This window comes from Verminephrobacter eiseniae EF01-2, from assembly GCF_000015565.1.
Lineage (GTDB): Bacteria > Pseudomonadota > Gammaproteobacteria > Burkholderiales > Burkholderiaceae_C > Acidovorax > Acidovorax eiseniae.
In genome coordinates this window covers 3,522,501-3,748,910 of record NC_008786.1, presented here as the reverse complement: position 1 = coordinate 3,748,910, position 226,410 = coordinate 3,522,501, and the positions used below count along the sequence as shown (strand labels likewise).

Annotated in this window: 210 protein-coding genes, 4 tRNA genes and 9 pseudogenes (2 of these 223 running past the window's edge); 120 read left to right on the top strand and 103 right to left on the bottom strand. The window is 64.9% G+C overall.

The window, feature by feature from the left end:
* A protein-coding gene (locus VEIS_RS16395) for a glycine zipper 2TM domain-containing protein (protein ID WP_011811091.1) crosses the window boundary here: on the bottom strand, positions 1-608 show its 5' portion. The gene continues 37 nt to the left of window position 1, outside the view; the window shows 608 of its 645 coding nt (coding positions 1-608); its start codon is at positions 606-608; the stop codon falls past the left edge of the window.
* Positions 609-722: 114 nt separating this feature from the next.
* Positions 723-1,118 (bottom strand): arsenate reductase, encoded by a 396-nt coding sequence (locus VEIS_RS16390; RefSeq protein ID WP_041950942.1) that lies wholly within the window; start codon positions 1,116-1,118, stop codon positions 723-725.
* A gap of 48 nt (positions 1,119-1,166) precedes the next feature.
* On the opposite strand from VEIS_RS16390, the gene folC reads away from it, so the two are divergent.
* The 9 genes from folC (at position 1,167) to VEIS_RS31680 (ending at position 8,171) form a co-directional block, all read left to right on the top strand.
* A complete protein-coding gene (gene folC / locus VEIS_RS16385) occupies positions 1,167-2,492 on the top strand; it encodes a bifunctional tetrahydrofolate synthase/dihydrofolate synthase (RefSeq protein WP_011811089.1) in 1,326 nt (441 codons plus the stop codon).
* A 32-nt stretch (positions 2,493-2,524) separates the two neighbouring features.
* The gene (locus VEIS_RS16380; RefSeq protein WP_041950107.1) at positions 2,525-3,304 is read left to right on the top strand and encodes an SPOR domain-containing protein; all 780 of its coding nucleotides are present in this window, start codon (positions 2,525-2,527) and stop codon (positions 3,302-3,304) included.
* A gap of 33 nt (positions 3,305-3,337) precedes the next feature.
* The gene (locus tag VEIS_RS16375; protein WP_011811087.1) at positions 3,338-3,826 is read left to right on the top strand and encodes a CvpA family protein; all 489 of its coding nucleotides are present in this window, start codon (positions 3,338-3,340) and stop codon (positions 3,824-3,826) included.
* A gap of 15 nt (positions 3,827-3,841) precedes the next feature.
* Positions 3,842-5,368 carry an amidophosphoribosyltransferase gene (gene purF, locus VEIS_RS16370; RefSeq protein WP_011811086.1) on the top strand — a complete coding sequence of 509 codons (1,527 nt, stop codon included), beginning with the start codon at positions 3,842-3,844 and terminating at the stop codon, positions 5,366-5,368.
* Positions 5,361-6,794: a glutamate--tRNA ligase gene (gene gltX / locus VEIS_RS16365; RefSeq protein ID WP_011811085.1), complete on the top strand. Its 1,434-nt coding sequence runs from the start codon at positions 5,361-5,363 to the stop codon at positions 6,792-6,794. The genes purF and gltX overlap by 8 nt, the downstream gene beginning before the upstream one ends.
* Positions 6,795-6,875: 81 nt before the next feature.
* Positions 6,876-6,951, top strand: a tRNA-Ala gene (locus tag VEIS_RS16360).
* A gap of 51 nt (positions 6,952-7,002) precedes the next feature.
* A tRNA-Glu gene (locus VEIS_RS16355) sits at positions 7,003-7,078 on the top strand.
* Between the two features lie 52 nt (positions 7,079-7,130).
* Positions 7,131-7,207: transfer RNA gene (locus tag VEIS_RS16350), tRNA-Asp, on the top strand.
* A gap of 172 nt (positions 7,208-7,379) precedes the next feature.
* Positions 7,380-8,171, top strand: coding sequence for a phage integrase central domain-containing protein (locus VEIS_RS31680; protein WP_407831824.1), 792 nt, complete (start codon positions 7,380-7,382; stop codon positions 8,169-8,171).
* Positions 8,172-8,536: 365 nt separating this feature from the next.
* On the opposite strand, the pseudogene VEIS_RS31675 reads toward VEIS_RS31680, so the two are convergent.
* From VEIS_RS31675 to VEIS_RS31195, 3 genes and pseudogenes are all read right to left on the bottom strand, one after another.
* A pseudogene (locus tag VEIS_RS31675) lies at positions 8,537-8,980 on the bottom strand (Rieske 2Fe-2S domain-containing protein); the annotation flags it as partial.
* Positions 8,981-9,064: 84 nt separating this feature from the next.
* Entirely contained in the window at positions 9,065-9,490 is a 426-nt protein-coding gene (locus tag VEIS_RS31200; protein WP_265259905.1) for an FAD-binding protein, read from the bottom strand.
* 100 nt (positions 9,491-9,590) lie between these two features.
* Positions 9,591-9,938 (bottom strand): FAD-binding protein, encoded by a 348-nt coding sequence (locus VEIS_RS31195; protein ID WP_157048547.1) that lies wholly within the window; start codon positions 9,936-9,938, stop codon positions 9,591-9,593.
* Positions 9,939-10,013: 75 nt separating this feature from the next.
* On the opposite strand from VEIS_RS31195, the gene VEIS_RS16335 reads away from it, so the two are divergent.
* The gene (locus VEIS_RS16335; RefSeq protein ID WP_011811082.1) at positions 10,014-10,649 is read left to right on the top strand and encodes a LysE family translocator; all 636 of its coding nucleotides are present in this window, start codon (positions 10,014-10,016) and stop codon (positions 10,647-10,649) included.
* A gap of 361 nt (positions 10,650-11,010) precedes the next feature.
* Here the strand turns inward: VEIS_RS16335 and VEIS_RS16330 are convergent, their stop codons facing one another.
* From VEIS_RS16330 to VEIS_RS16305, 6 genes are all read right to left on the bottom strand, one after another.
* Positions 11,011-11,676: an HAD family hydrolase gene (locus VEIS_RS16330; protein ID WP_011811081.1), complete on the bottom strand. Its 666-nt coding sequence runs from the start codon at positions 11,674-11,676 to the stop codon at positions 11,011-11,013.
* Positions 11,673-12,503 (bottom strand): nucleotidyltransferase domain-containing protein, encoded by an 831-nt coding sequence (locus VEIS_RS16325; protein WP_011811080.1) that lies wholly within the window; start codon positions 12,501-12,503, stop codon positions 11,673-11,675. Before VEIS_RS16325 ends, VEIS_RS16330 begins: the two co-directional genes overlap by 4 nt.
* Entirely contained in the window at positions 12,500-13,687 is a 1,188-nt protein-coding gene (locus VEIS_RS16320; RefSeq protein WP_011811079.1) for an MFS transporter, read from the bottom strand. The genes VEIS_RS16325 and VEIS_RS16320 overlap by 4 nt, the downstream gene beginning before the upstream one ends.
* Complete coding sequence (locus VEIS_RS24875) at positions 13,684-15,090, bottom strand: SDR family NAD(P)-dependent oxidoreductase (protein WP_011811078.1); 1,407 nt, start codon at positions 15,088-15,090, stop codon at positions 13,684-13,686. The genes VEIS_RS16320 and VEIS_RS24875 overlap by 4 nt, the downstream gene beginning before the upstream one ends.
* Positions 15,091-15,102: 12 nt before the next feature.
* Complete coding sequence (locus VEIS_RS16310; protein ID WP_011811077.1) at positions 15,103-16,164, bottom strand: IS630 family transposase; 1,062 nt, start codon at positions 16,162-16,164, stop codon at positions 15,103-15,105.
* A 306-nt stretch (positions 16,165-16,470) separates the two neighbouring features.
* Complete coding sequence (locus tag VEIS_RS16305) at positions 16,471-16,980, bottom strand: tyrosine-type recombinase/integrase (RefSeq protein WP_232287721.1); 510 nt, start codon at positions 16,978-16,980, stop codon at positions 16,471-16,473.
* Here VEIS_RS16305 and VEIS_RS16300 point away from each other — a divergent pair.
* Positions 16,979-17,353 (top strand): hypothetical protein, encoded by a 375-nt coding sequence (locus VEIS_RS16300; RefSeq protein WP_232287720.1) that lies wholly within the window; start codon positions 16,979-16,981, stop codon positions 17,351-17,353. The genes VEIS_RS16305 and VEIS_RS16300 overlap by 2 nt on opposite strands.
* 111 nt (positions 17,354-17,464) lie before the next feature.
* On the opposite strand, the gene VEIS_RS16295 is transcribed toward VEIS_RS16300, so the two are convergent.
* From VEIS_RS16295 to VEIS_RS16285, 3 genes and pseudogenes are all read right to left on the bottom strand, one after another.
* Complete coding sequence (locus VEIS_RS16295) at positions 17,465-17,794, bottom strand: hypothetical protein (protein ID WP_011811074.1); 330 nt, start codon at positions 17,792-17,794, stop codon at positions 17,465-17,467.
* Between the two features lie 48 nt (positions 17,795-17,842).
* A pseudogene (locus VEIS_RS16290) lies at positions 17,843-18,376 on the bottom strand (hypothetical protein); the annotation flags it as partial.
* Between the two features lie 109 nt (positions 18,377-18,485).
* Complete coding sequence (locus VEIS_RS16285; RefSeq protein ID WP_011811073.1) at positions 18,486-19,391, bottom strand: recombinase family protein; 906 nt, start codon at positions 19,389-19,391, stop codon at positions 18,486-18,488.
* A 190-nt stretch (positions 19,392-19,581) separates the two neighbouring features.
* Between VEIS_RS16285 and VEIS_RS16280 the strand changes: the two genes are divergently transcribed.
* From VEIS_RS16280 to VEIS_RS31810, 4 genes and pseudogenes are all read left to right on the top strand, one after another.
* On the top strand, positions 19,582-19,854 hold the full coding sequence (locus VEIS_RS16280; RefSeq protein ID WP_011811072.1) for a CopG family ribbon-helix-helix protein: 273 nt from the start codon (positions 19,582-19,584) through the stop codon (positions 19,852-19,854).
* A complete protein-coding gene (locus tag VEIS_RS16275; protein WP_011811071.1) occupies positions 19,842-20,135 on the top strand; it encodes a type II toxin-antitoxin system RelE/ParE family toxin in 294 nt (97 codons plus the stop codon). The genes VEIS_RS16280 and VEIS_RS16275 overlap by 13 nt, the downstream gene beginning before the upstream one ends.
* Positions 20,135-20,308, top strand: a complete 174-nt coding sequence (locus VEIS_RS28900) for a hypothetical protein (RefSeq protein WP_011811070.1) — start codon at positions 20,135-20,137, stop codon at positions 20,306-20,308. Before VEIS_RS16275 ends, VEIS_RS28900 begins: the two co-directional genes overlap by 1 nt.
* 239 nt (positions 20,309-20,547) lie before the next feature.
* Positions 20,548-20,694 (top strand): annotated as a pseudogene (locus tag VEIS_RS31810) (helix-turn-helix domain-containing transcriptional regulator); the annotation flags it as partial.
* A 526-nt stretch (positions 20,695-21,220) separates the two neighbouring features.
* Here VEIS_RS31810 and VEIS_RS16265 read toward each other — a convergent pair.
* From VEIS_RS16265 to VEIS_RS16250, 4 genes and pseudogenes are all read right to left on the bottom strand, one after another.
* Positions 21,221-21,532: an addiction module antidote protein gene (locus tag VEIS_RS16265; protein ID WP_011811068.1), complete on the bottom strand. Its 312-nt coding sequence runs from the start codon at positions 21,530-21,532 to the stop codon at positions 21,221-21,223.
* Complete coding sequence (locus VEIS_RS16260) at positions 21,529-21,867, bottom strand: type II toxin-antitoxin system RelE/ParE family toxin (protein ID WP_011811067.1); 339 nt, start codon at positions 21,865-21,867, stop codon at positions 21,529-21,531. The genes VEIS_RS16265 and VEIS_RS16260 overlap by 4 nt, the downstream gene beginning before the upstream one ends.
* A gap of 67 nt (positions 21,868-21,934) precedes the next feature.
* Positions 21,935-22,285, bottom strand: a complete 351-nt coding sequence (locus tag VEIS_RS16255) for a TrfB-related DNA-binding protein (RefSeq protein WP_232287719.1) — start codon at positions 22,283-22,285, stop codon at positions 21,935-21,937.
* Between the two features lie 65 nt (positions 22,286-22,350).
* A pseudogene (locus VEIS_RS16250) lies at positions 22,351-22,860 on the bottom strand (Tn3 family transposase); the annotation flags it as partial.
* 20 nt (positions 22,861-22,880) lie between these two features.
* Between VEIS_RS16250 and VEIS_RS31670 the strand changes: the two are divergent.
* A complete protein-coding gene (locus VEIS_RS31670; RefSeq protein ID WP_407831823.1) occupies positions 22,881-23,240 on the top strand; it encodes a hypothetical protein in 360 nt (119 codons plus the stop codon).
* On the opposite strand, the gene VEIS_RS16245 is transcribed toward VEIS_RS31670, so the two are convergent.
* Positions 23,150-23,452, bottom strand: a complete 303-nt coding sequence (locus VEIS_RS16245) for a type II toxin-antitoxin system YafQ family toxin (protein ID WP_011811064.1) — start codon at positions 23,450-23,452, stop codon at positions 23,150-23,152. The genes VEIS_RS31670 and VEIS_RS16245 overlap by 91 nt on opposite strands.
* Positions 23,439-23,702, bottom strand: a complete 264-nt coding sequence (locus tag VEIS_RS16240; protein WP_041950935.1) for a type II toxin-antitoxin system RelB/DinJ family antitoxin — start codon at positions 23,700-23,702, stop codon at positions 23,439-23,441. Before VEIS_RS16240 ends, VEIS_RS16245 begins: the two co-directional genes overlap by 14 nt.
* 242 nt (positions 23,703-23,944) lie before the next feature.
* On the opposite strand from VEIS_RS16240, the gene VEIS_RS27805 reads away from it, so the two are divergent.
* The 6 genes and pseudogenes from VEIS_RS27805 to VEIS_RS28895 form a co-directional block, all read left to right on the top strand.
* Positions 23,945-24,115, top strand: a complete 171-nt coding sequence (locus tag VEIS_RS27805) for a RepB family plasmid replication initiator protein (RefSeq protein WP_232287718.1) — start codon at positions 23,945-23,947, stop codon at positions 24,113-24,115.
* Positions 24,116-24,280: pseudogene (locus tag VEIS_RS27800) on the top strand (helix-turn-helix domain-containing protein); the annotation flags it as partial.
* Between the two features lie 101 nt (positions 24,281-24,381).
* A pseudogene (locus tag VEIS_RS26600) lies at positions 24,382-24,778 on the top strand (type II toxin-antitoxin system RelE/ParE family toxin).
* Entirely contained in the window at positions 24,744-25,091 is a 348-nt protein-coding gene (locus tag VEIS_RS16230; RefSeq protein WP_011811061.1) for a helix-turn-helix domain-containing protein, read from the top strand. The pseudogene VEIS_RS26600 and the gene VEIS_RS16230 overlap by 35 nt, the downstream one beginning before the upstream one ends.
* Positions 25,092-25,379: 288 nt before the next feature.
* Positions 25,380-25,613: a zeta toxin family protein gene (locus tag VEIS_RS16225; RefSeq protein WP_011811060.1), complete on the top strand. Its 234-nt coding sequence runs from the start codon at positions 25,380-25,382 to the stop codon at positions 25,611-25,613.
* Positions 25,598-25,819 (top strand): annotated as a pseudogene (locus VEIS_RS28895) (integrase core domain-containing protein); the annotation flags it as partial. The gene VEIS_RS16225 and the pseudogene VEIS_RS28895, both read left to right, overlap by 16 nt.
* 2 nt (positions 25,820-25,821) lie before the next feature.
* On the opposite strand, the gene VEIS_RS30665 reads toward VEIS_RS28895, so the two are convergent.
* Positions 25,822-26,238 carry a transposase gene (locus VEIS_RS30665; RefSeq protein WP_011811059.1) on the bottom strand — a complete coding sequence of 139 codons (417 nt, stop codon included), beginning with the start codon at positions 26,236-26,238 and terminating at the stop codon, positions 25,822-25,824.
* Positions 26,239-26,291: 53 nt separating this feature from the next.
* Here VEIS_RS30665 and VEIS_RS30660 point away from each other — a divergent pair, with 53 nt between their 5' ends.
* On the top strand, positions 26,292-26,432 hold the full coding sequence (locus tag VEIS_RS30660; protein WP_232287717.1) for a hypothetical protein: 141 nt from the start codon (positions 26,292-26,294) through the stop codon (positions 26,430-26,432).
* Between the two features lie 72 nt (positions 26,433-26,504).
* Here VEIS_RS30660 and VEIS_RS16215 read toward each other — a convergent pair whose 3' ends face one another.
* Positions 26,505-27,530, bottom strand: coding sequence for a LacI family DNA-binding transcriptional regulator (locus VEIS_RS16215; RefSeq protein ID WP_011811058.1), 1,026 nt, complete (start codon positions 27,528-27,530; stop codon positions 26,505-26,507).
* A 229-nt stretch (positions 27,531-27,759) separates the two neighbouring features.
* Here VEIS_RS16215 and VEIS_RS16210 point away from each other — a divergent pair, with 229 nt between their 5' ends.
* The 4 genes from VEIS_RS16210 to VEIS_RS16195 all read left to right on the top strand — a co-directional run bounded on the left by VEIS_RS16210 (position 27,760) and on the right by VEIS_RS16195 (position 30,862).
* A complete protein-coding gene (locus VEIS_RS16210) occupies positions 27,760-28,431 on the top strand; it encodes an amino acid ABC transporter permease (protein WP_011811057.1) in 672 nt (223 codons plus the stop codon).
* Positions 28,432-28,440: 9 nt separating this feature from the next.
* Complete coding sequence (locus tag VEIS_RS16205) at positions 28,441-29,094, top strand: amino acid ABC transporter permease (RefSeq protein ID WP_011811056.1); 654 nt, start codon at positions 28,441-28,443, stop codon at positions 29,092-29,094.
* A 59-nt stretch (positions 29,095-29,153) separates the two neighbouring features.
* A complete protein-coding gene (locus tag VEIS_RS16200) occupies positions 29,154-29,981 on the top strand; it encodes a transporter substrate-binding domain-containing protein (RefSeq protein ID WP_011811055.1) in 828 nt (275 codons plus the stop codon).
* Between the two features lie 95 nt (positions 29,982-30,076).
* Entirely contained in the window at positions 30,077-30,862 is a 786-nt protein-coding gene (locus tag VEIS_RS16195) for an amino acid ABC transporter ATP-binding protein (RefSeq protein WP_011811054.1), read from the top strand.
* Here VEIS_RS16195 and VEIS_RS16190 read toward each other — a convergent pair.
* The 9 genes from VEIS_RS16190 to VEIS_RS16150 are packed head-to-tail and all read right to left on the bottom strand — an operon-like array spanning position 30,856 to position 40,443.
* Positions 30,856-32,337, bottom strand: coding sequence for an N-acyl-D-amino-acid deacylase family protein (locus VEIS_RS16190; protein WP_011811053.1), 1,482 nt, complete (start codon positions 32,335-32,337; stop codon positions 30,856-30,858). The genes VEIS_RS16195 and VEIS_RS16190 overlap by 7 nt on opposite strands.
* A complete protein-coding gene (locus VEIS_RS16185) occupies positions 32,334-33,251 on the bottom strand; it encodes a MurR/RpiR family transcriptional regulator (RefSeq protein ID WP_011811052.1) in 918 nt (305 codons plus the stop codon). Before VEIS_RS16185 ends, VEIS_RS16190 begins: the two co-directional genes overlap by 4 nt.
* Positions 33,252-33,264: 13 nt before the next feature.
* Complete coding sequence (locus VEIS_RS16180) at positions 33,265-34,599, bottom strand: amino acid deaminase (RefSeq protein ID WP_011811051.1); 1,335 nt, start codon at positions 34,597-34,599, stop codon at positions 33,265-33,267.
* Positions 34,596-35,579, bottom strand: a complete 984-nt coding sequence (locus tag VEIS_RS16175) for an ABC transporter ATP-binding protein (protein WP_011811050.1) — start codon at positions 35,577-35,579, stop codon at positions 34,596-34,598. Before VEIS_RS16175 ends, VEIS_RS16180 begins: the two co-directional genes overlap by 4 nt.
* A complete protein-coding gene (locus VEIS_RS16170; protein ID WP_041950104.1) occupies positions 35,576-36,613 on the bottom strand; it encodes an ABC transporter ATP-binding protein in 1,038 nt (345 codons plus the stop codon). The genes VEIS_RS16175 and VEIS_RS16170 overlap by 4 nt, the downstream gene beginning before the upstream one ends.
* Positions 36,613-37,452, bottom strand: a complete 840-nt coding sequence (locus VEIS_RS16165) for an ABC transporter permease (protein WP_011811048.1) — start codon at positions 37,450-37,452, stop codon at positions 36,613-36,615. Before VEIS_RS16165 ends, VEIS_RS16170 begins: the two co-directional genes overlap by 1 nt.
* 3 nt (positions 37,453-37,455) lie before the next feature.
* Positions 37,456-38,409, bottom strand: a complete 954-nt coding sequence (locus VEIS_RS16160; RefSeq protein ID WP_011811047.1) for an ABC transporter permease — start codon at positions 38,407-38,409, stop codon at positions 37,456-37,458.
* Positions 38,410-38,414: 5 nt separating this feature from the next.
* The gene (locus VEIS_RS16155) at positions 38,415-38,840 is read right to left on the bottom strand and encodes a lactonase family protein (protein ID WP_011811046.1); all 426 of its coding nucleotides are present in this window, start codon (positions 38,838-38,840) and stop codon (positions 38,415-38,417) included.
* A 19-nt stretch (positions 38,841-38,859) separates the two neighbouring features.
* Positions 38,860-40,443, bottom strand: coding sequence for an ABC transporter substrate-binding protein (locus VEIS_RS16150; RefSeq protein WP_011811045.1), 1,584 nt, complete (start codon positions 40,441-40,443; stop codon positions 38,860-38,862).
* A 150-nt stretch (positions 40,444-40,593) separates the two neighbouring features.
* Between VEIS_RS16150 and VEIS_RS16145 the strand changes: the two are divergent.
* Positions 40,594-40,881: pseudogene (locus tag VEIS_RS16145) on the top strand (RidA family protein); the annotation flags it as partial.
* A 100-nt stretch (positions 40,882-40,981) separates the two neighbouring features.
* Here the strand turns inward: VEIS_RS16145 and VEIS_RS16140 are convergent.
* Genes VEIS_RS16140 through VEIS_RS16130 form a run of 3 tightly spaced genes read right to left on the bottom strand, consistent with a single transcriptional unit; the run spans position 40,982 to position 45,247 of the window.
* Positions 40,982-43,093 (bottom strand): acetate--CoA ligase family protein, encoded by a 2,112-nt coding sequence (locus tag VEIS_RS16140; protein WP_011811043.1) that lies wholly within the window; start codon positions 43,091-43,093, stop codon positions 40,982-40,984.
* Positions 43,090-44,049 carry a Bug family tripartite tricarboxylate transporter substrate binding protein gene (locus VEIS_RS16135; protein ID WP_011811042.1) on the bottom strand — a complete coding sequence of 320 codons (960 nt, stop codon included), beginning with the start codon at positions 44,047-44,049 and terminating at the stop codon, positions 43,090-43,092. The genes VEIS_RS16140 and VEIS_RS16135 overlap by 4 nt, the downstream gene beginning before the upstream one ends.
* A 43-nt stretch (positions 44,050-44,092) precedes the next feature.
* Positions 44,093-45,247, bottom strand: coding sequence for an acyl-CoA dehydrogenase family protein (locus VEIS_RS16130; RefSeq protein WP_041950932.1), 1,155 nt, complete (start codon positions 45,245-45,247; stop codon positions 44,093-44,095).
* Positions 45,248-45,444: 197 nt separating this feature from the next.
* Between VEIS_RS16130 and VEIS_RS26590 the strand changes: the two genes are divergently transcribed.
* On the top strand, positions 45,445-46,878 hold the full coding sequence (locus VEIS_RS26590; RefSeq protein ID WP_011811040.1) for an MmgE/PrpD family protein: 1,434 nt from the start codon (positions 45,445-45,447) through the stop codon (positions 46,876-46,878).
* 75 nt (positions 46,879-46,953) lie between these two features.
* Here the strand turns inward: VEIS_RS26590 and VEIS_RS16120 are convergent, their stop codons facing one another.
* Entirely contained in the window at positions 46,954-47,856 is a 903-nt protein-coding gene (locus VEIS_RS16120; RefSeq protein WP_011811039.1) for a LysR substrate-binding domain-containing protein, read from the bottom strand.
* A 129-nt stretch (positions 47,857-47,985) separates the two neighbouring features.
* Complete coding sequence (locus VEIS_RS16115; protein ID WP_041950102.1) at positions 47,986-49,521, bottom strand: YifB family Mg chelatase-like AAA ATPase; 1,536 nt, start codon at positions 49,519-49,521, stop codon at positions 47,986-47,988.
* Positions 49,522-49,733: 212 nt separating this feature from the next.
* Between VEIS_RS16115 and VEIS_RS16110 the strand changes: the two genes are divergently transcribed.
* The 5 genes from VEIS_RS16110 to glcF all read left to right on the top strand — a co-directional run bounded on the left by VEIS_RS16110 (position 49,734) and on the right by glcF (position 54,981).
* Positions 49,734-50,444 carry a TorF family putative porin gene (locus VEIS_RS16110; RefSeq protein WP_011811037.1) on the top strand — a complete coding sequence of 237 codons (711 nt, stop codon included), beginning with the start codon at positions 49,734-49,736 and terminating at the stop codon, positions 50,442-50,444.
* Positions 50,445-50,532: 88 nt separating this feature from the next.
* A complete protein-coding gene (glnK, locus tag VEIS_RS16105) occupies positions 50,533-50,871 on the top strand; it encodes a P-II family nitrogen regulator (protein WP_011811036.1) in 339 nt (112 codons plus the stop codon).
* Positions 50,872-50,897: 26 nt separating this feature from the next.
* Positions 50,898-52,436, top strand: coding sequence for an ammonium transporter (locus VEIS_RS16100; protein ID WP_011811035.1), 1,539 nt, complete (start codon positions 50,898-50,900; stop codon positions 52,434-52,436).
* A gap of 125 nt (positions 52,437-52,561) precedes the next feature.
* The gene (glcE, locus tag VEIS_RS16095) at positions 52,562-53,698 is read left to right on the top strand and encodes a glycolate oxidase subunit GlcE (RefSeq protein WP_011811034.1); all 1,137 of its coding nucleotides are present in this window, start codon (positions 52,562-52,564) and stop codon (positions 53,696-53,698) included.
* Between the two features lie 44 nt (positions 53,699-53,742).
* Entirely contained in the window at positions 53,743-54,981 is a 1,239-nt protein-coding gene (gene glcF / locus VEIS_RS16090; protein ID WP_011811033.1) for a glycolate oxidase subunit GlcF, read from the top strand.
* Between the two features lie 164 nt (positions 54,982-55,145).
* Here glcF and VEIS_RS16085 read toward each other — a convergent pair whose 3' ends face one another.
* On the bottom strand, positions 55,146-56,081 hold the full coding sequence (locus VEIS_RS16085) for a LysR family transcriptional regulator (protein ID WP_011811032.1): 936 nt from the start codon (positions 56,079-56,081) through the stop codon (positions 55,146-55,148).
* Between the two features lie 696 nt (positions 56,082-56,777).
* Here VEIS_RS16085 and VEIS_RS16080 point away from each other — a divergent pair.
* The 5 genes from VEIS_RS16080 to VEIS_RS16060 are packed head-to-tail and all read left to right on the top strand — an operon-like array spanning position 56,778 to position 62,229.
* Complete coding sequence (locus VEIS_RS16080; protein WP_232287716.1) at positions 56,778-57,956, top strand: ABC transporter substrate-binding protein; 1,179 nt, start codon at positions 56,778-56,780, stop codon at positions 57,954-57,956.
* Positions 57,957-57,965: 9 nt separating this feature from the next.
* Positions 57,966-59,018, top strand: a complete 1,053-nt coding sequence (locus VEIS_RS16075) for an ABC transporter ATP-binding protein (RefSeq protein WP_011811029.1) — start codon at positions 57,966-57,968, stop codon at positions 59,016-59,018.
* Positions 58,996-59,967 carry an ABC transporter permease gene (locus VEIS_RS16070; protein ID WP_232287715.1) on the top strand — a complete coding sequence of 324 codons (972 nt, stop codon included), beginning with the start codon at positions 58,996-58,998 and terminating at the stop codon, positions 59,965-59,967. Before VEIS_RS16075 ends, VEIS_RS16070 begins: the two co-directional genes overlap by 23 nt.
* Complete coding sequence (locus tag VEIS_RS16065; RefSeq protein WP_011811027.1) at positions 59,957-60,778, top strand: ABC transporter permease; 822 nt, start codon at positions 59,957-59,959, stop codon at positions 60,776-60,778. Before VEIS_RS16070 ends, VEIS_RS16065 begins: the two co-directional genes overlap by 11 nt.
* Before the next feature lie 17 nt (positions 60,779-60,795).
* Complete coding sequence (locus VEIS_RS16060) at positions 60,796-62,229, top strand: gamma-aminobutyraldehyde dehydrogenase (RefSeq protein WP_011811026.1); 1,434 nt, start codon at positions 60,796-60,798, stop codon at positions 62,227-62,229.
* A 38-nt stretch (positions 62,230-62,267) separates the two neighbouring features.
* Here the strand turns inward: VEIS_RS16060 and VEIS_RS16055 are convergent, their stop codons facing one another.
* A complete protein-coding gene (locus tag VEIS_RS16055) occupies positions 62,268-62,936 on the bottom strand; it encodes a response regulator (RefSeq protein WP_011811025.1) in 669 nt (222 codons plus the stop codon).
* Positions 62,933-64,300 (bottom strand): HAMP domain-containing protein, encoded by a 1,368-nt coding sequence (locus VEIS_RS16050; protein ID WP_011811024.1) that lies wholly within the window; start codon positions 64,298-64,300, stop codon positions 62,933-62,935. Before VEIS_RS16050 ends, VEIS_RS16055 begins: the two co-directional genes overlap by 4 nt.
* A gap of 316 nt (positions 64,301-64,616) precedes the next feature.
* Between VEIS_RS16050 and VEIS_RS26585 the strand changes: the two genes are divergently transcribed.
* Positions 64,617-64,829, top strand: a complete 213-nt coding sequence (locus VEIS_RS26585; protein ID WP_157048546.1) for a hypothetical protein — start codon at positions 64,617-64,619, stop codon at positions 64,827-64,829.
* A 547-nt stretch (positions 64,830-65,376) separates the two neighbouring features.
* On the opposite strand, the gene VEIS_RS16040 is transcribed toward VEIS_RS26585, so the two are convergent.
* From VEIS_RS16040 to VEIS_RS15980, 13 genes are all read right to left on the bottom strand, one after another.
* On the bottom strand, positions 65,377-66,333 hold the full coding sequence (locus VEIS_RS16040; protein ID WP_011811021.1) for a DUF1177 domain-containing protein: 957 nt from the start codon (positions 66,331-66,333) through the stop codon (positions 65,377-65,379).
* Positions 66,330-67,064 (bottom strand): dipeptidase PepE, encoded by a 735-nt coding sequence (gene pepE / locus VEIS_RS16035; RefSeq protein WP_011811020.1) that lies wholly within the window; start codon positions 67,062-67,064, stop codon positions 66,330-66,332. The genes VEIS_RS16040 and pepE overlap by 4 nt, the downstream gene beginning before the upstream one ends.
* Before the next feature lie 39 nt (positions 67,065-67,103).
* Positions 67,104-68,285: an aminotransferase class V-fold PLP-dependent enzyme gene (locus VEIS_RS16030; protein ID WP_011811019.1), complete on the bottom strand. Its 1,182-nt coding sequence runs from the start codon at positions 68,283-68,285 to the stop codon at positions 67,104-67,106.
* 24 nt (positions 68,286-68,309) lie between these two features.
* Positions 68,310-69,884 carry an OPT/YSL family transporter gene (locus VEIS_RS16025; RefSeq protein ID WP_011811018.1) on the bottom strand — a complete coding sequence of 525 codons (1,575 nt, stop codon included), beginning with the start codon at positions 69,882-69,884 and terminating at the stop codon, positions 68,310-68,312.
* A 264-nt stretch (positions 69,885-70,148) separates the two neighbouring features.
* The gene (locus VEIS_RS16020) at positions 70,149-71,273 is read right to left on the bottom strand and encodes a zinc-dependent alcohol dehydrogenase family protein (RefSeq protein ID WP_011811017.1); all 1,125 of its coding nucleotides are present in this window, start codon (positions 71,271-71,273) and stop codon (positions 70,149-70,151) included.
* A gap of 34 nt (positions 71,274-71,307) precedes the next feature.
* A complete protein-coding gene (locus VEIS_RS16015) occupies positions 71,308-72,807 on the bottom strand; it encodes a sugar ABC transporter ATP-binding protein (protein ID WP_041950099.1) in 1,500 nt (499 codons plus the stop codon).
* On the bottom strand, positions 72,807-73,910 hold the full coding sequence (locus VEIS_RS16010; protein ID WP_011811015.1) for an SMP-30/gluconolactonase/LRE family protein: 1,104 nt from the start codon (positions 73,908-73,910) through the stop codon (positions 72,807-72,809). The genes VEIS_RS16015 and VEIS_RS16010 overlap by 1 nt, the downstream gene beginning before the upstream one ends.
* Positions 73,907-76,027: an ABC transporter permease gene (locus VEIS_RS16005; RefSeq protein WP_011811014.1), complete on the bottom strand. Its 2,121-nt coding sequence runs from the start codon at positions 76,025-76,027 to the stop codon at positions 73,907-73,909. The genes VEIS_RS16010 and VEIS_RS16005 overlap by 4 nt, the downstream gene beginning before the upstream one ends.
* A gap of 38 nt (positions 76,028-76,065) precedes the next feature.
* Positions 76,066-77,091: a sugar ABC transporter substrate-binding protein gene (locus tag VEIS_RS16000; protein WP_011811013.1), complete on the bottom strand. Its 1,026-nt coding sequence runs from the start codon at positions 77,089-77,091 to the stop codon at positions 76,066-76,068.
* 66 nt (positions 77,092-77,157) lie between these two features.
* Positions 77,158-78,144 (bottom strand): ABC transporter permease, encoded by a 987-nt coding sequence (locus VEIS_RS15995; RefSeq protein ID WP_011811012.1) that lies wholly within the window; start codon positions 78,142-78,144, stop codon positions 77,158-77,160.
* A gap of 330 nt (positions 78,145-78,474) precedes the next feature.
* Positions 78,475-79,329: a MinD/ParA family protein gene (locus VEIS_RS15990; RefSeq protein WP_041950098.1), complete on the bottom strand. Its 855-nt coding sequence runs from the start codon at positions 79,327-79,329 to the stop codon at positions 78,475-78,477.
* 10 nt (positions 79,330-79,339) lie between these two features.
* Positions 79,340-80,101, bottom strand: coding sequence for a GGDEF domain-containing protein (locus VEIS_RS15985; RefSeq protein ID WP_011811010.1), 762 nt, complete (start codon positions 80,099-80,101; stop codon positions 79,340-79,342).
* A gap of 69 nt (positions 80,102-80,170) precedes the next feature.
* Positions 80,171-81,886, bottom strand: coding sequence for a SulP family inorganic anion transporter (locus VEIS_RS15980; protein ID WP_011811009.1), 1,716 nt, complete (start codon positions 81,884-81,886; stop codon positions 80,171-80,173).
* A gap of 148 nt (positions 81,887-82,034) precedes the next feature.
* Here VEIS_RS15980 and VEIS_RS15975 point away from each other — a divergent pair, with 148 nt between their 5' ends.
* Positions 82,035-82,262, top strand: coding sequence for a hypothetical protein (locus tag VEIS_RS15975; protein ID WP_041950097.1), 228 nt, complete (start codon positions 82,035-82,037; stop codon positions 82,260-82,262).
* Positions 82,263-82,751: 489 nt separating this feature from the next.
* On the opposite strand, the gene VEIS_RS27790 is transcribed toward VEIS_RS15975, so the two are convergent.
* The 7 genes from VEIS_RS27790 to VEIS_RS28890 all read right to left on the bottom strand — a co-directional run bounded on the left by VEIS_RS27790 (position 82,752) and on the right by VEIS_RS28890 (position 88,911).
* Positions 82,752-82,904 (bottom strand): hypothetical protein, encoded by a 153-nt coding sequence (locus VEIS_RS27790; RefSeq protein ID WP_157048545.1) that lies wholly within the window; start codon positions 82,902-82,904, stop codon positions 82,752-82,754.
* Complete coding sequence (locus VEIS_RS15970) at positions 82,904-83,986, bottom strand: TRAP transporter substrate-binding protein (RefSeq protein WP_011811007.1); 1,083 nt, start codon at positions 83,984-83,986, stop codon at positions 82,904-82,906. Before VEIS_RS15970 ends, VEIS_RS27790 begins: the two co-directional genes overlap by 1 nt.
* A 254-nt stretch (positions 83,987-84,240) precedes the next feature.
* On the bottom strand, positions 84,241-85,323 hold the full coding sequence (locus VEIS_RS15965; protein ID WP_011811006.1) for a TRAP transporter substrate-binding protein: 1,083 nt from the start codon (positions 85,321-85,323) through the stop codon (positions 84,241-84,243).
* Positions 85,324-85,516: 193 nt separating this feature from the next.
* Positions 85,517-87,412 (bottom strand): 1-deoxy-D-xylulose-5-phosphate synthase, encoded by a 1,896-nt coding sequence (dxs, locus tag VEIS_RS15960; protein WP_011811005.1) that lies wholly within the window; start codon positions 87,410-87,412, stop codon positions 85,517-85,519.
* 77 nt (positions 87,413-87,489) lie between these two features.
* Entirely contained in the window at positions 87,490-88,434 is a 945-nt protein-coding gene (locus VEIS_RS15955) for a polyprenyl synthetase family protein (protein ID WP_011811004.1), read from the bottom strand.
* Entirely contained in the window at positions 88,431-88,664 is a 234-nt protein-coding gene (gene xseB / locus VEIS_RS15950) for an exodeoxyribonuclease VII small subunit (protein WP_011811003.1), read from the bottom strand. Before xseB ends, VEIS_RS15955 begins: the two co-directional genes overlap by 4 nt.
* 94 nt (positions 88,665-88,758) lie before the next feature.
* Complete coding sequence (locus VEIS_RS28890; RefSeq protein WP_157048544.1) at positions 88,759-88,911, bottom strand: hypothetical protein; 153 nt, start codon at positions 88,909-88,911, stop codon at positions 88,759-88,761.
* A gap of 162 nt (positions 88,912-89,073) precedes the next feature.
* Between VEIS_RS28890 and VEIS_RS15945 the strand changes: the two genes are divergently transcribed.
* The 4 genes from VEIS_RS15945 to VEIS_RS15930 all read left to right on the top strand — a co-directional run bounded on the left by VEIS_RS15945 (position 89,074) and on the right by VEIS_RS15930 (position 94,784).
* Positions 89,074-90,225, top strand: coding sequence for an aromatic ring-hydroxylating oxygenase subunit alpha (locus tag VEIS_RS15945; protein WP_011811002.1), 1,152 nt, complete (start codon positions 89,074-89,076; stop codon positions 90,223-90,225).
* Between the two features lie 145 nt (positions 90,226-90,370).
* Positions 90,371-91,279, top strand: a complete 909-nt coding sequence (locus VEIS_RS15940) for a DMT family transporter (protein WP_011811001.1) — start codon at positions 90,371-90,373, stop codon at positions 91,277-91,279.
* 199 nt (positions 91,280-91,478) lie between these two features.
* Positions 91,479-92,381 carry a sulfurtransferase gene (locus tag VEIS_RS15935; protein WP_041950096.1) on the top strand — a complete coding sequence of 301 codons (903 nt, stop codon included), beginning with the start codon at positions 91,479-91,481 and terminating at the stop codon, positions 92,379-92,381.
* A 54-nt stretch (positions 92,382-92,435) separates the two neighbouring features.
* On the top strand, positions 92,436-94,784 hold the full coding sequence (locus VEIS_RS15930; RefSeq protein WP_011810999.1) for a penicillin acylase family protein: 2,349 nt from the start codon (positions 92,436-92,438) through the stop codon (positions 94,782-94,784).
* Between the two features lie 23 nt (positions 94,785-94,807).
* Here VEIS_RS15930 and VEIS_RS26570 read toward each other — a convergent pair whose 3' ends face one another.
* The gene (locus VEIS_RS26570; RefSeq protein WP_157048543.1) at positions 94,808-95,014 is read right to left on the bottom strand and encodes a hypothetical protein; all 207 of its coding nucleotides are present in this window, start codon (positions 95,012-95,014) and stop codon (positions 94,808-94,810) included.
* Between the two features lie 354 nt (positions 95,015-95,368).
* Here VEIS_RS26570 and VEIS_RS15925 point away from each other — a divergent pair, with 354 nt between their 5' ends.
* From VEIS_RS15925 to VEIS_RS15885, 9 genes are all read left to right on the top strand, one after another.
* Complete coding sequence (locus tag VEIS_RS15925) at positions 95,369-96,538, top strand: ROK family protein (RefSeq protein WP_041950928.1); 1,170 nt, start codon at positions 95,369-95,371, stop codon at positions 96,536-96,538.
* Entirely contained in the window at positions 96,535-98,025 is a 1,491-nt protein-coding gene (locus VEIS_RS15920; RefSeq protein ID WP_011810996.1) for a sugar ABC transporter ATP-binding protein, read from the top strand. The genes VEIS_RS15925 and VEIS_RS15920 overlap by 4 nt, the downstream gene beginning before the upstream one ends.
* On the top strand, positions 98,006-98,998 hold the full coding sequence (locus VEIS_RS15915) for an ABC transporter permease (protein ID WP_011810995.1): 993 nt from the start codon (positions 98,006-98,008) through the stop codon (positions 98,996-98,998). Before VEIS_RS15920 ends, VEIS_RS15915 begins: the two co-directional genes overlap by 20 nt.
* Positions 98,999-99,067: 69 nt before the next feature.
* On the top strand, positions 99,068-100,099 hold the full coding sequence (locus VEIS_RS15910) for a hydroxyacid dehydrogenase (protein ID WP_011810994.1): 1,032 nt from the start codon (positions 99,068-99,070) through the stop codon (positions 100,097-100,099).
* 127 nt (positions 100,100-100,226) lie between these two features.
* On the top strand, positions 100,227-101,114 hold the full coding sequence (locus tag VEIS_RS15905; RefSeq protein ID WP_011810993.1) for a sugar phosphate isomerase/epimerase family protein: 888 nt from the start codon (positions 100,227-100,229) through the stop codon (positions 101,112-101,114).
* A gap of 26 nt (positions 101,115-101,140) precedes the next feature.
* A complete protein-coding gene (locus VEIS_RS15900) occupies positions 101,141-101,779 on the top strand; it encodes a nucleoside/nucleotide kinase family protein (protein WP_011810992.1) in 639 nt (212 codons plus the stop codon).
* 79 nt (positions 101,780-101,858) lie between these two features.
* Complete coding sequence (locus tag VEIS_RS15895; protein WP_011810991.1) at positions 101,859-102,851, top strand: substrate-binding domain-containing protein; 993 nt, start codon at positions 101,859-101,861, stop codon at positions 102,849-102,851.
* Between the two features lie 118 nt (positions 102,852-102,969).
* Positions 102,970-103,971, top strand: coding sequence for a sugar phosphate isomerase/epimerase family protein (locus VEIS_RS15890; protein WP_011810990.1), 1,002 nt, complete (start codon positions 102,970-102,972; stop codon positions 103,969-103,971).
* Positions 103,972-103,986: 15 nt separating this feature from the next.
* Positions 103,987-105,144 carry a Gfo/Idh/MocA family protein gene (locus VEIS_RS15885; protein WP_011810989.1) on the top strand — a complete coding sequence of 386 codons (1,158 nt, stop codon included), beginning with the start codon at positions 103,987-103,989 and terminating at the stop codon, positions 105,142-105,144.
* Positions 105,145-105,185: 41 nt separating this feature from the next.
* Here the strand turns inward: VEIS_RS15885 and VEIS_RS15880 are convergent, their stop codons facing one another.
* The 3 genes from VEIS_RS15880 to VEIS_RS15870 form a co-directional block, all read right to left on the bottom strand.
* The gene (locus tag VEIS_RS15880) at positions 105,186-106,274 is read right to left on the bottom strand and encodes a PLP-dependent cysteine synthase family protein (RefSeq protein WP_011810988.1); all 1,089 of its coding nucleotides are present in this window, start codon (positions 106,272-106,274) and stop codon (positions 105,186-105,188) included.
* An 81-nt stretch (positions 106,275-106,355) separates the two neighbouring features.
* A complete protein-coding gene (locus VEIS_RS15875; RefSeq protein WP_011810987.1) occupies positions 106,356-107,153 on the bottom strand; it encodes an SAM-dependent methyltransferase in 798 nt (265 codons plus the stop codon).
* The gene (locus VEIS_RS15870; RefSeq protein ID WP_011810986.1) at positions 107,150-107,749 is read right to left on the bottom strand and encodes a Maf family nucleotide pyrophosphatase; all 600 of its coding nucleotides are present in this window, start codon (positions 107,747-107,749) and stop codon (positions 107,150-107,152) included. Before VEIS_RS15870 ends, VEIS_RS15875 begins: the two co-directional genes overlap by 4 nt.
* A gap of 26 nt (positions 107,750-107,775) precedes the next feature.
* Here VEIS_RS15870 and VEIS_RS15865 point away from each other — a divergent pair, with 26 nt between their 5' ends.
* Positions 107,776-108,330: a YceD family protein gene (locus VEIS_RS15865; protein ID WP_011810985.1), complete on the top strand. Its 555-nt coding sequence runs from the start codon at positions 107,776-107,778 to the stop codon at positions 108,328-108,330.
* A 76-nt stretch (positions 108,331-108,406) separates the two neighbouring features.
* Here the strand turns inward: VEIS_RS15865 and VEIS_RS15860 are convergent, their stop codons facing one another.
* Positions 108,407-109,321 (bottom strand): LysR family transcriptional regulator, encoded by a 915-nt coding sequence (locus VEIS_RS15860; protein WP_011810984.1) that lies wholly within the window; start codon positions 109,319-109,321, stop codon positions 108,407-108,409.
* A gap of 396 nt (positions 109,322-109,717) precedes the next feature.
* Here VEIS_RS15860 and VEIS_RS15855 point away from each other — a divergent pair, with 396 nt between their 5' ends.
* From VEIS_RS15855 to VEIS_RS15835, 5 genes are read left to right on the top strand one after another with little or no spacing between them, the layout of a single operon-like run.
* A complete protein-coding gene (locus VEIS_RS15855) occupies positions 109,718-110,590 on the top strand; it encodes an amidohydrolase family protein (RefSeq protein WP_011810983.1) in 873 nt (290 codons plus the stop codon).
* A 21-nt stretch (positions 110,591-110,611) separates the two neighbouring features.
* Positions 110,612-111,754, top strand: a complete 1,143-nt coding sequence (locus VEIS_RS15850) for an acyl-CoA dehydrogenase family protein (protein ID WP_011810982.1) — start codon at positions 110,612-110,614, stop codon at positions 111,752-111,754.
* A complete protein-coding gene (locus VEIS_RS15845; RefSeq protein ID WP_011810981.1) occupies positions 111,751-113,232 on the top strand; it encodes a class I adenylate-forming enzyme family protein in 1,482 nt (493 codons plus the stop codon). The genes VEIS_RS15850 and VEIS_RS15845 overlap by 4 nt, the downstream gene beginning before the upstream one ends.
* A gap of 11 nt (positions 113,233-113,243) precedes the next feature.
* Complete coding sequence (locus tag VEIS_RS15840) at positions 113,244-114,227, top strand: Bug family tripartite tricarboxylate transporter substrate binding protein (RefSeq protein WP_011810980.1); 984 nt, start codon at positions 113,244-113,246, stop codon at positions 114,225-114,227.
* A 19-nt stretch (positions 114,228-114,246) separates the two neighbouring features.
* Complete coding sequence (locus tag VEIS_RS15835) at positions 114,247-115,128, top strand: NAD(P)-dependent oxidoreductase (protein WP_011810979.1); 882 nt, start codon at positions 114,247-114,249, stop codon at positions 115,126-115,128.
* A 133-nt stretch (positions 115,129-115,261) separates the two neighbouring features.
* Here the strand turns inward: VEIS_RS15835 and VEIS_RS15830 are convergent, their stop codons facing one another.
* Together VEIS_RS15830 and VEIS_RS30655 are read right to left on the bottom strand one after the other, a co-directional pair.
* Entirely contained in the window at positions 115,262-116,617 is a 1,356-nt protein-coding gene (locus VEIS_RS15830) for a hypothetical protein (RefSeq protein WP_041950094.1), read from the bottom strand.
* Between the two features lie 219 nt (positions 116,618-116,836).
* The gene (locus tag VEIS_RS30655; protein ID WP_011810977.1) at positions 116,837-119,551 is read right to left on the bottom strand and encodes a hypothetical protein; all 2,715 of its coding nucleotides are present in this window, start codon (positions 119,549-119,551) and stop codon (positions 116,837-116,839) included.
* A gap of 235 nt (positions 119,552-119,786) precedes the next feature.
* Here VEIS_RS30655 and rpmF point away from each other — a divergent pair, with 235 nt between their 5' ends.
* The 21 genes from rpmF to efp all read left to right on the top strand — a co-directional run bounded on the left by rpmF (position 119,787) and on the right by efp (position 139,706).
* Positions 119,787-119,969 (top strand): 50S ribosomal protein L32, encoded by a 183-nt coding sequence (gene rpmF / locus VEIS_RS15820; RefSeq protein WP_011810976.1) that lies wholly within the window; start codon positions 119,787-119,789, stop codon positions 119,967-119,969.
* 127 nt (positions 119,970-120,096) lie between these two features.
* Positions 120,097-121,152, top strand: a complete 1,056-nt coding sequence (plsX, locus tag VEIS_RS15815; protein WP_011810975.1) for a phosphate acyltransferase PlsX — start codon at positions 120,097-120,099, stop codon at positions 121,150-121,152.
* The gene (locus VEIS_RS15810) at positions 121,149-122,126 is read left to right on the top strand and encodes a beta-ketoacyl-ACP synthase III (protein WP_011810974.1); all 978 of its coding nucleotides are present in this window, start codon (positions 121,149-121,151) and stop codon (positions 122,124-122,126) included. The genes plsX and VEIS_RS15810 overlap by 4 nt, the downstream gene beginning before the upstream one ends.
* Before the next feature lie 59 nt (positions 122,127-122,185).
* Entirely contained in the window at positions 122,186-123,136 is a 951-nt protein-coding gene (gene fabD / locus VEIS_RS15805; RefSeq protein WP_011810973.1) for an ACP S-malonyltransferase, read from the top strand.
* Positions 123,133-123,900 carry a 3-oxoacyl-ACP reductase FabG gene (gene fabG / locus VEIS_RS15800; protein WP_011810972.1) on the top strand — a complete coding sequence of 256 codons (768 nt, stop codon included), beginning with the start codon at positions 123,133-123,135 and terminating at the stop codon, positions 123,898-123,900. Before fabD ends, fabG begins: the two co-directional genes overlap by 4 nt.
* Before the next feature lie 104 nt (positions 123,901-124,004).
* Complete coding sequence (gene acpP, locus VEIS_RS15795; RefSeq protein WP_011810971.1) at positions 124,005-124,244, top strand: acyl carrier protein; 240 nt, start codon at positions 124,005-124,007, stop codon at positions 124,242-124,244.
* The gene (gene fabF / locus VEIS_RS15790) at positions 124,241-125,485 is read left to right on the top strand and encodes a beta-ketoacyl-ACP synthase II (protein ID WP_011810970.1); all 1,245 of its coding nucleotides are present in this window, start codon (positions 124,241-124,243) and stop codon (positions 125,483-125,485) included. Before acpP ends, fabF begins: the two co-directional genes overlap by 4 nt.
* Positions 125,486-125,586: 101 nt before the next feature.
* The gene (locus tag VEIS_RS15785) at positions 125,587-126,078 is read left to right on the top strand and encodes a hypothetical protein (RefSeq protein WP_011810969.1); all 492 of its coding nucleotides are present in this window, start codon (positions 125,587-125,589) and stop codon (positions 126,076-126,078) included.
* 26 nt (positions 126,079-126,104) lie between these two features.
* Positions 126,105-126,731: an RNA polymerase sigma factor RpoE gene (gene rpoE, locus VEIS_RS15780; RefSeq protein WP_011810968.1), complete on the top strand. Its 627-nt coding sequence runs from the start codon at positions 126,105-126,107 to the stop codon at positions 126,729-126,731.
* A gap of 9 nt (positions 126,732-126,740) precedes the next feature.
* Complete coding sequence (locus tag VEIS_RS15775; RefSeq protein WP_011810967.1) at positions 126,741-127,349, top strand: sigma-E factor negative regulatory protein; 609 nt, start codon at positions 126,741-126,743, stop codon at positions 127,347-127,349.
* A gap of 9 nt (positions 127,350-127,358) precedes the next feature.
* A complete protein-coding gene (locus VEIS_RS15770; protein ID WP_011810966.1) occupies positions 127,359-128,432 on the top strand; it encodes a MucB/RseB C-terminal domain-containing protein in 1,074 nt (357 codons plus the stop codon).
* Between the two features lie 150 nt (positions 128,433-128,582).
* Entirely contained in the window at positions 128,583-130,049 is a 1,467-nt protein-coding gene (locus VEIS_RS15765) for a DegQ family serine endoprotease (protein ID WP_011810965.1), read from the top strand.
* A gap of 456 nt (positions 130,050-130,505) precedes the next feature.
* Complete coding sequence (gene lepA / locus VEIS_RS15760; protein WP_011810963.1) at positions 130,506-132,314, top strand: translation elongation factor 4; 1,809 nt, start codon at positions 130,506-130,508, stop codon at positions 132,312-132,314.
* On the top strand, positions 132,311-133,339 hold the full coding sequence (gene lepB, locus VEIS_RS15755) for a signal peptidase I (RefSeq protein ID WP_011810962.1): 1,029 nt from the start codon (positions 132,311-132,313) through the stop codon (positions 133,337-133,339). The genes lepA and lepB overlap by 4 nt, the downstream gene beginning before the upstream one ends.
* A gap of 39 nt (positions 133,340-133,378) precedes the next feature.
* Positions 133,379-133,735, top strand: a complete 357-nt coding sequence (locus VEIS_RS15750; protein ID WP_011810961.1) for a DUF4845 domain-containing protein — start codon at positions 133,379-133,381, stop codon at positions 133,733-133,735.
* Positions 133,736-134,479, top strand: a complete 744-nt coding sequence (locus tag VEIS_RS15745; RefSeq protein ID WP_011810960.1) for a ribonuclease III family protein — start codon at positions 133,736-133,738, stop codon at positions 134,477-134,479.
* A complete protein-coding gene (gene era / locus VEIS_RS15740) occupies positions 134,476-135,498 on the top strand; it encodes a GTPase Era (RefSeq protein WP_011810959.1) in 1,023 nt (340 codons plus the stop codon). Before VEIS_RS15745 ends, era begins: the two co-directional genes overlap by 4 nt.
* A gap of 118 nt (positions 135,499-135,616) precedes the next feature.
* Positions 135,617-136,768, top strand: coding sequence for a CaiB/BaiF CoA transferase family protein (locus VEIS_RS15735; protein ID WP_041950092.1), 1,152 nt, complete (start codon positions 135,617-135,619; stop codon positions 136,766-136,768).
* Positions 136,761-137,705, top strand: coding sequence for a hydroxymethylglutaryl-CoA lyase (locus tag VEIS_RS15730; protein WP_011810957.1), 945 nt, complete (start codon positions 136,761-136,763; stop codon positions 137,703-137,705). The genes VEIS_RS15735 and VEIS_RS15730 overlap by 8 nt, the downstream gene beginning before the upstream one ends.
* 83 nt (positions 137,706-137,788) lie before the next feature.
* The gene (locus VEIS_RS15725) at positions 137,789-138,715 is read left to right on the top strand and encodes a Bug family tripartite tricarboxylate transporter substrate binding protein (protein ID WP_011810956.1); all 927 of its coding nucleotides are present in this window, start codon (positions 137,789-137,791) and stop codon (positions 138,713-138,715) included.
* Positions 138,716-139,151: 436 nt separating this feature from the next.
* Positions 139,152-139,706 (top strand): elongation factor P, encoded by a 555-nt coding sequence (efp, locus tag VEIS_RS15720; RefSeq protein WP_011810955.1) that lies wholly within the window; start codon positions 139,152-139,154, stop codon positions 139,704-139,706.
* A gap of 3 nt (positions 139,707-139,709) precedes the next feature.
* On the opposite strand, the gene rimO is transcribed toward efp, so the two are convergent.
* From rimO to VEIS_RS31190, 4 genes are all read right to left on the bottom strand, one after another.
* The gene (rimO, locus tag VEIS_RS15715) at positions 139,710-141,098 is read right to left on the bottom strand and encodes a 30S ribosomal protein S12 methylthiotransferase RimO (RefSeq protein WP_011810954.1); all 1,389 of its coding nucleotides are present in this window, start codon (positions 141,096-141,098) and stop codon (positions 139,710-139,712) included.
* A 71-nt stretch (positions 141,099-141,169) separates the two neighbouring features.
* On the bottom strand, positions 141,170-141,703 hold the full coding sequence (gene phaR, locus VEIS_RS15710) for a polyhydroxyalkanoate synthesis repressor PhaR (RefSeq protein WP_011810953.1): 534 nt from the start codon (positions 141,701-141,703) through the stop codon (positions 141,170-141,172).
* Between the two features lie 251 nt (positions 141,704-141,954).
* Positions 141,955-144,510: a sensor domain-containing protein gene (locus VEIS_RS15705; protein ID WP_011810952.1), complete on the bottom strand. Its 2,556-nt coding sequence runs from the start codon at positions 144,508-144,510 to the stop codon at positions 141,955-141,957.
* Positions 144,511-144,680: 170 nt separating this feature from the next.
* Positions 144,681-144,812 (bottom strand): hypothetical protein, encoded by a 132-nt coding sequence (locus VEIS_RS31190; RefSeq protein ID WP_265259678.1) that lies wholly within the window; start codon positions 144,810-144,812, stop codon positions 144,681-144,683.
* A 94-nt stretch (positions 144,813-144,906) separates the two neighbouring features.
* Here VEIS_RS31190 and VEIS_RS15700 point away from each other — a divergent pair, with 94 nt between their 5' ends.
* The 4 genes from VEIS_RS15700 (at position 144,907) to VEIS_RS15685 (ending at position 150,330) form a co-directional block, all read left to right on the top strand.
* A complete protein-coding gene (locus VEIS_RS15700) occupies positions 144,907-145,857 on the top strand; it encodes a choline ABC transporter substrate-binding protein (protein ID WP_011810950.1) in 951 nt (316 codons plus the stop codon).
* A gap of 40 nt (positions 145,858-145,897) precedes the next feature.
* A complete protein-coding gene (fdhA, locus tag VEIS_RS15695; RefSeq protein WP_011810949.1) occupies positions 145,898-147,097 on the top strand; it encodes a formaldehyde dehydrogenase, glutathione-independent in 1,200 nt (399 codons plus the stop codon).
* A gap of 116 nt (positions 147,098-147,213) precedes the next feature.
* Complete coding sequence (gene betA, locus VEIS_RS15690; RefSeq protein ID WP_011810948.1) at positions 147,214-148,884, top strand: choline dehydrogenase; 1,671 nt, start codon at positions 147,214-147,216, stop codon at positions 148,882-148,884.
* Between the two features lie 18 nt (positions 148,885-148,902).
* On the top strand, positions 148,903-150,330 hold the full coding sequence (locus tag VEIS_RS15685) for an L-serine ammonia-lyase (RefSeq protein ID WP_011810947.1): 1,428 nt from the start codon (positions 148,903-148,905) through the stop codon (positions 150,328-150,330).
* Positions 150,331-150,553: 223 nt separating this feature from the next.
* Here VEIS_RS15685 and lgt read toward each other — a convergent pair whose 3' ends face one another.
* Positions 150,554-151,387, bottom strand: coding sequence for a prolipoprotein diacylglyceryl transferase (gene lgt / locus VEIS_RS15680; RefSeq protein ID WP_011810946.1), 834 nt, complete (start codon positions 151,385-151,387; stop codon positions 150,554-150,556).
* The gene (locus VEIS_RS30650) at positions 151,381-151,599 is read right to left on the bottom strand and encodes a nucleotide-sugar transporter family protein (RefSeq protein WP_232287714.1); all 219 of its coding nucleotides are present in this window, start codon (positions 151,597-151,599) and stop codon (positions 151,381-151,383) included. The genes lgt and VEIS_RS30650 overlap by 7 nt, the downstream gene beginning before the upstream one ends.
* 433 nt (positions 151,600-152,032) lie before the next feature.
* Here VEIS_RS30650 and ilvD point away from each other — a divergent pair, with 433 nt between their 5' ends.
* Entirely contained in the window at positions 152,033-153,739 is a 1,707-nt protein-coding gene (gene ilvD / locus VEIS_RS15675) for a dihydroxy-acid dehydratase (protein ID WP_011810944.1), read from the top strand.
* Between the two features lie 124 nt (positions 153,740-153,863).
* Here ilvD and VEIS_RS15670 read toward each other — a convergent pair whose 3' ends face one another.
* Positions 153,864-154,106 carry a TIGR04438 family Trp-rich protein gene (locus tag VEIS_RS15670; RefSeq protein ID WP_011810943.1) on the bottom strand — a complete coding sequence of 81 codons (243 nt, stop codon included), beginning with the start codon at positions 154,104-154,106 and terminating at the stop codon, positions 153,864-153,866.
* Between the two features lie 149 nt (positions 154,107-154,255).
* Between VEIS_RS15670 and VEIS_RS15665 the strand changes: the two genes are divergently transcribed.
* Complete coding sequence (locus VEIS_RS15665) at positions 154,256-154,561, top strand: c-type cytochrome (protein WP_011810942.1); 306 nt, start codon at positions 154,256-154,258, stop codon at positions 154,559-154,561.
* A gap of 93 nt (positions 154,562-154,654) precedes the next feature.
* On the opposite strand, the gene VEIS_RS15660 is transcribed toward VEIS_RS15665, so the two are convergent.
* Positions 154,655-155,104: a hypothetical protein gene (locus tag VEIS_RS15660; protein ID WP_011810941.1), complete on the bottom strand. Its 450-nt coding sequence runs from the start codon at positions 155,102-155,104 to the stop codon at positions 154,655-154,657.
* Positions 155,105-155,115: 11 nt separating this feature from the next.
* Positions 155,116-157,110 (bottom strand): acetate--CoA ligase, encoded by a 1,995-nt coding sequence (gene acs / locus VEIS_RS15655; protein ID WP_011810940.1) that lies wholly within the window; start codon positions 157,108-157,110, stop codon positions 155,116-155,118.
* A gap of 163 nt (positions 157,111-157,273) precedes the next feature.
* On the opposite strand from acs, the gene VEIS_RS26550 reads away from it, so the two are divergent.
* Positions 157,274-157,426 (top strand): hypothetical protein, encoded by a 153-nt coding sequence (locus tag VEIS_RS26550; RefSeq protein ID WP_157048417.1) that lies wholly within the window; start codon positions 157,274-157,276, stop codon positions 157,424-157,426.
* Positions 157,427-157,475: 49 nt separating this feature from the next.
* Positions 157,476-158,075 (top strand): TIGR00645 family protein, encoded by a 600-nt coding sequence (locus VEIS_RS15650; protein ID WP_041950090.1) that lies wholly within the window; start codon positions 157,476-157,478, stop codon positions 158,073-158,075.
* Between the two features lie 185 nt (positions 158,076-158,260).
* Here the strand turns inward: VEIS_RS15650 and fumC are convergent, their stop codons facing one another.
* Positions 158,261-159,667, bottom strand: a complete 1,407-nt coding sequence (fumC, locus tag VEIS_RS15645; RefSeq protein WP_011810937.1) for a class II fumarate hydratase — start codon at positions 159,665-159,667, stop codon at positions 158,261-158,263.
* Positions 159,668-159,835: 168 nt separating this feature from the next.
* Here fumC and VEIS_RS15640 point away from each other — a divergent pair, with 168 nt between their 5' ends.
* Entirely contained in the window at positions 159,836-161,386 is a 1,551-nt protein-coding gene (locus VEIS_RS15640) for a fumarate hydratase (protein ID WP_011810936.1), read from the top strand.
* On the top strand, positions 161,370-162,275 hold the full coding sequence (gene murI, locus VEIS_RS15635; protein WP_011810935.1) for a glutamate racemase: 906 nt from the start codon (positions 161,370-161,372) through the stop codon (positions 162,273-162,275). The genes VEIS_RS15640 and murI overlap by 17 nt, the downstream gene beginning before the upstream one ends.
* Positions 162,276-162,409: 134 nt before the next feature.
* Here murI and VEIS_RS28880 read toward each other — a convergent pair whose 3' ends face one another.
* Both VEIS_RS28880 and VEIS_RS15630 read right to left on the bottom strand, forming a co-directional pair.
* Positions 162,410-162,595: a hypothetical protein gene (locus VEIS_RS28880; RefSeq protein WP_198137873.1), complete on the bottom strand. Its 186-nt coding sequence runs from the start codon at positions 162,593-162,595 to the stop codon at positions 162,410-162,412.
* Positions 162,561-163,193 carry a DUF6806 family protein gene (locus VEIS_RS15630; protein ID WP_041950924.1) on the bottom strand — a complete coding sequence of 211 codons (633 nt, stop codon included), beginning with the start codon at positions 163,191-163,193 and terminating at the stop codon, positions 162,561-162,563. Before VEIS_RS15630 ends, VEIS_RS28880 begins: the two co-directional genes overlap by 35 nt.
* 511 nt (positions 163,194-163,704) lie before the next feature.
* On the opposite strand from VEIS_RS15630, the gene urtA reads away from it, so the two are divergent.
* From urtA to urtD, 4 genes are all read left to right on the top strand, one after another.
* Positions 163,705-164,967 carry an urea ABC transporter substrate-binding protein gene (gene urtA, locus VEIS_RS15625; protein WP_011810933.1) on the top strand — a complete coding sequence of 421 codons (1,263 nt, stop codon included), beginning with the start codon at positions 163,705-163,707 and terminating at the stop codon, positions 164,965-164,967.
* 34 nt (positions 164,968-165,001) lie between these two features.
* On the top strand, positions 165,002-166,585 hold the full coding sequence (gene urtB / locus VEIS_RS15620; protein ID WP_011810932.1) for an urea ABC transporter permease subunit UrtB: 1,584 nt from the start codon (positions 165,002-165,004) through the stop codon (positions 166,583-166,585).
* Between the two features lie 135 nt (positions 166,586-166,720).
* On the top strand, positions 166,721-167,839 hold the full coding sequence (urtC, locus tag VEIS_RS15615) for an urea ABC transporter permease subunit UrtC (protein WP_011810931.1): 1,119 nt from the start codon (positions 166,721-166,723) through the stop codon (positions 167,837-167,839).
* Positions 167,836-168,711: an urea ABC transporter ATP-binding protein UrtD gene (urtD, locus tag VEIS_RS15610; protein ID WP_011810930.1), complete on the top strand. Its 876-nt coding sequence runs from the start codon at positions 167,836-167,838 to the stop codon at positions 168,709-168,711. The genes urtC and urtD overlap by 4 nt, the downstream gene beginning before the upstream one ends.
* On the opposite strand, the gene VEIS_RS30645 is transcribed toward urtD, so the two are convergent.
* Positions 168,617-168,901, bottom strand: a complete 285-nt coding sequence (locus VEIS_RS30645) for a hypothetical protein (protein ID WP_232287713.1) — start codon at positions 168,899-168,901, stop codon at positions 168,617-168,619. The genes urtD and VEIS_RS30645 overlap by 95 nt on opposite strands.
* Before the next feature lie 72 nt (positions 168,902-168,973).
* On the opposite strand from VEIS_RS30645, the gene urtE reads away from it, so the two are divergent.
* Positions 168,974-169,666, top strand: a complete 693-nt coding sequence (urtE, locus tag VEIS_RS15605) for an urea ABC transporter ATP-binding subunit UrtE (RefSeq protein ID WP_011810929.1) — start codon at positions 168,974-168,976, stop codon at positions 169,664-169,666.
* Between the two features lie 120 nt (positions 169,667-169,786).
* Here urtE and VEIS_RS15600 read toward each other — a convergent pair whose 3' ends face one another.
* Positions 169,787-170,518: a haloacid dehalogenase type II gene (locus tag VEIS_RS15600; RefSeq protein WP_049774080.1), complete on the bottom strand. Its 732-nt coding sequence runs from the start codon at positions 170,516-170,518 to the stop codon at positions 169,787-169,789.
* Positions 170,519-171,106: 588 nt separating this feature from the next.
* On the opposite strand from VEIS_RS15600, the gene VEIS_RS24870 reads away from it, so the two are divergent.
* From VEIS_RS24870 to VEIS_RS30640, 3 genes are all read left to right on the top strand, one after another.
* Complete coding sequence (locus VEIS_RS24870) at positions 171,107-173,728, top strand: Ig-like domain-containing protein (RefSeq protein WP_011810927.1); 2,622 nt, start codon at positions 171,107-171,109, stop codon at positions 173,726-173,728.
* Between the two features lie 284 nt (positions 173,729-174,012).
* The gene (locus VEIS_RS28875; RefSeq protein WP_049773942.1) at positions 174,013-174,240 is read left to right on the top strand and encodes a hypothetical protein; all 228 of its coding nucleotides are present in this window, start codon (positions 174,013-174,015) and stop codon (positions 174,238-174,240) included.
* Between the two features lie 27 nt (positions 174,241-174,267).
* Positions 174,268-177,132, top strand: a complete 2,865-nt coding sequence (locus VEIS_RS30640; RefSeq protein ID WP_011810925.1) for an Ig-like domain-containing protein — start codon at positions 174,268-174,270, stop codon at positions 177,130-177,132.
* A gap of 276 nt (positions 177,133-177,408) precedes the next feature.
* Here VEIS_RS30640 and VEIS_RS15580 read toward each other — a convergent pair whose 3' ends face one another.
* From VEIS_RS15580 to VEIS_RS15510, 16 genes are all read right to left on the bottom strand, one after another.
* Positions 177,409-178,155: an ABC transporter ATP-binding protein gene (locus VEIS_RS15580; protein ID WP_011810924.1), complete on the bottom strand. Its 747-nt coding sequence runs from the start codon at positions 178,153-178,155 to the stop codon at positions 177,409-177,411.
* Positions 178,143-179,018 (bottom strand): ABC transporter ATP-binding protein, encoded by an 876-nt coding sequence (locus VEIS_RS15575; protein ID WP_011810923.1) that lies wholly within the window; start codon positions 179,016-179,018, stop codon positions 178,143-178,145. The genes VEIS_RS15580 and VEIS_RS15575 overlap by 13 nt, the downstream gene beginning before the upstream one ends.
* 12 nt (positions 179,019-179,030) lie before the next feature.
* Positions 179,031-179,936: an ABC transporter permease gene (locus VEIS_RS15570; RefSeq protein WP_011810922.1), complete on the bottom strand. Its 906-nt coding sequence runs from the start codon at positions 179,934-179,936 to the stop codon at positions 179,031-179,033.
* The gene (locus tag VEIS_RS15565; protein WP_011810921.1) at positions 179,933-181,042 is read right to left on the bottom strand and encodes an ABC transporter permease; all 1,110 of its coding nucleotides are present in this window, start codon (positions 181,040-181,042) and stop codon (positions 179,933-179,935) included. The genes VEIS_RS15570 and VEIS_RS15565 overlap by 4 nt, the downstream gene beginning before the upstream one ends.
* Positions 181,039-182,682: an ABC transporter substrate-binding protein gene (locus VEIS_RS15560; RefSeq protein ID WP_011810920.1), complete on the bottom strand. Its 1,644-nt coding sequence runs from the start codon at positions 182,680-182,682 to the stop codon at positions 181,039-181,041. The genes VEIS_RS15565 and VEIS_RS15560 overlap by 4 nt, the downstream gene beginning before the upstream one ends.
* 68 nt (positions 182,683-182,750) lie before the next feature.
* Positions 182,751-184,181 (bottom strand): NAD-dependent succinate-semialdehyde dehydrogenase, encoded by a 1,431-nt coding sequence (locus tag VEIS_RS15555; RefSeq protein ID WP_011810919.1) that lies wholly within the window; start codon positions 184,179-184,181, stop codon positions 182,751-182,753.
* Between the two features lie 26 nt (positions 184,182-184,207).
* Positions 184,208-185,584 (bottom strand): aminotransferase, encoded by a 1,377-nt coding sequence (locus VEIS_RS15550; RefSeq protein ID WP_011810918.1) that lies wholly within the window; start codon positions 185,582-185,584, stop codon positions 184,208-184,210.
* A 350-nt stretch (positions 185,585-185,934) separates the two neighbouring features.
* Positions 185,935-186,117, bottom strand: a complete 183-nt coding sequence (locus tag VEIS_RS26530; RefSeq protein ID WP_232287712.1) for a hypothetical protein — start codon at positions 186,115-186,117, stop codon at positions 185,935-185,937.
* Positions 186,118-186,122: 5 nt separating this feature from the next.
* Positions 186,123-187,247, bottom strand: coding sequence for an AraC family transcriptional regulator (locus tag VEIS_RS15545; RefSeq protein WP_011810917.1), 1,125 nt, complete (start codon positions 187,245-187,247; stop codon positions 186,123-186,125).
* A gap of 207 nt (positions 187,248-187,454) precedes the next feature.
* On the bottom strand, positions 187,455-188,369 hold the full coding sequence (locus VEIS_RS15540; RefSeq protein ID WP_011810916.1) for a dimethylarginine dimethylaminohydrolase family protein: 915 nt from the start codon (positions 188,367-188,369) through the stop codon (positions 187,455-187,457).
* A 412-nt stretch (positions 188,370-188,781) separates the two neighbouring features.
* Positions 188,782-189,600 carry an ABC transporter permease gene (locus VEIS_RS15535; RefSeq protein ID WP_041950088.1) on the bottom strand — a complete coding sequence of 273 codons (819 nt, stop codon included), beginning with the start codon at positions 189,598-189,600 and terminating at the stop codon, positions 188,782-188,784.
* 14 nt (positions 189,601-189,614) lie between these two features.
* Positions 189,615-190,451 (bottom strand): ABC transporter permease, encoded by an 837-nt coding sequence (locus tag VEIS_RS15530; protein WP_011810913.1) that lies wholly within the window; start codon positions 190,449-190,451, stop codon positions 189,615-189,617.
* A gap of 7 nt (positions 190,452-190,458) precedes the next feature.
* Positions 190,459-191,571, bottom strand: coding sequence for an ABC transporter substrate-binding protein (locus tag VEIS_RS15525; protein ID WP_011810912.1), 1,113 nt, complete (start codon positions 191,569-191,571; stop codon positions 190,459-190,461).
* Between the two features lie 59 nt (positions 191,572-191,630).
* Positions 191,631-192,725, bottom strand: a complete 1,095-nt coding sequence (locus VEIS_RS15520) for an ABC transporter ATP-binding protein (protein ID WP_011810911.1) — start codon at positions 192,723-192,725, stop codon at positions 191,631-191,633.
* 275 nt (positions 192,726-193,000) lie between these two features.
* Positions 193,001-193,999, bottom strand: a complete 999-nt coding sequence (locus tag VEIS_RS15515; RefSeq protein WP_198137871.1) for a LysR substrate-binding domain-containing protein — start codon at positions 193,997-193,999, stop codon at positions 193,001-193,003.
* Positions 194,000-194,072: 73 nt separating this feature from the next.
* Positions 194,073-194,996: a LysR substrate-binding domain-containing protein gene (locus VEIS_RS15510; protein ID WP_011810909.1), complete on the bottom strand. Its 924-nt coding sequence runs from the start codon at positions 194,994-194,996 to the stop codon at positions 194,073-194,075.
* A gap of 109 nt (positions 194,997-195,105) precedes the next feature.
* On the opposite strand from VEIS_RS15510, the gene VEIS_RS15505 reads away from it, so the two are divergent.
* Positions 195,106-196,194 carry a tartrate dehydrogenase gene (locus VEIS_RS15505; RefSeq protein ID WP_011810908.1) on the top strand — a complete coding sequence of 363 codons (1,089 nt, stop codon included), beginning with the start codon at positions 195,106-195,108 and terminating at the stop codon, positions 196,192-196,194.
* 136 nt (positions 196,195-196,330) lie between these two features.
* On the opposite strand, the gene VEIS_RS15500 is transcribed toward VEIS_RS15505, so the two are convergent.
* Positions 196,331-197,281 (bottom strand): IS110 family RNA-guided transposase, encoded by a 951-nt coding sequence (locus VEIS_RS15500; RefSeq protein WP_011808093.1) that lies wholly within the window; start codon positions 197,279-197,281, stop codon positions 196,331-196,333.
* 230 nt (positions 197,282-197,511) lie between these two features.
* Here VEIS_RS15500 and VEIS_RS15495 point away from each other — a divergent pair, with 230 nt between their 5' ends.
* Together VEIS_RS15495 and VEIS_RS26525 are read left to right on the top strand one after the other, a co-directional pair.
* Positions 197,512-198,120: a Bug family tripartite tricarboxylate transporter substrate binding protein gene (locus tag VEIS_RS15495; RefSeq protein ID WP_011810907.1), complete on the top strand. Its 609-nt coding sequence runs from the start codon at positions 197,512-197,514 to the stop codon at positions 198,118-198,120.
* Positions 198,099-198,369 (top strand): annotated as a pseudogene (locus VEIS_RS26525) (IS66 family transposase zinc-finger binding domain-containing protein); the annotation flags it as partial. The gene VEIS_RS15495 and the pseudogene VEIS_RS26525, both read left to right, overlap by 22 nt.
* Positions 198,370-198,436: 67 nt before the next feature.
* On the opposite strand, the gene VEIS_RS15490 reads toward VEIS_RS26525, so the two are convergent.
* The 3 genes from VEIS_RS15490 to VEIS_RS15480 all read right to left on the bottom strand — a co-directional run bounded on the left by VEIS_RS15490 (position 198,437) and on the right by VEIS_RS15480 (position 201,299).
* Positions 198,437-198,512 (bottom strand) — tRNA-Thr (locus VEIS_RS15490).
* Positions 198,513-198,591: 79 nt separating this feature from the next.
* On the bottom strand, positions 198,592-200,322 hold the full coding sequence (recJ, locus tag VEIS_RS15485) for a single-stranded-DNA-specific exonuclease RecJ (RefSeq protein WP_011810906.1): 1,731 nt from the start codon (positions 200,320-200,322) through the stop codon (positions 198,592-198,594).
* The gene (locus tag VEIS_RS15480; RefSeq protein ID WP_011810905.1) at positions 200,319-201,299 is read right to left on the bottom strand and encodes a phosphoglycerate mutase; all 981 of its coding nucleotides are present in this window, start codon (positions 201,297-201,299) and stop codon (positions 200,319-200,321) included. The genes recJ and VEIS_RS15480 overlap by 4 nt, the downstream gene beginning before the upstream one ends.
* 66 nt (positions 201,300-201,365) lie before the next feature.
* Here VEIS_RS15480 and VEIS_RS15475 point away from each other — a divergent pair, with 66 nt between their 5' ends.
* From VEIS_RS15475 to VEIS_RS15460, 4 genes are all read left to right on the top strand, one after another.
* Positions 201,366-202,628: a lipoprotein-releasing ABC transporter permease subunit gene (locus tag VEIS_RS15475; RefSeq protein ID WP_011810904.1), complete on the top strand. Its 1,263-nt coding sequence runs from the start codon at positions 201,366-201,368 to the stop codon at positions 202,626-202,628.
* The gene (gene lolD, locus VEIS_RS15470; protein WP_011810903.1) at positions 202,621-203,325 is read left to right on the top strand and encodes a lipoprotein-releasing ABC transporter ATP-binding protein LolD; all 705 of its coding nucleotides are present in this window, start codon (positions 202,621-202,623) and stop codon (positions 203,323-203,325) included. The genes VEIS_RS15475 and lolD overlap by 8 nt, the downstream gene beginning before the upstream one ends.
* 128 nt (positions 203,326-203,453) lie before the next feature.
* Positions 203,454-205,541, top strand: coding sequence for an acetoacetate--CoA ligase (locus VEIS_RS15465; protein WP_011810902.1), 2,088 nt, complete (start codon positions 203,454-203,456; stop codon positions 205,539-205,541).
* A 215-nt stretch (positions 205,542-205,756) separates the two neighbouring features.
* The gene (locus VEIS_RS15460) at positions 205,757-206,920 is read left to right on the top strand and encodes an alpha-hydroxy acid oxidase (RefSeq protein ID WP_041950087.1); all 1,164 of its coding nucleotides are present in this window, start codon (positions 205,757-205,759) and stop codon (positions 206,918-206,920) included.
* A gap of 26 nt (positions 206,921-206,946) precedes the next feature.
* On the opposite strand, the gene VEIS_RS15455 is transcribed toward VEIS_RS15460, so the two are convergent.
* The gene (locus VEIS_RS15455) at positions 206,947-209,709 is read right to left on the bottom strand and encodes a DNA topoisomerase III (RefSeq protein ID WP_011810900.1); all 2,763 of its coding nucleotides are present in this window, start codon (positions 209,707-209,709) and stop codon (positions 206,947-206,949) included.
* Between the two features lie 121 nt (positions 209,710-209,830).
* On the opposite strand from VEIS_RS15455, the gene VEIS_RS15450 reads away from it, so the two are divergent.
* From VEIS_RS15450 to VEIS_RS15440, 3 genes are read left to right on the top strand one after another with little or no spacing between them, the layout of a single operon-like run.
* Positions 209,831-210,409 (top strand): SET domain-containing protein, encoded by a 579-nt coding sequence (locus VEIS_RS15450; RefSeq protein WP_041950086.1) that lies wholly within the window; start codon positions 209,831-209,833, stop codon positions 210,407-210,409.
* Positions 210,406-211,317, top strand: coding sequence for a biotin--[acetyl-CoA-carboxylase] ligase (locus VEIS_RS15445; protein ID WP_011810898.1), 912 nt, complete (start codon positions 210,406-210,408; stop codon positions 211,315-211,317). Before VEIS_RS15450 ends, VEIS_RS15445 begins: the two co-directional genes overlap by 4 nt.
* Positions 211,318-211,342: 25 nt before the next feature.
* A complete protein-coding gene (locus VEIS_RS15440; protein ID WP_011810897.1) occupies positions 211,343-212,029 on the top strand; it encodes an SPOR domain-containing protein in 687 nt (228 codons plus the stop codon).
* Positions 212,030-212,229: 200 nt separating this feature from the next.
* On the opposite strand, the gene VEIS_RS15435 is transcribed toward VEIS_RS15440, so the two are convergent.
* A complete protein-coding gene (locus tag VEIS_RS15435) occupies positions 212,230-212,718 on the bottom strand; it encodes a dihydrofolate reductase (RefSeq protein WP_011810896.1) in 489 nt (162 codons plus the stop codon).
* 7 nt (positions 212,719-212,725) lie between these two features.
* On the bottom strand, positions 212,726-213,622 hold the full coding sequence (locus tag VEIS_RS15430; protein ID WP_011810895.1) for a thymidylate synthase: 897 nt from the start codon (positions 213,620-213,622) through the stop codon (positions 212,726-212,728).
* Positions 213,623-214,094: 472 nt separating this feature from the next.
* Between VEIS_RS15430 and VEIS_RS15425 the strand changes: the two genes are divergently transcribed.
* The 11 genes from VEIS_RS15425 to VEIS_RS15380 all read left to right on the top strand — a co-directional run.
* The gene (locus VEIS_RS15425; protein WP_011810894.1) at positions 214,095-215,426 is read left to right on the top strand and encodes an ABC transporter substrate-binding protein; all 1,332 of its coding nucleotides are present in this window, start codon (positions 214,095-214,097) and stop codon (positions 215,424-215,426) included.
* Between the two features lie 32 nt (positions 215,427-215,458).
* Positions 215,459-215,635 carry a hypothetical protein gene (locus tag VEIS_RS28870; RefSeq protein ID WP_157048540.1) on the top strand — a complete coding sequence of 59 codons (177 nt, stop codon included), beginning with the start codon at positions 215,459-215,461 and terminating at the stop codon, positions 215,633-215,635.
* 30 nt (positions 215,636-215,665) lie between these two features.
* Positions 215,666-216,526: a carbohydrate ABC transporter permease gene (locus VEIS_RS15420; RefSeq protein ID WP_011810893.1), complete on the top strand. Its 861-nt coding sequence runs from the start codon at positions 215,666-215,668 to the stop codon at positions 216,524-216,526.
* A gap of 8 nt (positions 216,527-216,534) precedes the next feature.
* Positions 216,535-217,377 carry a carbohydrate ABC transporter permease gene (locus tag VEIS_RS15415; RefSeq protein ID WP_011810892.1) on the top strand — a complete coding sequence of 281 codons (843 nt, stop codon included), beginning with the start codon at positions 216,535-216,537 and terminating at the stop codon, positions 217,375-217,377.
* A gap of 59 nt (positions 217,378-217,436) precedes the next feature.
* Positions 217,437-218,513 carry an ABC transporter ATP-binding protein gene (locus tag VEIS_RS15410; RefSeq protein ID WP_011810891.1) on the top strand — a complete coding sequence of 359 codons (1,077 nt, stop codon included), beginning with the start codon at positions 217,437-217,439 and terminating at the stop codon, positions 218,511-218,513.
* 28 nt (positions 218,514-218,541) lie between these two features.
* Positions 218,542-219,948, top strand: coding sequence for a D-arabinitol 4-dehydrogenase (gene dalD, locus VEIS_RS15405; RefSeq protein ID WP_011810890.1), 1,407 nt, complete (start codon positions 218,542-218,544; stop codon positions 219,946-219,948).
* A gap of 5 nt (positions 219,949-219,953) precedes the next feature.
* A complete protein-coding gene (locus VEIS_RS15400) occupies positions 219,954-220,754 on the top strand; it encodes an L-iditol 2-dehydrogenase (protein WP_041950915.1) in 801 nt (266 codons plus the stop codon).
* Positions 220,755-220,766: 12 nt separating this feature from the next.
* Positions 220,767-221,693: a helix-turn-helix domain-containing protein gene (locus VEIS_RS15395; protein WP_011810888.1), complete on the top strand. Its 927-nt coding sequence runs from the start codon at positions 220,767-220,769 to the stop codon at positions 221,691-221,693.
* A gap of 112 nt (positions 221,694-221,805) precedes the next feature.
* A complete protein-coding gene (gene xylB / locus VEIS_RS15390) occupies positions 221,806-223,386 on the top strand; it encodes a xylulokinase (protein WP_011810887.1) in 1,581 nt (526 codons plus the stop codon).
* A gap of 383 nt (positions 223,387-223,769) precedes the next feature.
* Positions 223,770-224,918, top strand: a complete 1,149-nt coding sequence (locus VEIS_RS15385) for an ATP phosphoribosyltransferase regulatory subunit (RefSeq protein ID WP_011810886.1) — start codon at positions 223,770-223,772, stop codon at positions 224,916-224,918.
* A gap of 133 nt (positions 224,919-225,051) precedes the next feature.
* A protein-coding gene (locus VEIS_RS15380; protein ID WP_011810885.1) for an adenylosuccinate synthase crosses the window boundary here: on the top strand, positions 225,052-226,410 show its 5' portion. It continues 18 nt past the right edge of the window; only the first 1,359 of its 1,377 coding nucleotides appear in the window; it begins with the start codon at positions 225,052-225,054; its stop codon lies beyond the right edge, outside the window.

The following is a 226,410-nucleotide window of genomic DNA, read 5'->3' as shown; positions in this document are numbered from 1 at the left end:
GGGCGCCCGCTGTCGTAGCCATATTCGATCACCGTGACCGGCGGAGTCAGATGGATGGGCGGCGGCGGGTAGACCGGCGCTACGGACCAGGTCGAGGTCACCACGCCAGGCTGGCTGTAGATGACCGGCGGCGGCGCGGAGTAGGTCTGGCCCGTCGGCTGCACGCTCAGGCTGATCCAGTGGCCCGGGTCGTTTTGCGTGCGCGTGCTGTACTGGCGCCCGGCGTATTCGTAGACCACGTCGTAGCCGACGGTGCGGTTCTCGTAGTAGGTCTCGGTCGTGCAGCGCTGCACGTTCTGGTACTGGGGTTGACCGCCTTCGATCTGGTTGCCGAGTATTGCTCCGCCCAGCACACCGATGGCGGTTGCGGCGGCACGACCGGTGCCTTTGCCAACGGCGTTGCCGGCGGCACCGCCGGCGATTGCGCCCATCACGGCCCCGGCGCCACTGGTGCGGTTGCCGCTGTACACGGTTTCGTTGCCGCACACCTGCCGCGGGGTGCCCACCTGTTGCACGATCGGCGTGGCCGACAGCACGCGGCCTTGTTCCTGTGCGCCGGCGGTGCCGGCGATGATGGCGACGGCGGAAAAGATAAGGGTCTTTTTCATTGGAAAACTCCTTTCGGGTGGGTACTCAACGCACCAGGCGGTTGAAAAGTTGCGGCCCGCAAGCACAGTTCCTGCCTTGGCCCCTGTTCCTGTCATTTCCGTGCCCGGGAGCCGTCAAGCCCGGGACGGCTGATGGCCCCAAGTCTGCCACTGTTCGGGCACATACCCGACGGATATATGCGTGACATGCGTGGGGCCATCTGGCTGCCACTCCACCACCGGGCGCTTGATGACGCTGGGCCGGGCCTGCATCACGGCGCTGGCCGTCGCCGGGTCCTGGACTGTCGCCTGGGTGGCAGAGTCGAGCTTGCGCCAAGTAGTTCCCTGGCGATTGAGCAACTTATCCCAGCCGACGGCGGCCATCCAGGCCGGGAGCCGCCCTGCGGGCAGGCCCTGCTTTTTGAAGTCATGGAACTGGTGCTCCAGCCCCTGCTGTGTGAACCAGTGGCGGGATTTCTTGACGGTGTCGCAATTCGCAATGCCGTAGATGGTGATTCGGGGTCTCGTCATGCCGCGCATCATGCACCTATGTCAGGCTCGGCGACAATCCCCGGCTGTATGCACACCAACATTCATTCCCTGGCGGGCTGGCTTGGGCATTGCGAGCGGCTGCACCCGCGCGCTATCGACATGGGCCTGGAGCGCGTGCGCGAAGTGGCGCGCCGCATGGCGCTGCGCTTTGACTGCCCGGTGATCACGGTGGCCGGCACCAACGGCAAAGGCTCGACCTGCGCGATGCTGGAGGCCGTGGCGCTGCAGGCCGGTTACCGCACCGGCATGTACACATCGCCCCATTTGGTGCATTTCGAGGAGCGTTGCCGCATCGATGGCAGCATCGTCGCTGCCGCCGATCTGCTGGCGCATTTCCAGGCCGTGGAGAACGCCAGAACGCTCAACGGCGCTGCGCTGTCGCTCAGCTATTTCGAGTTCACCACGCTGGCCATCCTGCACCTGATGAGTCAGGCGCGGCTCGATGTGGCGATTGTCGAGGTCGGCCTCGGGGGACGGCTGGACGCGACCAACATCATCGATGCCGATTGCGCGATCATCACCAGCATCGACATCGACCACCAGGAATACCTCGGCCCTGATCGCGAGAGCATCGGCCGCGAGAAGGCCGGCATCATGCGCTCCGGCCGCCCGGTGATCGTCAGTGACCCGATGGCACCCCGCAGCGTGACCGACCATGCGCTGGAGATCGGGGCCGACCTCTGGAGTCCGGGGCGCGATTTCACTTTTTCGGGCGACCAGCAGCAATGGAGCTGGGCCGGGCGCGGTCGGCGCCATGCGGGGCTGGCTTACCCGTCGCTGCGCGGTGCCAACCAGTTGATCAATGCCTCGGGCGTGCTGGCGGCGCTGGCGGCCTTGCGCGAGCGCCTTCCGGTGACGGCGCAGGCGGTGCGCAATGGCCTGGCCACGGTGGCGTTGCCCGGCCGGTTCCAGATCGTGCCCGGGCAGCCGACGCTGGTGCTCGACGTGGCGCACAACCCCCATTCGGTGGCGGCGCTCAGTGCCAACCTCGACGCGATGGGCTTCTTTCCCACGACACATGCGGTTTTCGGTGCGATGGCCGACAAGGACCTGGCCACCATGCTGGCCCGGGCGGGCCCTTTGGTGGAGCGCTGGTATTTCACCGATTTGCCCACTGCGCGCGCTGAAACGGCGGCCGCCTTGCAGAAAAAATGGCAGGCCGTGCAGTCGCTGGCAGGCCAGCGGCGTGCCGTCACGTCGAGCGTGCACGCCGACCCGGTGCAGGCCCTGCGGGCGGCGATGGCGGCCGCAGACCCCGCTGATAGAATCGTGGTCTTTGGCTCGTTTTACACGGTCGGGGGGGTGTTGCTCGATGGCCCTGCCCGTCTGCACGCCAACCATCCGGGCGCATGAAGCGCGCACGAGTCACGAGTCGTTACCCTCCCATGGCATTTTTCAAGTTTCGATGGCCCGGTCAGAGTGCGCCGCAACCGGCCGAAAAGCCGGCCAAGGGCGCGGGCGCCCCGACCGAGAGCATCGAGGTGATGCGCCGCCGTGCGCGGCATCGGCTGATCGGCGCCGCCGTTTTGGTGCTGGCCGGCGTCATCGGCTTTCCGCTGCTGTTCGATACCCAGCCACGGCCGATTGCGGTGGATATTCCGATCGAGATTCCGGATCGCAACAAGGTCGCCCCGCTGGTGGTGCCGGCACCGGCTGCGCAGACCCCTTCCACGCAGGTACCGGTTGCGCAGACTCTCCCCGTGCAGACCCCTGCCGTACCCCCGACACCGCCCGATGCCACGGCCAACGGCCCTGCCGATGGCCAAGAGCGGCTGCCAGGCGCCCGTTCGGCGGCGGCGTCAAAGCCTGCGCACACTGCGGCCACAGCGCCTGCTGCCGCTCCCAGGCCAACCCCGAAGCCGGCACGGGCTGACGATGCTGCCCGCGCACTGGCATTGCTCGAAGGCCGCAGCCCCGGGCCGGAGGCTGCGGCACAGGAGCGCTTCATCGTGCAGGTGGGCGCTTTTGCCGATGCCGACAAAGCCCGGGATGTACGCGCCAGGATGGAGCGCGCCGGTCTCAAGACCTACACCCAGGTGGTGGACACCAAAGACGGCAAGCGCACCCGCGTGCGTGTCGGACCTTATGCCAGCCGGGCTGAGGCGGACAAGGCTGCGGCGCGCATCAAGGCGCTGGATCTGTCGGCTTCCATCCTGGCGCTATGACGCCATCTCCGGTCGCCCAAAGCTGTCCACCCCATGGCTGCGCTGGATTGGATTTTTCTCGCGGCACTGCTGCTCTCGATGCTGATCGGCGCATGGCGCGGCCTGGTGTTCGAGCTGCTGTCGGTCCTGGGCTGGATCCTGTCGTTCTTTGTCGCACAGTGGTTGGCTGCCGACATGGCGGCATGGTTGCCGATGGGCGATTCCGCCGCTGCGCTGCGCTATGCGGCAGGCTTTGTCGTGGTGTTCGTGGTGTCGGTATTTTTGTGCGGGTTTCTGGCCCGGTCGGGCAAGAAACTGGTGGATGCGATCGGCCTGCGCCCTGTGGATCGCGCCCTGGGCGCGGCCTTTGGCATATTGCGCGGTGTGGTCTTGCTGCTGGCCGTGGCGGTGGTGGTGCGCCTGACTCCGCTGCACGAAGCGCTGTGGTGGCAAAAGTCGCAGGCAGCACCGGTGCTGGCTGCAATGCTCAAGGGTTTGAAACCGGCGTTGCCGCAAGACTTTGGCAGGTATCTGCCTTCCTGAACGGATGGAATACAAATGTGTGGAATCGTCGGTGTCGTCAGTCCTGCGCCCGTCAACCAACTGATCTATGACGCATTGCTGCTGTTGCAGCACCGCGGCCAGGACGCAGCGGGCATCGTGACCCAGCAGGGCCGCAAGTTCTTCATGCACAAGGCCAAGGGCATGGTGCGTGACGTGTTCCGCACGCGCAACATGCGCGCCTTGCCGGGCAATGCCGGGCTGGGCCAGGTGCGCTACCCCACGGCCGGCAATGCCTGCAGCGAGGAAGAGGCGCAGCCGTTTTACGTCAACGCGCCATTCGGCATCGTGCTGGTGCACAACGGCAACCTGACCAACGCCCGCGAGCTACGCACCGAGTTGTTCCTGACCGACCACCGCCATATCAACACCGAAAGCGACTCCGAAGTCCTGCTGAACGTGCTTGCGCACGAACTCGAGCGCGCCACCCGTGGCGTGCCGTTCCAGCCCGAAGACGCCTTCACTGCCGTGCGTGCCGTGCACCGGCGCGTCAAGGGATCCTACGCCGTGATCGCGCTGATCGCCGGCCATGGACTGCTGGCCTTTCGCGACCCGCATGGCATCCGCCCGCTGGCCATGGGGCGCAGCCAGGACGGCACGGTGATGCTGGGCAGCGAGTCGGTGGCGCTGGAAGGCACGGCGCATGGGTTCGAGCGCAACATAGCGCCCGGCGAAGCCATCTTCGTCACGCTCGACGGCAAGCTGCATGCGCGCCAGTGCGCAGAGAACCCGCAACTGAACCCCTGCATCTTCGAGTTCGTGTACCTGGCGCGCCCTGACTCAGTGCTCGACGGCATCTCCGTCTATCAGGCGCGCCTGAACCTGGGCCAGGCGCTGGCCAAGCGCGTGGTGTCGACGGTGCCGCCCAATGAAATCGATGTGATCATCCCGATTCCCGAGTCCAGCCGCCCCAGCGCCATGCAATTGGCGCAACTGCTGGGCATCCCGTACCGCGAAGGCTTCGTCAAGAACCGCTATGTGGGCCGCACCTTCATCATGCTCGGGCAGGGCGTGCGCAAGAAGTCCGTGCGCCAAAAGCTCAACGTGATCGCCAGCGAGTTCAAGGGCCGCAACGTGCTGCTGGTCGACGACTCCATCGTGCGCGGCACCACCAGCCGCGAGATCGTGCAAATGGCACGCGACGCAGGCGCGCGCAAGGTCTACCTGGCCAGCGCCGCGCCGCCGGTGCGCTACCCCAATGTCTACGGTATCGACATGCCCACCAACAGCGAACTGGTGGCCCATGGCCGCACGGTCGAAGAAATTCGCCAGGCCATCGGCTGTGACGCGCTCATCTACCAGGATGTGGATGGCATGAAAAAGGCCGTGGGTTCGCTCAACAGCGCCATTGCCGGGTTCGACGCCTCCTGCTTTGACGGCGTGTATGTCACCGGCGACATCACGGCCGAGGGCATCGCCCGCCTGAATGAAGGACGTGTGGACCAGCCAGAGGGCGATGAGGACAACTCGCGCCTGACGCTGCCAAACTCGCAAGAAGCCAGAGACCTCATCGGAAATGACTGACACCACTGCTTCCGGCACGGCCCGCGTGCGCACCCGTTTTGCCCCATCACCGACCGGCTTCATCCATCTGGGGAACATCCGTTCAGCGCTCTACCCCTGGGCGTTTGCCCGCGCCATGGGCGGGGACTTCATCCTGCGCATCGAAGACACGGACCAGCAGCGCTCCAGCCAGGCGGCGCTCGACGTGATCCTGGAAAGCATGCAGTGGCTGGGCATGGAGCCGGACGAAGGCCCCTTCCACCAGATGCAGCGCATGGAACGCTATCGGGCCGTGCTCGCGCAGTTGCAGGCCGCTGGCCATGCATACCCCTGCTACATGAGCGTGGCCGAGCTCGATGCGCTGCGCGAAAAGCAACTGGCCGCCAAAGAAAAGCCACGCTATGACGGCAGTTGGCGTCCCGAACCCGGCAAGACCTTGCCGCCCGTGCCCGCAGGGATGTCACCGGTGCTGCGCTTCAGGAACCCGCAGGGCGGCGTCGTGGCATGGGACGACAAGGTCAAGGGCCGCATCGAGATCCGCAACGACGAACTCGACGACCTGGTGCTTGCGCGCCCCGACGGCACACCCACCTACAACTTCTGCGTAGTGGTCGACGATATCGACATGGCCATCACCCATGTGATCCGTGGTGACGACCATGTGAACAACACGCCGCGCCAAATCAACATCTTCCACGCACTGGGCAAGGAGCCGCCGGTGTATGCCCACCTGCCCACGGTGCTCAACGAGCAGGGCGAGAAACTGAGCAAACGCCACGGCGCAAAACCCGTCACGCAGTACCGTGATGAGGGCTACCTGCCCGATGCGATGATCAATTACCTGGCGCGGCTGGGCTGGAGCCATGGCGATGACGAGATCTTCAGCCGCGCGCAGTTCCTGCAATGGTTCAACCTCGATCACCTCGGCCGCAGCGCCGCCCAGTTCGACGAAGCCAAACTGCGCTGGATCAACGCACAGCACCTCAAGGCCATGGCCGACGATGCGCTGGCGGCGCTCGTCGCCGCGCAATTGCAGCGGCGGGGCGTAGCGCAGCAGGAACTGGCCAACGGACTGGCGAACGGCCGGCTGGCACGGATCTGCGCCTTGTTCAAGGACCGCTGCGACACCACCGTGGCGCTGGCGAACTGGGCGCAGGTGTTCTACGCTGACGTCACCCCGGCAGAAACCGAACGCGCCCTGCATGTCACCGAGGCCATCGCGCCTGCGCTCGATGCGCTGGCCGATGCGCTGTCCGGCTGCGAATGGAACAGGCCAGCCATCGCAGCCGCCTTCAAACAGGTGCTGGCCAGCCAGGGCTTGAAGATGCCCCAGTTGGCAATGCCGACCCGGGTTCTGACCGTGGGCACGGCCCACACGCCATCGGTCGATGCCCTGCTCGAACTCATGGGGCGCGAAAAAGTGCTGGCGCGTCTGAGAAACCGCTGAAAGTCTGCTTATAATCTGCGGCTCGGATTGTGGTGGCGGGCACTTGGGGTGATGAGCCATGGGTGTCGGTTGCCATTGGGTGGGGGTATAGCTCAGTTGGGAGAGCGCTTGCATGGCATGCAAGAGGTCATCGGTTCGATCCCGGTTACCTCCACCAGAATCTGCCAATAGTTCGTCGGCGTTTGTTATCGGTTCGTTCCAAGGTTTTGACCCCATCGTCTAGAGGCCTAGGACATCACCCTTTCACGGTGAGTACCGGGGTTCGAATCCCCGTGGGGTCGCCAAGTCGTAGCGCTTGGCTCGTGTCGCAAGATGCGAGCGAAAGGCTGCCTGCCAGGAGTGGTAGTTCAGTTGGTTAGAATACCGGCCTGTCACGCCGGGGGTCGCGGGTTCGAGTCCCGTCCACTCCGCCAGAATCAATCCAAGCCAGCCCCAAAAAGCCCCGGCGCCGTATACGCGCCGGGGCTTTTTCATTGGAGATGCATTGGAGATGTCGTCCATGATTGCCCAAAACACACCATGCCGATACCGCGCAAGCCAAGCGTCGATCATGGTATCTGGCGTGGCATTTGACGGAGCGATACCATGACATTGACCGTGCGCGCAATGGAGCCGGCAAAGCCGCGTGACAAGGGCTACAAGTTGGCCGGCAGTGTGGGGGGCTGTACCTTTTCGTCACTCCGGCCGGTGGCAAGGGTTGGCGCGCCAACTATCTGCGCGAGGGCAAGCAGGCAACGCGCACCGATGGCCGATGGCCGATGGCCTGATATCAGCCTGGCCGAGGCCCGCAAAACCCACGCCGCAGCGTGCGATGCTGTGATTCCGGCATCTGCCGCCGTGCCTTCCCTTGAAACCCTCGCCAGGGCCTGCCTCAAACTGCCTACCCAGTCCAATGGCAAGCACCAATCCCAGGTGGCGAACACGCTGGAGCGTTTCGTTTTCCCCAAAATCGGCAAGCGCCCTATCAATGCCATCCATCGCCCTGAACTGGTGGATGTGGTACAGGCTGTGCAGATCGATAGGCGCGTGGAGACGGCCCACCGGGTGGCCAGACGCATCGCGGCAGTAACGGTGGAGTTGGTCAACAGCACCACGCCGCCGGCCAGGTCCTGTGCAACGGTGATGTCGGGCAAGGTCGGCCAGTCAAGGCCTTGGCTGCCGAGGAACGCACCGGCGTTGCCCCGCAGGCGACAGGTCGACGTTGGAGACTGGCGAATCCACCACTACTGCCGCACCAAGACCAGTTTCCGCTGCGTGAGCGAGCTGCGGTCACTCGCCCAGCGGCCGGCGCGCGCGAGGCTGACAATCTTGCGCGACGACAGCAACGGGAAATCGGCTGGCACGCTGCGCTCGAAATCCGCACCGAAGTCGCGGTAGTTCCGCTGTGCGCTTTCCAGGATGACGCCGTCCTGCTGCAAAGTGACGTTTTCGTCGCCCAGCCACTCCGCACCATGCCCGCCTTCGCGCTGGCGCATGGGCCATTCCACGCGAGAGTGAAACTCGCCGGTGCGCACGAGGTGGATGACGAGGAAGAACGAATTCTTGACCCCGCGCTGGAATACGGTGACCCGATCGGGCAGATCGAATTGCAGGTACGAGGCCGCGTGTTCTTGGTGGGGTGTTTGCGCGTCGGCCACAGGCGGGTAAAACACCACAAGGCCCGGTTCGGTCAGCCGCACCTCGTACTCGTACTCCTTGAAACCACTCATCCTGTTTAAGAAGTAGGCCCAGTGCGTGCCGACATGGACGAATGGAATGTGGCTGGAGTCCAAGATGTTGTCCAGCATCAGGTCGGCCGAGCAGGCGACCTCCACCGTCCCCTGGCGCCATGCATGTTCTCCAGCGCCGGGGATGGCAGCAGGCGCGGCCACCGTAGGCGGGCCTTCGCGCATCCATACCCAGACGTAGTGCTCCTGTTCGATGCACGGATAGCTGCGCACGCGAAACCCCTCCGGCACCGGCGTGCCGGTGCACAGCGATGGCACATGCACACAGCGGCCGCCCCCGTCGTACTCCCAACCGTGGTAGCGGCAAGCCAGCGAGCCCGCAGCCGTGATGCTGCCCAACGACAACTGCACGCCGCGATGGCAGCACCGGTCTTCCAGGGCATAGGCCCTGCCCTGCGCGTTGCGGAACACCACGATCGGTTCGCCCATCAAGCGAGTGGCGCGTGGCCGATCGCCGAGCTGGCTTGAGGGGGCATGCGATGTACCAGTAGTTGCGCAGTTCGGACATGTTCACTTCTCCATCACGGTCGTTGCGGTGATGGCTTACACAGCCGCCACCGGGTGTGCCGACAGACGATCGGCTGCGTGCAGGCCGGCCAGGTAGCCGAAGGTCATTCCGGGCCCGAGGGTGATGCCCCCGCCGGGGCAGGCACCCTGGAATACATTGGCCATGTCGTTACCGACGGCATACAAGCCGTCGATGGCGCGTCCATTGCCGTTCAATGCGCGGCCGACGGCATCGGTCTTCAAGCCTGCCAGTGTGCCCATGCTGCCGGCAGTGATCCGGATCACGTAAAACGGCGGCGTCTCCAGCGGCCCCATGCAGTTGTTCGGGCCGGCATGTGCCGGATCCCCGTAGAAGCGATCAAACGCGCTGGCGCCCTTGCCGAATAGAAGGTCGATCCCCGGGCGCGCCTGCTCGTTGAATTCGGCGATGGTCCGCTGCAGCGCGCTCGGGTCCACTCCGATGGCGGCCGCCAGTTCAGCGATGTCCTGGCCCGTCTTCAGGTAGCCGAGCGCAGATGCGGCGCCAGGGACGCCGGCCAGGGGTCGATGAAGTCGCCCAAGCCTACGCGCCGGATGCTGCGGCTGTCACACACCATGTACGCACCGGCTCTTCACCGGGGCCCGCCGCCCGCACAATGGCCTGCGCGAAATCGTGGTTCGATGCCGCTTCATTGGCGAACCGCCGACCATCGCGGGCCACCGCCAAAAAGCCGGGCTGCTGCCGGTCGTGGAAGTGGCCGGCCAGTTCGGCACCGCGCAACGGCGAGCGCGACACCGGTGCCCAGAAACCGCCGGTCCTGGTGCCCCCCTCGATGGCAACGCCGGCCGTGTGCGCGGCGCTCAGCCCGTCACCGGTGTTGCCCGCTGGGGCAAACTCGATGAAATCGTGGTGCGGACAGTCGCGCAACATGCTTTGTTCTGCGGTGATCTTCGTTGGTGCGAAAATCAACCGTCTCTATTCACCAATTGTCAAAGGAGCACGCTGATGGTTGCATTCGAGAATTTGGCGGGCGTGGCCATCATCGCCTTAGGTATGGTGCTCACTCCAGGGCCTAATATGGTCTATCTGACATCACGGGCAATTTCGCAGGGACGCATGGCTGGCATGATTTCCCTAGCAGGTGTCGCGCTTGGTTTTGTCTGCTATCTGCTGGCCTCTGGGTTGGGGTTGGCAGCCCTGTTCAAGGCGGTACCCGTGGCTTATGACATCATCAGGATCGCCGGTGCGCTCTATCTTGGTTACCTAGCCTGGAACATGCTTAAGCCCAAGGGAGTTTCTCCCTTCGAGGCACGGGAACTGCCTCCCCACTCGCCCCGGCGTCTATTCATGATGGGACTGGTGACGAACCTGCTGAACCCGAAGATAGCGTTGATGTATGCGGCGCTGATCCCCCAGTTCATCGATCCCTCGGCCGGATCGACCTTCCAGCAGTTCACGCAACTGGGGCTTATCCAGATTGCCATCGCAGTTACCGTCAATGGCATGATTGTCTTGGCTGCTTCTACGGTCAGCAGTTTCCTCGTCAAGCGTCCTTCCGTTATGCGCATTCAGCGCTGGCTTTCCGGGGCTGTGCTTGGCGTCTTCGCGGTGGACATTCTCTTGCGCAAACCGTTTGCTTGAGCAGATGGAGACCCACAAACAATGACAATGGTAACTATTCAGTCATACTACTTTGCATTCGATGTCTTGTTGAATTTATAATTCATAAGCGAAGTTAGAATCATGCCAATGGCCTATAAGCCAATAGGAATATTATTACATAGGACTTACGCAACCCAAATCCAGCTAGTTCACTGCATCATTGAATTGGCACCTGTCGAATGCGCCGCGATGGATCGTCGTACTTCCACTGATGGGCTTGGGATTCTTGTTGTGTTCGCGGATGTAGCGCATCAGCTTTCACCCCAAGTCCTTCACCGAGGTACCAAAACCGGCGACATCGAAAGGCGTCTGTGAGTTGAATCTCACATTCTTCGCCATTTTATGATTTCCGTTGTGCGAGGTCCTTCAGGACGCTAGGCAGCGCGCGCAATGTCCCGATCTCTGCGTCTGCGCCTTTGAGACCCGGGTGATTCAGTCGCACCGAATACCCATACAACGCAGCCACCGAGGTCATGCCCGCAGCCGCGGCCGCAATGACATCCTTTCCATCGTCCCCGACATACACGCATTCAGCAGGCGCATGCCCCAGCGCAGCGGCTGCTGCAAGCAGACTGTCAGGCGCGGGCTTGGACTGCGGCACCATGTCGCCACACACCAGGACTTCGGGCTGAAACCCGAGATGCTTCACCAGCGGCCGCGTGTAGCGCTCCCTTTTGTTGGTGACGATGCCCCAGCGCCGCCCGCCTCGCGCGAGTTGCTCCAGGCAAGCGCCAACGCCGTCGAACAGCACAGTCGACTCATACATCCGCAGCGCATAGCGCTCCAGAAAAACCGTGAAGGCGCGCTGGAACAAAGCGTCATCCAAATCCCCGCTCCAGCCCGCGCGCAGCATGCCGCGGCCGCCGCGCGAACCATAGGCATGCAGGGTGTGTGGCTCAGGCGAGGGCAAACCCACTGCAGCGAGCGCATCGCAGGTCGCGGCAGCCAAATCGCCGCTCGTGTCAGCGAGCGTGCCGTCGAGATCGAACAGAACCGCCTCCGTCATGTCACCGCCAGCAGCCAGCTTTGCGGCACCTGCGCAATTGCGCGCAGTTGCACCTGCAAGCGCGCGGCCTGTTCCGAGCTGCTGCCCAGCGCGTCGAGGCTGCGCCAGCTTATGTCCACCAACGCCTGCAGGCAGGAGCGCAGCGCCGCCGCGCCGCCGCCAAGCAGTTGGGATGCAGTTTCGATAGCCTGCACGCCTGCATCGCCTTCTAGCCCGTCGCGCACGATGCGCTTGTAGCTCGTGACGGTGTCGTAAGGTCGACCCAGCTCGTGTAACCGCAAGGCAAGCGCGATGGCTACAAAGCTTGTGAGTACGTGGCGCGCCGCGAACAGCTCGCCGCGGGCCAAATGTCGGCACACCGACATGTGGGCATAGGCGGTGTCGAAGCGCGCCTTGGCCAGGATGCGTTCACGAGTCAGACGCGCTTGCACGCTTTGTTGCAGCGCATGCAAGGGACGGCTGCCCCACAGCGGCTTCCAGCGCAGCACTCGGTCAACCACTGGCGCCGCGTCGGCGGTCACAGCGAAGATTTCGACCTTGAAACCGTCGCCATACAACACCGAAGTGCGGCAGCCAAAGCCTTCTTTCCAGCTCGGCCCGCCGACCAACTGCACCGGTTCCTCGATCAGCGGGAGCAGCACGCGCGCGAGTTCGGCCGACTGATCGATGAGCGGCCCGTCTTCCAGCAGCACGACGAGGTCCAGGTCGGACTGGTCGTCCTGCTGCGCAGTCGAGTGGGAACCGCCGATGGCGACCGCAAGTGCGTTGGAGCAGGCGCGCTGGATCTTGTCGGAGAGCAGCTCGGCGATGTGGTTCGGATTTCTCATGATGTCCTCAAATTCATCACGTCGGGCGCAGCAGCGAGCGCTGCGCGCAGGCCGAGCGTAAGCGCGCCGGCCAGCGTCATCACGGCGGCGATCCAGTAGACGCCGCTTCCCAGACTGGGCAGCAGCAGGCTCGCAGCGTAGGCGGCTGCGGCGATGCCGATGCCGTGCGCGCAGGCTGTGTAGACCGCCTGCGCCGTCACGGCGAATTTCGTGGGGCTGGCGTCGCGCACCCAGTTTGCGCAAAACGCATGCAGCCACGAGAACGACGCGACGTGCAAGGCGAAGGCCACGGCCATCCATGCGAGCTCGCCGCTTTGCGCAAACAGTAGCCAGCGCGCCAGAGCTAGCATAACGGCCACGCTGAAGAACCATGCCGTGCCACACCATGCGCGCAGCCGGTCGAAGGCCGCAAAGCCCAGCGCCTCGATGCCGAAGGCCGCGCACCACAGGAGCGCGATGCCGGCGGGACTCACGCCACGCTGCGCCATGAGCAGCGTGGCCGTGCTGTAGAACACGCCGTTAGCGCCGATAAGCAGTGTGGCACCTGCGAGCAGCAAAAGGGCCGAGACGGCACGCACGCGCCCCGGGTCCGCAGCAATGGCGGGGGCGGGTGGTGCTGCGGCCGCTGCGCTCGCGGCGCCGACCGCGCGCAGGCACACGATCAGCACAAACCCAGAAGCCAGGATCATCAGCGGTAGCACGACTTGTTGGTAGCCCGCAGTAGCCGACCACAGGCCGCCGTACAGCACGACGCCCAGGCAGACCGACGCCGAGCCGATGCCGCGCATCAAGCCGTAGCGCGGTGCGCCGCCGGCGTTCTTCACGCGCGTGGCCAGCGCCTCGAGCATGCACTGGAAGTAGTTGCGGCACACCGCGATACAGATGACACTTGCGAGCACGACGCCGAAGCGCTCCGACATGGCCAGCAAAATGCCGCAGGCCACGCTGGCCCAGGCCACCAGCGCAAGCAGCAACTGCTGGCGCTGCGCCTGGTCGGCCCACCATGCCAGCGCCGGTCCCATCACGAGCTTGACCGCGAAGACCGCGCTGAAGATCAGTCCGACTTCGGCCGCTTGCAGGCCCTTGCCCGCCAGAAACGGCGGCAAGTAGCTGAGGAGCACTCCGGCCGGCAGGAAGAAGCCGACATAGCTCGCTGCCAGCGGCACGTTGGCGCGCGCTGTCATTGCAGCCAGGCCGACAGTTCTGCGGTGCTCCAGCGCCGCACCGCATCCTTCATCACATCGTCCAGGTGGCCGGTCCACACCTTGCGGCTGGGCCCCACTAGGCGATACAGCGTTTGGAATCCCAGGTGAAGACGCAGGCGCCGCCAGGTCTCCGCATTGGCGTGGCGGTCACGTGCTTGGCAATAGCCTTCCCAGGCCGCCGTGATGGTAGCTTCGGGACCAACCCCAAAGCGCAAGTCGCGGATTACGTACTCGCTCAGCAGATAGGCTAGGTCATACACGCCTTCGCCGAAGTGGCCCTGTTCGAAGTCGATCACGGAGACCGCGCCTTCGGCGCTCAGGATGTTGCGCGAGTTGAGATCACCGTGCACGGGCTCCTCGCTGCGTTGCAGGTAGTCGGCGACGAAGCGCTCGCCTGCCGCGTGCAACGCTTGCGGTATCTCGGGCAACATGCGCGTGTACTGCAAATCGATCTTGAAGGCCTTGAATGGTCCGCTGGCGGCCCACAGCAGCGGGCGCGGCTCAAGGGGCAGGCTGTGCAGAGCGCCCAGCCATGCCGTCACCGTTTGCAGCGTCGCGCCGACGCCAAGGCCATCGCCCACGAGTGCGTCATACAGCGGCTCGCCCTGCGCCTCCTCCATCGCCACCAGGTCGAGCGCGGTCTGCACTGCAACCAGGGACGGAACCGCTGCGCGCGGCTCGCGCGCGCTCGCGCGCAGGGCGAGTTCGTGCCAGTTGGAGGCGACCAGGCAACGCTGAGAGGCGCTGGTGGGCAGCGGGGGGAAGTCGCCGGAGCTGGCCGCATCGGTAAAGCGCTTCAGGTAGGTCGTGCCGACGGGGGACTGCACCTGCACCACGCGGTTGAACAGTCCGCCTGTGGCCAGCTGCAGCCGCTGCGGCGAGGGCCAAAGCTGGCGCGCCACGGCCTCCATTTCATGGTCGATCATCAAAGTCATTGGCTTGGCCTTCTTCCAGGGAACGGCGGTGAGCGCGCAAGTCTCGGGCACGCGGCAATGCACACCGCGAACATAGAGGCTCTGCGCTACCGGAAACAGGGTCATCTCCTGCACATTGACGTGCGCAGGCTGCTGGTGAATCCAGCAGATGGTCTTGGCCAAGTCGGCGGCTTCAAGCGGCGTAAAGCCGGCAAAGCGTTCGTCGGCTGACAGGCCCGGCTGGTCATCGAGCAAGCCTGTGCGGGTGGTACCGGGTTGCACACAGGTGACGCGTACGACCGAGCCGTGCAGGTCGGAACGCACGCAGTGCACCAACTGCTGCACACAGGCCCTGCTGGCAGCATAGGCGGCCATCAGTGGCGCAGCATCCTGCGCGGCGACCGAGCCGAGCACAACGATGGTGCCGGCGCCGCGGCGCACGAGCACGCCTGCGAAGTCGCGTACCACTAGTCCACTGCATCATTGAATAAGCACCTGTCGAATGCGCCGTGATGGATCGTCGTACTTCCACTTGATGGGCTTGGGATTCTTGTTGTGTTCGCGGATGTAGCGCATCAGCTTTCGCCCCAAGTCCTGCACCGAGGTAAATACGCCGCGGGTTATGACATCACGCTCAATGCGCGAGAACCAGTTCTCCACCTGGTTTAGCCACGACGAGTACGTGGGTGTGAAGTGCATGCGCACGTTGCCGTGCTGTACAAGGAAGTCCCGCACGCGCTGGGTCTTGTGGCTGCTGACGTTGTCGCAGATGACATGGATCTCCTGCCGCTCGCACTGGCTGGCGACGATGTCGGTAAGGAAGGCGACGAATTGCTCGCTGGTGTGGCGCGCCGCGGTCTTGCCCAGCACCTGGCCGGTGGCGGTGTTCAGCGCCGCGAACAAGCTCAGTGTGCCGTTTCTCTTGTACTCGAATCCGTGGCTCTCGGCACGCCCTGGCGACAGCGGCAGCATCCGGTCCTTGCGATCGAGTGCCTGGATGGCGGTCTTCTCATCGACGCAGAACACCACGGCGTGCGCCGGTGGATTGAGGTACAGCCCGATCACATCGGCCGCCTTGGTCTCGAAGTCCGGGTCGTTGGACACCATGTGTCGATCCAGTCGTTGCGGTCGCACGTTGTGCTTGCGCCAGATGCGCTGAACCGCAGAAACGGATACGTCGCCAAGTTCAGCCGACAACTTGTAGCTGCTCCAGTGCGTGGAGCCATCGCTCGGCTTGCGCCTGAGCGTGCAGTTGAGCACCCGCGCCTCCAGTTTGGCCGGTGGCTGCTTGGGCGCGCGTCCCGGATGCCGGGCGTACATGCCCGCCAGGCGCTCGCTGAGAAAGCGGCTGGACCAGCGGGAGATGAAACGCGAGTCGCATTCGAGCCTTTGCATGATGGTGTCGCGCGACTGACCTTCTTCGAGCATGAGGATCAGCTTGGCCCTGCGCACGTCCGCCACGCGCGCCGTGCGGCTACGCGTGGCGGTCAGCAATTTGTCTCGCTCGGCGTCGGTCAGATTCATTTTTCCCATGCGTTGCATTTAACCACAATAGGGGTGTTGTCTCAATGGTGCAGTGGACTAGTACGCAAAGAAACAGTCTCCTGAGGTAAAGCCTGGCGGTAGCAGAACTGCCGGCGGCTCTTTGTCGATGTCTATGAAAACGACGCCTCGGAGTGCTGGGGCGTGGCGCGCATGCAGGCGGCCAGCTGAAGTGCAGATTTGCGGGGCCAATTCTAACACGGGGCGATTCGGTGCGAGCAGATCAAGATTGGCAGAAGGCCGAGGAGTTTGAGCCTGAGTGTCAGCATCTCATCGGCATCTGACATCGCCGTCCAAGCACGAACCTTAGGGTGCCAGCCATCCCAGCTTGTGCAAGCTGGAGGTCTGGTCATGGCGCTTATCGCCCTCTGTGTGTATGTAGATGCTGGTCGTGGCAATGTTCGCATGTCCCAAGTTGTCACGCACGACTTTGAGATCCATGTTGTCACTTTGATGGGTCCCCGCCGTATGACGCATCCAGTGGGCAGAGGCTTGCTCCACATGAGCAGCTGCCGCCTCATGGTCAGGGCCACGCGCCCGCAGACGCACGGCGGTTTTGCGAAAGATATTCTTGACCAGTTCGTGCACGCCACTGCGCCCCATGGGGCGGGCACCACCGATGAGAGGCACCAGTAGCGGAAGAATATCGCCCTCGCGCGGAAGCGGGGACAGTTCATGCGCCTTTCGGTAGCGCATCAACTCCGACACCAGTTCGTCCGTTGCCGGGATCCCCCGCGTTCTTTCTCCCTTGCCCCGGATCTCCAGCCACCAGCGCTCGCGCCTGTCCGCACTCCGACGCCAGTAGAAGTCGCCCATGGAGTTGTTGCAGACCTCGGAGATCCGAAGTCCTCCGAATATCCCGCAGCGCTTGGCCGCGCGCATCGATACGTTCTGCCGCGAGCATCTGAATCCCTACGTGAACCTGCATCGCCCCAGCATGTTCGCCAAGGAGATCGTCGATACCAAGGGCAAGGTGCGCAAGACCTACCCCCACGACATGGTGCAAACCCGGCTGGAGAAGCTCGCCCGCCTGGCCGACGCCCAGCAGTACCTGCGCCCTGGCATCACCATCGAAGACCTACAGGCCAAGGCCGCCCAGATCAGCGATCTGGACGCGGCCAACGCCATGAATGTCGCCCGCTCTAAACTCTTCGACCTGTTCAACCGACGACCCAAAGAAGCCTCCTGAATCATCTCTCGCGGCCCCTGCGTTCAGGCTCATACCTGAATTGGAAAAGACTGCATTAACGAAAAATGCAGGTGTCGGTTTTCGATTATGTATCTGCTACCTAGCAGCAAACTAGCTGCTAGATTTATCGTAGTGGTCAAGGGCTTTTTCCAGTATCTCGACCAGCAGCACACCTTCACGCTGCGCCAGGGCGCGGATGCGGGCATCCCATTCCGGCGTCACCCGCGTGGCGAACTGCACCGTGCGGTTCGTCTTGCGGGCGCTCCGGCCGTCGATCTTCTTGGCCGCCGGCGCTTGCGGTGGCGGGTTGGCGGCGGCCGACCTGGCTACCGGCGCAACCTCGGGCGCGGTCAGGTTCGTGCTGGCCTCGTCCAGCGTCGGCGGTGCGCCCAGCTCGTCGCGCCGGCCTTTCAGTTTCTTGAGCTTGGATACGTCAGCCATTTGTCACCCGGTCAATGAGCGATTGAATGAGTGTGTCGGCCCGCTCGTTCAGGCCGCAAAGCGGGTTTCCGTGATGCTGTGGCCGGTGTTTTGCGCCTGGCGGTAGGCCGGCCGGTCGCGCAAGCTCCCGTCCAGGACGGTGTAGCCGGCCTGCTGCAAATAGACCCGCGCCGCGACTTCTTCCGCCGGCGTGCCGATGCGGTTGAGGGCGAACGCCAGGCGGTCGTTCGGGACACCGGCCTTTGTCAGTGCGTGGAACTCGCGCACGGCCGGAATGAGGTCATCCCTCGATGCGCCGGACGGCTGCACGATCAAATCAGCAGCGCGGGCTATGTCGAGCGTCGCCGAGCTAGTGCGGGCCGGCCCGTCGATGATGAGAAGGTCGTAACCCTTGGCCGCTTCCAGCGCCTGGGCGGCCGTGGCGAACGCTTCCACGGACACCACGGGTTCAATGCCCTGGGAAAGCCGCAGACGGTGCCAATCGACAGCCGTTCCCTGCTGTGTATCCAGGTCTGCTACCTTCACGCGCAAGCCGCTGGCGGCCGCTTCGCGTGCAAGGACACGCGCCAGGGTGGATTTCCCTACGCCGCCCTTCTATGAGACGAATGCGACAATCGCCGCCATAATTTAGCCCCTATCTAGTTGCTAGGTAGCAGCGATTATAATATAGAAGCTAGATATATTTTAGCTGCTAAAGTTTTCGCCGCCGCGCCCGCTCGGCGTCGGCCAGGTCGCCGGGCCACGTCGCCAGTTCGTCATCGGTGAGGCCCGCCAGGATTTGCGGCAGGTTTTGGGTTCGGTACGGGAGCATCGGCAGATCGGCGGCCGGGCCTTCATCATCAAGGAAAGCCGGCTCGGGCAGCTCGGCCGCGCCCTGCTCCACGTCGGCCGCCGCGCCGGCGTCGGCCTCGGTCAAGGCTTCCTCCACGAAAGCGCCATGCCTGGCCGCTTCGGCCTGGCTCATGTCGCGGCTGGCCCATATCCGTTTGACCTGGGCCACGCTGCACCCGGCCAGCTTGGCCGTCTCCGCGATGCTCTGGCCGATGCTGCGCAACGCAATGACCTGGGCGCGCAGCTTCGAATCAGCCCGCCGGCCCTTGTAGCGGCCGTCCCGCTTCGCCAGCTCGATGCCCTGGCGCTGCCGCTCGCGCCTGTCCTCGTAGTCGTCGCGGGCCATCTGTAGGGCCAGCTTCAAAAGCATGTCCTGGACGGACTCCAGGACGATCTTGGCAACGCCCTGGGCCTCGGCCGCCAGGTCGGATAGATCGACTACGCCAGGGACAGCCAGGCGCGCACCCTTGGCCCGGATCGAGGCCACCAGACGCTCGGCCTCGGGCAAGGGTAGGCGGCTGATGCGGTCGATCTTCTCGGCAATGACCACCTCGCCCGGTTGCAGGTCGGCCACCATGCGCCGCAGCTCGGGCCGGTCGGCGCGTGCGCCGCTGGCCTTCTCGCGGTAGATGCCGGCGACGTAGTACCCGGCGGCCTTCGCGGCCGTGATGATCCCTTCCTGGCGTTCAAGGTCTTGCGCGTCGGTGCTGACGCGCAGATAGACCCGCGCCACCATCGGCGCGGCTGCTGGCTTCGTCCTGCTCATGCTGGCTCCTTTGGACATACCTGAATGCGCCTATCGTAATCAAGCAGGCTCATTTATAAAATTTCGATTTATATGCGCCTAGCTCAAAAACCTCCCTAAAGAGCCTTTTCAAGACAGTTTCAGCGCGATGGACTCGGGGGCAGGGAAGGGCTATTATCACTAGGTATTACCATGTGATAAGAGGCCCACTATGTCAACGTCTCTCAAGATCGACGATACGCTGAAAGGTCGCGTCCAGCACCTGGCCAGCCAGCGCCGGCGCTCACCCCACTGGATCATGCTCGAAGCGATCCAGCAGTACGTCGAGCGCGAAGAAGCCCGCGAGAGCTTCAAGCAGGAAGCCTTGGCATCCTGGGCGGCCTACAAGGAAACCGGCCGCCACCTGACCGGCCAGGAAGTTCGCACCTGGTTGAACACCTGGGGCACCAATGACGAAAGGGCGGTGCCTGAGTGCCACAAGTAATCGTCACCGAAGGCGCGGCGGAGGGCTTGGAACGATGCCGGCGGTTCCTGGCCGTCAAGGCACCGGACGCCGCCAGGCGTGCCGGCCAGGCCATCGAGCGGCAATTCCTGCTGCTGAAGACGGCCCCCGACATTGGCCCGCCGTTCCCTGAAACGCCCGAGCTGCGCGAGCTGGTGATTGCCTTCGGGGATTCCGGCTACGTGGCCCTGTACCACCACGAACCGGCCGACGATGCTGTGTATGTTCTGGCCTTCCGGCACCAGAAAGAGGCGGGCTACTAATGATGACCACCAAGACCGTGAGCGCCGCCGTTCCTACGGCCGTGAAGGCCGAAGCTGCCGCCGTCGCGGCCGCGCACGGCATGAGCATGGCCGCGCTGCTGTGCGAGCTGCTGGCCCGCGTGGCCGCCCGCGATGCTGAAACGCTGGCCTGGCTCGATAAGGACCGCCGATGACCGACCCGAAGAACCTGGAAACCTGGCTGCATGAGAAGGCCGGCCCGGCCTATGACGCATTGAAGGCTGACCCGGCCCGCGCCGTCACGGCTGACCAGGTGCGCCGCACGCTCGATGAACTGCTGGCCGAGGCCGAAACATCCGGCCAGTACCCATTGCCGCCAGAGCAACGCGAATGGGTGGATGCGCCGACCGTTGGCCGCGAGTGGCCGGCCTGTGAAGCCCTGGAAGCTGACCAAGTGCGCGCACGCCCGCACGACGACGCAATGGCAGAGGCTTTCCGCAAAGACCCGGCCTATGCGGTGGAACTGCTGCACAGCATCCTTGAGGATGGCGACCAGGGCGAGCTACTGATTGCACTTCGCCAGATGACGAAGGCCGCAGGCCGTGAAATGCTGACACCGTTTGACCCGGCCGAATGGCTGACAAGCGCCGAGGCCGTGGCTGCGTTCCTGGCCGACGCCGAAGCCACCGGCGATGCGGCTTACATCGAGCACGCGCACCAAGTCGCGGCACGGGCGCGGGCCATGCACGGCCTGGAAGGGTGGGCTGGCCAGCATCGCCATTTCTGGCGGTGCTGCAGGCGGATCTCATCGCCGGAAATGACGATGCGAGATCCACGCCAAGGGAAAAGGCAGGGCGGCCGCATGATGAACTGCCTGGGTTACGATTGCATTGGTAGGATTCAAAGTTGCCATGATTCACCTCTGTGGTAGGTGGGTTGTGGAAGTGTCGGCCGGCCCCACGCCGGCCGGCGCGCTTTATCGCTGGCCGCTGCTGTAGATGCCGGCGGCCTCGGCCAGCGGCGTGTTTGTGTCTCTTGCTGCCAAGCGGGTTGATCCGTTAGGGGTTGATGATGGTCTTTGAAGTGCCCGGCCTGCTCGCCGGGCATTTTCTTTTGTGCTTTCCGATTCATGCCGTGGCATGGTGCTGGCCAACTGGCTGCACCGCCAAGCGAAGGCCCAGCGCCTTGAGCACGGCCGACAGACTGCGCAGCTCCGGGTTGCCCTGGGGCGACAGCGTGCGGTAGAGCTGGTTGGCATTCAGCTCGGTTTCTTTGGCAATAGCGCGCACACCACCGCGCGCTTGCGCCATCTGGCGCAGCGCCACCAATAGATCGGCCGGTTCTCCATCCTGGAGAAGCTGGTTCAGGTACTCGGCCGCAAAAGCCGGGTCTTCCTTGAACAGCTCGGCCATCGCTTCGTCGTGGCTTCGATCCTTCATGCTGACCTCCGTTGCCAGTCTTTCCAATACCCAATGGCGCGCTCGATGTCCGCGTCCTGGGTGCCTTTGTCACCGCCGCACAGCAGCAGCAGAACCACCATCGCGCCCGCCATCGCGTAATAGACGCGGTAGCCGGGGCCTTGGTCGATTCGCAACTCCCACACGCCTTCTCCTTCTCGGCAGGGCTTGTGATCGCCAAAGTTGCCCGCCTCGATGCGGCCCACGCGCTTGACCACCTGGCCTTTTGCAATCGGGTCGCGCAGCTTCTTCAGCCACTCTTGAAACGGGTCGTGCTCGTCCTCGGTGATGTAGTGCCGAACGGTGAACATGTTCATATTATCGTTTAAAAACGACAAAGGCGCAAGGGAGCACCCTGCGCCTCGTCTTGGTTGATCGCGTAGATCATGGCGCGGCCTTCAATAGCTTGGCGGCCTTGCGCACGGCGTTCGTGGCCTTATCCAGCGCCTCGGCGCATTTGGCCGCGTCGTCGCACCCTTTCATTGCTTCGGCCAAAGCGGCCAGCTCAAGCGCCAAGGCTTCAGGAAGATCCTGCTCCACGCGAATGGAACTCACGCCCGGCGTCGTGGTTTTCTTGTATGCCCGCTCGATAGTGGCCACGGCTCCGCTGACACGTTGCTTGCTCATACCGTACTCGGTGGCCACGTCCACTTGGGCACGTCCATCCACCAGCACGGCACGCGCCATTTCACGGGCTTTGGTCGCCCATGCGGGTGTCGGCGGCAGCGCGGTCAAAGGCTTGCGGGGTAAGGCGTTTCAGTCTCATCGGGGTCGTCTCAGAAAACGGAAAATAAAGCACGCTAAGCCGGTGGCAGTGGTCGTAGCGGTCGGAACTTGCCCGCGCCGACCTTGGCGCTGCTGCGCCAGAGGTAATCGCCGGTCAGGTTGATGTGCTCCCAGCCCAACGGCGACAGGTACTGCAACAGCGCATCATCCACGACATGACCGTTGCCACGCAGCCCATGCGCTGCCCGCTCCAGATAGACCGTGTTCCACAACACGATGGCCGCCGTCACCAGATTGAGGCCGCTGGCACGGTAGCGCTGCTGCTCGAAACTGCGGTCGCGGATTTCGCCCAGGCGGTTGAAGAACACGGCGCGGGCCAGCGCGTTGCGCGCTTCCCCCTTGTTCAGCCCGGCATGCACCCGGCGGCGCAACTCGACGCCTTGCAGCCAGTCCAGGATGAACAGCGTGCGCTCGATACGGCCCAGCTCGCGCAGCGCCACGGCCAGGCCGTTCTGACGCGGATAGCTGCCGAGCTTGCGCAGCATCAGCGAGGCCGTCACTGTGCCCTGCTTGATCGAGGTGGAATGCGCGTTTTGGCGCGTCTATGGACGTGTCCAAGGCCGATTACATGATCGGGGTGGACATGGCCCGCAAGGGATTCAGCCCCGACCAGATCGGCGGGGCCATCGAGCAGGCCAGCCCGGAGCTACCGACCCGCAAGGCAGGCCATGAGGCCGACTACGTGGCCCGCATGGTCAAGGCGGTGTCACCCATCCCGAGGCGGTCAAGTACCAGCAGGAACAGGCCAAGGAAGCCCAGCAGCGCAGCAGCAGGCGCGAGAGGGACAGCGGCCCCAGCATGGGCATGTGACCGTCAGAGGTCCAGCTCCGAATGCGCGCCAAGCCGCGCCAGCACAAGACGGGCGGGGTTGTCCTCTGTACCGTCGCCATCCATGAGCCGATAGATCAACACCAAATCGGGGCGGACGTGGCAGTCGCGGTAGTCCTTCCAGTTGCCAGTCAGGGGGTGGTCTCGGTGCTTCACTGCAAGCGGTACATCGTTCGCCAAGGCCGTGATGACCTGCTTCAAATCGGTGTCCAACACGGCGCGGTGTGGCCCTTTTCCCTCTCGCTTGAAATCCCGCTTGAATGCAGTTGTCGGCTCAATCTTCCGCATGAAGATCGGCGAACAGAGCATCAACCGAATCAAACCGCTGGAGGCCACCGCGCTCGACCTCGGCGAAGGCTGCCAGCGTTTCGGCGTTGGGCTGGAACAGGCCGGGCGGGATGATCTTGTCCCGAGCAATGCGGGTCATGAGCACGCGCACAACATCGCTCACCGTCAGGCCAGAAGCCTCGATAACTTGGTTTGCAATGTCCTGAATGTCGCCCGGAACGCGGGCTTGAACCATACGGCTAACGGCCATGATGCACCTCCTTTGTATTTCACTGTAATACAAAAAGTGAGGGCGGTCAATGGCCCCATGCGGCATAGCCGCCTTTCTCCCACTGGCGAAGCCGGGGGCGGTGTGTAGAGGGATGCAGCGGGCTCTACGACGGCATCCAGTTATCCACAGCTTGGCTTTGCCCGGGTCAGGGATTATGTGCAGGGTGTTGAGCATATGCGCTTGCTTCAGGATGCGGGGGAAGTTGTGTGTAAGGGCATGCCTTGAAGCCCATCCGCAACGATATGCGGTGGGTGGGCCGCTGCCAGTACCACGAGGGCGAGGGTTGGGTGCAGTTGGCATGGTGGCCTGATTTGCTGCTCTCACTGGTGGGCCTCAAGCGCCAATTCACGACCTACCAGTTACAGCAGGCCAGCGCCTTGCGCTCGGTGTAGCAGCTCGGCCGCAAAGGCGGGCGCAAGCCGAAGATGACTGACAGCAAGATCGAGTCGGCCAAGAAGCTGCTGGCCAGCGGTGTGCCGCCCAAGGACGTGGCCAAGAACCTCGGCGTGTCCATTCCGACGCTATACCGCTGGGTGCCAGCCTCCACGCACGCTTAGCGTGCTTTATTTTCCGTTTTCTGAGACGACCCCTATTTCACGATGCCAGCACGGCCCTGCCGCTGGATTGATTTTTAGACCCAAAAGGGCATAATCGAGCCATGCCGAGAACACCACCACCCACTGCAAAACCCTTGTATTGGATTGGCAGATCGTGGCGGGACATGAAAGACCTGCCCGACAAGGTGCAGGGCACTTTCGGCAAGGCGCTGCTGGTGGCGCAGTTTGGCGGCAAGCACGGGGCGGTCAAGTCGCTTCGAGGCTTCGGCGGCGCGGGCGTCCTGGAGGTCGTCGAGGACGACGCCGACGGCAGCCGTCTATACGGTGAAGTTCGCGGGCATGGTGATCGTCCTGCATGGCTTCCAGAAAAAGAGCAAACGCGGGATCGCCACGCCGAAAGAGGACATGGACATCATTCGTGCCAGGTTGAAAGTGGCCGAGGCACTGGCAAAGGAGCTGGCCGATGAAAACGCGCGTGATCGACGGCATCGAGATTGAAGAAAGCTCGGGCAACGTGTATGCCGACCTGGGAATGCCGGATGCCGAGGAAATGTTGGTCAAGTGCCATCTCGCCATGAAGATCGAAGAAATCATCAAGTCGCGCCGCTGGACGCAGCAGCAGGCCGCCGAGGTGCTGGGGATGCCTCAGCCCAAGCTGTCCAAGATGCTGCGCGGCCAGTTCCGGGGCATCAGCCAGGCCAAGATGCTCGAATGCCTGAACCTGCTGGGCCGCGACGTGCAAATCGTGGTCGGCCCGGCCCGGCGCACCCGTGCGCGCGCTGCTGGGCGGCTTGATGTGGTCTTTGCCTGACTCGCAGGCACTGTGGTGACGCGGCCCGAGTTGACCAGGCGCTGCGGCCGTCACCAATATGATGGGGGAATCTGAAATGAACATCCCCTCCCAGGAGCGCCTGAACCTCTACGGAATCGCCCGGGAAACCGTCGGCTTCATGATGGCAGTGCGCACCGAGCCTCGTCCACGACAAGGAAAGGGGCCAATCCGGACGCTGCAAAGATCGGGCAGTGGAACCAGTAAGCCGCAGGGGCCGCCCTGCGCGATCATCACGGGCGGCCAGCCAGGTTCCGGCAAGCCGGCCTCATGGCGATGGCCACTGGCCGGTTCCGCGAGAGTGGCTATGTGCTGGTGGACGCCGACAAGATGCGAGCCTACCACCCGGACTACACGCAGCTGATGTGCGCCGACGATTGCGGGCCGTGGGCCACGCGGCGGCTGTGCGGTGGCGTGGTCGGGCGGCGCAACATCATCATCGACCAGACATCGCGCGAGCCCGCCGCGATGGAGAAGATGGTGCAGGTATTGAGCTCCGTCTGACCCAGCCCGGAACGCCCAAGACCAATGGCATGGTAGGGCGTTTCAATGGACGCATTGGCGACGTCCGCACCGCTTTGAATCGGGCCAGGACTTGGAGCAGACTTTGCTGCGTTACGTGGCGCTGCAACCACCCATTGCCCCAATCAGCGTTGAACCGACATTTCCCATTAGCCCCAATTTCTATTGGTCATCGCATAAATGGATGACATCAAAAATTCAGTTCAGCCTGTTTCCAGAAAGCGTTGATCAGAGCAGGTCGCCGTTGCATGGACTTGAGCCGATTGCGAGCGAATGGCCCCACTTCGCCAATCGTGTTGAGGCCCAGATCGCTTCCACCGGATTGAGTTTCGGGGCGTAGGCAAGGCAGACGTGCAAGCGCGATATGTCCGTTCAGCCCCTCCTGCCATGCGTTGAGTTTGCGGCTGCGATGAATTGCCGCGCCATCCCGGACGATGAGCAGTGGTTTTTCCATGTGGCGCCCGAGTGCCCCGAGAAATTCGATGATCTGCTCCGTGCGAATGGCCCCGGCAAAGAAGCAAAAGTAAAACTGTCTGAAGGACAGAGCAGCAATGGCCGAGAGTTGCTTCCGGGTGAAGCTGTGCCGAAGAATCGGCGTGTCGTCCACGCAGACTCCAGGTGCGTGCAACGCTGGGCCGTTCGCTCAAGCCGGATTCGTCGATGAAGACGATGCTGCGGCCTTCTCGCTGGGCTTTTTTTGAGCGCAGGCCAGCCATGCCGCTTGCACCGAACGATCTCCGGCTCGTTGCGTTGCAGGGCGCGTTTCTCTGGCTTCTGGCAGGAAAAGCCCAGCCGACGTAGCAGGCGCCACAAATGGCCCACGCTGTATTGCACCCCGAACCGCTCGCCGATGAGGTTCGCCCTGGATTCGGGTTATGCAACGGCGCCCGTCGACTTTCGCACGACCAGTTGTGGTTTTGCCAAAAACATTTGGCGTGCTTGGCCTGGCGTCTGAATGCGGCTCAACAAAATCGAGGCCGCTTGCTCACCCAATGCGCCCGGACGGATGTCCACCGTGGTCAAGGGCGGATTCGAATGTGCTGCGTCTTGAACGTTGTCGAATCCAGTCAAAGCGAAGTCCCGGCCGGCGTGCATCCCTCGCTCTCCCAACGCAGACATTGCGCCGAAAGCCACAACGTCGTTGTAGCAAACAGCCGCGGTGGGCCGAGGTTTTATGTCGAGCAACGCACACATCGTCTCATAGCCGCTTTGCCGGGTCGGTTTCGCCCGCACCACCAGTTCTTCGTCGAACCTCAGCTTTCGCTCCGCAAGCGCCGTCCTGAAACCGTTCAGTCGCTGTTCAAGCACAACGCCCGCCAATCCACCGAGAAAACCGATGCGCTCGTGTCCCGCGTCAAGTAGATGCTTGGTCGCCACATAGATTCCGCGCTCGTTGTCGCCACCAGCAAAGTCGTACTTGCCCGGGCCCAGTGTCCGAACCATCACCACCAAAGGGATGCCCCAGGCTTCCACTTCCTTCGTGAGCGTGCGGGGTGTTCCGTACGCGGGACAAAGCACGATACCGGCAGCACCTTGCTCCCTCATGGTTTGCAAGACTTGTTCCTGCCGATCAACGTCTTCATTCGTGTGCGCCATCAACACGATGTACCCGGCCTCGACGAGTTTCCGCTCGACGCCGACGAGGATTTCAGCGAAGAACGGATTGGCAAGATCGTTGACGACGACACCAATGGTCTTGGAAGTGCCATCACGCAACTCGCCGGCCCGGCTGTTGTAGACGTATCCGAGCTTGCTGGCAGCCGCCCTGACCCGGTCGGCGGTTTCCGCCGGAATCAATGGACTGCCCTTCAGCACGAGCGAAACAGTGGACTTGGAAAGATTTGCCTCTGCGGCGACGTCAAGGATCGTGACGGGGTGAGTCGAATTTGGATTTCGCATGATGGTCTAAACAGCCCCCGCACTTTACGCAAGATGCTTCACATCCGTTGGCGTGCTTACTCGGCAGCGAAGGGCTGACTCAGTGTTTACCCTATTTTCGATTGACCTCGTATTGGAACGATCCAATAATTAATGTCAGACCGTTCTAACAGCCAGGAGAGCAAGACATGATCTTTCATGATCTGGCGTCCTTTCCCGCTGCGTCAGCAAGCGGCCAGAGGCCTTCCCAGTGAACTACCAATTCGAATTCGGCGCCGTGTTCGCCGCTTGGCCACTGCTGCTCAAGGGCACTTTGATGACCCTGGAGTTGTCGCTGAGTGCAACCGTTCTGGGCCTTATCGTTGCCATTGCATGCGCGTGGGGAAAGACCTCCGGTCCGCTGCCCGTGCGCCTCGTCGTGAATGCGTACATCGAGCTCATTCGGAACACGCCGTTCCTGGTTCAGCTTTTCTTCTTTTTCTTTGCCCTGCCCGCAATCGGGCTGCGGTGGTCGCCACACACTGCCGCACTCATTGCGATGGTGGTGAACCTGGGCGCCTATGCCACCGAGATCATTCGCGCGGGCATTGAATCCATCCCCAAGGGCCAGATCGAGGCAGGTCTCGCACTCAACCTGAAGGCGCACCAGATCTTCCGATTGGTGGTGCTCAAACCCGCCCTGAGGGCAATCTTCCCGGCGCTGTCGAGCCAGTTCATTTTGCTCATGCTCACATCGAGCGTGGTGTCGGTGATTTCTGCCGATGACCTCACGTCCGTTGCGGCGAACCTCCAGTCCCGGACGTTCCGCAGCTTCGAGATCTATATCGTCGTGACGGCGATCTATTTGTCGCTGGCGTTGATCTTTTCCTTCATCTTCCGGACGATCGAGCGCCGCTCGTTGTCGTACCCGGATCGCCGCTGAGGAGACTCCATGCGTACATTCGGATTGGGCGATGTCTGGTTCATCCTGCAAGCGGCACAGTGGACGGTTCTGCTCTCGCTCGTTGCCTTCATCGGCGGTGCGATAGGCGGCCTTGCCATCGCGCTTTCGCGGACTTCAGGCAACGTGGTTCTGGTGCGACTCTCCACCGCCTTCACGCAGGTATTCCAGGGCACGCCCCTGCTGATGCAACTGTTCCTTGCTTTCTTCGGCGCGCCGATCCTGGGATTTGAAGTGAGCCCGTGGCTCGCTGCCAGCATCGCATTGATTCTGAACACCAGCGCATTCCTCGGCGAGATCTGGCGTGGCTGTATTCAGGCCATTCCCAAAGGTCAATGGGAAGCGGCCTACGCGCTGGGTCTGAATTACGTCCCGCGAATGCGCCTCGTCGTCTTGCCGCAGGCTTGGCAAATCGCCTTGCCCCCGACCGTTGGCTACCTGGTGCAGGTACTCAAAGGCACGTCCCTCGCCGCGATCATCGGCTTCACCGAGATCACCCGGGCCGGGCAGATCATCAACAACGCCACCTTCCAGCCGCTGATCGTCTTCAGTGTGGTCGGGGCGATCTACTTCGCCTTGTGCTGGCCACTTTCGTTGCTGGCGGGTCGAATGGAGCGGCAATTGAAGCTCGCCACCACCCGATAGCGCCGGATCGCGCCGGATCGCGCATTACACCTTTTTGCCATCAACCTATCAGGAACATCATGTTCGATCTCATGGCACGCCGCCGACTGTTCAACTTTGCTACCGCAGCACTCTGCGGAGCGCTTCTGTCTTCGCACGCCTTGAACGCAAGTGCGCAGAGCGTCGAAGAAATCAAGAAGAAGGGCACGGTGACGATTGGCGTTCTGGTGGATTTTCCGCCGTACGGCACTGTCGACAACTCGAATCAGCCCGACGGCTACGACGCTGATGTCGCTAAGCTCTTGGCAAAGGATTGGGGTGTCAGACTCAACTTGGTGCCCGTCACGGGCCCGAACCGGATCCCCTTCCTGCTGACGAACAAGGTGGACCTGCTGATTGCGTCGTTCGCGCCAACCCCGGAGCGCGCCAAGCAAGTTCAGTTCTCCCGGCCTCACAGTGCAGCCACCATCGTGCTGTATGGCCACAAGAAGCTTTCGATCAAGACTCCGGCCGACCTGAAGGGCGTTCGCATTGCTGTCGCACGTGCGAGCACGCAAGACACCGCGCTAACGGCGGTGGCGCCCGAGGGCGCCGAGATCCGTCGCTTCGATGATGACGCATCGGCCATGCAGGCGCTGCTCTCGGGCCAGGTCGACGCACTGGGATGCGCCACGACCATCGCTCAACGAATCGACCAGCGCACCAACGGCGAATACGAAAACAAGTTGGTGCTGCGCCAGCAGTACATGGCCCCCGCGATGCGCTTGGGCCGGCCAGAGCTTCTCAAAGGCGTGAACACCTTCGTCGGCAAGTACGTCGACAACGGTGGGCTGAACAAGCTCTACAAGAAGTGGCTGCAGGTCGATCTGCCGTCGATGCCAGCGACATCGCTTCCGCTCAGCAATTGACGCAAGCGCGCAGCAAGCAAACCGACAGTGCAGCCATGAGCACCGCACGGCCGCCCGAAGGTGCTCATACCGTAGCCGAAGGCGAAGGTATCCCAGTGAGCAACGAACCCATCATTCGCATCGAGAAGGCCAACAAGTGGTATGGCCAGTTTCAAGTCTTGACCGACGTCGACCTCGAAGTCAAGGCCGGCGAGCGAATCGTCATCTGCGGCCCTTCTGGATCGGGCAAGTCCACGCTCATTCGCTGCATCAACCACCTGGAGAAGGTGGAGAAGGGCCGCATTGCCGTGGACGGCATCGAGCTCACGGGGCACGAGCGCAAGAACGTGGATGCCGTGCGACGTGAGGTGGGCATGGTGTTCCAACAGTTCAACCTGTTCCCGCACCTGACGGTACTCCAGAACTGCACCTTGTCCCCCATGCATTCGCGTGGCGTGCCACGCGAAGCGGCAGAGGCGACGGCCATGAAATACCTCCAGCGCGTGCGAATCCCCGAGCAGGCAAACAAATACCCAAGCCAACTGTCCGGGGGGCAGCAACAACGCGTGGCGATTGCGCGAGCGCTGTGCATGAATCCGAAGATCATGCTGTTCGACGAACCCACCTCCGCACTCGACCCGGAGATGGTCAATGAAGTGCTCGACACGATGATCGGGTTGGCCGAAGACGGTATGACCATGCTCTGCGTGACACACGAGATGGGGTTCGCGAGACGGGTCGCAGACCGTGTCATCTTCATGGCCGACGGCCGCGTGCTTGAAATGGCACCACCGGACCAGTTCTTCGGCAACCCGCAACACCCGAAACTGAAGGCCTTCCTCGGGCAAATCTTGAGTTCGGGCGAGCGGCAGCCACTGCACTATTCATACGGGTCTCAATAGCCTCCGTAGCCTGCGCGCGTGAGCATTCGCCCCGCGCGCGCAAGCACGCGGGCTTCGCCCGCGCCGCCGCGATAGGCCAGCACGCCATTCACGAACACGCATTCGACGCCTTCGCTCACACCGTGCGGCTTGTCGTAGGTCGCGGTGTCGGCGATGGTCTCCGGGTCGAACACCACCACGTCGGCCATCGTGCCGACGCGCAGCAGGCCGCGATCCGCGATGCGCAAGTTGCGCGCGGTCATGCCGGTCATCTTGTGCACGGCCTGCTCCAGCGTGAAAAGGCGGCGCTGGCGCCAATAGCGCGCGAACACGCGCGGGAACGCGCCCCAGAGGCGCGGATGCGGATGGCGGTCGTGCGGCAGGCCATCGCTGCCGATCATCGTGAGCGGGTGCGCGATGACGCGCTCCACGTCCTCCTCCTGCATCTGGAAGTAGCACGCGCCGCCGGGCTTGAGAAGCAGGCACGCCTCCCGTTCGGTGGTGCCCCACTCGCGCGCGATGTCGGAGACGAGGCGGCCGGTCATCTCGGGATGCGGATCGGACCAGGTCAGCAGCACGTCGATGACGCCGTCCACCAGGTCTTCGCGCAGCACGGTGGAGCCGGCCACGTAGGGGTACATGTCCATCGCGATCTGCTGGCGCTGCGCGAGCGATTCGATCAGCGCCAGCGTCTCTTTCGTGCGGCCCCAATTCGCGGGGCCGGCGCACTTGTGGTGCGAGATGACCAGCGGCACGCCCGCGTTGAAAGCCGAATCGCCGGCCTCGTGCAGCGCCTCGATGATCTGCTGCATCTCGCTGCGCAGGTGCGTGGCGTAGACGCCGCCGTGGCGCGCGACGACGCGGGCGAGTGCGCTCACTTCTTGCGCCGGTGCGGCGAAGGCTTCTTCGTAGAACAGGCCCGACGACATGCCGTGCGCGCCGTCGGCCATGCTGCTGTCGAGCAGCGCCTCCATGCGCGCGAGTTCGTCGCCGCTGGCGGGCCGGTCGAGCGCTTGCATCGTCGCGAAGCGCAGCGTGGTGTGGCCGACGAGCGCGGCCACGTTGAGCGCGGGCTGCGTCGCATCGACGGCCGCGCGGTACTCGGCCATGGTCGCGTGCCTGAACGAATCGGCGCCCAGCAGCGTGAGCGGCGGCTTCGACTGCGGCGTGCGGTACGGCGCGAGCGAGATGCCGCAGTTGCCGGTCACCACGGTGGTGATGCCCTGCGACACCTTGGGCAGGCACAGCGGGTCGCGCAGCACGATCGCATCGTCGTGCGTGTGCGCGTCGATGAAGCCGGGTGCGATGACCTTGGCGCGGCAATCGACGATGTCGAGATCGGCAACGCCCAAGCCCTCGGGCAGCCGCCCGCGCAGGCCTTCGCCGAGCGCGAAGATGCGGTCGCCCTGCAGCAGCACGTCGCCGGGCCACGCGGGTCCGCCCGAACCGTCGACCACGAGGCCGGCTTCGAGCAATACGGCTTGGGGGTCGATCACGATGCGCGCCCTCCTTTTTCGTCGTTGATGCCGCCGCCGTTCCAGCTTTGCAGCGGGTGCGTGGCGGCGTCGATGCCATGGCGCTGGAAGGCTTCGCGTGCGCGCTGCAGGCGCTGCACGGCGGGTTCGCCACGGCGTTGCGCGACCAGCACCGTGAGGATTTCGATGGCGGTGAGGTGCGTGAGGTAGGCATCGATGCCCACATGCATCACCGCGTCGTCGGGCACCGAGAGTCCGAGCAAAAAGTCGGCTTTGGCCGCAAGCGCGGTGCCGGGCCGCGTCAGCGCAACCACCTTGGCGCCCTGCCCGCGCGCGATGTCCACCGCGTCCAACAGCGAGGGCATGCCGCCGACGTGCGAGATGGCGATGACCACGCCGCCCGGCCGCTGCGCCGCGCCGGCCACCTGCTGCAGGTGGTAGTCGGCCCAGGCGTTCGCCGAGAGGCCGAGGCGGAACAGTCGCGCCTGCAGGTCGTTGGCCATGAACCACGAAGTGGCGCCCGCGCCGTACAGGTCCACATGCGGCGCGGCCGCGATGGCGGCCACGGCGCCGTCGAGCACCTGCATGTCGAGCTGGCCGCGCACGCCGGAGACCGAGGCTGCGGCGCTGCGCGCGATCTTGCCGACCACTTCGTCGGCCGCGTCCTCGATGTTGACGCGGCGGTGCAGCGGCGAGCCGCCGAGCGCGAGCTCCTGCGCGAGCGCGAGCTTGAACTCGCGCAGGCCCGCAAAGCCCAGGTCGCGGCAGGTGCGCATGATGGTCGGCACCGAGCTGCGCGAGCGCTCGGCCAACTGCTCGAAGCTCTCTTCGAGCACGCGGTCGGGGTCTTCCAGGATCAGCTCGAGAATCGCGCGCCGCGTGGCCGGGGCGCCGCTGCGGATCTGCGCGATCTTCTGAAGCAGGCAGGGGGTCATCGGTGCAAGCGGTTCAGAAATGCATGGCGACGGCGTCGCTCACGCGGTAGTCGTTCTCGACGATGGGCATCCAGTGCCATTTGTCGAAGGTGGTGCAGGGATGCGAGATGCCGAGGCCGACACGGTCGCCGACCTGGGGGGCCTCCGCTTCCTCGCTGGCGTCCCAGCGCAGGTAGGCGTGCTGGTCGTTGAGCGCGGTGATCTTCCAGCCAGCGGGTACGGCCTGCGCTTCGAGCGCGCCACGCGCCGCGCGCGCGATGGGCACGGGCATCGAGAGGTCGAACGAGATGTCGCGCTTGCCCACGGCGAGGATCGCCAGACCTGGCTCGGGGCGCGATTGCACCGTGGCCCACACTTCCATCGCAGGGCGCAGGCCCTCGCCGCATTGGCAGCCCAGGCGCTCGTCGAGCGCGCTCACCATGCGCTGGTAGAAGCCGTGGTCGTGCGTGACGTAGCAGCCCGCGCGCAGCAGGCCGCGCACCGGCGAGCCCAGCGCGGGCTTCAGGCGTCCGGCCACGAGGTCGAAGATCGCCGAACCGCCGGCCGAGACCAGCACCTCGTCAGTCTCGAAGAGCTTGTGCGTATCGCAGTGGCGCGCGATGGCTTCCACGCGGTCCATCAGCGTGTTGGCATACGCGGTGTCGGGTTCGCTGACGCCAGTAGCGCCCTGCCCTTCATAGGTTTCGATGCCGACGAGCTTGACCGCATCGCTCGCACGCAGGCGCGTGGCGAGCGTCACCGCTTGTTCATGCGTGCGGCAACCGGTGCGCGCGCCTTCGACGCCGATCTCGATCATCACTTCGAACGGCACGCTTGCCGGATGGCGCCTGGCCCAGTCTTCTATGAGACCGAGCTGCGCCAGCGAATCGACCAGGAACACGATGCGCAGGCCCGCCGTCGCACGCAGCAGCATCTGGATGCCCGCGAGGTCTTCGTCGCTCACCACCTGGTTGGCGATGAGCGTGCGGCGCACGCCGGCCGCCACGCCCACGGCCAGTTGCGTGACGGTCGCGAAGGTCAGGCCCCAGGCACCCGCCTTCAACTGGCGCTGGAAGAGCTGCGGCGACATGCTGGTCTTGCCGTGCGGCGCGAGGTCGATGCCCCACTCGCGCACGCGCGACTGCATCCACGCCAGGTTGTGCTCCAGCGCCTCGCGCTTGAGCATCGCCAGCGGCAGCGGCAGGTCGCCGGCCAGCATGTTCCAGCCGGCGGCGCCGACTTCGCTGCGCAGGCGCGGCGGCTGGGTGCGCGGGTAGCCCTTGAAGTTGCTGCCCAGCAGCGGGTCGGTGAAGTGGGCGTTGGTTGCGTTGGTGGTGCTGGTGGCGGCGGTGTCGGTCATGGTCGTCATGCGGTGATGTGGGAGAGTCGTTCCTTGCGGATGCAGGCGCTGTAGTGTCCGGGAGATATCTCGTCGAGCGATGGCACGGTCTGCGCGCAGGCTTCGATGGCGTGCGGGCAGCGCGTGCGGAACACGCAGCCCGAGGGCGGCGCGAGGGGGCTGGGAATGTCGCCCTTCAGGGCAATGTGCCCGGTGGCGAGCGTGGGGTCGGGCTTCGGGCGCGCGGCCAGCAGCGCCTGGGTGTAGGGGTGCGATGGCCGCGCGAACAGTTCGTCGGTCGCGGCCACCTCCATCACCTTGCCCAGGTACAGCACCACCACGCGGTCGCACAGGTACTCGACCACGTCCAGGTCGTGCGAGATGAAGAGCATGGCGAGGCCGAGGCGCTCGCGCAGGTCTGCCAGCAGGTTGATGACCTGCGACTGGATCGACACGTCGAGCGCCGACAGCGGCTCGTCCGCCACGATGAACTCGGGCTCCACCGCGAGCGCGCGCGCCACGCCGATGCGCTGGCGCTGCCCGCCCGAGAACTCGTGCGGAAAGCGGCTCGCATGCTCGGCGCGCAGGCCCACGGTCGCGAGCAGCTCGGCAATGCGCTGGTCGCGCGCCGCCGCGCCCTTGTGCAGGCCGTGCGTGGCCAGCGCCTCGCCGAGGATCGCGCGGATGCGCATCTTCGGGTTCAGGCTCGCATACGGGTCCTGGAAGATGATCTGCAGCTTGCTGCGCAACCGGCGCATGCGCTCGCCCGAGAGCGCGCCGATGTCCTCGCCACGGTAGAGCACCTGCCCCTCGGTGCGCTCGACCAGCCGCAGCACGGTGCGGCCGATGGTGCTCTTGCCCGAGCCCGATTCGCCGACCAGGCCCAGCGTCTCGCCGGGCTGGATCGCGAACGACACATCGTCGACCGCGCGCACCGGGTGCTCGCTGCTACCGAAGTATTTCTTGAGTCTGCGGACTTCGATGAGGGGAGCAGTAGAAACAGCGGTCATGCGACCCTCGCGAGTGGGGCACCGGGCTGCACGCGAATGCAGCGGGCCTGGCGGCCTTGGCGGATGTCGATGAGCGGCGGCATCGCGGCGCTGCAGCCGGCCTGCGCCAGGTCGCAGCGCGGCTCGAACGCGCAGCCGGGCGGCGGCGCGAGCGGGCTGGACACCTGCCCGCGAATCGCGAACAGGCGCTTGGGCTTGGGCTGCCCCGGAATGCGCGCCTTGCCCGGCAGGCACGCCAGCAGGCCCTGCGTGTACGGATGCCCGGGCTGCGCGAACAGCGGCCGCACCGGCGCACTCTCGACCACGCGGCCTGCGTACAGCACGACCACGTCGTCCGCATGGTGCGCGACCACGCCGAGGTTGTGGGTGATGAAGAGGATGCCCATGCCCGTCTCGGCCTGCAGCCGGCGCATGAGTTCCAGGATCTGCGCCTGGATGGTCACGTCCAGCGCGGTGGTCGGCTCGTCGGCGATCAAGAGCGTCGGGTCGCAGGCCATCGCGAGTGCGATCATCACCCGCTGGCGCATGCCGCCCGAGAGCTGGTGCGGGTACTCATGCAGGCGCTGCGCCGCCGCCGGCATCTCGACCAGCTCCAGCATGCGCAGCGCATGCGCGAGCGCGGCCTTGCGGTCCAGCCCCTGGTGCAGCCGCACGCTCTCGGCGATCTGCTCGCCGATGGCAAAGACCGGGTTCAAACTGGTCATCGGCTCCTGAAAGATCATCGACAGCTGGTTGCCGCGCAGCGAGCGCATCTCGCGCTCGCCGATCTGCAGCAGGTCGAGCGTCTTGCCTTCGCGTGTGACGAACGAGGCCGAGCCGCTGACCTGCGCGTTCGCGGTCTTGGGCAACAGGCGCATCAGCGTGAGGCTGGTCACCGACTTGCCCGAGCCTGATTCGCCGACCAGCGCGGTGGTCTTGCCCGGTTGAATGGAAAAGCTCACATCGGCCACCGAACGGATCAGGCCGTCTTCGGTGGGGAAACTGGTGCTCAGGTGGCTGACCGTGAGGCGTGGCATGTCGTTGGCGTTCGTCATCACGAAGTCTTCTTCAGCTTGGGGTCGAGCAAGTCGCGCACGCCATCGCCCAGCAGTTGCAGCGACAGCGCCGTGAAGATGATCGCCAGGCCCGGGAACAGCACCACCCAGAAGGCCTGGTGCGCGTACTGCTGGCTGCCCGCGACCATGGTGCCCCAGGTCGGGATCTCGGGCGGCACGCCGACACCGAGGAACGACAGCCCCGCCTCGGCCAGGATGGCGTAGGCGAAGATGAACGACACCTGCACGAGGATCGGCGACATCAGGTTCGGCAGGATGTGGCGCCACAGGATGCGCGCAGTGCGCACGCCCAGCGCGCGCACCGCTTCGACGAACAGCAACTCGCGCACCACGAGCGTGGAGGCCCGCACCACCCGCGCCACGCGCGGCGTGTACACCAGCACCAGCGCGAGCACGGTGTTCATCAGCGAAGGCCCGAGAAGCGCCACCAGCGCGATGGCCAGCAGGATGTCGGGGAAGGACATCATCGCGTCGACCACGCGCATGAGCGGCGCATCGAGCCGGCGGAAGAACCCGGCCATCAGGCCCAGCACCGTGCCGGCGACGACCGCGCCGAGGGCGGTGAGCGCCGCGATGGCCAGCGAGTAGCGCGCGCCATGCACGATGCGCGCATAGAGGTCGCGGCCCAGTTCGTCGGTGCCGAGCAGGTGCGCGGCGCTCGGCGCCTTCAGGCGGTCGAGCACTGCGGTGTCGTTGGGGTCGATGGAGGCGAACAGCGGCGCGCCGATGGCGAGCACCGCGATCACCAGCAGCACCAGCGCGGAGACCATCACGATGCGGCGGTGCATCAGTTGGCGGAGCATTCGGGGCATCTGCACGGCTCAGACCTTCACGCGCGGATCGACCACCGCATACAGCAGGTCGATCGAGAAATTGATGAGCACGTAGATCGCGGCGATCACGAGCAGCGCACCCTGGATCACCGGGTAGTCGCGCCGCAGCACCGCACTCACCACGAGATTGCCGACACCCGGCAGGCCGAACACCGTCTCGGTGATGACGGCGCCGCCGATCATCAGCGCGACCGTCAGGCCGATCACCGTGACGATGGGCACCAGCGCATTGCGCAGCGCATGCTTGAGCACCACCTTGCTCTCGGAGAGGCCCTTGGAGCGCGCGGTGCGCACATAGTCTTCGCCGAGCACATCGAGCATCGAGGCGCGCGTGAAGCGGATGATGAGCGCCGAGTTCAGAAGGCCCAGCACCGTGGCCGGCAGCACCAGCGCATGCAGCCGCTCCATGAATGGCGCGTCGGGCGCGCCGTAGCCCGACACGGGGAACCATCCGAACGACACCGCGAAGACCTGGATCAGCACGATGCCGAGCCAGAAGCTCGGAATGCTTGCGCCGAGCATCGCGATGCCGGTGAAGAGCTGGTCGACCACGCGCCCGCGAAACACCGCCGAGACGATGCCGCAGGGCACGCCGATCAGCGCGGCGATGGCCACGGCCATGAGCGCCAGCAGCGTGGTGGGCTCGGCGCGCTCCCACAGCGCCTGCGTCACCGGGCGCTGCAGGAAGATCGAGGTGCCCAGGTTGCCCTGCAGCACTGCGCGCAGCCAGTAGCCGAACTGCACGGGCAGCGGCTTGTCGAGGCCGTATTCCTTCTGCACGCGCGCGATGTCGGCGGCCGTGGCCTGGTCGCCCAGCAGCACCGACACCGGATCACCCGACGCGGCGCGCGTGAGCACAAAGACCAGCACCGCCACGATGGCCAGCACGACGAGCATGCCGCCCGCGCGCGCGGCGATGTAGCGAAGCGAGGCACTTTTCATCTTCATCACGACGAGAACTCGATGGCGGCGGCGCTGCCGACGGCCACGTACTGGCCGCTGAACTGGATGCCGCCCTTGTCCACGCGAAAGACCGGGCCCGCCTCGAACCCGTTGGCCGCACAGAGCATCGGCAGCTTCGGGTGGCGCGCGCGCGATGCGGGATTGCGCAGCTTGGCGTCGTTGCCCGTGCTGGCCACGGCGGGCGGCGCGCCGGGAATGGGCTTGAGCGCGCCGGTCGCGCCGTCCCGCACGAACTGGTGCACGCCGAGGCCGCGCCCGCCGCGCCACGGCTTGCCGCCGTCGCTGTAGGTGCCGACGCAGGCGTAGACAGGGCCGGATGTTGCGGCCTGTGCGGTGGTGGTCGTGAGACCCAGGGCTCCGAGACCGGAGGCCAATGCGCTGGCTGGCAGAAGTTGGCGCCGCGATGGCATGGCGGACTTCCTTGCGGCCTTACTTGATCTTCGCGTTCCAAAAGAACGGCCAGGTCGCGGGCGTGTAGTTGTCCAGCGCCGGGCTTTTGGCCGAGAGGCCGTTGAACTTGCCCACGTTGATGTACGGCACCTCGTCGTAGACGACCTGCTGCACCTTGCCCCACAGCGCGCCGCGCTTGGCCGGGTCGCTCTCGACATTGAAGGCCTGCAGCGCCGCCTTCTTGGCGGGCGTGTCCCACCAGCCGGGCGCGCCGTCACCGAGCTGCGGCGGCGAGAGCATCGGCTCGGGGAACTGGCCCGAGTGGGTGACGTAGATGTCCCAGAGCTTCGCATCGTTGCGGCGCTGCACCAGCGTGGCCCAGTCGACCACGTTCAGGTCGACCTTGAAGCCGGCGCGCTTGAACTGCTCGGCCATCAGCAGCGACATGTTGTAGTGGAAGTCGTACTGGCGGCTGGTGAGCACGCGGATCGGATCGCCCTTGTAGCCGGCCTTGGCCGCCAACTCCTTGGCCTTGGCGGCGTTGCGCTGGTTGTACTGGTCGCCGCCGGCGGTCGAATAGAACGGCGAGCCCTTGGGGAAGTGGTTGGCCTCGGCCACGAAGAAGCGCGTGTCGCCGAAGCCGGCGGCGAGCATCTCGCCTGCGCCGAGCGCGGTCTGGATCGCCTGGCGCACCGGCTGGCTCGCGGCCACGCCTTCCTTGGTGTTGAGCACGAGGTACGGGAAGCCGAACGACGGCGTCATGATCGGCACGGTCTTGCCGCCCGACTTCTCCAGGCGCGGCAGCGCTTCGACCGGCAGCAGGTCGGCAAAGTCGTACTGGCCCGCGAGCGCGCCTTCGACGCGCGTGCCGGCGTTGGGCACGGGCACGAAGCGCAGTTCCTCGATGGCCGCTTCGCGCTTGCCGCCGTAGCCGCTCGCGGGTTCCTTGCGCGCCGCGTACTTGTCGAAGCGGGTGAGCAGCACGAACTGATCGGGCCGGCGCTCCTTGAACTTGTAGGGGCCGGTGCCGACGAAGTCCTTCAGCGGCGAGGCGATGGAGTCCTTGGCCATGATCGCGGCCATGCCGCTCTGGAGCGCAAGCTGCGAGAGCAGCGACGCATACGGCGCCTTCAGCACGATTTTCACGCCCAGCGGACCCTCGGCCTCGAGCGTCTCGATTTCCTTGCCCATGGCCTTGCCGCGCGGCGACTGATCCATCCAGCGCTGCAGGCTCGCCACCACATCGTCGGCGGTGAGCTCGCGGCCGTTGTGCAGCATCACGCCGCGGCGCAATGTGATGGCGTAGGTCTTGCCGTCCGCAGAGATCTTCGGCATCGTCTCGGCCAGCATCGGCACCACGTTCCACTTGGCGTCGAAGGTGTAGAGCGTCTCGTACACATGCTGCATGATGGTTCCGACCAGGTCGGCGGTCGATGCCATCGGGTCGAGCGTCTGCGGCTCGGCCACCATCGCGAGCGTCGCGAAGTTGCGCGGCCCCTGGGCATGCGCTTGCCGATACGGCAGCACGGCGCACAGCATCGCGAGCAGGCAGGCACCCAGCAGGCTGCGCTTGGACAGCTTGGACAGGCGCTGGACGAGACCGGCGTGGGCGGCATGGGGCATGGGGAACTCCTTCATCAGGGCGAGCGGGGTGCGTGAAATAAATTTTCTTTTCTGCCCGGACTTTGACGCAGCATTCCCGCTGAATCATCCGTGTAAACCCTTGTTTGAGAACAGTGTTGAAATATATTTTCAAATCGAATCGATGCTTGCCAGGTGCCCGCCAACGCCGACGGCGCGATCGTGGTGGGCGGTATCGAGGCGCAGACGCGCCAGGTGATGGAAAACCTGAAGAAAGTGCTCGCGCTGGCCGGCGCCCCGCTCGACGACAGGTGCAAGAGCACCGTGTGGCTGCACGACGCGCGCGACTTTGCTGCCTTCAACCGCCTCTACATGAGCTACTTCGGCGAGAACGAGCCGGCGCGCTCGACCACCGAGGCGCAGCGGATGGTCGATGCGAAGGTCGAGATCGACGTCGTCGCCTACGAGCCAAAAATCTGACGCACCCCCAGGCTTCGCGCACCGATAGCTGGAACCAGGAAGCGCGAACTGGTTCAGTGGCTGTTCCGTCGCGCCGCGTTTCCAGGAAAAGCGCGACTATTCATGGGCCAACCCAGTCCTTGCGCATGACGACAGCGTCGAGCGCCAGCACGCCTTGGCCCTCCCTGAGCACCAGCATCGGGTTCATCTCGGCCTGCACCACGCCCAGTTCCGGGCGCAGCGCCAGTTGCGACAAGTCCGAGATGGCCTGCGCCAATGCGGCCAGGTCGCCCTTGGGTTGCCCACGCAGGCCGGCCACGGTCTGCAGCGCCCGGACCTCGCCGATCATCTCCCAGGCGCTGCCGATGCCAACGGGTGCCAGGCGGATGCTGCGCTCGCGCACCAGTTCCGCCCAGATGCCCCCGGCCGCCAGCAGCACGATGAGGCCGGCATCCGGATCGACGCGATAGCCCAGCAGCACCTCGATCAATCCCTGGCACATGGGCTGCAGCAGCACCTGCTCGCACGGCACGCCGGGCAAGCGCTCTGTCAGCCGCTGGCGCAGGGTGGCGAAAGCCTCCGACAGCGCCTGGGCCGAATCCACCCCCAGCACCACGCCACCGACTTCGGTCTTGTGAAGAATCTGCGCTGAACACAGCTTGACCGCCACCGGGAACGGGAACGGCAGCACCCCGGGCACCGGGCCGGCCAGCGCTGCGGTGAGCACGGGCGCATGGGGCAGTTGCAGTTCGTCGAGCACGGCATAGGACTGCGCCTCGTCGATGAACGCGGCGCCGGCGCCGCCATGGTCCGGGCAGGCCGGCGCCCCGGGCGAGCGCCGCGCCAGCACTGCGGCCAGCACGTCGGCACAGCCCTCCGGGGTGCGAAAGCAGGGCACGGCGGCCCGGCTTAGCTGCGCCAGCGCTTGCGGCGCATCGGGCAGCAGCATGGCCATCAGCGGCTTGCGATGGCTGGCGCTGTCCAGGATCGGCTGGAGCGCCAACTGCGGCTGCAAGCGCGCCGAGGAGCCGAGCACGGCGATCAGCATGTCGAACTCGGGCGCGTCGAGCAGGATCTGCAGCGCCGCCTTCATCACGGCGTAGCGGGTGCCGGCCAAGGTCAGGTCGAGCACGCGCCCGGCGTTGCCGGGGATGCCGGCCGCCTTCAGGCGCTCTTGCGTGGCCTCGGAAGGGCACTGCACCTGCAGGCCGCGCACACCCAGTTGATCGACCACCATCGCGGCGCCGCCGCCCGTGGTGCTCACCACGCCCACCCGGCGGGCCGGCGGCATGTCGGGCCGCAATAACGGCAACGGCAGGCGCTGCGCGAGCGGCAAGGCTTCGAGCAGGGACTCCAGCATCTGCACGCGGGCGATGCCCAGGTCCTTGAGGAATGCGTCGGCGATGTCGTCCGCGCCGGCCAGAGCGCCGGTGTGGGTGCCGGCCATCTGCGCAGCGGCCTCCGAGCGGCCCAGTTTGTAAGCAATGACGGGTTTCCCGCAGGCCGCAGCCGCGCGCGCGAACCGCTGCAACGCGGCGCCATGGCGCAGGCTTTCGAGGAACAGCAGGTAGCCCTCGATGCCCGGGTCATCGAGCGTGGCCTGGCAGATTTCTCCCAGGCTCAGGTCGGCTTCGCTGCCCACCGACACCAGCCCCGCAAAGCCCACCGCGCGCGCCTTGCCGCGCGAGACCAGCGCACCGATCATGCTGCCACTGTGCGATGCGACGAAGACTTTGCCGACGGGCAGTTCGGGCTCGGCAAATACGGCGTTGGCGGTCAGCACCAGTCCCACACGCGGATTGACCACCCCCAGGCTGCTCGGGCCAAGGATGCGCATGCCGCTGGCCCGCGCCAGATCGCGCAGCTCTGCTTCGCGCTGCAGCCCTTCCCGGCCGGATTCGGAAAAACCGCTGGCCAGGATGGTGATCAGTTTCACCCCCAGCGCAGCGCATCGATGGGCGGCAGCGAGCACCTGCCCAGTGGGCGTCAGCACAAAGACCTGCTCTGGCACCTCGGGCAACCGATCCAGGCTCGGCCAGGCCTTGAGGCCCTGAACCTGCGGGCGTCCCGGGTTGATCGGGTAGATGCGTCCAGCATAGCCCGAGCGTTGCAGAAACTGCAGCGGACGCCCGGCGATCTTGCCGGGGTCGTCCGAGGCCCCGTACAGCGCGATGCTTCGGGGCTGGAGCAGCGCTTGCGCCAGAGCGCCCGCAGCGAGGCCGGGGCCGGTCATTGCAGCGCCCTGCCGAGGTGCTTGAACTGTGCGGCCCAGGCAGCGACCTCCTGGCGGATTTCGTCCCTGAACTCTTGCGGGCTGTTGCCAATGACCAGCGCGCCCTGCGATTGCAGCTTGTCTTTGACATCGGGCGCGTTGATGGCGGCTACCGCCGCCTCGTGCAACTGGCTGATGATGCGCGCCGGCGTTCCGGCCGGTGCCAGCAGGCCATTCCAGGAATCGGACACCATGTCCGGCAGGCCGGACTCGGCGAAGGTCGGCACCTGGGGCAGTCCGCTCAGGCGCCTGGGGCCGGCGATGGCCAGCGGTTTGATCTTGCCGGCCTGCAGGTTGGGCATGGCACTGGTGGCGGTCATGAACGCCATGTCGATATGCCCGGCGATCAGGTCCGACAGCACGCCGCTGGCTCCCTTGTAGGGCACATGCGTGAGCGCCATGCCCGTCAGGCGCTGCAGCAGTTCGGCGGCCATGTGTTGGGAGCCGCCCAGGCCGGTCGAGCCGTAGCTGATGCCGCCCGATGACTTGGCCAGCGCGATCAACTCGGCCACCGTGTTCACGGCAAGACCGGGGCGCACGGCCAGAACGCCCGGTGCCGAAGACAGCTTGGAGATTGGATCGAAGCTCTTTTCGGCGTCGAACTTCTGGCCCTGGTAGACGAAGCGGTTCATCGTGATCGGCGCTGCGGCCAGCAGCAGGGTATGGCCATCGGCGGGTGCCGCAGCCACGGCTTCGGAAGCGATGTTCGAGCCTACGCCGGCGCGGTTTTCAACGATGAAGGCTTGGCCGAACCGCTCCTGCAGCTTGGCCGCCACCATGCGGGCCACCTGGTCCGTGGGGCCGCCGGCCGAGTAGCCAACGATGATGCGCACCGGCCGGCCCGGGTAGGCCGGGGCGGCGGCGCTGCCGAACGCCAGCGGCGCCATGGCAGCCAGCAAAAAATGACGACGCTGCATGGTGGGGTCTCCGTTGGGAAGGTCGAACACACGAAAGGGGGCCTCATGGCCTGGCCGCGCGCTGCGGAAAAGCCCTGGCAAAAATCCCTTCGGCGATGCGGTTCTTGAGCATCTCGATCGAGCCGCCGGCGATCATCCAGCCGCGCGTGCGGCGCACGCAGTACTCGACCAGCGACGCCTGGCAAAAGCCCGTGCCGCCCATGACCTGCATCGCCTCGTTGGCCACCTCCCAGCCCGCCAGGTTGCAGGCGAGCTTGGCCATCGCGCTGCCCTGTGCCGAGGGCAGGCCATGCTCGCCCTCCAGCGCTGCGCGGTAGAGCAGCAACTGGGCCTGCGCGAGCTTCATCGCCATGTCGACAAACTTCCATTGCAGCCCCTGGAATTGGCACAGTTCGCGGCCGAACTGCTGCCGGGTCAGCGCATGCTCGCGCGCCAGGTTGAATGCGTGGCGCCCCAGCGCCAGCGCCCGCGCGGCATTGCCCAGCCGCTCGATGTTGAAGCCGGCAATCTGGCGCTTGAAGCCGCCTGCGCCCAGCAGCAGGTTGGCCCGGGGCACCCGGCAGTTGTCAAAGTACAGCGGCGACCACTGCTCGCCGTTCATGAAGCCCGAGGGCGGTCCGATCCCGAACCCCGGCGCCCCGCGTTCGACGAGGATCGAGCCGATGCCGGCGACGCCCGGGCCGAAGCGCAGATAGACCAGAAACAGCGCGGCCTCCGGGCTGTGGGTGGAAAACAGCTTGGCGCCGTTGATCACGTAATGCCCACCGTCGGGGCGGGCACTGGTCTTGAGATCGGTCGCGGCCGAGCCGGCGTCCGGCTCGGTCATGGCCAACGCCATCAGCGTGCGCCCGGCCAGCAGATCGGGCAGGAAGCGCGCCTTTTGCTCGGCGCTGGCGTATTCGGCGAAAGTCCGCAGCGCTCCAAAATTGCCGGCCTGCACGATGTCGGCGCTCCTGGGGCAGACCAGCGCCACCTGTTCGATGGCCAGCACGGCGTGCATCAAGCTGCCGCCCTGGCCGCCGTCGGCCTCGGGCAAGGTGATGCCGAGCAAGCCCTGCCGGGCGAGCAAGGCGGCGGTCTCCCACGGGTAGGTCGCGGCGTGCGCGCGCGCCAGGGCTGCGGGGGCGAGATGGTCTTTGGCGAACCGGGACACGGACTCGGCAAAAGCCTGGTGCTCTGCACTGAGATCGAAGTTCATGGTGCTGGGGCTGGCCACGGGCATGGAGCAAAGGACATGAAGGACATGAATGTGCTTGCCGGATGGGCCGGCCAGCAGTTCCGATTTGGCCGCAAGGCATGAGAAAAAGTGATGCCTGAAACCATGATCGGAAGCGCTCGCCCGGCACGGATGCCCGGAACATGCGTGCTGCTGCACCCACCCCAAGGAAGCGCGAAATGACCGTTGCCCAGACCCTGTCGGCCTATGGCGCGGCGCTGACCTCGGTCGCGCTGCCTGCCGCTGTGATCCACCACGCCAAACGCGCGGTGCTCGACTGGCACGCGGCCGCGATTGCCGGCGCCGCCGAGCCACCGGCCCGGATACTGGAACGAGCGCTGGCCGATGATCTGGACCGTGGCGCAAGCCGTCTGGTGCTGGGCCGCGCCGCCACGCCGCGCGCCGCTGCGCTGATCAACGGCACCGCTGCGCACACGCTGGAGGTTGACGACATTTACCGCCACGCGATCTACCACCCTGGCGCGCCCACCATCGCCGCTGCGCTGGCGCAGGCGCAGGCCATCGGCGCCTCGGGCCTGGCCTTCTTGCGGGCCGTGGTCGCCGGCTATGAAATCTCCACCCGCATCGGCAGCAGCCTGGGGCGCGCGCATTACCGCTTCTGGCACAGCACCGGCACGGTCGGCAGCTTTGGCGCTGCGGCTGCGGCTGCCACGCTGCTGCAATTGGACTCGGCCCGCTACACCCACGCGCTGTGCACTTGCGCCACCATGGCTTCAGGCTTGCAGCAGGCTTTCCGCACCGACTCGATGTCCAAGCCGCTGCATGCCGGGCATGCGGCGCAGGTCGGCCTGCTGGCCGCTGCTGCGGCTGCCGCCGGATTCACCGGCGCGCCGGACGTGATCGACGGCCCGGCCGGTCTCGGCCGGGCCATGCGACATCCTGTGTCAACCGCCCGCCGTTTTGCCAAGCAACCGTGCGCCGACCGGCCACCCGAAGGCGCTCATACCGCAGCCGAAGGCGAAGGCACTCCAGTGAGCGAAGACCCGGACTGGCACGCCAGCATGGCCACGCTGGGCCGCGAATTCCACATCACCGACATGACGTTCAAGAACCACGCCTGCTGCGGCCATGCCTTTGCGCCCATCGACGGCGCGCAGGCTCTGCAGGCGCAGATGCGCATCAGCGCCGATGACATCCACCGCATTCACATCGGCACTTACGCAGCGGCGCTGGATGTGGCCGGCAACCCCGATCCGAAGACCGCGCCCGAGGCGCGTTTCAGCGTGCCGTTTGCGGTGGCCACGGCCTTGCTGTACGGCAGCGTGCGGCCGGCGGCGTTCAGCCCGGAGCGCCTGCTCGATGCGCGCATCCGGGCCTTGATGGCGCGCATCGAATTGCGCATCGACCCGCAACTGGACGCCGCCTTCCCGGGCCAGCGCGCAGCGCGCGTGCGGATCGTGGCGCGGGACGCGCGCCAGGGGCAATGGCTGCAAGCCACGCGCAAAGGCGATCCCGATGCGCCGCTGTCCGACGGCGCGTTGAACGCCAAGTTTCTGGAGCTGACCGAGCCGGTGCTCGGCGCTGCGGCAGCGGCCCGGCTGCGCGCGCGCATCTGGCAACTGGAGGCCATGCCCAGCCTGCGGCTGCCCTGACCGGGCGCGGGCCACGCATGTCATGTCCACGGCATCCGTCGCCCGGCGCGGGCGCCCCAGACCGCCTGCGCACACTTACTGCGCGCAGGCGCTCAGCAACCAATCACGAAACAGCGCGCGCTTGCGCGACTCGCGCGAGCGCAGCGGCCACACCAGGTAGTAGCCCTGATCGCGTTGCACCGGCTTGGCAAATTGCGCAAAGGGCCGCACCAGCAGACCCTTGTCGAACTCGACGGCCAGCAGGCGGTTTTGTCCGATGGCCATGCCCAGCCCGTCGATCGCGGCCTGCCAGGTCAGCACCGAACTGCCGAAGGTCATCTGCAGCGCATCCCTGGCCTCATGCGCCAGGCCCGTCGCTGCCAGCCACACCGACCAGTCGCTGCGCCGGTAGTGGGAGACCAGCAATTGCTGGCGCAGCAGCGAGACCGGGAATTTGGCGTTGGGCGCGTATTGCTTCAGGTAAGCGGGCGAGCACACCGGCTCGATTTCGTCGCCAAACAGAAACAGCGCCTGCGTCCGGGGCCAGCGGCCGGCGCCGAACTGCACGGCGACATCCGCCTTGTCGCGGTCGAAGTCGACATCGGGCACGGCGTTGGTGATATTGACCTCGATGCCGGGATGCAGGCGGCGAAACTCGCCGAGCCGGGGAATCAGCCACTTGGCAGCAAAGGTGGTGTAGGTGCGCACCCGCAGTGCGCGCTCGCCGGAGCCTTTGACCAGCGCCCGGGTGGCGCTGGCGATCTGCTCGAACGCCGGCAGCAGTTGCTGCGCATACGAGTGCCCGGCGCGCGTCAGACTCACGCCATGGCGTTCGCGCCGCAGCAGCTCCATCCCCAGGTAGGTTTCCAGCGTTGCGATCTGCCGGCTCACCGCCGACTGTGTGACGTTCAACTCGGCGGCTGCGGCCGTGAGATTGTGCGTTCGGGCCACCACCTCGAAGACACGCAGCGGGTTCAACGGGGGGATGCGACGGATCATCCCGTTGCCCTCAGCGACCCCGCCTCACCGCAAGGCGGCCCGGGTCGGGCCTGGGTGCGCAGGCCGGGAGCGCCGGGGTCTGCGCTGGCCGCAGCGGGCAGGAACACCGCTTGCGCGGCGGCCTTCGGTTCACCGCAGCACCCGCCGGTACTGCATGGCCTCGGCCACATGGCCCAATTCGGTGCCGGGCGAGCCGGCCAGGTCGGCGATGCTGCGCGCCACCTTCAGCGCGCGGTGCGTGCTGCGCGCCGACCAGCCCAGCCGCGTTGCGGCGCTGTGCAGGAATTGGGTGGCGCCGGCGTTCAGGTGCAGTTGGGTGTCGATCTCCTGCCCTTGCAGCGCCTGGTTGCTCTTGCCCTGCCGGGCCAATGCCAGTGCGCGGGCGCGCGCGACACGTTCGCGGATCGCGGCGCTCGTCTCGCCGGCGCTGGCTTGCAGCAGTTGTTCGGCCGGCAGGGCGGGCACTTCCACATGCAGGTCGATGCGGTCGAGCAGCGGGCCGCTGAGCTTGCTCTGGTAGCGGCTGATCTGGTCCGGCGTGCAGCGGCAGGCGCGCTGTGTGGCGCCGGCAAAGCCGCAGGGGCAGGGGTTCATCGCCGCCACCAGTTGGAACCTGGCCGGAAAGTCGGCCCGCTGCGCCGCGCGCGCGATGCTGATGTGGCCGCTCTCCAGTGGCTGGCGCAGCGCTTCGAGCGCGGCCCGGGGAAACTCGGGCAACTCGTCCAGAAAGAGCACGCCCTGGTGGGCCAGCGAGATCTCGCCCGGCCGTGGCGGCGCGCCGCCGCCCACCAGCGCCACCGCGCTGGCGCTATGGTGCGGCGCGATGGTCGGCCGCTGCCCCCAGGCTTCGGCACGAAAGCGCCCGGCCAGGCTGGCCAGCGCCGCGCTCTCCAGCGCCTCGGACACCGTCATCGCCGGCAGCAGTCCGGCAAAACGCTGCGCCAGCATCGACTTGCCCGCGCCGGGCGGGCCGACCATCAGCAGGCTGTGGCCGCCAGCGGCGGCAATCTCCAGCGCGCGCTTGGCCGTGGCCTGGCCCTTCACATCGGCCATGTCGGGGCCGCTGGTGCTGGCGGCCATCGGCCTGGGTTGCAGCCGGCTCCAGCCGTCGCTGGCGCTGTCCTTGGCGTCCCCGGCGATGCTGCCCGGCGGCAGAAAGGCCCGCACCACATCCAGCAGATGGCGCGCGCGCACGACCTGTGCGCCGGGCACCAGGGCGGCCTCTTCGGCGCTGCCGGGGGGCAGCACCAGTTGCACGTCGATCTGCTGCGTCTGCAGCGCCAGGCTGGTGGCCAGCGCGCCGCGCACCGGGCGCAGTTCGCCGGTCAGCGACAGCTCGCCGGCAAACTCATGGCCGGCCAGACGGCTGGCGTCGATCTGGCCGCTGGCCGCCAGGATGCCCAGCGCAATCGGCAGATCGAAGCGCCCGGAGTCCTTGGGCAGATCGGCCGGCGCGAGGTTGACGGTGATGCGCTTGTTGTGCGGGAACTCCAGCCCCGCGTTCTGCAGCGCCGAGCGCACCCGCTCGCGCGCTTCCTTGACCTCGACCTCGGCCAGCCCCACCAGCGTGAAGCTGGGCAAGCCGTTGGCCAAGTGCACTTCGACGGTGACACAGGGCGCCTGCAACCCCAAAAGGGCGCGGCTTTGCACCAAAGCAAGACTCATGAAGCGGATCCTCCCCGAATGGGTGCGTCGTGCGCTGCCCGGGTGCGGCCTTGCCCGGTGTTGCACCAGTGCAGGGCAAGGCCCAAAACCTTGCGTTGCGCGCGCAGCGTCACCAGCGCCACTGTACCGTACCGGGGATTTTTGCAAAGCCGTGGCACGGTCCGTGCTTGGCACGCCTGTCCCTGCCCCTGCTTTGCCACACCGGAGGAAACATGCTCCCTGCCACCCTCAAGCCCCTGGCCTTGGCCCTGCTTGCCGCCCTGCCCTTGCTGGCCCAGGCCCAACTCAGCGGCAACATCGGATTGACCAGCAATTACAAGGGCCGTGGCCAGGACCAGGATACGGCCAAGACGCGGGCCGTCAAACCCGCGCTGCAGGGCGGCTTGGACTATGCCTTCGGCACGACCGGTTTTTACCTGGGCAACTGGAACTCCACCGTGCACTGGTTGCCCGGCAACGCCATCGAAACCGACCTGTACGGCGGCTACAAATTCAAGGTCGGCGAGGTGGATCTGGATGCGGGCCTGATGACTTACATCTACCCCGGCAACAGCCTTGGCAACACCACCGAAGCCTATGGCGCGGCCAGTTTCGGGCCGGTGAGCGTGAAATACTCGCACACCCTGTCCCGGGATTACTTCAACTACGCCGGCCCGGGCCTGAAAGGCCGCAACACCGGCTACCTGAACCTGGCGCTGGCACAGGAAGTCGCGCCCCGGATCACGCTGAAAGCGGCCCTGGGCTTTACCCGTTTCGGCGGTGTCATCAGTTCCCCCGATTACGTGGACTACAGCCTGGGCGGCAGCTACGACCTCGGCTCGGGCCTGGCGTTGGGCGCGGCTCTGGTGGGCGCGAACAAGAAGGCGTTTTATGGCTCCGCCAACCAGTCGCGCGTGATCGTCTCGCTCAGCAAGGCCCTGTGAATTTCACCGGGCCCATCCCGATGGGTGCCAATGGCGCCCGTCCATCTCAATGTGGGCGCCGTTGGCGCCCGTGCCGGAGGAACCCCTCATGAAAATGGTGACAGCCATCATCAAGCCCTTCAAGCTCGACGAGGTGCGCGAGGCACTCTCGGACATCGGCGTGCAGGGCATCACGGTGACCGAGGTCAAGGGCTTTGGCCGCCAAAAAGGCCATACCGAGCTGTACCGCGGCGCGGAGTATGTGGTCGACTTTCTGCCCAAGGTCAAGATCGAGGCCGCCATCGCCGACGAACTGGTCGAGCGCGTGATCGAGGCCATGGAAAACGCTGCCCGCACCGGCAAGATCGGCGACGGCAAGATTTTCGTGACCCAACTGGAGCAGGTGGTGCGCATCCGCACCGGTGAGACCGGCAAGGAGGCCCTGTGAAGGGGCCGCAAGTACGGAGAAATGCGATGAAAAAACTGCTTGCTTCCTTCATTCTCGGGCTGGGTCTGCTGACCCTGGCCCCGCTGTCGCTGGCCCAGGCGCCAGCCACCGACCCGGCATCGGCCGCCGCCGACGCTGCGGCGCCCGCACCAGCGGCCACGCCGGCGCCCGAAGCGCCCGCACCGGCGGCGGCCGCAGAGCAGCCCGCCGCTGCCGCAGCAGCGCCTGCGCCGGTCCCGAACAAGGGCGACACCGCCTGGATGATGACTGCCACCTTGCTGGTCGTCCTGATGATGCCCGGCCTGGCACTGTTTTATGGGGGCCTGGTGCGCAGCAAGAACATGCTGTCGGTGCTGATGCAGGTGATGGTCACGTTCTCGCTGATCATGGTGCTGTGGTTCATCTATGGCTACAGCCTGGCTTTTACCGAGGGCGGGCCTTTCATCGGCGGCCTGGACCGGCTGTTCATGCGGGGCATCTGGGACAACGACACCGGCACATTCGCCAATGGCGCCACCTTCAGCAAGGGGGTGGTGATTCCTGAGGTGGTGTTCGCCGCCTTCCAGGCCACGTTCGCCGGCCTGACCTGCGCGCTGATCGTCGGCGCCTTTGCCGAGCGCATGAAGTTCGGTGCCGTCATGCTGTTCATGGTGCTGTGGTTCACCTTCAGCTACCTGCCGATCGCCCACATGGTCTGGTTCTGGATGGGCCCCGACGCCTACGCCGCCAAGGAAGTGGCCGACGCGATGACCGCCAAGGCCGGCCAGATCTGGCAATGGGGTGCGCTGGACTTTGCCGGCGGCACCGTGGTGCATATCAACGCCGCCATGGCCGGCCTGGTGGGCGCCTACATGGTCGGCCGGCGCATTGGCTACGGCAAGGAAGCGATGGCGCCGCACAACCTGGCGCTGACCATGACCGGCGCCGCGCTGCTGTGGATTGGCTGGTTCGGCTTCAACGCCGGCTCGGCGCTGGAGGCCAACGGCTCTGCCGCGCTGGCCTTCATCAACACCCTGGTGGCCACCGCTGCGGCCGTGCTGGCCTGGTGCGCCGGCGAAGCGCTGATGCGCGGCAAGGCGTCGATGCTGGGTGCCGCATCGGGGGCCGTGGCCGGCCTGGTGGCCATCACGCCGGCGGCCGGCAACGTGGGCATCGCCGGTGCCCTGGTGGTCGGGATCGTCGGGGGCTTTGCCTGCCTGTGGGGCGTCAACGGCCTCAAGCGCCTGCTGGGGGCTGACGACGCGCTCGACGTGTTCGGCGTGCACGGCATCGGCGGCATCGTCGGCGCGTTGCTGACCGGCGTGTTCAATGCCCCCGGCCTCGGTGGCCCGGGCTATGTGGCCGACTGGGTGACCGCCTCCGTCGTCACTGCGGCCGACTATTCCATCGGCGCCCAGGTCTGGGTGCAGGCCAAGGCCGTGCTGCTGACCGTCCTGTGGTCGGGCGTGGTGTCTTTGGTGGCTTACAAGATCGTGGACTTGGTCATGGGCCTGCGCGTGACCGAAGAAGACGAACGCGAAGGGCTGGACATCACCACGCACGGCGAAACGGCGTACAACCGCTGATCCGCGCAGCGCACGAACGGCCCGCCGGGCAACGGCGGGCCGTTCGTTTTTGCGCCGGGCAAAAAAACTGCGCTCCCGGCCGCCATCTGCGGCGCCCGGTGTCCGGCTGCCGGTACGATGCGCGCATGGACTCTCTTGTGGCAACCATGGTCGAGCAGGTGCGTGCCGCCGTGGCCGACCGAACCCCGTTGCGCATTCGCGGCGGGGGCAGCAAAGACTTTCATGGCCTGGCGCTGCATGGCCAACTGCTCGACACCCGGATGCTGCGCGGCATCGTCAGCTACGCGCCGAGCGAGTTGGTGGTCACCGTGCGGGCCGGCACGCCGCTGGCCGAACTGGAGGCTGCTTTGGCCGAGCAGGGGCAATGCCTGCCGTTCGAGCCGCCGCATTTCGCCCGCGGCGCGACCGACAGCGCCACCGTCGGCGGCATGGTGGCAGCCGGCCTGTCCGGGCCGGCCCGGGCCAGGGCCGGGGCGGTGCGCGACTACCTGCTGGGCGTCACGCTGCTCAATGGCCGCGCCGAACTGCTGCGCTTTGGCGGCCAGGTGATGAAAAACGTCGCCGGTTACGACGTGTCGCGCCTGATGGTGGGCGCCTGGGGCACGCTGGGCCTGCTCACCGAGCTCAGCCTGAAGGTGCTGCCCGTGGCGCCGGGCGAAGCCACATTGCGCTTCGAATGCAGCCAGGCCGAGGCACTGCGCAAACTGCACGCCTGGGGCGGCCAGCCGCTGGCGCTCGATGCCAGTTGCTGGCTGCAAGACGACGAAGGCCAGGGCCGGCTGTACGTGCGCCTGCGCGGCGCCGTGGCCGCCGTCGAATCCGCATGCAAGACCATGGGCGGCACCCGCATCGACAACGCCAGCGCCGCCGCCGACTGGGCCGCCTGCCGCGAGCAGACCCTGCCCTGGTTCAGCGCCCGCGCCGCCCACCCCGAACTGGCGCTGTGGCGCCTGTCCCTGCCTGCCACGGCCCCGGTCATGCCCCTGCCCGGGCAGCCGCTGCTGGAATGGCATGGCGCGCTGCGCTGGCTGCAAGCCCCCGAGTCCGCCGGCGCCGCCTTGCGTGCGGCGGCCCGTGCCGCCGGCGGGAACGCCAGCATCTTCATCGCCGCCAGCGCAGACCGATCCGGCGCCAGCGGCCACGGCGCCAGCGGCCAGTTTGATTGGCCGTCCACGGCGCTGGAGCAGATCCATGCCCGGCTGAAACACAGTTTCGACCCGTCCGGCATCTTCAACCCCGGCCGCATGGTCCGGGACTGGTAGGCGCGCCCGCAGCGCCTGGTTGTTGCACATCGTTGGCCCACCCCATGCAAACCCGACTCGCCCCCGAATACCGCGACCGTGCCGACGGCCTGGAAGCTGAAGCCATATTGCGCCAGTGCGTGCACTGCGGCTTTTGCAGCGCCACCTGCCCCACCTACCAGTTGCTCGGCGATGAGCTCGACAGCCCGCGCGGGCGCATCTACCTGATCAAGCAGGTGCTGGAAGGCGAGGCCCCGAGCCGCAAAACCCAGTTGCACCTGGACCGTTGCCTGACTTGCCGCAACTGCGAAAGCACCTGCCCCAGCGGCGTGCAATACGGCCATCTGCTGGACATAGGCCGCAAGATCGTCGACGAGCAAGTGTCCCGCCCGCTGGGCGAGCAGGCCCTGCGCTGGGCGCTGAAAGAGGGCCTGCCCTCGCCGCTGTTCGCGCCCGCGATGAAGGCCGGGCAGTTGCTGCGCGGCCTGCTGCCGGCAGCGCTCAAGGCCAAGGTGCCGGCAGCGCAAGACGCCGGCGCCTGGCCCGCAGGCCAACATGCGCGCCGGGTGCTGCTGCTGGCCGGCTGCGTGCAACCGGCCATGCTGCCCAACATCAACCGCGCCACCGCCCGCGTGCTCGACGCGGCAGGCATACAGACCCTGATCGCCGCCAAAGCCGGTTGCTGCGGCGCGCTCGCCTTCCACCTCGATGACCAGGAAGGCGGCAAGGCCGCGATGCGCACCAACATCGACGCCTGGTGGCCGCTGCTGGAGTCCGGCAGCGTCGAGGCCATCGTCAGCAATGCCTCGGGCTGCGGCGTCACCGTCAAGGAGTACGGCCATATTCTTGGCAACGACCCGCGCTACGCCGCCAAGGCAGCACGCATCAGCGCCCTGGCGCGCGACCTGTCGGAACTGCTGCCCGAACTGGCCGAACGGCTCCAGGGCCGCGTGCAGCCCCCGGACAGGCGCTACGCCTACCACCCGCCCTGCACGCTGCAACATGGGCAAAAGCTGCGCGGCGGCGTCGAGACCTGGCTCACGCAACTGGGCTTGAACCTGCGCGTGGCAGGCAACGACGCGCATTTGTGCTGCGGCTCGGCAGGCACCTACTCGGTGCTCCAGCCGCAACTGGCGCAGCAACTGCGCGAGCGCAAACTGCTCGCCCTGGGCCAGGCTTTTGGCGCGCCAGCCCCGCACGCCATCCTGTCGGCCAACATCGGTTGCATCACGCACCTGCAAAGCGGCACCGGGCTGCCAGTCAGGCATTGGGTCGAGGCGCTCGACGAGGCGCTGCACGCCTGAGCGCAAGCCAGCGCAGAACAGCACGGACTGGCGCTGGCGGCTGCGCGCCCCGGGTCTGCGGCGGGTTGGGATTCCCGGGCTGCCTTGGCCGGGCTTGGTGAGCCTGCACAGGCAGGGGCCCATCTTTTCGATGCGCTTACCCAAGCCCTGTGAGGCTTGCCGCTTCAGCCTCGTTTTGCTTGATGGGCCGGGCTGTGGAACTGTGGCACCGAGTAGTTACTGGCCGTCGTGGTAAAGGCACTGATTGCTGCGGAGACTTTGGCACCGCGCCTCCAGATCAGCCCCAGTTCCAATGTGGCAGGCTCGTTGCGCAGCGGCTGGGCGATCAGGCGCAGCCCCTCGCTCGACCACTGACGAAATAGCACCTCCGGCAGGACGCAAATTCCGTTGCCCGTCGCCACCAGGCTTCGCACCGCCTCCACGGATCGTGTCTTGGCAACGATGCGTGGTCTGACACTCTCGCGCAGCCACAGGTCTCCCGTAGTGCGTTCGAGTTCGTCATTACGCAACACGATCACGGCTTCATTATGCAATTCGCGCAGGGTTACCGGTTTCGCGCCGACCAGGCGATGCCCGGTAGGTAGCCATAGGTGCCAGGGTGAGCGAACCAATTGCAACGTGTGAAAGGCATGATGATTCTCCAGGTGCGAAGTCAGCGTCAGCGCAACATCGATTTCGCCGTTGACTATCAGATGCTCAATCGTCGATCCGGACTCTTCGATGATGCGCACAGTGACGCGCGGGAAACTACGCCGAAACCGCTCCAGCAACCCTGGCAAGTAATAACCCATGAGTGGCGATACTGCGCCGATCGATAATTCTCCGGTCATCGCATCAGGACGCACGGCCAGGGCATTTTCAGCAGAGGAAACTGCATTGAGTATGAGGTGGCTATGGCGCAAGAATTCGTGGCCCGCATGTGTGAGTGCCATGCCACGGGCATGACGCCGGAACAGCATGGAACCGAGATGCGCCTCCAGGCGTTGAATCGCCTCGGTAATGGCAGCCTGTGAGATGTCGAGCGTCTGCATCGCAGCCGAGATGGAACCAGTCTCGGCAACGGCATTGAAGTATTGCAGGGTACGAATCGATATACTCATCTGATCATGATGCCAGTCAGCTATCGGGCAATGTCCCCAGATAGCCCAATAGTTGCAACGTGTGACAATGCACTATGCGGCCTTCCTTGAACCTCGTCAACGGTAACTTCCTGGCGGTGACGGCCCAATGCCGCCTCCAATATCCAGCCGCCCTTGACGCCCTGGATTGTGCGGAGCAACTCCCGCGCTTCGATAAAGCCCGCTGCCGTTGAGCGCAGTGCCATGGCGCCATCCCGGCAGCGCGTCATGCGCCGGGCTCGTGCCCGCACGGTAGCCGGTCAGGCAGGGTGACCGCACCGTGCTGCCGCCACGCCGTACTGCCGGGCACCGGGTATCGGCCCTGCCTTCCCCGGCGTACTGCTGGACACCGGCCCGGTCCTGCGTCGACGGCACCAGCCGTTGGCCAGCACCCGTTGGACCTGCACCCGGTCGTTGCGATGAGCAACCTTTTGGTGACTCTTCGACTCAACGATCCTCGATGACGGTTTCCTCCGCTCTTGCCGTTGAAGTGGGCAAATCCCGGTCTGTCAAATCCGCCGGAAACCGCCGCTTCAAGTGTCGATTCAACGCTGGCCGGGGCATCATCAGCCATCGGAATTACCTATGCACAATATCGTACTTTCGGCGTTTACCGTTGGATGAGATCGGCATACACTGCCGCCGGCAAGAACTGGTGTTGTCCGCAAGGACTTCTTCATGGGCACGAGCAAAAAGGAGTGCAAAATGCTTACTACGACATCCCTGCCTCGCATGAATCTGCTTTGCGCGGGTATGGCATGCCTGTCCATTACCTTGTCCGCATCGGTTGTACGCGCTGGCGAAGGGGTGCTCGACATCGTCGCCTGGCCAGGCTACCTCGAACGGGGCGAGACGGATGCCAAATACAACTGGGTGACCAGTTTCGAGAAAGAAACCGGTTGCAAGGTGAACGTGAAAACAGCGGCGACTTCCGATGAAATGGTCTCTTTGATGTCCCAAGGGGTCTATGACCTGGTGACGGCATCGGGCGATGCTTCATTGCGTTTGGTTGCGGGAAAACGTGTGCAGGCCATTGATATCGCCAAAATACCGGCCTTTGCCAAACTGGACCCCCGCTTTACGGGCAAGCCATGGTACGTCGTCGATGGCAAGGTCTATGGCGTTCCCTATCAATGGGGCCCGAATGTGTTGATGTACAACACGCAGGTTTTCAAGCGCCCGCCAACATCCTGGGCGGTCGTGTTCGAAGAGCAAAATCTCGATGATGGCAAATCGAACAAAGGTCGCATACAGGCTTACGATGGTGCGATCTACATCGCTGATGCGGCGCTGTTCTTGAAGGCCACCCGCCCCGACCTGGGCATCGAGGATCCCTATGAGCTCAATGCCAAGCAATATGCCGAGGTGCTCGATGTTTTGCGCCGTCAACGCCCGCTGATCCATCGCTACTGGCACGACTACAATGTGCAAATGTCCGACTTCAAGTCTGAAGGGGTGGTCGCTTCCGGGTCGTGGCCAGTGCAGGTCAATTTACTGCAAAGTGAAAAGAAACCCATCGCATCGGTCATTCCCAAAGAAGGTGTGACCGGATGGGCAGACACCACCATGATGCATTCGCAGGCCAAACATCCGCAATGCGCTTATGCCTGGATGAACTGGTCGCTCGACGACAAAGTGCAAGCACATGTTGCCGAGTGGTTTGGCTCCAACCCGGTGACCGTTTCTGCTTGTTCGGCGACGCCCCCTGGCGGTAGCAAACCGTGCACGACCAACGGATTCGACCAATTCGAGAAAATCAGTTTCTGGAAAACACCACAAGCCAAATGCAAGCAGGGAAACTGCATACCCTACAGCAAATGGACTACCGATTACATCTCCATCATGGGTGGTCGCTGAGTAGCACTCATGCATGGGCCCCATCCTGGCAACCGGCACACCCCTGCTGATGCCGCCATTGAATTCTCGGTCGTCTCCCGGCATTATGGAAGTGTGCGCGCAGTCGATGCGGTTTCATTGCGCATCGACCGGGGAGAGTTTTTTTCCATGCTGGGACCTTCGGGCTCGGGCAAAACCACCTGCCTGCGCTTGATTGCCGGTTTTGAACAACCGGATGGCGGCGCCGTTCGCCTGAATGGCAAGGAGGTCAATCGGGTGCCACCTTATGAGCGTGATGTGAATACGGTTTTTCAGGACTATGCGCTCTTTCCTCATTTATCGGTGATCGAAAATGTCGAATATGGTCTGCGCGCCAAAGGAATCGCGGGCAATGAAGCGCGCCAGCGGGCGGGCGTCGCGCTGGAGCAAGTCGCACTGAGCGGTTATGGCGAGCGTCGGCCGGCACAGCTTTCCGGCGGACAGCGCCAGCGTGTCGCTTTGGCGCGCGCCATCGTCAATCGCCCCTCGGTATTGTTGCTCGATGAGCCACTGGGATCGCTCGACCTGCGCTTGCGCGAACAAATGCAGACCGAACTGCGCAAGTTGCACCGCCAACTCGGCATTACCTTTGTTTATGTCACGCATGACCAGCAAGAAGCAATGTCCATGTCGGATCGCGTAGCGGTGTTTTCCAGGGGAAGGATTGAACAAGTGGATACGCCGCGCACGCTTTATAAACAACCTGTCAGCAGCTTTGTCGCCGAGTTTGTCGGAGGGTCGAATATTTTGCGTGCTGATTTGGCAAAGAAAGCGGGAGGCCGTGGCACTGAAATCCTGTCCATTCGTCCAGAACAAATCGATGTGCTCGCTTGCGATGTGATATCGAGAGATGGTTGCGTCGGGCTCGCGGGAACGTTGGCCAATATCCAATACCAAGGCGCAAACAGCCGCTACGAAGTGGACGTTGGCGGACAAATGCTGGTCGCCCAATTTCCAAGCGGAAAAGAGCCCAATGGTGTGGCAATCGGCGAGCCGGTGCAACTGGCCTGGCTGGGCAGCGATGCCGTTCGTCTGGATCGTTGAAATTTCCCATATGACTGCGCTTGCCGCCACACAAGACAGCCCGCTGCGACCGGTGGCCAATGCACTCCATGGCCACCAGAACATCGCTTTATGGTTGTTGCTGGGGCCACCGCTGGCCTGGTTCGTTGTCTTCTATCTCTTGCCGCTGTTCGCTTTGCTGGGTCAAAGCGTACTCACGTTTGATGAATTCTCAATGACAGTGACGAATGAGCTTAGCTTCGATAATTTCAGGACGATCATTACCGAACCGGTCAATTTTGATATTTTCTGGCGCACCTTCAGCATGGGCGTTGCAGTGACCATTGCTTGCACGATACTGGGCTATCCGCTGGCCTACTATATGGCGCGCTATGCCGGTGGACGCACCAAGGGTCTCATGTACGTCGGCGTCATGCTCCCGATGTGGGCGAGTTACATCGTCAAGGCCTACGCCTGGACCGTGATACTGTCAAAAGAAGGCGTGGCCAACTGGCTGGTGGGTGGGCTGGGTTTGACCTCGGTACTCGACACCCTGCTTGCCATTCCCTGGATCGGTGGCAACACTTTGTCGACCTCAAATATCGGGCGTTTCCTGGTATTCGTCTACATGTGGCTGCCGTTCATGATTTTGCCGATTCAGGCATCCCTTGAACGCATCGCGCCCAATCTGTTGCTGGCATCGGGTGATCTTGGTGCAACCCGGACCCGCACCTTTTTCCGTGTGACGCTCCCGCTGTCAGCGCCGGGCATCGCGGCCGGGTCGATTTTTACCTTTTGCCTCACCTTCGGTGATTACATCATTCCAACATTGGTCGGCCCGTCCGGTGATTTTCTTGGCGCCGTGGTCTATAAATACCAGGGGGCCGTCGGAAACATGCCGCTGGCTGCTGCGCTGACCTTGATTCCGGTGCTGGTCGTCAGTGCATGGCTGTGGCTGGCCAAGAAACTGGGGGCTTTTGATGCGCTCTGAACGCACCCATGACAACCGCGCTCCAGCGTGGCTCAAAGTCGTGGTTTTTGCCGTGCTGGCTTTCATGCAATTCCCGATTCTGATGATTGCCATCTATTCTTTCAACATCGAAGACAGTGCGTATACCTTTCCACCGCCAGGATATACCCTGAAATGGTTTGGCCGGATACTGGATCGCCCGGACGTCATGGAATCGATTTTCCTGTCTTTGCTGACAGCCACATTGGCCTCTGTTTTGGCCATTGGTCTCGGCAGTCTGGCAGCACTCGCCGTGCATCGGCCCCGCTTCCGGGGGCATGATGCACTGAATATCATGTTCAATTTGCCGATTGCCCTGCCCGGCATCATCACCGGCATTGCGCTGTTGTCATCCCTGCGTTTGCTGAAACTTGAGCCCGGTGTGCTGACGATCATAATAGGCCATACGACCTTCTGCGTGGTGATAGTCTACAATAACGTCATTGCGCGCCTGCGCCGTCTGCCGGCCAGTCTGGTCGAGGCATCGATGGATCTTGGCGCAGATGGTTTTACCACCTTTCGCCGCATCACCTTGCCGGGAATATCGACCGCAGTGCTGGCCGGTGGTATTCTCGCTTTTGCCTTGAGTTTTGATGAAATCATCGTCACCACATTTACCGCTGGTGCGCAGCGTACCCTGCCGCTTTGGCTGCTCAATCAGTTGTCGAAGCCGCGGGAAATGCCGATCACCAATGTCGTTGCATTGATCGTGATCGCCGTGACCACGCTCCCCATCATCGGAGCCTATCGTCTCACGATGGGCACTCACAGCACGGAAGGTGCCAGCAAATGACTTTACACGGAGGCCATATGAGAACTGAGTTGTTCATCGACGGGCAGTTTCTTCAAGGAGAGGAAAGTGCCGAAAGAATACTGAATCCTTCAACCGGAGAGTTGATCTGTGAAGTGCGCGAGGCTTCTCCGACGCAAATCAGTCGGGCTGTCGATGCTGCCCATCGCGCCTGGCCTGCCTGGGCGTCGACATCTGCCAAGGATCGCGCAGCAATGCTGCTCAAAGTGGCAGACCACATCGAGCAAAATGCCGCCGGATTGGCGCAATTGGAAGCACTGAATTGCGGCAAACCTTATCAGGCAGCGTTGGCTGATGAAATGCCGGCGATTGCCGATGTATTCCGGTTTTTTGCCGGTGCAGTACGCTGCATGACTGCTCCAGTGGCAACAGAATATCTGCCCGGCCATACCAGCATGATTCGGCGTGATTCGCTGGGTGTCGTGGCTTCGATTTCGCCATGGAATTATCCGTTGATGATGGCGGCCTGGAAAATATGCCCGGCAGTAGCGACTGGCAATACCATCGTGCTGAAGCCATCCGAGCAAACACCGCTGACCACGCTCAAACTGGCCGAGTTCATCGCCAGTATATTCCCGCCTGGTGTCATCAACATCGTCTGTGGTCGTGGTGAATCTGCAGGTGCCACATTGATTGCCCAGCCGCAGGTGCGCATGATTTCGGTGACTGGCGATGTGTCCACGGGACAAAAAGTCATGGAAGCGGCGGTGCGCGGTATCAAGCGCACGCATCTCGAACTGGGCGGCAAGGCCCCTGTCATCGTTTTTGACGATGCCGACATTGGCGAAGTCGTTGCCGGTATTCGTACCTTTGGTTATTACAACGCCGGCCAGGATTGTACGGCAGCGTGTCGCGTCTATGCCCAAAAGGGCATTTATGACAAACTGGTGGCAGATCTTGCCGCCGCAGTGTCGACGATTCGTATTGGCGAACCAGGCGATGTTGGCGTCGAGATGGGGCCTTGCATTTCCGAGCGCCAACGCAGCCGCGTCGCTGCTTTCGTTGAGCGGGCACGGGAAGAAAAGCACATCAAGGTCGTCGCTGGCGGCAAGATTGCTGATCGGCGCGGTTTTTTCTATCAACCTACCTTGTTGGCGAATTGCAAACAATCGGATGAGATCGTGCGCAAGGAGGTTTTTGGTCCTGTCGTTTCGGTGACCCCTTTCAGTGATCTCGACGAGGTCATCGGCCTGGCGAATGACTCTGATTATGGCCTGGCATCTTCGGTCTGGTCATCCGATGTGGGCAAGGCCATGCGCGTGGCAGCGGCGTTGCACTATGGCACCACCTGGATCAATACGCATTTCATGCTGGTCGCTGAAATGCCTCACGGCGGCATGAAAAAATCCGGCTATGGCAAGGATCAATCGATGTTTGCCTTGGAGGAATATACCTGTGCGCGCCATGTGATGGTGAAATTGCAAACGAAGTGACTGATTCCATTTCTGAATCGGACGATTTGGAGATGGAATCAGCTCGTCGCCCGATCGGGCCGGATCCAGGGTACGATATCGGCGGCAACGGCCAGTTTGACGAGTTGGATGTCCGATGACACGCCGAGCTTCTGGCGAATCATGCTGGCCCGGTTGGCGACGGTTTTTGCGCTCAGGTTGAGCGCTTGCGCGATTTCCTTGACCGGCGCGCCGGAAATCAGCAGCAGGAATATCTCGAACTCGCGCGGTGAGAGTGCATCGAAAATCTTCTGGCCGCGATCGTATCTGGAAAATACCAGCGACTGCGCCATGCTCGCGTCGAGATATCGATCGCCGCCGGCCACGGCAATCGCCGCTTCACGCAGGGTGTCGGGATCGCATTGTTTGCCGACAGCGCCAAGCACCCCGACATTGAGCGCCTGCTGCAGCAATACCGGGCTGACATACATCGAGAAGATGAGAATCTTCGCCCCCGGATGGTTCGACAATATCCTGCGGCTGGCATCGATACCGCTGGCGCCTTGCAGCATGATGTCCATGATCACCACATCCGGGTGCATCCGTTTGTACTGTGCGTAGGCCTCGTTGGCGCAATCGGCCTCCGCCACCACCTGGAAACCGGGCACCTGCTCCAGATAGCTGCGGTAGCCCGAACGCACCACGGCATGGTCGTCAACGATCAAGGTGCGGATGGTTTCAGTGTTCATACATGGCTATCGTTTCGCGCAGCCGCATCCAGCGGCAGGTGCATGCGCACGCACCACACCTTATCGTCGTGCAGCGCTCCTGCGGCAAAGCTGCCGCCCAGCGCCACGCAGCGGTCGCGCATGCCCGGCACCCCCAGACCGCCACCGCCGCTGCCTGAGTGCCCCGGAGAGAAGTCGTTGACGACCTCGATGGCGAGCATGGCCCGCCCCTGCACTTTGGCTTCGGTGTCGAAGCGGATGTCGACCCGCGTGCCCGTCGCGTGCCGGCGGGCGTTGTTCAGACATTCCAGGATCAGGCGATAGACGCTCACGTCCAGCGTCGGACCAAACGCGAGCCAGTCACCGCCCGCATCGAGCACCACGTCGATCTCCCGCCCGTCATCGCTGCGCAGGGGCTGGGCAGCCAGACGTTCGATGGCGCCACGCAACCCCAGCGTTTCGAGCTCCGGGGGGTGCAAGCCCATCAAGATTGCACGCAGCTTGGCCAGGATATGTGACTGGTGGCTGATCAAGGTGTCGACCGTGGCGGCGAAGTCGCTCAACTCGGGGCGCTGTGCGCACTTCAACTGCATCGTGCGCACCAGTGGCTGGAGAGCGACCAGATAAGGGCTGAGTTCGTCGTGCAGGTCGTGTGCCACCGAGCGCCGCGTGTTTTCCTCACTGTCGATGAGCTTGCGCAAAAGCGCTTGGCGCTCGGCGTTCGAGGCCGCTTGGCGCTCGGCCATGTGGTTGAACGACATGGCGATCTCCTGCATCTCCGGGCTGGCAAAGACCGGCAGGCGGGCGTCTTGCCGGCCCTTGGCCAGTGCGCGCAGCGCAGCGCATATCCGGTCCAGCGGCTTCAACGCATGGAACGTGAACCACAGGATCAGCAGCATCGTGGCCAGCGACAGGCCCGCCACCAGCGTCGCGCCGCGCACGAAGTCTGCCCACAGCTCAGTGAGTTCGTCGCTGGCGGCCGGCGTCACCTCGAAGTAGGCGAACACATGCTTGCCGTCCATGACGTTCTTGCGTGTCGCAGCTTTCGGCCCCGCCAGCCTCGCGACCAGCCAGGACGGCGCCGGCTTGGCAGGCGAGGATGCGCGCGCGAGCAAAGCACCGTCGGGTGCGCGCAGCACGACCCGGACATGGCGGATCCCGTCGAACCCATGCACCAGTGTCGCCAGCGCCTGGCGCTGCGCGGCTGCGCCACGGAGACTGGTGTCCACATGGCCTGGCAACAGGCTGATCACCCACGGCAAGGCACCGTCTGTCTCGACATTGGCACGCTCGGGGACTTCCAGTAACAGCAACAGGCTATAGCAGCCGACAAAGGTTGACAGGAACAGCACTATGACCAACGCCAGGCGATTCTTCAGCCTCATGCGCAGGCCAACCGAATCGGGCCGTCATGGCTGCGTGAACCAGGTTCCCCACGCACCGCGCGTCCCGTCCCGGGGGCGTTTGCGGCATTGCAAACCCCCGCCATGGCCGTGGTCATGACCATTGTCTGGCTTTCGCCTTGCATCCGCGCCGGCCCGGGCGCAGGCTTGGTCGTTGGGGGCTTGTTCAGCCTTGCCTTGTCTTTGCCGAATCCAGGGCGATTTCCGAAACCATGCCGAGCGCAGCACCAGATTGGAGACAGTCTGTCACGCATCAGGACATGACGGAGATCCAGTCGCGGGGTTGCCACAGGCTCTAGTGTCGCGTCACCGATCATCTGTCTGTCTGCGCTGGCCATCGAAGCGCATCGCGGCGTTGCATCGCTTGCCAATACGCTCGGTATGGGCGGCGCGATGCGCCTTGCGCTGCGCTCCGATGGCTGCGCGCAGCCTACGACATCTGATCGGTGACGCGACACTAGTCGCATTGGCAGGTCTCTGTCCAGGGGGTTCATCATGGCCGGATACATGAGCAACGCTTATGCCACGCCGCAGTCGCCGGCAGGCCAACACCTGGCCACGATTTCGCGCCGACGCGAGGGCTGCACCGTGGACCGGCTTCCGGTTTTGGGGAGGCTGACCCGCCCGCACTATGTGCCCCGCTGGCACGCCAACCCATTGTCCGCATTGGTTTTTTCGATCGAGGCGGAGCGGTTGCCGGGCACAGCCGAGGGGGCAGTCCAGGCGGCTTGAATGCCTTGCCCGGCAACGCAGTGGGGCGGGTGGTGGGCGTGATCTCGGCCTGCGGATTCAGCGCCGTATGGGTGATGCGGTCGGTCGGGGGTGCCCAAACCCTTGGGTACAAACCAGGGTCGGAAAAAGCCGGGACCATCATGGATGCCAGATTGCGGGCGGATGGGTGGTGCAATGCCCAGGGTGAGGCATGCCCTCATGCACAACGTCCCCCCGCATCCTGAAGCAAGCGCATATGCTCAGCGCCCTGCACGAAATCCCTGACCCGAGCACAGCCAAACCAGGGGAAAGTACTGCCGGGGACGGGAAATTTATCCAACGCAGCACTACACCCCCGGGTTGCCCATGGTTTGAAGAATCGTCATGGGGCCGTACATTTTTCGCATCTGCGCGAACTCGGTGGCAGAGTGAAATGCGCAGCGTCCCCAGGTGAATTGCTTGGCCACCTCCACGCCGAATCTGGCGGCCGCCGCGATGTCGATTTCCTGGCTGGCGCCGCTGTCGCTGCCGGCGACGATGGCCTGCGCGATGAGTGCCACGCCGACGACTGGCGCACTGGTTGCAACGCAGGGCTGCATGATGCTGTTGAAATGGTAGAGGCCGTTGTCGTAAGGGGTGATGTCTTGCATCGTGATCGGGAAGGTCACGGCGGGCCGACCTGAGACCGTTTCCATCACTGACACCAGATCATTGCTGACGCGCAGGATATAGCCTTCCTTGATGGTCGGTGAAATCGCATAGCCGCGCTGCTTGATGATGCGGTTGCCGCGGCTGGTGTCGAATGACAGGATCGCATCCATCGCTGGATCGACCTCATGGAGATTCATGAGCGCCGAGGAAACCGGCATGCCCATGAAATCGACCGGCTCACGCGGCGTGATGGATGCGTCAAGCGACAAATGCGTGGTCACCAAGGCGTCGCCTTCGATGGCGTCTCCCTTTGCCTTCATGTGGGACAGTTTGAGCGCGCAGACGAGCGCGGCCAACACACCGTCGGCGTCGGACACCAGGCCAATCCGGTGAGGGCGGGCGCCCATCGCACCGCAACGGCCAATCAGCCCGATGGTTGGCGCAGTGCCGCCGGAGGTGGCGCCGTTGCGACCGGGGATGAGGATGCGAATGAAATCCGTCGTCCTGGTGGCGTCCTCTTCATTGGCTACCGTGGTCACCGTGACCTCGACCCCTTGCGCGGCGAATGGGGCAAACATGGCCTTGATTTCCTTGCCATCGACACCCGCACCATCGAGGAGTTCGTAGATGTCCAGCGTTTGTTTCATTGTCATTCAGTGCCTCTCGTACCCGGGGTTGCTTCAATTTGTCGTGCCATCAAAAAGGAAAGGTCGCCAGCATGGATCTCACGCGGCTCGTTTCCTTCCTTGAACAGCAGCGCCGGCTTGGGGCCGCACAGCACCGTCTGCTGCCCATCAACCTCCAGCCAATCACCTTCGGGCAAGCCAAGCACCGGCATGTCCGGATTGATCCGCGTGAATTCTGCGATGCGCTGCGAGCGCGTTTCACCCTGATGGCCTGCGGGTAGTTCGTTGTTGTAGTGCGGGTTGATCTGAAACGGCAGCAGATTCAAGGCATCAAAGCCTTTGGGATCGACGATCGGCATGTCGTTGGTGGTGCGTATCGTTGGGCATGCCAGATTGGTTCCCGCGCTCCAGCCGATGTATGGCGTGCCGACGGCGACCTTGGCACGGATTGCTTCCAGCAGACCGTGCTGACGCACGAGTTGCAACAGACGCCAGGTGTTGCCGCCACCGCCCAGAATCAGTTCGGCTCCCTGTATGGCTGCCACCGGGTCGTCTGACTGGTGCACGCCATCGACATGAATGCCGATGGGCGCCAGGGCTTGCCGGACCTTGTTCAGGTAATCGTCCCAGCCAATGGTCACGCCCGCGTAGGGGATGAAGATGGCGCGCCGGCGGTTGATTTTTTCAACGGCCGCGAGCGCATGCTGCAAATACGCGCCGCCAGGGTTGATCGAATTGGAAAGCAATAGCAGTCGCATGGCAGTTGTTCCTGTAAAAATGCTAAGGCAAATCCGTGGTCAGAGTAGTTCTCGAATCAGGGCGACGGCACGCTCAATTTCTGCTTCGGTATTGAAGTAATGTGGCGAAATGCGCGCCATTTTGCTGATCTGGTGACGCTTCATGATGGGGGTTGCCATGAAGTGTCCGGCCTCGATAATGACGCCATGCGCATCGAGATGCTGCACTATCTTGTCCGCATCAACGCCATGGATGTTGAACGGGATGATCAACATGCGATCATGCACCGACTCGGGGCCATAAATTTGTGCCCCGGGAATGCTGAGCAAGCGCTCTATCGTATAGGCAGTCAGCCGCGCCACACGGCAGGCAATCTGGTCGATGCCCATCTGATTGGCATAGTCGATTGCTGCGCCCAGGCCGATCATGGACGGCATGATCGGGCAGCCGGCTTCAAAACGTTTGCCTGTGAGCGGCAAGGTAAAGCTGTTTCGTTCCGGGTCGAAACTGCTGTTCCACCATCCTGTCAATACCGGGGTAAGCCTGGGAATCAGTGCTGCGCGGACATACAAAATTCCGGTTCCTTCGGGGCCGCGCAGTGCCTTGCGACCGCATGCCACAAGAAAATCACAACCCAGTGCACGCACATCGATGGGGAGCAGGCCGAAACTTTGCGAGGCATTGATCAAGCTCATGATGCCGCGTTCTTGCGCCAGCCTGCACACCGCTGCAATGGGCTGGACCGCGCCAGTCGCATTCGGCAGATGCGTGACCGAGATCAATCGGGTGCGAGGTGTCATCAGGGCGGCCAGGGCAAGAGGCTCAAGCAAGCCCTGCGCGTTGGAAACGACGGTGCGAACCAGGATGCGTCTGGTCTGTTGCAGCAGCAGCCATGGCGTGAGGTTGCTCAGCATTTCGAAGTCGGTGATGATGACCTCATCACCCTCCTGCCAGTCCAGGCCCTGCGCGACCAAGCTGATGCCTTCCGAACCATTTTTGTTGAATGCAATTTCTTCGCTTGAGGCGGCGATGAAAGCAGCCGTGGAAGCGCGAATTTCCTCCAGCCTGGCATAGGTTTCGCGCCGAAACGACGGCAGGTAGGGGCCTGTCGTGGCGGTGCGCTCCAGATAGCCGGTCACCGCCTGCAACACCTGGCGCGGCATGACAGAGGCCGCCGCATTGTCGAGGTAGGCGATGCCGGGGTCGAGGCAAAGATCGTTTCTGATGGTGTCGAGATTCATATTGTGCAGGTCCTCTGGGTCGAATCATTTGCTGATGAAGATCGGCTTGAAGAAGTTGTAGAGCGCATCGCCCGCAATGAACCCGGCCGCCATGGTGTTGCAGGCGGTTTCCCCGGCGTTCTTGTACCTGCGCACGATAAACAGGCGCAGCAACAATCCGGCCAACACTGCCCAGCCAGCAGCCGGCACATTGATCAACAAGCCGGTTGCCATCAGCACGCCAAGCTGGCGCTTGGCGCCTCCAACCCATTGCAGCAGGGCACCGGGAATGGCCCAGATCAGAAGATTCATGGCGATCTCTTTGGAAACCCCGGCGGCGATCGTCGCCGCATACACTTTGCCGACCGGCGGGAAGAGGTTGCGGGCAAAGAAATTGTCATAGACAAGCAGGACGCACAGGGCCGAAACAGCGAAACCGATCATCCCGGCAATCAGTTGCTGACGGCGCCCTTCACGTTCCAGTTCAGGGTCTCTTCCCTCGCCGCGCAGCAGGTAGCCTGTTTTCAGGTCATAGCCCATGTCGGCAAAGGCCGGTCCGGTGGAGGCACTCAAGCCGACCAGAATCGCCAGTGCCGCAGGCGGAAAGCCGATCAGGATGCCGATGATCAGGGTGATGAGCGCAACCGCAAAGGCAGGAAACCAGCCGGCATGCATCGCCGCAATACCGACGATCAATTCATGCACATAGGCCGCAAATGCCGCAAACAGCAAAAATCCCAGAAACATGGGCAAGCTCATCTCGGCGGCGAGTCCGGCGACCAGGGCAGCGATGAGCGAGACCAGCAGAAACGCGACAAACCCCTGTCCCAACACGCTGACGATTTTGCGATCCTCTTCAACGACCGCATGCTTGCCCTTGTTTTTCATGACCGATGCGCTCACTTGCACCAAGGCCACGATGCCCGCGCCGATCATGATGCCGTGCGGGATGAACAGCTTGTTGATATCCATTCCGAGCACCGGGGTGGCGTAGCCCCGAATCAGAAGACCGATGCCAAACATCAGCAGTGCCCACATATTGCCGATGAAAGCGACGCCCAGCGCCGACATCGGTATATGAAGCATGGACCCCAGCACACCAACCAGCAAGCCCCCGCCAAGCATCATGGCCTTTTTGCCACCCTGGTCGCCTGCGATGATCGATTCCGCTGTCGCCACACCCGCCGGCCAGGTGCCGCTGGCAGGAAAAACCTTGGAACCGAACATTCGGTAAAGCATCACGCCATCCAGAAACATCGCCAGTGTTGCCCCGATCAGCATGGGCATGATCAATTCGGGACGCCCCATGGCAAACGGAACCCCGATAGGAATGAACAGACTGTTGGCCGCGCCGAAAGTGGCCGAGGAAATGGCTGTCTGAACCTGGTTTTGGCGATGCACCGAGCGAAATCTCCTGAGCAGCGCGATGGGTATGCGAGAAATGATGATGGCAATCAAGGCGCCAATGATCGAGGTATTGGCAGAGATGCCCAGCGTAACAATCATCTGGATACCGACCACCGAACCAAGGATGGAGACCATGATGAGAACCACGAGCATCAAGGGTTCGAGCACACGCGGGTGCTTTTGCTCGGATATCGCAGGCGTCTGGGCAAGCATGGTATTTTCCTGGCTGTTTTCTCGTATGTCCCTATGTCATGGACTACGTTCTTTGAAATGGAACATGCTTCAGGAAGCGGAGGGAAGTTGTGTGTAAGGGCATGGGGCTGAGGGCATCGAACGGGATATCGACCCGACAGCAATGCGCCGCCGCGCCGATTCTCCAATGTCGATGGCGTCACCCGGGAACACGCTCATTGGAGTACCTTCGGCTGCGGTATGAGCGCCTTCGGGCGGCCGGGTGGCCGGGCGGCGATCATGCGTTCAGAACACGATCACGTCGCGCAGGCTCTCGCCGCTGTTCAGGCGATCGAATCCGGCGTTGATGTCGTCGAGTGGGTGGCGCTGTCCCATCAGGCGATCGATCGGCAACTGGCCGCCGAGGTACATGGCAATGTAGCGCGGCACATCGCGTACCGGCACGCAGGAGCCGATGTAGCTGCCTTTGACCGTGCGCTCCTCGACCACCAGGCTCAGTTGCCGCAGCGGCCAGCGATCGGTCGGGGCGGGCAGGCCCGCAGTGACCGTCATGCCGCCGCGCCGCGTGATGCTGTACGCGGTCTCCATCGAGGGCACGGAGCCGGCCATCTCGAAGGAATAGTCGACGCCTCCGTGGGTCAACGCGCGGATCTGCTCGACGGCGTCCGGATCGCGCGCATTGACGGCGGCGCTGGCGCCCAGGCTGCGCGCAAGCGCCAGTTTGCTGTCATGGATGTCGACGGCCACGACCTGCCTGCAGCCCGAGGCCACGGCCGCCAGCAGCGCGCACAGGCCGACGCCGCCCAATCCCACGAGCGCTGCTGTCGAGCCTGCCTGCGCGCCTGCGGTGTTGATCACGGCCCCCACACCGGTCAGAACCGCGCAGCCGAACATGGCCGCTTGCACGGGGTCGATGTCGGCGTCGACCTTCACGCAAGATTGGCGCGAAACCACCGCATGATCGGAGAACGCGGAAACGCCGGTGTGGTGGTACACCGCCGTATTGCGCAGGCGCAGGCGTTTGTCGCCGCCGAAAAGAGTGCCATTGCCGTTGGCTTCGGCCGCCGGTTCACACAATGCGGGGCGTCCTTGCATACAGGGCATGCAATGGCCGCAACTCGGCACGAATATCAGTACCACCAGATCCCCGGCGCGCAGATCGGTCACGCCGGCGCCCGTTCTGACGACCCTTGCCGATGCTTCGTGGCCCAGCGCCAGCGGCAAGGGCCGCGGCCGCACGCCGGTGATCACCGAAAGGTCGGAGTGGCACAGGCCCGCGGCCACCATTTTCACCAGCACCTGGCCCGGGCCGGGCTCGTCGAGCTCGAGCTCCTCGATGCGCAGTGGCCTGGTTTGCGCGAACGGTGTCGCGGCGTTCATTTCGTGCAAGACGGCAGAGCGGATCAGCATGGCAGGCTTTCGTTGGCGTTCAAGGAATGATCGATCAGTGCACGGCGGCGTACAGCACCTTCTCTTCGGAAGCCTCGTCGATCGAGAACTCTTCGACGATGCGGCCCTGGCGGGAAACCAGAATCCGATCCGAGAGCTTGAGCACCTCGGGCAGGTACGAGGAGATCACGACCACGGCCATCCCGGCGTCGGCCAGTTCGTCGATGGCGCGATGCAATTCGGCGATGGCGCCCACATCGACGCCGCGCGTCGGTTCATCGAAGATGATGAGCTTGGGGCGCTGGACCAGCGAACGCGCAATCACCACCTTTTGCTGGTTGCCGCCCGATAGTTCGATCACGCGCGCCGAACTATCGATGGCGCGGACGTTCAGCTTGGCCGTCCACTCCTTGGCCAGTTCCAGCATTTCTGAACGGCTCACGAACCTGTGGGCATTCAGATCGGCGCCGAGCAGATTCAGATAGATGTTCTGGGCAATCGACATCGTCTCGAAGAAGCCTTCGAGCTTGCGATCCTCGGTCACGTAGACGATGCCATCCTTGACGGCGGCCCGCGGGATCCGATAGCGCACCGAGCGCCCTGCGAGCCGCACTTCTCCGCCATGGAAAAAGTCCCGCTTGAGCACGCCGGCAATGATCTTGGCGGTCTCCGTGCGCCCGGAGCCAATCAGGCCGAAGATGCCGGTAATCTGTCCGCCAAAGATCGAAAACGATGTGTTGCGCACCATCTTGCCCATCGACAGGTTCTGTACGCTCAACACCTTGGGGCCGTAATCACGCGCGGCCCGCTTCCGGTCCGCGCCGCCGTACAGCTCGTCCGACAGGGTGCGGCCGACCATCGCGGCGATGATCTTCTCGCGGTCGAATTGGGCCGCATCTCCGGTGATCACATGCTGCCCGTCACGCAGCACCGTGATGCGGTCGGAAATGGCCAGCGCTTCCTCCAGCGCGTGGGTGATGAACACGATCGATACCCCGCTGCCCTTCAGGCGCGCGACGAGGGCGAAGAAATGGTGCTTTTCTTCCGGAGTCAATGTCGCCGTGGGTTCGTCGAAGATGATGACCCTGGCCTGGTGGTGCACGGCCCGGGCGATTTCGACCATCTGCTTTTGCGCCGCGCCCAACTGCGACACATACATCGTCGGATCGACATCGAAGTTCAGCGATTGCAGGAACTGCTGGGCCGAGATGTAGATGCCGCGCAGCCGGTTGAGGAATTTCTCTTTGCCCAGATAGAGGTTCTGGGCCACCGTCAGCGACGGGACCAGGCTGGTCTCCTGGAACACCATGGCAATCCCGTTGCGCAATGCATCGGCCGGGTCGGCAAACGAGACCGCCCGGCCGCTCAGCAACACCTGGCCAGAGCTTGCCGGGTAAACCCCGGCGATGATCTTGGTCAGCGTCGATTTTCCGGCTCCGTTTTCGCCCAGCAGCGAATGCACCTCCCCTGCACGCAGCGCAAAGTTCACATGGCGCAGCGCCGCCACACCGTGGAACTCTTTGGTGATGTTCTTGAGCTCGATGATCTGGTCCATCATGTCAGCGCCAGCCCCAACAGTTCATCGCCGCCCTTGGCCGTGACCCAGAGCGATCCGTCGTGCTCGAGCGCCGATGTGACGCCATGGCGGCGTCCGCCGGTTCTGCTGTGCAGGCTTTGGATCGGCACCAGGCAATCGCCAAGCTCAACGATCAGGCCGTAGGATCGGGTCGGCGCCCAGGGCTTGAGAATGCCCATCTGTTTCAGGGCGCCGCCCTGCATCGGTTCCAAGACGGACTTGCCGCTGCTCAGGGCCGGCGCGATCCACAGCTCCGGATCGACCTCCTGCATCATTGCGCGCCGATAGACCGGCTCGCGGAGCACAAATTCGATCAGCTGGTTGCGCGGCGCAAAAATGCACAGCCAGTACCCGCCACGCCCCGATGGCGACAGCCGGCCCGGATAGCCCGGCAGGTCCTCCAGCGGCTGGGCCTGCATCCTGCCTTCCGGTGTCAGTTGGATCAGGCGCTTTTCCCAACTCTCGCTGACGATCAGGCTGCCATCGCGGGCGAGCGCAATGCCGTTCGGATAAGCCAGGCCGTCGGCGATCAGCGTCGCTGCACCGCTGGCCATGTCGAGCCGCCAGACCGCGCCTGAGCGGCCGCCGGTCAACAGATCACGCGGCCAGTCGTTGCCACGGTGCCGGGTCGAACCGATGCACACCAGCAGGGTTCGATCGTCGGCAAAGGCCAGCGCCGTGACGTTGCGCCATTCGGGCGACGACGGCGCCTGGCCAGAGGCCATCAGCCTGCGTGGGCCGTCCCAATGCTCCTGGATGCTCAGTCCGTCGGTATCGGTGGCGACCACCAGGCGCCCTGAAGGCGATGCCGCCAGCGCCAATATGGTGCCGCCCATCTCTTGCTCGACATGGGCACTGCCGGCGCCGCCAAAGTCGATCTGCCTGACCCTTGTGCCGCTGGAGTACAGCACCCGCCCCGCGCACTGCACCAGGTTGTCCGGTGCTGCGGCAGGCAGGCCAATCGCTGCCTCCTCCAGCCGGTTGTTCGGCTTGAACGCCCCATCGAGCGGCGGCACCGTGACGGCGGACCGGCCCCGCCCCAGCAGGTGGTCGATGAAGTCCCGGAACGCCCCGCTTTTCATTGCCTGCCCCAGTAGCTCTGATAGCTGCTCCAGCCTGGGTCTGCCCGCTCCAGGCGCACCCGCCCGATCCGGTTGTTCGTGATCCCGCCCAGATACAGCCAGCCCTTGTGCTCGCGCATCGAGGTGATCATCGGATGGTTCTTCGCTCCCTGATCCCACATCGACTCCAGGATGTTCCCCTGGTCGTCGAAGCGCGCGACGCAGCCGATGTTCAGGTTCGGATACAGCCACTGGTCCGGCGCGATGCGCCTGGCCATCCGGCGCCTGAAGCCCGGCATGCGCAACGCGACATCCAGCGCGGGCGAGCGCATCCCCATCAGCGCGACCCAGTAGGTACCGTCAGAGGCACGGTTGATGTTGTCCGGGTAGCCCGGCAGCCTGTCGATCAGACATTCCGTGCGGCCGGCCTTCGGGCCGCTGATCCAGTACCGGCTGATCGTGCAGGCCCAACTCTCGGCGAAAAGCATGGACTGCCCATCGTGCGCCAGGCACACGCCGTTCGGAAACACCAGGTTGCGCACCACGGTCTGCGTTTTGCCGGAGCGCGGGTCGTAGCAGATGATCCGTCCGTTGCCGCGGCTTTCCAGCGCATCCACGGGCCAGTCGTGCATCTCGTAGCGGATCGTTGCCTCGCTGAAGAAGACCCGCCCGTCGGGCGCAATGTCCAGGTCATCGGCCAAGCGCAGCCGCGAATCGTCGATCACGGAGAACGCAGACCGGTTGGTCTCGTCCGTGAGCTTGGACAGCTTGCGATCGACCCCGATCCGGTACAGGCCCATGCCGCCGACACAGACGAGCAGGTTGCGCTCCTTGTCGAACGTCATCCCCAGCGGCGTTCCGCCGATATGGGCGAAGACCTCCGAGTGCTGGTAGCCGGGGGGCGTAAAACGCACGATGTCGCCGTGGCGCGTGCCGCAGTACAGGAAGTCGTCATCGTCGAGGATCACATCCTCGGGCGACTCGACAACGCCCAGGCCGATGGTTTGCACACCCGACAGGCGATCGTTCAAAGCCAGCGGCGAGCCGGAACCGGCAGCAATCGGGCGCGGCGGTCGGAGCGCAATATAGGTCGGCGAGACGTAGAGCTTGGACAGCAGCTTGTCGCGGTGCTTGAGCCATCTGACATCGATGAACACGGCAAAGAGCAAGGTCAAGCCCAGAACCATCGGGCCGGAACCGCTGTTCAGGCCGATGCGCAGCACCCCGTTGGTCAAAATCAGCACCGTGACCGCGCCGATCAGCGCCTTGACCACGGAGCCGCGCCCTCCGCCCAGGCTGTTGCCGCCCAGCACCACGGCGGTCAGGGCCGATATCTCCAGCCCCATGCCGGTGTCGGTGCCTGCGCCGCTGAGCCTGGCCGCATAGAGGATGCCGCCCATCCCGCACAGCATGCCGGAGATCACATAGGCCCCGCACACCGTTGCGCGCACCGGCAAGCCGATGTTGTGCGCAGAACGGCGCGAGCCACCGATGGCCATTGCCCGCCAGCCGGGCCGGCTGCGCGTCAGCGCAATATGGCCGACCACGGCGACCGCCGCCAGCACCACGAAGCTGAAAGGCAGTCCGGCGATATGCCCCAAGCCCATCAGATCCCACAGGTCCGATTCAAAGAACCCGACCGACATGTCTTGCGCATAGCGCAGCAGCAGCATGTCGACGATCGCGCGCACGATGATCAGGGTGACCAAGGTCGTCAGGAATGCGCGCAGGCGCAAGTAACCGATCAGCACGCCGTTGACCAGGCCCACCGCAGCGCAGACCAGCATCACGATCGGAATGACCGCCGGCAGCGGCAGATTGGCCAGGTTCAGCAATGCCAGCGTCAGGAAGTTGCCGAGCGCAAAGTTCGAGCCCACGCTCAGGTCGATGCCGCCGACGATGACGACGATCATCATCGCCAGGCACACCAGCGCGAATTCACCGAACTGCCGCGATGTCGTCTGCAGGTTGCCGGCCGTAAAGAACTCGGGAATCAGCTGGCCGAAGACCACGACGACGCAGACCATGACCAGCAGGGCGATGGCGTTGTCTATCCATTTCTTGGACAGAATCTCGCCGATCAGATGATCGGGGACCAGCCGATACCTGAGCGCGACCCAATTGCTTTCGGAGGCCACGGCATGTTCTCCCGACGCGGTGATCGATCAGGCCGGGTTCAGCGCAAGAGTTTGGCGTACACGGTCGGATCGAAGCAGGTTCCGTCCTTTACCTCGCTCTTGGTCAGCACGCGCGTTGGCGAGTACAACTGGAACTTCAGGGTGCCCGCCTTTGCCTTGGTTTGCAGCAATGCGCTGATGGCCGTGAAGGCGTCACGCCCCATGCCCACCGCGTCGTAGTTGATGACGGCCGAGAAGATGCCGTCATTGAGTCGATCGCATGTGCTTTGCGCGCCGCCGCCGGAGGTCACGAAGTAGACCTTGCCCTTCTTGCCCGCCTGCACGATCGCCGCACCGGTGCCTGCGGCCTGACCGTCCCAGACATCGATCACGCCGCACAGGTCCGGGTTTTGTTGCAGCACGGTTTCGGTGATCGCCCGCGCCTTGGTCGCATCCCAGTCTGCGGCCTGGCTGGAGACCAGCTTGAGGTCCGGGTTTTCGGCCAGCACTTTCTTGATGCCTTGCACCTGGTAGTAGCTGACACCGCCGGTCACCACGCCCTGGACGATGGAGATTTTGTGCGAGGTGTTGGTCCCCTTGCCACAGGCTTTGACCATCATGTGGGCCACCTGCTGGCCCAGCGCGATGAAGTCAGGCCCGACGAAGGCGTCGGTCTGCACGGCGCCCTGCATGTTCATCTGAATCACATGGATGCCGGCCGCGTTGGCCTGCTTGAGCAGGCGCGCGAGCGACTGCAGGTCCGGGTTCTGGGTCACGATCACATCGGGTTTTTGTGCGATCAATGAGGTCATGCCCTGCGCCATTGCGTCCGTCGACCAGTTCGGATCCTGGGAAATGAATTTCATGCCATAGCGGTCGGCCTCTTGCTTGATGACCCCGCCCCAGGCCTGTGCCAGGTCAAAGCCGAGGGAGATCGGCAGATAGGCGATGGTCTTGCCGCGCAGCGCTGCCAGCGCCGGCTCACGGAACGGATCGTTCATCTCCTTTTGCGCCCAGGCGCTGCCCGCACCCAGCGTCATGCCGATCACGGCGGTGGCCATCAGTTTCCGGAAAGTCGGGTGCATGCTGGTGTCTCCTTGTTGAAAGTCGTCGAAAGCGGGAATGGAAGCCGGAATGGATCAGCGCAAGGCTCAGATATCGCCCTGCTGCCCGGTTTGCTCATCGCGGGGATTGACGATGCTGTCGGCCACGATGGCGATCAGCAAGATCATGCTTTTGATGACGTTCTGGACCGTGTACTGGATGTCCATGATCGTCATCCCGTTGAGCAGCACGCCAATGAGCAAGGTGCCAACGATGACGTTGCGCACACTGCCCTTGCCGCCACTCAATCCGACACCGCCCAGAATCACGACCAAAAGGACGTCATAGATCAGGTTGGAATTGACGATCCGCGTGTTCATCGCCTGCACCGAGGTTGCGGTGATCACCCCGGCAAAGAATGCGATGGCGCCGGACAGGCCGTACTGCAGCGTCAGGATCGGCCGCACGGCGATGGCCCCGATGCGGGCGGCTTTCAGGTTGTCCCCCACGGCAAAGACGAATTGGCCGGCCTTGGTGTACCGAAGCAAGAGATAGCAGACCAGCGCGCACAGCGCTGCCATGACGATGGGCATGGGCACGCCCAGCAGCGCCCCCTGTCCGAGCGCAAGAACCCATCCCATGCCCTGCGGCACATACACCACGTCGGTGCCGGTGATCAGATGCGCCCGGCCAAACCCGTAGACCAGGGTGCCCATCGCCAGCGTTGCGAAGAGCGGCGGAATCTCCGCATAGGCCACCAGCAGACCATTCACCAGCCCGACGACGAGCGCCAGCGCCAATCCGATGGCCAACGCAAGGCCCACAGGGACGCCGCGATGGACCAACTGCACGCTCCACGCGACCGAGATCGCCATCGTGGCGACGAGCGAGAGATCGACCCCGCGCCCGAGCACCACGATCAGCATGCCCAAGCCCAGCATGCCGAGCACCGCAACGCTGCGCAGCAACGACAAGATGTTGGCCGCGGCGAGGAAATTCGGCAGCGTGGACGCGAATCCGATGAACAGCAAGAGCGTCAGGCCGAACACGATCTTCTCTTGGTTGAGCTGCCCAACGAATCGTGTTGCCGTCATGGTTTCTTGCCTCTGTGTCGATAACCGCTGCAAGCAGCAACGCCGGGATCACGCCATGGACCAGTGCGCTGGTAAGGGCGTGAATTTAGTGTGTGCAGACGAAGCGGGGTATTTGTTTTTCGTTAAACCCGGGTTTCTCCCTACAGGGCGGCCGCAGGGCCAGAAGGGTCATCGGGCCGCCGGCGCCGCGCCTGTCCTGCCCATGGGGTGCTGAGCACGGCGCAACGGCGCCAGCGCGCTGCGGGGCGGCAGCGCCACGATGGCCGTCAAGCGCGGCCAAGCAGGCGCTGCCGCATGTCGCCAAGACCCCAAGACCCCAAGCCAAAGGTATCAGGCTGCGGGCACGAGCAATGTGGTTTCGATCTTGTTGGCCAATTGGGCAATGGCCAGGGCGGCCGGGCAGCCGGGGGTTTGCAGTAGCAGCAGATGGCGGCGCATCACGGCATCGCGCACGGACGGGTCGGACGGAATGTCGCCCATGTGGATCAGGCGCATCGGGTGGCCCGATTCGGTGCTGATGAAGCGGTCGAGCACCTGTTGCAACTGGCCGGTGATGGCTCGGCCGTCGCCCGGGCGTGTGGCCTGGTTGATGACCATGCGCACATGCTGGCGCTTTTGCTGCATGGCCAGCACCTTGATGGCGGCATAGGCGTCCGTCAGCGAGGTGGGCTCGGGCGTGGCCACGATCAGCACCTCGCAAGCCAGCGACACCGAAAACAGCACCAGGTCAGAAATACCGGCGCCGGTGTCGAGCAGCAGCAGGTCGTAGCGCGGCGTGAGCGCCTCGATCACGCTCAGGAACTGGCTGCGCACCTCGGGCGTCAGGCGCGAATACTCGGCCATGCCCGAGCCGGCCAGCAGCGCGTCGAACCCGCCGGGGGTGGTCATCACGGCGTCTTCGAGCCTGGCCTTGCCGGTAAAGACATCGTGCAACGTGGTCTTGGGGTGCAGGTTCAGCATCACGTCGAGGTTGGCCAGGCCCAGGTCGGCATCGAGCACCAGCACGCGCTGGCCGGTGCGGGCCAGGGCCGCTGCCAGGTTGGCCGAAACGAAGGTCTTGCCAACCCCGCCCTTGCCGCTGGTCACCGCAATGATGCGGGCGCCCGCCGAGCCGGCGGACACCGCTGCGGCCGGTCCAGCCGGGGCGGCTGGCGCTGCGGGTGGGAGGGACGGCGCGGCGCTCATCGTCTGACTTTCAATAGGCATTGTCGGCCGGGTCCAGCGAGCAGCCCGAGGGCGGAGGGCGGCGCGGGCCAAACAACAGGCTTTTTTCTTCGGCGCTGACGGTGCTGTCGGCCTGCGCCTCGATGCTGATGCGGTTGCAGCCTGCCGATCGGGCCTGGGCGAGTTGCTGCTCGGCCCGGTCGCTCCACAGCCGTGCCGTCGAGCGCAGCCCCGGCAGCGCAAACGCGCCGCCGATGCTCACCGTGACATCCAGCGCCACTGCGGCCGAGAGCTGGATCGGCGCGTTCGCCACGACGCGCCGGATGCGCTCGGCCACCACCTGGCCGAACCCGGCATGGCAAGCGGGCAGAACCACGGCGAAGGCGGCGTCGCCACAGCACGCCAGGGTGTCCATGGGGCGCAGGCAGGCGCTGAGTGTGCGGGCCACCGATTGCAGCACCATGGCGCCGGCCCGGTGCTCGGGCCTGTCGCTCAGTGGCTTGGAATGGTCGATGGCGAGCATCAGCAGCAAGGCGGTCTCGCCCGAGCGGGTCACGCGGTCGATCTCGCGCTCTTGCACTGCCTGCAACTGCCTGCGGCTGGCCAGGCCCGTCAGGGGGTCCAGAAGGGACAGTTCGCACAGGCCGTCGATCAGGCCCTGCAAGTAACGCGCAGGCGCCGTTGCGCCCTGCCAGGCGGTCTGGTAGCCGCCTGCCTGGGCCAGCAGCGCATGGGCCGCATCCAGGCGCAGGTCGCGCAGATCCACGAAAGAAGAGGCCGCAGAGTCAGACACCGGTCAAGCCCAAAAAGTTGGCTTGCAGTGTAGCAGTGCGTCAGACGGCACAAAGCCATCCGGCGGCGCTCAGACCCGGGCCATCGGCCCAGGCTCGAGATCCGGTCGTGGCAATTGCGACAGTTGTTGCAACGCCTGCAGCGCCTCGGCGTCGGTGCGGTACATGGCCAGCCCGGCGCACGGCGCCAGCAGTCCGGCCTGGCGCAGCACCTGCTCTACCGGCAGTTTCAGGCCGCTCAGGTGCAGCATCCCGCCCCTGGACTGCATCAGCGCCAGCAACTGCGCAAAGGTCTCCACCCCGGTCACGTCGATGCGGTTGATGGACTGGGCCAACAGGCACAGGTGCAGCACCTGCGGATGCGCAGCCAGGTGCTCGGTCACCCGCCGCTCCAACGCGTTGGCGGAGGCAAAATCGAGCGCGGCATCCATGCGCAACGCCAGCAGCCGTGGCGCGAGCGGGGGCAACTGCCACAGATGGCGATCGCGCATGCTGCCATCCGGATGCAGGCCCGCCTCGATGATGCGGGGGTGCAGCCGCAGGTACAGAAAATGGCTCAGATTCATCAGCAGGCCCGCCAGCACGCCCCAGTACATGCGCGGTGCCGTGGCCAGCGTCAGCGCAAAGGTCACGCCGCCGATCACGGCCTCCACATGCGACACCCGCCACAGCCTCGTCAGCACTGCGGGCCGGATCAGGCTGGTCACCGCCGTGACCACCACGGCCGCCAGCACGGACTGCGGCACATGGTATAGCGCCGGTGTCAGCCACAGCAGCACCAGCAGCACCAGCGCGATGGCAAACAACGTGGCCCAGCCGCTCTTGGCGCCGGCATACAGGTTGATGGCCGAGCGCGAAAACGAAGCGCTGGTGGCAAAGCTGCCGCACAGACCGCTGCTGATCTTGCCCAGACCCTGGCCGATCAGATCCTGGTTTTCGTCCCATTGCACGCCCGAGCGCTGGCTCTCCACCTTGGCACTGGAGGCTGTCTCCAGAAAACTCACCAGCGTCACCACGAGCACCGGCATCACCAGGGCCGAGAAACTGGACCAGGGCAGAGCGCCCGGCCAGTACAGGGCGGGCAGACCCGAAGGCAATGCGCCCACCACAGCGCCACCGGCGTCGGCATAGCCCAAGGCCCAACTCGATGCGCCAGCCGCCCCCACCACCACGATGGCGGTCGGAAAATGCGGCCGCCAGCGCCGCGCCAACAGCAACAGCGCCAGGCTGCCCAGGCCGAAGGCCGCCGCAGTCAGGTCAAACAAACCCGGCGATGGTGTGGACCACAGCGCCCCCCAGTCGGTGGCCCGCAGGCCGGTGAGCGATCGCAGTTGCGAGCCCAGGATCAGCAGCGCAGCCGCCTGCGTAAAACCGCTGAGCACCGGCGAGGTGATCAGATTGAGCAGCCAGCCAAAACGCGCCAACCCCATCACCAACTGCAACAAGCCCGAGAACAGCGCCATCCACGCCGCCAGCGCCACCCACTGGGCGCTGCCGGGCTCGGCCAGCCCGGTGAGCGCGGCCCCGATCAACAAACTGGTCAGTGCCGTAGGCCCCACCCCCAGGCGGGTGGAGGAACTGAACAGCACGGCGACCAATGCCGGAATCAACGAGGCATAAATCCCGGTGACCAAGGGCATACCGGCCAGCGCGGCATAGGCCACGCCTTGCGGCACCAGCAACAGCCCCACCGTCATGCCGGCCCAGAACTCCCCTTTGAGCAGTTGGCGGTCGGGTCGGGGCCAAGCGAGAAAGGGCAGCCAGCGGGTCAGCGATGACAAATTCATGGCCGATTGTCGCGCATCACCATGTCGGCCTTGGTTTGCGGGCAGGCCGGGGAACTTGGCGGCGCCGTCCTACAAACACTTCAGCGCCGTCCGACCCGGCGGCCGTGCGCTGCGACCCAGACTGCAAACCCGGCAAAGGAGTAACCATATGAACGAGTTGAAAACCACCGCCTGCCAAGCACCCCGCATCGCCAGCATCCTGGCCGTGAGCGCACTGGCCTGGGGCCTTGCAGCCTGCGGCAAAGAGGAGCACGCAGCAGAGGAAAACCAGCACCCCGTCGCCGGGAAAACCGGGCCGGGCTTGGAAAACAAGGCGCAGCCCATGCCGAATCGGGCGCAGACCGACAGCCGCCTGCGTGATGGCCGCGATGGATGACGCCGCCATTGCCGCCCAGGCCAGCGCCGCACTGCGCCAAGACCCGGGCGCGGTCGGGATGGATGTCGACACGGTGAACGGCACAGTGACATGGGACGGACCTGCGCCATCGACCCGTTGCCCGCAGCCGCGCCGAGACCAGCGCCAAAGCCGTCAGCGGCGTGACGTCGGTGGGCAGCCAATGGGTCGTTATGGCGCCCCAAAGGGGGGTTGTTCAAGGTTTCACAAGACTGTTCAACCCCGGCAAGGCGATCTACACTGGGCCGCGCCGCATACGGAAAAAGGATACGAGAGAGGGAGGGAGGAAGCCGGTGTACGGCGGGCAGATTCTTGAAAGAACGGGGGCCGGGGGAGCGAAAATTTCCGGAAACACACCGTCATCAGGACTTCTGCAGGCATCCCCAAAAATCGGGGCGGAACCGATGAAGTACGCCCCAAACCCGGCGCAAGACCGGATGATTTCGGATGATTCCTTCGGCCAGTGTCGCGTCACCAATCAGATGTCGTAGGCTGCGCGCAGCCATCGGAGCGCAGCGCAAGGCGCATCGCGCAGCCAATACCGATCTGTATTGGCAAGCGATGCAACGCCGCGATGCGCTTCGATGGCCAGCGCAGACCGACAGATGATCGGTGACGCGACACTAGATCTTCTGCACCGCCATGAAGTTGTCGTAATGCCCTTCGGCGACACGGAACCACAGGATCTGGTCGCGCAAGAAGGTGCGCATGTCGGCGTAGATCTTCTTCCACTCAGGGCTTTTGGCGTCGTTTTCTGCGAACACTTCCATCGAGGCTTTGAACGAGGCGTCGAGCACGGCCGGCGAGAACCGCAGCACCTTGGCTTGGGCGGCCAGCAGCCGTTTGAGGGCCACGGGGTTCAGCGCGTCGTATTTGGCCAGCATGTCGCCATGGGCCATGCCGGCAGCGGCTTCGACGATGGCCTTGTTGTCCGCCGACAGGCTGTCGAAGGCTTTCTGGTTGATGTACAGCGCTACCTCCGGGCCGCCTTCCCACCAGCCGGGGTAGTAGTAGTACGGGGCCACCTTGTGGAAGCCCAGTTTCTGGTCGTCGTAGGGGCCAACCCATTCAACGGCGTCGAGCGTGCCTTTTTCCAGCGCCTGGTAGATTTCACCGCCGGGGATGCTTTGCGGCACGGCGCCGAGCTTTTGCATCACTTCGCCGATCAGGCCGCCACCGAGGCGTATCTTCATGCCCTTGAAGTCGGCGGGGGACTTGATTTCCTTGCGGTACCAGCCACCCATCTGTGCGCCGGTGTTGCCGCAGGGAAGGCTGATCATGCTGTAGGCGCCGTAGAACTCGTTCATCAGCTTGCGGCCGTTGCCGTGCATCATCCAGGCGTTCATCTGGCGGGCGTTGAAGCCGAAGGGCACGGCCGATCCCAGTGCAAACGCCGGGTTCTTGCCATAGAAGTAGTACGGCGCGGTATGCGCCAGTTCCACGGTGCCTTGCTGCACGCCATCGACCACGCCAAAGGGCGGCATCAACTCGCCGCCGGCATGCACGGAGATTTCAAACTTGCCGCCCGACATGGCTTTGACGGCCTTGGAGAACACTTCTGCGCCGCCGTAGACGGTGTCCAGCGACTTGGGAAAGCTCGAAGCCAAACGCCAGCGGATGGCGGTCTGCGCGTGGACGGCAGGCGCTGCGCCTGCGGCCAGCACGCCGGCGATGCCGGCATGTTTGATGATGGAACGACGCTGCATGAGGATTTTTCTCCGATGCCTTGGCCAGCCCCTTCGTCCACACCCGGCCTTGCACGCCCAAGACCCGGCGCAAAGCCGGTCGATTTTTTCGGCCAGTGTCGCGTCACCAATCAGATGTCGTAGGCTGCGCGCAGCCATCGGAGCGCAGCGCAAGGCGCATCGCGCAGCCAATACCGAGTGTATTGGCAAGCGATGCAACGCCGCGATGCGCTTCGATGGCCAGCGCAGACCGACAGATGATCGGTGACGCGACACTAGATCTTCTGCACCGCCATGAAGTTGTCGTAATGCCCTTCGGCAACGCGGAACCACAGGATCTGGTCGCGCTGGAAGGTGCGCATGTCGGCGTAGATCTTCTTCCACTCAGGGCTTTTGGCGTCGTTTTCTGCGAACACTTCCATCGAGGCTTTGAACGAGGCGTCGAGCACGGCCGGCGAGAACCGCAGCACCTTGGCTTGGGCGGCCAGCAGTTGTTTGAGGGCCGTGGGGTTCAGCGCGTCGTACTTGGCCAGCATGTCGCCATGGGCCATGCCGGCGGCGGCTTCGACGATGGCCTTGTTGTCCGCCGACAGGCTGTCGAAGGCTTTCTGGTTGATGTACAGCGATATCTCCGGACCGCCCTCCCACCAGCCGGGGTAGTAGTAGTACGGGGCCACCTTGTGAAAGCCCAGTTTCTGGTCGTCGTAGGGGCCGACCCATTCAGCGGCGTCGAGCGTGCCTTTTTCCAGTGCCTGGTAGATTTCACCGCCGGGGATGCTTTGCGGCACGGCGCCGAGCTTTTGCATCACTTCGCCGATCAGGCCGCCCCCGAGGCGCATCTTCATGCCCTTGAAGTCGGCGGGGGACTTGATTTCCTTGCGGTACCAGCCGCCCATCTGTGCGCCGGTGTTGCCGCCAGGAAAGCTGATGATGTTGTAGGCGCCGTAGAACTCGTTCATCAGCTTGCGCCCGTTGCCGTGCATCATCCAGGCGTTCATCTGGCGGGCGTTGAAGCCGAAGGGCACGGCCGATCCCAGTGCAAACGCCGGGTTCTTGCCATAGAAGTAGTACGGCACGGTATGCGCCAGTTCCACGGTGCCTTGCTGCACGCCATCGACCACGCCAAAGGGCGGCATCAACTCGCCGCCGGCATGCACGGAGATTTCAAACTTGCCGCCCGTCATGGCTTTGACGGCCTTGGAGAACACTTCTGCATAGCCGTAAATGGTGTCCAGCGACTTGGGAAAGCTCGAAGCCAGACGCCAGCGGATGGCGGCCTGCGCGTGGACGGCAGGCGCTACGCCTGCGGCCAGCACGCCGGCGATGCCGGCATGTTTGATGATGGAACGACGCTGCATGAGGTTTTTTCTCCGATGCCTTGTTGATCGATGAGGGGTACAGATGAGGGGCCAATGGGGATCACGGCCTGAGGGATTTCATTTGGATTTCATTCCGGCCCCGGGGCCATTGTAGAAACATGCCGGTGGCGCTTTTTGCGGGTTTTCCCGTGCCATCGGGGCCCCCTCGGTATCGTCCGCCACCAGGGCCGCATCATCGGGCCACGTCGATGGCCGGAAAGCGCGCAGCAATTGCCGCGCGGATGCCGGCTGCGTTCAGTCCCTGCATGGCCAGCAGTTTGGCCGGGTCGCCATGTTCGATGAAGATGTCCGCCAGGCCCAGTTGCAGCACCGGGCGCAAGATGCCTGCGGCGTTGAGCGTTTCGGTCACTGCGCTGCCGGCGCCGCCCATGATGGCGCCTTCTTCCAGCGTGACCAGGGCATCGTGGCCTTCGGCCACTTGGCGCAGCAAGGCGTCATCGAGGGGCTTGGCCCAGCGCATGTTGACCACGGTGGCATCGAGCGCATCGGCCGCTTCCAGCGCCGGATACAGCAAGCTGCCGAACGCCAGGATGGCAATGCGCGGTGCGTTGCTGTCTTGGCGCTGGCGTTCGCGGCGGATTTCGCCTTTGCCAAAGGGCAGGCCGTCCAGCCCGGCCAGTGGCGCCACTCCGGCACCACTGCCGCGCGGGTAGCGCACGGCCACGGGGTGGTTTTGGGCATAGGCGCTGCTCAGCAGTTGGCGGCATTCGCGCTCGTCGGCGGGGCAGGCCAGGCCCATGTTCGGAATGCAGCGCAGGAACGCGATGTCGTAGGCGCCGGCATGGGTGGCGCCATCGGCCCCGACCAGGCCGGCGCGGTCGAGCGCAAATACCACCGGCAGGTTTTGCAGGGCCACGTCGTGGATCAGTTGGTCGTAGCCGCGCTGCAGGAAGGTCGAGTAGATCGCCACCACGGGCTTGGCGCCCTCGCAGGCCATGCCGGCGGCAAAGGTCACGGCATGCTGCTCGGCGATGCCCACGTCGTAGTACCGGTCGGGAAAGCGCTGCTCGAATTCGACCATGCCCGAGCCTTCGCGCATCGCGGGCGTGATGCCCACCAGGCGTTCATCGTGCGCGGCCATGTCGCACAGCCACTGGCCAAACACCTGGGTGAAGGTCAGCCGGGGCGCGGTGCTGCTTTTGACCAGGCCCACGGCGGGGTCGAACCGGGCCGGGCCGTGGTAGGCCACCGGGTCGGCCTCGGCGAGCTTGTAGCCCTGGCCTTTTTTGGTCACCACATGCAGGAATTGCGGGCCTTGGAGGCCCTTGATGTTGTCCAGCGTGGGGATCAGTGAATCGAGGTCATGCCCGTCGATCGGCCCGATGTAGTTGAAGCCGAATTTCTCGAACAATGTGGCGGGCACGACCAGGCCCTTGGCCTGTTGCTCGAAGCGCTTGGCAAATTCCAGCAACGGGGGCATGGGCCGCAGCACGGTCTTGCCCATGTTCTTGGCCGCTGCGTAGAACCGCCCGCTCATGAGCTGGGCCAGGTAGCGGTTGAGCGCGCCCACCGGGGGGCTGATGCTCATGTCGTTGTCGTTGAGCACCACCAGCAGGTTGCAGTCGGCCACGCCGGCGTTGTTCAGCGCCTCGAAGGCCATGCCGGCGCTCATCGCGCCGTCGCCGATGATGGCCACGGTGTGGCGGCTCTCGCCCTTGCGCTTGGCCGCCAGCGCCATGCCCAGCGCGGCCGAGATGCTGGTGCTCGAATGCGCCGTGCCGAAGGTGTCGTACACGCTCTCGCCGCGCTGCGGAAAGCCCGAGATGCCGCCTTGCTGGCGCAGCGTGTGCATGCGCTCACGCCGGCCGGTCAGTATCTTGTGCGCATAGGTCTGGTGGCCCACGTCCCATACCAGGCGGTCATGCGGCGTCTGGAATACATGGTGCAGCGCCACCGTCAGTTCCACCGTGCCCAGGTTGGAGCTCAGGTGGCCGCCGGTGCGCGAGACGCTCTCCAGCACGAAGCCGCGCAGCTCCGCAGCCAGCACCTTGAGCTGCGCGCGCGCGAGCTGGCGCAGTTGCGCCGGGTCGTCGATGGTTTCCAGCAGGGGAAAGGATGTGCTTGGCATTTACTATTTTTTGATAGCTACCGGTGCAGGAAATATCAGCACCAGAGGCCGGTCAGACAGGGGCGTCGAGAAGAACGTCAAGAGGGGCGGGACAGTACCATGTCGGCCAGCGCGGCCAGCGCACGGGTGTCGGGCAGGTCGCTGCGGAGCCGGGCCGCATGCGCGCCGGCCAGCAGTTCCCGGGCCTGGGCCTGGGCCCGTTCCAGGCCCAGCAGCGATACATAGGTGGGCTTGGCGGCGATGGCATCCTTGCCGGCCGTCTTGCCCAGCGTGGCCGAATCGGCCACCACGTCGAGGATGTCATCCACCACCTGGAACGCCAGCCCCAGCGCCGCACCATAGTCGGACAGCGCCCGATAGGCCGCAGGCGCGGCCTGGCCGCACACGGCGCCCATCAGCACGCTGGCCTGCAGCAGCGCGCCGGTCTTGAGGCGGTGCATCTGGCGCAACTGCCCTTCGGTGAGCCGCAGGCCGACGCTGGCCAGATCGATCGCCTGGCCGCCGGCCATGCCGGTCGAGCCCGCCGCACGCGCCAGCAGGCGGCACAGCGCGGCCTGCGTGGCGGCGGGGATGGGCATGTCCTCGGGCGTGAGCAACTCGAACGCAAAGGCTTGCAGCGCGTCGCCTGCGAGCAGGGCCCGGGCCGGGCCGAACCGCACATGCGCCGTGGGCTTGCCACGGCGCAGCACATCGTTGTCCATGCAGGGCAGATCGTCATGCACCAGCGAATAGGCGTGGATCAGTTCCACGGCGCAGGCGGCACGCAGCGCCGCCGCATCGTGCCAGGCGCAGGGTGCAGGCTGGCCGCTGCAGACCGCCTGATACGCGGCCAGCACCAGCAGCGGCCGCAGGCGCTTGCCGCCATCGAGCACGGCATAGCGCATGGCCTCGCCCAGCCCGGCGGGCGCGCCATGGCCCACCCATTGCGACAGCGCCTGCTCCACCTGGGCCAGGTGGTTTTGCTGCCAGCCGCCCAGGTCCAGCGGAGCCGCCGCAGCCGATAGCGTGGAAGCGGCGCTCATTGCTGGACCCAAGGTTGCAGCGGGCCATCATCGAGCACCTTGATCTGCTCCTGCACCGCATCCAGACGCTGGCGGCAAAAGGACAGCAAACTGGCGCCGCGCTGGTAACCGGCCAGCATCTGGTCGAGCGGCAACTGGCCCGACTCGATGCGCGCCACGAGTTGCTCCAACTCGTGCAGTGCGGCCTCGTAGCTGGCAGGTTCGGCGGGTGGGGCAGGAGCCTGGTGCATGGCGATGGGCGCAGCGCGGCGCGGGTGAAAACCGGTGATTCTAGGCGCAGCCCACCATGCTTGGCGGTCAGTAACCCTAGTGTCGCGTCACCGATCAGATGTCGTAGGTTGCGCGCAGCCATCGGCGCGCAGCGCAAGGCGCAGCGCGCCGCCCATACCGAGCGACCGAGCGTATTGGCAAGCGCTGCAACGCCGCGCTGCGCTTCGATGGCCCGCGCAGACAGACAGATGATCGGTAACGCGACACTGGTTTGCAATACAGGCCAAGCCAGGCCAAGCGCAGGGCGCCGCAGCAAGCCCGGCACCTATAATCGCGTTCCTTTCGGGCCGGCTGGCAAGCTGACCGGTTTCTTTTCCCAGATGCGCCCCGGCGCACCTCCCTGTGGGGAGTCTTTAGGTCAGGTCATCCATGTCTGATTTAAGTCTTCAACTGCAGCAGGCCGCAAGCCAACTACCAGTTTCGAGCTACTTTGACGCCGCGCTGTTCCAGCGCGAGCGCGAACGCCTCATGCGGCATGGCCCGCGCTATGTGGGGCACCAATTGGCCGTGCCCGAGGCGGGCGACTACTACGCGCTGCCCCAGGAGGGCGAGGGCCGCGTGCTGGTGCGCAACGACCAAGGCGGTGTCGAACTGCTCTCCAATGTCTGTCGCCACCGCCAGGCCATCATGCTCAAGGGCAAAGGCTCGCTGCACAGCCAGCAAAAGGGCAGCGGGGGCGGCCGCATCGTGTGCCCGCTGCACCGCTGGACCTACAGCCCGCAGGGCGAGTTGCTGGGCGCGCCGCACTTTGCGCATGACCCCTGCCTGAACCTCGATAACTACCGGTTGCGCTCGTGGAACGGTCTGCTGTTCGAGGACAACGGCCATGACGTGGCCGCCGACCTGGCCGGTCTGGGCCCACGCGCCGACCTCGACTTTGGCGGCCATGTGCTCGACCATGTGGAACTGCACGAGTGCCACTACAACTGGAAGACCTTCATCGAGGTCTATCTGGAGGACTACCATGTCGGCCCCTTCCACCCGGGCCTGGGCAGCTTTGTCAGTTGCACGGACCTGCGCTGGGAGTTCGGCAAAAACTACTCGGTGCAGACCGTCGGCGTGGCCAACCGGCTGGGCAAGCCCGGCAGCCCGGTATACGAGCGCTGGCACAACGCATTGCTGTCCTATCGCGCCGGCAAGCCGCCCCGGCATGGCGCGATCTGGCTCACGCTGTACCCGTGCCTGATGCTGGAGTGGTACCCCCATGTGCTGACCATCTCCACGCTGCACCCGATCAGCCCGGACAAGACGCTGAATGTGGTGGAGTTTTACTACCCCGAGGAGATCGCCGCATTCGAGCGCGAATTCGTCACGGCGCAACAGGCCGCCTACATGGAAACCTGCATCGAGGACGACGAGATCGGCGAGCGCATGGACGCCGGTCGCCGGGCCTTGCTGGCGCGCGGCGACAATCAGACCGGCCCTTACCAAAGCCCGATGGAAGACGGCATGCAGCACTTTCACGAGTGGTACCGCAGGGCCATGGGCGATGGCCTGGATGAAACTGCGCCCAAACGCTGAGTGCGGCGGCGCCGGCCGGGCCGGAGCGCCACCACTGCGATGGCTGCAAACGCTTGAACGACGAGCGCTGGCAGCGGTCGGCACCGCAGACACCGCAGCATCTGCACGCCAGCCAGGCGTTGCTCTTTGAAGAAACCACCGACCGATGCAAGCTCTCTGGATGGTGCTGGCCGCGTTCCTGTTTGCCAGCATGGGCGTGTGCGTGAAGGTCGCGTCGGGGTACTTCAACTCGGCCGAACTGGTCTGCTACCGGGGCCTGATCGGCATATTGATCCTGTGGCTGCTGGCGCGCTTGCAGCGGGTGACGCTGGCCACGCAGTACCCCGGCATACATGCCTGGCGCAGCCTGGTGGGCGTGGTGTCGCTGGGCGCCTGGTTCTTTGCCATTGCCCACCTGCCGCTGGCCACGGCGATGGCGCTGAACTACCTGAGCAGCGTGTGGATCGCGGCCTTTCTGGTCGGCGGCACGTTGCTGGCCTGGCGCCCCTCGGCAGCCGCTCCGCGCCCGACGCTGCAAGGCCCGCTGGTGCTGACCGTGCTGGCCGGTTTTGCCGGCGTGGTGCTGCTGCTGCGCCCGAGCCTGCATCAGAACCAATCCTTCGCCGGCCTGATCGGACTGCTGTCGGGCATAACGGCCGCGTTTGCCTACATGCAGGTGGTGACGCTGGCGCGCATGGGCGAACCCGAAGAGCGCACGGTGTTTTATTTCGCCATGGGCGCGGCGGTGGCCGGCGGCGCGGCGCTGCTGCTGACCGGCACTTCGCCCTGGCCGGGCTGGCCGGTGCTGTGGCTGCTGCCCATCGGCATCCTGGCTGCCGCAGGCCAGTTGTGCATGACCCGCGCCTACGCCAGCGCCAAGACGCAGCGCGGCACGCTGCTGGTCGCCAACCTGCAGTACTCGGGCATCGTGTTCTCGGCCATCTACAGCGTGCTGCTGGGCGACGAGATACCGCCGATCGGCTGGATCGGCATGGCCCTGATCGTGGGCAGCGGCATCGTGGCGACCATTTTGCGGGAGCGGACCGCCCCGGGCGCGCCTGCGGAAGAGCATTGATCGCTGAAAACCGCCATCACCGGCTGCGTTCTGCCCGGCGTGCCGCCCCCATCCGCTCCAAAGCTGGTCGGCGAGCGATCACGGCCTGCGCACTGCGGTTTTCAGGCGCATGCCCGCCACCGGCCGGCACCATTTGACACAATGGGCGCCGTCCCCCGCCGCCCCCTCCTCCCCCCTCCCTTGCCTTTCCCCTACGCCCATGACCACTTGCACTACGCTGATCAGCGCCGGTGAACTGCAATCCCTGATCGCCAGCGGCGCGCCGCTGATGGTGTTCGATTGCAGCTTCGATCTGGCACAACCCACGGCGGGCGCGCAGCAGTATGCGCAGGCGCATATCCCTGGCGCCGTGTATGCCGACCTGAACCATGATCTGAGCGCCAAGCCAGGCGCGCCCGGCGCCAGCGGCACCACGCCAGAGGCCGACAGGCCCGCATCGGGCGGGCGCCATCCGCTGCCCAGCCGCGAGCGCTTTGCGCAGTGGCTCTCGGCGCTGGGTTTTGCCAACCACATGCAGGCCGTGGTGTATGACCGCCAGGGGGCGAACTATTGCGCTCGTCTGTGGTGGATGCTCAAGTGGGCCGGCCATGACGCCGTGGCCGTGCTCGATGGCGGGCTACAGGCTTGGCAGGCGGCCGCTGGCGCAGTCAGCAGCGGCGCAGGGCCGGCGCCGTTGCCGGCGGACTTCCGGCTGGCAGCGCCGCTGCGCCAATTGCGCACCGCCGCCGAGGTGTTGGCGCGCTTGCAGACCCCGGGCCAGACCGTGGTCGATGCCCGGGCTGCGCCGCGCTACCGTGGCGAGGTCGAGCCGCTGGACCCTGTGGCCGGCCATATCCCCGGTGCGCTCAACCGCCCCTTCAACCTGAACATGGCCGCCGATGGCCGCTTCAAGCCTGCGGCCGAGTTGCATGCCGAATTCGCCACCCTGCTGGCCGGGCGCGACCCCGCCAGCGTGGTGCACCAGTGCGGCAGCGGTGTCAGCGCCTTGCCCAATCTGCTGGCCATGGAGATTGCGGGGCTTGGACAGACGGCGCTTTTCGCGGGCAGTTGGAGCGAATGGTGCAGTGACGCGACCCGTCCGGTCGAGCGCGGGGCAGCGTAGCCGGCAACGCCTGGGACTGCGGTAAAGTCCCCTGACCACCACAGGAGCCAAGAGATGGCAACACTGAAATCATGCGCGCTGGCTCTGCTGGCTTGCAGCGCAATCTCGTCGCATGCAGCGACGCAAACCCTGCATGTCCCCGGCCTGCAAAAGAAGGCTGAAATCCTCATCGACAAATGGGGCGTGCCGCATATTTATGCAGCCAGCCAGACCGATGCCTTTTTCGTGCAGGGCTTCAACGCTGCGCGTGATCGTCTGTTCCAGATCGATTTGTGGCGCCGCCGTGGTCTTGGCCAATTGTCTGAAGTGTTCGGCCCTGCCTATATCGCGCAAGACCAGGCGACGCGCTTGTTTCTGTATCGCGGCGACATGCAGCGCGAGTGGGATTCCTATGGCAAGCAGTCGGAGCAGATTGCGACGGCCTTCGTTGCCGGTATCAATGCCTATATCGATCTCGTCACCGCGCATCCAGAGCGCCTGCCTTATGAATTCAAGCAGCTGGCCTACCAGCCCGCAAAATGGCAGGCGGAAGATGTCGTGCGCATTCGCAGCCATGGTTTGACGCGCAATCTCAATAGCGAAGTTGCGCGTGCCAATGTCGTTTGCAAGGCCGATCTGAAGTCGGATGAAATCCGCTTCGGTTTGCAGCCGAAATGGCAGGCGGTGATGCCGGAAGGTCTCGACCCCTGCCTGCCCAAGGATTTGCTCAAGGTGTTTCAGTTGGCGACGCAAAACGTCAGGATTACCAAAGAGAGCCTGAGCGCGCACGCCGACGGTCAGGGTGATGGCATACGGATTGCTGCCGCAGAAAATCCTGAGGAAAGCACGGAGGGCAGCAATAACTGGGTGATCGCGCCCGCCAAATCTGCCACCGGTCGTGCCATCATGGCCAATGATCCGCACCGCGCCTACTCTGCGCCGTCACTGCGTTACATCGCGCACTTGAACGCGCCGGGCCTGCATGTCATCGGTGCGGGTGAGCCGGCCTTGCCGGGCATCTCGATCGGGCACAACGGAACCATCGCCTTTGGTCTGACCATTTTCAGCATCGACCAGGAAGACCTCTATGTCTACGAGTTGAATCCCGATAATCCCGACGAGTACAAATACCAGGGCAAGTGGGAGCCTTTTCAGGTCTTGCATGAGCCGATCAGGGTGAAGGGCGGCGTGCCGGAGACGGCGGATTTGCGCTTCACGCGCCACGGCCCGGTGATCTTCGCCGACCGGCAGCGCGCCTTTGCCGTGCGCTCGTGCTGGCTGGAGCCGGGCATGTCGCCCTACTTCGGCAGCATTGGCTACATGCACGCGAAAAGTTTCAATTCTTTCAAACGCGCCATTGTGAACTGGGACGCGCCGACCGTGAATCTGGTGTATGCCGATGTCAAAGGCAATATCGGTTGGGCACCGGGCGGCCTGGCGCCCAAGCGTCCGAACTGGGATGGCTTGATGCCGGTGCCGGGCGATGGCCGCTATGAGTGGGCCGGGTTCTGGAGCGGTGATCAGTTGCCGCGCGTTTATAACCCCCGGCAGGGCTGGTTTGCCACGGCCAATCAGATGAACTTGCCGGAGGATTATCCCTATCGGGAACGCAGGCTCGGTTTCGAGTGGACCAATGGTTCGCGCTTCATGCGCATCAGCGAAGTGCTGTCATCCTTGCCGAAGGTGACGCTGCAAGATGCCATGCGTTTGCAGAACGATGATCTGGCCATTCCTGCGCGCCGTCTGGTGGCCTTGCTCAAGCTGGATGCGGGCACGCCGGCGGCCATCTTCAAGGGCTGGGATTATGTCGAGCGTGTCGATTCGCCGCAGGCGGCCTTGTATGAGGTCTGGCTCGCGCGCCATCTGGGCAAGGCTTTCAAGGAGGCGGTGCTGAGCAAGGAAGCGGCGGCGGCGATGGGGGCGCCGGATGTTGCCGTGATGCTGAATATGCTGGAGCAGCCGGGTGCCGTTCCCGGGCGCGACGAGCTTTTGCGCGATAGCCTGCGCGACGCCTATGCCGAGATGGTCAAACTGCAAGGCGAGGATGCCAGCCAATGGCAGTGGGGCAAGCTGCATCACAATCTGATGGAGCATCCTCTGGCGGCTGTGGTGGATGAGGAAATGCGCGCCAGGCTGAATGTCGGCCCGCTGCCGAAACGTGGCGGTGCCTATGGGCCGAATCAATCGACTTACCGTGCCAGCGATTTTCGCCAAACCAATGGCCCGTCGTTTCGCGTGGTGGTGGACGTTGGCCATTGGGATGGCTCGGTCGCCATCAATGCGCCGGGTCAATCGGGCGACCCGAACAGCCCGCATTATCGTGATCTGACCGAGCGCTGGCTCGATGGCGAGTACTTCCCCTTGCTGTATTCGCGCAAGGCAGTGGAGCAGGCGACGGTGCAAAGGATTGTGCTGAAGCCTTGAACGCAGGCTTGGCGGATGCAAGTTCAGCGCACCCGCATCCGCCAGAATGGAGTCGTCAGCGCCGATACTAGTGTCGCGTCACCGATCAGATGTCGTAGGCTGCGCGCAGCCATCGGAGCGCAGCGCAAGGCGCATCGCGCAGCCAATACCGAGCGTATTGGCAAGCGATGCAACGCCGCGATGCGCTTCGATGGCCAGCGCGGACCGACAGATGATCGGTGACGCGACACTAGCGCGCCGGGTGAACGCGGCTTTGCGGCCCGCATCCGGCGCCATGGTTTGCTGCCGGCGCCGCGCCTGTGCCGTGCCAGCCCGGACGGAATCTTCCGGTCATGCCGCCGAAGCCCCTGCGGTAGCCGGCGCCAAGCCCCCTCCCATATGCACCGCTGTTTCTGCGGGCATTCGACCACATCAAGGCCAAAGTTCAGTCTTGTCTGGCCTAAGTGGGCCACGTAGTATCCGGCCCACACCGCCGCAGTGCCCGGCCACACAGGGCCACACCGGGCCACAGACATGCTGCGACGATACAACGAAGGAGACAAACCTTGGCCTTGGCACGCTGGCAGCATTACAGCAGCGCAGATATGGATTTGCTGCAAGCCATCTTCTGGTCTACGGGGGTGTCGCGCCATGTATTGGCGCGACGGCTGGCCTATTCCAAGAGCAAGGCGAACGCGATGGTGGCGGCCTTGCTGGATGAAGGGGTGTTGGACGAAGTGGGCTTGCAGGAATCTTCCGGCGGGCGCCGTGCCGAGACCTTGCGCTTGAGCGAGTCGCTGGGGGCGGTGCTGGGCGTGGACATGGATGCCACCAGCATGCAACTGGCGCTGATGCGCCCGGACATGGCGGTGCTGGCGCGCCAGTGCGAGACCATCGACGTGCGCCGCGGCCCCGGCGTGATTCTGGCGCAGCTATGCGGCCTGATGCGGGAACTGATGGCGCGCTGCGGCCTGTCCTCCTCGCAATTGATTGCCATCGGCATGGGTGTGCCCGGCCCGGTGGACTTTGCCAGCGGCCAACTGGTCAACCCGCCGCTGATGCCGGACTGGGACGGCTTTTCCATCCGTGACTATCTGCGCGAGGCGTTCGTGGCGCCGGTGTTTGTCGATAACGATGTGAACCTGATGGCGCTTGGCAAGCTCTGGCGCTTGCAGCGCACGCTGTCTGATTTTCTGGTCATCAAGGTGGGCACCGGCATTGGCTGCGGCATTGTGTGCCACGGGCAGGTGTACCGCGGCACCAATGGCTCGGCGGGCGATGTGGGGCATATCTGTGTGGACCAGGCCGGCCCGCGCTGTCACTGCGGCAACCAGGGCTGTGTGGAGGCGATGGCGGCGGCCCCGGCGCTGGTGCGCGCCGCCATCGAGGTGGCGCAAAAGGGCGAGAGCAGTTGGCTGGCCGAGCGCTTGCAGGCCAGCGGCAGCCTGGGCATCGAGGACCTGGCGCAGGCCAGCCGCGTGGGGGATGTGGCGGCGAACATCCTCATCCAGCGCGCAGGCAGTCTGGTCGGGCAGATGCTGGCTTCGGTGGTGAATTTTTTCAATCCCTCGCATGTATTCATTGGCGGACTGGTGGCCGACATGGGGCCGCTGTTTCTGGCATCGGTGCGCCAGAGCGTGTACCACCGCTCGCTGGCGCTTTCCACCCGGCACCTGGAAATACAGTGCGCGCCGCTGGCCGATGATGCCGCTCTGGTGGGGGCCGGCGTGCTGGCGATGCAGGAAAGTCTGACGCAATCAGGAGGTGCGCCATGAGTGTGGCGGTGGAGTTCCGCGATGTGGTCAAGGCATTCGGCACGGTGCAGGTGTTGCATGGCGTGAGCCTGGCGCTGCAACCGGGGCGCGTGTATGGCCTGCTGGGTGAAAACGGCGCGGGCAAGTCGACGCTGATGAAGATTCTGGCCGGGTATGAGAACCCGACCAGCGGCCAGGTGCTGGTCGATGGCGTGGTGCGCCCGCCCGCCGGCTTTGGCCCGCGTGCCGCCGAGGCGCAGGGCATCGTGCTGATTCACCAGGAATTCAATCTGGCCGATGATTTGACGATTGCGCAAAACGTCTTCCTCGGCCACGAGTTGCGGCGCGGCCTGTTTCTGGATGAGCGCGCCATGCGCGAGCAAACCAGCCAGGCGCTGGCGCAGGTCGGCCTGAACCTGGCGCCGCAGCGGCGCGTGCGCCAGCTCATCGTGGCCGAAAAGCAGTTGGTGGAAATTGCCCGCGCGCTGGCGCGCAATGCGCGCCTGTTGATCATGGACGAGCCGAGCGCCACGCTCACCAGCGGCGAAACCGAGCGCCTGTTTGCGCTGATGGCGGCGTTGAAGGCGGCGGGCGTGACCATCATTTACATCTCGCACAAGCTTGATGAGGTCGAGCGCAACACCGACGAGGTGCTGGTGATGCGCGATGGCCTCCTGGTGGCGCGCGCGCCCACGGCCAGCGTCACGCGGCAGCAGATGGCGCAGTTGATGGTTGGCCGCGAATTGGCCGACCTGTTCCCGCCAAAACTGCCCGCGCCCGTGGGCGAGGCGATGCTCAAGGTGCGCGATTTGACCGTGCCGGGCTGGGCGCAGAACATCAGCTTCGAGGTGCGGCGCGGTGAAATTTTGGGCTTCGCCGGCCTGGTGGGGGCCGGGCGCACCGAGTTGTTCGAGGGCTTGCTGGGTTTGCGCGCGCGCTCATCGGGAACGGTGGAATTGGCCGGCAGCCTGCGCCAAATCGACAGCCCGCGTGATGCCGCCCGCCACGGCCTGACCTATCTGAGCGAAGACCGCAAGGGCAAGGGCTTGCATGTGCACCTGGGCCTGCGCCCCAATCTGACGCTGATGGCCTTGCAGCGCTACGCCCGCCCCTGGCTCAAGCCGGCTGCCGAGCAAGCCGCGCTGCGTCAGGCGGTGGATGAATTCGGCATCCGCACCGGCGCACTCGATTTGCGCGCCTCATCCCTGTCTGGCGGCAACCAGCAAAAGCTGGCGTTGGCCAAGGTGCTGCATCCCGGCCCCGGCGTGGTGGTGCTCGACGAGCCTACACGCGGCGTCGACGTGGGTGCCAAATGCGAAATCTACTACCTGGTGCAGCGCCTGGCGGCGCAGGGCCTGGCGGTGATCGTGATTTCGTCTGAACTGCTGGAACTGATCGGCCTGTGCCATCGCGTGGCAGTGCTGCGCGCTGGCCAATTGCAAACCACGCTGCAAGGCCCTGACCTGACCGAAGAGGAGTTGATTGCCCATGCCACAGGAACGCGCTGACCAAGCCGCCCCCGCCCGAAGGCTCTGGAACCGGCTGCACGGGCAGGGCCCCGTCATCGGCCTGGTGCTGTTGTGCATCGCCGGGATGCTGCTGCACGAGAACTTCGCCACTTACGACAACCTGATGAACGTGCTCAAGAACACCTCCTTCATCGGCATCATTGCGGTGGGCATGTGCTTTGTGATCATCTCCGGCGGCATCGACCTGTCCGTCGGCTCGATGGCCGCGCTGATTGCCGGCGTGGTGATCCTGTCCATGAACGCCATGGCGCCATCGTTCGGCATGCTGACCGCCGTGGTCATCGGCATGCTGCTGGCGGTGCTGCTCGGCGCCCTGTTCGGGCTGGTGCATGGCTTGCTGATTAGCAAGGGGCGCATCGAGCCTTTCATCGTCACACTGGGCACGCTGGGGATTTTTCGCGCCTACCTCACGTATTTTTCCAACGGCGGCGCGATCACGCTCGACAATGACCTGTCGGACATCTACGGCCCGGTGTATTACGCCGACCTGGCAGGGGTGCCGATTCCGGTGCTGGTGTTTTTGCTGGTGGCCCTGCTGGGCGGCGTGATCCTCAACCGCACCGCCTATGGCCGCTATGTGCAGGCGATAGGCTCCAACGAGCAGGTGGCGCAGTACGCCGCCGTCGATGTGCACCGGATCAAGATTCTCACCTACATGCTGCTCGGCATCTGCGTGGGCATTGCCACGCTGCTGTACGTGCCGCGCCTGGGCTCGGCATCGCCGACCACCGGCCTGCTGTGGGAGCTGGAAGCGATTGCCGCCGTGATCGTCGGCGGCACCGTGCTCAAGGGCGGGGCGGGCAGCATCACCGGCACGGTGGTGGGCGCGGTGCTGCTCTCGGTGATCGGCAATATCCTGAATCTGTCGAGCATCATCAGCGTGTATCTGAATTCTGCGGTGCAGGGCTTTGTGATCATTGCTGTGGCGTTCATTCAGCGCGGGCGAAGGTAGTGGTTTTTCGAGCGGCCCATGAAAATGCTCATTTTTTTCGAACAGGCATGAAAGAACAGGACTCCTGCCATGACGCCTTCTGCCAAAGTCATCCTCCTCGTTCCTGCGCCGCGCAGGGTTGCAGACATCTTCACGGCAACCCAATTGGAGCGCTTGCGCGCATTGGGGGATCTGCATATCCATGACGCTGCGCCGCCCACCCGGGCCGAGTTCGAAGCGCTGGCCCCGCGTCTGGAAATCCTCATTGGCCAGATCGATATGCCGGCATCGCGTTTGCGCCTGGCGCCTCATTTGCGGGCGATATTCAATGTGGAAGGCAACTTCCTGCCGAATATCGACTATGGCGTTGCCATCTCGCGTGGCGTCCGGATTCTCAGCACCAGTCCCGTATTTGCCGAGCCGGTGGCAGAAGCGGCACTCGGCATGGCGCTCGACCTGGCGCGTGGCATCAGTCGTTCCGACCGGTATTTCCGTCAGGGGAGCGAAAAATACGGTCTCGACGCAAACCGCAACGCCTATTCCTTGCATCGTCAACACCTGGGTTTCATCGGTTTTGGCGATCTCGGGCGCGCCATCGTGCCCTTGCTCGCGCCCTTTCACCCGACGATCAAAGCCTATGACCCGTGGCTGCCCCCGGAGTACATCGAGTCCATGGGTTGTCAGGCGGCTACGCTGCAAGAGGTGCTGACCAGTTCGAAGATCGTATTCGTGGTCGCCGGTGTGACCGCGCAGAACCAGGGCCTGCTGAACCGGGAGGCTTTTTTGTCGATGCCGGCGGGGGCGGCGCTGGTGCTCGTCAGCCGTGCAGCGGTGGTGGATTTTGAAGCCATGCTGGACGTGGCGGCGACAGGCCATATTCGCGTCGCGACGGATGTATTTCCGCAGGAGCCATTGCCTTTGGAGCACCGAGCCCGCAAGGGTGACAACTTGTTGCTCTCGCCGCACCAGGCGGGCGCCTTGGCGCAGACCCTGGCCCAAATCGGCGTGATGGTGACGGCGGATGCCGAACTGATCGCCCGTGGCCTGCCGCCCTGCTTGTGCAAAATCGCGCAGCCTGAAACGGTGACGCTTTGGCGCAGTCAACCGGTGGAGCAAAGCTGATTCCTTGCAACAGCGCCCCATTCAGCTGTGCCGACATTGACACCAGACGGTTTCATCCACTACGCCATTCACGAATGTGCAGACCCGCCGGGGTCTGGTATTTGCATCCACCTCGAGGACGGGAAACATGAACACACTTGGCATTCACGCATTGGTATGGGCCGGAGATTTCACTTCGGCCTCGGCCCGAAAAGTCATCGAAAGCTCCAAACGGGCTGGCTATGACCTGGTAGAACTTTCACTGCATGCCCCGGTCATGGACATTGCGCTGACACGCGATCTGCTGCAGGAATTCGACATGCAAATCGCATGTTCACGCGGTTTGTCATTGGCGGCCGACATTTCGAGTGAAGACCCTGAATGTGTGCGTCGCGGCATTGCCAAGCTGCAAGAGGGCATCACCATGACCGCGCAGTTGGGCGGCAATTACTTTGGCGGAGTCTTGTATGGCGCCCTGGCCAAGTACCCCGGACCCCTCACCGAAAAAGGGCGCTACAACGCCATGGAATCGATGAAACGCATGGCCGATGTCGCCGCCGCGAAAGGAATCACGCTGGGCCTGGAAGTGGTAAACCGTTATGAGAGCAACCAACTCAACACGGCCCTGCAAGCGCTGGAAATGCTCGACAAGCTGAATGCGCCTGGTGTCAAGGTGCATCTCGATACCTACCACATGAATATCGAAGAAACCGACTTCTTGCAGCCCGTGCTGGCTTGCGGTGCGCGGCTGGGCTATGTGCATATCGGTGAAAGCAATCGCGGCTATCTCGGATCGGGAACCATCGACTTTCCCGAATTTTTCCGGGCACTGGCTTCGATCGGCTACGAGGGCGTCATTACCTTCGAGAGCTTTTCATCGGCCGTTGTGAATCACGACCTGTCCAATACCTTGGCCGTGTGGCGCAACCTCTGGAGCGATGGAATGGATTTGGCCAAACATGCGCGCCAGTTCATCGCCGATGGCATGGGCAACGCCCGCAAAGCCAGTAACGTCAGTAACGCCAGCAACGCTTGAACCCGCAGTTCGATTGGAGGGATTCGATGACTCATCAGGTGCCGACGCTGACTTTCCCGCAAGCCTGCGAGCGACTACAGACATTCCTGGCCCGCAGTGCGCGCACCCTTTTGGGCATCATCGGACCGCCGGGGGCCGGCAAATCGACGCTGTCGGCCCGTTTGCAAGCCCTGCACTCCCGGCAGTCGCAAATCGTGCCGATGGATGGTTATCACCTGGCCAATATCGAATTGGCCCGTCTGGGGCGTGCCGGGCGCAAGGGCGCGCCTGATACTTTCGATGGCCATGGTTTTCGCTCGCTGCTGGAGCGCTTGCGCCGGCAAAGGGATGATGAAATCATTTATGCCCCCGAGTTTCGCCGTGCCATCGAGGAGCCGATTGCCGGCGCCATTCCGATATTCCCGCAGGCCAGGCTGATCATTGCCGAGGGCAACTATTTGGCGCTGGACCAAGGCGACTGGCGCCCTGTGGCCCCGCTGCTGGACGAGCTGTGGTATGTGCAGGTCGATCCGGCGGTGCGCTGGCAGCGTTTGCTTGCCAGGCATATGCAGTTTGGCCGCTCATTACAGGACGCAGAGGATTGGATGAAAAACACCGATGAGCCGAATGCCCGACTCATCGAATCCACGCTGCCTCGCGTTCATTTCAAGGTGACTCAGGAATGAGTGATTTCACCTGGCATTGGAGTATTTCCCCCGCCGGCCAGCTTTCATGGCTTTTTTTCACAGGAACAGGAGACGCATCATGAAGCAGAAATTTCACCCCGATCGGGCATGGACCCGCCGCCGCGCATTGTCGGCGCTGGCCGGCCCTGTGCTGGCGTTGGCGTTGGCCAGCCCGGCGCCGGCGCAGAACAAACTCACGCTGGGTGTGTCCATCCCGTCGGCCACGCATAGCTTTCAAGGTGCCATCGTGTTCTGGGCGAACAAGGCCAAGAAGGATCTGGAGCAGGCCCACCCCGGCCTGCAGGTCGTCATCAAGACGGCAAGCGGTGGGCCCGAGCAGGCCAACCAGTTGCAAGACATGCTGACGGCGAACAAGATCGGCGCGCTGGTCATTTTTCCGTTCGAATCGGCGGCGCTGACCAAGCCGGTGGCGCAGGTCAAGGCCAAGGGCGTGTACGTGCTGGTGGTCGATCGCGGCCTGACCGACCCCAGTGCGCAGGACGCCTATCTGTCGTATGACAACACCGCCTTTGGCAAGATTCCCGCCGAGTTCATGGCCAAGACCCTGGGCGGCAAGGGGCAGGTGGTTGCCTTGCGCGGCATTGCCACCACGCTGGACAACGAGCGCATGGACGGCTTCAACGCCGTGCTCAAAAACAACCCCGAGATCAAGCTGCTCGATGCCAAATACGCCAACTGGAACCGCGACGACGCCTTCAAGGTGATGCAGGATTACCTGACGCGCTTTGCGCATATCGATGCCGTGTGGGCCGCCGACGATGACATGGCCGTGGGCGTGCTCAAGGCCATCGAGCAGGCCAAGCGCAAGGACATCAAACTGGTGTTCGGCGGTGGTGGTTCCAAGGGCATGATCAAGGCGCTGATGGACGGCAGCAACCCGGTGATACAGGCCAATGTGTCGTTCTCGCCGAAGTTCATCTACGAAGCGATCAAGCTCACCGCCGAGGCGCGCCTCAAGGGCGACAAGCTGCCAGCAAGGACCATCCTCCCGGTGGTGCAGATCACCAAAGAGAATGCCAAGGACTTTTACTTTCCGGACTCGCCGTACTGAAGATCGGTCAGACCCGCCATCCGCTCTGCTCAGCGCAGGCAGCCATTGCGATGGGGTCGCTGCCTGCCTTTTCACCCCCCAATTTTCACCCCCCAACCCACACCGCCCAAGACGCACCATGACAAGACCCGTCACCCTCTTTACCGGCCAGTGGGCCGACCTGCCGCTTGCCGAGCTTGCGCCCTTGGCCAAACGCATGGGCTACGATGGCCTGGAACTGGCCTGCGGCGGCGACCACTTCGATGTGCAAGCAGCCCTGGCCGACGCCCAATATGTGAAAGACAAGCGCGCCCTGCTCGAATGGCATGGCCTGCACTGCCTGGCCATTGGCAACCACCTGGTGGGCCAGGCCGTGTGCGACCTGATCGACGAGCGCCACCGGGCCATCCTGCCGCCCCGGATATGGGGCGACGGTGATCCCGAAGGCGTGCGCCAGCGCGCCGCCCGCGAGTTGATCGACACCGCGCGCGCAGCGGCAAAGTTCGGCGTCAAGACCGTCACCTGCTTTACCGGCTCGTCGATCTGGCATGCGATCTATGCGTTTCCGCCGATCGGCCAGGCGTACTGGGACAAGGGCTTTGCCGACTTTGCGCAGCGCTTTGCGCCCATCCTGGAAGCGTTCGAGCAGCAGGATGTCAACTTTGCGCTGGAAGTGCACCCCACCGAAATCGCCTTCGACATTGCCTCGGCCGAGCGCGCCATTGCCGCCGTCGGCGGGCACCGGCGCTTTGGCTTCAACTTCGACCCCAGCCACCTGGGCTACCAGGGCGTGGACTATGTGCAATTCATCCGCCGGTTTGCCGGGCGCATCCACAACGTGCACATGAAAGATGTCTGGTGGGGCAAGGGCGACGGCTCGGTGGGCGTGTTTGGCGGCCACACCAGCTTTGGCGATGCGCGGCGCTATTGGGATTTTCGCAGCGTGGGGCGCGGCATGATCGACTTCGAATCCATCATCGTCGCGCTCAACGACACCGGCTACCAAGGCCCGCTGTCGGTGGAATGGGAAGACAACCGCATGGACCGCGTGCATGGCGCCACCGAGAGCGCGGCCTTTTGCAAGCGGCTGGACTTCAAGCCATCCACCCACGCATTCGACGCCGTATTCACGCGCGCCTGACCAGGAGAGCACCCCATGCCGAAAGAAAGAAAACTGCGCTATGCAATGGTCGGCGGCGGCAACGGCGCCTTCATCGGCGCCGTGCACCGCAAGGCAATGGCGCTCGATGACCAGTTCGAGTGGGTGGCCGGAGCGCTCTCCTCCACCCCCGAACGCGCGCGCGTATCCGGCGCCGATCTGGGCCTGGCCGATGCGCGCAATCACGGCTGCTGGCAAGACCTGCTGAACGACGAACTGCGCCGCAGCCCCGAAGAACGCATCGATCTGGTCAGCATCGTCACCCCGAATGACCTGCACTACCCGGTGGCGCTGGCCTTTGTCGAGGCCGGTTTTCATGTGGTGTGCGACAAGCCGCTGGTGCACACCAGCGCCCAGGCCGATGCGCTGGTGGCCGCCGTGCAGCGCTCCGGCACCGTGTTCGGCGTGAGCTACAACTACACCGGCTATCCGATGGTGCGCGAGGCGCGTGAACTGGTGCGCAGCGGCGCCCTGGGCCAGGTGTGCAAGATCACGGTGCAATACCACCAGGGCTGGTTGTCCAAGCCGGTGGAGGCGAACGACAGGAAGGCCCTGTGGCGGATGGACCCGGCGCGCAGCGGCAGCACCGGCGCCATGGGCGACATCGGCTCACATGCCGAAAACCTGGCCGCCACCGTCACCGGCATGCAGCCGGCTTGGCTATGCGCCGACCTCGCCAGCTTCGGTGCCGGGCGCCAGTTGGACGACGACGCCCAACTGCTGCTGCGCTACGCCAATGGCGCGCGCGGCGTGATCATGGCATCGCAGGTGGCGGCAGGGCTGGAGAACGACCTGCGGCTACAGGTCTCCGGCACATTGGGCACGCTGGAGTGGCATCAGGAAAACCCGAACCAGCTGATCCACTCGCCGCTGGACGGGCCGCGCCGCATCCTGACACGCGGCGCCCCCTGGTTGAGCGCAGCGGCATTGCGCGCCGGGCGCCTGCCGGCGGGCCACCCGGAAGCCTTCATCGAAGCCTTTGCCAATGTCTACCTGGGCGTGGCTGCCGACATCCGCGCCCGCGCCAGCGGCCAGACGGCCGACCCGCTGGCCGCCGACTACCCGCAGGTGGCAGACGGTGCGCGTGGTGTGCGCTTCATTGAAAAGGTTGTCGAATCTGCCGCCAGCGAGCGCAAGTGGACGGCGTTGGACTGAGACCGCGCACCGGTCATCCGTCCGTTGTCATCTGTCATCGGTCAGTTGCCGCAGGCGCCGATCTGCGCGTCGATCTTGTGCTGTGCCAGCGTGCAGTCGCCAAAGCATTGCGCCACCCAGGCCGGGTCGAAATACGTGGGCAGATAGCGTTCGCCGGCATCGCACAGCAGCGACAGGATGGAGCCGCGCTCGCCGCGCTCGCGCATCTCGGCGGCCAGCGTCAGCATGGCCACGAAGTTGGTGCCGGTCGAAGGCCCGACGCGCCGCCCGAGCAAGCGCGACAGCGCGCGCATGGCGGCCACCGACTCGACATCGGGCACCTCGATCATCCGATCGACCAGCGTGCGGATGAAGCTCGGCTCCACGCGGGGCCGCCCTATGCCCTCGATGCGCGAGCCTGGCGCAGTCAGCGTGGTGTCGCCGGTGCGGTAGTGGGCGCTGAACACCGAGCCTGCGGGGTCGGCCACACACAGCCGGCTGGCATGGCGCTGGTAGCGCATGTAGCGGCCTATGGTGGCGCTGGTGCCGCCGGTGCCCGCGCCCACCACGATCCAGCGCGGAACGGGGTGGCGCTCACGCGCCATCTGCGTGAACATGCTCTCGGCAATGTTGTTGTTGCCGCGCCAATCGGTCGCGCGCTCGGCGTAGGTGAACTGGTCCATGTAATGGCCGCCCGTCTGCGCGGCGATGGCCCGGGCCTGTTCGTAGACCAGGCCGGCGCTGTCCACCAGATGGCAGCGCCCGCCGTGGAACTCGATCTGCGCGATCTTCTCGGGCGAGGTGCTGCGCGGCATCACCGCCACGAACGGCAACTCCAGCAGGCGCGCAAAGTAGGCTTCGCTGACTGCCGTCGAGCCGCTGGACGACTCGACGACGGTCGAGCCGGCGCCAATCCAGCCATTGCACAGCGCATACAAAAACAACGAGCGCGCCAGCCGGTGCTTGAGGCTGCCGGTGGGGTGGGTGGATTCGTCCTTCAGGTACAGGTCTATGCCCTGCGCGGCAAAAGCCGGCAGGCGCAACGGGATCAGGTGCGTGTCGGCGCTGCGCTGGTAATCGGCTTCGATGCGCGCAATGGCGCCGTGCAGCCATCTGTCGGCAGGCGCGGGGGCGTGGGTCGGTGTGCTCATGGTGCTGCGAAAAATATAGCTTATGGGGCGTGTAGATCCTGCGCTGCGGGGCCTGCAGACCCCAAAGCTGAAAGGGGCTGGTCAGCGCCCCAGCGCGAAAACGACCGGAGTGTGGTCATCGGGAGCTACCGGCTGCTGGCGCCATTGGCGCACCAACTGGCTGCGCACCTGTGCCTGCGGCAGCGTCAGCGCGCTGGCCAGCGCCAGCCGCGTGTGGGCCTGCAACTGCTGTACCAGGGCCTGCCACAGGGCGCTGTTGCGGTAAGGGGTTTCGATGAAGATCTGCGTCTGACCGGTCTTCAGGGCGATGCCCTCCAACTCCTTGATGCGCCGGATGCGCTCCTGCCCGTCTTGCGGCAGGTAGCCGACGAAAGCAAAGCTTTGTCCGTTCAGTCCGCTGGCCGCCAGCGCCAGCAACAACGAGACCGGGCCGACCAGGGGCAGCACGCGGATGCCAAGCTCGTGCGCGGCGCGCACCACCGATGAGCCGGGGTCGGCGACGGCGGGCATGCCGGCTTCACTGACCAGGCCCATGTCCTGCCCCGCCAGCGCGGCGGCGAGCAGCGCCGGGGCGTCGAGCCGGGCCGCGCCCTGCGCATCGTGGTCGCCCTTTTTCTGCACCGCACGCGGCAGTTCCGTGATCTGCTGCTGTTGCAGTGGCGTGGCCAGGCCGTGCAGCGCATCGATGCGCTTGAGGTAGGCGCGGGTGCTCTTGGCGTTCTCGCACACCCAGTGCCTGAGCCGGGCCGCCGTCTGCAAGGTGCTGGCCGGCAGGATGTCCGGCAACGGGACCTGGCTGTCGCAGCCAAAGTCCAGCGGAGCGGGCACCAGGTACAGGCGACCCGGGCCTGCGTCCGGGGAGGTGTCGGGCGCACTCATGGCAACGTCAGCCCGGCGGCGCGCAACATGCGGCAGGTGCGGATCAGCGGCAGGCCCATGAGCGCGGTCGGGTCATCGCTGTGGATAGCGTCGAGCAGCGCGATGCCCAGGCCCTCGCTCTTGGCACTGCCGGCGCAATCGTAGGGCTGCTCGGCGCGCAGGTAGCGCTCGATCTCGGCGTCGGACAACGCCCGAAACTGCACCTGCACGCAGGCCAGGTCCAACTGCTCGAAACCGGTGGCCGCGCACACCACGGCCACCGCCGTCTGAAACGCCACGGCCTGGCCGCGCATCTGGCGCAGTTGTTGCACCGCGCGTTGATGCTGGCCCGGCTTGCCCAGCGGAGCGCCGGCCAGGTCCGCGACCTGATCGGCGCCGATCACCAGCGCCTCGGGATGCTGCTGCGCGACCGCGCGGGCCTTGGCCAGGGCCAGGCGCAGGGCCAGCGCGCGCGGGGCCTCGCCGGGCTGCGGGGTCTCGTCCACCGCCGGGGCGGCGACCTGAAAGCGCAGGTTCAAGCGCTGGAGCAACTCGCGCCGATAGCGCGACGTGGAGCCCAAAACCACAGGGCGTTGCAAGGCAGGGGATCGATGCATGCGCCGATTCTCTTACACTGGCTGCCATGACCAAGGAATTCTCCCCCCAGCGCTTGGACGTGAAAGCCTTCGCACAGGCGGGAGGCCGGCTCTCGGGCCATGACTCGCTGTTGAAATACGAACGCCTGGCCCAAGAGGCCAAAGGGCTGCACCCGGATCTGCAGGTGGACTGGAGCGCCGAGGGCCAGTGGCGCATGGCATCGGACGGCATAGGCCAGGCCTGGCTTGGCATCAAGGTGCGGGCCAGTCTCCCGATGGAATGCCAGCGCTGCCTGGGCCCGGTGGACATGCCGCTATCGGTCGAGCGCGAGTTCCGCTTCGTTGCCGACGAAGCCACCGCCGATGCGCTCGATGGCCAGAGCGCGCAAGACCTGCTGGCCCTGAGCCGCGAGTTCAATCTGCACACCCTGATGGAAGATGAATTGCTGATGGCCTTGCCCGTCGTGCCCAAACACGACGAATGCCCCAGCGCCGTGCCACTGGTTTGCCAAGACGACGACTTCGAGCAAGCCAATGCCGACAAGCCCAACCCCTTTGCCGCGCTGGCCAGTCTGCGCAAAGTCGGCAAGGGCGATGGTTGAAACCACGCCATCACACACGACTTGCCTCCCTGATGCCGCTGTCGCCCTGGCGGCTTGCGACGGACCACTTGGCCGTTCAAGACGCGGTGTGTCGATCGTGCCTGGCAGCAAAAGCCTGGCGCACTGTCTCACGCAACCAAACATGCGCCGGATCGCTCGAATTGCGCGGATGCCAAGCGGCATCGATGGGCATCTGCAGCGCAAGAGGCAACGGTCGTGTAATGCAGCAACGCGGTAAGCGACCCAACCGTGTCCAGTGGTTGGGCATGGCGACGACCAAATCAGTGCACTCCACCACTTCGAGCGCTTCCAGCCAATTCGGCATTTTTACGACCACATCACGCACCAGGCTTCTGGCCGTGAGCGCTCGATCGATCGCACTGCTGCCCACGCCTGTGACCTTGATGTGGGCGAGTTGGAGGTATTTTTCCAGCGTCAACTCCTGCTCTGCAAAAGGGTGCTCACGCCGCATGGCAACTGCGAACGTATCGTCGAACAGGCGCATCGACTCCATCGGGCCATTCACAGGAAGGTCGGCCAAGCGAATCTGAAGCCCTTCGTATGCAACGGCGCTACCGACCTGGTGTTCGTCCGGCGATTCGAAGACCAGGCGTACATGAGGCGCAGCCTCGCGCACATATGCGCACATATGCGCCATGATGAATGGCCGAACATATTCGGTCACGCTGAGGTAATAGGTCGAATGGCAGGTTGCCGGATCGAAGCTGCGCTTTTCATCCACAGCCGTTTCGATGGTCGCCAAGCCAGACTTGACCGCAATCGCCAGCGTCACGGCACGCGGCGTGGGCTCCATGCCACGGGGGCCGCGCACAAGCAATTCGTCCTGAAATGTGTTGCGCAAGCGCTTCAGCGCATGGCTCACCGCCGACTGCGATAGCGCAAGCCGCTCGGCTGCACGCGAAACGTTGCGCTCCTCCACGAGCGCCTGGAAGGTCACCAGCAAATTCAGATCGATCTGTCGCAAGCCCATGCCCATGCCTCCGGTACGTCGACACGAAGTTGTAGTGCGCCGTATTCTGATGGGTCAGGACTTACGCAGAAACACTAAAACACTACGGGCAGTGTGCTGGATGTGGTTCAGCAGACTACCTGTCGTGTTTTAGCCGGGCTTTGCGTAAGTCCTGTAGGTAAAAACCTTAGGTATTGGTGCCATGCATATCGCGCATGTCGATTCAGACAAGCGTACTCGAGATGCACTGGACAGAATGAGGCGTTCCACCACCAGGCAAAGAAAGGCAAGCGTTCAGCACGCTGGTGTCCAACGAAGTCAAGCCCGCAGAAAAGCGCATTCACAAAGGAAAGCCCTCTCTGAAACAGTGAGCGTCTCGTCCTGCTTCGTGAATCTCATCACCCCAAGGAGATATCAGTGCTGAACACAGCAGCCAGCCTGCCGCCCCCATCCGAATACCAGAAACCGCGCTTTGCCGTGCCACGCGGTGCATGCGACTCGCACACCCACGTCATTCCCGAAAGCGGATGGAAGTTGGTACCAGAGGCCAGCTACATCCCCGCGCTGGCACCCTCCCCGGTTCATATGGCCATGCTGAATGCTTTGGGGCTGGAACACGGTGTCGTCGTGCAACCGAGCATCTTCGGTACGGACAACACGGTCGTGCTCGAAGCCATCGCGCAAGCACCGCAACGGCTGCGCGGCGTGGCAGCAGTAAATCCGTCCATTGCCGACAGCACCCTTCAGGCGCTGCATGGGCAGGGCATTCGCGGGGTGCGTTTCAACGTCATGCTTGGCGGTGGCGGCGGCCTCCAGGCGATGACCGAACTGGCATCCCGTCTTGCCGCACTGGACTGGCATGCCGAGATTCTGGTGGACGGCCATCTGCTGCCGGACCTCCGGCCCGCATTGCAAGCGCTACCTTGCCGACTGGTCATTGACCACATGGCCAGCCTTCGCGCAGACATTGGTCCGGACGCCGCTCCTGTACGCGCCCTGCGTGCACTGCTCGCCGATCGGGATACCTGGGTCAAGCTTTCTGGCGCCTATCGCTTGGCCGACCAGCCCAGCGATGCCCGATTGGCCGAGCGCGGCCGCATGCTGGTGCAAGAAGCCCCGGATCGCATGGTCTGGGGCAGCGATTGGCCGCATGTGGCCTGCGCGGCCATGCCCGACGCGGGCGAACTGCTGAACATGCTGGCCGATTGGTTCGATGCCGACCAGGCCACGCTGCAACGCATCCTGGTGGACAACCCGGCCAGGTTGTTCGACTTCCCCGCTGCCAAGTAAGCCCATTCCCGGCTGATTTCAATGAACATCAATCTTCAACTCAAAGACCCTCAGTGGGCGGACTTGGCCCTTGTCACCGTGAAGGAACTGGTCGCCGAGTGCCGCGAGGAGCTCGACGAGTGCGAACGCATCGGCCGCTTCCCCGCCGAAACCTACCGGCGCATGGGAGCTCGCGGGCTGCTCGGCGTGATCACACCCGCGCAATGGGGTGGACAGGGAGGTGACGCCCCGGAGTACTGCTTCACCACCGAGGCCATGTGCCGCTACGGCTTGGTATCGAGCCAGGTGCAGATCCAGGGCATGCGCTGGATGAACGACTGGGGTACGCCAACGCAAAAGAAGAAGTACTTGCCCGGCATGGTGGAAGGCTCGCTGGTGTTCTCGGAATCCATTTCAGAGCCGGGCGCAGGCTCTTCGCTGAAGAAACTCTCCACCACCGCCGTGCGAAAGGGCGGTGACTGGATCATCAACGGCAAAAAGATCCACATCAACCTCGGCGCAGAGAGCCACGTCACACTGGTCTATGCAATGACCGACGCGGGGCTCACCTCCTTCCTCGTGGACACGGACCTGCCTGGCCTCACGCGCCGCCACAGCGAACCGCTGGGTTACCGCTTCCTGCCGACCGCCGACATGATCTTCGAAGATGTCCGCGTGCCCGATGCGGCGCTGCTGGGAGCACCCGGCGAAGGCATGAAGACCTTCCTGTCCACGTTCAACGTCAGCCGCCTGGGCAATGCATCGGAGCTGATCGGCTTTGCCACCCGCGCGCTGGCCGAAGCCACCGACTACGCCAAGCAACGTGACGTGGGGCACCACAAGGTCACCGACTTCCAGGGTATCCAGTGGACCCTGGCCGACTGCTACAGCGCGCTGTATGGGGCCTCGCTGGCCCGCGACCACGCAGCCAACCTCGTCAAACAGGGCCAGGAGTTCTCCATGGCCACCAGCCTGGCGAAGAAGCTGGCCGTCGAGGCTGCCGAGAAAACCACCAACGACTGCTTCGCGCTGACGGGTGGCTACGGCCTGTACCGCGACAAGCCCTGGGGCCAATTGCTGTACGAAGTGAAGACGCTGCGGATCGCCGGCGGATCGGTGGAAATCCTGCGCAACTACATCGCGCACCAGATCCTCAAGGACGAAAAACTCAGGGGACTCAAGTGAACAATGTCGCGCAACTCATCACCTCGGCCGCCGCAGCCGTTGCCCACACCGCGTTCGGCACCTTCCGCCAGCAGGATCGGCTGGAGCGCGTCGTCGAACGCGCCCGCGCTGTCGCAGCCCGCCTGTCCGACACCGGTCTCGTGCGTGGCGACGTCGTCGCCGTCATCGGTCATAACAGCGGAGCTTATCTGGTCACCTGGATGGCCACCCAGTTCGCTGGACTGCAAGCGGCGCTCATCGATCCCGCCTATCCCGATGAACTGCTCGGCACCATGCTCGACAACCTCGCGCCGCACGGCATCCTCTGGGTCGGGCGCGATCCCGGAACGCTTGCGCAGCGCAACGAAACCCAGGTGGACATGCAGTCCGCCTGGGACAGCACCATCGAGGTTCTGCGCACCGGCGGACACCAAGGTGCAGCGTCTGGTACCGGGCTGGATTGCGAGCCGCATGAAATCTCGGCCTACATCCACACCTCGGGTACCACGGGCCGGCCGAAGTTCTGTGCGTTGAGCCACGGTTACTTCCTGCGCCTGGGCCGCTTTTTCGCCGATACCTTGGCGCTATCGCCACAAGACACCGTATGCCCGCCCCTGCCTTTGTTCCACATCAATCCCATGGGGTACGGCGTTCTCGGTGCGCTCACGGCGCATGCCGCACTGCTTTCGAGCGAGAAGTTCTCGGCAGCGGACTTCTGGTCCGACATCAAGAACCATGGCGTGACAGCTCTCGTTCTACACGCGCCACCCGCCAACCTGCTCAAAGTCAAAACCACCGCGCAGGAGGCCGAAGGCCACCAAGTGCGGATCGGCTTTCTGTGCGACCGGGCTTTCCTGCGCCAGTTCAACGTGCCGATTGGCGTGGGCGCCTACGGGTCCACCGAGGCTGGCGGCCTGTGCCACACCTGGCTCCTGCGCCCCGACGATGACGACATGCCTGTCGAAGGCGCCTGCCACCTCGCTGGCCGCGCACGCCATGACGTCGAACACAAGATCGCACAGGACGGCGAGATCCGGGTGCGCGGCAAACACCCACTGTCACTGTTTTCCGGCTATGCCAGAGGGGGGCGCATCGAGCCCCAGACCGATGTCGATGGCTGGTTTCACACGGGCGACCGCGGCCGCCTGGATGAGTACGGCCGGCTGGTCTTCGTCGAGCGCATCAGCGAATCCATCCGCATCAATGGTGAATACGTTCCGATCGATTTCGTCGAAAGCCGGCTCAGGCAAGCAAAGTCGCTCGGCGAGTTCGCACTGTGGCGTGTCGATTCCGCGTCGAAGGGGCACGAGGTTGTGCTCTACACGACAGCCACCGATGTCGAACACGCACAGGTGTGCTCGGTGCTCGCTGATCTGCCCAAATATATGCACCCATGCGCATTGATCCGCATCGCGCAACTCCCGCGCGACCCGGGCATCGGAAAGGTTCAGCGGCGCCTGCTCGATAAGCAGCCGCGCCTGGTGGTCACCAAGCTGTAAGAAGGCACACCATGATCAAGAAATTCTTTCGGCGTACCGCCCTCACCCTGGCAACTGCGGTCGTGGGCTGCGTGATCATGCCTGCCGCTTCGGCACAGGCAGCCTACCCAGAAAAATCCATCCGGCTGATCGTCCCGTTTCCACCGGGAGGCGGTGCAGACCGGGTGGCCCGCACACTCATCCGGAAGCTCACACAAACCATGAAGACGGCCTTCGTGGTGGAAAACCGTGGCGGCGCCAACGGCATCATCGCACTCGACGCTTTGGCGAAAGCACCTGCCGACGGCTACACGCTGGGGCTCACGCTGATGGACCATCTGGCGCTGAACCCGGCGTTGTTCGAGCACCTGCCCTATGACGGCACCAAGGATTTCGCCCCCGTCGCCCTGCTCGCTTCGTACCCCTTTGTCTTCGCGGTGAATGCGAACGGCGGCCCGCTGACGATGGCGCAGGCTCTGGCATCAGCCAAGGCTGCGCCGACATCGATATCCATCGGTTTTCCGAGCGCCAACTCACGTCTGGCGATCGAGCAGTTGCAGCAGCGCGCCGGAGTTCAACTGAATGTCATCCCCTACCGGGGCATCGCACAGGGCATGCCCGATCTGCTCGGTGGCCGCCTCTCGTTCTGGATCGGCACGAGCGCGACACTGCGCGGCCCTATCGAAGGGGAGCAAGTCCGCGGCCTGGCAGTCACTTCGGCAAAGCGTTTGCCAGTGCTCCCGGACGTTCCCACGGTAGCGGAATTGGGATTTCCGGGCTTTGAGACCGTGAGCTGGTTCGGCTTACTGGCGCCCGCGAAAACGCCCGCAGCCATCGTGGCGCGGCTGAACACCGAAATCAATGCGGCACTGAACGACCCAAAAGTCAAAGCCGCCTTCGAAGCCGATGGAGCCACCCTCCTCGGCGGCTCCAGCGCTGCTTTCGAGGAAACCTTGCTCGACGACACAAAACGCCTGGGTGCCATCGTCAAGGAATTGGGACTCAAGGCAAACTGAATCGCCGCTTGGAGAAATCATGAAAATTGCAGTCATCGGCCTCGGTGAGGTTGGCCGCTGTTATGCCAAGGCCCTGCACATCGCTGGTTTTCAGTTGCGCCTGTGTGACACCCGCCCTGCCCCGGTCGCCAGCGCGTTGGCCGCGACTTGGGAACTGCCCATACAAACCTCCGTCGGAGACTGGCTGCGGGAATGCGACTGGATGCTTTCTTGCGTCACAGGCGCACATGCGCTCGGCGTTGCAGAACAGTGCCTGGCCCACGCACACCCGGGAGCCGCTCTGTGCGACTTGACCACGGCCAGCCCCGACACCAAACGCAGCGCCGCCAAGCTGGCAGCGGCTCGATCGATTCGTTACATCGATGTGGCCATCATGGGTGCAATTTCGTTGAGTCTCGAAAAAACGCCGCTTCTGGCGTCTGGCGCAAGCGCCGCAGAATTTGCCGAGCTACTGACCAGGGCAGGCGGCAATGCCCGCGCAATCCATGGTGGCGCTGCAGGTGATGCCATCGCGCTGAAGATTTTGCGAAGCGTCTTCACCAAGGGCATGGAGGCGCTTGGCGTTGAACTACTGATGGCGGCCGAGGCCCAAGGTGTGCGCGAAAAACTCTACACGCAGTTGCGCGACATCGACGAAACACCGCTGCGCACGTTCATCGACATGCTCGTGCGCACACACGTCATCCATGCCCGCCGCCGCGCGCATGAGGTTCATGATGCCGCCGCCGAGTTGGCCAAACACGGCATTCCATCGGTCGTTCTGCCCGGCGTCGAAGAACGCTTCGCCAAAACGATTGCGAAACTGGAAACCCAAGCGCCACCCCAGACAGAGCCCACGATCGAAGAAGCGCTCGCTTGGTTGCTCGGGAAAACCCAACCCACTGGAGCGGGTAAAGGGTGAGGAGCATACGCTGATGAAGTGCATAGTCTTGCGGCCGGCGAACGTGGTGACCGGATCGCCGTTGCGCGACGGCAATCTGCCCGACACCTGCGCACCCTGCCTGGTCACCCGCATGTCATGGTCAACCGCAAACTCAGCGTCTTTGGAAACGAAGTTCAGCCTCAGATCCAGATTCCGCGTTTGAGGTCGCGCTGGCCCCCTCTGCGGCGCGCGTCGCAGAGCGGGCCGACGGCGTGATCTCGGTAGTGCCGATATCGCGTGGCGGCGGCGGTGTGCCGTCTTGTGTCGCGTAGCCCGACACGTATGACAATGGAGTGCCGGCTCCCGCCCGCTGCGCGGCCAGTCCGGCGCTGCTGGTGCCGGCCGCCAACATGTTCGGCGGCACCACCAGCGTGACGCTGGCTTGTGTGGTGTCCTGGTAAATCGCCATACTGCCACCGACGATATACGGATTGCGCAGGTCGTTCCAGGTCAGAAAATAGGTATCGGAAATCACATTGTCAAAGATGAAGGTGCCATTGGCATCGACCACGGTCTCGGCCCTCATCTGTGCGTCGTAACCCTTGAGCAAGATTTTGCGGCCGGCGAATGTGGTGACCGGATCGCCGTTGAGCGACTGCAATCTGCCCGACACCTTCGCGCCCCGCCTGATCGCCAGCATGTCATAAGAAGCTGTAAACTCGCCGTCCTTGGAAACGAAGTTCAGCCCTATGGTCAGAGCGCCATTCGGCAGCGCGCTGAGCAATCGCTGCATGGCCGGGCCGGAGATCGAAAAGCTGGAATCGACTGGATTGAAGGACCAGAAATCCTTCAGGCGAACCCTGACATTGTTCGCGCCGATGATCAGCCCTTTGCTATCGTCTTTCAGGTCAAGCGCGCCTACGCCTTGCAACCTGAATGTCAATGGGGCGTCCGTGATGGTGTTGTTCGGCCCCAAGCCGTCAACGGTCAGGCGCGGGCGGACAGGAACCGGCAAGCCTTCCTCCCCTGGCCCGTCGTCGTAGGCCTGTGCGGCAGTCAGCCGCTGTGATCTGATCAGCACATGGCTTATGGTCGTTGCAGCGCCGCTCTTGATCTCCAGCGTCGCCTCCTGGTCTTCGCCCGTGTCGCCCGGGGTGGAAAAGCGCAGCGTCCCATCCATCAGCAAGGCATTCGATATGGCCCCCGACGGGGTGACGCTGTCGGCGTCGGCAGGAAGGTCGAGGTCTTGGAGCGACAGTATCACCACCTCCGCCGGCTTGACCTCTTCGAGTTGGATGTGCTTCACGGAAGCGGGCGGAGTGCTCAGCGGCACCTCTGCGGCCAGTGCTGTGTCCGATGGCTTTTCTGCGACGGGCGGTGAACCCGGTGGCGCCTGCGTGCCGCCTCCGCAGGCGGCCAACAGCGCGCTGGCTGAAACTGCCATGGTCAGTAGGGTTGCCTTCATATCCGCTCCTGCGTCGATCGATGTGCGCCGGCCTGTCTGAAGCACATTTTTGACCGTCGCCATCACTTTCCGGCCGGCTGCGTTGGCCGGACAAATCGCCCATGATCGCACTGGCTGATGACTGCATGGGGGGCGACCACGACCCCCGCATCATGCTCGCCCGTCGTCGGTGTCCGCAGCGCTCACCAGCATGTCGCGCAATGGCTTGTGTGTCATGCGATGCGTTCAGGCGCCGGCCTTGTGATTTTCTGCTCCCGCCACGCCAAGACAATCACCAAACCCTTATGGGCGCGCTGAGATGCTTATATGCCAGTGGCTCAGGTGGCCAGCTTCGGTGCGAACCTTTGCTGGTTTGGTCCATGCCGTCACGCCAGGAATCGTAGTTGACGCGGCCGATGCACCGGGCGGAAATTTCGCGTCAATCAGCACATGCTCGATGAACGAGTCTCCGATATAGATGACGCGGGTGGAAGCGTGTGCCGCCTCACGGTCGAGCAGTGCGCGGTTCGCGGCAATCCACGCCTGCAATGCGGACAGTGAGGGTTTTTGCGCCGCATTGCCTGCCACCTCGGCCGCAGCATCGTCGATCAGTTTTTTGATTTGCGCGCCATTACCCTGCCCGCCCAGCGCGTCGCCAAAGCCGCCCCGGCCGTCGGCATAGCGCATGTCGATCTGCTGGCCATCACTGTGGCCCTCATGGCCGAGAATGGAGCGCCCATTCGCAGTCTGGGTGACATGCTTGCCGCTGATGTCGTCGAAACGGTAAGGTTTGTTGCTAAGCCAGTTGATGGTTCGTTGAGTGGCCCATGAGTCACCGCCGGCATCGCGCGAGCCATAGCGTCGCCCCGACAAACTGGCAACATCTGCTGCAAGATAGAGCGGCGTAAATGCCGTCGCGCCGTCGAATTCGACCTTCCCGCCCTCGGCGGGATCGGAGCTTATTGCGGGCGTATCACCGACCGTGCCTGCGATACGGACCGTGACGGCCAGCTTTCCATTGAGCATGCTGCCAGCGAAGGTGGGCAGGGAAAGCCTGGGGAACTTGATCTTGCCTGGGGTGTCGGTGGTATGCGCTTGCCCCAACAAATTGTCGGCAGCAAAAGCCGGATCACCGCCATCCGGAGAGATACCAATATGCACTTCGGTGATCTTCGCATCGGCTGGCTTATAGGTGATTTCGAGCGGTATGGTGTGGCTGGCGCCGCTACCGCTTCGCTGAATCAACCGGTAAGGCCCAAAAGGCAAGGCGTCACTTTGCTGAATCGACAGGTAAGGCCCAGGCAGGTTGGCGCCAGTCCTGATGGGGTTGAGTACCGGATGGGCATTGGCATTCGGCGACAAGAAACGGGCCGACGAAACGCTGAGCCCCTTGCATGCCAGGGTCAACTCGACCGTCGTGGTGGTTGGCAGGAGATAGTCGCCGATATTGATGGCACGCACAAAACCGCTGACGGTGAGCGCGGCGTTCCTGGTCTGCTCGGTCACGTCCACGCACACGGTCTTACTCGTGCGGCCCTGGGTGTAATGCGAATGGTTCACTAAACCATTGGCCGAAAGACCTGTGGCTGGCAACCCTACGACCGAGTACGCCCAAGTATCGTTGTAGATGCTCTGCTGTCTCGTGTACTGTGGATACTCATAGGTAAACACGGTCATTTTGACGCCGACGCTCTTGGTGCCGACCGGCACCGTAAAGTTGATATTTGTAATAACGTCTTGGCCTAGCCCGTTTGAGGTGGCGCTGAAGGTCGCGCTGGCCCCATCTGCGGCGCGCGTCGCAGAGCGGGCCGACGGCGTGATCTCGGTAGTGCCGATATCGCGTGGCGGCGGCGGTGTGCCGTCTTGTGTCACGTAGCCCGACACGTATGACAATGGGGTGCCGGCTCCCGCCCGCTGCGCGGCCAGCTTGGCGCTGCTGGTGTTGGCCTCCAACATGTTCGGCGGCACCACCAGCGTGACGCTGGCTTGTGTGGTGTTTTTGAAAATCGCCATACTGCCACTGACGATATACGGATTGCGCAGGTCGTTCCAGGTCAGAAAATAGGTATCGGGAATCACATTCTCGAAGGTGAAGGTGCCATTGGCATCGACCACGGCCTCGGCCCTCATCTGTTCGTTGTAACCTTTGAGCAAGATCTTGCGGCCCGCGAACATGGTGACCGAATCGCCGTTGAGCGACTGCAATCTGCCCGACACCTTCGCGCCTTGCTTGATCACCAGCATGTCATAGTTAACCGCAAACTCAGCGTCTTTGGAAACGAAGTTCAGCCCCAGATTCAGATCGCCACTCGGCAACGTGTGGAGCAAGCGTTGCATGGCCGAAACGGAGATTGAAAAGCTGGAATCGGTCGGATTGAAAGACCAAAAATCCTCCAGACGACCAAGCACGTTATTGTTCTTGTCCATGACCAGCCCTTTGCTTTTGTCTTTCAGGTCAAGCGCGCCTATGCCTTGCAACCTGAATGTCAATGGGGCGCCCGTGATGGTGTTGTTCGGCCCCAAGCCGTCAACGGTCAGAGGCGGGGACTCAGGAATCGGCAAGCCATCTTCCTCTGGCCCGTCGTCGTAGGCCTGTGCGGCAGTCAGCCGCTGTGATCTGATCAGCACATGGCTTATGGTCGTTGCAGCGCCGCTCTTGATCTCCAGCGTCGCCTCCTGGTCTTCGCCCGTGTCGCCCGGGGTGGAAAAGCGCAGCGTCCCATCCATCAGCAAGGCATTCGATATGGCCCCCGACGGGGTGACGCTGTCGGCGTCGGCAGGAAGGCCGAGGTCTTGGAGCGACAGTATCACCACCTCCGCCGGCTTGACCTCTTCGAGTTGGAAGCGCTTCACGGAAGCAGCCGGTGCGCTCGGTGGCGCCTCTGCGATGGGCGGCGTGCTCGATGGTGCCTCTGCGACGGGCGCTGAACCCGGTGGCGCCTGCGTGCCGCCTCCGCAGGCGGCCAACAGCGCGCTGGCCAAAACTGCAACTGCCATGGTCCGTAGGGTTGTCTTCATGTTCGCTCCTGTGTCGATCTATATGCAACGACGTGTCTGAAACGAAACCAATGGTAACTACAATCTGTGGCAACTGCAATCCGCTGGCAAGGCAGCGAACCGGCTGCCCTGTGCCCCGAATCGGGTGTTCGGATTGGGTGCTATAGTCGCTGGCTTCGCGCGCAGCCCCTGCCCTGCCTGGGTGTCTCGATGGGCCGGTCGCGTTTTCCACCAACCTTGAAGATCAGGAGCCGCCATGGCTGTCCAGCAAAACAAGAAATCCCCGTCCAAGCGCGGCATGCACCGCTCGCACAATGCGCTGGCGCTGCCCGGCATTGCCGTGGAACCCACCAGCGGTGAAGTGCATCTGCGCCATCACATCAGTCCGAACGGGTTTTATCGTGGCCGCCAGGTGCTCAAACCCAAGTCTGAAGCCTGACTTTCTCGCCGCGCGCGATCAAGGCTCGTCCATAGGCCCGACGCTACTGCTGCCACCGTAGCCCGGGCCTTCGCTTTGACCGTCGCCATCACTTTCCGACCGGCTGCGTTGGCCGGACAAGTCGCCCATGATCACACTGGCCGTTGACTGCATGGGGGGCGACCATGGCCCCCGCGTCACGCTCGCGGCGTGCCGCGCGTTTCTCGACCATCATCCGGATGCCCGCTTGCTGCTGGTCGGCCAGACCGACAGCCTGCGCTCGTTCACGCATGCCCGCGCCGCCCTGGTGGCGGCCACCGAAGTGGTGGCGATGGACGACTCGGTGGAGGTGGCCTTGCGCAAGAAGAAGGATTCTTCGATGCGCGTGGCGATACAGCAGGTCAAGGATGGCGCGGCCTCGGCCGCTGTCTCGGCCGGCAACACCGGCGCGCTGATGGCGATTGCCCGCTATCTGCTCAAAACGCTCGACGGTATCGACCGCCCGGCCATCGCCACCCAACTGCCCAACGCCCGGGGCGGCGCCACCACGGTGCTCGATCTGGGCGCCAATGTCGATTGCTCGGCCGAGCATCTGTTGCAGTTTGCGGTAATGGGCTCGGCCCTGGTGTCGGCGCTCCAGGAAGGCGGCGAGCCTACGGTGGGCCTGCTCAACATCGGCCAGGAGGCCATCAAGGGCAGCGAAATCATCAAACGCGCCGGCGAGCTGCTGCGCTCTGCCGCCCAGTGCGGGGATTTGAATTTCCACGGCAATGTCGAAGGCGATGACATTTTCAAGGGCTCCGTCGACATCGTGGTGTGCGACGGCTTCGTCGGCAATGTGGCGCTCAAGGCCAGCGAGGGTCTGGCGGCGATGATCATCGGCGCGCTCAAGATCGAGTTCTCGCGCCATGTTTTTGCCAAGATGGCGGCCATCGTCGCCTACCCGGTTTTGCAAGCGCTGATGAAGCGCATGGACTACCGCCGTTACAACGGCGCAGCGCTGCTGGGCCTGCGCGGCTTGGTCTTCAAGAGCCATGGGTCGGCCGACGCAATGGCTTTCGAGCAGGCCCTGAACCGGGCGTATGATGCAGCCCGCAACAACCTGCTCGACCGTGTCCGTGCCCGGATTGCGCATGCAGCGCCGCTGTTGGCGCCTGCCGATGCCCAGCCCAAGCCTGACATTGCGGCGACGACCCATCGATGAGACGCTACTCCCGCATTATCGGCACCGGCAGCTACTTGCCCCCGCGCCGGCTGACCAACGCCGATCTGGTTGCCGAACTGGGCCAGCGCGGCATCGAGACCTCGGACGAATGGATTGTCGAGCGCACCGGCATCCGGGCGCGCCATTTCGCTGCGCCCGATGTCAGCAGCAGCGACCTGGCCCTGCAAGCGGCGCGCCTGGCTTTGCAGGCAGCCGGCTTGCAGGCGACGGACATCGATCTGATCATCGTCGCCACGTCGACGCCGGACATGGTCTTTCCCGCAGCGGCCTGCATCTTGCAAAACAAGCTCGGCGCCAATGGCTGCCCGGCGTTCGACCTGCAGGCCGTGTGCAGCGGCTTCGTCTATGCGCTGTCGGTGGCCGATTCCATGGTGCGGGCCGGCGCGGCCAACTGCGCGCTGGTCGTCGGCGCGGAAGTCTTCAGCCGGATTCTGGATTTCAATGACCGAACGACCTGCGTGCTGTTTGGCGATGGCGCCGGCGCCGTGGTGCTGCAGGCGAGTGCGACGCCGGGCATCCTGTGCAGCGACCTGAAGGCCGATGGCAAGCATGTCGGTATCCTGTGCGTGCCGGGCAACGTCTCGGGCGGCCAGGTGCTGGGCGATCCGGTGCTGAAGATGGATGGGCAGGCGGTGTTCAAACTGGCCATCGGCGTGCTCGAACAAGCAGCCCATGCGGTCTTGGCCAAGGCCGGTCTGAAGCCTGCGGATGTCGACTGGCTGATTCCGCACCAGGCCAACATTCGCATCATGCAGGGCACGGCCCGCAGGCTGAAGATGGGCATGGACAAAATGGTGGTCACGCTCGATCAGCATGGCAATACTTCGGCGGCATCGATTCCTCTGGCGCTCGACCATGCGGTGCGCATGGGCCGGGTCAAGCCGGGCCAGACCCTGTTGCTCCAGGCGGTGGGTGGCGGCTTCACCTGGGGCGCTGTGCTCTTGAAGTTGTAGCCAACGGTGAAGTAGCGATAAGCGCTGTGGCGTGGTTCTTTGATGCTCGTGGATGCTCGATGAAATCTTTTGCATTTGTCTTTCCGGGACAGGGCTCGCAATCGGTGGGCATGCTCGATGGCTGGGAAGGGCACCCGGCGGTGGCGCAGACCCTGCAGGAAGCCTCCGAGGCCCTGGGTGAGGATCTGGGCCGCCTGATCGGGCAAGGCCCCCAGGAGGCGCTGGCCCTGACCACCAACACCCAGCCGGTGATGCTGGTGGCCGGGGTGGCGGCTTGGCGCGTCTGGCGCGCCGAGGGCGGGGCCGACCCGGTGGCGCTGGCCGGGCATTCGCTGGGCGAGTATTCGGCCCTGGTGGCCGCAGGGGTGCTGACGCTGGCCCAGGCCGTCCCCCTGGTGCGGCTGCGGGCTGCGGCCATGCAAGAGGCGGTGCCGCTGGGCACGGGGGCGATGGCGGCCATCCTGGGGCTGCCGGCCCCCCGGGTCATCGCCGGTTGCGCCGAGGCCTCGGCAGCGTTTGGCGCCGGCTCGACCGAGGTGGTGGAGGCGGTCAATTTCAATGATCCCGTCCAAACCGTGATTGCCGGCACCCAGGCCGGTGTCGCCAAAGCCTGCGCACTGCTCAAGGCCGCAGGCGCCAAGCGTGCGTTGCCGCTGCCGGTGTCCGCGCCCTTCCATTGCAGCCTGATGCAGCCGGCCGCGCACAAACTGCGCGCGGCGCTGGCCGGCATCACCCTCGCAAGCCCCGCCATGGCGGTGGTCAACAACGTGGATGTGGCCGTCCGGCAAGATGCCGCCGCGATTGGCCAGGCGCTGTACCGCCAGGCATTCAGCCCTGTGCGCTGGGTGGAATGCGTGCAGGCGCTCCAGGCGCGGGGCGCCACCCACATCGTCGAATGCGGTCCGGGCCAGGTGCTGACGGGCCTGACCCGGCGCATAGCCCCCGAGTTGGTCGGCGCGGCATTGTTTGATCTGGCCACATTGGCCAAAACCCGGGAGTTGTTGGCATGACGCAATCGACAATGGCGGCACCCGTACCGCAGGCATCACCGTCAGTGGCGCTGGTCACGGGCGCATCGCGCGGCATTGGTGCGGCGATTGCGCTGGAACTGGCGCGGCGCGGCTACCAAGTGGTCGGCACGGCCACCACGGACCAAGGCGCCGAGCACGTCAGCCAGGTATTGGCGGCCTATCCCGGCTGCCGGGGTGCGCGGCTGAATGTGAACGACGGCGCCGCCATCGAAGCGCTGATCGACACCATCGCCCGGCATCAAGGCGGCTTGCAGGTGCTGGTGAACAACGCCGGCATCACGCGCGACACCCTGGCCATGCGCATGAAGGATGAAGATTGGGATGCGGTGCTCGACACCAATCTGAAGGCCGTTTTCCGCGTCAGCCGCGCCGCCATCCGTCCGATGATGAAGCAGCGTTTCGGGCGCATCATCAGCATCTCCAGCGTGGTCGGCTCCATGGGCAACCCGGGGCAGGCCAACTATGCAGCGGCCAAGGCCGGCGTCGCCGGCATGACCCGCGCCCTGGCCCGCGAACTGGGCAGCCGCAGCATCACGGTCAACTGCGTGGCCCCTGGCTTCATCGCCACCGAGATGACGGCGCAACTGCCCGAAGAACAGAAAAAAGCGCTGCAAATGCAGATCGCGCTCGGGCATCTGGGCCAGCCGGCAGACATCGCTCATGCGGTGGCCTATCTGGCGTCCCCCGAGGCCGGCTATGTGACAGGCCAGGAGTTGCATGTCAATGGCGGCCTGTATATGTAAATGACGAAAGTCGACGCCGCTTCATCCGGACGGCGGGCGGCTCGGGGGCAGGTCTTCCAAGCCGCTAGAATCCCGGATTCCTTCACAACCCCCAAAGGGAAGCCATGAGCGATATCGAAGCACGCGTCAGAAAAATCATTGCCGAACAGCTCGGTGTGGAAGAGTCCCAGGTCACCAATGAAAAGGCCTTCGTGGCCGACCTCGGTGCCGACTCGCTCGACTCGGTGGAATTGGTAATGGCTCTGGAAGACGAATTCGGCATCGAAATCCCGGACGAAGACGCCGAGAAGATCACCACGGTGCAAAGCGCCATCGACTACGCCAATACCCATCAGAAGGCATGAGCCGTCGTCGCGTCGTCGTGACCGGCCTGGGTTGCGTCAGCCCCGTGGGCAACACGGTGGCCGACTCTTGGGCCAGCCTGCTTGCCGGACAATCCGGCATCGACCGCATTACCAAGTTCGACGCATCGAACTTTGCCTGTCAGATCGCAGGCGAGGTCAAAGGTTTTGACCTGCACGGCTACCTCAGCGCCAAAGATGCGCGCGCGATGGACACTTTCATCCATTTCGGCATTGCCGCTGCGACGCAGGCGGTGCTTGATGCCGGTCTGCCCACGGGGCCGGCGCTCAGCCAGGAGTTCGCCACCCGCATCGCCTGTGTGATCGGCTCCGGCATTGGCGGCCTGCCGCTGATCGAAAACACCCAGGCCGAACTGGCCCATCGCGGGCCGCGGCGGATCACGCCTTTTTTCGTGCCGGCATCGATCATCAACATGGTGGCCGGCCAAGTATCGATACGCTTTGGCTTCAAGGGGCCGAATCTGGCGGTAGTGACGGCCTGCACGACGGGCCTGCACTGCATCGGCGAAGCGGGCCGCATGATCGAGTACGGGGATGCCGACGTGGCGCTGGCCGGCGGCACGGAAGCCACGGTCTCGCCGCTGGGCATTGGCGGCTTCGCCGCGATGCGCGCCCTGTCCACCCGCAACGATGACCCCCGGACGGCATCGCGCCCCTGGGACAAGGATCGTGACGGCTTTGTGCTGGGCGAAGGCGCCGGCGTGATGGTGCTGGAGGAATACGAGCATGCCAAAGCCCGTGGCGCGAAAATCTATGCCGAGCTCAGCGGTTTCGGCATGAGTGCCGACGCCTCCCACATGACGGCCCCCGACATGGACGGCCCGCGCCGCGCCATGCTCGGCGCTTTGCGCAATGCCGGCATCAACGCCGATCAGGTCGACTACCTGAACGCCCACGGCACCTCCACCCCGCTGGGCGACCTGAACGAAAGCAACGCCATCAAGGCGGCCCTGGGCGAGCATGCCTACAAGACCGTGATCAGCTCGACCAAGTCCATGACCGGTCATTTGCTCGGTGGCGCCGGCGGCATTGAAAGTGTTTTCACGGTGCTGGCACTGCACGAGCAAAAAGTGCCGCCTACCATCAACCTGTTCCATCCAGACCCCGAGTGCGACCTCGACTACTGCGCCAACACGGCGCGGGACATGAAAATCGACGTGGCCATCAAAAACAACTTCGGTTTCGGCGGCACCAACGGGACGCTGGTTTTCAAACGCATCTGATCGCCGCTGGCCAGACATTACGAGAGCGGCCAGGATTTGGATTTGGACTTGCGCCAAAGCCCGACCATGGGTTCGGCCATGTCGCATGACCGGACTACGGCATGACCCCACGCTCACGGCACCCGCCTGCGGTGCAGTATCCGTTGCAGCGCAGCGCCGTCCTGGGCGCGCTGCTCGTGTTTTGGCTGCTGGGCAGCGCCATGGTCCTTGCGGCTTGGGTGGTGTTGGGGGCGCGGTCTGCATGGGCAGCGGGTTGGATCGCCGCTGGCCTGTGGCTGCTGGCGCTGTCCGGTGCATTGCATTTTTGGCTCGGCCAGTTCTCCGGGCTGATCCACTGGGATGGCCAGGCCTGGGCGTTGGAGACGAACAGGCCCGGGGCGATTTCATGGCCACTTTCCGGGCCGCCCGAGGTTCTTTTGGACATGCAAACGCAGTTGTGGCTGTGCGTGCGTCCGATGGAACGGCGCCGCATCTGGCTGTGGCTGGAGCGATCGAGCCAGCCCGAGCGCTGGCTCGATCTGCGCCGTGCGGTATATTCGCGCGCCAGACCGGGCACCGGCAATGCTGACGCCATCGCCCCTGGCCCGTCGTAGCCGTGGGGCGTCCATCCCGAGTATCCATGACCGTCCCTGAGCCCTCCCCCGCCGAGAACAGCGATCTCCAACTGGTGGAACGCACGGTCGCGGGCGATCAGCGAGCCTATGAGTTGCTGGTCATCAAATACCAGCGCCGCATCGAGCGCTTGATCGGGCGCATGGTGCGCGACACGGATCTGGTCCAGGACATTGCCCAGGAGACGTTCATCCGGGCTTACCGCGCCCTGCATCAATTCCGGGGCGACGCGCAGTTCTACACTTGGCTGTACCGCATTGCCGTCAATAGCGCGAAGAAGGCGTTGATGGAGATGAAGCGCAATCCGGTCATTTCCGAAAATGCCTTGCGTGGCAATGAGCAAGAGGACGAAACTTCCTATCCCGGGCATGAACTAACCAGCGACGAAACCCCTGAGACCGTGCTGGCCGCCCAAGAGGTCGCGCAGGCCGTGAACGCGGCCGTGCAGGACTTGCCCGAGGATCTGCGCCAGGCCGTGGTGCTGCGCGAGATCGAGGGGCTCAGCTACGAGGAGATTGCTGCGGCCATGGGCTGCCCTATCGGCACGGTCCGGTCCCGGATATTCCGGGCGCGCGAGGCCATTTCGGCCAAAGTGCGTCCGTTGCTTGAGAACCAGTCAGGCAAACGGTGGTGAGGTGATGGCATGAACAACGATGAGATGAACGAGCGCTTGTCTGCGCTGGCCGATGGCCAACTCGATGCCGAGGAATTGGCAGCGGCGCTGGCATTTGCGGTTGACGATGAAAACGGGCGTGCGACATGGCAGCTCTATCACCTAGTGGGCGATGCGCTGCGCTCCCCGGATTTGGCGCGCCCGGCCGATCCTGCATTCATGCCGCGTTTGCGCGCGCAGTTGGCCAAAGAGGCGCTTGCTGCGCAGCCCCGGACGCTGGTTCAGGCGCCGCTGATGGCCCCGGCACGCAGCGCTGCGACATCCGCCGCCAATGCCTCGGTTTTCCGCTGGAAGATGCTTGCCGGCCTGGCCTCGCTGGCGGCGCTCGGGGTCATCGGCTGGAGCGCGCTGGCCCCGCTGCAGGGCGGCGGCTTTGCGGGGGTGCCAGCCCAGTCACAGGCGGCTGCGTCGGCGGAACCGCTGGTCGCGGTGGCCGATACCGACGGGCAGCAGCTGATGATTCGTGACCCTCGTCTGGATGAGTTGCTGGCTGCCCACAAGCAGTTTGGCAGCATGTCGGCAGTGCAGATGCCAACGGGCTTCTTGCGCAATGCGACGTTTGAAAACCCCGGCCGCTGAGATGCTGTGATGAATCTGTTTGGCGTGGCGGCGCTGTCCGGACGGCTGCGGCATCGATGGTTCGGGTCGATGCTGGCGGCGGCTTGCTGCGGCCTGGGCCTGCTGCCTTGTGTCATCGGCGCCGCGCAAGCGCAAGGCGTTGCCGCCGCTGAGCCTGTGGCAGCGCCCGCCGAGCGCGATATGGCGCAATGGCTCGAACGCATGCGCAGTGCGCCCTGCCACCGCTCCTATGCGGGCACTTTCGTCGTGCTGTCGGCCAATGGCGCGATGTCGAGTGCGCGCATCTGGCATGCCTGTGATGGGCAGCGGCAGATGGAGCGGGTCGAATCGCTCAGCGGCACGCCGCGCACCGTCTTCAGGCGCGATGACGAGGTGCGCACCTTTTTGCCGCAGCAGCGCATCGTGCGCGCCGACCGGCGCGACGCTGTCGGTCTTTTTCCGCCGGTTCCGCCGGTCAGTGGCACCTCGGTCGGGCAGTTCTACGTCTCCCGTCTGATGGGACAGGAGCGGGTGGCCGGATTCGTTGCCGATGTGGTGTGGTTCAAGCCCGTCGATACGCTGCGCTTTGGCTATCGGCTGTGGAGCGAGCGCGACACCGGGCTGGCGGTGAAGCTGCAAACGCTGGCCCCGGACGGACGGGTGCTGGAGCAGGCCGCGTTTTCAGAGCTGGATTTGAACGCGCCGGTGCAGGTCGATCAGCTCGCGCGCCTGATGGACGCCACGGCGGGCTACAAGCTCATTGCTCCGCCCGTGGTCAAAACCACCGCCAAAGAGGAGGGCTGGACGCTGCGCCAGCCGGTCGCGGGCTTTGTTCCAGTCAGTTGCCACCGACGCGCCGTCTCCATGGCCGATGATGCGCCCAGTGTGTTGCAGTGTCTTTATTCCGATGGGCTGGCTTCCGTTTCGCTGTTCCTGGAGCCCTTTGACCCGCAGCACCATCCGGCGCGGCCTCAGATATCCGGCATGGGTGCGACGCAGCTTTTGGCCCAGCGTGTCGCGCCTGACATGTGGGTCACTGCGGTGGGCGAGGTTCCGCTGTCGACGCTGCGCCTTTTTGCCGGGCAGTTGGAGCGTTTGCGTTGAGCCTGCCGCAGGCCGCAGGCACCCGCCGACGGGCATGAAAAGAGTTGCCCGGTTCGGGAACCAATTGGCGGCCCTGCCCTTCACAGTGACAGCCCAATCGATTGCCCGCATCGATTGCCCGCATTTGCCACCAATTACGAAAGGTCGATGATGTTCAAGCCGAAGTTCGCCCGGAGCGCAACGCGCTCCGTTGTGTTTGCCAGCCTGCTTTGCGGGGCGGCCAGCCTGCTGGTGCTGCCCCACGCCGCGTTGACCCAGCCCGCCGTTGCGGCCCGTGGTCTGCCGGACTTTACCGATCTGGTGGACCAGGTCGGTCCGTCGGTGGTCAACATCCGCACGGCGGAAAAAGTATCGAGCCGCTCCAACAGCGGCCCGATGGACGAAGAAATGCTGGAGTTCTTCCGGCGCTTTGGCCTGCCCATGCCGAACATGCCGCGCCAGCCAAGACCCCGGCAGGACGAGGAGCCGCAATCACGCGGTGTGGGCTCCGGTTTCATCCTGACGACCGATGGTTTCGTGATGACCAACGCCCATGTGGTCGACGGGGCCGATGAGGTCATCGTCACACTCACCGACAAGCGCGAATTCAAGGCCAAGATCATCGGCACCGACAAGCGCACCGATGTCGCCGTGGTCAAGATCAATGCCACCGGCCTGCCGGCGGTCAAGGTCGGGGATGTGGGCCGGCTGCGGGTCGGCGAGTGGGTGATGGCGATTGGTTCACCGTTCGGTCTGGAAAGCACCGTCACTGCCGGCATCGTCAGCGCCAAGCAGCGCGACACCGGGGATTACCTGCCATTCATACAGACCGATGTCGCGATCAACCCCGGCAACTCCGGCGGGCCGCTGATCAACATGCGCGGCGAGGTGGTGGGCATCAACAGCCAGATCTATTCCCGCTCGGGGGGCTTCATGGGCATTTCGTTCGCGATTCCGATGGACGAAGCGATCCGTGTCAGCGATCAACTGCGCGCCACGGGCCGTGTCACGCGCGGCCGTATCGGCGTACAGATCGGCCCCGTCAGCAAAGATGTCGCGGAGTCTATCGGCCTGGGCAAGCCGATCGGCGCCTTGGTTTCGGGTGTGGAGGCCGGCTCGCCGGCAGACAAGGCCGGCGTCGAGGCCGGCGACATCATCACGCGCTTCGACGGCAAGGCCATCGAGAAGGTGGCCGACCTGCCACGCCTGGTGGGCGCCACCAAGCCAGGCAGCAAGAGCGTGGTGACGGTATTTCGCCGCGGCGTGACGCGCGACCTGGGCATCACCATTGCGGCCATCGAACCCGACAAAGCGACCGGCAAGGCGGCTGAACGCGAGGACAATCCCAAGGCATCGGCAGCGGCGCAGCAAATCGGGCTGTCGGTGACGGAACTGTCGGACGCACAAAAGAAAGAACTCAAGCTCAAAGGCGGGGTGGTGGTGCTCGCGGCCACCGACGCTGCGGCCCGGGCCGGTTTGCGTGAAGACGACATCATCTTGTCGATCGCCAACACCGAAATCTCGGGGGTCAAGGATTTCGATGCGGTGCTGGCCAAGGCGGACAAGAGCAAAGCCATCAACTTGCTGTATCGGCGCGGGGAATGGACCCAATACGCGTTGATTCGTCCGGCCCGCTGAAGGGGCTGTGCCAGCGCGGGGATGGGGCGCCAGCGACCCATTTCCCGCTGCTGGCAGAGGGTTTTTGGCGGCCAAGTCGTTTTTTCGTGTCGATGGTGGCGACCTGTTTTCGGGATTTCATCAACCGGACTCGATAGAATGCAGGCCGTCATTCAACGCTGATCTGCATATCGGGTGCCGTCGGGTTCACGATGCGGAATGTTCTCGTGCCATGCACAGGTTGTCCAGCGCCGTGCTTGCGCAGTCTGTGAATAAATTGTGTATAAAATCCTTGTTGCACCCTGGCAACTCCCCTTGGATGCGCTCACCCGGTCTTTGACAGACGGTCTTTTTGCCTACAATGGGGTTCCAACCATCGCAGTTGCCAATGATCGTTGGTTCAGGGCGCGTCGCCACTTGACGCGCCCTTTTTTCTGGGTGCGCCGTTTCCATTCAATTACTTGACGCTTTCCGTTGATGAAGCACATCAGAAATTTTTCCATCATTGCGCATATCGACCATGGCAAGTCGACGCTGGCCGACCGCTTGATCGAGCGCTGCGGAGGGCTGGCGGACCGTCAGATGCAGGCCCAGGTTCTGGACTCGATGGATCTCGAAAAAGAGCGTGGGATAACCATCAAGGCGCAGACCGCCGCGCTGCAATACCAGGCCCGGGACGGGCAGGTCTACCAGCTCAATCTGATCGACACACCGGGGCATGTCGACTTCTCGTATGAGGTCAGCCGTTCGCTGTCGGCCTGCGAGGGCGCGTTGCTGGTGGTCGATGCATCGCAGGGGGTGGAGGCGCAGACGGTGGCCAACTGCTACACGGCCCTGGAACTGGGGGTCGAAGTGGTGCCGGTGCTGAACAAGATGGATTTGCCCAATGCCGACCCGGACAATGCCAAAGCCGAGATCGAGGATGTGATCGGCATCGACGCGACCGACGCGATCCCTTGCTCGGCCAAGACCGGCATGGGCATAGACGATATCTTGCAAGCCATCGTGGCCAAGGTGCCGGCACCGCGCGGCCAGGCCGATGGCCCGTTGCGCGCGATGATCATCGACAGTTGGTTTGACAGCTACGTCGGCGTGGTGATGCTGGTGCGGGTGGTCGATGGTCGTTTGCTCAAGGGCGAGCGCATCAAGATGATGGCCAGTGGCGCGGTCTACAACGCCGACGGCCTGGGCGTGTTCACCCCGGCCAACGAGCCGCGTGATGCGCTGGCCGCCGGGCAGGTGGGCTATGTCATTGCCGGCATCAAGGAGTTGCAGGCGGCCAAGGTCGGCGACACCATCACGCTGGAGAAGAAACTGCCGAACAACGCAGGCCCGGCGGCGCAGGCTTTGCCCGGTTTCAAGGAAATCCAGCCGCAGGTGTTCGCCGGGCTGTACCCCACCGAGGCCAGCGCCTATGACTCGCTGCGCGATGCGCTGGAAAAGCTCAAGCTCAACGACGCCTCGCTGCACTACGAGCCGGAAGTGAGCCAGGCGCTGGGCTTTGGTTTTCGCTGCGGCTTCCTGGGCCTGCTGCATATGGAAATCGTGCAGGAGCGTCTGGAGCGCGAGTTCGACCAGGACCTGATCACCACTGCGCCCAGCGTGGTCTACCAAGTGGTCAAGGCCGATGGCCAGGTGCTGATGGTCGAGAATCCATCGAAGATGCCCGACCAGGGGCGGCTCAGCGAAATCCGCGAGCCCATCGTGACAGTGCATCTGTACATGCCGCAGGACTATGTCGGCCCGGTGATGACCTTGGCCAACCAGAAGCGGGGCGTGCAGATGAACATGGCCTACCACGGTCGCCAGGTGATGCTCACCTATGACATGCCGCTCGGCGAGATCGTGCTCGACTTCTTCGACAAGCTCAAGTCGGTCTCGCGCGGCTATGCATCGATGGACTACACGTTCAAAGAGTACCGCGCTTCCGATGTGGTCAAGGTCGATATCCTGCTCAACGGAGACAAGGTCGATGCGCTGTCGATCATCGTGCACCGCTCGCAGTCGCAGCACCGTGGCCGCGCAGTGGTCGCCAAGATGCGTGAAATCATCAGCCGCCAGATGTACGACGTGGCCATTCAGGCGGCCATAGGCGCCAACATCATTGCACGCGAAACCATCAAAGCCTTGCGCAAGAACGTGCTGGCCAAATGCTATGGAGGCGACATCACGCGCAAGCGCAAGTTGCTGGAAAAGCAGAAAGCCGGCAAGAAGCGGATGAAACAAATCGGATCGGTCGAGGTGCCCCAAGAGGCGTTCCTGGCCATTTTGCAGGTGCAAGAATGACGCAATTCATGCAAGTTTTCACGGCCCTGGTGCTGGCCGCGTTCGCGGCCTATGCCGGCGCCTGGTACATCGGCTCGATCGAGAGCAATTTCGCGTTGCTGCTGAGTCTGGCCACCGCGATCACCGGCGCTTTCTGGCTGGCCGAGCAGTGTTATTTCCTGCCCTGGCGCCGCCGCGCAGCGCAGGCGCTGCCTGATGTGACGCAGGCGCTGCAAGGTGTGACGCAGGCGCTGCCCGGTTCAACTCAGGCGTTGCCAGGCGCGCAACACGGCGCAGGCATGGCTGGCGAGCCGGGCGCTACCGAGGCTGTCCGCAAGGCCCGGGAGCGGCTGCTGATGCAGCCCTGGTGGCTGGACTGGACTGCGGGTTTGTTTCCGGTCATTGCCGCCGTGTTCTTCCTGCGCTCGTTTCTTGTCGAGCCTTTCAAGATCCCGTCAGGCTCGATGATCCCGACCCTGTTGGTGGGCGACCTGATCCTGGTGAACAAGTTCACTTACGGCATCCGACTGCCCGTCATCAACACCAGGATCACCGCAGGCAACCCGCCCGCACGCGGCGATGTGATGGTGTTTCGCTATCCACCGCAGCCGAGCCAGGACTACATCAAGCGCGTGGTCGGTGTGCCCGGAGACGAGGTCGCCTACATCAACAAGCGTCTGACCATCAATGGCCAGGTCATCGAAACCAAGGCGTTGCCGGACTTCCTCGAAGAAGACGCAATGCGCTACTTCCCGCAGTGGGAGGAGCGGCTCGGCGCCGAGTCGCACCGCTTGCTGAACAATCCGGATGCGCCCGCCTTCGTGCAAGGAGCCAGCCATTTCGCCTACCGCGAAAACTGCCGCTACAGCGTCGAAGGCGTGGTCTGCAAAGTGCCGCAGGGGCACTACTTCATGATGGGCGACAATCGGGACAACTCACTGGACTCGCGCTACTGGGGCTTCGTACCCGAGGGCAACATCGTCGGCAAGGCTTTTTTTGTCTGGATGAACTTCGGTAATCTCGGGCGCATAGGCCCCTTTCACTGAGCCATGACCATGGCATCACACCACGAGGAGGTAAGCTGTATGAACATGCATCGTCGCCGCTCGCGCCAGCGCGGGCTGTCTTTTTATGGGCTGGTCTTCATTCTCGTGCTGCTGCTGGCCGGCGTGGTCATCGGCGGCCAGTCGGTGCCGATTTTCATAGAGTATCTCTCCGCGAAAAGGGCGATCGAAAAGGCCAAGTTGGCCGGTCCCGCCGACGCAGTGCGTGCGGCCTTCGACCGCACTGCCCAGGTCAATGACATTCGCTCGATCAAGAGCGAGGACCTGGAAATCACCGAACATGGCGGCCAGGTGGTGGTGTCGTTCAAGTACGAGCGCGCCATTGCGTTGGGTGGTCCGGCCTACCTCGTGTACCGCTTTGCCGCGCAGACCCACTAAGTGCGGCCCGACCTGATTGCGCTGCAAGAGCGCTTGCAGCATGTTTTTTCCGACCCCGGTCTGCTCGAGCGCGCCACTACGCACCGCAGTTTTTCTGCCGAGCACAACGAGCGGCTGGAGTTCTTGGGCGACTCCGTGCTGAATCTGGCCGTCTCCAGCCTGCTCTACCAGCGCTTGTCGGCCCTGCCCGAAGGGGAACTCTCGCGTGTCCGCGCCAACCTCGTCAGACAGGAGAGCCTGTACCAGTTGGCCTTGCGCTTGCCACTGGCCCAGGCGCTGCGTCTGGGCGAGAGCCTCTCGGGCAACCGGCAACGCCGTTCACGGCGCCGGTGCGCTGATGAACTGCAACCGGACGAGGCCGGATCCGGCGGCCTGCAACACCCATCGATCCTGGCCGATGCGCTGGAAGCGCTGATCGGCGCCGTGTACCTGGATGCCGGTTACGCCAGCGCCCAAGCGCTGGTGCAGCGCCTGTTCCAGGATGTGGAGATCAGCCCCCGGATGCAGGCGGCGGCCAGGGACGCCAAAACCGCATTGCAGGAGTGGCTCGCGAGCCGCAAAATGAAACCGCCCCAGTACCAGGTGGTGGCAAGGGTCGGGGCGGCGCATTGTCCGACCTTCGAAGTCGCGTGCGGTATTCCCGCTCTGGGCCTGACCGAGCGCGGCAGCGCCGGCTCGCGCCAGGCCGGCGAGCAGGCGGCGGCGGCGGCCATGCTGGCCACATTGAAAGCCAGAAATTTATGAACGGCGCTACCAAAAACGTAGCCGATGGCGAAGCTGCAACAAGCGCCTTGGCACCCCATGATCTGGATGCGATGCTGACCGCCGCAGGCGTTACAGACGTTGCAGGCGTTGCAGCGGCCACGCCCGGCCAACGCTGCGGCGCAATAGCCATCGTCGGCAAGCCGAATGTGGGCAAGTCGACCTTGCTCAACGCGCTGGTGGGCCAGAAGATCAGCATCACCTCGCGCAAGGCGCAGACCACGCGCCACCGCATCACGGGCATTTGCACGCGCGCGCAAACGCAATTCGTTTTCGTCGACACGCCGGGCTTTCAAACCCGGCATGCGAACGCGCTGAACAAATCGCTGAACAAGGCCGTGGTGGGCGCGCTCGGCGATGTCAGCCTGATCCTCTTCGTGGTCGAGGCCGGCAACTTCACGCTGGCCGATGCCAAAGTACTGTCGCTGTTCAAGCCCGGCGTCGCAACGCTGCTGCTGGCCAACAAGCTCGACTTGGTGCCGCGCCGCGCCGACATCGCGCCCTGGCTCCAAAGCATGCAGGAGCGCCACCCGTTTGCCGAGTTCGTGCCCATGTCGGCCAAGAACCAGGGCGACATCGAGCGCCTGTTCGGCATCTGCGCCCGCTACCTGCCCGAGCAGGCTTGGTGGTACGCGCCGCACGAACTGACCGACCGCAGCGAAAAATTCCTGGCCAGCGAGACCGTGCGCGAGAAGCTATTTCGCTTCACCGGCGACGAACTGCCCTACACCTCGACGGTGCTCATCGACCGGTTCGGGCAAGAGCTCAGCCGGCAGCACAAGCGCCTGGTGAAGATCGCCGCCACCATCGTGGTCGAGCGCGACAGCCACAAGATGATGGTCATCGGCGACAAGGGCGAGCGCCTCAAACGCATCGGCACCGAAGCGCGCCAGGAACTGGAAAAACAGCTCGACGCCAAAGTCTTCCTGGAACTATGGGTCAAGGTGCGCTCCGGCTGGGCCGACGACCAAGCGCGCGTGCGCTCGTTCGGCTACGAATGAGCCTGAAATAAAAATATTGTATTTCCCATATCGATGAGCGCAGGCCAGACTCCGCCATCATCGATGGAGACAAAGGCCCGGCCCGGTATCGAACGGGAACGGACCGATGAAAGCACACATGGAAAAGACACTGCAAAACATCCGGGTGCTGGAACTCGGACAGGTGCTGGCGGGACCGTTCGCCGGCGCGATTCTTGCCGACCTCGGGGCCGACGTGGTCAAGCTCGAACGCACCGATGGTGGCGACGACGCGCGCCACATGGGGTCGGCCTTTCGCCATGGCGACTCGATCAACTTCCACGTCTTCAATCGCGGCAAGAAGTCCGTCGCCATCGACCTCAAGAGCGACCAAGGCATGCAAGCCTTCGACCGGCTGGCGGCCGGCACGGACATCCTGATCCACAACCTGCGCCCCGGCGTCACCCGGTCCATGCAGATCGACGGGCCGACGCTGTGCGCGCGCTACCCGCGCCTGATCTATTGCGAGATCTCGGCTTTCGGCCACACCGGGCCGCTCAGCATGCAGCCGGGCTACGAGCCATTGATCCAGGCTTTCAGCGGGCTGTCGAGCATCAATGGCGGGCCCGATGATCCGCCGATGCGCACCGGCGCCTCGGTCTGCGACCAAGGCACGGGCATGTGGGCCGTGATCGGTGCGCTGGCGCTATTGCAGCGGCGCCAGCAGACAGGCAAGGGCGGTATCGTCAGCACCTCGCTGCTGGAAACGGCCCTGGTCTGGACGGCCCAAAAGACCGACGCCTATGTCAACGAAAGGCGTTTGCCGGAGCGCCACCGGTCGGGCCACCCCGGCTTCGTGCCCTACGAGGCCTTCGACACGGCCGATGCGCCGTTGCTGATCTGCTGTGGCAACGACCGGCTTTTCGCCCGGTTCGCGCATGAACTCGGGCGCGACGACTGGATTGCCGACGAGCGCTTTGCGAGCAACCGGCTGCGGCTGCGCCACCAGACGGCGCTGCTCGAACAGATCGTGCCGCTGCTGCGCACGCAGACCCGGGCGCAATGGATGGCCCGGTTCGCCGGTGCAGGTGTGCCCTGCGCGCCGGTGCACACCGTGCCGCAGGCCATTGCGCACCCGCAGGTGCAAGCGCTGGACATGCTGCAAGCCGTGCCGGGCGAGGATTTCCGGCTGACGGCGTTGCCGATGTCGATCGATGGCCTGCGGCCTGCGCACCGCTCGGTCGCCCCGCGCCTGGGCCAGCACAACGCCGAACTTGGCGCACCCGTGCCGCAAGGAGGTCCGGATGTCTGACCTTCCCCGTCGCGTGCATCTGCATGAAGAAGGCCCGCGCGAGGGCTTTCAGATGGAAGCCGGGCCGATTGCGTCGGCAGACAAGGTGCGCCTCATCGAAGCCTTGGCCCGGACGGGCCTGCGAGAGATACAGTGCGTGTCCTTCGTCAACCCCGGGCGCGTGCCCGGCATGGCCGACGCGGAACTCGTCGCGCAGTCGATCCGCAAGCGCCAGGGCGTGCGCTACACCGGCCTGTGGCTCAACCTGCGCGGCATGCAGCGCGCACTGGGCACGCCACTCGACATCGAAGGCACGGTGAGCATCAGTGCGTCCGAGGCGTTTTCGGTGCGCAACTACGGCAAGGGCACGGCCGCTTTGCTCGATGCGCAGCGGACGACGCTGGCGTTTTGCGTCGAACATGCGATTGCCGTAACCAGAGCCAGCGTCACCACGGCCTTCGGTTGCAACCTCGAAGGCGCGATCTGCGCCGCCACCGTGGTCGAACGTGTATCGCAACTGCTCGGCCTGATGGACGAATTCGGCCTGCCGTTGCCGATCCTGCGGCTGGCCGATACCGTGGGCTGGGCCCAGCCGAATGCGATAGCCTCGGCGATCGGCGCCGTGCGCGAACGCTGGCCGGCGCTGCGCCTCGGCCTGCACCTGCACGACACGCGCGGCACGGCCATGGCCAATGCGCTGATGGGCTTGCAGATGGGCATCGACACCTTCGACAGCGCATGCGCCGGACTCGGTGGTTGCCCGTTCGCCGGGCACACCGGCGCGGCCGGCAATATCTGCACCGAAGACCTCGCGTTCATGTGTGAGGAAATGGGCATCGACACCGGCGTCGATCTGGAGGCGCTGATCGAATGCGCGCGGCTGGCCGAACAGATCGTCGGCCATCCCTTGCCGGGAAAGCTCATGCGCGCCGGCACGCTGGAGCGCTTGCGGCACTGACTGCAAAGAAATTTTCACGAAAGAACACCACCGTGCCGACTCCTTTCATTCGGCTGCGCATGTCGTCGGCATGGGCAGCGGCCATGCTCGCCACGGCCGCTGCCGCGCAGGCCCAGCCGTACCCCACCAGGCCGATGACCATCGTCGTGCCTTTCGCTGCCGGCAGCGGCACGGACCAGTTGGCGCGCAGCCTGGCGCAGGCGCTGGGTGCGCAGTACAAGGTGCCGGTCATCGTCGACAACCGGGCCGGTGCCAGCGGCTTCCTCGCCGCGCAGTACGTGGCCAAGGCCGTGCCCGACGGCTACACGGTGCTGATGACGACCAACACCACGCATGCGGCCAACGAGCATCTGTTCAAGAAACTGCCCTACGACCCGGTGAAAGACTTCACCCCGGTGGCGCTGTTGTCCAAGGGACATATGCTGCTGCTGGTGAATGCGGATTCAGCGATCAAGTCGGTGGCCGACCTGATCGCCGCCGCGAAGAAGTCGCCCGGCAAACTCAACTTCGGCAGCGGCAGTTCGTCCAGCCGCGTGGCCAGCGAATCGCTCAAGCAGATGGCCGGCATCGACGTGGTGAACGTGCCCTACAAGAGCAACCCCATGGCCATCACCGATCTGCTGGGCGGCCAGGTCGACTTCATGTTCGCCGATACACCGACTGCGCTGCCGCAGGTCAAGAGCGGCAAGCTGCGCGCGCTCGCCGTGAGCGGCAACCAACGGCTGGCCGCAGTGCCGGCATTGCCCACGGTGGAGGAAGCCGGCGTCAAGGGCTACGACATGTCGTACTGGACGGCCGTCTACCTGCCGCCCGGCGCGCCGGCCGCGATTACCGGCAAGCTCAATGAAATGGTGATCGACGCAGCGTCGGCACCCACCTTCGTGGCCTATCGGGCGAGCACCAGCGGCGAGGTGGTCACCAGCACGCCCGAAGGGCTGGCGGCGTTCCAGGCGGCCGAGTCGCGCAAATGGGGGCAGGTGATCCGCGCCGCAGGCATCCAACCCGAGTGACGGATGCACGACGGCCAAGCCAGGCAAAACGCTTGGGCTCGTGCGGACAGCGCCGTGGTGATCACGGGCATGAAACCGGGGGGCGGCAGTCCATGCCTGCGTGGCAGATTGGGGCTGCGCATGCTCGAACCAGCGCTCCAGAGTCCCCACTTCGATACCGCCCCCGTGCAAGCTGCGCCGTGCGGTGGCAGTAGCAAATGGCTGCTCCTTGCCTCCTTTTTTCCGCTTCGTCGCGCAACCCCGATACAATCTGCGGCTTTGCGCACAACGGGCGCGGCAGGTCGATGTCCTGCCCGTGCCCTGATGTCCTGGCGTCACTGGTGTCGCCGACATGAGCCGCGCAGCCCCGCCGCAGAACATGCATGGGCACGGCACGCCTTCCAGCCTGGGGGCCGCCGGCCGGCGCATCGGGCGGCCACAACCCAAGCAACTTGCTATGAAAATCGCTCAAGAAATCCGCGCCGGCAACGTCATCATGCACGGCAAGGATCCGATGGTCGTCCTGAAGACCGAATACGCCCGTGGCGGCCGCGGCGCTGCCACCGTGCGCATGAAGCTCAAGAGCCTGATCGCCAACTTTGGCACCGAAATCGTGCTCCGGGCCGACGACAAGATCGACAACGTGATCCTGGACAAGAAGGAATGCACCTATTCCTACTTTGCCGACCCGATGTATGTCTGCATGGACGCCGAATACAACCAGTACGAAGTCGAAGCCGGGAACATGGGCGACGCACTGAACTACCTGGAAGACGGCATGGCCCTCGAAGTGGTGTTCTACGACGGCAAGGCGATCTCGGTCGAACTGCCCACCAGCGTGGAACGCGAGATCACCTGGACCGAACCGGCCGTCAAGGGCGACACCTCCGGCAAGGTGATGAAGCCGGCCAAGATCGCCACCGGCTTCGAGGTGCCGGTGCCGCTGTTCGTGGCGCAAGGCGACAGGATAGAAATCGACACCCGCACCGGCGAATACCGCAGGCGCGTGTGATGATCAAATCGGCTGCGCCAGCAGGTCATGCCCGCGCACGCCGACGATGCGGGCCTGGGTGAACTCGCCCACCTTCAGGGTCTTGCTGATCTTTTCGGGCGGCAGCAGGTGCACTGCGCCGTCGATCTCCGGCGCGTCGGCATAGCTGCGGCCTACGCCGCCCTTGCGGCCCAGGCCCGGGGCAGCGTCGATCAGCACCTGCATCGTGGCGCCCACGCGGCGTTGCAGTTTGGCGCTCGACAGCGCTTCGGCCACGGCCATGAAACGGGCGCGGCGCTCTTGCCGCAGTGGCATCGGCAACATGCCGGGCAGATCGTTGGCCACGGCGCCGCTCACGTCGCTGTAGGCAAAGCAGCCGACGCGGTCGATTCGGGCTGCGCGCAGGAAGTCCAGTAGATGCTCGAACTCGGCCTGCGTCTCGCCGGGAAAGCCGACGATGAAGCTGCTGCGGATCACGATCTCGGGGCAGACTTCGCGCCAGCGCTGTATGCGCTCCAGGTTGCGCTCGCCGCTGGCGGGGCGCTTCATGCGCCGCAGCACCTCGGGGTGGCTGTGCTGCAAGGGCACATCCAGATAGGGCAGCACCCGGCCCTGGGCCATCAGCGGGATGAGCGCATCGACGCTCGGGTAGGGGTACACATAGTGCAGCCGCACCCAGGCGCCGTAGGGCTCGGCGAGCGCGCCCAGCGCCTGCACCAGTTCCAGCAGGCGGGTCTTGAGCGGTTGGCCGTCCCAGAAACCGGTGCGGTACTGCATGTCCACGCCATAGGCCGAGCTGTCCTGGCTGATCACCAGCAGTTCTTTCACGCCGCCGGCAAACAAGGCCCTGGCCTCGTTCAGCACAGCGCCAATCGGGCGCGAGACCAGCGCGCCGCGCAGGGTCGGGATGATGCAGAACGTGCAGCGGTGGTTGCAGCCCTCGCTGATCTTCAGGTAGGCGTAATGCCTGGGCGTGAGCTTCAGGCCCGCAATGCCCATGCCCCCGGGCACCAGATCGATGAAGGGGTCGTGCGGCTTGGGCAGGTTCCGGTGGACTGCGTCCAGCACCTGCTGCGTGGCCTGGGGCCCGGTCACGGCCAGTACGCTGGGGTGCAACTGGCGCACCATGTTGCCGCCGTCGGCGCCGGTGCGCGCGCCCAGGCAGCCGGTGACGATGACCTTGCCGTTCTCGGCCAGCGCCTCGCCAATGGTGTCCAGGCTTTCCTTGACCGCATCGTCGATGAAGCCGCAGGTGTTGACGATGACCAAATCCGCGCCCTGAAAGGTCTTGGAGGTCTCGTAGCCCTCGGCGCTCAACTGCGTCAGGATGAGTTCGGAGTCGGTCAGGGCCTTGGGGCAGCCGAGCGACACCATGCCTATGCGCGGGGCGCGCTCTGCGGTCATTGTGGTCATGGGGATGTCAATCTCAGGTCTCGTATATGGCCCAGCGCGCGGCGCATGGCTGCTTGCGCCGGGCGCCCGTTTCAGCGCTTGAGGCCAAACGCTCCCAGCATCTGCTCGGTCTGCTTGTGCATCTGCTCTTGCATTTGCGCGAGCATCGACTGCGACTGCTCCACATAGTTGCCCATCATGCCCTTGAGCATCGGCGACTGCAGGCTCATGAACCGGGTCCACATCTCGGGCGTCACGCTTTGCGACTGCTCGGCCAGCTTGACCTGTATGTCGGTAAAGGCTTGCACGTTCTTTTCCAGATAAGCGCCCATGAAGCCCTGCATCGCATGGCCGTAGAAACGGATGATGTTGGCCAGCACCGCCTCGGTGAACATGGGCACGCCGCCGGCCTCCTCTTCCAGGATGATTTGCAGCAGGATGCTGCGCGTCAGGTCTTCGCCCGTCTTGGCGTCGCGCACCACCAGTTTCTGGTGGGCCATGACGAGTTGGCGCACTTCGGCCAAGGTGATGTAGCTGGAGGTATCCGTGTCGTACAAACGGCGGTTGGGGTATTTCTTGATCACGCGCGGGGCCGACTTGGTTTCGGCGCTTTTTTGTCCGGACACAACGAACTCCTCGGGCCGAAGCCCATATATTGCAGTGCAATATATTCTAGGGATTGTGCGCCGCCACGACGGCAAAGGAATACCCTGACGGCGTGCCAGTGTCGCGTCATCGGTCAGATGCCGCAGGCTGCGCGCAGCCATCGGAGCGCAGCGCGCAGCCCATACCGAGCGTATTGGCAAGCGATGCAACGCTGCGCTGCGCTCCGATGGCCAGCGCCGACCGACAGTGGACCGATGACGCGACACCAGGATCAGCCGGCAGGGTGCAGGAAGGCATCGATATCCGCCACCGGCCCGGGCCGGCCGAACAGATAGCCCTGAAACCCTTCGCAGCCATGCAGTTGCAGGAACGACAACTGTCCGGTGGTCTCGACCCCTTCGGCCACCACTTGCAGGTCCAGGCTCTTGGCCAGCGCCAGGATGGTGCGCACGATGGCCGCGTCGTTCGGGTCGGCCAGCACCTCGCGCACGAAGCTCTGGTCGATCTTGATCTGGTCCAGCGGCAGGCGCTTGAGGTAACTCAGGCTGGAGTAGCCGGTGCCGAAGTCGTCCAGCGCAAAGCCCACGCCTTCGCTCTTGAGCTGCGCCATGCGGGCGATGGTGTCTTCGATGTCGCCCAGCAGCAGGCTTTCGGTCAGCTCCAGCTTGAGTCTGCGCGGGTCGGCGCCGTGGCTTTTGAGCTGGTGCAGCACCTGCGCGACAAAGCCCGGTTGCCGAAATTGCCGGGCGCTGACGTTCACCGAGATCGACAGCCCGGCGGTGTCCGGGTGCCGGCTCCAGCGCTGCAACTGCGCGCAGGCGGTTTGCAGCACATACTGGCCCAGCGGCAGGATCAGCCCGGTCTGCTCGGCCAGCGGGATGAAGTCTGCCGGGCCGATCATGCCGCGCTGCGGGTGGCGCCAGCGCACCAGGGCTTCGGCGCCCATCAGGCGCGCCTGGTGGTCGACCACCGGCTGGTAGTACACCAGCAGTTCGGCGCGCGCCAGGCCCTGGCGCAGGTCGGCCTCCAGGTTGGAGCGGGCGTTGACGGCGGCCTGCATGTCCGGGTCGAAGAAGCGCTGGGTGTTGCGGCCTGCGGCCTTGGCCTGGTACAGCGCCAGGTCGGCGCGCTTGAGCAGTTCGTCGACCGACAGGCGCTGCTCGCCAAACAGCGTCACGCCGATGCTCAGCGTGCTGTAGTGCTGGCCGCCGTCGAGCGCGAAGGGCTGGTTCAGGCTGGCCAGCAGTTTGTCGGCCACCATTTCGGCCTGCGCGGTGGCGCTGCGCAGGTCGGGTGCCAGGGCTTCGAGCATGACGACGAATTCGTCGCCGCCGAAGCGGGCCACGGTGTCGGCGGCGCGCACGCTGGCCACCAGGCGGGTGGCGACCTGCGCCAGCAGTTGGTCGCCCATGTCGTGGCCCAGGGTGTCGTTGAGGTCTTTGAAGTTGTCCAGGTCGATGAACAGCAGCGCGCCCAGTTTGTGCGTGCGCTGGCAGGTGGCGATGCTGCGTTGCAGCCGGTCGAGCAGCAGGCGCCGGTTGGGCAGGCCGGTCAGCGCGTCGTAGAACGCCAGGCGCTCGATCTCCTGCTCGGCCAGTTTGCGGTCGGTGATGTCCATCGTGAAGCCATGCGAGACCACCGAGCCGTCAGGCTCGCGGTGCGGGATGGCATTGGTCATGTGCCAGCGCACACTGCCGTCGGACATGCACACGCGGTACTCGCATTGCCAGGGAACCAGCTTGCGCACCGAGGTGATCGCCGAGCGCCGCACCTGCGGCCGGTCTTGGGCCAGCACGCGCAGCATCAGCACGCCGTGGTCGGCCGTGACCTCCCGGGGTTCGACCCCCATGAATTCGCGCACCGCATCGCTGATGTACTGCACGCTGGTCGCGCCGTCGGAATGCAGCCGAAACTCGTAGATGAAACCGGGTATGCGGCTGGCAATGCGCTGGATGAACAGCAGTTGCTCGCGCAACTGCTCTGCGGCCCGGTGCTCGTCGGTCACGTCCTGCACCACGCCCATCACCACCCGCACCCCGTCGCGCGGCAGCGTGCGCTGCAAACGCGTGCGCATCCAGCGCACTTGGCCGTCGGGGCGGCGCCAGCGGTATTCCGCGTCCAGGCCGCGTTCGCCGCGTCCATCGCGCTCGCGCAGTTGGCGAAACACATGGCGGTCTTCGGGCAGGATGCCGCTGACGGCACGCTCGGGGTCGACCCATTCCTGCTGCTCGAACCCGGCGATCGCGCACAAACCGGGGGACCACAGCAGCACGGTCTCGCCCGGGTCTTCGATGCGGCGCCAGTGGCCTGCGCGCGCCAGGCTTTCCATGGTGTCGAAGACCTCGGTCTGCTCCCGCAGATCGCGCCGCACCTCCTCCAGCGAGCGCTCGGACGCCGCCAGCGCGGTGCGCAGGGTTTCGGCTTCGGAGGCATCGCGCACCGTGACCATGATGCCGTCACGGGCGACGCGGCGGGCCGTCAGGTCCCAGGCCAGCAGCAGCCGGCCAGGCTCGCGCACCACCTGGCGGCATTCGAGCAATGCGCCCACGCGCACCACGCCATACAACTGGTCCATCAAGGGGGTGTCTGCCAACTGGTCGAACACCTCGCTGGCATCCGCGCCCGGGCTGCGCACTGCGCCCAGGCCGGGCATGCGGCGGGCTGCGGCATTGGCCCCGCGCAAGCGCAGCCGCTCGCCCTGCAAGCGAAACTCCATCAAGGCCACCGGCACCGCATCCACCAGGGCTTGCAGACGCGCTTGCGCAATGGAATCCATGGCCCCCTCTCCGGCAGGGGAAAGAGGGTCGGTCGACAGTTCGGTTGTCATCGCAGCGCTCTGAAACCTCTGATTCGGACGGGGCAGGCCGGTGGTCCAGGCCGGACTGCCAGCATACAACCAAGAATTGTCAAAACATCGCCGGGAAACAAATCCCCACAGTAATCACAGGCAGCGCAGAGAAATCGCAGCGCCGATTCCAGGGGCCGGTTCGCCGTCGTTCACCGGCCGGTGGCGGGCGCAAGAATCAGCGCGCCCGGGGTGTTCGCCGCGCTGGCGTCGTGGTCGAGGATGGCGCTGATGGCCCGCTGGCAACCGATAGCGTCGACATTGCCGGCCACGGACAAATTCATGTCGCCTCCGGTCAATCTTTGTCGCGCCAACCTGTGACAGTGCGGAGCGCACCTGCCGTCGCCTGCGAGCACTGACTTTTACGAAGACCGCCCCATGACAAAGCGCTTTGCCCTTTCCGGTTTCCTCGGCTTGGTCATGCTGTGCGCGCCGCTGGCGCAAGCGGCTGCAGCGGAGCCCGCCAGTTGCAAGACCGTGCGTTTTGCCGATGTGGGCTGGAGCGATATCGCGGCCACGACCGGGCTGGCCTCGGTGGTGCTCGAAGGGCTGGGCTACCAGCCGAGCGTGACGATCGCCTCGTTGCCGATCGCGTTCACCGGCATCAAGTCCAAGCAGATCGACGCCTTCCTGGGCTACTGGTTTCCCAGCATGACGCCCATCATCGAGCCTTTCGTCAAGGCCGGGCAGATCAAGGTGCTCGACCGGCCCAACCTGGTCGGCGCCAAGTACACACTGGCGGTTCCGGCCTATCTGTACGACAAGGGGCTCAAGACCTTCACCGACATCGCCAAGTTCCACAAAGAGTTGGACGGCAAGCTCTACGGCATCGAGCCTGGCAACGACGGCAACGCGCTGATGCAGGGCATGATCGACAAAAACGAATATGGCCTGAAGGGCTTCAAACTGGTGGAGTCCAGCGAAGCCGGCATGCTGGCCGAAGTCCAGCGCGCAGCGCGCAGCGGCAAGGCCATCGTCTTTCTGGGCTGGGAGCCGCATCCGATGAATGTGCAGATGAAGATGAAATACCTGCAAGGCGGCGATGCCGTGTTTGGCCCCAACCTGGGCGAGGCCAAGGTCTTCACGGCGCTGCCGCCCGACTACGAGGCACGCTGCCCGAATGTCGCGCGCTTGCTGAAGAATCTGCGCTTTACCACCGACATCGAAAATGCGGTGATGCTGGACATCCTCGAAAAGGTCAAGCCCAGTGATGCCGCCCGGGCCTATCTGAAGAAAAACCCCGCCCCGCTGGGCGAATGGCTCGATGGCGTCAAGACCTTCTCCGGCCAGGAAGGTCTGCCCGCCGTCACGGCGGCGCTGAAAAACTGATTCTTTTCACACCAACCAACCAACCAAAAGGGGACATGAAATGCCAACGAATCGCGGTGTCGTTTATTTGCGCCAGGGCCAGGTCGAGGTGCAGTCGATCGCCTTTCCCGAACTGATCGACCCTGCGGGTCGCCGCGCCGAGCATGGCGTGATCCTGAAGGTGCTGAGCACCAACATTTGCGGATCGGACCAGCATATGGTGCGCGGGCGCACCACCGCGCCGGCCGGGCTGGTGCTGGGCCATGAGATCACCGGCGAGGTGCTCGAAGTGGGCCGCGATGTGCAGATGCTGACGCCGGGCGACATCGTGTCGGTGCCGTTCAACGTCGCCTGCGGGCGCTGCCGCAGTTGCAAGGAGCAACACACCGGCGTGTGCCTGAGCGTCAACCCGTCGCGGGCCGGCGGCGCCTATGGCTATGTCGACATGGGCGGCTGGATCGGCGGGCAGGCCGAATATGTGATGGTGCCTTACGCCGACTTCAACTTGCTCAAGTTCCCCGACCGCGCACAGGCGATCGAGAAAATCCGCGACCTGACCTGCCTGTCCGACATTCTGCCCACCGGCTACCACGGCGTGGTGACGGCCGGGGTAGGCCCGGGCAGCACGGTGTACGTGGCCGGGGCCGGGCCTGTCGGCCTGGCCGCCGCCGCATCGGCCCGGCTGCTGGGTGCGGCGGTGGTCATCGTCGGCGATGTCAATCCGGCACGCCTGGAACATGCGCGCAAAGTGGGCTTTCAGACCGTCGACCTGTCCAGGGACGCCACGCTGGCCGAACAAATCGCGCAGATCCTGGGCACACCGGAAGTCGACTGCGCCGTCGACGCGGTGGGTTTCGAGGCGCGCGGCCATGGCCACGCGGGCTCGCAAGCCGAGGCCCCGGCCACGGTCCTCAATTCATTGATGGAAGTCACGCGCGCGGCCGGCAAGATCGGCATCCCCGGCCTGTACGTCACCGAAGACCCGGGCGCTGTCGACAAGGCCGCGCAGCATGGCGCGCTCAGCATCCGCCTGGGGCTGGGTTGGGCCAAGTCGCACAGCTTTTTTACCGGCCAGACACCGGTGATGAAATACAACCGCGCGCTGATGCAGGCCATCCTCTGGGATCGCATACAGATCGCCGATGTGGTGGGCGTGCAAGTGATCACGCTGGATCAGGCGCCGATGGGCTACGCCGAGTTCGACGCGGGAGCGCCGAAGAAATTCGTCATCGACCCGCATGGCGTGCTGATCAAGCATTGAACCGCGCCAGCGTGCTGCGCCGGCCCTCGGCGCAGCACCCGACCCCCATCAGCCAGACAGCCAGACGGCAATGACCCAAGAGGCCAGGTCGGCCTTGCGGCGACCGATGCAAGGCCATGACCACCGATTTTTTCGACTACATCATCGTAGGTGCCGGCTCCGCAGGGTGCGTGCTGGCCAACCGCCTGACCGAAGACCCGCAGTTGCGGGTCTTGGTGCTGGAAGCCGGCCCTGCCGACCACAGCCTGTTCATCCATATGCCTTCGGCATTCGCCTACCCGCTGGCCAATGACCGGTACAACTGGTACTACCACACCGATCCCGAGCCTTTCATGGACCAGCGCTCCATGTATTGCCCAAGGGGGCGGGTGCTGGGCGGCTCCTCGTCGATCAACGGCATGGTCTACATCCGTGGCCACGCGCTGGACTACGAGGGCTGGGCCAGTCGCCCGGGGCTGGCCAACTGGTCCTATGCCGATTGCCTGCCATACTTTCGCAAGGCCGAACACCGGGCCCGGGGTGGCGATGCTTACCGGGGCGACAGCGGCCCGCTGAAGGTGTCCACCGGCGCCTGCCGCAACCCGCTGTACAGCGCCTTCATCGAAGCCGGGCAACAGGCCGGCTACGCCTACACCGACGACATGAACGGCTATCGCCAGGAGGGCCTGGGGCCGATGGACATGACGGTCCACAAGGGCCGGCGCTGCAGCGCTGCCGTGGCCTACCTGCGACCGGCGATGAAGCGCCCCAATCTGCAGGTGCGCACCCGCGCGCTGGTGGCCCGCGTGGCGTTCGAGCCTGGCAGCAGCCCGCCGCGCGCCATCGGTGTGCAAGTCGTCAACGGCCAGCGCATCGACCTGCTGCGCGCCAGCCGCGAAGTGATACTGTGCGGCGGCGCGATCAACTCGCCACAACTGCTGCAACTGTCGGGCATCGGCGACCCCGATGCGCTGCGCCACCTGGGCATTGCAGTGCTGGCACCGCTGCGCGGCGTCGGGGCCAACCTGCAAGATCACCTGGAAACCTATGTGCAGTACGCCTGCAAGGAACCGATTACGCTGTACGGCGCCATGAATTGGCGCGCCAAGCTCAGGATCGGCGCACAGTGGCTGCTCCAGGGCACCGGGCTGGGGGCGACGAACCACTTCGAATCGGGCGGCTTCATCCGTAGCGCAGCCGGGGTTCGGCACCCCGACTTGCAATACCACTTCCTGCCGATGGCGATCAGCTACGACGGCAGCGCGCCGGCCAGCTTCCACGGTTTCCAGGCCCATGTGGGGCCGATGCGGCCGACCAGCCGGGGCCATGTCCGGCTGCGCAGCGCCGACCCCAAAGAGCCGCCGCAGATCCTGTTCAACTACATGGCGACCGAGCAGGACCGCAAGGAAATGCGCGCCGGCATCCGCCTGACGCGCGAGATTTTTGCGCAGCCGGCCTTTGACCGGTTCCGGGGCCGGGCAGTCTGCCCGACCGACGCCGTGCAAACCGACGCCGAGATCGACGCCCATATCCGCGCCCATGGCGAAAGCGCCCTGCACCCTTCATGCAGCTGCCGCATGGGCAGCGACGAGTGGGCCGTCACCGATGGCAGCGCGCGCGTGCACGGCGTGGCCGGACTGCGCGTGGTCGACGCATCGATCATGCCCGATGTGGTCAGCGGCAACCTGAACGCGCCGACCATCATGCTGGCCGAAAAACTGGCCGACACCATCTGCGGCAAAACGCCCCTGCCCCGCTCCGACATGCCCTACTTCGTGCATCCCCAATACAAGAGCGTGCAGCGCTGAATCCGGCACCCATAGCCCATGGCCGTCAGCGTATTCGACATCTTCAAGATCGGCATCGGGCCGAGCAGTTCCCACACCGTGGGGCCGATGCGCGCCGCGCGCCTGTTCGCCGAGCGCCTGCGGCACCAAGGGCTGCTGGCCTCCTGCGCCCGCGTCGAGGTCAAGCTGTATGGCTCCCTGGGCTCGACCGGCAAAGGCCATGGCAGCGACAAGGCCGTGCTGCTCGGCCTCGAAGGCCACGACCCTGAAAGCATCGACGTGGAGGCCATCGGCGCGCTGCTCGAACGCATCCGCAGCACCGGCCAACTGCGCCTGGCGGGTTTGCAGCCGATGGCGTTCAATGAAAAAGCCCACCTGGCCTTCTACCGCCGCGAGACCCTGGCCTTCCACCCGAACGGCATGCGCTGCCTGGCCTACGACGCAGCGGGCAGCGAACTGCTCAACCGCTGCTACTACTCGGTGGGCGGCGGCTTCGTGGTCAGCGACGAAGCGGCAGCCGACGGCCAGAAGCACAAACTGCTGGTTCCCGACACCAGCGTTTTGCCCCACCCCTTTCACAGCGGCGACGAACTGCTGCGGCGCTGCCAGGCCAGCGGCCTGTCGATTGCCGGCCTGATGCGCGCGAACGAACGCCACTGGCGCAGCGACGCCGAGATCGACGCCGGCCTGCTGCGCATCTGGGCCGTGATGCAGGACTGCGTGGCTCGCGGCTGCCGCACCCAAGGCATATTGCCGGGCGGCTTCAAGGTCAAACGGCGTGCCGCCGACCTGCACGACAAACTCTGTGCCCACGCGGCCTCGGGGCCTGGGGCAAGCGGCATTGGCGGCATTGGCGGCGCCGGCGATCCGCTGCAGGTGCTCGACTGGGTGAACCTCTACGCGCTGGCGGTGAACGAAGAAAACGCCGCCGGCGGCCGGGTCGTCACCGCGCCCACCAACGGTGCTGCGGGCATCGTACCGGCCGTGCTGCACTACTACACCCGGTGGTTTGTCGCCAGCGCCAGCAGCGCCGGTGTCATCGACTTCCTGCTGACCGCCGCCGCAATCGGCATGTTGTACAAGGAAAACGCCTCCCTGTCCGGCGCCGAAGTCGGCTGCCAGGGCGAGGTCGGGGTGGCCTGCTCGATGGCCGCTGCAGCCCTGTGCGCGGTCATGGGCGGGCGGCCGGAACAGGTGGAAAACGCCGCCGAGATCGGCATGGAGCACCACCTGGGCCTGACCTGCGACCCGGTCGGCGGCCTGGTGCAAATACCCTGCATCGAACGCAACGCCATCGCCTCGGTCAAGGCCATCAACGCCGCCCGCATGGCCCTGCATGGCGACGGCACACACCATGTGAGCCTGGACAAGGTCATCAAGACCATGCGCGAAACCGGCGCCGACATGCTGACCAAATACAAGGAAACCGCACGCGGCGGCTTGGCCGTGAACATTGCCGAGTGTTGAGCGCCTGTGCTGCGCGTTCCCAGCGGCACCGCACCAGCGCGCCCGGCCCGCCGCACCCCGGAGAGCGGAGAGCGGCTCTGCAAGGATGTGCCGGCCCCGCCGGGCTTGTCGGTAAAGCAGGTTGCCGAACGCCTGGAGGTGCCGCGACCTCGCACCCTGGCGCCCAGGCGCATGCTCGACGGGCACGCGGCGATCAGCCCGGGCCTGGCACTGGCCGGCCTGATCAAGCGCGGGAACCCCGCGCCACTGCCGGCCGGCGCCGGGCGGCCCGGCACCACAGCAGCACACCGCCGGCGATCATCGGCAGGCACAGCCACTGGCCCATGCTCATGCCCAGCGCCAAAATGCCCAGGAACGCATCAGGCTCGCGGAACTGCTCGGCAATGAAACGCAAGACGCCATAGCCGACCAGAAAGGCCGCCGCCACCTGGCCCTGGCGGCGCTCACGGCGCGCATACAGCCACAGCAGCACGAACAGCAGCAGCCCTTCGAGCAGAAACTGGTACACCTGTGACGGATGGCGCGGCTGCATCGAACCACTGTGCGCAAACACCATGCCCCAGGGCAGGTCAGGGCTGGCAAAACGTCCCCAGAGCTCGCCGTTGATGAAGTTGCCCACGCGCCCGGCTGCCAGCCCGGTGGGAACGCAAGGCGCGACGAAATCGGCCACCTGCAGCAAGGGCCGCTGGCGCGAATGGGCAAACCACAGCATGGCCACGATCACGCCCAGCAGGCCACCATGAAAGGCCATGCCGCCCTGCCATAGCGCAAAGACCTCCAGCGGGTGACCGAGGTAGTAGTCCGGCTTGTAGAACAGGCAGTACCCCAGGCGCCCGCCCAGCACGACGCCTGCCACCCCGAGGAACAGGATGTCTTCCACATCCTTGCGCGACCACGCGCCCGGGCCAGTGCGGCCGGCAAAAGGCGGGTGCCGCAAACGCCGGCAGCCCAGCAGCATGAACAGGCCAAAGGCCGCGAGATAGCTCAGGCCATACCAGTGAATGGCCAACGGGCCGATCTGCAGCGCGACGGGATCGATGGGGGGGTAAATCAGCATGGTGGCCGGTATTGTGCCCGGCAAGCCCCGGGGGTTCGACGGGCCGCCGGGCCGGCGCCGGTCCAGGCAACGGCCACCACGCCGACAGTGGCCAGCAGCACGCTCGCGATGCGCTTGCCGTGCGGCCGCTCGCCCAGGACAGTGACGGAAAAGAGCGCAGGTATCCGCTCATACGGCTCGACATACTGCACGGCTTGAAGTGGGGCGCCCATCATGACAACGGCGCTCGGATGACCCGGGCCTGCATTTCAGTGCGGATGTCTCCGAACGCAATGGCGGCGCCAGCGAGCGACATGGTAGGCGTGGCATGGCGCCGGTTCAGGCAAACTACGCCAGTGTCGCGTCATCGGTCAAATATCGTAGGCTGCGCTGGCCATCGCAGCGCAGCGCAGACCGACAGATGACCGATGACGCGACACCAGGCAACGCGCCAACCAGGCCCATCCCGGCCTGACCCCAACCAACCAACAGCCGCCACGAAAATCGGGGGCACTTCAACGTTTTCAACGCACAGAAAGGATTGGAACGCCCACCGCATGCGCAGCTTTCATCGAAAGTGTGCTGGCACGACAGGCGCCGCCCAGGCCCTGTTCGTCGGCACATTGCCGATCGACTCCGGCAAACGCAAGGCGCCCAGCAACCACCATGGCAGACAACAAGACGACCACGATCGAGCCTATCAACCGCCGCAGCGCGAACATCACACAGGGCAAGTCGCGCGCACCCAACCGCTCCATGTACTACGCCATGGGCTACGTGGAGGGCGACTTCGTCAAGCCGATGGTCGGCGTGGCCAATGGCCACAGCACCATCACGCCTTGCAACAGCGGGCTGCAAAAACTGACCGATGCCGCCATCGAGGGCATCGAGGAGGCCGGCGGCAATGCCCAGGTGTTCGGCACGCCGACCATCTCGGACGGCATGGCCATGGGCACCGAAGGCATGAAGTACAGCCTGGTCAGCCGTGAAGTCATCAGCGACTGCATAGAAACCTGCGTCAGCGGCCAGTGGCTGGACGGCGTGCTGGTGGTCGGCGGCTGCGACAAAAACATGCCCGGCGGCCTGATGGGCATGTTGCGCGCCAACGTGCCCGCAATCTATGTGTACGGCGGCACCATCCTGCCCGGCCACTACCAGGGGCGGGAACTGAATATCGTCAGCGTGTTCGAGGCGGTGGGCGAAAACGCCGCCGGCAAGCTGAGCGACCACGACCTCAGGGAGATCGAAAAGCGCGCCATCCCCGGCACCGGCTCCTGCGGCGGCATGTATACCGCCAACACCATGTCCAGCGCGTTCGAGGCCCTGGGCATCAGCCTGCCCTACTCGTCGACCATGGCCAACCCGCATGACGAGAAGACGAACTCGGCCAAGGCATCGGCCAAGGTGCTGATCGAGGCCATCCGCAACGACCTCAAGCCGCGCGACATCGTGACCAGGAAGGCCATCGAGAATGCAGTGGCCGTGATCATGGCCACCGGCGGCTCGACCAACGCCGTGCTGCATTTCCTGGCGATCGCCCATGCGGCAGGCGTGCCGTGGAGCATCGACGACTTCGAGCGCGTGCGCCAGAAGACCCCCGTGCTGTGCGACCTCAAGCCCAGCGGCAAATACCTGGCCGTGGACCTGCACCGCGCGGGCGGCATCCCGCAGGTGATGAAGCTGCTGCTCAACGCCGGCCTGCTGCATGGCGACTGCATCACCATCGAGGGCAAGACGATGGCCCAAGTGCTCAAGGATGTGCCCGATCGGCCGCGCGCAGACCAGAACGTGATCCGCCCCATCGACCAGCCCCTGTACGCGCAGGGCCACCTGGCCATCCTCAAGGGCAACCTCAGCCCCGAAGGGGCCGTGGCCAAGATCACCGGCCTGAAGAACCCGGTCATCACCGGCCCGGCGCGCGTGTTCGACGACGAGCAATCTGCGCTGCAGGCGATACTGGACGGCAAGATCCAGGCCGGCGACGTGATGGTGCTGCGCTACCTGGGGCCCAAGGGCGGCCCCGGCATGCCTGAAATGCTGGCCCCCACCGGCGCGCTGATCGGCGCCGGCCTGGGAGAAAGCGTGGGCCTGATCACCGACGGGCGCTTTTCCGGCGGCACCTGGGGCATGGTCGTCGGCCATGTGGCGCCCGAGGCCGCCGCAGGCGGCACCATCGCTTTCGTGCATGAAGGCGACAGCATCACCATCGACGCCCGCCAACTGCTGCTGCAATTGAATGTGGCTGAGGCAGAAATCGCCCGGCGCCGTGCCCGGTGGACGGCCCCCGCTGCGCGCTACACACGCGGCGTGCAGGCCAAGTTCGCCTTCAACGCATCGAGCGCCAGCCAAGGCGCGGTGCTCGACGCATACTGATCAGGCGCTCACGGTCATGGCGAAAACGCCCGCAGCCACTTCGTCGCTGCGGGCGTTTTTCATTGCGCAAAGACGGCACGCAAGCCGGCTACGCCAACCCCCGGCAGCGGCCACCGGCGGCGCCTCAGCGCGGCTTGCGGCGCTCGGTGCCCAGGGCCCGCTTGTGCTTGTCGAGGCGCTCCTGCCTGCGCTGGTCCATCTTCTCTTGGGCCTTGCGTTTCGTGTAGCCGGAGGAATCAGACCAGAACCACCACGATGCGGTGAGCGCAAACGGCACCAGCATCCACCACCAGGACATTGCAGCGAACGGAGCGACCTCGAAATACTTCAGTGCCAGTAAAACCAGGGAAACAGCCAGCAGATACATCATCATCTCCAGGAAGCGCTATGAACGATTGATTGGATTGCTTGGATCGATTGACTTGGGACAAGCTTGCATGTCAGCCCGGGTCACTACAATGCCGGCGTGTATTTCGCAAGTTGTAACTACCGTCAAACCAAGCAGAGGAATTACCGATGAAGCGCATCCTGATCACTTTTGCCATGGCGCTGTCGGTCGCGCCCGCCGCAATGGCTGACCTGGCCCTGGCGACCGCCAAGCAATGCGTGGCCTGCCACACCGTGGACAAGAAACTGGTCGGCCCGGCATACAAGGATGTCGCCGCCAAATATGCCGGCCAAAAAGATGCCGTGGACAAACTGGCCATCAAGATCACCCAGGGCAGTTCCGGCGTCTGGGGGCCGGTTCCGATGCCGGCCAACGCAAAGGTCAGCGAGGCCGAAGCCAAAAAACTGGCCGCCTGGGTTTTGATGCAAAAGTGATCTGCCACGGGTGTTCTGTGCCGGACTGCGCGCCGGCAGTGTAACAGAACTGATACGACACTTGCGCCGGGATGCGGTCCGGTGCCGCCGGCGTCAACGGCCGCGCAGTTGCTGCTCCAACTGGCCCACATAGGCGGCCGTGGTGTTGTCAGACGCCTGGACCCGCGCCGTCAGGCGCTCCTCCAGGCTGTCCATGCGCGCCAGCAATGCCGCGTGGCTTTGCTGATGCTGTGCCTCCAGAAAGCTGCGCAGTTCGGTGAAACGCGAGGCCTCGGCCTTGTCGGCCAACTCGCGCTGGGCCTGCATCTCCTTGGTGTGGCGGCGGGTTTCCAGCAGGACCGAGCCTTGCAGCGTCAGCACATAGGCGACAAAGAAGATGCCCAGCAGCACCGTCAGCCCCAGCATCAGCAGCCCCAGCGGGGCTTGCACCGTCATCAGCCCCAGCGATACCGGGGCGGGAGCGGCCAGCGCGGGCCAGTTCAGGGCCGCCAGTGCGGCGATGGCCAGCACGGTCACGAGCAAAACGATGGAACGCAAATGCATGAGAGTCTCCTTCAGTTGATTTGGGCCAATTGATCGAGGATGGCCGGATTCTCCAGCGTGCTGGTGTCTTGCGTGATGGCTTCGCCCTTGGCAATGCTGCGCAGCAGGCGGCGCATGATCTTGCCGCTGCGGGTCTTGGGCAGGTTGTCGCCAAAGCGGATGTCCCGGGGCTTGGCGATCGGGCCGATTTCCTTGGCCACCCAGTTGCGCAGCTCGTTGGCGATTTGCCGGGCCTCTTCGCCGGTCGGGCGCAGGCGCTTGAGCACCACGAAGGCGCAGATGGCCTCGCCCGTCACCTCGTCGGGGCGGCCGACCACGGCGGCCTCGGCCACCAGGTCGGTCTTGGCCACCAGGGCCGATTCGATCTCCATCGTGCCCATGCGGTGGCCTGAGACGTTGAGCACGTCATCGATGCGGCCGGTGATGCGAAAGTAGCCACGGTCGGTGCTGCGCACGGCGCCGTCGCCGGCCAGGTAGTAGCCTTTGAGCTCCTGCGGGAAGTAGCTCTTTTTGAAGCGCTCGGGGTCGTTCCAGATGGTGCGGATCATGCTGGGCCAGGGACGCTTGATGACCAGAATGCCGCCCGCGCCGTGGGGCATGTCGTGGCCCGTTTCATCGACCACGGCGGCCGCGATGCCGGGCAGCGCCAGCGTGCAGCTACCGGGCACCAGCGGGGTGGCGCCGGGCAGCGGCGCGATCACATGGCCGCCGGTTTCGGTCTGCCAGAAGGTGTCGACGATGGGGCAGCGCTCGCCGCCCACGTTCTTGTGGTACCACATCCAGGCTTCGGGGTTGATCGGCTCGCCGACGCTGCCCAGGATGCGCAGGCTGCTCAGATCCGAGCGCGCCGGGTGCACCGCAGCGTCGGCCTCGGCGGCCTTGATCAGCGAGCGGATGGCCGTGGGGGCGGTGTAGAAGATCGTGCACCTGTGCCGCTCGATCATCTGCCAAAAGCGCCCCGCGTCGGGAAAGGTGGGAATGCCCTCGAAGATGATCTGCGTCGCGCCTGCGGCCAGCGGGCCATAGGCCACGTAGGTGTGGCCGGTGATCCAGCCGATATCGGCCGTGCACCAGAAGATGTCGTCCGGGCGCAGGTCGAAGGTCCAGTCCATAGTCATCTTGGCCCACAGCAGATAGCCGCCGGTGCTGTGCTGCACGCCCTTGGGCTTGCCGGTGGAGCCGCTGGTGTACAGGATGAACAGCGGATGCTCGGCCTCCAGCGCGAGCGCGGCGCAGTCGCTGCTCTGGCCCGCGAGCGCCTGGGCAAAGGTCTTGTCGCGCCCGGCCAGCATCGGGCAGGCGCTGGCAGTGCGTTGATGGACGAAGACGGTGCCAACGCTGTCGCAGCCACCCAGGGCCAGGGCCTGGTCGATGATGGCTTTCAGGGGCAGTTCCTTGCCGCCACGCATCTGGTAGTTGGCAGTGATCACGGCCACGGCGCCGGCGTCGATGATGCGCTCGTGCACGGCCTTGGCGCTGAAGCCGCCAAACACCACGCTGTGCGTGGCGCCAATGCGGGCGCAAGCCTGCATCGCGATCACGCCCTCGATGGTCATCGGCATGTAGATCAGGACCCGGTCGCCCTTGGCCACGCCATGGGCTTTGAGCGCATTGGCAAACTGGCCCACGCGCGCGAGCAGCTCGCGGTAGCTGATGCGGGTGACCGTGCCATCGTCGGCCTCGAAGATGATGGCGCATTTGTGCTCGGTCGGCGTGCCGATATGGCGGTCCAGGCAATTGGCCGAGGCATTGAGCTGGCCGTCGGCAAACCACTGGAAAAACGGCGCATTCGATGCGTCGAGCGTGCGGGTGAAGGGCCGGCTCCACTGCAGGTGGCTGCGCGCCTGGCGCGCCCAGAAGCCCTCGATATCCTGGTCGGCCTCGGCGCACAGCGCCTCATAGCCGGACATGCCGGACACGCGGGCCGCGTTGACGATGGCGTCCGACGGTGGGAATACGCGGTTTTCGATCAGCACGGACTCGATGGCAGATGTGGGCGCGCTCATGGTGATGGTCTCCTGGGTCCAAAGAAAAATTGGCCGGTACTGTCGGACCCGGTACTTACAGGCCACTGACGCAGCTTACAGACAATGCCGGGACGCTGGAACGAGGCTGCCGCAATCGGATCATGCGCGCAGCCTGCGACCTCTGACCGATGACGCGACACTAGTGTCGCGTCATCGATCATCTGTCGGTCTGCGCTGGCCATCGAAGCGCATCGCGGCGTTGCATCGCTTGCCAATACAGCTCGGTATGGGCTGCGCGATGCGCCTTGCGCTGCGCTCCGATGGCTGCGCGCAGCCTACGACATCTGATCGGTGACGCGACACTAGAATCGCGCCTACCCCCGAAAACCCCTTTTGTGTGTGCCATGTCCCTGCCCAAATCCATCCCCGTCACGCCACTGCGCCCCCTGCCATCGATGATCTTTGCCAGCCGATGGCTGCAACTGCCGCTGTACCTGGGCCTGATCCTGGCGCAGGCAGTGTACGTGTTCCATTTCTGGGTCGAACTGGTGCACCTGATAGAGGCCGCTTTCGGCAACACGGCAGCGCTGCAGCAACTGGTATCGAGCATTGGCTACAAGAGTGATTTCGAGGTCCGATCGCTGAACGAAACCATCATCATGCTGGTGGTGCTGGCGCTGATCGATGTAGTGATGATCTCCAACCTGCTGATCATGGTGATCGTCGGCGGGTATGAGACCTTTGTCTCACGCCTGCACCTGGAAGACCACCCCGACCAGCCCGAGTGGCTCAGCCATGTCAACGCCTCGGTGCTCAAGGTCAAACTGGCCACCGCCATCATCGGCATCAGTTCGATCCACCTGCTCAAGACCTTCATCAACGCAGCCAACTATGACCTCAAGGTGCTGATGTGGCAGACCATCATCCATGCGGTGTTCCTGCTCAGCGCGCTGGCGATTGCATTGACCGACCGGCTGATGGCGCACCCGGCGGACAGGCACTGAAGCGCCCGTTCGTCCATCCCTGCGCACAGCGACCCCCAGGCAGCCTTGCTGCTGGATCCCTTGGGCGCAGCGCTTTCGGCGCATGAAACATGCGGGCGCGCACCCCAGGCCGGGGATGCCGTGGCGCCCGTCTGTGCCGCGCCGACGGCGTCGCGGCCCCATCCAGGGCGCGCGCGGGTTTTGCCTTACTGCCCCACCATCTGCGCCGGCACGACCCATTGGTCGAACTGCTCGCCCGTGACATGGCCCAAGGCCAGGGCCACCGCACGCAGGCTGCTGCCCTCGGCATGGGCTTTTTTGGCGATCTGCGCGGCCTTGTCGTAGCCGATATGGGGGTTCAGGGCCGTCACCAGCATCAGCGAGCGCTCCAGCAACTCGTCGATGCGGGCCTGGGCGGGCGCTATGCCGACGGCGCAGTGCGCGTCGAAACTGGCCATGCCATCGGCCAGCAGCCGCAGGCTCTGCAAAAAGTTGTGGATGATCAGGGGGCGGAACACATTCAGCTCGAAATTGCCCGAGGCGCCGCCGATGTTGATGGCCACGTCATTGCCCAGCACCTGCGCGCACAGCATGGTCAGCGCCTCGCACTGCGTGGGGTTGACCTTGCCGGGCATGATCGACGAGCCCGGCTCGTTCTCGGGAATCGTGATCTCGCCCAAGCCGCTGCGCGGCCCGCTGGCCAGCCAGCGCACATCGTTGGCGATCTTCATCAGGCTGGCGGCCAGCGTCTTGAGTGCGCCATGGGCATGGACCAGCGCATCACAAGCGGCCAGGGCCTCGAACTTGTTCGGGGCGGTGACCAGCGGCAGGCCGGTCAGGCCGGCCAGTTCCTTGGCCACCGCCTGCGCGTAGCCCGCCGGCGCGTTCAGCCCGGTGCCCACGGCAGTGCCGCCCAGGGCCAGTTCACACAGGTGTGGCAGCGCGGCCCGCAGATGCTGATCGCCATGCTGCAACTGCGCCACCCAGCCCGATATCTCCTGCCCCAGCGTGAGCGGGGTCGCGTCCTGCAGATGGGTGCGGCCGATCTTCACGATGCCCGAGAACGCCTGCGCCTTGGCCGCCAAGCTGCTGCGCAGGCCCTGCAGCGCCGGGAGCAGGCGCTGCGTCAGCGCGTCTGCGGCGGCCAGGTGCATGGCCGTGGGAAAGACATCATTGCTCGACTGGCTCAGGTTCACCTCGTCGTTCGGGTGCACCAGCCGCGCCTGGCCGCGCGGGCCGCCGAGCAACTCGCTGGCGCGGTTGGCCAGCACCTCGTTCATGTTCATGTTGGTCTGCGTGCCCGAGCCGGTCTGCCAGACCACGAGCGGGAACTCCTGCCAATGGCCGCCGGCGATCACCTCGTCCGCCGCAGCGACGATGGCCCGGGTCTTGGCCGCATCCAGCAGGCCCAGCGCATGGTTGACACAGGCGCTGGCGCGCTTGACCCGGGCCAGCGCCCGGATCAGCTCGGGCGCCATGCGCTCCACCGAGATCGCAAAATGCTGTAGCGAGCGCTGCGTCTGCGCCCCCCACAGGCGCCCGGCGGGCACATCGATAGGTCCGAAGCTGTCTTTTTCGCTGCGGTATGCGCTCGTATCGGCTGGGGATGTCATCACGGTCACGCCTGGTCGCCAGAAAAGAATGGGAACACCAGCGTGCAGCATACCCGGGTCGTGCCAGGCAGGCCCCATGCCGCCCGGCATGTCCGGCGGCGCCATGCGGCCGGCGCAGCGCAACGGATAATCCGGGGAGCACGATCATCCGCACCCGAGCCACCCGCCATGACCACCATTTGCCAAGAAGACCTGATCGAATCCATTGCCGGCGCATTGCAGTACATCAGCTACTACCACCCCGGCGACTACATCGCCCACCTGGCCCGCGCCTACGAGCGCGAGCAAAGCCCGGCGGCCAAGGACGCGATGGCCCAGATCCTGACCAACAGCAAGATGAGCGCCATCGGCCAGCGCCCGATCTGCCAGGACACCGGCATCGTCAACGTCTTCCTCAAGGTCGGCATGGACGTGCGCTGGCAAGGCTTCAGCGGCGGCCTGGACGCGGCCATCGACGAAGGCGTGCGCCGCGGCTACAACCACCCCGGCAACAGTTTGCGCGCCAGCGTGGTGGCCGACCCCCAGTTCGAGCGCAAGAACACCCGGGACAACACCCCGGCCGTGGTTCTGACCGAGATCGTTCCCGGCAACACCGTGGACATCATCGTGGCGGCCAAGGGCGGAGGCTCGGAGAACAAGTCCAGCATGTACATGCTCAACCCCAGCGACAGCGTGGTCGACTGGGTGCTCAAGACCGTGCCCGCGATGGGCGCCGGCTGGTGCCCTCCCGGCATGTTGGGCATAGGCATCGGCGGCACGGCGGAAAAAGCCGTGCTGATGGCCAAGCAAAGCCTGATGGAGCACCTCGACATGCATGAGTTGCAGGCCAAGGCCGCCAGCGGCGCCAGGCTCGACAAGATCGAGGAACTGCGCCTGGAACTGTTTGCCAAGGTCAATGCGCTGGGCATAGGCGCGCAGGGCCTGGGCGGCCTGAGCACGGTGCTGGACGTGAAGATCAGGATGTACCCCACGCACGCGGCCAGCAAGCCGATCGCGATGATCCCCAACTGCGCGGCCACGCGCCACGCGCACCTCGTGCTCGACGGATCAGGCCCGGCCTACCTGACGCCCCCCAGCCTGGACCTGTGGCCCGACATGGACTGGGCGCCCGACTACCAGCACAGCCGCAGGGTCTTTCTCGACCAACTGACCCGGCAGGAGGTCGCCAGATGGAAGCCCGGCGACCGCCTGCTGCTCAACGGCAAGATGCTGACCGGCCGCGATGCCGCGCACCAGCGCATACAAAACCTGCTGGCCAACGGCGAAAAGCTGCCCGTGGACTTCAACAACCGGGTCATCTACTACGTCGGCCCGGTGGACCCGATCGAGGGCGAAGCCGTAGGCCCCGCAGGCCCCACCACCGCCACCCGGATGGACAAGTTCACCGACATGATGCTGGCCCGGACCGGCCTGATCGCGATGATCGGCAAGGCCGAGCGCGGCCCGGTCGCCATCGGGGCCATCAAAAAGCACCAAAGCGCCTACCTGATGGCCGTGGGCGGCGCCGCCTACCTGGTGAGCAAGGCCATCAAGAGCGCCAAAGTGGTGGGCTTTGCCGACCTGGGCATGGAAGCGATCTACGAATTCGACGTGGTCGACATGCCGGTGACCGTCGCCGTGGACTCCGGCGGCAGCAGCGTCCACATCACCGGCCCCGCCGAATGGCAAAAGCGCATCGCCACCGGTGAATTCAAGGGCATCGGTGTCACAGCCTCCTGAGCACGGCCACAGTCGCAGCGCCAGCGCCGCGCCGCCGCAGCAGCCCATTGGAGTGTTCGACAGCGGCGTGGGCGGCCTGAGCGTGCTGCACGCGCTGCGGGCCGCATTGCCCCGGGAACGCTTCGTGTACCTGGCCGACAGCGCCAACGCGCCCTACGGCGAGCGCGCTGCGGCCCAGGTGAGCGCGCGCACCTTGGCCATCACCGGGTACCTGCGCGCGCAGCACCGGATCAAGGCGCTGGTGGTGGCCTGCAACACCGCCACGGCGGCAGCCATCGATGAACTGCGCCAGCGCCATCCCGGCCTGCCGCTGGTCGGCCTGGAGCCGGCGCTCAAACCCGCCCTCGCGCTCACGCAGACGGGCCATGTGGGCGTGATCGGCACGCGCGGCACGCTTGGCAGCGCCAAGTTCGGCAAGCTGCTGGCCTCGCTGGCCGATCGGGCCCATTTCGTGCTCCAGCCCTGCGACGGCCTGGCCCACGCCATCGAGCGCAGCGTGCTGTCCACGGCCCCCGTCTCCGGCAGCACCGAGACCGGCGCCCTGTGCCAGCGCTACCTCCACGCGATGGGAACCTTCGGCAAAGCCCCCGGGCAGATCGACACGCTGGTGCTCGGCTGCACCCATTACCTGTTCGTGACCGACGAACTGCGGGCGCTGCTCGGGCCTGGGGTGCAGTTCGTCGAGACCGGCGCGCCCGTGGCACGCCAGACCCGGCGCCTGCTGGAAACCGCAGGCTTGCTGCGCAATGGGTTGCGCGAACCACAGGCCGCCGCAGAAACGGCAGGCACCCGCCTGCTGACCACCGGCCCGGCGGCCATGCTGCAAGCGGCGGCGCAGCGCTGGCTGGGCCTGCCGGCCGATTGCTGCACCGGCATCTGCCTGCCCTGATGCAGCAGCCATCGGACAGATGACGCCAGGTGGGCGCCAAGTGGGCACCCGATGGCACCGTATGGCACCAGCGGGTCGTCGGGACCGCCGGGCTTGCCCGGGGCCTGGGCGCGCTTGGTGTGCCTAGTGTCGTGTCACCGATCAGATGTCGTAGGCTGCGCGCAGCCATCGGAGCGCAGCGCAAGGCGCATCGCGCAGCCAATACCGAGCGTATTGGCAAGCGATGCAACGCCGCGATGCGCTTCGATGGCCAGCGCAGACCGACAGATGATCGGTGACGCGACACTAGTGCAAATGGCGCGGACGGCGGCCACCGCCATGGCCGCTGCCGGAGCCGCCGGAGCCACGGGGCGGTTTGCCGATCTCCAGCGAGTTCACCAGCGCGTCGAAACGCTGGCTGAACAGCTTGTCGATCTCGGCGACCACGCCGCCGAGTTCGGCGCCGTCGAAGTGGCGCTCCATCATGTCCACCACGTCTTGCACCAGCAGATCGCGCTGCACCTGCATGATGGCCGCCGGCGTGGGGCCGACGAACAGCAAGATGAATTCGTCGCGCGCATCGGCCTCGGACTCCCCCTCCTCGTCGTCTTCATCGAAACCGGCGTCGTAGAACGTGACTTCGATCGCGGCGCCCTGCTCGGCCAGCTCGTTCAGGCTCATGCACATCTCGTCGAGCGACTGGCGAAAATCCTCGTCGCCGTGCACCGTCCAGCAGATCTGCAGCAGATGCTCCTGCGCATCGAACTGAATGCCCGGCTCTTCCTCGTAGACGCTGGAGGCGCCATCGGTCAGCGAGCGGGCCCCGACATACTTCCACAGCGGTTTGAGTGCTTCCTGGAGCTGCTCGAAGCTCGCATCGGCACGCAACGGAACCTGTCCGTGGACATGGATTTCAAGGGGAGCGTTGTAACTTGGCATGATTGAATCGTAGTGGTGCTCCGAGCCGGCGTCCGATTGCCGCATATCCATCGGCTTTGTGGCTGGTATTGGGGGAAATGGGGGGAACCTTTTTGACTGGCGCAGCTTGGTAGCGCAACCATAGCGCCATTTTCTCACGGCGCCAATCGCCGCCTCGATGCCGGGAACCGGTGGTGCTGGCGCGCACCACCGGCGCTACCGGGGCCGCAGCCGTCGCGCCGGGAGCATCGATGGCCGCCGTCATGCCGCGAACACGGCGCCGGCCAGGGTCGATCCGGATGAACGCGGCCGGTGCCCGATCGACGGCACTGCTCCCGGCGGCCAGCCCCGCGTGACGCCATGGCACGGGTTGGTTCGGACGGCTTGCCCGCGCCATATACGCCAACCGGCGTATTTCCGTTGCCGGCAGCGCTGGCCAGAATCCATGCCAGCGCCCGCTCCCGACAGGCCGGCTCCGGTCGTGGCGCCGGCCGGGCGCACTGGCTCGAATCCATCCACCGGAGAATCCTTCATGCAACGTCGTCATTCCCTCAAGACCCTCGCGGCCGCCGCTGCGCTCGCGGGGCTGTCCGCGCTGCCGGCCCATGCGCAGGACAGTATCAAGGTCGGCATCCTGCACAGCCTCTCGGGCACCATGGCGATTTCGGAAACCGTGCTCAAGGACACCGTGCTGATGGCGATCGACGAGATCAACGCCAGCGGCGGTGTGCTGGGCAAGAAGCTCGAACCCGTGGTGGTCGATCCGGCCTCGAACTGGCCCCTGTTTGCCGAGAAGGCCCGGCAACTGCTCGGGCAGGACAAGGTCGCGGTGATCTTCGGCTGCTGGACCTCGGTGAGCCGCAAGTCGGTGCTGCCGGTGGTCGAGGAAATGAACGGCCTGTTGTTCTACCCCGTGCAGTACGAGGGCGAGGAGCTGTCCAAGAATGTGTTCTACACCGGCGCCGCGCCCAACCAGCAGGCCATCCCGGCCGTGGACTACCTGATGAGCAAGGACGGCGGCAGCGCCAAGCGCTGGGTGCTGCTGGGCACCGACTATGTTTACCCGCGCACCACCAACAAGATCCTGCGTGCCTACCTGCGCGCCAAGGGCGTCAAAGACAGCGACATCGCCGAAAAATACACCCCGTTCGGCCATTCGGACTACCAGACCATCGTGGCCGACATCCAGAAATTCAGCCAGGGGGGCAAAACCGCCGTGGTGTCCACCATCAACGGCGACTCCAACGTGCCGTTCTACAAGGAACTGGGCAACGCCGGCCTGAAGGCCAAGGATGTGCCGGTGGTGGCCTTCTCGGTGGGCGAGGAAGAATTGCGCGGCGTAGACACCAAGCCGCTGGTGGGCCATCTGGCGGCCTGGAACTACTTTCAGTCGATCAAAAGCCCGGCCAACACCGAGTTCATCAAGAAGTGGAGCGGCTACGCCCGGGCCAAGGGCATTGCCGGCCACAAGGACCGGCCGCTGACCAACGACCCGATGGAGGCCAGCTACATCGGCATCCACATGTGGAAGCAGGCGGTGGAAAAGGCCAAGAGCACCGATGTCGACAAGGTGATCGCCGCGATGGCCGGCCAGACCTTCAAGGCGCCGTCGGGCATCACCTCGATGATGGACGAGAAGAACCACCACCTGCACAAGAGCGTGTTCATCGGCGAGATCAAGGCCGACGGCCAGTTCAACGTGGTGTGGAAGACCCCCGGCCCGGTCAAGGCCAAGCCCTGGAGCCCGTACATCGAAGGCAATGACAAAAAGCCCGATGAGCCGGAAAAGAAATAAGCCCCCAAGCCCTGACACACCTTCCCGCCGTTTCATGCCGCGCCGCTTTCCGCTCCTGTGGGCCAGCCTGGCCCTGTGGGCCGCGACCGCCGGCCCGGCCCGGGCATTGACCGCCGGGCAGGCCCTGGCCATGGCCGCAGGCAGCACCGATGAGCGCGTGGCCGCCGTGCAGCAGGCCGTGCTCGATGCCGATGAGCGCACGGCGGCCTTCTTGCAGGCATTGGCCGACGATGCGGTCCAACTGGCCGCCGGCAAGGCGCTGATCGTGCGCGGCGACCAGGGGCAAGACCCGGTCACGGGCGCCGAAGCGCCGCTGCCCGAGGACGCCGAAGAGATCATCAACAACAACCGCATGCGCGGCGAGATCGACACCGCGCTGGCCGGCCTGGCATTGTTGGGCCAAGACCCGGCCCGGCGCCTGGCCGCTGCCCAGGCCCTGATGCGCGCGCCCGATGCGGGCCGGCTGGCGCTGCTCGACAAGGCGCTGGCGCAGGAGACGCACGCCCCCATCCGTGCCCGGTTGGAACTGGCCCGCGCCGCCGCCATGCTCGGCAGCGCAGACGCCAGCCTGCGCCGCGCCGCCGCGCAGACCCTGTCGGCCAGCGCCACGCCCGACACCCGCCGGCTGCTCAATGAACGCGCCGCGCTGGAGGACGACGCGCAGGTCCAGGCCGCGCTACAGGCCGCGCTACGGGCCATCGATGGCCGGCTGGCCTGGGGCGAGCGTCTGGGCGCGCTGTTCTCGGGCATCAGCCTGGGCTCGATCTTGCTGCTGGTGGCGCTGGGCCTGGCCATCACCTACGGCCTGATGGGCGTGATCAACATGGCCCATGGCGAGCTGATGATGATCGGCGCCTATGCCACCTTCGCCGTGCAAGGCGTTTTCCGGCAATACCTGCCGGCCGCGTTCGACTGGTACCTGGTGGCAGCGCTGCCGCTGGCGTTTGCCGCCTCGGCGCTGGTGGGCGCGGTGCTCGAACGCGGCGTGCTGCGCTTTCTCTACGGCCGCCCGCTGGAAACCCTGCTGGCCACCTGGGGCATCAGCCTGGTGCTGATGCAACTGGTGCGCACGCTCTTCGGTGCGCAGAACGTGGGCGTGGAAAACCCGGCGTGGATGAGTGGCGGGGTGCAACTGCTGCCCAACCTGACGCTGCCCTACAACCGCCTGGTGATCATCGGCTTCGCGCTGGCCGTGCTGCTGGGCATGGGCTGGATCATCGCGCGCACGCGCCTGGGTCTGTGGGTGCGCGGCGTCACGCAAAACCGCCCGATCGCGGCCTGCATGGGCGTGAACACCGCGCGCATCGACACCCTGGCCTTTGCGCTGGGCTCGGGCATCGCCGGCCTGGCCGGCTGCGCGCTCAGCCAAGTCGGCAATGTCGGGCCGGATCTGGGCCAGAACTACATCGTCGACGCCTTCATGGTGGTGGTGCTCGGCGGCGTGGGCCAGTTGGCCGGCACCGTGTATGCGGCCCTGGGCCTGGGGGTGCTGGGCAAGTTCCTGGAAGGCTGGGCGGGCGCCGTGCTGGCCAAGATTGCCGTGCTGGTGTTCATCATCATCTTCATCCAGAAGCGGCCGCAGGGCATTTTTGCCGCCAAAGGGCGCAGCTTTGAATGATGGCCACGGTTCCCACCCTCGCGCACGGGCGGCTCGGGCGACGCCGACGACACCCGCGGCCCCTGCCCTCGCGCAGGATGAAAGCGCCGTCCCTGGCGCGGGCCGTGCCCGCTGCATCGGTCATGGAGCACTGACATGATCACCTCCCCCCTGCAACTGCCGGCACCAGCGCCGCTGTTCACCCGCGCCGGCTGGTCGGCCTGCGCCGTGGCACTGCTCGCGGTCTGCGCGCTGGCCCCCGTGCTCAACCTGTGGCTGCCTGCGGGCAGCCTGCTGCACCTGTCCGACTACACCGTGGCGCTGCTGGGCAAGATCATGTGCTATGCCATCTGCGCGCTGGCGATGGACCTGATCTGGGGCTACACCGGCATTTTGAGCCTGGGCCATGGCCTGTTTTTCGCATTGGGCGGCTATGTGATGGGCATGTACCTGATGCGCCAGATCGGGCGCGACGGCAACTACCAAAGCGCGCTGCCCGACTTCATGGTGTTCCTGGACTGGAAGGCGCTGCCCTGGCATTGGGCGCTGTCGGACAGCTTTGCCGCCACGCTCGTGCTGATCGTCGCCGTGCCGGGACTGGTGGCCTGGGTGTTCGGCTACTTTGCATTTCGCTCGCGCATCAAGGGCGTGTACTTTTCCATCATCACCCAGGCCATGACCTATGCGGCCATGCTGCTGTTCTTTCGCAACGAGACCGGCTTTGGCGGCAACAACGGCTTTACCGACTTCAAGCGCATCCTGGGCCAGCCGATCGCCACGCAGAACATGCGCATGCTGCTGTTCGTGCTCACCGGCCTGACGCTGCTGGGCTTTTTCGTGCTGGCGCGCGCCCTGGTGCGCAGCAAGTTCGGCCTGGTGCTGCAGGCCGTGCGCGACGCCGAAAGCCGCGTGATGTTCTCGGGCTATGCGCCGCTGCCGTACAAGCTCACCATCTGGACCATCAGCGCAATGATGTGCGCAGTGGCCGGGGCGCTGTATGTGCCGCAGGTGGGCATCATCAACCCCGGCGAGATGAGCCCGGCCAACTCCATCGAGATCGCCATCTGGGCCGCCGTCGGCGGGCGCGCCACGCTGATCGGGCCGATCATCGGCGCCTTCATCGTCAACGGCGCCAAGAGCTGGCTCACGGTGGCGGCGCCGGAGTTCTGGCTGTACTTTCTGGGCGCGCTGTTCATTGCCGTGACGCTGTTCTTGCCCGGCGGGGTCATGGGCCTGGTCCGGCAATGCAAAAACCGGCTCGGAGCCTGGCCATGACGCCCGAGTTGATGGCCGAGGGCGCGCGGCGCATGGCCGCCCGGCAGGCCCGGGCAGCGCCGGGGCAGACCGCATCGGGCGGCCGTGGCGCAGGCTTTGCGCACATTGCCCGACCCGGCCAGGTCGATCTGAGCCATGGCCGCATCCTGTACCTGGAAGACGTGAGCGTGAGCTTCGACGGCTTCAAGGCCATCGACCACCTGAGCCTGGACATCGCGCCGGGCGAGTTGCGCTGCATCATCGGCCCCAACGGTGCCGGCAAGACGACGCTGATGGACATCATCACCGGCAAGACCCGGCCCGACAGCGGAACGGTGTACTTCGGCTCGACCATCGACCTGCTGCGCCACAGCGAGCCCGAGATCGCCAGCCTGGGCATAGGGCGCAAATTCCAGAAACCCACGGTGTTCGAGCAGTTGTCGGTGTTCGAGAACCTGAAACTGGCCCTGAAGACCCACAAGGGCGTCAAGGCAAGCCTGTTCTTTCGGCTCGATTCGGGGCAATCGGACCGGCTCGCAGAAATACTGCACACCATCCACCTGGCCGACAGCGTGACGCGCCAGGCCGGCAAGCTCAGCCACGGCCAAAAGCAATGGCTGGAGATCGGCATGCTGCTGATGCAAGACCCCCGACTGCTGCTGCTCGACGAGCCGGTGGCAGGGATGACCGATGAAGAAACGGCGCGCACCGCCGAGCTGTTCCTGAGCCTGCGCGGCCGGCACTCGCTGATGGTGGTCGAGCACGACATGGGCTTCATCCGCAGCATCGCGGAAATCGTCACCGTGCTGTGCGATGGCGCGGTGCTGGCGCAGGGCCGGCTCGATCAGGTGCAGGCCGATGAGCGGGTGATCGAAGTCTATCTGGGGCGATGATGCGCGATCCGGCACATGCACGCATGGCTAGTGTCGCGTCACGGATCAGATGTCGTAGGCTGCGCGCAGCCATCGGAGCGCAGCGCAAGGCGCATCGCGCAGCCCATACCGAGCGTATTGGCAAGCGATGCAACGCCGCGATGCGCTTCGATGGCCAGCGCAGACCGACAGATGATCGGTGACGCGACACTAGCAGCGCATCCGCACCATGCGCCAGCAGCGGCGCGCAAAGACCATACAACCACCACCATGAACCACCACCATGCTCACGGTCCAGGACATCAACCAGTTCTACGGCGGCTCCCATATCCTGCGCAACGTGAGCCTGAGCGCTGCGCCGGGCAAGGTCACGGTGCTGCTCGGGCGCAACGGCGTGGGCAAAACCACGCTGCTCAAAAGCCTGATGGGCCTGGTGCCGATCCGCAGCGGCAGCATCCACCTGGACGGCCAGGCCATCGACCAGGCCACACCGTACCAGCGCGCCCGCGCCGGCATAGGCTATGTCCCGCAGGGCCGCGAAATCTTCGGCCGGCTCACGGTGGAAGAAAACCTGCGCATGGGCCTGGCGTACAAAAGCGGCGCCACCCCGGTGCCGGCGCATCTGTACGAACTGTTCCCCGTGCTCGGGCAGATGCTCCGGCGCCGTGGCGGTGATCTGTCGGGCGGGCAGCAACAGCAACTGGCCATCGCCCGCGCGCTGGCCCCCGGACCGCGCCTGCTGATCCTGGACGAGCCGACCGAAGGCATACAGCCGAGCATCATCAAGGACATAGGCCGCGTCATCCGCAAGCTCGCCGACCAGGGCGGGATGGCCATCCTGCTGTGCGAGCAGTTCTACGACTTCGCGCAGGAACTGGCCGACGAGTACCTGGTGATGGAGCGCGGCGCAGTGATCGCGCGCGGCCCGGGCAGCCAGATGCAGGCCCGGGGCATCCGCCAGTTGGTGGCGATCTGATGCCATTTCCAAATCGTTCGCGAACGCCAAGGCGCAGCGCAGACAGTACCGATGCACGGCAGGCCCGATGCACGGCAAGCGGCGCCGGCAAAGCGCACGGATGATTCAGCCATGGAATGATCAGCAGCCCAACTGCCGCGCCAAATCCAGCAGGCAACTGGCGTGCAGCCCATTGCCCGGCTGCGGCGCGACATCCTTGACCTGGCTGGCGCCAAACTCCAGCGGCCGCTCCACATAGGCCGTGCGTAGGCCGCAGTCGCGCGCAGCGGCCAGATCCTCATGGTGCGCCGCGACCAATGCCAACTGCTGCGCCGGCAGGTCAAAGACCCGCGCCAGCCCGCGATACACAGCCGGGCTGGGCTTGTAGGCCTGGAACGACTCGGCGCTGAGCACACAATCCCATGGCAGACCCGCGCGCTTGGCCATGCGGGTGAGCAGCGCGATGTTGCCGTTGGACAGCGTGGTGATGATGAACCGCGTCTTGAGCCGCGCCAGCCCTGCCACGCTGTCGGGCCAGGCGTCGAGCCGCTGCCAGACGCGGCTGAGCTGCCGGCGCTCGGCCTCGGACAGATGCGCCAGGCCAAAGCGCGGCAAGATCTCTTCGAGCATCGCGCGGTGCAACTCGTCGAGCACGGCCCAGCCCTGCGCGCCAGCCCTGACCCGCGCCAGCGCCGGCTGGTAGCGCGCGCGCCAGGCCAGCGCAAAGGCGTTCGCATCTACCGCCGGGTAGAGCGCCTGCATCTCGCGCACGATGCTGCCATGCCAATCGACCACGGTGCCAAAGACATCGAAGGCCAGCACCTGCACATCGGCAAAAGGATGGTCTGCGCAAGCGCAAGGGTTGGCGGGCATGGCGCCATCGTAGCGCCAACGCGCCGCGCCGCCGGCAAAAAGGGGCGATCGCGCGCCTTGAATGTCCAGGGCTTGCAGCAGTTCCGGAATGGCGGTGATCTCGCGGCTTTTGTCGCCGTGCATCAGCCATGCGCACCTGGCCCGGCGTCAGGCCGGCCGTGCCGCTGCACGCCGACAACCCAAGTGGATCGGGCTGTGCGCGCCGTCATGCGGGCCGCGCAAGCACTTGCCATCGATGGCCGCATGTTGCCCCCTCCAGCCAGGGACACAGGCGGCCCATCCACCACGCATGAAGCATGCGCTCGAACCGACTGGGACTGGCATCGAGCAGTGGGAATACGCAGCCAAAGATGGGGTACAAGGCAATGCCATTTGCCTGTGTCAGATAGTCCAATTTACTGTGATTTGGATCAAATGTATCCTGAATCAAAGATACCAAAATGTATTATCATGGCATGTCAACAGCGTCACAAGCATCCATATGTTTCTTGCCCCCGGGCGAACGAGGGGCCTCGCCATGGCCCCGGCCACGATGGATGACTCAAGGCCCGATCAACCACAACCCACTTCCCATTCCAGATATCCACCATGGCCAGCATCACACTCAGCGACAACGTTCTCAACGCCAAAGAGACGGCCACCGTCACCTTCACCTTCGATGCCGACTATGCCCTTTTGCCAGAGAAGATCACCGTCACTGGCGGCACGCTGTCCACCCCCGTCGCCTTCCCCCCCGGACAGTCCCGCGTTTGGCAAGCCACATTCACACCCACCACAGCAGCCACACAGCGCGCCGACTGCACGATCACCGTGAACAACGATGCCGGGGGGGTGCTCGCACAGAGCGCTGCCTTCACCGTTGACAACGTGCGGCCCTACATCGTCAATTTCGATATGCCCTCCGTCATCCCGGGCAGTGGAGCTAGAACAACCATCTATGTCACCTTCAGCGAGCCTGTCTCCGACGACACCGCCGGCGCCACCATCTTTTCCTCCGCCGAAGGTGGCTATAGCAGAGGTACCCCCGACAACGGTGGTCGCACATGGATCTACCAATACTGGCCCAAGGCTGCCAATGGCACTAATTACATAGGCATGTATCTCTCTACTTTCAAGGACCTGGCAGGCAACGCCGGCAGCGACGACAGCGCCCAGTACTACGTTAAATCCATGACAGTGGACTCTCTGAAACCCACCGTTGCCAGTGCCTCGATCGCCAAAAGCGACCTGCGCCTCGGGGAAAAAACCACCATCACCATCACCTTCAGCGAGTTGGTGACCCGCAGCAGCTTCACCATCGAAGACCTGCAGGTGGACGCCGGCAAGGGCACTTTGAGCAACCTGCGCGTCGCCCCCTCCGACACCACGGCCACCACCACTGCCGCCACCACCTGGCTGGTCGACCTGGAGGCCCCGGCCACCCGGCCCGCGACGGGCCTCGATGGCAACCAGATACGGATCAACCTCGACGGCATCACCGATGTCGCGGGCAACGCAGGCTCGGGCCGGGGGGTGAGCCTCCCGGCCCGCTACAACATCGACGACGGTCTGCCGCCCACGGTCACCATCGCGCCGGCAGCGACCATCCTGCGGGCCGGCGAGACGATGAGCGTCACCTTCACCTTCAGCGAGAAGGTCACCGGCTTTGGTACCGAGGACATCCAGTACGACACCAGCAAAGGCACGCTGGGCGCTCTGACGGCGGTCGGCACCGACGGCAAGGTCTGGACTGCCACCTACACGCCCCAGCCCGGCACCGAGAGCGCCAACAACACCATCCGCGTGAACCTCAGCGGCGTCCGGGACGCGCAGGACAACGCCGGCGTGGGCACCGCCACCAGCGGCAACTTCAGCATCGACACCGTGCGCCCCACGGTCAACGTGACGATCAGCGACGAGCGCCTCACCGCTGGCGAAACCGCCACCATCACCATCACCTTCAGCGAGCGCGTCACCGGCTTCACGAAAGAGAACATCGGCCTGTCCCGGGCCAACGGCACGCTCGGCGACCTGACGCCGGTCGGCACCGACGGAAAAACCTGGACCGCCACCTTCACCCCCACGGCCAGGCTGGAGCGCCCCTACCCCTCCACCAACAGCCAGCTCACCCTGAACCTGGCCAATGTCAGGGATGCCGCAGGCAACACCGTCGCCAACAACACCTACTCGCTCCGGTACACCGTAGACACCATGGTCTTTGCGCTCAGCAGCGCCACGGTGAACCGCGACCAGTTGGTGCTGGGCTACGGCACCGAAACGGATCTCGACGGGAACGCGGACCGCGCCCCGACCAACGAGTCCTTTACCGTGCTGGTCGATGGCACGCGCATCGACGTCAGCCGGGTGACGGTGGATGCAGCGGCCCGGACGGTCACGCTGACCCTGGCCCGCGCCGTGGCTGCCGGCCAGCAGGTGAGCATCGCCTACCAGGACACCGACACCAGCGACGGCAAAGCGCTACAGGAGGTCAACGACGGCGACGACGCGGCCAGCTTCGCGGCCAAGCCGGTGACCAACCTCACCCCGTCCCCGGTCGCACCCGCCACACCGGAGGCGTCTGGGGCGTCTGGGGCGTCTGGAGGGTCTGGAGGGTCTGGAGGGTCTGGGGCGCTGGACTCCGACTACGACAGTGTGCCCAACGCCCAGGAGGACCAGGCCCCCGGCCTGCTGCGCCCCGATGGCTCGGCCGGCACGGATGGCGACGGCAACGGCGACGGTATCCAGGACAGCCAGCAGGTCGCCGTCGGCTCGACCCGCGACCTGACCCTGGTGGCCGGCAGCCAAGACGGCAAACTGATCCCCGGCAGCAATGCGCGCATCACCGAACTGGTGCGCAGCGATGCCCCCGCCAGCCTGCCCAAGGGCATGGAAATGCCGCTCGGTCTGACGCAATTCAGGGTCGGCCTGTCCGAAGGCCGCTACACCGAGAGCTTCAGCCTGTATGTGGACCCGGCGCTCGGCGTCAACGGCTACTGGGTCAAGGACAGCACCGGCACCTGGGTGAACCTGGCCAGCGAACCCTACGGCGGCAAGGTGACCAGCGAAGGCGGGCGCACGCGGCTGGACTTCCAGATCCAGGACGGCGGCCAGTACGACGCCGACGGACTGGCCGATGGCCACATCACCGCCCTTGGCGCCGCAGCGAAGATGCCGCTGTCCATCGTCGGGCAGGCGCCGCCCCAGGTCGAGTCGCATGGGTTTTGGTTCTAGGCTCTGGCAAATCGAACGCGAAGCGCAGACAGGACTTTTGCGCGAACCTTGACCCATGACAAAACCACCAGGCAGCAGGGGCTGGGGTGACGGATTGCCGCCGGGCTATATTTCTCTCAGCGAAATTTGTTTCACCATTGTCACCAATGCAAGCCGTTGCGCCGCCCACCGGACGGACGACGGGCATCGCTGACACCCCCGTCCGCCGTGGCCCTGGCCACGAGGGGCGAACGAACCCCGACAGGCTCTTGCATCCACCGCCCATTCGTCAAAAGGAAAGCCCCGTGATCGTCGCCCTCCCCCTGCATCCATCAGCGCATCAGCGCATCAGCGCATCAGCGCATCAGCGCATCAGCGCATCAGCGCATCAGCGCATCAGCGCATCAGCGCATCAGCGCATCAGCGCATCAGCGCATCAGCGCATCAGCGCATCAGCGCATCAGCGCATCAGCGCATCAGCGCATCAGCGCATCAGCGCATCAGCGCATCAGCGCATCAGCGCATCAGCGTAATCCTTGTCGCATCGAAAGGAAAGCGCCATGGCCGCCACCATCACCATCGACAAGAAATTCATCAAAATCGGTGAGACCGCCGAGCTCAAGTTTACTTTCACCAATCCCAATTACTCCCTCTCCCTCGAAAGCCTGACCGTCCGGACCGAGGCGTTCGCGATCAACGAAACCATCGCGGGCGGCACCGTACACAGCCTCGTCAATCGTGGAGTCATCAATGGTCAGCGTGTCTATACCGCCACATTCACGCCTACCGCGAACGTGCAACGTTCCCTCTACAGCATCGCCTGCAATGTTGCCGACGACGCCGATTACGCAATCAGCGACATCTTCTCCGTTGACACCGTGCGGCCCACCGTTGTCAATGCCTCGATCGCCAAAAGCGATCTGCGCCTCGGGGAAACAACCACCATCAACATCACCTTTAGCGAATCGCTGGCCATTTACAACTTCACACTCGAAGACCTGCAGGTGGACGCCGGCAAGGGCACTTTGAGCAACCTGCGCATCGTCTACTACGGCGCTGAGCAGGGCTATTGGCAGGTTGACCTGCAGGCCCCTACTACCCGGCCCGCGTCGGGCCTCGATGGCAATCAGATACGGATAAACCTCGCCGGCATCACCGATGAAGCAGGCAACTCAGTCTGGGACAGTCAACGGAACGGGACGGGCAACTCTTGGGTGAACCTCCCGGCTGTCAGCTACAACATCGACAATGGTGTGCTGCCCACGGTCGCCATCACCGGGCAGCCTGCCACCACCGTCAAGGGCGGCGATTCCTTTACCGTCACCTTCACCTTCAGCGAGCGCGTCACCGGCTTCGATCTCGACGACGTTCAGTACGACACCAGCAAAGGCACGCTGAGCGCTCTGACGGCGGTCGGCACCGACGGCAGGGTCTGGACCGCCACCTACACGCCCCGGCCCAACATCGAGAGCACCGAAAACACCATCAGCGTGAACCTCGCCGGCGTCCGGGACGCAACGGACAACGCCGGCGTGGGCACCAGCAGCAGCGGCAACTTCAGCATCGACACCAAGCCGCCCGAGGTCACGGTGACGATCAGCGACAACCGCCTGACCGCTGGCGAAAGCGCCACCGTCACCTTCACCTTCAGCGAGCGCGTCACCGGCTTCGATCTCAACGACGTTCAGTACGACACCAGCAAAGGCACGCTGGGCGCTCTGACGCCGGTCGGCACCGACGGCAGGGTCTGGATCGCCAGCTACACGCCCCGGCCCAACATCGAGAGCGCCGACAACGCCATCAGCGTGCGCCTCGCCGGCGTCCGGGACGCGCTGGGCAACGCCGGGGTGGGCACCGGCACCAGCGGCAACTTCACTATCGACACCCAGGAGGCCTATCTCACCAGCGCCATGTTTGACAAACAGCGCCTCACCGCTGGCGAAACCGCCACCGTCACCCTCACCTTCAACGAGAGCGTCAGTAACGTCACCAAAGAGGCCTTTCAAATCCTCAACGGTTCTGTGAGCGACCCGACGCCGGTTGCCGGCTCCAACAGCCGCATCTGGACAGCCACCTTCACCCCCACGGCCAACCTGTCGCGCACCAGCAGCTCGATCAGAATAAATCTGGACGGCATCGGAGATCGCGTCGGCAACATCAGCACGGGTGCCGTGTCATTCAACAACTCCATCGTCATCGACACCAAAGTCTTTGTCGTCAACGACGCCACGGTGAACGGCAGGCAATTGGTCTTGCGCTACAGCGATGAAACCGCGCTGGACCCGGAGCAGGCACATACCGCGCCCAACGATGCCTTTGTGGTGCTGGTCGGTGGCGTGCGCAACAGCGTCACCGGCGTGGCCGTGGATGCAGCGGCCAAGACCGTCACGCTGACACTGGAGCGCGCGGTAAGCAAGGGCCAGCAGGTGACCGTCGCCTACAACGACCCCAGCACCGGCAACGACCTGCAAGCGGTGCAGGAAGCCGGCACCGGTACCGCCAGCGGCCACGACGCGGCCAGTTTTGCGGCCAGGTCGGTGACCAACCTCAGCCCGGATACGACGGGTACGGGTACGGGTACGGGTACGGGTACGGGTACGGGAACTGGAACTGGAACTGGAACTGGAACTGGCACTGGCACTGGCACTGGCACTGGCACTGGCACTGGCACTGGCACTGGCACTGGCACTGGCACTGGCACTGGCACTGGCACTGGCACTGGCACGGAAACCGGGACGGGCACAGGTACAGGTACAGGTACGAATAGAACGGACGCCGACCGTCGTAAATCACCCAAGTACTTTGACGACGATGCGACGGATACGCTGGACTCCGACCACGACAGTGTGCCCAACGCCCAGGAGGACCAGGCCCCCGGCCTGCTGCGCCCCGATGGCTCGGCCGGCCCGGATGGCGACGGCAACGGCGACGGTATCCAGGATAGCCAGCAGGTCGCCGTCGGCTCGACCCGCGACCTGACCCTGGTGGCCGGCAGCCAGGACGGCAAACTGATCCCCGGCAGCAATGCGCGCATCACCGAACTGGTGCGCAACGATGCCCCCGCCAGCCTGCCCAAGGGCATGGAAATGCCACTCGGTCTGACGCAATTCAGGGTCGGCCTGTCCGAAGGCCGCTACACCGAGAGCTTCAGCCTGTATGTAGACCCGGCGCTCGGCGTCAACGGCTACTGGGTCAAGGACAGCACCGGCACCTGGGTGAACCTGGCCAGCGAACCCTACGGCGGCAAAGTGACCAGCGAAGGCGGGCGCACGCGGCTGGACTTTCAGATCCAGGACGGCGGCCAGTACGATGCCGACGGGCTGGCCGACGGCCACATCACCGCCCTTGGCGCCGCAGCGAAGATGCCGCTGTCCATCGTCGGGCAGGCGCCGCCCCAGGTCGAGTCGGGCTCCTTCTGGTTCTGAGGGTGGCAAGGGGGCAACGCGGTCATCGTGATCCGGCCCCACCGGGCGCCACTGCCACGCCTGCTGCATCAGGCGCGCAGCGCCGCATTGGAACCTGAGCGCCGGCGAAGAAACCACCATCACCATCCGCTTCCACGAGGCGCTCGATTTGCCCCGCGCCTGGGCCGAAGACCCCATTTGGCAGAAAGAAGGCAGCAAGAAGGCAGGCGTTCCCGAAGACATCACGTTGGCGACCAAACTCTTGTTCTCCTTCCTCCTTTCTCCTTTCTCCTCCTCCTACGCGCCGGACGCGGCCAGCAGTTGGCGCGCCGCGTCGGAGCGCACCTGGCGCGCGACAAGCTCCGCGCGCGTCAGCATCTCGACGAAGCGCCCGCCGGCCATGAAGGCGATGTGATCGCACATGTGCGCCACCACGCCCAGGTCGTGGCTCACCAGCACGAATGCCTGCCGATGCTCGCGGCGCAGGCGCGAGAGCAGGTTCAGCACTTCGGCCTGCACCGACACATCGAGCGCCGAGGTCGGCTCGTCGAGCAGCAGCACCTTCGGCTGGACCAGCAGCGCGCGCGCAATGCACACCCGCTGGCGCTGGCCGCCGGAGAGTTGGCCGGGAAAACGAAAGCGCACCGCCGGCGGCAGCGCCACCGTGCGCAAGGCTTCGGCGACACGCCGCTCGTGGTCGTCCATGCGATGCACCAGCAACGGCTCGCGCAGGGCCTCGTCGACGGTGTGCGCCGGGTTGAGCGCGGCCAGCGGGTCCTGGAAAACCATCTGCATGGCGCGGCGGTCGGCCAGGCTGCGCCGGTGGCCGATGGGCTGCCCCAGGGCCGCGATGCGGCCTTGCCAGCCGGTGTCGATGCCGGCGATGGCGCGCAAGATGGTGCTCTTGCCGCAGCCCGATTCGCCCACGATGCCCAGGCTGCCGCCATGGGCAACGCCGAAGGACACGCCGGCGACCACGACCGCGTTGCCGCGACGCACGACGAGGTCGGACACGCTCAGCGCCAGCGGATTCAATGCAGCCATGCAGGGTCCCTGTCGAGCACGGGGAGTGCTGCGCCGAGGCGCTGCAGCGCAGGCCGGCAGGCCATGAGGCCGCGCGTGTACGGGTGCGTGGCGGCCAGCGCCATGCCGGCGGCCGGGAGTTCTTCCAGCACGCGGCCTGCGTACATCACGATCACGCGGTCGGCATGGCCGGCGACCAGGTCGAGGTCGTGGCTGATGAGGATCAGGCCCATGCCGCGCAGGCGCACCTGTTCGTCGATCAGCGCGAGCATGTGATGGCGCGCCACGGCGTCGAGCGCCGAGGTGGCCTCGTCGGCGATCAGCAGGTCGGGCTCGGCCGACAGCATCATCGCCAGCATCGCGCGCTGGGCCATGCCGCCGGAGACTTGGTGCGGGTAGAGGTCGGCGACCCGGCCCGGCTCGCGGATATGCATGTCGGCCAGCAGTTCGCGCACCCGCCGATGCACGCCCTGGCGCGGCGCCTTGCCGTGCAGCCGCAGCATCTCGGCGAGTTGCTGACCGATGCTCATCTGCGGGTCGAAGCCCTGGCGCGGGTCTTGCACCACGATGCCGATGCGGCGTCCGCGCAACGCGCGCTGGGCGTGCGCGCCCAGGCCCAGCAGATCCTGCCCGTCGAACCGCATGCGGTCGGCGCTGACGGTTGCGCTGTCCGGCAGCAGGCCGAGCAGCGCCAGGAAGGTGATGGACTTGCCCGAGCCGGATTCTCCGACCACCGCCAGGCGTTCCCGTCCCATTCGCAGGCGCACGCCGCGCACTGCCTGCGTCCGGCCCTGCGGCGTGGCGAACGCGATGCGCAGGTTGTCGATCTCCAGCAGCGGTGATTCGCCCGCCTGGCTTGCCGTGGCCGTGGTTGCGGTGTTCATGCCATGCGGCGCTCACTTGACGCCGGGATCGACGGCATCGCGCAGCGCGTCGCCGAGGAAATTCAAGCCCAGGCCCAGCGCCAGAATCAGCAGACCCGGCAGGCTGGACACCCACCAGGCTTCAAAAACGATGGCGCGTCCTTCGGCCACCATGGCGCCCCATTCGGGCGCAGGCGGCGGCAGGCCCAGGCCGAGAAAGCCAAGGCCCGAAGTGATCAGCACGATGCCCGGCGCGTCGAGCGCCGCGCGCACCACGGCCGAGGGCAGGCACAGCGGCAATGCGTGGCGCAGCCACAGGCGCAGGTGCGAGACGCCCAGCGCGCGTGCCGCCTGGATGAACTCGGCTTGGCGCACCATCGCCACCTCGGCCCGCGCCACGCGCGCATAGGGCGGCCAGCCCGTCAGCGCGATGGAGATGACGGCGCTCCACAGGCCGATGCCGAGCGTGGCCGCCACGGCGATCGCGAGGATCAGTCGCGGGAAGGCCATGAACAGGTCGGCCAGCCGCATCAGCACCGTCTCGACCCAGCCGCCCCAGAGGCCAGCCGCCGCGCCGATCAGCACCCCGGCCGGCACGCTCGCCAGCAGCACGAGTGCCACGATGGCCAACGTGGGCCGGGCGCCAAAGACCAGCCGCGACAGCATGTCGCGCCCCAGCGTGTCGGTGCCCAGCCAGTGCGCTGCCGAAGGCGGCAACAGCCGGTCGCCGAGCGACTGGGCCGCCGGGTCGGCCAGCGGCAGCAGCGGCGCGCCCAGCGCAAGCGCGGTGATGAGGCCCACGAGCCCCAAGCCGGCAACGCCGATCGGCTGGCCCGGCAGCCGCCGCAGGAGCCGATAGGCCGCGCCCAGACGCGCCTGCGCGCGCGTGGCGGGCATGTCCGAGGCGAGCCAGCGCAGGCCGTCAGTCAGGCGGTTCATGGCCGGCGGGTCCTCGGGTCGAGCGCCGACTGGATCAGCTCGCTGGCGATGTTGATCAGCATGAAGATCAGACCGACCAGCAAGGTCGCCGTCAGCACCGCCGGGATGTCGGCGGCGAACAGCGAATCGGTGATGTACATGCCCAGCCCCGGCCAGGCGAAAACGGTCTCGGTCAGCACGGCGCCCTCCAGCAGGTAGGCGTAGGTCAGCGCGATCACCGCGAGAATCGGCCCGGCTGCGTTGCGCAGCGCATGCCGCCACAAGATGGCCGATTCGCTCAGTCCCTTCAGGCGCAGCACCGTGGTGTAGTCCTGGCGCAGTTGCCACAGCAGAAAGCTGCGCGTCATGCGCGCCACATAGCCCAGCGCCACCAGGCCCAGCAGCGCGGCCGGCAGCACGATGTGCGACAGCGCGTTGCCAAAGACCTCCCACTCGCCGGCAAGCAGGCTGTCCACCAGCATCAGCCGCGTCACCTCGGGCACTGCGTAGCGGTAGGCCACGTCGAGCCGGCCAGGCCCCGCCACCCAGCCCAGGCGGGCATAGAACACCAGCAGGCCGACGATGCCGAGCCAGAAAATCGGCACCGAGTGGCCGACGAGCGACGCGACCCGCACCAGATGGTCGGGCCACCGCCCGGCATACCGGGCGCACAGCACGCCCAGCGGGATGGCGCCGAGCACGCCGAGCACGATGGCCAGCGTTGCGAGTTCGACGGTCGCCGGAAAGTAGCGCAGGATGTCCTCGCCGATCGGGTTGCCCGTCACCGACGATTTGCCGAAGTTGCCGCGCACCATGTCGCCAATGAACAGCGCGAACTGCTGCGCCAACGGGCGATGAAGGCCCATCTCCCGGTACACGCGGTCGTACAGATCCTGTGGCGCGCGGTCGCCGACGACGCGCAGCACCGGGTCGGCGGGCAGCACGCGACCGAGCAAAAATGTGACCAGCAGCAGCCCGGCCAGCGTGATCAGCACCGTGGACAGCGTCCCGGCCAGCCAGCGCACCCGGCGGCGCCACGCGCTGTGCGCGGGCGGCGCTGCGATCGCAGGCAGCCGTTCGCAGGGGTCAGCGGCTTGCGGTTGCATCGCCACCTCGCCCACGCTCATTTCTTCTCGATGATGTGGTAGTGCGTCGAGTCGAAGGTCACGCCGCCGCCGTAGTTCTGCACGTTCTTGCGCATCGCAACCGGATCGTCCTTTTGCATCATGAAGACGAACGGCGAATCGTCGCGCAGCACGCGCTGCAAGTGGCCGTAGCGCTGCACGCGCGCCGGCGGATCGATCTCGCGCGAAGCCTGCTCGGTCTCGACGGTCAGTTGCGGAATCAGCCAGTGGTTGCGCCAGGCGGCGTTCTTGTTGGCAACGCCTGCGCCGTTGTCGGTGTTGCGCGCGAAGAACTCGATGGTCGAGCTCGGGTCCGAATAGTCCGGCGACCAGACGAACACGATCATGTCGTGGCGGCGCTCGCGGTAGCGGGTCAGCACCTGCGAGGGCTCGGCCACGCGCAGGTCGAGCACGATGCCGGCCTGGCCGAAGGTCGATTGCAGCGACTGCGCGATCTCGCGGTAGGGGGTGGCCGCCATCGCGTCGACCGACACCGTAAAGCCGCCGCCCAGCCCCGCCTTGGCGAGCAGCGCCTTGGCCTTGGCGACATCGAGCTTGTACGGCCGCTCCGGCAGGGCGCCGGCCATGCCCTGCGCCACCGGCGCTTGGTTGACCTTGTACTGGCCGCGAAAGAGCTGGTTGGCGATGCCGTCATAGTCGACCAGCCAGCGCGCGGCCTGCCAGACCTCGGGCTTGGCGAGGGTCGGGTTGGCCTGGTTCAGCGCCAGGTAGAACACCGTGTCGCGCGGCACCTGCACCACCTTCAGATCCGGGTTCGAGGCGATGGCCCGCACCTGGTCGGGGTTGAGGTCGGCGGCGACATCGACATCGCCCTTGTCCAGCAGCAGCCGTTGCGCCGCCGCCTCCGCCACATGCCGCACGATCACACGCCTGATGCGCGGCGCGGCGCCGCCCGCGTAGCCGGGGAAGGCTTCGATCACCACGGCATCCTTGGCCTTCCATTCGAGCAGCCTGTAGGCGCCGGCGCCCGCCGAGCGGGTGCGCAGCCAGGCGTTGCCGAGGTCGCCATTGCGCGCGTTGGCCATGACCAGTTTGCTATCGACCACCGAGGCGATGGCGGCGCTGAACGCGCTGAGCACGAGATCGAGCGCATAGGGCCGGTCGAACGAGACGATCAGCCTGTCGCCTTCGGCGCGCACCTTCTGCCCGACGTTGTCTTTGGACCAGCCGAACTGGCGCAGGATGATCGACGGCGGCTTGCCCAGTAGCACCCCACGGCGCAGCGAGAACGCTGCGTCCTCGGCCGTGAGCGGATTGCCGGACTGGAACTTCAGCCCGGACCGGATCTTGAACACCACCTGCCGGCCGTCGGCCGAAGCCTCCCAACGCTCGGCGGCACCCGGGATGATCTTCCGGAAATCGCGCGGGTCGTGCTGCACCAGCCGCAGATAGAGGTTGTTCAGCGTGTCGCCGGAGGCAATCTCGAACGCCTCTTGCGGATCGAGCGAGAGGAAAGCGCTGATGTCGCGCGCGATCACGAGCGTGTCCGCCGGCGTGGCGGCGTGCGCGCCGCCCGGCGACATCATGGCCGATACCATGGCCGATACCATGGCCGATACCATGGCCGACATCATGGCCGACATCATGGCCGAGACGGCCACGGCTTTCAGGGCATGTCTCATCGGATTTCCTTTGGAACGCAGAGGAAGCAACGGGTGTCGGACGCGGCGCGCTGGGGCGCCTTCAGCCTTCAGTCCATCTGCGTCACGAGCTTGGTGAGCAGATAGCCGTCGAAGGTCTCGGTGCCGCCTTCGCTGCCTATGCCGCTGTCCTTGATGCCGCCGAAGGGCAGTTCCGGCAGGCCATGGCCAAAGTGGTTGATGTTCACCATGCCGGCTTCGATGCCGTTCTGGATGCGCAGCGCGCTCTTGCTCGACGCGGTGAATGCATATGACGCAAGCCCGTAGGGCAGGCTGTTGGCGCGCCGGATGGCCTCATCGAGCGCCTTGAACGGCACGCAGGCCGCCACCGGGCCGAACGGCTCGGACTGCATGATCCGCGCGTCGTCGGGCGGCGCGACGATCACCGTCGGCGCGAAGAAGTGGCCGATGTCGCCGATGCGCTCGCCGCCGACCTCGATGCGCGCGCCACGCTCCCTGGCGTCCTGCACGAAGTCCGCCATCGCGCTCACGCGGCGCGCATGCACCAGCGGGCCCATGGTGGTGCCCGGCGCGATGCCGGCGCCGACCTTGACGCCACGGCTCGCCTCGGTAAAGCGCGCCATGAAGCGGTCCCACACCTTTTCCTGGATGTAAAAGCGCGTCGGCGAGACACAGACCTGCCCTGCGTTCGTGAACTTCAAGGTGGCCAGCATGGCGGCGGCGCGCTCGACGTCGGCGTCGTCGCAGACGATCACCGGCGAGTGCCCGCCCAGTTCCATCGTGATGCGCTTCATGTGACTGCCGGCCAGCGCTGCGATCTGCTTGCCCACCGGCACCGAGCCGGTGAACGAGACCTTGCGCACGATGGGCGAGGCAATGAGGTATTCGGACACCTCGCTCGGCACACCCCACACCACATTGAGCACGCCCGGCGGCAGGCCGGCTTCGTGGAACAGGCGCGCGATGGTCACCACCGCGCTGGGCGAATCCTCCGGCCCTTTGATGATGATCGTGCAGCCTGCGGCAACGGCGGCCGCGATCTTGCGGATGGCCTGGTTGTACGGGAAGTTCCAGGGCGTGAATGCGGCGCACACGCCAATCGGCTCGCGCAGCACCAACTGCCGCACGCTGGGCAGGCGCGGCGCAATGACGCGGCCGTAAATGCGGCGCCCCTCCTCCGCATGCCAGTCGCAGTGGTCGGCGCAGCGCACCACCTCGCCCACGGCCTCGGCCAACGGTTTGCCTTGGTCGAGCGTGATGTTGCGGCCGATCTCCTGGGCGCGGGCACGACTGAGTTCAGCAACCTTGCGCAAGATGGCGCTGCGCTCCATCGGCGACACGGTGCGCCAGCTCTCGAAGGCGCGCTGCGCGGCGGCAAGTGCGCGGTCGAGGTCGGCGCGGCTGGCGTGCGGCAGGCGGCCGAGCCGCTCACCCGTGGCCGGGTCGAACACGTCCTGCTCGACGCGGCCGTCGCCCTGGAGAAACTCGCCGTCGATGTAAAGGGAAAGCGTTTCGTACATGAATGTCTCCGCCGGGGGACCCGGATTTACTTGTTCGCGCGCACATGCACCAGCGCATCGTCGAGCGCACGCGAGAGCCCGCCGAACAGTTCGTCGATATGCTGGCGCTCGGAAATCAACGGCGGGCACAGCGCCACGCAATGGGCGATGGTGCGCACGATCACGCCGTATTCCATGGTCCGGTTCTGGATCCATGCGCCCATGCCGGCCGTCGGCTCGAAGGGCTTGCGGGCGGCCTTGTCGGCCGTGATCTCCACGGCCGCGATCAGACCGACGCCGCGCACCTGTCCGACCAGCGGATGCTCGGCCAATGCATCGAGCTTTTCCAGGAAGTACGGCGCCACCTCGCGCACATGGCCGACGATGTCGCGATCGCGGTAAATGTGCAGCGTCTCGAGCGCCACCGCAGCCGCCACCGGGTGCGCCGCATAGGTCAGGCCGTGGGCAAAGGCGCCGTGCTTGCGGCTGCCGGCCCGCAGCGTGTCGTGGATGGCGTCCGTCAGCAGCAGGCCCGAGATCGGCTGGTAGGCCCCCGACAGACCCTTGGCCACGGTCATCATGTCGGGTTGGAGGCCGTAGGTTTCGCAGCCGAACATCCGTCCGGTGCGGCCGAAACCGGTGATGACTTCGTCGACGATGAAAAGAATGTCGTATTTCTTCAGAATCGCCTGCACGCGCTCGAAGTAACCGGCCGGTGGCACGATCACGCCGCCCGCGCCGCTCACCGGCTCCGCAATGAAGGCGGCCACGGTTTCGGGGCCTTCCTCGAGGATCAGTTGCTCCAGGTTGTCGGTGATGCGCTGCGTGAACGCTGGCTCGGATTCGCCCGGCAGGCCGAAGTGATAGTGACTCGGGCAGTCGGTGTGCAGCACGCGGGGCAGCGGCAGGTCGAAATCGCGGTGCACATGCGCCAGACCCGTGAGGCTGCCCGAGGCCACCGTCACACCGTGGTAGCCGTGCAGGCGCGAGATGATCTTCTTCTTCTGCGGACGGCCCAGCAGGTTGTTGTAGTACCAGATGAGTTTGACGGCGGCATCGTTGGCCTCCGAACCCGAGCTGGAGAACAGCACATGGTTCAAACCTTCGGGCGCGACGGCCGTGAGCGCTTGGGCCAGCGCGATGCCGGGCGGGTGCGAACGGTGGCTGAACAGGTGGTAGTAGGGCAATGTGTTGAGTTGCCTGGTCGCCGCATCGACCAGGCGCTTCTCGGAAAAGCCGAGCGATGCGCACCACAGGCCCGACATGCCCTCGATGTAGCGCTTGCCGTGCTCGTCGTAGACGTAGCAGCCGTCACCGCGCGCGATGACCGTGGGGCCGAGCGTGCTGTGCGCATCGAGGTTCGAATAGGGATGCACCACATGGGCGATGTCCTGGTGCCAGGCGGTGCTCTCGGTCTTGGTCATGGGGTTCCTCGAAGAAAAAAGAAAAAACAAGGACGCGCAGCGCGCATCCACGAAGCGCAATGACGGCCAGCGGGTGCGTTGCGTGCGCGCATGCATGCATGCATCCGCAGACGCAGGCATCGTGGTTCCCGCCGCGCTGGTCGACGGGGTGCGACTCCCGGCAAGCCGGGACAAGCCGCGTCGTGCACGGCCAGACTCCGCATCCTGCCCGCTGCCAGGGGTCTGCCGCTCATGGCCCTGCGCGAGCGGGACCCGGGCGCATGCCGGTGCCGCGAGAGCGCCGGGCACGGTGCCGTGCCCGATGATTTCATCGGGTGCGTGCAACTGGCGCAACGGTGAAAACGCGCACATCACAGCGCCTCCTCAATGCCTAGTGTCGCGTCACCGATCAGATGTCGTAGGCTGCGCGCAGCCATCGGAGCGCAGCGCAAGGCGCATCGCGCCGCCCATACCGAGCGTATTGGCAAGCGATGCAACGCCGCGATGCGCTTCGATGGCCAGCGCAGACCGACAGATGATCGGTAACGCGACACTAGGGTCAGCTTAGCCCGGGCATCCGGAGAAAACTTGACTGGACGCGACAATCGCCGCGCATGTCGCGCGCGGCACCTCCGGGAAGGCACGCTGCGGCCTGGCGGAACGCGCGTGGGCTCTGGCGCGTGTGCCGGCGGAAAGCGCGCGTGAAGGCGCTGGGTTCGCTGAAGCCGAGCTGCTCGGCGATGCACGTCACCGACAGGTGGCTGTCGACGAGCATGCGGCGCGCGGTCTCCATGCGCACCTGCGCGCGCAGATCGACAAAGCCGATGCCCAGGCCGCGCAAGCGCCGCTGCAGCGTGCGTGGCGTGATGCCGAAGTCGGCCGCCGCGTGTTCGAGCGTGGCGCCCGACTCGCGCAGCACCTGCTTCATCCAGGCCCGAAGCGCATCTTCCAGCAGGCCGGGGTCTTCGTTTGCCGGCAAGGCTTTGGCCATGCCTGCGCAGAAGTTGCCGTAGCGCTCGGCGTTGGCGGTGCGAATGGGCAGCGCAAGAAACGCTGCGGGAAAGCACAGCGCGGTGGCTTGTGCGTTGAAAACCACCGGGGCACGGAAGAAGCGGGTGTAGGCCTGCAACGAGGCCGGGGCAGGCATCGCCATCGTCACCTGCTCGAGCGACCACGCATCGCCCGTGGCCCGGCGCAGCGACCGGCAGATCTTGCCGAGCGTGTAGGCCGCGTCTTGCAACCGGTCGCTGATGCTCGGGTCCTGGATGCTGTAGATGAAACGCGCGATGCCCTGTTCGCAGGCGAGCCGGACTGTCGTGCCGGTCTGGATGATGGGAAAGAACCGCACCAAATCTTCCAGCGCCTGGCCCACGGTCGATGCGTAGAGGAACAGGCCGCTCACGATGCCAACCTCGTGCGGCGGATCGGCCCCGGCCATGTCCAGGCCCAGGTGAATGCGCCCGCTTTCCTTGGCCGCGATTTCGAGCAGGCTCGTAAAGTGCAGCAGCGAGGCGGTGCGTCGCGCGGACGGGATCAGGGTCTCGGCACTGCGGATCGTGCGGGCGCTGGCAAGCTCGCGCACGATCTCCCCGCACCGGCTGCCGCGCAGCAGCACTCCAAGCCGGTTCGCAGCCAACCGGGTTGCTTCGAGGCTGATCGCCCCCACGACGAGACTGGCTGTCATAGATGATTCCCGGGTCGATGTACCGCACGGGGCCTGGCCCGAATGATTTCACGTCCCAAGTCCCGTGATCGATGCCGGATTCTGACAGAGCCTGGCCTGGACCCGGCAGCGCCCCGGCAGACCGGCCTTCGGGCAGGTGCGCGGGCGCCTGCGCGCCAGCAATCGAGACCGCCCTCCGTCGATGAGGATGCGTGCTACCGCTTGCCGTCAAACAGGATCACGCCGCAAAGGCTGGCACATGCAGTGCACGCCGCCACCGCCATTCGCGATCATGTCGATCTCAGGGTCGTAGACCTGCAAGCCAAGGGCTTTCAAACGCTCCTTCAGAAAGTGACTGCTGTTGGGCAACAGCACACGGTCGCTGCCAAGCGCGACGACATTGCAGCCGAGCATCATCGTGTCCTTGAACGGCACGGCGACGATCTCGATGCCCTTGCCCTGCAACCAGTCGACGACGCCTGGATCGATCGTTTCGAGACATACCGCAGCGAGTTTGGGCGCCAGCATCACGACCATCAGATCGATGTGAACGTAATACGGGTCGATGCCGCACAAGCGCACTTCCCAGCCCTCCTTCTCGAACCATCTTTTGAGTTGCAGCGCGCCTTGCTCCTGCGAGCGGCCCTCGACGCCCTCCCAGCCGATCAGCACGCAGTCCGGTTCGATGATGTCGAAGTCGCCGCCTTCGAACGTGCCGGCGGTGACGTAGTCGTAGATCGGGATACCGAGCCGCTGATATGTCTCGATCGCGCGGAAGTTCTCCCCGCGTCTCCACCACTGAGCCATATTGGTGATCACCGCACCGTAGGGCGTCATGACGGACGAATCCCGGGCAAAAATCTGATAAGGCAGTTCGGGATCCGCCGCATGGAAATGCACCGTCACGCCCGCCGAACGATAGGCGTCGACCATCTCCGCATGTTGTCGGCACGCTACGTCTGCATCGAAACGCAGGCCAGTGCGCAGACTCTTCTTCGACAGCGAGCTCGTCTCGAGCCACTGGTAATTTTCGGCCGGGCCAAGCAGCACGTCGCGCAGCAATCCATAGTCGCTATTGGCACCCCATGTATCGAGCACCGGCGTGCTGCCATCCTCACGCCGATTTCTGAGATTGAACGTCATGTGTGATATTCCTCACGGATGGGTTGAACATATTTCGCATTCAGCTTCAGGCCAGGGCCCAAAGTGGTTTGGAGTGCTTTGACCCGTTCCAACGAACACGCTCCAAGTGTCCAAGTGCGTGCCGTGTTTGCACTTCATCTGCAACGAGCATCTGCGCCACTTCGGGAACCTCGCGCACACCGTCGAACTGGTCTCCGCTGGGCGGCAAATCCAGACCAGGCACGGGCCGGCCAGCACTGGCAGCAACCTGCCGCCGGTGCCCGGCCGGCGCGCAAACGGATTGCCGATCTGGTCGACGCGCGCACTGAGGTCCGCAAACTCGCACCCGTGGCGAAAGAGATCCCCACCACAGCGTGGTAGCGCACCGATCTGCGCATCTCCGCCCCGTTCGCACTTGCCATGACGGAGTTCCTCAGTGCGTGGTTTGCCTGCGTGCTGCCAGATGCTGCACCGCCATGCGCCCGAGCAGCACGGCCGTCGTGAGCGCAAGCAGCAGCACGGAAATCGCCGCGACGCCAGGACTGATGTTGTCCCGCAGATCCGTCCAGATATGTCGCGGCACGGTATTGACGTTGACGCTGGTCACGAACAGCGTCACCGAAATTTCTTCCCAGGACAGCGCAAGCCCGAGGAAAAACGTCGACGCAATGGCCAATTTGAGGTTCGGCAACACCACCATGAACGTGGTTTGCGCCAGCCCCGCCCCAAGATTGCGCGCGGCAAGCTCGATGCGCCGGTCGAGTGGGGACAACGCGACGAGCATCGTCACCACGCAGTACGGCGTAATCACCACGATGTGCGCGATCACGACGCCGGGCAGCGTGTCATAACCGGCCGACGGCATCCACGAACCCAGCTTCGTCTCCATGAAATACAGCACCATCGCGGAAATCACCGGCGGAATCACCATCGGCACCAGCACGAGCGCCACCATCGCCTTGGCGATGCGTGAGCGCACATACCAGACACCCACGCTGAATGTCACCGCGAGCACCGTCGCGATCACGCTCGCGCACGCCGCCACCAGCACGCTCTGGACTATGCTGGACATCCAGTCGCTGCTGCTGAACAACGCGGCATAGTGGCGCAGCGACCAGTGGCCCTCAGGCATCGACAGGTAGCGCTTTGACGTGAACGACACGGGCACCACCGCGAGCAACGGGAACAACAAAAAGCCGATGGCGAAGACGGCCATGGAGCGGCTCATATGACCGGTATGTTTGGCATCCATTTTTGGCATCCATTTCAACGGACCAGTTTGTTGACGCGGCTCGCCCACATCAGGAGCGCGGCCATCAGCCCTATGAACGCCAGCAGCACGACGCTCAACGCTGCACCGAGACCCCAGTTGTTGGTCTGGAACATCTGCAGATAAACATATTCGGCGATCATGGTGGTCTGTCCGCCGCCAAGAATGGCCGGTGTGATGAAAAAGCCAAGGCAGAACACGAACACGATCAGAAAGGCACCAAGCAGTCCGGGCAGCGTCTGCGGCACCAGCACGGCCCAGAAGGTGCGCAGGCCGCCGGCGCCCAAACCGCGTGCTGCAAGCAGCGTGCGCCGGTCGATTTGGCGCATGCTCGAAGACAGCGGAAAGACCGCATATGGCACCATGAAATGCACCATGCCAACGACCACGGCAAACTCATTGCGCGTCATTTGCACAGGCCCGTGAATCAAGCCAACGCTCATCAGCAAGGTGTTGAGAATGCCCTCGTTGCCAAGCGCAATCAGCCAGCCGAATGCACGCACCAGGACCGAAATCCACATCGGTACGAACACCGCGATTTCCACCACACGCTGCCATGGACGCGACGCGAACACCCAGCAATACGACAGCAGATAGCCAATCGCAACCGCAAGAACGGTGCTGGACAGGCACAGCCGCAACGTGCGCAGCAGCATGTCCCGAATCGATGGATCGGTCACCACCTGCCGATACTGCTCCAGGCCAGGCGTCGGCAAAGTGACGCTCCAGCCGATCACACCGGCCAGCGGCAAACCATAGAGCAGCGCCAGCAATAGCGGCAGCGGTGCGATCAGCAATGCGCGTTTGAAGGCGGTGGAGTTCACGGCATTCATCACCCATCTACTTGGCCAACCGTCTCAGATATTGTTCGAGCGCGGCGGCATAGTGGTCCGCATACCAATCACCGTTCAGACGAATCTGCTTGGCAAGGTTCTCGGGCGAGCCGCAATCGCGCGCACGCAGATCGGCGGGAATCAGCGCCCGCGCCGCCGGATTGGCCGGACTGTTGCCGGTCAGTTTGAACAGTTCGACTTGCGTTTTCGGATCCTGTGCATATGCGATGAACCGCATGGCCGGCTGCGCACCCGCCGGATTGTTTTTCAGTACGGCCCAGTAGCTCGGCGTGACGAACGCATTGTCGTAGCCCCATTGGATGCGGCCATCGGAGTCCTGCTCCAGCAGCCCCGCGCGCGTATTCCAGATCGCACCAACCGACACATCGCCATTTACCATCAACTGCTGGCTTTCTGCCCCCGAGCCCCAGTACGCGAGAATGTGCGGCTTTAATTCATCGAGCTTGCGCAGCGCGCGCGGCACGTCCAGCGGATACAGCGCCGATGGAGCGATGCCATCCGCGAGCAATGCCGCCTCCAGCATCCCGTTCATCCATTTGAACAATGTGCGCTTGCCCGGAAAAGCCTGGACGTTCCAGAAATCGGCCCATGTGCGCGGTCCCTTGGCACCGTATTTCCTGCTGTCCCATGCCATCACATAGCTGAAGAGATAGCTCGCAATGCCATAGTCGTGGGCGAAACCGGGTGCCACCTTGTTGCGCTCGATGACCGTGTAGTCGAGCGGCTGGCAGATGCCGGCTCGCCCGAGCGACAGCGCGGTATATGGTTCGGCATCAACCACGTCCCAACTCGGGCGGCCGCTTGCGGCCTGGGCCCGGATCGCGCCGTCGGTCGGACCGCTGCCATCTATCTTCACCGGAATACCACTGCTGCGGCTGAACTCATCCGCCCAGGATTTGCGGTACGCATCGATCGCATCGCCGCCCCAGTTCACCACGACAAGCTGCTTGCCCTGCGCAAAGCCGACTCCCGCCCGCATCGCGGCCGGCAGCACCGCCAGCATGCCCATTGCCTTGACGAAACGGCGGCGGCTGATTTTGCCCTCGCGTGCACGATCCATGAGAATCTCGATGCAGTCACTTGGGTGGTGCTTATCCATTGGGTGCTCCGTTGTGAAAATGGCTGTGTTGCGTTCATCGGGACTCGTGGCCAGTCCTCTCAAGCGGCGAGCAGAATGCTGTTCGACGGGCACCAACTCAGCCACACGGGTGCGGTGCTACCGAGCGTGCGGGCCGGATGGTCCGGCGGGGCGTCGATCAGCACATTGCAACCGGTCGAGTTGCCGACGCTGGTGCGTATGGAAAATGTGGTGCGTGAACCGTGGAACATGCGTTCGACTATCGTCCCCATGACCACGTTGTCGGTCGACGGTATCGGCGGCCGGACATGCAGTTTCATATGTTCCGGCCGCACCGCCAGCACCTTCGGGCCGCAACCACCGCACGATTTCGCACGCAACACGGCAGCGCCACAGTTGCCAAGCGTGATTTCGCCATCTTCACGCTGTGAATCGAGCGCGAAAACGTTCATCTTGCCGAGGAATTCGCCGACGAAACGGTTGACCGGACATGCATAAATCTGCTCCGGCGTGTCGATTTGCACCAGTTCCCCTTTGTCGAAAATCGCGATTCGGGTCGAAAGTGCCAACGCCTCTTCTTGGTCGTGCGTGACAAACATGAAAGTCGTCCCCACCTGCCGATGAATCCGCCGCAACTCGACCTGCAACTGCTCGCGCATATTCTTGTCCAGCGCAGACAGCGGTTCGTCGAGCAGCAAAAGTTCCGGTTCGAATACCAATGCGCGGGCAATCGCCACGCGCTGCTGCTGTCCACCGGATAGCTGGTGCGGACGCTTATGCGAATGCGCACCGAGGCCGACGACATCGAGGATGCGTGTCACGCGCTCGCGGCGAGCAGAGGCATCGACCTTGCGAACCCGCAATGCAAATGCCACGTTGTCGAACACCGACATATGCGGAAACAGCGCATAGCCCTGAAACACCATGCCGAAGTTGCGTTTTTCCGGCGGCCGGCGAGTGATGTCGACGCCATCTTCCAACAACCGGCCGGCGCTTGGATCGACGAAGCCGGCGAGAATCATCAGCAGCGTCGTCTTGCCCGAACCGGACGGACCGAGCAGCGTCAGAAATTCGCCCGCGCGCACGCTGATCGATACATCGTCGAGCGCGACAAATGAGCCATAACGCTTGGCAATGCCCTCGGCGCACAACTGGTTTTTGATGAGCGTGCCCACAGCCTGTCGCTATAAGTTGATTCGTCCGTACGCCGGCACCCGGCGTCAATGTGAATCGAATGTACATGACGAAAAACTGCACAACAATCGAAGAAAATAGCCGCAAAGTGTCAAAATTATTCACCCATCCCGGGCGCCAACATGCCTGAAACAGTGCGCGCGCGCCACGCCACAGCAGGTCGGCGGTGGTTTTCCGGATGGAGCGAGCCAACGAACTGCCAAAAACATGCCGTGGGCGCGCCTTGGCACGCCATCAGGCAGCGCCGCTTTTCACTTCATGCGTAACGCGAGTGATCGCTCCATGCGCGTATCGACACGCGCAACTCATCGAGCAACCATTCACTGAAGGCGCGAACTTCCGGACGTTGCGACGGCTCCGGACGCGCCACCAGGTAGTAGCCGTGCGGCGATTCAACCGTCACATCGAACGGGCGCACGAGTAGCCCGCGAGCGATCGCATCACCGCTCAGGAAGGTATCGCCGATCGTCACGCCCTGCCCCGAGATCGCTGCTTCCTGCGCGAACGGAGCTTCCGAAAACACGATGCCACGCCGGCCGTCGATGTGGTGCGCACCCGCAGCCCCGAGCCACTGCGCCCAGTCCGCATGATTGCCCATGTGCAACAGCAGTACATCGGCGAGATCATCCAGCGCCAGCGGACGGCCGCGTGCATTGATCAGCATCGGACTGCAGACGGGAAAGTAACTCAGCGAGGTGATGGGTTCAACAGAAAAGTCAGGCCAGTTGCCACTGCCATAGACGATAAACAGGTCGGCGTCGCGCGGGTTCACTTCGTCCGACGCACGCGGCGCTGTGATGCTCAGCTCCACATGCGGGTACGCGCCCTGAAACGCACCGAGATGGTGACAGAGCCAGTAGACCGCAAAACCAGGCGTGCAGCTCACACGCAAATGTCCGGCCACTTCGCCACCGGCGCTACGCCGCACCGCCTCTTCCAGGATGGAAAGCACACGCCGGGCCTCGTGCAGATAGCGCTGACCCCGATAGGTCAGCGTGATACCGCGCCCTGCTCTTTGCGTTACTGCAAAGCCAAGGGTTTGTTCCAGCACGTTGATTTGGTGACTGATTGCGCTGCGTGTCAGAAAAAGTTCGCTGGCTGCGCGCGACACGGTGCCATGCCTGGCGATGGCATCCAACGCCCTTAACGCGGTAATGGAAGGCAGGTGCATGGGGTCTGTCAGCGACGGAGGGTCTGTTGCAATGGTGCTTTCTGGCGCCATGATCGCATCGTGCCCAAGCAGTTTATCAACCACCTCGGTGCAGAGGGGGTCGTGTCCTGGTGCCCAAAAGGGCGAAACCCGCATGGATGCCGGGTTTGTTGTCGGATCAAGGGGCAAGGTTCGGCGTCAGGGAGCGGGTGATGAACTCCACGAACGCCCGTACCCTCCCGGCATTTTGATGCCGCTTGGGATAAACGGCATGGATGTTCGCATCGGGCGTGTGGCACTGCGGCAGGACTTGTACAAGCCGTCCGCTCTTCAAATACCTCTCGATGTCCCACTCGGCGCGCATCAGAATGCCGTGACCGTCCAGTGCCCAATTCACCGCTATTTCGCCGTCGTTGGTCGTCAGGTTGCCTCTGGTTTTGACGACCTCGGTGGTACTGAATCGACCGCAGCCACTTGTCAATCGCCACACCCCATAGGCTTCATCCCCCTGGCGAATACCGATGCAGTTATGCCGTGTCAGGTCGCGCGGAACTTCGGGCAAACCATGCTTGGCGATATACACCGGAGACGCGCACAGAAGACGGCGATTGGGGGCGATGTGCCTGGCGATGACCCGGGCATCAGGGGGTGAACCAAAACGAATGCAGACATCGAACGAGTCCTCGGTCAACGGCGGTGGATTGACCGACAGTTGAAGCTGCACTTCGACGCCGGGATGCCCGAAGATGAACTTTGAAACGAGGGGCGCGATATGACTGCGGCCGAAACCGGGTGTCGCATTCACTCTCAACAGCCCCCTGGCGGAGGTTGTTGCGCCATGGATCAATTGCTCCAAGCCGTCGATGTCGCTGAGGATTCGGCGTGCATGCTCCAAATACACCTCTCCCTCCGGGGTGAGACTCATGCGGCGCGTCGTGCGGTTTACCAAAGTCACGCCCATGCGCGACTCCATCGATGCCAGATGCTTGCTGACCGCAGGCGTCGTAATGCCCAATTCACGAGCAGCAGCGCTCAGGCTGCCAGCGGTTGCAAGTGTGGAGAAAAAGCCAAAATCGGCTGGCTGGATGCCGCTGCCACTCATGATGTCTTGTCGTTGATTTCAAGTAAACAATGGATTGACTTTAACGACGTTGCATCGGGGCGTCCAGTTCTTACAGTGCCGCTATCAACGATCCGTACAGAGACAATTCATGAAGACATACCGCATCGCAACGATCCCTGGCGACGGCATTGGCAAAGAAGTCGTGCCCGCCGGCCAACGCGTCCTCGAAACGCTGGCCAGTTCCGGCAGCAGTTTCAGGTTTGAATTCGAGAACTTCGTCTGGGGCAGTGACTGGTTCCGCGAGCACGGCATGATGATGCCGGACAACGGCCTGGACGCATTGCGCGGCAAGGACGCAATTTTGTTCGGCTCGGCCGGCGATCCGCACATTCCTGACCACATCACGCTGTGGGGCCTGCGCCTGAAGATCTGCCAGGGCTTCGACCAGTACGCCAATGTGCGCCCGACGCGCATCCTGCCCGGTATCGACAGCCCGCTCAGGCGCTGCGGCCCGAATGACCTGAACTGGGTCATCGTGCGTGAAAACTCCGAAGGTGAATACGCCGGCGTCGGCGGTCGTGTGCACCAAGGCCATCCAATCGAAGCCGCCACCGACATATCGATAATGACCCGTGCCGGCGTCGAACGCATCATGCGTTTCGCCTTCAGGCTGGCCCAATCGCGGCCCCGCAAACTACTGACCGTCATCACCAAGAGCAACGCCCAACGCCACGCGATGGTGATGTGGGACGAGATCGCGGTGCAGATCTCGAAAGAATATCCGGACGTCCAATGGGACAAGGAACTGGTCGACGCAGCCACCGCACGCATGGTCAACCGCCCGGCCACGCTGGACACCATCGTCGCCACCAATCTGCATGCCGACATCCTGAGCGATCTGGCTGCGGCCCTGGCCGGCAGCCTGGGCATTGCCCCGACCGGCAACATCGACCCGGAACAGCGTTACCCGTCGATGTTCGAGCCCATCCACGGCTCGGCCTTCGACATCATGGGCAAGGGCCTGGCCAATCCGGTGGGCACGTTCTGGTCGGTAGTGATGCTGCTCGAACATCTGGGCGAAAACGAAGCTGCTGCAAAGGTCATGCGCGCCATCGAAAGTGTCACGGCCAACCCGGCGCTGCACACCCGTGATTTGGGCGGCAAGGCCACTACCGCACAGGTCACGAATGCTGTGTGTCAACACCTGGTGTGCCGTCCCGCAAATGACTGCAGATGAAATCAAATGGCACCCTGCCCTGGCACGAAACGCATTACTTTCATTTTGTCCCGCCATTTACGGGACGGCACACCAGCGGTGAACGTATCGCAACTTTGGTAACTTGAAAAATCAGCAACCATCTTGAATGACAAAGTCAAACCGCTTCAGCAAGCTCGTTGCGCCAAGGCGACTTGGTGCGAGCGATGGCGTTCAAGATGACCAACAACTTGTGCATGCAGGCGACCAGAGCGACCTTTTTGGGCTTGCCGGCGGCCAGCAGCCTTGCATAGAAGGCTTTGAGCACGGGATTGAAGCGCGTGCCTACCAAGGCGGCCACGAACAGCACGCGGCGCACGTCGGCGCGACCACCGAAGATGTGGCGCTGCCCACGCAGCGTGCCCGAGTCCCGATTGATGGGGGCCAAGCCCACCAGCGAGGTGATCTGCTTGCGATTGAGCTGGCCCAACTCGGGCAGTTGCGCCAGCAGCGTGCTGGCCGTGGTGGGACCCACGCCCTTGACCGAGGTCAGCAAGGCCGCCAGATCGGCGTGGTGTGCCAGGACATGCTCCTTGAGCTGCCCGTCCAGGTCGTTGAGTTGCTCGGCAATGGTAGCCATGATCCGCAGGATGCTGGGCTTGGCCTTGGGATGTGCCAGGGCCAGTCGCTGGCGTTCGGCCACCAGCATGGCCACGAGTTGGCGGCGGCGCACCACCAGGGCGGTCAACTCGCGCTGCTGCTCGTCGGCCAGCATGCGCGGCTCGTGACCCTGGGCGTCCAGCAAGGCTGCAAAGCCGCGCAGCGCCTGCGCATCGATGCGATCGGTCTTGGCCAGTTTGCCCATGCAGCGGGCAAAGTCGCGTGCTTGGCGCGGATTGATCACCGACACACGCAAGCCTGCCGCGGACAAGGCAAGCGCCAGGTCCTGCTCGTAGCCGCCAGTGGCCTCCAGCAGCACCAGGCGCGGCGACAGCGGCGCCAGCAGTTGGCACAACTGGGCATGCCCGGCCTCATCGTTGCCAAGACTGAAGGTCTGTGCTTGACCAGTGGTGGCCACCTCGAAGGTGCGCTTGGCCACGTCGATACCTACATAAACGGGTTCACTCATACAAGTCCTGTGGCTCCCAGCCTTATGAATACGAAATGTGTTCGGTCAACCATTCGGGATGCGGCAGAACAAACAGACCACCACCGTGCGCCCTGGGCTGAAATTCGAGCTCGGGCTCGCAGGAGACACAGGCTGCACGGTGGTGAGTCAACCAGTTCAGCAATCAAGGCTGGCAACCACGCCTTGACCACTGAAGTTTGAATGATCTGAAAGATATAAGGAGACAAGCCATGAAAATCCAACGATTTCGCCTGCGCGCCATCGTGACCGCCATTGCACTCGGCTTGGCCGCCGTGATCACCAGCGCCCAAGGTTTCCCGACCAAGCCCATGACCCTGATCGTTCCATTCCCGCCCGGCGGGAGTTCCGACATCCTGGCACGGGCTCTTGCCGAGAAACTATCGTTGCGTCTCGGTCAACCCGTCATCGTTGACAATCGCCCTGGCGCCGGTGCCACGCTGGGCGCGGCCTATGTCGCCACGGCCAAGCCGGATGGCTACACGCTCCTGATGGGCGCAGTGCACCACGCCATCGCCACGAGCGTTTACAAAAATCTTTCCTACGATTTCGAAAAGAGTTTTACGCCCATCACTACGGTCGCTCTGGTTCCCAATGTGCTGGTGATCAATGCCAAATCACCCGTTGTGGATGTGCAAGGATTGATCGCAGCAGCGAGGGCCGCCAAAGACCGGTTGGCCTTTGGTTCGAACGGCAGCGGCACCCTGCAGCATCTGCTCGGAACCCAGTGTACCCACAGCGACGATTTGAAGGCCAACGCAGTGGCCTCGTGCATGCAGCCGGGCATGTCGAGCCGATGGTGCGCATCGGCGAGGATGTGAGCGAACGGCTGGACGTGGTGCCCGCCGAGTTCTTCGTGCACCGCCACATCCGTGGCAAGTGGGTGTGCAAGTGCTGCCAGCGCCTGGCCCAGGAACCTGTGGAGCCGCAGATCATCGACAAGGGCGGGCCTGGTTGCACAGACCCTGGTGGCGCACTTCGTGGACCACCTGCCGTACTACCGGTTGGAGGCCATCGACGCACGCTCCGGCGCGCACACGCCGCGCCCCACCCTGGCATCGTGGGCGGGGGCGCGGTCGGAGGCGGGTGGCGCGGCCCTGGTTCGTGCGAGGAACGCACGAACCAAAACACTTCGATTGGTGCCGATGACCGGATTCGAACTGGTGACCTACGCGTTACGAGTGCGTTGCTCTACCAACTGAGCTACATCGGCGTTGCGTCAGGGATCCGTCACATGCGATGTGCTGATGTGATGGCTGGCGCAGCGCGGGGGAGTATAGCAGGCCGGGTTTTCATCCCGGGCTCTGCGACAGTTGCGCGCCCTCGATCAGAAACTGCACCTTGCGCTCGCCTTGGTACTCGTTCACATCGAGGCGAAAGGCCAGCAGTACGCGCGCTGGCAGGGGTTCGGTGTGGCCGAACCAGATGCCGTCCACCGGGTGGCCCTGGTGCCTGAGCTTGAGTTTGAGCGCCGGGTGTTTGTCGCCCACCAGCCGCTGGCTCAGCACTTCGACTTCTTCGCTGAAGGTCGGTGGCGCAAAGCCTTGGCCCCAGACTTCGCGGTGCAATGTGTCGACCATTTCGGCGCGGCAGTATTCACGCGCCAGCGGGCCGTCGGTTTCGATGCGCCGCGTCAGGGTGGCAGCGTCCAGCCATTCTTGCGCGACCTGGGCCAGGGCCTGCTCGAACACCGCGAAGGTCTGCGCGGCCAGCGTGCAGCCTGCGGCCATTGCATGGCCGCCGAATTTCAGCAATACGCCCGGGTGGCGCTTGGCCACCAGGTCGAGCGCGTCGCGCAGGTGAAACCCGGCAATCGATCGGCCCGAGCCTTTGAGCTCATGCTCCTTGCCCGGCGCGCGGCTGACGGCGAACACGAAGGCGGGGCGGTGCAGTTTGTCCTTGATGCGCGAGGCCACGATGCCTGCCACGCCTTCGTGAAAGTCGGGGTCGAACACGCTGATGGCCGGTGGCGGCGCTGCGCCGCCGGCGCACAGGTTTTCGGCCAGCAGCATGGCCTGCCCGCGCATGCCGTCCTCGATGGTGCGGCGCTCGCGGTTGATGCGGTCGAGCGTGCCGGCCAGTTCGGCGGCGCGGCCGCTGTCGTCGGTCAGCAGGCATTCGATGCCCAGCGTCATGTCGGCCAGGCGCCCTGCGGCATTGATGCGCGGGCCCAGCGCAAAGCCGAAGTCGAAGGTGGTGGCGGCCTGGGCTTTGCGCCCGGCGGCGGTGAACAGCGCGGCCACGCCGGCAGGCAGGGTGCCGGTGCGGATGCGTCTGAGGCCCTGCGCCACCAGGCGCCGGTTGTTCGCGTCGAGCTTGACCACATCGGCCACGGTGCCCAGGGCTACCAGTGCCAGCAGCGGGTCGAGCCGGGGTTGGGTGTCGGCGTTCAGCAGCGCGCGCGCGCGCAGTTCCGAGCGCAGCGCCAGCAGCACGTAGAACATCACGCCGACGCCGGCCAGCGCTTTGCTTTCGAACCCGCAGCCGGGCTGGTTGGGGTTGACGATGGCGTCGGCTGCCGGCAGTTCGGGGCCGGGCAGGTGGTGGTCGGTGACGAGCACCGACAGGCCCAGCGCCTTGGCTTCGGCCACGCCGGCGACGCTGGCGATGCCGTTGTCCACGGTGATCAGCAGATCGGCGCCGCGTTCTTTCACACGGCGGGCGATGGGCGGGGTCAGGCCGTAGCCGTCGGTCATGCGGTCGGGCACCAGGTAGTCGACATGCCTGGCGCCCAGCAGGCGCAGGCCGCGCACGCCGACGGCGCAGGCGGTGGCGCCATCGCAGTCGTAGTCGGCAACGATCAGCAGGCGCTGGTCGCGCGCCACGGCATCGGCCAGCAGTCGGGCCGCGGCGGCGATGCCTTTCAGGCCCTGCGGTGGCAGCAGACGGGCCAGGTCGTCGTCGAGTTCGTCTTTGGCGCGCACGCCGCGCGCGGCGTACAGGCGGGCCAGCAGGGGGTGTACCCCGGCCTGCTCGAGCGTCCAGACGGCACGGGGGGGGATCTCTCTGGCTACTATTTTCATAGCATGTGGTGTATGTCGATCATGCGCGGGGGCTGGAAAAGGCTTTGCATCCGCCGCAGCCATCCGCGCCGGGCGCTGTGCCAGCGGATGGCATTGCGCTCGCCGCAGAGTGTCAAAAGCACGCTCTGGCCGCTGTCGGTCTGGCGCAGCAGCCCGGCCACGGGGCCGGCGTCGAGCGCGCTCCAGGCCGCAGCCCAGGCGCTCCAGTCCTCGTGCAAGGCGGGGTCGCGCAATGTGTCGAGCACCGTGGGCGGCGTGCTGGTTGCGGGCAGCGCGGTGGGCAGGGTGCCTGTGCCGTGCACCCAGAAGGCGTTGATCGGTGGCAGGCCGCGTTCTGCGCGCGCGTCGTTCAGGGGGTGGGTGTAGAGCAGCATCTGCATCTCGCTGTGCAGGCGCTGCAGGCGGCGGGCCGCGTGCGCATCGGTGGGCCCGCGATGCAGGTCGAGGTCGCGTGGCAGCCAACTGCGCAGGTCGCGCAGCAGCACGCGCTCCAGCGATGCGCTGGCCAGCGTGGCGAACAGTGCGCCGCTGGCGAGCCAGCGCGTGGGTTGGTCGTAATGCAGGGTGATGCCGTCCTGGGCAAACCAGGGCGACATGCTGGCCAGCAGTGCGCGCGATGCTGCTTCGTCCAGGCCCTGCGGGTCGCGCAGCATGACATGGTCGGTGCCGACCTGCCATTGGCAGGGGGTGATGAATGCCCAGGCCAGTCCCTGCGTGGCCTGGCCCTGTTGCTGCCGGTGCCAGGCGGCCCAGGGGATGCGCCCGTCTTCATCGGGCAGGCCCAGCGCCCGGGCCAGCGCGCGCTCGTGCGGGGGCGAGAGGCTGGTTTCCCGGCCCGATATGGCCCGGTCTGGCTGCGGGCTGAGCCGGGCCAGCAGCCGCTCCAGATGGGGCAGGGCCAGGTTTTGCAAACTGTGCCGGCAGCCTTCGCTGGCGCTCGTGGCGTAGGGGATGAGCACATGGGGGCGGTCCGGCATCGGGGTATTTTGCGGGATGCCACAATCGGCCCCGGCCTGCAACGCGCAGGCCCTGTTTTTTCCACCATGCAAATCCCCTCCATTCCTTATGAACTGGCCCTGGGCTGGCGCTATACCCGGGCCGGTCGGGCCACGCGGCGCAACGGCTTCATTTCGTTCATCTCGGGCGTGTCGATGCTCGGCATTGCGCTCGGGGTGGCGGCGCTGATCATTGTGCTGTCGGTGATGAACGGGTTTCAAAAGGATGTGCGCGACCGCATGCTCAGCGTGGTCTCGCACATCGAGATCTTCGCGCCCCGGGGGGCGGCGCTGGCCGACCCGGCGCTGACGCTGGCGCAGGCCCGGCAGAACGTCAACGTGATCGGCGCGGCCCCCTTTGTCTCGGCCCAGGCCCTGCTGGCGCGCGGCGAGGACATGAAGGGCGCGCTGGTGCGGGGCATAGACCCGGCGCTGGAAGGCGCGGTGACCGATCTGGCCGCCAGCAACGCACGGCTGCTCGGGCGGCTGGTGCCCGGCCAATTTCGCGTGGTGTTGGGCAGCGTGCTGGCCCGTGACCTGGGCGTGGGCGTGGGCGATGCGGTGACGCTGATCGCCCCGGCCGGCCAACTCACCCCGGCCGGCGTGGTGCCGCGCCTCAAGCAAATGACGGTGGCGGGCATGTTCGACTCGGGCCATTACGAATACGACTCGGCCCTGGTGCTGCTGCACCATCAGGACGCCCAGCGCATTTTGCGCCTGGAAGGCCCGACCGGCGTGCGCCTGAAGTTGCGCGACCTGCACCGGGCGCACGCGGTGGCGGGCGAACTGGCGCAAACCCTGAGCGGGGCATTGCTGATCCGCGACTGGACGCAGCAAAACCGCACCTGGTTTGCCGCCGTGCAGTTGGAAAAACGCATGATGTTCATCATCCTCACGCTGATCGTGGCCGTGGCCGCGTTCAACCTGGTCAGCACGCTGGTGATGACCGTGACCGACAAGCGCGCCGACATCGCCATCTTGCGCACGCTGGGCGCCAGCCCGAAAAGCATCATGGGCATTTTTGTGGTGCAAGGCGCGCTGGTCGGCGTGATCGGCACGCTGCTCGGCCTGGCGCTGGGCCTGGGGATTGCGCTGCACATCGACGTGATCGTGCCGGCCATCGAGCAGGCGCTGAACGCGCGCTTTTTGCCCCAGGACATCTACCTGATCAGCAAAATGCCCAGCGAGCCGCAAAGCGGCGACATCGTGCCGATTGCCATGATCGCGCTGGCGCTGTCCTTCGTGGCCACGCTCTACCCCAGTTGGCGTGCCAGCCGGGTGAACCCGGCCGAGGCGCTGCGCCATGAATGAAACACCCGCAGCCGGCGCTGGCGCCCAGGGGGCGGTTCTGCAAGCCCGGGGCCTGACCAAGCGCTTCACCGAAGGGCGCCTCGATGTGCGCGTTTTGCAAGGCGTCGATCTGCAAGTCCATGCGGGCCAGACGCTGGCCATCGTCGGCGCGTCCGGCTCGGGCAAGAGCACCTTGCTGCACCTGCTGGGCGGGCTGGATGCGCCGACCTCGGGCATGGTGCGCCTTCAGGGCGAGGTCTTGTCGGCGCTGTCGGCCGAGCGCCAGGGCCGGCTGCGCAACCAGCACCTGGGCTTCATCTACCAGTTCCACCACCTGCTGCCCGAGTTCAGCGCGCTGGACAACGTGGCCATGCCGCTGCGCATTCGCCGCCTGCCGCTGGCGCACTGCCATGCCCAGGCGCAGCGCGTGCTCGCGGCCGTCGGTTTGCTCGGGCGCTTGCAGCATCGCCCGGCCGAACTGTCGGGCGGCGAGCGCCAGCGCGTGGCGATCGCGCGCGCATTGGTGACGCAGCCGGCCTGTGTGCTGGCCGATGAACCCACCGGCAATCTGGACCGCAGCACGGCCGATGGCGTGTTCGATCTGATGCTGCAACTGGCGCGCGAACAGGGCACGGCGTTCGTGCTGGTCACGCATGACCCGGCGCTGGCGGCGCGCTGTGATCGGGTGGCGCAGTTGGTGGCCGGGGTGTTGGGCTGATTTGGGCACTTTGGGCACTGGCGGGCTGCGCGCAGCGGGCGGCGCGCAGCCAGGGCCTGGCGCGCGCATGTCAATTCGGAAACGACCCGGTATGGCCGGCACGCGCATGCTGGTACGCTCGCGGCACCATGGAGACAACCCCGGACACCCCCGCCTTCATCCCCCAGATCCGCCTGTACCAGGACTGGTTGCGCGACCGGCGCGGCCTGCGCTTTGACAGCTACGACGCGCTGTGGCGCTGGTCGACCACCGAGCTTGATGCGTTCTGGCAAAGCATATGGGATTACTTCGATTTGCAGTCGCCCACGCCCCATAGCGCCGTGCTGGCCAGCAACCGCATGCCGGGCGCGCAATGGTTTCCCGGTGCGCAGGTCAACTACGCGCGCCAGGCGCTGCGGCATGTGGCTGCGGCGCATGCCAGCGGCCAGCCGGCCATCATCAGCCGCAATGAAAAAGGCCGGCACCGGGAACTGTCCTGGCCCGAACTGCAGCGCCAGGTGGCCGCGCTGGCCCTGCACCTGCAAGCCCAGGGCGTGCAGCCGGGCGACCGCGTGGCCGCCTACCTGCCGAATGTGCCCGAGGCCATGATCGCCTGTCTGGCCACCGCCAGCATCGGCGGCGTGTGGAGCATCTGCGCGCCCGACATGGGCACCCATGCGGTGCTCGACCGTTTCCGTCAGATCCGCCCCAAGGTGCTGATCGGCGTCGATGGCGTGACCTACGGCGGCCGCGACCACGACCGCCGCAGCGTGCTGACCGAACTGCGCGCAGCCCTGCCGAGCGTGCAGCATGCGCTGCTGCTGAACGACCTGGACACCCGTGCTGCGCTGACAGGATGGGCCGATTGGCGCCGCGCCTGCGCCCGCGACGATGCGCAAACCGCCGGTTTCGAGCCACTGTGGCTGCCGTTCGACCACCCGCTGTGGATCGTCTACTCCAGCGGCACCACGGGCCTGCCCAAGCCCATCGTGCACGGCCATGGCGGCATGTTGCTGGTGGCGCTATCGCTCAAGGTGCTGCACAACGACATCGGCTCCAGCTACGAGCCCAACAGTTGGGGCGAGCGCTACCACTGGTACAGCTCCACCGGCTGGGTGATGTGGAATGCGCAACTCAGCGGGCTGCTCTCGGGCACCAGTTGCGTGATCTACGACGGCAACCCCGGCGGCAGCAAGGAGCGCCCCGACTGGGGCCTGCTCTGGCGCTTTGCGGCCGACCTGGGCGTGACCTTCTTTGGCGCCGGAGCGGCCTTCTTTGGCAACTGCATGAAGGCCGGGCTGCAACTGAAAGACTGCGGCGATCTGCGCCGCATCCGCGCGCTGGGCAGCACCGGCTCGCCGCTGCCGCCCGAGGTGCAGGAATGGGGCACGGCGCAGTTCCGGGCGCTGGGCAGGCCGGACATCTGGTGGAACAACATCTCGGGCGGCACCGACTTTTGCGGCTCGTTCATCGGCGGCCACCGCGAAATGCGCCAGGTGCCGGGACAGATGCAATGCCGCATGTTGGGCGCGGCCGTGCAGGCATGGAACGCCCAGGGGCAGTCCGTGGTGGACGAGGTGGGCGAGTTGGTGTGCGCGCAGCCGATCCCGTCGATGCCGCTGTACCTGTGGGGCGACCAGGACGGAGCGCGCTACCGGTCGAGCTACTTCGACATGTACCCGCCCGGGCATGGCCGCCAACCCGGCGGCGGCAACGCAGATGCCGCGATGGGCGCCGTCTGGCGCCATGGCGACTGGCTCAAGATCGGCGCCGACGGGGGCTGCATCATCTACGGCCGCTCGGACGCCACCATCAACCGCCATGGCCTGCGCATGGGCACGAGCGAGATCTACAGCGCCGTGGAGGCCCTGCCGGAGGTGCTCGACAGCCTGGTGGTGGACCTGGAATACCTGGGCCGCGAAAGCTACCTGCCGCTGTTCGTGGTGCTGCGCCCCGGCGTGGCGCTCGACGCGGCACTGCGCGCGCGCATCAACGGCGCGGTGCGCACGGCGCTCAGCCCGCGTTTCGTGCCCGACGACATCTTTGCCGTGGCCGAGGTGCCGCGCACGCTGAGCGGCAAAAAGCAGGAACTGCCCATCAAGAAACTGCTGCTCGGCCAGCCCCTGGAGAAGGTGCTCAACCGGGACGCGATGGCCAACCCCGGTTGCCTGGCCTGGTACCAGGCATTTGCCGCCGAGCGGGCCGGCAAGCAGCAAGACACAGGGCCGGCGGCGTAAAACAGGCGCTCGCCGATGCAGCCCAGGCCCCGCGTTGCGGTGCTCGCCGTATTCATCGCATTCGCCGCATTCGCCGCATTCGCCGTATTCGTCGCATTGGCCAGGCCAGGGATCGAAGGCGGACGGCAAAACCGATGCCCATCACCCGCCACCCGCCCCCCGCCCACGCGCCAGGGTCTACCATTGGGCATCTTCCCCATCCCCGGAGAGCCAGCGTGCCCCCACTGTCGAAAATCACCTGCATCGAAGACCTGCGCCTGGTGGCCGCGCGCCGCGTGCCGCGCATGTTTTATGACTATGCCGACTCGGGCTCGTACACCGAGGGCACTTACCGTGCCAACGAGGCCGACTTTCAGGCCATCAAGCTACGCCAGCGCGTGGCCGTGAACATGGAGGGCCGCAGCACCCGCACGACCATGGTGGGGCAGGATGTGGCCATGCCGGTGGCGATTGCGCCCACCGGGCTGACCGGCATGCAGCATGCCGACGGCGAGATTCTGGGCGCCAAGGCGGCCAAGGCTTTTGGCATCCCCTTTACGCTGTCCACGATGAGCATCTGCTCCATCGAAGACATTGCCGAGCACACGGGGCGCCACCCGTTCTGGTTTCAGGTGTATGTGATGCGCGACCGCGATTTCATCGAGCGCCTGATCGACCGCGCCAAGGCGGCCAACTGCTCGGCGTTGCAACTCACGCTCGACTTGCAAATCCTCGGCCAGCGCCACAAGGACATCAAAAACGGCCTGTCGGCGCCGCCACGGCCCAGCCTGGCCAACCTGATCGACCTGGCCACCAAGCCGCGCTGGTGCTGGGGCATGCTGGGCACGCCGCGCCGCAGCTTCGGCAACATCGTGGGCCATGCCAAGGATGTGGGCGATCTGTCCTCGCTGTCCGCGTGGACGGCCGAGCAGTTCGACCCCCGGCTGCACTGGGGCGATGTCGAGTGGATCAAAAAGCGCTGGGGTGGCAAGCTGATCCTCAAGGGCATCATGGACGCCGAAGACGCGCGCCTGGCGGTGAACAGCGGCGCCGACGCGCTGATCGTCAGCAACCACGGCGGCCGCCAACTCGACGGCGCACCCTCGTCGATCGCCGCCCTGCCCGGCATTGCCGCTGCCGCAGGCAAGGCCATCGAGGTCTGGATGGACGGCGGCATCCGCAGCGGGCAGGACGTGCTCAAGGCCCGCGCCCTGGGCGCGCAGGGCACGCTGATCGGGCGCAGTTTTCTCTACGGCCTGGGCGCCTTCGGCCAGGCCGGCGTGACCCGCGCGCTGGAGATCATCCACAAGGAACTGGATATCACGATGGCGTTTTGCGGCCTCACCGACATCAACCGGGTGGACGCATCCATCCTGCTGCCGGGCACTTATCCGACCTGAAGTCCGGCCTGAATCCCCGGCCCGGTCTACGCGGCCTTGCGCGGGGGCTTTGCGGCGGCGGCCTTGACTTTGGCCGCAACGCGCTTGACAGGGGCTTTTTTGGCGGCCACGGCCCTGTCTGCCTTGAGCGCACTGCCGGCCCTGCCCGCATGACCGGCATGACCCACATGAGCGGACGTTTTCGCCGCAGCGGCGACGGGCTGGCGTGGCGGGAACTTGCTCGGCGCAAATTCAAAGTTGACCTTGCCTGCGGCCGGGTCCCAGACCAGATGGGCCTTGAACGCGCGGCGCGTGCGCATGCTGACGAACTTGTCGAGCAGGTCGGTCTTGCCGGTGGCCAGCAGCTTTTGCATCTGCTCGCGCTCCACCGGTTGTTGCAGGATGACCCTGCCGCTCTTGAAGCTGCAACTGGGCGCGGGCTGCGCGGCCGTGGGCACGGACTTGCTGCACAGGTAGTTGTTGCCATGCTCGTGCACCCCGGCGCCGCACAGCGGGCAAGGGCCTAGCGCGGCGTCCTTGAACTCCACCAGTGCGCCCGATTCCTCGGCGTTCTTCCTGTCATCGCCAAAGTCGAATTCGAGCTTGTAGTTGTGCGTCTGCTCGTCGTAGCGGATGACGATCTCGGAACTGAAGGGCCAGCCGGCCTTGGAGCGAAAGCCCTCCAGCGGGCCGATCTTGCGCTCGCGCAGCAGGGTCTCGGCCTCGGCAGTTTCAAAGGTGCGGCCGGCGGGCGACTTGCCAAAGCTGAAGCCGCAAGGCGATGCGCCGTCCTTGCCGGCGCAGGCATAGCGGCGGTAGTTTTCCTTGACCACGCCGGCGCAGTTCGGGCAAGGCGCTTGCAGCGTGGCGTAGTCGCCGGGGATGGTGTCGCGGTCGTATTCCCGGGCTTTTGTCACCATGCGCTCGGTCATCGCCGCGATGTCGGCCATGAAGGCCGCGCGGCTGAGCTGGCCCTTTTCCATTTGCGCGAGCTTGAACTCCCACTCGCCAGTCAGGTCGGCGCGGCACAGTTCCTCGACCTGCAGCCCGCGCAGCAGCAGCATGAGTTGAAAGGCTTTGGCCGTGGGGATGATCTCGCGGCCTTCGCGCAGCATGTACTTTTCCGTCAGCAGTCCTTCGATGATGGCCGCGCGCGTGGCGGGCGTGCCCAGGCCCTTTGCCTGCATGGCCTCGCGCAATTCGTCGTCGTCGAGCTGCTTGCCGGCGCTCTCCATCGCGCCCAGCAGCGTGGCTTCGGAGTAGCGGGCGGGCGGCTTGGTCTTGAAGCCCCGGGGGTCGGCCTGCAAGGTGAGCACCCGTTCGCCGGGCTGCACCGGCACCAGGTTTTGGCCCTTGTCGCCCTCCTTGCCGCCCTCCACCTCGTCGGCCGCTTCCTTGCCGTAGACGGCCAGCCAGCCGGTCTTGACCAGCACCTTGCCTTCGGTCTTGAAGCGGTGCACGGCTGCGGCCCCCCCGTTCGGCGCCACGCTCACCGTGCTGATGCGCGTGGTCACGGTGTATTCCGCGTTCGGGAAGAAAACCGCGATGAAGCGGCGCACCACCAGGTCGTACAGCCTTTGCTCGGCGTCGTTGAGGCCGCCGGGCGCTTGCAGCGTGGGGATGATGGCAAAGTGATCGCTGACCTTGCTGCTGTCGAAAATGCGCCTGGACATGCGCACATAGCCGTTGTTCAGCGCCGTGAGCGCGTGCGGCGCCAGGTGGCGCATGGCGCTGCCGGCGAGCATCTCGAAAGTCTGGCGCGCCACCGGCAGATAGTCTTCGGGCAGCGCGCGCGAATCGGTGCGCGGATAGGTCAGGGCCTTGTGGCGCTCGTACAGGCTTTGCGCCAGCGCCAAGGTGGTCTTGGCCGAGAAGCCGAACTTGCCGTTGGCCTCGCGCTGCAAACTGGTCAGGTCAAACAGCGGCGGCGCGGCCTGCGTGCTCGGCTTGCTCTCTTCGCTGACGCTGGCCGGCTGGTCGCGCACGGCCTGGGCAATCGCCTGGGCCTCGGCGACAGACCACAGGCGCTCGGCCCGGGCCTCGGCATCATCGCTTTTCTTCCATTGGGGGTTGAACCATTTGCCGGGGTATGGGCCGGCTGCGGCGCCAAACAGGGCGTGCACTTCCCAGTAGTCGCGGCTGACGAATTGGCGGATTTTTTCCTCGCGCTCGACCACCAGCGACAGCGTGGGCGTTTGCACCCGGCCCACGGTGGTCAAGAAGAAACCGCCATCGCGCGAGTTGAACGCCGTCATCGCGCGGGTGCCGTTGATGCCCACCAGCCAGTCGGCCTCGGAGCGGCTGCGCGCCGCGCTGGCCAGGCCCTGCATCTGCTGCTCGGGGCGCAACGCGGCAAAGCCGTCGCGAATCGCCTGCGGCGTCATCGACTGCAGCCACAGGCGCTCGACCGGCTTGCCCAGGGGCTTGTCGCCGCCGGCGTACTGCTCGATCAGGCGAAAAATCAACTCCCCCTCGCGGCCCGCGTCGCAGGCGTTGATCAGCGCGCCCACGTCCCGGCGCCTGGCCTGCTTGACCACTGCATTGAGGCGGCCCTTGGTCTTGTCCACGGGCTTGAGGTCAAAGTACGGCGGAATCACCGGCAGGTGCGCAAAACTCCACTTGCCGCGCTTGACCTCAAACTGCTCGGGCGCCTGAATTTCCACCAGGTGGCCGACAGCGCTGGTGACGACATAGCGCTCGTTCTCGAAGTGGTCCTCATGCTTGTCGAACTTGCCCGCCACGGGGGTCAGTGCGCGCACGATGTCCTGCGCCACCGAAGGCTTTTCTGCAATTACCAGGGTCTTGGTCATGTGGGTGGTTCTCTCGCCAGTCGTACTGTGCGTCCGGGCACGGCCCGGGCGCTTTTACAATTCGGATCCTCGCGCATACGCGCGCGCATGCGTGCATCCCCAAGTTAACAGAGTTTTTGCCATGCCCCGCCATGTTCCGCCCAGCGCCCCTGCCGCCATAGCCCCCAGCACCAGCACCGGCCGCCGCATCCAGACCCGGCGCTCGGGCGTGCATGGCAAGGGCGTTTTTGCCGTGCAAGACATCGCCGCAGGCCACGTGCTGCTGGAGTACACCGGCCAGGTCATCGATTGGCAGCAGGCGCAGCAGCGCCACCCGCATGACCCCATGCAACCCCGGCACACCTTTTATTTTCACGTCGATGACGAGCATGTGATCGACGCCAAGTTCGGCGGCAACTCCTCGCGCTGGATCAACCACAGTTGCCATCCGAACTGCTATGCCGACGAGCGCGAGGGCCGCATTTTCATCACGGCGCTGCGCAATATCAAGGCCGGCGAAGAACTCAGTTACGACTACGGCCTGACCGTCGAGGAGCGCTACACCCCCCGGCTCAAGGCCGAGTACCCCTGCTGGTGCGGCAGCCCGAACTGCCGTGGCACCCTGCTGGCCCCCAAGCGCGGCTGGGCGCCACCACTGCCGCCGCCCGCCGCCACGGCCCCGGGCCCTGCCGAGCCACCCCAACGAGGCCGCAACCGGTGACCGCCCCCGCACATGACAGCCAAGGCTGGCCCACCGAAGCGCTGCGGGAAGCGCTGTCACCACTATTACCAGGCTTTACCGTCCAAGTGCTGCCCAGCATCGACTCGACCAACAGCGAACTCATGCGCCGCGCGCGCGCCGGCCCATGCGCCCCCACGCTGCTGGTGACCGAGCAGCAAACCGCCGGGCGCGGGCGCATGGGACGCACATGGCACAGCGGCCCGGACAGCACGGCAGGCGCGGCGGTGACGGGCAAAGCGGCAAACGCCAGCGCCATCGACTCCTTGATGCTGTCCCTGGGGCTGCCGCTGGCGCCCAAGGACTGGTCGGGCCTGTCACTGGCCGTTGGCGTGAGCGTGGCCGAAAGCCTGCAACCCATGCTGCCCTCCGGGGGCCAGACCGCCCGCCTGCGGCTCAAATGGCCCAACGACCTGTGGCTCGACGACGCAGCCGGCGAGCGCAAGCTCGGCGGCATCCTGGTAGAGACCGCCAGCTTCGTCGCGCCCCGGGGGCCATCGCGCACCGCCTCGCCCGGCGCCGCCGGCACTGCCCGCTATGTGGTGATCGGCATCGGCATCAACCTGCTGCCGCGCCGCGCCGCAGGACTGAGCATGCCGCCCGGCAGCCTGCAAGAGTTGGAACCCGGATTGCAAGCCCCCGCCGCATTGCTGCGCATCGTGCCGCCACTGGTGACCATGCTGCAATCGTTCGAGGGCTACGGCTTTGCGCCCATGCAGGCGCGCTACGCAGCCCGCGACCTGCTGCAAGGCCGCGCCGTCACACTGAGCGACGGCCGCAGCGGCACCGCATATGGCGTGGCGGAAGACGGCGCGCTGCTGGTACAAACGGCCAGCGGCATGCAGGCCATCACCAGCGCCGACATCAGCGTGCGGCTGGTGTGCGAGTGAATCGCCGACCCCAGGGCCCAACACCATGCTGCGTCTTGCCGTGATCTTGCTGCTGCTGGCCAACGCCGGCTACCGGGCCTGGTCGCAGGGCCTGCTGCGCCCCTGGGGTCTGGCCCCCGAAGCGCAGACCGAGCCCCAGCGCATGCACCAGCAGATCCGCCCCGAGACGCTGCAAATCCTGCCACCCGGCCCTGGCACGACCGCCCCGACCCCCACCGCGCAGCCGGTGGCCGCCAGCACCGCCTCGGGCCAGACCCCCGACGCCAGCGCCGAATGCCTGCGCGCCGGCGTATTCGACGAGCAACAGGCCGACGCCCTGCGCACCGCCGCCGCCGGCCTGCCCTCGGGCAGTTGGACGCTGGAGCCTTCCCTCATGCCCGGCCGCTGGATGGTCTACATGGGGCGCTTCGACGACCAAGACGCACTGGACAAGAAACGCACCGAACTGCGCGCGCGCAAGGTCGACTTCGACCGCGCCGGCGGCCCATGGGAACCGGGCCTGTCACTGGGCCGCTTCTCATCGGAAGAGGCGGCCCGGCGCGAACTGCAAAACCTGTCCAGCAAGGGCGTGCGCTCCGCCCGCGTCATCCGGGAGCGCCCCGAATCCATTGGCTACACATTGCGCCTGCCCGCCGTGACCGACGCGCTGCGCCCACAGCTTGCCGCCTTGCGCAGCGCGCTGGCGGGCAAGACATGGCGCAACTGCGATTGAGTTCGGGCCGCTGCCGCGCGGCGGCATTTCAATGCAGGCCACGGCCGTTATTGGGCCGCTTGGGCCGCTTGGGCACACCTGCCCCATCGGCTGAATCTCTCAGATGATTGAAGGGGGTGGTGCGTTCGGGCAGAGCATCGCGCCCATGTCCAGTGCCCTCGCCACGGTGGCCACAGGGGCCCTGTGCTGGCAGGAGGTGGTCAGCCCGCGCGCGCATAGCGCACAAAACTGAAAGCCAGCCCGTGCTGATCGGGCTGGCGGCTGCGCCGGATCTCGACCCACTCGGCACCCAGTGTGGGCGCGTGGGCATCGCCGTCGAAGTCTTGGTTGATCTCGGTCACCTCGACGCAGTCGGCCAGAGGCAGGGCTTGGGCATACAGTTGCGCGCCGCCGATCACCCAGGCGGTCTGGCGGGCATCGCAGAGCGCCAGGGCTTGCTCCAGGCTGGCTGCGCGCCGGGCGCCGTCGGCATGCCAGTCGCTTTGGCGCGTCACCACGATGTTGCTGCGGCCCGGCAGCGGGCGAAAGCGCGCGGGCAGCGAGTCCCAGGTCTTGCGGCCCATGATCACGCTGCAACCCTGGGTGAGTTGCCTGAAATGCGCCATGTCCTGCGGCAGATGCCAGGGCAGGCGGCCGTCCTTGCCGATGACGCCGTTGGCCGCGCGGGCGTAGATCAGGTGCAGCGGCATGACCCGGTCAGACCGCCACGGGCGCCTTGATCGCGGGGTGGCATCGGTAGTCCAGCACCTCGAAATCTTCGTAGCGGTAGTCGAAGATGCTGTCGGGCCGGCGCCTGATGCGCAACTGCGGGTAGGGGTAGGGGCTGCGCGCCAGTTGGGTCTGCACCTGAGCGTGGTGGTTGTCGTAGATATGGCAGTCGCCACCGGTCCAGATGAACTCACCCACGTCCAACTCGCATTGCTGGGCCACCATATGGGTCAGCAGCGCGTAGCTGGCGATGTTGAAGGGCAGGCCCAGGAAGATGTCGGCGCTGCGCTGGTAGAGCTGGCAACTGAGCGTGCCGCGCCCGCCCGGCGTCTGCGCCGGGGCCACGTAGAACTGAAAGAGTATGTGGCAGGGCTGCAAGGCCATTTTGTCGAGTTCGGCCACGTTCCAGGCGCTGACGATGATGCGGCGCGAGTCGGGGTTGGTCTTGAGCGTGGCGATGACCGAACCGATCTGGTCGATATGCCCGCCATCGGGTCGGGGCCAACTGCGCCATTGCACGCCGTACACCGGGCCCAGATCGCCGTCTGCGCGCGCCCATTCGTCCCAAATGCTGACACCGCGCTGCTGCAGCCAGCGGTTGTTGCCCGAGCCGGCGAGGAACCACAGCAGTTCTTCGATGATGGATTTGAGGTGCACTCTCTTCGTGGTGACCAGCGGAAAGCCCCCGCGCAGATCAAAGCGCATCTGGTGGCCGAACAGGCTTTTGGTGCCGGTGCCGGTGCGGTCCGACTTGTGCACGCCATGCCTGAATACATGGCGCATCAAGTCCTCGTACGGGGTGGGGGGAAAGAGCGCCTCAGGCCGATCGCGCCCGGGGCTGTCGCACTGGGTGCTCGCAGGGCGGGCAAGGGCGGACTGGTTCATGGAGCAAAAGGGCCGATCGCAGGGCAAGGAGGGGGATTGGCACGAGGCCGATCGCCGGATTCTATGCGCCCCGGTGCGCGCTGCGGACAGCGTGCGAGCGCGCGAGCGCGCGCTGTCCGCGCATGCGCGCGCGATCCCGTGCGTGCCCGCGCCATGGGGCAGCGCTCGATGGGCATGGCGCATGAAATATGCCGCAGGTGCAAGAAACACATTTGCTTTACGCTCTGTTTTCAATAGCTCATCGATGGCTACCCGATGGCGTTGCGCCGGATGCAATGGGCTTGCATCGGAGCGCTTCCATGCAGATATCCAATTGATCGGTCTAGGTATAAATCCCGGGTACCTGGTGCAAACAAGTATCTATTGGTGCTGTTTGAGTACCAATCGGGCATGTCAGCATCGGTATCGTTCGGGCAGTCCATCGATGCCCGGCGTCGAGCGGCAGATTCCATACCCCCAAGGAGACATTCCGATGCCCTATCCCTTCCGTGCTGTCGCAGTTTGCCGACGGGCTTGGGTCACCGCCCTGGGCTTGTCGCTGTGCGCTGGCGCCAGCGCGCAGACCGAGTTGGTCATTGCCACCGTGAACAACGGCCACATGATCGAGATGCAAAAGCTCGGCAAGCACTTCGAGCAGGCCCACCCTGACATCCGGCTCAAGTGGGTCACGCTGGAGGAGGGTGTGCTGCGCCAGCGCGTGACGACCGATATCGCCACCAAGGGCGGCCAGTTCGATGTGATGACCATTGGCATGTATGAGACGCCGATCTGGGGCAAGAAGGGCTGGCTGCAGGCGTTGAAGACCGACGCCGCCTACGATGCCGACGATCTGTTGCCCGCGATACGCCAGGGCCTGTCGGTCGACGGCAAGCTGTTCGCGGCCCCGTTCTACGGCGAAAGCTCGATGCTGATGTACCGCAAGGACTTGGCCGACAAGGTGGGGGTGCAGGTGCCCGAGCGTCCGACCTGGCCGCAGATCAAGGATTTGGCGGCCAAGATCCACGACCCCAAAAACGGCGTGTACGGCATCTGCCTGCGCGGCAAGCCGGGCTGGGGCGACAACATGGCTTTTCTGAGCACGCTGGTGAACACCTTCGGCGGCCAATGGTTCGACATGCAGTGGAAGCCGCAGCTTCAGTCCAAGCCCTGGCAGGAGGCCATCCACTTTTATGTCGATCTGCTCAAGCACCATGGCCCGCCCGGCTCGTCGGCGAACAGTTTCAACGAGCTCCTGGCGCTGACCAATTCCGGTAAATGCGGCATTTGGATCGACGCCACCATTGCCGCCTCGTTCGTCAGCGATGCCAGGCAGTCGAAGGTGGCCGGGCAAATGGCTTTTGCCCAGGCGCCGACGATGCACACGCCCAAGGGCGCGAACTGGCTGTGGTCGTGGAATCTGGCGATTCCGGCAGGTTCCCGGAAGGTGGACGCGGCGCAGAAGTTCATCACCTGGTCGACCAGCAAGGACTATGTGCAACTGGTGGCCAAAACCAATGGCTGGGCCAATGTGCCCACCGGCACGCGCCGGAGCACCTATGCCAATGCCGAGTTCCAGAAGGCGGCCCGTTTTGCGGCCGCAGAAAAGATGGCCATCGATTCGGCCAACCCCACGGACGCGACGCTGCCCCAAAGTCCCTATATCGGCGTGCAGTTTGCCGCCATTCCTGAATTCCAGGCCATCGGCATCGCTGTGGGCCAGCAGATGAGCGCGGCGCTGGCTGGCAAGAGCACGGTCGAGGCGGCCCTGAAGGCCAGCCAGACCCTGGCCGAGCGTGAGATGAAGAAGGCGGGCTACTACCGGTGATCCGACGAACCCGTGACCGGTGCCGATGCCTAGTGTCGCGTCACCGATCAGATGTCGTAGGCTGCGCGCAGCCATCGGAACGCAGCGCAAGGCGCATCGCGCAGCCAATACCGAGCGTATTGGCAAGCGATGCAACGCCGCGATGCGCTTCGATGGCCAGCGCAGACCGACAGATGATCGGTGACGCGACACTAGTCACCGGCCCCTGATTGCCGTCCTGTCCGAAAAGATACCTCGCCATGAACCGTTTGCTTGCCCGCTTGCTGCTGATACCGGCGATGGTCCCGCTGCTGCTGTGGATGATCGTGCCGCTGGTGATGACGATTTACTTCTCGTTCATCCGCTACAACCTGCTGCAGCCTGAGCAGTCCGGCTTCGTGGGGTTGGAGAACTTCGAGTATTTCGTGACCGATCCATCGTTCGGCGCGGCCGTGCTGAACACGGTGCTGTTGCTCGGCAGCGTGATCATCATCACCGTGCTGCTGGGCGTGGCGCTGGCGCTGTTGACCGATGCGCCATTTCCGGGGCGGTCTTTGGTGCGGCTGCTGCTGATCGCGCCCTTTTTCGTGATGCCCACGGTCAATGCCCTGCTCTGGAAGCACATGATGATGAACCCCATCTACGGGGTGCTGGCGCAGGTCTGGCTGTTCTTTGGCGCGCAGCCGGTGGATTGGCTCACCGACTACCCGCTGCTGTCCGTGATCATCATGGTGGCCTGGCAATGGCTGCCGTTTGCCACGCTGATCTTCATGACCGCGCTGCAGGGCATGAACCACGAGCAGCTCGAAGCCGCGCGCATGGATGGCGCCAACTACCTGCAGCAACTGCGCTACCTGTACATGCCGCATCTGGCGCGCTCGATGGCGGTGGTGGTGATGATCGAGATGATTTTCCTGCTCGGCATCTTTGCCGAGATCAGCACCACCACCAACGGCGGCCCGGGCGATGCGAGCACCAACGTGACGTTTTTGATCTTCAAGCAGGCCCTGCTCAACTTCGATGCCGGCGTGGCCTCGGCCGGCGCGCTGTTCGCGGTGCTGCTGGCCAACGTCGCTGCCTGGTTCCTGATCCGCATGGTGGGCAAAAACCTCGACCGATGAGTTGCACCATGACTGTCACCCGACGCCGTTCCTCCCCTCCCCTGGGCCCGCTGGCCCTGCGCACCGCAGCAGCCTGGGCGGCTGCGCTGCTGCTGTTCTTCCCGCTGGGCTGGCTGCTGCTCACGGCCTTCAAGACCGAGTTGCAGGCGATCTCGGTGCCGCCGCTGCTGTGGTTCACGCCGACGCTGGAAAATTTCCTTGAAGTGCAAGAGCGCAGCGACTACCTGCTGTACGCCGGCAACTCGGTCATCACCAGCGTGCTGTCGACGCTGCTGGGCCTGCTGCTGGCCGCCCCTGCGGCCTACGCAATGGCTTTCTTCAAGGGCCGCTACACCAAGGACATCCTGATGTGGATGCTCTCGACCAAGATGATGCCCGCCGTGGGCGCTCTGGTGCCGATCTATGTGCTGGCCCAAAAGAGCCAGTTGCTCGATACCCGGCTGGCGCTGATCATCGTGTTTACGCTGTCCAACCTGCCGATCATGGTCTGGATGCTGTATTCGCACTTCAAGGACATTCCGCACGAGATTCTGGAGGCTGCCCGCATGGACGGCGCCACGCTGTGGCAGGAAGTGCGCCTGGTGCTGCTGCCGCTGGGCATGGGCGGGCTGGCGTCCACGGGCCTGTTGTGCCTGGTGCTGGCCTGGAACGAGGCTTTCTGGAGCCTGAACCTCAGCGCCGCCAAGGCCGGCACGCTGGCCACGCTGATCGCCTCGTACTCCAGCCCCGAGGGGCTGTTCTGGGCCAAGCTGTCTGCCGCCTCGCTGATGGCCATCGCGCCCATCGTGGTGTTTGGCTGGTTCAGCCAAAAGCAGTTGGTCCAGGGCCTGACCTTTGGCGCCGTCAAGTAGCAGCCCGTTGCCGACCACCCTCCCCTGCCCCGTCGTTACCCACCCAGGAAGCACCCGCCATGGCCTATCTGCAATTGCGCGGTATCGAAAAATTCTTCGGCGAGCATCACGCCATCAAGGGCATCGATCTGAGCATCGCGCAAGGCGAATTCATCGTCTTCGTCGGCCCCTCGGGCTGCGGCAAATCCACCTTGCTGCGCCTGATCGCCGGGCTCGAGCGCGTCGACGGCGGCACGCTGCTGCTCGATGGCAGCGACATCACCGACCGGCCCTCCAGCCGGCGCGACCTGGCGATGGTGTTCCAGAGCTATGCGCTGTACCCGCACATGAGCGTGTACCAGAACATGAGCTTTGCGCTGCAACTGGCCAAAGCCGATCCGGCCATCATCCGCACCAAGGTCGAGCGCGCCGCCGCCATCCTGAACCTGGGCAGCTACCTGCAGCGCCGGCCCCGGGAACTCTCGGGCGGGCAGCGCCAGCGGGTGGCCATCGGCCGCGCCATCGTGCGTGCGCCCAAGGTGTTCCTGTTCGACGAGCCGCTGTCCAACCTCGACGCAGCGCTGCGCGGCCAGACCCGCGTGGAGATCGCCAAGCTGCACCGCGACCTGGGCGCCACCACCATCTACGTCACGCACGACCAGGTCGAGGCCATGACGCTGGCCGACCGCGTGGTGGTGCTGCGCGACGGGCAGATCGAACAGGTCGGCACGCCGCTGACGCTGTACGACCAGCCCGCCAACCGGTTCGTCGCGCAGTTCATCGGCACGCCGCAGATGAACATGCTGCCTTACGAGCAACTGCCCCCCGTCATGCAGCAGCAATGCCCGGCGGCGGCCGTGGGGGGCGCGGTCGGGCTGCGGCCCGAATGCCTGGCGGTGCATCCGGCCGGGCATCCGGGGGGCGCCTTCGGACAGGGCGCTGCTGCGCTCGGCGGCCAGGTGGAACTGATAGAAGCGCTGGGCGCCGAGACGCTGATCTACCTGCGCACCGCACAGGGCGCCCAGGTGGTGGCACGCCAGAGCGAGCGCACGGCGCTGCAGCCGGGCCACCCGGTGGCGCTGGACATCGCCATCGGGCAGGCCCACTGGTTTGACAGCACCGGGCGCGTGGTGCCAGCGGCGCGCCATGCGCATTGACCTTCCTGCCACCCTTGCCTGGACTGCCATGACCACTGACATTCACCCCTTGACCATCCTGCACCTCGGGCTGGGCTCTTTTCACCGCGCGCACCAGGCGCTGTATCTGCACCGACTGCACGCGCTGGGCGAGCGTCGCTGGGTGCTGGCCGGCGGCAACCTGCGCCCCGACATGCAAGACAGCATCGCCGCACTGCAGGCCCAACATGGCGCTTACACGCTGGAGACGGTCAGTGCCCGGGGCGAGCGCAGCTACACCTGGGTCGAATCCATCCGCACGGTGCTGCCCTACACCCCGGATCTGGCCGGACTGGTGGCCCTGGCAGTACAGCCGGGCACGCGCATCATCTCGTTCACCGTGACCGAGGCCGGCTACTACCTGGACAGCCGCCATCAACTCAACTGGGCCGGCGCCCCCGACCTGCACAACGACCTGCAGGCGCTGCGCCACGGTGGCGCCGGCAGCACCATCTATGGCGCGCTCACCACCTTGCTGCGCGCGCGCAGCAAGGCTGGCGCAGGGGCCGTGACGCTGCTCAACTGCGACAACCTGCGCCACAACGGCGAGCGCGCGCGCAGCGGCCTGCTGCAATTCGTGAACGCGCTGGGTGACACCGCGCTGGCCGCATGGATCGCCGCCCACACCAGCAGCCCCAACGCCATGGTCGACCGCATCACCCCCCGGCCCACCCCCGAGGTGGTAGAGCGCGTGCGCCAGGCCACGGGCCGCAACGACCCGGCGGCGCTGATGGGCGAGAGTTTCATCCAATGGGTCATCGAAGACCGTTTTGCCAATGGCCGCCCGGCATGGGAGCGCGTGGGCGTGGAACTGGTCGAATCGGTGGCACCCTACGAAGAAGCCAAGATCCGCCTGCTCAACGCCACGCACAGCGGCATTGCCTGGGCCGGCACGCTGCTGGGCTATCGCTTCATCCATGAAGGCACGCAGCACCCCGCGATCCGCCAGATGATGTTCGACTACGTGACCGACGACACCATCCCGGTGCTCAGCCCCAGCCCACTGGATTTGGCCGCCTACCGCGACGTGGTGCTCGAGCGCTTTGCCAACCCGGCCATCGCCGACACCAACCAGCGCGTGGCGATGGACGGCTTCAGCAAAATCCCCGGCTTTATCGCGCCCACCATCGGCGAGCGGCTGGCACGCGGCCAAGGCATCGCCAGCGTGGCCATGCTGCCGGCGCTGTTCCTGGCCTATCTGCAGCGCTGGCACACGGGGCAGATTCCGTACCCCTACCAAGACCAGGCCATGGACAGCGACGCCGCCCACGCCATCTGCGCGGCAGCCGACCCGGTGGCCGCCTTCGCCGCCAACCGCGTGCTGTGGGGCGATCTGGCGGACGACCCGCGCCTGGCGCAGGCCCTGCACGGCGCCCGGCAGCGCGTGAACCGTTTTACCCAGGAGCACTCCGCATGAGCCCGATGACAACGACGAACCCGCAGCGCCTTCAGGGCAAGCATGCCTTGCTGACCGGCGCTGCCGGCGGCATGGGCCTGGCCGTGGCGCAGGCTTACCTGCAGCAGGGCGCGCGCTGCACCGTGGCCGACCTGGCCGAGCACCCCGCGCCGCCACTGCAGGCCTTGCTCGGGCAGCACCCCGACGCGCTGCAGTACCAGCGCACCGACATCACGCAAACAGACCAGGTGCAAGCCCTGATCAGCGCCGCCGCCAGGCGGTTCGGCCCGGTCAGCACATTGTTCAACAACGCCGCCATCTTCGACATGGCGCCGCTGCTCGAAAGCACCGAGGCCATGTACGACAAGCTCTTTGCCGTCAACGTCAAGGGTGCCTTCTTCGTGATGCAAAAGCTGCTGGCCCATATGCTGGAGCACCGCGTGCAGGGCGGGGCCGTGATCAACATGGCCTCGCAGGCCGGGCGGCGCGGCGAGGCGCTGGTGGCGCATTACTGCGCATCCAAGGCCGCCATCATCAGCTACACGCAAAGCGCGGCCCTGGCCATGGCGCCGCACGGCATTCGCGTCAACGCCATCGCGCCCGGCGTCATCGCCACCCCGATGTGGGAGCAGGTCGACGCATTGTTTGCCAAATACGAAAACCTGCCCCCGGGCGCAAAGAAACGCCAGGTGGGCGCCGCCGTGCCTCTGGGCCGCATGGGCGCGCCCGACGACATCTGCGGCGCAGCAGTGTTCCTGGCCAGCGACGAGGCGCGCTACGTCACCGCACAGACATTGAACGTCGATGGCGGCAACGTGATGTCCTGAGCCGCAGCGCTGATGGCCATGCCCGCCCTGCCACGCCAGACCCGGCCCGAACTGGAGCACGACTACACGCGCTCGACGGAGCTGGGATACGAGCCGCCCGAGGCGGCAGGCTTCATCCGATGCCTGTCGCATGGCTTTCCGACACCGCTGGCGCGCTGGCACTACCACGACGAGTACGAACTGCACCTGATCACGGCCACTTCGGGCAAGGTCTTCGTGGGCGACTGGATCGGGCAGTTCCAGCCCGGCCATCTGGTGCTGACCGGGCCGCGCCTGCCGCACAACTGGATCAGCATGGACCTGCCCGAAGGCGGCGTACCCGAGCGCGACCTGGTCATACAGTTCCAGCACGCCCCGATAGCGGCCAGTTGCGAAACCATCCCCGAACTGCGCGAACTGCTGCCGCTGCTCGAGCGCGCGCGCCACGGCGTCGAATTCTTTGGCCTGCAGGCGCAGGCGGCGCAGCACTGGCAGCGCATCAAGGCGCGCCAGGGGCTGGCCCGGTTTGCCGCGTTCTGCGGCCTCATGAGCGAACTGGCCCACAGCACCGACTTTCGCCTGCTATCGAGCACGCAACTGCAAAGCGAGGACAACGACGCCGAGCTCGACCAGATCAACGCCATCGTCAGCCGCATCACCGACCACCTGGCCGAACCGTTCTCGGCGGCCGACCTGGCGCAGGAACTGGGCATGACCGAGAGCCGCTTCTCGCGCTTTTTTCGCCGCGCCACCGGCAACCGCTTCACCGACTTCGTGAACCTGGTGCGCGTGAACCGTGCCTGCCAACTGCTGATGGAGACGGACCACTACATCACCCGCATCGCCTACGACGTGGGGTTCAACAACATGGCCAATTTCAATCGCCGTTTCCTGAACATCAAGGGCATGACACCCAGCGAATACCGCAAGCAGGGCACAGGCCGCTTCGGGATGAAATGAAACGGCGCCCCGCCCGGGGGCGCCGGCGGCCAGACCCCACACCGGCGGCGCAGCGTCCCAGGCCGGGGGAGCACACCCGCTGCGCGCGCCACGGCAGATGACAGGAAGCACCATGTACCTCGGAATCGATCTGGGCACCTCCGGTGTCAAACTCTTGCTACTCGACGAGCAGCAGCAAGTGCTGGCCACGGCCGACGCCGCCGTGCCGCAGCACCGCCCGCAACCCACCTGGAGCGAACAGCACCCCGCCGACTGGATGGCCGCCGTCGAAAGCGCAGTGGCGCAGCTACGCGCCCAGGCCCCGGCCGCATGGCGCCAGTTGCGGGGCATCGGCCTGTCGGGCCAGATGCACGGCGCCGTGGTGCTGGATGCGCAGGGCCAGGTGCTGCGCCCGGCCATCCTGTGGAACGATGGCCGGGCCAGCGCCGAATGCGCTGCACTGGAGCAAATCGAGCCCGCAGCGCGGCAGATCACCGGCAACCTGGCGATGCCGGGCTTCACCGCCCCCAAGCTGCTGTGGCTGCGCACGCATGAACCGGCGGTCTTCGCACAGATCCGCCGCGTGCTGCTGCCCAAAGACTGGCTGCGCCTGCAACTCACGGGCGATGCGGTGAGCGACCTGTCCGATGCCTCGGGCACGCTGTGGCTGGATGTGGGCGCGCGGGCATGGAGCCAGGCCATGCTGCAGGCCTGTGGCCTGAACCTGTCGCATATGCCGGCGCTGGCCGAAGGCAGTGCGCCCACCGGCGTGCTGCGCGCCGACATCGCACGCCGCTGGGGGCTGGCAACAGGCGTTCCGGCAGGCGTGCAAAAAGGCGTGGTGCTGGCCGCCGGCGCCGGCGACAACGCCGCCAGCGCCGTCGGGGTGGGCGCGCGCATTGCCGGCCAGGGCCTGGTGTCGCTGGGCACCTCGGGCGTGGTGTTTCGCGTCACCGACGCCTTCGCCCCGGCCACCGGGCGCGCCGTGCATGCGTTTGCCCATGCCCTGCCGCAGCGCTGGCACCAGATGTCGGTGATGCTCAGCGCCGCCAGCGCGTTCGGCTGGGTCACGCGCCTGACCGGGCAGCGCGACGAGGCCCGATTGTCCGCTGCCGTAGCGGCAATGGCGCAGGCGCGGCAAGCGCAGGCCCCGCTGTTTTTGCCCTATCTCAGTGGCGAGCGCACGCCCCACAACGACGCGGCAGCCAGCGGCGTCTTCATGGGCCTGCGGGCCGAACATGAGGCCACCGACCTGGCCTACGCGGTGATGGAGGGCGTGTGCTTCGGGCTGATGGATGGCCTGAACGCCATGCGCCTGACCGATACCGGCGGCGCACCGGCCACAGGCCATGCCGCGCAGGCCGGCAATGCCGTGCACGCAGGCCGTGCCGGCGCTGCACCGGCCATGGCCTTGGCCCTGGTCGGCGGCGGAGCCCGCAGCAACCCCTGGGCGCAGTTGCTCGCCAGTGGCCTGGGGTGCGCCCTGCAACGCCCGCAGGGCGCCCACGCTGCGGCAGCCCTGGGCGCGGCCCGCCTGGCTGCGATGGCCTGTGGAGGAGATGAAGCGCAGTGGTGCCAGAGCCTGCCCGCAGACGCCAGCTTTGTCCCGCAGGCCGCACAACAAGCACTGCTGGCCGAACGCTACGCCCGCTTCGTTGCGCTCTATCCGGCGCTGCAATCGCAGTTTGGCAAGTACCCGGTCAACACGGCGTGAAACCGGTTGCCTCACTCGCCCAACACCTCCTGCAAGGCCGTCAACACGGCCGCCAGCATCTTGGCCGACAGCACGCCCGGCCCCTTTGCCAGGCGCAACTCATCGACCGCCATGACCGCCATCAGCAGCGCCTGATCGCCCCGCTCCGCAAGCGCCTGTGCTGCCTGAGCCGCCCCCCGAACGCGCCGTCGCCGCCGGCTTGCGCAGGGCGGTGGCGCCGTTTTCTACCGCGATGTCAGCCGTCTTTGGGCCCTTCAGCCCCACCTGGGCCAAGAGCGACTTGGGGCATGGGCCTCGATGGGGCATCACAGGGCCGCGCCCCGAATCGGAGCGCCCAATGGTGCCGATAGAATCAGGGTTTTAACAGCCGCACCGTTCCGTCCATGTCTGCTTGGGTCCTGCCGGATCACATTGCCGATGTCCTGCCGTCCGAAGCCCGGCACATCGAAGAATTGCGTCGCGGGCTGCTCGATACGGCCCGTTGTTACGGCTATGAGTTGGTCATGCCACCCTTGATGGAGCACCTGGAGTCGCTGCTGACAGGCACCGGCGAGGCGCTCGATCTGCAGACCTTCAAACTGGTCGATCAACTCTCCGGGCGTTCGCTGGGTCTCAGGGCCGATACCACGCCCCAAGTCGCGCGCATCGACGCCCATCTGCTCAATCGCAAAGGGGTCACGCGCCTGTGCTACTGCGGGCCTGTTTTGCATACCCGGCCTGACCGTCCCCATGCCACCCGTGAACCGCTGCAGTTCGGCGCCGAGATCTATGGGCATTCCGGGCTGGAGGCCGATCTCGAAGCCTTGCAATTGGCCAGGGAGTGTTTGCGTGTGGCCGGTGTGCGCGACACCACGATCGATCTGGCGGATATGCGCATCGTTCGCAAACTGCTGGCCGGTGTCGCGCTCAGCCCGCAGCGCTTGAGCCGCATCCATGCCGCGTTGGCGGCCAAGGATGCCGGGGAATTGGCCGCGCTGACCCACTGCTTTGCGGCCGATTCCCGTGCCGCCCTGCTCGCCCTGTTGCAGCTCTATGGCGACGAGGCCGTATTGGCCGAGGCCGAAAAAGCCCTCCAACGGATCGATGGAATATCCCCAGTGCTCGCCAATTTGAGATGGTTGGCGTCCCGCCTGGAAGGCGCCCAGGTGACCTTCGACCTGGCGGATCTGCGCGGCTACGCTTACTACAGCGGTGCGCGTTTTGCGATCTATGCCCGTGGGGCCAGCGATGCACTGGTCCGCGGTGGGCGCTATGACGAAGTGGGCGCGGTGTTTGGCCGCAACCGCCCGGCGGTCGGACTGAGCCTGGACATCAAGCAGGTGGTGGGTGTGGTGCCACCGCAGACATTGAAAGCGGCCATTCGCGCCCCTTGGGGGGAAGCGGCCGATGTGAACGCTGCGATCGCCGAACTGCGTGCCGCAGGGGAAACGGTGGTCTGCGTCTTGCCAGGACATGAGAGCGAAGTCGATGAGTTCCACTGTGACCGTGAACTGGCGCAGGTCTCGGGCCGCTGGGTCGTGCAAGCGGTCTGATTCCATTTCCAAATCGTTCGTGAAAGTGAAGGCGGGGCGCAGACAGTACGAATGCACGGCAAGCGACGCCGACGAAGTGCACGGATGATTTTTAGGAATGCAATGAGTAATCGTCATTTGAATGGGGCTCTGGATGACAGCAACCAAAGGTCGTAACGTGGTGGTGGTCGGTACCCAGTGGGGCGACGAGGGCAAGGGCAAACTGGTCGATTGGCTGACGCAGAGCGCGCAGGGCGTGGTCCGTTTTCAAGGCGGGCACAATGCCGGCCACACCTTGGTGATCAACGGGGTCAAGACGGCGCTGCACCTGATTCCCAGCGGCATCATGCGCCCGGGGGTCAAGTGCTACATCGGCAACGGCGTGGTCCTGTCCGCTGCCAAGCTGTTCGAGGAAATCGAGGGCCTTGAAAAAGCCGGCGTCGAGGTGCGCTCGCGCCTGCGCATCAGCGAGGCCTGCCCCTTGATCCTGCCCTTCCATGCCGCCATCGACATTGCGCGGGAAGCGGCCCGCGAACAAGGCGGGGCCGAGAAAATCGGCACCACCGGGCGTGGCATCGGCCCCGCCTACGAAGACAAGATCGCGCGGCGTGCGCTGCGCGTGCAGGACTTGAAACACCCCGAGCGGTTTGCCGCCCGATTGCGTGAACTGCTCGACCTGCACAACCATCTGCTGACCACCTATCTGGGTTCTGCGACCTTCGTTTTTGATGCTGCACTCAAGCCCTACATCGAAGCGGGCAAGGTGCAGTTCGACGTGGTCCATGCCGAGGCCATGCGCCATGCAGAACTGCTCAAACCCATGATGGCCGACGTATCGCGGGAGTTGAATGAAGCCCACCGCGCCGGAATCAATCTGCTGTTCGAAGGCGCGCAAGGCACCTTGCTCGATGTCGATCACGGCACCTACCCCTATGTCACTTCGAGCAACTGCGTCGCCGGCAACGCGGCAGCCGGATCGGGGGTGGGGCCGGGCATGCTGCACTACATCCTGGGCATCACCAAAGCCTACTGCACCAGAGTGGGTGGCGGACCATTCCCGACGGAACTCGATTGGCAAGTGCCAGGCACGCCTGGCTACCACATGAGCCTGGTCGGCGCCGAAAAAGGCGTGACCACGGGCCGCAGCCGCCGCTGTGGCTGGTTCGATGCGGCCTTGCTCAAACGCAGCGCACAGGTCAACGGCCTGTCCGGTCTTTGCATCACCAAGCTCGATGTGCTCGATGGCCTGGCCGAACTGCGGCTGTGCACCGGCTACGAACTCGATGGCGCGCGCATCGATTTGCCGCCCATGGGGGCCGAAGACATCATCCGATGCCGGCCGATCTACGAAACGCTGCCGGGCTGGAGCGAGTCCACGGTCGGCGTGACGGACTATGCGAAATTGCCGCAGAACGCACGCCGCTATCTGGAGCGCATCGAGCAGGTGACAGGGGTTCCGATCGACCTGATCTCCACCAGCCCGGACCGCGATCACACCATCATGATGCGCCAC

Coding starts and splice junctions, on each gene's coding strand:
- VEIS_RS16390 (WP_041950942.1), bottom strand. CDS start 1,118: ATGACGAGACCCCGAATCACCATCTACGGCATTGCGAATTGCGACACC.
- folC (WP_011811089.1), top strand. CDS start 1,167: ATGCACACCAACATTCATTCCCTGGCGGGCTGGCTTGGGCATTGCGAG.
- VEIS_RS16380 (WP_041950107.1), top strand. CDS start 2,525: ATGGCATTTTTCAAGTTTCGATGGCCCGGTCAGAGTGCGCCGCAACCG.
- VEIS_RS16375 (WP_011811087.1), top strand. CDS start 3,338: ATGGCTGCGCTGGATTGGATTTTTCTCGCGGCACTGCTGCTCTCGATG.
- purF (WP_011811086.1), top strand. CDS start 3,842: ATGTGTGGAATCGTCGGTGTCGTCAGTCCTGCGCCCGTCAACCAACTG.
- gltX (WP_011811085.1), top strand. CDS start 5,361: ATGACTGACACCACTGCTTCCGGCACGGCCCGCGTGCGCACCCGTTTT.
- VEIS_RS31680 (WP_407831824.1), top strand. CDS start 7,380: ATGACATTGACCGTGCGCGCAATGGAGCCGGCAAAGCCGCGTGACAAG.
- VEIS_RS31195 (WP_157048547.1), bottom strand. CDS start 9,938: ATGTTGCGCGACTGTCCGCACCACGATTTCATCGAGTTTGCCCCAGCG.
- VEIS_RS16335 (WP_011811082.1), top strand. CDS start 10,014: ATGGTTGCATTCGAGAATTTGGCGGGCGTGGCCATCATCGCCTTAGGT.
- VEIS_RS16330 (WP_011811081.1), bottom strand. CDS start 11,676: ATGACGGAGGCGGTTCTGTTCGATCTCGACGGCACGCTCGCTGACACG.
- VEIS_RS16325 (WP_011811080.1), bottom strand. CDS start 12,503: ATGAGAAATCCGAACCACATCGCCGAGCTGCTCTCCGACAAGATCCAG.
- VEIS_RS16320 (WP_011811079.1), bottom strand. CDS start 13,687: ATGACAGCGCGCGCCAACGTGCCGCTGGCAGCGAGCTATGTCGGCTTC.
- VEIS_RS16310 (WP_011811077.1), bottom strand. CDS start 16,164: ATGCAACGCATGGGAAAAATGAATCTGACCGACGCCGAGCGAGACAAA.
- VEIS_RS16300 (WP_232287720.1), top strand. CDS start 16,979: ATGGAGTTGTTGCAGACCTCGGAGATCCGAAGTCCTCCGAATATCCCG.
- VEIS_RS16305 (WP_232287721.1), bottom strand. CDS start 16,980: ATGGGCGACTTCTACTGGCGTCGGAGTGCGGACAGGCGCGAGCGCTGG.
- VEIS_RS16295 (WP_011811074.1), bottom strand. CDS start 17,794: ATGGCTGACGTATCCAAGCTCAAGAAACTGAAAGGCCGGCGCGACGAG.
- VEIS_RS16285 (WP_011811073.1), bottom strand. CDS start 19,391: ATGAGCAGGACGAAGCCAGCAGCCGCGCCGATGGTGGCGCGGGTCTAT.
- VEIS_RS16280 (WP_011811072.1), top strand. CDS start 19,582: ATGTCAACGTCTCTCAAGATCGACGATACGCTGAAAGGTCGCGTCCAG.
- VEIS_RS28900 (WP_011811070.1), top strand. CDS start 20,135: ATGATGACCACCAAGACCGTGAGCGCCGCCGTTCCTACGGCCGTGAAG.
- VEIS_RS16265 (WP_011811068.1), bottom strand. CDS start 21,532: ATGAAGGATCGAAGCCACGACGAAGCGATGGCCGAGCTGTTCAAGGAA.
- VEIS_RS16260 (WP_011811067.1), bottom strand. CDS start 21,867: ATGAACATGTTCACCGTTCGGCACTACATCACCGAGGACGAGCACGAC.
- VEIS_RS31670 (WP_407831823.1), top strand. CDS start 22,881: ATGGACGTGTCCAAGGCCGATTACATGATCGGGGTGGACATGGCCCGC.
- VEIS_RS16245 (WP_011811064.1), bottom strand. CDS start 23,452: ATGCGGAAGATTGAGCCGACAACTGCATTCAAGCGGGATTTCAAGCGA.
- VEIS_RS16240 (WP_041950935.1), bottom strand. CDS start 23,702: ATGGCCGTTAGCCGTATGGTTCAAGCCCGCGTTCCGGGCGACATTCAG.
- VEIS_RS16230 (WP_011811061.1), top strand. CDS start 24,744: ATGAAAACGCGCGTGATCGACGGCATCGAGATTGAAGAAAGCTCGGGC.
- VEIS_RS16225 (WP_011811060.1), top strand. CDS start 25,380: ATGGCGATGGCCACTGGCCGGTTCCGCGAGAGTGGCTATGTGCTGGTG.
- VEIS_RS30660 (WP_232287717.1), top strand. CDS start 26,292: ATGAAGACGATGCTGCGGCCTTCTCGCTGGGCTTTTTTTGAGCGCAGG.
- VEIS_RS16215 (WP_011811058.1), bottom strand. CDS start 27,530: ATGCGAAATCCAAATTCGACTCACCCCGTCACGATCCTTGACGTCGCC.
- VEIS_RS16205 (WP_011811056.1), top strand. CDS start 28,441: ATGCGTACATTCGGATTGGGCGATGTCTGGTTCATCCTGCAAGCGGCA.
- VEIS_RS16200 (WP_011811055.1), top strand. CDS start 29,154: ATGTTCGATCTCATGGCACGCCGCCGACTGTTCAACTTTGCTACCGCA.
- VEIS_RS16185 (WP_011811052.1), bottom strand. CDS start 33,251: ATGACCCCCTGCCTGCTTCAGAAGATCGCGCAGATCCGCAGCGGCGCC.
- VEIS_RS16180 (WP_011811051.1), bottom strand. CDS start 34,599: ATGACGACCATGACCGACACCGCCGCCACCAGCACCACCAACGCAACC.
- VEIS_RS16175 (WP_011811050.1), bottom strand. CDS start 35,579: ATGACCGCTGTTTCTACTGCTCCCCTCATCGAAGTCCGCAGACTCAAG.
- VEIS_RS16170 (WP_041950104.1), bottom strand. CDS start 36,613: ATGACGAACGCCAACGACATGCCACGCCTCACGGTCAGCCACCTGAGC.
- VEIS_RS16160 (WP_011811047.1), bottom strand. CDS start 38,409: ATGAAAAGTGCCTCGCTTCGCTACATCGCCGCGCGCGCGGGCGGCATG.
- VEIS_RS16155 (WP_011811046.1), bottom strand. CDS start 38,840: ATGCCATCGCGGCGCCAACTTCTGCCAGCCAGCGCATTGGCCTCCGGT.
- VEIS_RS16150 (WP_011811045.1), bottom strand. CDS start 40,443: ATGCCCCATGCCGCCCACGCCGGTCTCGTCCAGCGCCTGTCCAAGCTG.
- VEIS_RS16140 (WP_011811043.1), bottom strand. CDS start 43,093: ATGACCGGCCCCGGCCTCGCTGCGGGCGCTCTGGCGCAAGCGCTGCTC.
- VEIS_RS16135 (WP_011811042.1), bottom strand. CDS start 44,049: ATGCAGCGTCGTCATTTTTTGCTGGCTGCCATGGCGCCGCTGGCGTTC.
- VEIS_RS16130 (WP_041950932.1), bottom strand. CDS start 45,247: ATGAACTTCGATCTCAGTGCAGAGCACCAGGCTTTTGCCGAGTCCGTG.
- VEIS_RS26590 (WP_011811040.1), top strand. CDS start 45,445: ATGACCGTTGCCCAGACCCTGTCGGCCTATGGCGCGGCGCTGACCTCG.
- VEIS_RS16120 (WP_011811039.1), bottom strand. CDS start 47,856: ATGATCCGTCGCATCCCCCCGTTGAACCCGCTGCGTGTCTTCGAGGTG.
- VEIS_RS16115 (WP_041950102.1), bottom strand. CDS start 49,521: ATGAGTCTTGCTTTGGTGCAAAGCCGCGCCCTTTTGGGGTTGCAGGCG.
- VEIS_RS16110 (WP_011811037.1), top strand. CDS start 49,734: ATGCTCCCTGCCACCCTCAAGCCCCTGGCCTTGGCCCTGCTTGCCGCC.
- glnK (WP_011811036.1), top strand. CDS start 50,533: ATGAAAATGGTGACAGCCATCATCAAGCCCTTCAAGCTCGACGAGGTG.
- VEIS_RS16100 (WP_011811035.1), top strand. CDS start 50,898: ATGAAAAAACTGCTTGCTTCCTTCATTCTCGGGCTGGGTCTGCTGACC.
- glcE (WP_011811034.1), top strand. CDS start 52,562: ATGGACTCTCTTGTGGCAACCATGGTCGAGCAGGTGCGTGCCGCCGTG.
- glcF (WP_011811033.1), top strand. CDS start 53,743: ATGCAAACCCGACTCGCCCCCGAATACCGCGACCGTGCCGACGGCCTG.
- VEIS_RS16085 (WP_011811032.1), bottom strand. CDS start 56,081: ATGAGTATATCGATTCGTACCCTGCAATACTTCAATGCCGTTGCCGAG.
- VEIS_RS16080 (WP_232287716.1), top strand. CDS start 56,778: ATGGGCACGAGCAAAAAGGAGTGCAAAATGCTTACTACGACATCCCTG.
- VEIS_RS16075 (WP_011811029.1), top strand. CDS start 57,966: ATGCATGGGCCCCATCCTGGCAACCGGCACACCCCTGCTGATGCCGCC.
- VEIS_RS16070 (WP_232287715.1), top strand. CDS start 58,996: ATGCCGTTCGTCTGGATCGTTGAAATTTCCCATATGACTGCGCTTGCC.
- VEIS_RS16065 (WP_011811027.1), top strand. CDS start 59,957: ATGCGCTCTGAACGCACCCATGACAACCGCGCTCCAGCGTGGCTCAAA.
- VEIS_RS16060 (WP_011811026.1), top strand. CDS start 60,796: ATGAGAACTGAGTTGTTCATCGACGGGCAGTTTCTTCAAGGAGAGGAA.
- VEIS_RS16055 (WP_011811025.1), bottom strand. CDS start 62,936: ATGAACACTGAAACCATCCGCACCTTGATCGTTGACGACCATGCCGTG.
- VEIS_RS16050 (WP_011811024.1), bottom strand. CDS start 64,300: ATGAGGCTGAAGAATCGCCTGGCGTTGGTCATAGTGCTGTTCCTGTCA.
- VEIS_RS16040 (WP_011811021.1), bottom strand. CDS start 66,333: ATGACAATGAAACAAACGCTGGACATCTACGAACTCCTCGATGGTGCG.
- pepE (WP_011811020.1), bottom strand. CDS start 67,064: ATGCGACTGCTATTGCTTTCCAATTCGATCAACCCTGGCGGCGCGTAT.
- VEIS_RS16030 (WP_011811019.1), bottom strand. CDS start 68,285: ATGAATCTCGACACCATCAGAAACGATCTTTGCCTCGACCCCGGCATC.
- VEIS_RS16025 (WP_011811018.1), bottom strand. CDS start 69,884: ATGCTTGCCCAGACGCCTGCGATATCCGAGCAAAAGCACCCGCGTGTG.
- VEIS_RS16020 (WP_011811017.1), bottom strand. CDS start 71,273: ATGCTGATCCGCTCTGCCGTCTTGCACGAAATGAACGCCGCGACACCG.
- VEIS_RS16015 (WP_041950099.1), bottom strand. CDS start 72,807: ATGGACCAGATCATCGAGCTCAAGAACATCACCAAAGAGTTCCACGGT.
- VEIS_RS16010 (WP_011811015.1), bottom strand. CDS start 73,910: ATGAAAAGCGGGGCGTTCCGGGACTTCATCGACCACCTGCTGGGGCGG.
- VEIS_RS16000 (WP_011811013.1), bottom strand. CDS start 77,091: ATGCACCCGACTTTCCGGAAACTGATGGCCACCGCCGTGATCGGCATG.
- VEIS_RS15995 (WP_011811012.1), bottom strand. CDS start 78,144: ATGACGGCAACACGATTCGTTGGGCAGCTCAACCAAGAGAAGATCGTG.
- VEIS_RS15990 (WP_041950098.1), bottom strand. CDS start 79,329: ATGAGCGCCGCGCCGTCCCTCCCACCCGCAGCGCCAGCCGCCCCGGCT.
- VEIS_RS15980 (WP_011811009.1), bottom strand. CDS start 81,886: ATGAATTTGTCATCGCTGACCCGCTGGCTGCCCTTTCTCGCTTGGCCC.
- VEIS_RS15975 (WP_041950097.1), top strand. CDS start 82,035: ATGAACGAGTTGAAAACCACCGCCTGCCAAGCACCCCGCATCGCCAGC.
- VEIS_RS15970 (WP_011811007.1), bottom strand. CDS start 83,986: ATGCAGCGTCGTTCCATCATCAAACATGCCGGCATCGCCGGCGTGCTG.
- VEIS_RS15965 (WP_011811006.1), bottom strand. CDS start 85,323: ATGCAGCGTCGTTCCATCATCAAACATGCCGGCATCGCCGGCGTGCTG.
- dxs (WP_011811005.1), bottom strand. CDS start 87,412: ATGCCAAGCACATCCTTTCCCCTGCTGGAAACCATCGACGACCCGGCG.
- VEIS_RS15955 (WP_011811004.1), bottom strand. CDS start 88,434: ATGAGCGCCGCTTCCACGCTATCGGCTGCGGCGGCTCCGCTGGACCTG.
- xseB (WP_011811003.1), bottom strand. CDS start 88,664: ATGCACCAGGCTCCTGCCCCACCCGCCGAACCTGCCAGCTACGAGGCC.
- VEIS_RS15945 (WP_011811002.1), top strand. CDS start 89,074: ATGTCTGATTTAAGTCTTCAACTGCAGCAGGCCGCAAGCCAACTACCA.
- VEIS_RS15940 (WP_011811001.1), top strand. CDS start 90,371: ATGCAAGCTCTCTGGATGGTGCTGGCCGCGTTCCTGTTTGCCAGCATG.
- VEIS_RS15935 (WP_041950096.1), top strand. CDS start 91,479: ATGACCACTTGCACTACGCTGATCAGCGCCGGTGAACTGCAATCCCTG.
- VEIS_RS15930 (WP_011810999.1), top strand. CDS start 92,436: ATGGCAACACTGAAATCATGCGCGCTGGCTCTGCTGGCTTGCAGCGCA.
- VEIS_RS15925 (WP_041950928.1), top strand. CDS start 95,369: ATGGATTTGCTGCAAGCCATCTTCTGGTCTACGGGGGTGTCGCGCCAT.
- VEIS_RS15920 (WP_011810996.1), top strand. CDS start 96,535: ATGAGTGTGGCGGTGGAGTTCCGCGATGTGGTCAAGGCATTCGGCACG.
- VEIS_RS15915 (WP_011810995.1), top strand. CDS start 98,006: ATGCCACAGGAACGCGCTGACCAAGCCGCCCCCGCCCGAAGGCTCTGG.
- VEIS_RS15910 (WP_011810994.1), top strand. CDS start 99,068: ATGACGCCTTCTGCCAAAGTCATCCTCCTCGTTCCTGCGCCGCGCAGG.
- VEIS_RS15905 (WP_011810993.1), top strand. CDS start 100,227: ATGAACACACTTGGCATTCACGCATTGGTATGGGCCGGAGATTTCACT.
- VEIS_RS15900 (WP_011810992.1), top strand. CDS start 101,141: ATGACTCATCAGGTGCCGACGCTGACTTTCCCGCAAGCCTGCGAGCGA.
- VEIS_RS15895 (WP_011810991.1), top strand. CDS start 101,859: ATGAAGCAGAAATTTCACCCCGATCGGGCATGGACCCGCCGCCGCGCA.
- VEIS_RS15890 (WP_011810990.1), top strand. CDS start 102,970: ATGACAAGACCCGTCACCCTCTTTACCGGCCAGTGGGCCGACCTGCCG.
- VEIS_RS15885 (WP_011810989.1), top strand. CDS start 103,987: ATGCCGAAAGAAAGAAAACTGCGCTATGCAATGGTCGGCGGCGGCAAC.
- VEIS_RS15880 (WP_011810988.1), bottom strand. CDS start 106,274: ATGAGCACACCGACCCACGCCCCCGCGCCTGCCGACAGATGGCTGCAC.
- VEIS_RS15875 (WP_011810987.1), bottom strand. CDS start 107,153: ATGAGTGCGCCCGACACCTCCCCGGACGCAGGCCCGGGTCGCCTGTAC.
- VEIS_RS15870 (WP_011810986.1), bottom strand. CDS start 107,749: ATGCATCGATCCCCTGCCTTGCAACGCCCTGTGGTTTTGGGCTCCACG.
- VEIS_RS15865 (WP_011810985.1), top strand. CDS start 107,776: ATGACCAAGGAATTCTCCCCCCAGCGCTTGGACGTGAAAGCCTTCGCA.
- VEIS_RS15860 (WP_011810984.1), bottom strand. CDS start 109,321: ATGGGCTTGCGACAGATCGATCTGAATTTGCTGGTGACCTTCCAGGCG.
- VEIS_RS15850 (WP_011810982.1), top strand. CDS start 110,612: ATGAACATCAATCTTCAACTCAAAGACCCTCAGTGGGCGGACTTGGCC.
- VEIS_RS15840 (WP_011810980.1), top strand. CDS start 113,244: ATGATCAAGAAATTCTTTCGGCGTACCGCCCTCACCCTGGCAACTGCG.
- VEIS_RS15835 (WP_011810979.1), top strand. CDS start 114,247: ATGAAAATTGCAGTCATCGGCCTCGGTGAGGTTGGCCGCTGTTATGCC.
- VEIS_RS15830 (WP_041950094.1), bottom strand. CDS start 116,617: ATGGCGACGGTCAAAAATGTGCTTCAGACAGGCCGGCGCACATCGATC.
- VEIS_RS30655 (WP_011810977.1), bottom strand. CDS start 119,551: ATGAAGACAACCCTACGGACCATGGCAGTTGCAGTTTTGGCCAGCGCG.
- rpmF (WP_011810976.1), top strand. CDS start 119,787: ATGGCTGTCCAGCAAAACAAGAAATCCCCGTCCAAGCGCGGCATGCAC.
- plsX (WP_011810975.1), top strand. CDS start 120,097: ATGATCACACTGGCCGTTGACTGCATGGGGGGCGACCATGGCCCCCGC.
- VEIS_RS15810 (WP_011810974.1), top strand. CDS start 121,149: ATGAGACGCTACTCCCGCATTATCGGCACCGGCAGCTACTTGCCCCCG.
- fabD (WP_011810973.1), top strand. CDS start 122,186: ATGAAATCTTTTGCATTTGTCTTTCCGGGACAGGGCTCGCAATCGGTG.
- fabG (WP_011810972.1), top strand. CDS start 123,133: ATGACGCAATCGACAATGGCGGCACCCGTACCGCAGGCATCACCGTCA.
- acpP (WP_011810971.1), top strand. CDS start 124,005: ATGAGCGATATCGAAGCACGCGTCAGAAAAATCATTGCCGAACAGCTC.
- fabF (WP_011810970.1), top strand. CDS start 124,241: ATGAGCCGTCGTCGCGTCGTCGTGACCGGCCTGGGTTGCGTCAGCCCC.
- VEIS_RS15785 (WP_011810969.1), top strand. CDS start 125,587: ATGACCCCACGCTCACGGCACCCGCCTGCGGTGCAGTATCCGTTGCAG.
- rpoE (WP_011810968.1), top strand. CDS start 126,105: ATGACCGTCCCTGAGCCCTCCCCCGCCGAGAACAGCGATCTCCAACTG.
- VEIS_RS15775 (WP_011810967.1), top strand. CDS start 126,741: ATGAACAACGATGAGATGAACGAGCGCTTGTCTGCGCTGGCCGATGGC.
- VEIS_RS15770 (WP_011810966.1), top strand. CDS start 127,359: ATGAATCTGTTTGGCGTGGCGGCGCTGTCCGGACGGCTGCGGCATCGA.
- VEIS_RS15765 (WP_011810965.1), top strand. CDS start 128,583: ATGTTCAAGCCGAAGTTCGCCCGGAGCGCAACGCGCTCCGTTGTGTTT.
- lepA (WP_011810963.1), top strand. CDS start 130,506: ATGAAGCACATCAGAAATTTTTCCATCATTGCGCATATCGACCATGGC.
- lepB (WP_011810962.1), top strand. CDS start 132,311: ATGACGCAATTCATGCAAGTTTTCACGGCCCTGGTGCTGGCCGCGTTC.
- VEIS_RS15750 (WP_011810961.1), top strand. CDS start 133,379: ATGAACATGCATCGTCGCCGCTCGCGCCAGCGCGGGCTGTCTTTTTAT.
- era (WP_011810959.1), top strand. CDS start 134,476: ATGAACGGCGCTACCAAAAACGTAGCCGATGGCGAAGCTGCAACAAGC.
- VEIS_RS15735 (WP_041950092.1), top strand. CDS start 135,617: ATGGAAAAGACACTGCAAAACATCCGGGTGCTGGAACTCGGACAGGTG.
- VEIS_RS15730 (WP_011810957.1), top strand. CDS start 136,761: ATGTCTGACCTTCCCCGTCGCGTGCATCTGCATGAAGAAGGCCCGCGC.
- VEIS_RS15725 (WP_011810956.1), top strand. CDS start 137,789: ATGCTCGCCACGGCCGCTGCCGCGCAGGCCCAGCCGTACCCCACCAGG.
- efp (WP_011810955.1), top strand. CDS start 139,152: ATGAAAATCGCTCAAGAAATCCGCGCCGGCAACGTCATCATGCACGGC.
- rimO (WP_011810954.1), bottom strand. CDS start 141,098: ATGACCACAATGACCGCAGAGCGCGCCCCGCGCATAGGCATGGTGTCG.
- VEIS_RS15705 (WP_011810952.1), bottom strand. CDS start 144,510: ATGACAACCGAACTGTCGACCGACCCTCTTTCCCCTGCCGGAGAGGGG.
- VEIS_RS31190 (WP_265259678.1), bottom strand. CDS start 144,812: ATGAATTTGTCCGTGGCCGGCAATGTCGACGCTATCGGTTGCCAGCGG.
- VEIS_RS15700 (WP_011810950.1), top strand. CDS start 144,907: ATGACAAAGCGCTTTGCCCTTTCCGGTTTCCTCGGCTTGGTCATGCTG.
- fdhA (WP_011810949.1), top strand. CDS start 145,898: ATGCCAACGAATCGCGGTGTCGTTTATTTGCGCCAGGGCCAGGTCGAG.
- betA (WP_011810948.1), top strand. CDS start 147,214: ATGACCACCGATTTTTTCGACTACATCATCGTAGGTGCCGGCTCCGCA.
- VEIS_RS15685 (WP_011810947.1), top strand. CDS start 148,903: ATGGCCGTCAGCGTATTCGACATCTTCAAGATCGGCATCGGGCCGAGC.
- lgt (WP_011810946.1), bottom strand. CDS start 151,387: ATGCTGATTTACCCCCCCATCGATCCCGTCGCGCTGCAGATCGGCCCG.
- VEIS_RS30650 (WP_232287714.1), bottom strand. CDS start 151,599: ATGGGCGCCCCACTTCAAGCCGTGCAGTATGTCGAGCCGTATGAGCGG.
- ilvD (WP_011810944.1), top strand. CDS start 152,033: ATGGCAGACAACAAGACGACCACGATCGAGCCTATCAACCGCCGCAGC.
- VEIS_RS15670 (WP_011810943.1), bottom strand. CDS start 154,106: ATGTATCTGCTGGCTGTTTCCCTGGTTTTACTGGCACTGAAGTATTTC.
- VEIS_RS15665 (WP_011810942.1), top strand. CDS start 154,256: ATGAAGCGCATCCTGATCACTTTTGCCATGGCGCTGTCGGTCGCGCCC.
- VEIS_RS15660 (WP_011810941.1), bottom strand. CDS start 155,104: ATGCATTTGCGTTCCATCGTTTTGCTCGTGACCGTGCTGGCCATCGCC.
- acs (WP_011810940.1), bottom strand. CDS start 157,110: ATGAGCGCGCCCACATCTGCCATCGAGTCCGTGCTGATCGAAAACCGC.
- VEIS_RS15650 (WP_041950090.1), top strand. CDS start 157,476: ATGTCCCTGCCCAAATCCATCCCCGTCACGCCACTGCGCCCCCTGCCA.
- fumC (WP_011810937.1), bottom strand. CDS start 159,667: ATGACATCCCCAGCCGATACGAGCGCATACCGCAGCGAAAAAGACAGC.
- VEIS_RS15640 (WP_011810936.1), top strand. CDS start 159,836: ATGACCACCATTTGCCAAGAAGACCTGATCGAATCCATTGCCGGCGCA.
- VEIS_RS28880 (WP_198137873.1), bottom strand. CDS start 162,595: ATGGCGGTGGCCGCCGTCCGCGCCATTTGCACTAGTGTCGCGTCACCG.
- VEIS_RS15630 (WP_041950924.1), bottom strand. CDS start 163,193: ATGCCAAGTTACAACGCTCCCCTTGAAATCCATGTCCACGGACAGGTT.
- urtA (WP_011810933.1), top strand. CDS start 163,705: ATGCAACGTCGTCATTCCCTCAAGACCCTCGCGGCCGCCGCTGCGCTC.
- urtB (WP_011810932.1), top strand. CDS start 165,002: ATGCCGCGCCGCTTTCCGCTCCTGTGGGCCAGCCTGGCCCTGTGGGCC.
- urtC (WP_011810931.1), top strand. CDS start 166,721: ATGATCACCTCCCCCCTGCAACTGCCGGCACCAGCGCCGCTGTTCACC.
- urtD (WP_011810930.1), top strand. CDS start 167,836: ATGACGCCCGAGTTGATGGCCGAGGGCGCGCGGCGCATGGCCGCCCGG.
- urtE (WP_011810929.1), top strand. CDS start 168,974: ATGCTCACGGTCCAGGACATCAACCAGTTCTACGGCGGCTCCCATATC.
- VEIS_RS15600 (WP_049774080.1), bottom strand. CDS start 170,518: ATGCCCGCCAACCCTTGCGCTTGCGCAGACCATCCTTTTGCCGATGTG.
- VEIS_RS24870 (WP_011810927.1), top strand. CDS start 171,107: ATGGCCAGCATCACACTCAGCGACAACGTTCTCAACGCCAAAGAGACG.
- VEIS_RS30640 (WP_011810925.1), top strand. CDS start 174,268: ATGGCCGCCACCATCACCATCGACAAGAAATTCATCAAAATCGGTGAG.
- VEIS_RS15580 (WP_011810924.1), bottom strand. CDS start 178,155: ATGGCTGCATTGAATCCGCTGGCGCTGAGCGTGTCCGACCTCGTCGTG.
- VEIS_RS15575 (WP_011810923.1), bottom strand. CDS start 179,018: ATGAACACCGCAACCACGGCCACGGCAAGCCAGGCGGGCGAATCACCG.
- VEIS_RS15570 (WP_011810922.1), bottom strand. CDS start 179,936: ATGAACCGCCTGACTGACGGCCTGCGCTGGCTCGCCTCGGACATGCCC.
- VEIS_RS15565 (WP_011810921.1), bottom strand. CDS start 181,042: ATGAGCGTGGGCGAGGTGGCGATGCAACCGCAAGCCGCTGACCCCTGC.
- VEIS_RS15560 (WP_011810920.1), bottom strand. CDS start 182,682: ATGAGACATGCCCTGAAAGCCGTGGCCGTCTCGGCCATGATGTCGGCC.
- VEIS_RS15555 (WP_011810919.1), bottom strand. CDS start 184,181: ATGTACGAAACGCTTTCCCTTTACATCGACGGCGAGTTTCTCCAGGGC.
- VEIS_RS15550 (WP_011810918.1), bottom strand. CDS start 185,584: ATGACCAAGACCGAGAGCACCGCCTGGCACCAGGACATCGCCCATGTG.
- VEIS_RS15545 (WP_011810917.1), bottom strand. CDS start 187,247: ATGACAGCCAGTCTCGTCGTGGGGGCGATCAGCCTCGAAGCAACCCGG.
- VEIS_RS15540 (WP_011810916.1), bottom strand. CDS start 188,369: ATGACGTTCAATCTCAGAAATCGGCGTGAGGATGGCAGCACGCCGGTG.
- VEIS_RS15535 (WP_041950088.1), bottom strand. CDS start 189,600: ATGGATGCCAAACATACCGGTCATATGAGCCGCTCCATGGCCGTCTTC.
- VEIS_RS15530 (WP_011810913.1), bottom strand. CDS start 190,451: ATGAATGCCGTGAACTCCACCGCCTTCAAACGCGCATTGCTGATCGCA.
- VEIS_RS15525 (WP_011810912.1), bottom strand. CDS start 191,571: ATGGATAAGCACCACCCAAGTGACTGCATCGAGATTCTCATGGATCGT.
- VEIS_RS15510 (WP_011810909.1), bottom strand. CDS start 194,996: ATGAGTGGCAGCGGCATCCAGCCAGCCGATTTTGGCTTTTTCTCCACA.
- VEIS_RS15505 (WP_011810908.1), top strand. CDS start 195,106: ATGAAGACATACCGCATCGCAACGATCCCTGGCGACGGCATTGGCAAA.
- VEIS_RS15500 (WP_011808093.1), bottom strand. CDS start 197,281: ATGAGTGAACCCGTTTATGTAGGTATCGACGTGGCCAAGCGCACCTTC.
- VEIS_RS15495 (WP_011810907.1), top strand. CDS start 197,512: ATGAAAATCCAACGATTTCGCCTGCGCGCCATCGTGACCGCCATTGCA.
- recJ (WP_011810906.1), bottom strand. CDS start 200,322: ATGAAAATAGTAGCCAGAGAGATCCCCCCCCGTGCCGTCTGGACGCTC.
- VEIS_RS15480 (WP_011810905.1), bottom strand. CDS start 201,299: ATGCCGGACCGCCCCCATGTGCTCATCCCCTACGCCACGAGCGCCAGC.
- VEIS_RS15475 (WP_011810904.1), top strand. CDS start 201,366: ATGCAAATCCCCTCCATTCCTTATGAACTGGCCCTGGGCTGGCGCTAT.
- lolD (WP_011810903.1), top strand. CDS start 202,621: ATGAATGAAACACCCGCAGCCGGCGCTGGCGCCCAGGGGGCGGTTCTG.
- VEIS_RS15465 (WP_011810902.1), top strand. CDS start 203,454: ATGGAGACAACCCCGGACACCCCCGCCTTCATCCCCCAGATCCGCCTG.
- VEIS_RS15455 (WP_011810900.1), bottom strand. CDS start 209,709: ATGACCAAGACCCTGGTAATTGCAGAAAAGCCTTCGGTGGCGCAGGAC.
- VEIS_RS15450 (WP_041950086.1), top strand. CDS start 209,831: ATGCCCCGCCATGTTCCGCCCAGCGCCCCTGCCGCCATAGCCCCCAGC.
- VEIS_RS15440 (WP_011810897.1), top strand. CDS start 211,343: ATGCTGCGTCTTGCCGTGATCTTGCTGCTGCTGGCCAACGCCGGCTAC.
- VEIS_RS15435 (WP_011810896.1), bottom strand. CDS start 212,718: ATGCCGCTGCACCTGATCTACGCCCGCGCGGCCAACGGCGTCATCGGC.
- VEIS_RS15430 (WP_011810895.1), bottom strand. CDS start 213,622: ATGAACCAGTCCGCCCTTGCCCGCCCTGCGAGCACCCAGTGCGACAGC.
- VEIS_RS15425 (WP_011810894.1), top strand. CDS start 214,095: ATGCCCTATCCCTTCCGTGCTGTCGCAGTTTGCCGACGGGCTTGGGTC.
- VEIS_RS15420 (WP_011810893.1), top strand. CDS start 215,666: ATGAACCGTTTGCTTGCCCGCTTGCTGCTGATACCGGCGATGGTCCCG.
- VEIS_RS15415 (WP_011810892.1), top strand. CDS start 216,535: ATGACTGTCACCCGACGCCGTTCCTCCCCTCCCCTGGGCCCGCTGGCC.
- VEIS_RS15410 (WP_011810891.1), top strand. CDS start 217,437: ATGGCCTATCTGCAATTGCGCGGTATCGAAAAATTCTTCGGCGAGCAT.
- dalD (WP_011810890.1), top strand. CDS start 218,542: ATGACCACTGACATTCACCCCTTGACCATCCTGCACCTCGGGCTGGGC.
- VEIS_RS15400 (WP_041950915.1), top strand. CDS start 219,954: ATGACAACGACGAACCCGCAGCGCCTTCAGGGCAAGCATGCCTTGCTG.
- VEIS_RS15395 (WP_011810888.1), top strand. CDS start 220,767: ATGGCCATGCCCGCCCTGCCACGCCAGACCCGGCCCGAACTGGAGCAC.
- xylB (WP_011810887.1), top strand. CDS start 221,806: ATGTACCTCGGAATCGATCTGGGCACCTCCGGTGTCAAACTCTTGCTA.
- VEIS_RS15385 (WP_011810886.1), top strand. CDS start 223,770: ATGTCTGCTTGGGTCCTGCCGGATCACATTGCCGATGTCCTGCCGTCC.